At 62.3% G+C, this 226,806-nt stretch carries 199 protein-coding genes, 4 tRNA genes and 3 rRNA genes (2 of these 206 running past the window's edge); 108 read left to right on the forward strand and 98 right to left on the reverse strand.

Translation table 11 applies throughout. The annotated features are described in order from the left end of the window. From ACEOAC_RS04240 to ACEOAC_RS04250, 3 genes are all read right to left on the reverse strand, one after another. Positions 1-38, reverse strand: the 5' end (the start) of a protein-coding gene (locus ACEOAC_RS04240) for a feruloyl-CoA synthase (RefSeq protein ID WP_413444808.1). The gene continues 1,825 nt to the left of window position 1, outside the view; 38 of the gene's 1,863 nt are visible here — the first part of the coding sequence; its start codon is at positions 36-38; its stop codon lies off the left edge, out of view. A 110-nt stretch (positions 39-148) separates the two neighbouring features. Further along, positions 149-928 (reverse strand): crotonase/enoyl-CoA hydratase family protein, encoded by a 780-nt coding sequence (locus tag ACEOAC_RS04245; RefSeq protein WP_413444807.1) that lies wholly within the window; start codon positions 926-928, stop codon positions 149-151. A gap of 303 nt (positions 929-1,231) precedes the next feature. After that, positions 1,232-2,407, reverse strand: coding sequence for an ABC transporter substrate-binding protein (locus ACEOAC_RS04250; RefSeq protein ID WP_413444806.1), 1,176 nt, complete (start codon positions 2,405-2,407; stop codon positions 1,232-1,234). Positions 2,408-2,970: 563 nt separating this feature from the next. On the opposite strand from ACEOAC_RS04250, the gene ACEOAC_RS04255 reads away from it, so the two are divergent. After that, positions 2,971-4,083 carry a porin gene (locus ACEOAC_RS04255; RefSeq protein ID WP_077236000.1) on the forward strand — a complete coding sequence of 371 codons (1,113 nt, stop codon included), beginning with the start codon at positions 2,971-2,973 and terminating at the stop codon, positions 4,081-4,083. A 141-nt stretch (positions 4,084-4,224) separates the two neighbouring features. Here ACEOAC_RS04255 and ACEOAC_RS04260 read toward each other — a convergent pair whose 3' ends face one another. After that, the gene (locus tag ACEOAC_RS04260) at positions 4,225-5,163 is read right to left on the reverse strand and encodes an IclR family transcriptional regulator C-terminal domain-containing protein (RefSeq protein ID WP_413444805.1); all 939 of its coding nucleotides are present in this window, start codon (positions 5,161-5,163) and stop codon (positions 4,225-4,227) included. Positions 5,164-5,525: 362 nt separating this feature from the next. Here ACEOAC_RS04260 and ACEOAC_RS04265 point away from each other — a divergent pair, with 362 nt between their 5' ends. The 7 genes from ACEOAC_RS04265 (at position 5,526) to ACEOAC_RS04295 (ending at position 11,725) form a co-directional block, all read left to right on the forward strand. Continuing rightward, positions 5,526-6,200, forward strand: a complete 675-nt coding sequence (locus ACEOAC_RS04265) for a 3-oxoacid CoA-transferase subunit A (RefSeq protein WP_006461651.1) — start codon at positions 5,526-5,528, stop codon at positions 6,198-6,200. Next, a complete protein-coding gene (locus ACEOAC_RS04270) occupies positions 6,197-6,838 on the forward strand; it encodes a CoA transferase subunit B (protein ID WP_413444804.1) in 642 nt (213 codons plus the stop codon). The genes ACEOAC_RS04265 and ACEOAC_RS04270 overlap by 4 nt, the downstream gene beginning before the upstream one ends. Positions 6,839-6,876: 38 nt before the next feature. Continuing rightward, the gene (gene pcaF / locus ACEOAC_RS04275) at positions 6,877-8,079 is read left to right on the forward strand and encodes a 3-oxoadipyl-CoA thiolase (protein WP_413628704.1); all 1,203 of its coding nucleotides are present in this window, start codon (positions 6,877-6,879) and stop codon (positions 8,077-8,079) included. Positions 8,080-8,345: 266 nt separating this feature from the next. Beyond that, entirely contained in the window at positions 8,346-9,212 is an 867-nt protein-coding gene (locus tag ACEOAC_RS04280) for a branched-chain amino acid ABC transporter permease (RefSeq protein WP_077235997.1), read from the forward strand. Further along, positions 9,209-10,261 (forward strand): branched-chain amino acid ABC transporter permease, encoded by a 1,053-nt coding sequence (locus ACEOAC_RS04285; protein ID WP_241813520.1) that lies wholly within the window; start codon positions 9,209-9,211, stop codon positions 10,259-10,261. Before ACEOAC_RS04280 ends, ACEOAC_RS04285 begins: the two co-directional genes overlap by 4 nt. Then, positions 10,258-11,031, forward strand: a complete 774-nt coding sequence (locus ACEOAC_RS04290; protein WP_413444799.1) for an ABC transporter ATP-binding protein — start codon at positions 10,258-10,260, stop codon at positions 11,029-11,031. The genes ACEOAC_RS04285 and ACEOAC_RS04290 overlap by 4 nt, the downstream gene beginning before the upstream one ends. After that, entirely contained in the window at positions 11,024-11,725 is a 702-nt protein-coding gene (locus ACEOAC_RS04295) for an ABC transporter ATP-binding protein (RefSeq protein WP_180671184.1), read from the forward strand. Before ACEOAC_RS04290 ends, ACEOAC_RS04295 begins: the two co-directional genes overlap by 8 nt. A gap of 16 nt (positions 11,726-11,741) precedes the next feature. Here the strand turns inward: ACEOAC_RS04295 and ACEOAC_RS04300 are convergent, their stop codons facing one another. Beyond that, entirely contained in the window at positions 11,742-12,938 is a 1,197-nt protein-coding gene (locus ACEOAC_RS04300; protein ID WP_413444798.1) for an HD-GYP domain-containing protein, read from the reverse strand. 169 nt (positions 12,939-13,107) lie between these two features. Here ACEOAC_RS04300 and ACEOAC_RS04305 point away from each other — a divergent pair, with 169 nt between their 5' ends. Further along, the gene (locus ACEOAC_RS04305; RefSeq protein WP_039874051.1) at positions 13,108-14,013 is read left to right on the forward strand and encodes a LysR family transcriptional regulator; all 906 of its coding nucleotides are present in this window, start codon (positions 13,108-13,110) and stop codon (positions 14,011-14,013) included. A 15-nt stretch (positions 14,014-14,028) separates the two neighbouring features. Here the strand turns inward: ACEOAC_RS04305 and ACEOAC_RS04310 are convergent, their stop codons facing one another. Next, complete coding sequence (locus ACEOAC_RS04310) at positions 14,029-14,538, reverse strand: MarR family winged helix-turn-helix transcriptional regulator (protein ID WP_077235993.1); 510 nt, start codon at positions 14,536-14,538, stop codon at positions 14,029-14,031. A 283-nt stretch (positions 14,539-14,821) separates the two neighbouring features. On the opposite strand from ACEOAC_RS04310, the gene ACEOAC_RS04315 reads away from it, so the two are divergent. The 3 genes from ACEOAC_RS04315 to ACEOAC_RS04325 are packed head-to-tail and all read left to right on the forward strand — an operon-like array spanning position 14,822 to position 18,044. Then, the gene (locus ACEOAC_RS04315) at positions 14,822-15,871 is read left to right on the forward strand and encodes a Rieske 2Fe-2S domain-containing protein (RefSeq protein WP_413444797.1); all 1,050 of its coding nucleotides are present in this window, start codon (positions 14,822-14,824) and stop codon (positions 15,869-15,871) included. A 9-nt stretch (positions 15,872-15,880) separates the two neighbouring features. Further along, the gene (locus ACEOAC_RS04320) at positions 15,881-16,837 is read left to right on the forward strand and encodes a PDR/VanB family oxidoreductase (protein WP_413444796.1); all 957 of its coding nucleotides are present in this window, start codon (positions 15,881-15,883) and stop codon (positions 16,835-16,837) included. Between the two features lie 22 nt (positions 16,838-16,859). Next, positions 16,860-18,044: an ABC transporter substrate-binding protein gene (locus ACEOAC_RS04325; protein WP_413444795.1), complete on the forward strand. Its 1,185-nt coding sequence runs from the start codon at positions 16,860-16,862 to the stop codon at positions 18,042-18,044. Between the two features lie 797 nt (positions 18,045-18,841). On the opposite strand, the gene ACEOAC_RS04330 is transcribed toward ACEOAC_RS04325, so the two are convergent. The 4 genes from ACEOAC_RS04330 to pcaH form a co-directional block, all read right to left on the reverse strand. After that, positions 18,842-20,104 (reverse strand): alpha/beta fold hydrolase, encoded by a 1,263-nt coding sequence (locus ACEOAC_RS04330; RefSeq protein ID WP_413443516.1) that lies wholly within the window; start codon positions 20,102-20,104, stop codon positions 18,842-18,844. Positions 20,105-20,150: 46 nt separating this feature from the next. Then, on the reverse strand, positions 20,151-21,527 hold the full coding sequence (gene pcaB / locus ACEOAC_RS04335) for a 3-carboxy-cis,cis-muconate cycloisomerase (RefSeq protein WP_413443517.1): 1,377 nt from the start codon (positions 21,525-21,527) through the stop codon (positions 20,151-20,153). A 110-nt stretch (positions 21,528-21,637) separates the two neighbouring features. After that, a complete protein-coding gene (locus ACEOAC_RS04340; RefSeq protein WP_102663457.1) occupies positions 21,638-22,150 on the reverse strand; it encodes a protocatechuate 3,4-dioxygenase in 513 nt (170 codons plus the stop codon). Positions 22,151-22,174: 24 nt separating this feature from the next. Continuing rightward, positions 22,175-22,867: a protocatechuate 3,4-dioxygenase subunit beta gene (gene pcaH, locus ACEOAC_RS04345; protein ID WP_006461669.1), complete on the reverse strand. Its 693-nt coding sequence runs from the start codon at positions 22,865-22,867 to the stop codon at positions 22,175-22,177. Between the two features lie 249 nt (positions 22,868-23,116). Between pcaH and ACEOAC_RS04350 the strand changes: the two genes are divergently transcribed. Further along, positions 23,117-23,920: an IclR family transcriptional regulator C-terminal domain-containing protein gene (locus ACEOAC_RS04350; protein WP_413443518.1), complete on the forward strand. Its 804-nt coding sequence runs from the start codon at positions 23,117-23,119 to the stop codon at positions 23,918-23,920. Between the two features lie 27 nt (positions 23,921-23,947). On the opposite strand, the gene ACEOAC_RS04355 is transcribed toward ACEOAC_RS04350, so the two are convergent. Continuing rightward, on the reverse strand, positions 23,948-24,859 hold the full coding sequence (locus ACEOAC_RS04355) for a helix-turn-helix domain-containing protein (RefSeq protein ID WP_180671032.1): 912 nt from the start codon (positions 24,857-24,859) through the stop codon (positions 23,948-23,950). A gap of 157 nt (positions 24,860-25,016) precedes the next feature. On the opposite strand from ACEOAC_RS04355, the gene ACEOAC_RS04360 reads away from it, so the two are divergent. Continuing rightward, entirely contained in the window at positions 25,017-26,183 is a 1,167-nt protein-coding gene (locus ACEOAC_RS04360) for a 4-hydroxybenzoate 3-monooxygenase (RefSeq protein WP_413443519.1), read from the forward strand. Positions 26,184-26,232: 49 nt separating this feature from the next. Here the strand turns inward: ACEOAC_RS04360 and ACEOAC_RS04365 are convergent, their stop codons facing one another. Then, positions 26,233-26,556 carry a hypothetical protein gene (locus ACEOAC_RS04365; RefSeq protein ID WP_413443520.1) on the reverse strand — a complete coding sequence of 108 codons (324 nt, stop codon included), beginning with the start codon at positions 26,554-26,556 and terminating at the stop codon, positions 26,233-26,235. A 212-nt stretch (positions 26,557-26,768) separates the two neighbouring features. Here ACEOAC_RS04365 and ACEOAC_RS04370 point away from each other — a divergent pair, with 212 nt between their 5' ends. Beyond that, positions 26,769-27,335, forward strand: a complete 567-nt coding sequence (locus ACEOAC_RS04370) for a pyridoxamine 5'-phosphate oxidase family protein (RefSeq protein ID WP_413443521.1) — start codon at positions 26,769-26,771, stop codon at positions 27,333-27,335. 15 nt (positions 27,336-27,350) lie between these two features. Here the strand turns inward: ACEOAC_RS04370 and ACEOAC_RS04375 are convergent, their stop codons facing one another. Next, positions 27,351-28,280: a CPBP family intramembrane glutamic endopeptidase gene (locus ACEOAC_RS04375; protein WP_413628705.1), complete on the reverse strand. Its 930-nt coding sequence runs from the start codon at positions 28,278-28,280 to the stop codon at positions 27,351-27,353. Positions 28,281-28,441: 161 nt separating this feature from the next. Here ACEOAC_RS04375 and ACEOAC_RS04380 point away from each other — a divergent pair, with 161 nt between their 5' ends. Then, the gene (locus ACEOAC_RS04380; protein WP_413443523.1) at positions 28,442-29,308 is read left to right on the forward strand and encodes an AraC family transcriptional regulator; all 867 of its coding nucleotides are present in this window, start codon (positions 28,442-28,444) and stop codon (positions 29,306-29,308) included. A 67-nt stretch (positions 29,309-29,375) separates the two neighbouring features. On the opposite strand, the gene ACEOAC_RS04385 is transcribed toward ACEOAC_RS04380, so the two are convergent. After that, positions 29,376-29,807, reverse strand: coding sequence for a hypothetical protein (locus tag ACEOAC_RS04385; RefSeq protein WP_077235979.1), 432 nt, complete (start codon positions 29,805-29,807; stop codon positions 29,376-29,378). A 206-nt stretch (positions 29,808-30,013) separates the two neighbouring features. Between ACEOAC_RS04385 and ACEOAC_RS04390 the strand changes: the two genes are divergently transcribed. Further along, positions 30,014-30,538 (forward strand): response regulator, encoded by a 525-nt coding sequence (locus ACEOAC_RS04390; RefSeq protein ID WP_006461678.1) that lies wholly within the window; start codon positions 30,014-30,016, stop codon positions 30,536-30,538. A gap of 85 nt (positions 30,539-30,623) precedes the next feature. Here the strand turns inward: ACEOAC_RS04390 and ACEOAC_RS04395 are convergent, their stop codons facing one another. Then, positions 30,624-31,103 carry an Lrp/AsnC family transcriptional regulator gene (locus ACEOAC_RS04395; RefSeq protein WP_006461679.1) on the reverse strand — a complete coding sequence of 160 codons (480 nt, stop codon included), beginning with the start codon at positions 31,101-31,103 and terminating at the stop codon, positions 30,624-30,626. A 313-nt stretch (positions 31,104-31,416) separates the two neighbouring features. Here ACEOAC_RS04395 and mdeB point away from each other — a divergent pair, with 313 nt between their 5' ends. Together mdeB and ACEOAC_RS04405 are read left to right on the forward strand one after the other, a co-directional pair. Further along, positions 31,417-34,098, forward strand: coding sequence for an alpha-ketoglutarate dehydrogenase (gene mdeB, locus ACEOAC_RS04400; RefSeq protein ID WP_413443524.1), 2,682 nt, complete (start codon positions 31,417-31,419; stop codon positions 34,096-34,098). Between the two features lie 166 nt (positions 34,099-34,264). Next, entirely contained in the window at positions 34,265-35,023 is a 759-nt protein-coding gene (locus ACEOAC_RS04405) for an SDR family oxidoreductase (protein ID WP_077235977.1), read from the forward strand. A 78-nt stretch (positions 35,024-35,101) separates the two neighbouring features. On the opposite strand, the gene ACEOAC_RS04410 is transcribed toward ACEOAC_RS04405, so the two are convergent. The 9 genes from ACEOAC_RS04410 to ACEOAC_RS04450 all read right to left on the reverse strand — a co-directional run bounded on the left by ACEOAC_RS04410 (position 35,102) and on the right by ACEOAC_RS04450 (position 42,127). Next, complete coding sequence (locus tag ACEOAC_RS04410) at positions 35,102-35,704, reverse strand: UbiX family flavin prenyltransferase (RefSeq protein ID WP_006461682.1); 603 nt, start codon at positions 35,702-35,704, stop codon at positions 35,102-35,104. A gap of 35 nt (positions 35,705-35,739) precedes the next feature. Then, complete coding sequence (gene grxD / locus ACEOAC_RS04415; RefSeq protein ID WP_006461683.1) at positions 35,740-36,051, reverse strand: Grx4 family monothiol glutaredoxin; 312 nt, start codon at positions 36,049-36,051, stop codon at positions 35,740-35,742. Positions 36,052-36,424: 373 nt separating this feature from the next. Continuing rightward, positions 36,425-36,787: a ribosome hibernation-promoting factor, HPF/YfiA family gene (gene hpf / locus ACEOAC_RS04420; protein WP_077235974.1), complete on the reverse strand. Its 363-nt coding sequence runs from the start codon at positions 36,785-36,787 to the stop codon at positions 36,425-36,427. 158 nt (positions 36,788-36,945) lie between these two features. After that, positions 36,946-38,436 carry an RNA polymerase factor sigma-54 gene (locus tag ACEOAC_RS04425; RefSeq protein WP_006461685.1) on the reverse strand — a complete coding sequence of 497 codons (1,491 nt, stop codon included), beginning with the start codon at positions 38,434-38,436 and terminating at the stop codon, positions 36,946-36,948. A 67-nt stretch (positions 38,437-38,503) separates the two neighbouring features. After that, positions 38,504-39,244: an LPS export ABC transporter ATP-binding protein gene (gene lptB / locus ACEOAC_RS04430; protein ID WP_006461686.1), complete on the reverse strand. Its 741-nt coding sequence runs from the start codon at positions 39,242-39,244 to the stop codon at positions 38,504-38,506. A 2-nt stretch (positions 39,245-39,246) separates the two neighbouring features. Continuing rightward, on the reverse strand, positions 39,247-39,888 hold the full coding sequence (gene lptA / locus ACEOAC_RS04435) for a lipopolysaccharide transport periplasmic protein LptA (RefSeq protein ID WP_413628706.1): 642 nt from the start codon (positions 39,886-39,888) through the stop codon (positions 39,247-39,249). A 51-nt stretch (positions 39,889-39,939) separates the two neighbouring features. Beyond that, entirely contained in the window at positions 39,940-40,548 is a 609-nt protein-coding gene (gene lptC / locus ACEOAC_RS04440) for an LPS export ABC transporter periplasmic protein LptC (protein ID WP_006461688.1), read from the reverse strand. Then, complete coding sequence (locus tag ACEOAC_RS04445; protein ID WP_413443526.1) at positions 40,545-41,099, reverse strand: KdsC family phosphatase; 555 nt, start codon at positions 41,097-41,099, stop codon at positions 40,545-40,547. The genes lptC and ACEOAC_RS04445 overlap by 4 nt, the downstream gene beginning before the upstream one ends. Then, positions 41,099-42,127, reverse strand: coding sequence for a KpsF/GutQ family sugar-phosphate isomerase (locus ACEOAC_RS04450; protein WP_413443527.1), 1,029 nt, complete (start codon positions 42,125-42,127; stop codon positions 41,099-41,101). The genes ACEOAC_RS04445 and ACEOAC_RS04450 overlap by 1 nt, the downstream gene beginning before the upstream one ends. A 364-nt stretch (positions 42,128-42,491) precedes the next feature. On the opposite strand from ACEOAC_RS04450, the gene ACEOAC_RS04455 reads away from it, so the two are divergent. Both ACEOAC_RS04455 and ACEOAC_RS04460 read left to right on the forward strand, forming a co-directional pair. Next, positions 42,492-44,483 carry a cation:proton antiporter gene (locus tag ACEOAC_RS04455; protein ID WP_241813267.1) on the forward strand — a complete coding sequence of 664 codons (1,992 nt, stop codon included), beginning with the start codon at positions 42,492-42,494 and terminating at the stop codon, positions 44,481-44,483. 162 nt (positions 44,484-44,645) lie between these two features. Continuing rightward, positions 44,646-46,277 (forward strand): methyl-accepting chemotaxis protein, encoded by a 1,632-nt coding sequence (locus tag ACEOAC_RS04460; protein ID WP_413443528.1) that lies wholly within the window; start codon positions 44,646-44,648, stop codon positions 46,275-46,277. On the opposite strand, the gene ACEOAC_RS04465 is transcribed toward ACEOAC_RS04460, so the two are convergent. From ACEOAC_RS04465 to ACEOAC_RS04475, 3 genes are all read right to left on the reverse strand, one after another. Then, positions 46,205-46,972, reverse strand: coding sequence for a phytanoyl-CoA dioxygenase family protein (locus tag ACEOAC_RS04465; RefSeq protein ID WP_413443529.1), 768 nt, complete (start codon positions 46,970-46,972; stop codon positions 46,205-46,207). The two genes, ACEOAC_RS04460 and ACEOAC_RS04465, sit on opposite strands and share 73 nt — an antisense overlap. 167 nt (positions 46,973-47,139) lie before the next feature. Continuing rightward, positions 47,140-49,998 (reverse strand): excinuclease ABC subunit UvrA, encoded by a 2,859-nt coding sequence (gene uvrA, locus ACEOAC_RS04470; RefSeq protein WP_413443530.1) that lies wholly within the window; start codon positions 49,996-49,998, stop codon positions 47,140-47,142. 309 nt (positions 49,999-50,307) lie between these two features. Next, a complete protein-coding gene (locus ACEOAC_RS04475; RefSeq protein ID WP_413443531.1) occupies positions 50,308-51,993 on the reverse strand; it encodes an ArnT family glycosyltransferase in 1,686 nt (561 codons plus the stop codon). A gap of 67 nt (positions 51,994-52,060) precedes the next feature. Between ACEOAC_RS04475 and ACEOAC_RS04480 the strand changes: the two genes are divergently transcribed. From ACEOAC_RS04480 to ssb, 3 genes are all read left to right on the forward strand, one after another. Further along, entirely contained in the window at positions 52,061-52,276 is a 216-nt protein-coding gene (locus ACEOAC_RS04480; RefSeq protein ID WP_006461696.1) for a hypothetical protein, read from the forward strand. A gap of 356 nt (positions 52,277-52,632) precedes the next feature. Next, entirely contained in the window at positions 52,633-53,829 is a 1,197-nt protein-coding gene (locus ACEOAC_RS04485; protein ID WP_241813272.1) for an MFS transporter, read from the forward strand. 18 nt (positions 53,830-53,847) lie between these two features. Next, positions 53,848-54,384 (forward strand): single-stranded DNA-binding protein, encoded by a 537-nt coding sequence (ssb, locus tag ACEOAC_RS04490; protein WP_413628707.1) that lies wholly within the window; start codon positions 53,848-53,850, stop codon positions 54,382-54,384. Between the two features lie 621 nt (positions 54,385-55,005). Here the strand turns inward: ssb and ACEOAC_RS04495 are convergent. The 3 genes from ACEOAC_RS04495 to ACEOAC_RS04505 all read right to left on the reverse strand — a co-directional run bounded on the left by ACEOAC_RS04495 (position 55,006) and on the right by ACEOAC_RS04505 (position 58,099). Next, on the reverse strand, positions 55,006-56,157 hold the full coding sequence (locus ACEOAC_RS04495) for a branched-chain amino acid ABC transporter substrate-binding protein (protein WP_413444718.1): 1,152 nt from the start codon (positions 56,155-56,157) through the stop codon (positions 55,006-55,008). Positions 56,158-56,236: 79 nt separating this feature from the next. Beyond that, positions 56,237-57,325, reverse strand: coding sequence for an ATP-binding protein (locus ACEOAC_RS04500; protein ID WP_413444717.1), 1,089 nt, complete (start codon positions 57,323-57,325; stop codon positions 56,237-56,239). A gap of 18 nt (positions 57,326-57,343) precedes the next feature. Further along, a complete protein-coding gene (locus tag ACEOAC_RS04505; RefSeq protein WP_413444716.1) occupies positions 57,344-58,099 on the reverse strand; it encodes a response regulator in 756 nt (251 codons plus the stop codon). A gap of 167 nt (positions 58,100-58,266) precedes the next feature. On the opposite strand from ACEOAC_RS04505, the gene ACEOAC_RS04510 reads away from it, so the two are divergent. After that, a complete protein-coding gene (locus tag ACEOAC_RS04510; protein ID WP_413444715.1) occupies positions 58,267-61,368 on the forward strand; it encodes a multidrug efflux RND transporter permease subunit in 3,102 nt (1,033 codons plus the stop codon). Next, positions 61,365-61,637 (forward strand): hypothetical protein, encoded by a 273-nt coding sequence (locus ACEOAC_RS04515; protein WP_237022490.1) that lies wholly within the window; start codon positions 61,365-61,367, stop codon positions 61,635-61,637. The genes ACEOAC_RS04510 and ACEOAC_RS04515 overlap by 4 nt, the downstream gene beginning before the upstream one ends. Positions 61,638-61,903: 266 nt before the next feature. On the opposite strand, the gene imm45 is transcribed toward ACEOAC_RS04515, so the two are convergent. The 7 genes from imm45 to ACEOAC_RS04550 form a co-directional block, all read right to left on the reverse strand. After that, complete coding sequence (gene imm45 / locus ACEOAC_RS04520; protein ID WP_413444714.1) at positions 61,904-62,236, reverse strand: Imm45 family immunity protein; 333 nt, start codon at positions 62,234-62,236, stop codon at positions 61,904-61,906. A gap of 75 nt (positions 62,237-62,311) precedes the next feature. Continuing rightward, positions 62,312-63,445 carry a hypothetical protein gene (locus tag ACEOAC_RS04525; RefSeq protein WP_413444713.1) on the reverse strand — a complete coding sequence of 378 codons (1,134 nt, stop codon included), beginning with the start codon at positions 63,443-63,445 and terminating at the stop codon, positions 62,312-62,314. Between the two features lie 12 nt (positions 63,446-63,457). Continuing rightward, on the reverse strand, positions 63,458-64,564 hold the full coding sequence (locus tag ACEOAC_RS04530) for a ShlB/FhaC/HecB family hemolysin secretion/activation protein (RefSeq protein ID WP_413444712.1): 1,107 nt from the start codon (positions 64,562-64,564) through the stop codon (positions 63,458-63,460). A gap of 384 nt (positions 64,565-64,948) precedes the next feature. Next, positions 64,949-65,260: a hypothetical protein gene (locus ACEOAC_RS04535; protein ID WP_413444711.1), complete on the reverse strand. Its 312-nt coding sequence runs from the start codon at positions 65,258-65,260 to the stop codon at positions 64,949-64,951. Positions 65,261-65,494: 234 nt separating this feature from the next. After that, positions 65,495-65,571: transfer RNA gene (locus ACEOAC_RS04540), tRNA-Arg, on the reverse strand. Positions 65,572-65,641: 70 nt separating this feature from the next. Continuing rightward, positions 65,642-67,282: a glucan biosynthesis protein gene (locus tag ACEOAC_RS04545; RefSeq protein WP_413628708.1), complete on the reverse strand. Its 1,641-nt coding sequence runs from the start codon at positions 67,280-67,282 to the stop codon at positions 65,642-65,644. Between the two features lie 141 nt (positions 67,283-67,423). Beyond that, positions 67,424-68,491, reverse strand: coding sequence for a type II asparaginase (locus tag ACEOAC_RS04550; RefSeq protein ID WP_241813282.1), 1,068 nt, complete (start codon positions 68,489-68,491; stop codon positions 67,424-67,426). 586 nt (positions 68,492-69,077) lie between these two features. On the opposite strand from ACEOAC_RS04550, the gene ACEOAC_RS04555 reads away from it, so the two are divergent. After that, a complete protein-coding gene (locus ACEOAC_RS04555) occupies positions 69,078-70,580 on the forward strand; it encodes an AMP nucleosidase (RefSeq protein ID WP_077235958.1) in 1,503 nt (500 codons plus the stop codon). A 55-nt stretch (positions 70,581-70,635) separates the two neighbouring features. On the opposite strand, the gene ACEOAC_RS04560 is transcribed toward ACEOAC_RS04555, so the two are convergent. After that, on the reverse strand, positions 70,636-71,877 hold the full coding sequence (locus ACEOAC_RS04560; RefSeq protein ID WP_413628709.1) for a YbfB/YjiJ family MFS transporter: 1,242 nt from the start codon (positions 71,875-71,877) through the stop codon (positions 70,636-70,638). 131 nt (positions 71,878-72,008) lie between these two features. On the opposite strand from ACEOAC_RS04560, the gene ACEOAC_RS04565 reads away from it, so the two are divergent. Beyond that, positions 72,009-72,872, forward strand: a complete 864-nt coding sequence (locus ACEOAC_RS04565) for a LysR substrate-binding domain-containing protein (protein ID WP_413444040.1) — start codon at positions 72,009-72,011, stop codon at positions 72,870-72,872. 339 nt (positions 72,873-73,211) lie between these two features. Here the strand turns inward: ACEOAC_RS04565 and nhaR are convergent, their stop codons facing one another. Continuing rightward, positions 73,212-74,186 carry a transcriptional activator NhaR gene (gene nhaR, locus ACEOAC_RS04570; protein ID WP_413444041.1) on the reverse strand — a complete coding sequence of 325 codons (975 nt, stop codon included), beginning with the start codon at positions 74,184-74,186 and terminating at the stop codon, positions 73,212-73,214. 165 nt (positions 74,187-74,351) lie between these two features. Here nhaR and ACEOAC_RS04575 point away from each other — a divergent pair, with 165 nt between their 5' ends. The 6 genes from ACEOAC_RS04575 (at position 74,352) to ACEOAC_RS04600 (ending at position 85,022) form a co-directional block, all read left to right on the forward strand. Continuing rightward, a complete protein-coding gene (locus tag ACEOAC_RS04575; RefSeq protein WP_077235955.1) occupies positions 74,352-74,672 on the forward strand; it encodes a zf-TFIIB domain-containing protein in 321 nt (106 codons plus the stop codon). A 61-nt stretch (positions 74,673-74,733) separates the two neighbouring features. Continuing rightward, a complete protein-coding gene (locus tag ACEOAC_RS04580) occupies positions 74,734-75,705 on the forward strand; it encodes a TerC family protein (protein WP_039877220.1) in 972 nt (323 codons plus the stop codon). Positions 75,706-75,895: 190 nt separating this feature from the next. Next, positions 75,896-76,627 carry an REP-associated tyrosine transposase gene (locus ACEOAC_RS04585; RefSeq protein ID WP_413444042.1) on the forward strand — a complete coding sequence of 244 codons (732 nt, stop codon included), beginning with the start codon at positions 75,896-75,898 and terminating at the stop codon, positions 76,625-76,627. A 184-nt stretch (positions 76,628-76,811) separates the two neighbouring features. Then, entirely contained in the window at positions 76,812-81,488 is a 4,677-nt protein-coding gene (locus ACEOAC_RS04590; protein WP_241813286.1) for a glutamate synthase-related protein, read from the forward strand. Between the two features lie 108 nt (positions 81,489-81,596). Then, positions 81,597-83,060: a glutamate synthase subunit beta gene (locus ACEOAC_RS04595; protein WP_241813287.1), complete on the forward strand. Its 1,464-nt coding sequence runs from the start codon at positions 81,597-81,599 to the stop codon at positions 83,058-83,060. Positions 83,061-83,225: 165 nt separating this feature from the next. Then, positions 83,226-85,022: a M61 family metallopeptidase gene (locus ACEOAC_RS04600; RefSeq protein WP_413444043.1), complete on the forward strand. Its 1,797-nt coding sequence runs from the start codon at positions 83,226-83,228 to the stop codon at positions 85,020-85,022. 79 nt (positions 85,023-85,101) lie between these two features. Here the strand turns inward: ACEOAC_RS04600 and ACEOAC_RS04605 are convergent, their stop codons facing one another. From ACEOAC_RS04605 to ACEOAC_RS04630, 6 genes are all read right to left on the reverse strand, one after another. Next, the gene (locus tag ACEOAC_RS04605) at positions 85,102-85,710 is read right to left on the reverse strand and encodes a 50S ribosomal protein L25/general stress protein Ctc (protein ID WP_006465128.1); all 609 of its coding nucleotides are present in this window, start codon (positions 85,708-85,710) and stop codon (positions 85,102-85,104) included. A 137-nt stretch (positions 85,711-85,847) separates the two neighbouring features. After that, on the reverse strand, positions 85,848-86,798 hold the full coding sequence (locus ACEOAC_RS04610; protein ID WP_006465127.1) for a ribose-phosphate pyrophosphokinase: 951 nt from the start codon (positions 86,796-86,798) through the stop codon (positions 85,848-85,850). A 127-nt stretch (positions 86,799-86,925) separates the two neighbouring features. Next, positions 86,926-87,002: transfer RNA gene (locus tag ACEOAC_RS04615), tRNA-Gln, on the reverse strand. A gap of 70 nt (positions 87,003-87,072) precedes the next feature. Continuing rightward, a complete protein-coding gene (gene ispE, locus ACEOAC_RS04620) occupies positions 87,073-87,942 on the reverse strand; it encodes a 4-(cytidine 5'-diphospho)-2-C-methyl-D-erythritol kinase (RefSeq protein WP_077235946.1) in 870 nt (289 codons plus the stop codon). A gap of 55 nt (positions 87,943-87,997) precedes the next feature. Next, a complete protein-coding gene (gene lolB / locus ACEOAC_RS04625; RefSeq protein ID WP_413444044.1) occupies positions 87,998-88,630 on the reverse strand; it encodes a lipoprotein insertase outer membrane protein LolB in 633 nt (210 codons plus the stop codon). Further along, the gene (locus ACEOAC_RS04630) at positions 88,627-90,432 is read right to left on the reverse strand and encodes a tetratricopeptide repeat protein (protein ID WP_006465124.1); all 1,806 of its coding nucleotides are present in this window, start codon (positions 90,430-90,432) and stop codon (positions 88,627-88,629) included. The genes lolB and ACEOAC_RS04630 overlap by 4 nt, the downstream gene beginning before the upstream one ends. A gap of 187 nt (positions 90,433-90,619) precedes the next feature. On the opposite strand from ACEOAC_RS04630, the gene mutM reads away from it, so the two are divergent. After that, positions 90,620-91,441: a bifunctional DNA-formamidopyrimidine glycosylase/DNA-(apurinic or apyrimidinic site) lyase gene (gene mutM / locus ACEOAC_RS04635; protein ID WP_413444045.1), complete on the forward strand. Its 822-nt coding sequence runs from the start codon at positions 90,620-90,622 to the stop codon at positions 91,439-91,441. Then, the gene (gene mutY / locus ACEOAC_RS04640; protein WP_413628710.1) at positions 91,438-92,571 is read left to right on the forward strand and encodes an A/G-specific adenine glycosylase; all 1,134 of its coding nucleotides are present in this window, start codon (positions 91,438-91,440) and stop codon (positions 92,569-92,571) included. Before mutM ends, mutY begins: the two co-directional genes overlap by 4 nt. A 22-nt stretch (positions 92,572-92,593) precedes the next feature. Here the strand turns inward: mutY and rapZ are convergent, their stop codons facing one another. From rapZ to ilvA, 6 genes are all read right to left on the reverse strand, one after another. Further along, positions 92,594-93,457 carry an RNase adapter RapZ gene (rapZ, locus tag ACEOAC_RS04645; RefSeq protein ID WP_241813293.1) on the reverse strand — a complete coding sequence of 288 codons (864 nt, stop codon included), beginning with the start codon at positions 93,455-93,457 and terminating at the stop codon, positions 92,594-92,596. A 104-nt stretch (positions 93,458-93,561) separates the two neighbouring features. Next, positions 93,562-94,500: an HPr(Ser) kinase/phosphatase gene (gene hprK / locus ACEOAC_RS04650; protein WP_006465120.1), complete on the reverse strand. Its 939-nt coding sequence runs from the start codon at positions 94,498-94,500 to the stop codon at positions 93,562-93,564. A gap of 56 nt (positions 94,501-94,556) precedes the next feature. After that, positions 94,557-95,030, reverse strand: coding sequence for a PTS sugar transporter subunit IIA (locus ACEOAC_RS04655; protein ID WP_413444586.1), 474 nt, complete (start codon positions 95,028-95,030; stop codon positions 94,557-94,559). Between the two features lie 261 nt (positions 95,031-95,291). Further along, positions 95,292-95,918 carry a hypothetical protein gene (locus ACEOAC_RS04660; protein ID WP_241813294.1) on the reverse strand — a complete coding sequence of 209 codons (627 nt, stop codon included), beginning with the start codon at positions 95,916-95,918 and terminating at the stop codon, positions 95,292-95,294. A 314-nt stretch (positions 95,919-96,232) separates the two neighbouring features. Further along, positions 96,233-97,117, reverse strand: coding sequence for an NADPH-dependent 7-cyano-7-deazaguanine reductase QueF (gene queF / locus ACEOAC_RS04665; protein ID WP_413444584.1), 885 nt, complete (start codon positions 97,115-97,117; stop codon positions 96,233-96,235). Between the two features lie 86 nt (positions 97,118-97,203). Beyond that, a complete protein-coding gene (gene ilvA / locus ACEOAC_RS04670; protein WP_413628903.1) occupies positions 97,204-98,742 on the reverse strand; it encodes a threonine ammonia-lyase, biosynthetic in 1,539 nt (512 codons plus the stop codon). A gap of 353 nt (positions 98,743-99,095) precedes the next feature. Between ilvA and ACEOAC_RS04675 the strand changes: the two genes are divergently transcribed. Continuing rightward, entirely contained in the window at positions 99,096-99,587 is a 492-nt protein-coding gene (locus ACEOAC_RS04675) for a YqaA family protein (protein ID WP_006465114.1), read from the forward strand. 96 nt (positions 99,588-99,683) lie between these two features. On the opposite strand, the gene ACEOAC_RS04680 is transcribed toward ACEOAC_RS04675, so the two are convergent. Next, on the reverse strand, positions 99,684-99,830 hold the full coding sequence (locus tag ACEOAC_RS04680; RefSeq protein ID WP_166758461.1) for a hypothetical protein: 147 nt from the start codon (positions 99,828-99,830) through the stop codon (positions 99,684-99,686). Between the two features lie 334 nt (positions 99,831-100,164). Here ACEOAC_RS04680 and ACEOAC_RS04685 point away from each other — a divergent pair, with 334 nt between their 5' ends. From ACEOAC_RS04685 to ACEOAC_RS04720, 8 genes are all read left to right on the forward strand, one after another. Continuing rightward, the gene (locus ACEOAC_RS04685; RefSeq protein WP_413444583.1) at positions 100,165-104,166 is read left to right on the forward strand and encodes a DUF3683 domain-containing protein; all 4,002 of its coding nucleotides are present in this window, start codon (positions 100,165-100,167) and stop codon (positions 104,164-104,166) included. A 15-nt stretch (positions 104,167-104,181) separates the two neighbouring features. Continuing rightward, the gene (locus ACEOAC_RS04690) at positions 104,182-104,628 is read left to right on the forward strand and encodes an HIT family protein (protein ID WP_413628711.1); all 447 of its coding nucleotides are present in this window, start codon (positions 104,182-104,184) and stop codon (positions 104,626-104,628) included. A gap of 152 nt (positions 104,629-104,780) precedes the next feature. Then, on the forward strand, positions 104,781-105,203 hold the full coding sequence (locus ACEOAC_RS04695) for a gamma-butyrobetaine hydroxylase-like domain-containing protein (protein ID WP_006465111.1): 423 nt from the start codon (positions 104,781-104,783) through the stop codon (positions 105,201-105,203). Positions 105,204-105,287: 84 nt separating this feature from the next. After that, positions 105,288-106,022 (forward strand): bifunctional demethylmenaquinone methyltransferase/2-methoxy-6-polyprenyl-1,4-benzoquinol methylase UbiE, encoded by a 735-nt coding sequence (ubiE, locus tag ACEOAC_RS04700; protein ID WP_413444234.1) that lies wholly within the window; start codon positions 105,288-105,290, stop codon positions 106,020-106,022. Positions 106,023-106,165: 143 nt separating this feature from the next. After that, on the forward strand, positions 106,166-107,152 hold the full coding sequence (locus ACEOAC_RS04705) for a Tim44 domain-containing protein (protein ID WP_413444235.1): 987 nt from the start codon (positions 106,166-106,168) through the stop codon (positions 107,150-107,152). Positions 107,153-107,337: 185 nt separating this feature from the next. Continuing rightward, positions 107,338-107,946, forward strand: coding sequence for an SCP2 domain-containing protein (locus tag ACEOAC_RS04710; protein WP_413444236.1), 609 nt, complete (start codon positions 107,338-107,340; stop codon positions 107,944-107,946). Further along, complete coding sequence (gene ubiB, locus ACEOAC_RS04715) at positions 107,947-109,521, forward strand: ubiquinone biosynthesis regulatory protein kinase UbiB (RefSeq protein WP_413444237.1); 1,575 nt, start codon at positions 107,947-107,949, stop codon at positions 109,519-109,521. 54 nt (positions 109,522-109,575) lie between these two features. Continuing rightward, entirely contained in the window at positions 109,576-111,072 is a 1,497-nt protein-coding gene (locus ACEOAC_RS04720; protein ID WP_006465106.1) for an MFS transporter, read from the forward strand. A 9-nt stretch (positions 111,073-111,081) separates the two neighbouring features. Here the strand turns inward: ACEOAC_RS04720 and ACEOAC_RS04725 are convergent, their stop codons facing one another. Then, positions 111,082-112,008: a LysR family transcriptional regulator gene (locus tag ACEOAC_RS04725; protein ID WP_182992993.1), complete on the reverse strand. Its 927-nt coding sequence runs from the start codon at positions 112,006-112,008 to the stop codon at positions 111,082-111,084. A gap of 161 nt (positions 112,009-112,169) precedes the next feature. Between ACEOAC_RS04725 and ACEOAC_RS04730 the strand changes: the two genes are divergently transcribed. Then, positions 112,170-112,937, forward strand: a complete 768-nt coding sequence (locus tag ACEOAC_RS04730; protein WP_077235929.1) for a 3-oxoacyl-ACP reductase family protein — start codon at positions 112,170-112,172, stop codon at positions 112,935-112,937. Positions 112,938-113,018: 81 nt separating this feature from the next. Here the strand turns inward: ACEOAC_RS04730 and trpC are convergent, their stop codons facing one another. The 6 genes from trpC to rpe form a co-directional block, all read right to left on the reverse strand. Beyond that, a complete protein-coding gene (gene trpC / locus ACEOAC_RS04735) occupies positions 113,019-113,819 on the reverse strand; it encodes an indole-3-glycerol phosphate synthase TrpC (RefSeq protein WP_241813300.1) in 801 nt (266 codons plus the stop codon). A 16-nt stretch (positions 113,820-113,835) separates the two neighbouring features. After that, positions 113,836-114,873: an anthranilate phosphoribosyltransferase gene (trpD, locus tag ACEOAC_RS04740; RefSeq protein ID WP_413444238.1), complete on the reverse strand. Its 1,038-nt coding sequence runs from the start codon at positions 114,871-114,873 to the stop codon at positions 113,836-113,838. 38 nt (positions 114,874-114,911) lie between these two features. Next, complete coding sequence (locus tag ACEOAC_RS04745) at positions 114,912-115,487, reverse strand: aminodeoxychorismate/anthranilate synthase component II (RefSeq protein ID WP_077235926.1); 576 nt, start codon at positions 115,485-115,487, stop codon at positions 114,912-114,914. Beyond that, a complete protein-coding gene (gene trpE / locus ACEOAC_RS04750; protein WP_413444239.1) occupies positions 115,488-116,984 on the reverse strand; it encodes an anthranilate synthase component I in 1,497 nt (498 codons plus the stop codon). A gap of 344 nt (positions 116,985-117,328) precedes the next feature. Beyond that, a complete protein-coding gene (locus ACEOAC_RS04755; protein WP_413444240.1) occupies positions 117,329-118,009 on the reverse strand; it encodes a phosphoglycolate phosphatase in 681 nt (226 codons plus the stop codon). A gap of 69 nt (positions 118,010-118,078) precedes the next feature. Then, positions 118,079-118,744 carry a ribulose-phosphate 3-epimerase gene (gene rpe / locus ACEOAC_RS04760; RefSeq protein WP_006465098.1) on the reverse strand — a complete coding sequence of 222 codons (666 nt, stop codon included), beginning with the start codon at positions 118,742-118,744 and terminating at the stop codon, positions 118,079-118,081. Between the two features lie 210 nt (positions 118,745-118,954). On the opposite strand from rpe, the gene apaG reads away from it, so the two are divergent. Then, complete coding sequence (gene apaG, locus ACEOAC_RS04765) at positions 118,955-119,329, forward strand: Co2+/Mg2+ efflux protein ApaG (protein WP_413444241.1); 375 nt, start codon at positions 118,955-118,957, stop codon at positions 119,327-119,329. A 32-nt stretch (positions 119,330-119,361) separates the two neighbouring features. Here the strand turns inward: apaG and ACEOAC_RS04770 are convergent, their stop codons facing one another. Then, positions 119,362-119,526 (reverse strand): hypothetical protein, encoded by a 165-nt coding sequence (locus tag ACEOAC_RS04770; protein WP_166758470.1) that lies wholly within the window; start codon positions 119,524-119,526, stop codon positions 119,362-119,364. Here ACEOAC_RS04770 and ACEOAC_RS04775 point away from each other — a divergent pair. Beyond that, the gene (locus tag ACEOAC_RS04775; protein WP_413444242.1) at positions 119,525-120,775 is read left to right on the forward strand and encodes a murein transglycosylase A; all 1,251 of its coding nucleotides are present in this window, start codon (positions 119,525-119,527) and stop codon (positions 120,773-120,775) included. The two genes, ACEOAC_RS04770 and ACEOAC_RS04775, sit on opposite strands and share 2 nt — an antisense overlap. 74 nt (positions 120,776-120,849) lie before the next feature. On the opposite strand, the gene ACEOAC_RS04780 is transcribed toward ACEOAC_RS04775, so the two are convergent. Further along, positions 120,850-121,287, reverse strand: coding sequence for a universal stress protein (locus tag ACEOAC_RS04780; protein ID WP_006465094.1), 438 nt, complete (start codon positions 121,285-121,287; stop codon positions 120,850-120,852). A gap of 215 nt (positions 121,288-121,502) precedes the next feature. Between ACEOAC_RS04780 and ACEOAC_RS04785 the strand changes: the two genes are divergently transcribed. From ACEOAC_RS04785 to rrf, 6 genes are all read left to right on the forward strand, one after another. Continuing rightward, complete coding sequence (locus ACEOAC_RS04785; RefSeq protein WP_413444243.1) at positions 121,503-122,279, forward strand: enoyl-CoA hydratase; 777 nt, start codon at positions 121,503-121,505, stop codon at positions 122,277-122,279. 650 nt (positions 122,280-122,929) lie between these two features. Further along, a 16S ribosomal RNA gene (locus tag ACEOAC_RS04790) occupies positions 122,930-124,462 on the forward strand. A 119-nt stretch (positions 124,463-124,581) separates the two neighbouring features. Then, positions 124,582-124,658: transfer RNA gene (locus ACEOAC_RS04795), tRNA-Ile, on the forward strand. A gap of 7 nt (positions 124,659-124,665) precedes the next feature. Further along, positions 124,666-124,741 (forward strand) — tRNA-Ala (locus tag ACEOAC_RS04800). Positions 124,742-125,026: 285 nt separating this feature from the next. Continuing rightward, positions 125,027-127,898 (forward strand): 23S ribosomal RNA (locus tag ACEOAC_RS04805). A 137-nt stretch (positions 127,899-128,035) separates the two neighbouring features. After that, positions 128,036-128,148 (forward strand): 5S ribosomal RNA (rrf, locus tag ACEOAC_RS04810). Together the 16S, 23S and 5S rRNA genes with 2 tRNA genes alongside form the textbook arrangement of a ribosomal RNA operon. A 692-nt stretch (positions 128,149-128,840) precedes the next feature. Here rrf and ACEOAC_RS04815 read toward each other — a convergent pair. The 10 genes from ACEOAC_RS04815 to araD1 all read right to left on the reverse strand — a co-directional run bounded on the left by ACEOAC_RS04815 (position 128,841) and on the right by araD1 (position 138,651). After that, positions 128,841-129,395 (reverse strand): acyloxyacyl hydrolase, encoded by a 555-nt coding sequence (locus ACEOAC_RS04815; protein WP_413444828.1) that lies wholly within the window; start codon positions 129,393-129,395, stop codon positions 128,841-128,843. Between the two features lie 157 nt (positions 129,396-129,552). After that, positions 129,553-130,467: an SMP-30/gluconolactonase/LRE family protein gene (locus ACEOAC_RS04820; RefSeq protein ID WP_413444829.1), complete on the reverse strand. Its 915-nt coding sequence runs from the start codon at positions 130,465-130,467 to the stop codon at positions 129,553-129,555. 218 nt (positions 130,468-130,685) lie between these two features. Further along, positions 130,686-131,450 carry an SDR family oxidoreductase gene (locus ACEOAC_RS04825; RefSeq protein ID WP_006461932.1) on the reverse strand — a complete coding sequence of 255 codons (765 nt, stop codon included), beginning with the start codon at positions 131,448-131,450 and terminating at the stop codon, positions 130,686-130,688. 16 nt (positions 131,451-131,466) lie between these two features. Continuing rightward, positions 131,467-132,642 carry a fumarylacetoacetate hydrolase family protein gene (locus tag ACEOAC_RS04830; protein WP_413444830.1) on the reverse strand — a complete coding sequence of 392 codons (1,176 nt, stop codon included), beginning with the start codon at positions 132,640-132,642 and terminating at the stop codon, positions 131,467-131,469. 260 nt (positions 132,643-132,902) lie between these two features. Next, entirely contained in the window at positions 132,903-134,438 is a 1,536-nt protein-coding gene (locus ACEOAC_RS04835; protein WP_039874401.1) for a UxaA family hydrolase, read from the reverse strand. Positions 134,439-134,534: 96 nt separating this feature from the next. Next, a complete protein-coding gene (locus ACEOAC_RS04840; protein ID WP_006461935.1) occupies positions 134,535-135,341 on the reverse strand; it encodes a transporter substrate-binding domain-containing protein in 807 nt (268 codons plus the stop codon). A gap of 79 nt (positions 135,342-135,420) precedes the next feature. Continuing rightward, positions 135,421-136,155: an amino acid ABC transporter ATP-binding protein gene (locus ACEOAC_RS04845; RefSeq protein ID WP_006461936.1), complete on the reverse strand. Its 735-nt coding sequence runs from the start codon at positions 136,153-136,155 to the stop codon at positions 135,421-135,423. Then, complete coding sequence (locus tag ACEOAC_RS04850) at positions 136,139-136,789, reverse strand: amino acid ABC transporter permease (protein WP_006461937.1); 651 nt, start codon at positions 136,787-136,789, stop codon at positions 136,139-136,141. The genes ACEOAC_RS04845 and ACEOAC_RS04850 overlap by 17 nt, the downstream gene beginning before the upstream one ends. Positions 136,790-136,798: 9 nt before the next feature. Then, positions 136,799-137,482: an amino acid ABC transporter permease gene (locus ACEOAC_RS04855; RefSeq protein WP_006461938.1), complete on the reverse strand. Its 684-nt coding sequence runs from the start codon at positions 137,480-137,482 to the stop codon at positions 136,799-136,801. Between the two features lie 173 nt (positions 137,483-137,655). Beyond that, positions 137,656-138,651, reverse strand: coding sequence for an AraD1 family protein (araD1, locus tag ACEOAC_RS04860; protein ID WP_413628712.1), 996 nt, complete (start codon positions 138,649-138,651; stop codon positions 137,656-137,658). A 216-nt stretch (positions 138,652-138,867) separates the two neighbouring features. Here araD1 and ACEOAC_RS04865 point away from each other — a divergent pair, with 216 nt between their 5' ends. Further along, positions 138,868-139,842: a LysR family transcriptional regulator gene (locus tag ACEOAC_RS04865; protein WP_006461940.1), complete on the forward strand. Its 975-nt coding sequence runs from the start codon at positions 138,868-138,870 to the stop codon at positions 139,840-139,842. A gap of 256 nt (positions 139,843-140,098) precedes the next feature. Continuing rightward, positions 140,099-140,878 carry a DUF3047 domain-containing protein gene (locus ACEOAC_RS04870; RefSeq protein WP_413628904.1) on the forward strand — a complete coding sequence of 260 codons (780 nt, stop codon included), beginning with the start codon at positions 140,099-140,101 and terminating at the stop codon, positions 140,876-140,878. A 40-nt stretch (positions 140,879-140,918) separates the two neighbouring features. On the opposite strand, the gene ACEOAC_RS04875 is transcribed toward ACEOAC_RS04870, so the two are convergent. The 4 genes from ACEOAC_RS04875 to ACEOAC_RS04890 all read right to left on the reverse strand — a co-directional run bounded on the left by ACEOAC_RS04875 (position 140,919) and on the right by ACEOAC_RS04890 (position 143,981). Continuing rightward, the gene (locus ACEOAC_RS04875; RefSeq protein ID WP_006461942.1) at positions 140,919-141,638 is read right to left on the reverse strand and encodes a DUF4088 family protein; all 720 of its coding nucleotides are present in this window, start codon (positions 141,636-141,638) and stop codon (positions 140,919-140,921) included. Between the two features lie 160 nt (positions 141,639-141,798). Further along, entirely contained in the window at positions 141,799-142,335 is a 537-nt protein-coding gene (locus ACEOAC_RS04880) for a DUF695 domain-containing protein (RefSeq protein ID WP_413444977.1), read from the reverse strand. Then, on the reverse strand, positions 142,335-142,685 hold the full coding sequence (locus ACEOAC_RS04885; RefSeq protein WP_006461944.1) for a DUF1304 domain-containing protein: 351 nt from the start codon (positions 142,683-142,685) through the stop codon (positions 142,335-142,337). Before ACEOAC_RS04885 ends, ACEOAC_RS04880 begins: the two co-directional genes overlap by 1 nt. Positions 142,686-142,787: 102 nt before the next feature. Then, positions 142,788-143,981, reverse strand: coding sequence for a M20 aminoacylase family protein (locus ACEOAC_RS04890; protein ID WP_102662124.1), 1,194 nt, complete (start codon positions 143,979-143,981; stop codon positions 142,788-142,790). A 167-nt stretch (positions 143,982-144,148) separates the two neighbouring features. Here ACEOAC_RS04890 and ACEOAC_RS04895 point away from each other — a divergent pair, with 167 nt between their 5' ends. Next, the gene (locus tag ACEOAC_RS04895; RefSeq protein ID WP_413444976.1) at positions 144,149-144,781 is read left to right on the forward strand and encodes a LysE family translocator; all 633 of its coding nucleotides are present in this window, start codon (positions 144,149-144,151) and stop codon (positions 144,779-144,781) included. A 5-nt stretch (positions 144,782-144,786) separates the two neighbouring features. On the opposite strand, the gene ACEOAC_RS04900 is transcribed toward ACEOAC_RS04895, so the two are convergent. Beyond that, entirely contained in the window at positions 144,787-145,608 is an 822-nt protein-coding gene (locus tag ACEOAC_RS04900; RefSeq protein ID WP_413444975.1) for a helix-turn-helix domain-containing protein, read from the reverse strand. Positions 145,609-145,775: 167 nt separating this feature from the next. Here ACEOAC_RS04900 and ACEOAC_RS04905 point away from each other — a divergent pair, with 167 nt between their 5' ends. The 3 genes from ACEOAC_RS04905 to ACEOAC_RS04915 all read left to right on the forward strand — a co-directional run bounded on the left by ACEOAC_RS04905 (position 145,776) and on the right by ACEOAC_RS04915 (position 150,967). Then, entirely contained in the window at positions 145,776-147,878 is a 2,103-nt protein-coding gene (locus ACEOAC_RS04905) for a molybdopterin-dependent oxidoreductase (protein WP_413628713.1), read from the forward strand. An 11-nt stretch (positions 147,879-147,889) separates the two neighbouring features. Next, on the forward strand, positions 147,890-149,023 hold the full coding sequence (locus tag ACEOAC_RS04910) for an aminopeptidase (protein ID WP_241813590.1): 1,134 nt from the start codon (positions 147,890-147,892) through the stop codon (positions 149,021-149,023). A gap of 243 nt (positions 149,024-149,266) precedes the next feature. Continuing rightward, positions 149,267-150,967, forward strand: a complete 1,701-nt coding sequence (locus ACEOAC_RS04915; RefSeq protein WP_006461950.1) for a long-chain-fatty-acid--CoA ligase — start codon at positions 149,267-149,269, stop codon at positions 150,965-150,967. A gap of 80 nt (positions 150,968-151,047) precedes the next feature. Here ACEOAC_RS04915 and ACEOAC_RS04920 read toward each other — a convergent pair whose 3' ends face one another. Then, the gene (locus tag ACEOAC_RS04920) at positions 151,048-151,998 is read right to left on the reverse strand and encodes a 2-hydroxyacid dehydrogenase (protein ID WP_413443362.1); all 951 of its coding nucleotides are present in this window, start codon (positions 151,996-151,998) and stop codon (positions 151,048-151,050) included. Between the two features lie 96 nt (positions 151,999-152,094). Then, positions 152,095-152,529: an acyl-CoA thioesterase gene (locus ACEOAC_RS04925; protein WP_006461956.1), complete on the reverse strand. Its 435-nt coding sequence runs from the start codon at positions 152,527-152,529 to the stop codon at positions 152,095-152,097. Between the two features lie 191 nt (positions 152,530-152,720). Between ACEOAC_RS04925 and ACEOAC_RS04930 the strand changes: the two genes are divergently transcribed. From ACEOAC_RS04930 to coq7, 9 genes are all read left to right on the forward strand, one after another. After that, entirely contained in the window at positions 152,721-154,625 is a 1,905-nt protein-coding gene (locus ACEOAC_RS04930) for an ABCB family ABC transporter ATP-binding protein/permease (protein WP_241813588.1), read from the forward strand. A gap of 86 nt (positions 154,626-154,711) precedes the next feature. Then, positions 154,712-155,719, forward strand: a complete 1,008-nt coding sequence (locus tag ACEOAC_RS04935) for a LysR family transcriptional regulator (RefSeq protein WP_006461958.1) — start codon at positions 154,712-154,714, stop codon at positions 155,717-155,719. Between the two features lie 326 nt (positions 155,720-156,045). Next, complete coding sequence (locus tag ACEOAC_RS04940; RefSeq protein WP_006461959.1) at positions 156,046-157,338, forward strand: Glu/Leu/Phe/Val family dehydrogenase; 1,293 nt, start codon at positions 156,046-156,048, stop codon at positions 157,336-157,338. Between the two features lie 854 nt (positions 157,339-158,192). Further along, positions 158,193-159,140, forward strand: coding sequence for an amino acid ABC transporter substrate-binding protein (locus ACEOAC_RS04945; protein ID WP_039874310.1), 948 nt, complete (start codon positions 158,193-158,195; stop codon positions 159,138-159,140). A gap of 205 nt (positions 159,141-159,345) precedes the next feature. Continuing rightward, the gene (locus ACEOAC_RS04950; protein ID WP_006461961.1) at positions 159,346-160,095 is read left to right on the forward strand and encodes an amino acid ABC transporter permease; all 750 of its coding nucleotides are present in this window, start codon (positions 159,346-159,348) and stop codon (positions 160,093-160,095) included. Between the two features lie 3 nt (positions 160,096-160,098). After that, positions 160,099-160,794, forward strand: a complete 696-nt coding sequence (locus ACEOAC_RS04955) for an amino acid ABC transporter permease (protein WP_006461962.1) — start codon at positions 160,099-160,101, stop codon at positions 160,792-160,794. Positions 160,795-160,860: 66 nt separating this feature from the next. Beyond that, a complete protein-coding gene (locus tag ACEOAC_RS04960; RefSeq protein WP_006461963.1) occupies positions 160,861-161,589 on the forward strand; it encodes an amino acid ABC transporter ATP-binding protein in 729 nt (242 codons plus the stop codon). Positions 161,590-161,803: 214 nt separating this feature from the next. After that, positions 161,804-162,838 (forward strand): dihydroorotase, encoded by a 1,035-nt coding sequence (gene pyrC, locus ACEOAC_RS04965; protein ID WP_077234793.1) that lies wholly within the window; start codon positions 161,804-161,806, stop codon positions 162,836-162,838. A gap of 105 nt (positions 162,839-162,943) precedes the next feature. After that, on the forward strand, positions 162,944-163,570 hold the full coding sequence (coq7, locus tag ACEOAC_RS04970; protein WP_006461965.1) for a 2-polyprenyl-3-methyl-6-methoxy-1,4-benzoquinone monooxygenase: 627 nt from the start codon (positions 162,944-162,946) through the stop codon (positions 163,568-163,570). A 331-nt stretch (positions 163,571-163,901) separates the two neighbouring features. On the opposite strand, the gene ACEOAC_RS04975 is transcribed toward coq7, so the two are convergent. Further along, on the reverse strand, positions 163,902-164,360 hold the full coding sequence (locus tag ACEOAC_RS04975) for an OsmC family protein (protein ID WP_102662137.1): 459 nt from the start codon (positions 164,358-164,360) through the stop codon (positions 163,902-163,904). Positions 164,361-164,567: 207 nt separating this feature from the next. Beyond that, positions 164,568-164,993, reverse strand: coding sequence for a hypothetical protein (locus tag ACEOAC_RS04980; protein WP_413443363.1), 426 nt, complete (start codon positions 164,991-164,993; stop codon positions 164,568-164,570). Between ACEOAC_RS04980 and rplM the strand changes: the two genes are divergently transcribed. From rplM to erpA, 6 genes are all read left to right on the forward strand, one after another. After that, complete coding sequence (gene rplM, locus ACEOAC_RS04985) at positions 164,992-165,420, forward strand: 50S ribosomal protein L13 (protein ID WP_006461967.1); 429 nt, start codon at positions 164,992-164,994, stop codon at positions 165,418-165,420. The genes ACEOAC_RS04980 and rplM overlap by 2 nt on opposite strands. Before the next feature lie 9 nt (positions 165,421-165,429). Beyond that, positions 165,430-165,822, forward strand: coding sequence for a 30S ribosomal protein S9 (rpsI, locus tag ACEOAC_RS04990; RefSeq protein WP_006461968.1), 393 nt, complete (start codon positions 165,430-165,432; stop codon positions 165,820-165,822). A gap of 288 nt (positions 165,823-166,110) precedes the next feature. Continuing rightward, positions 166,111-167,148, forward strand: a complete 1,038-nt coding sequence (gene argC, locus ACEOAC_RS04995) for an N-acetyl-gamma-glutamyl-phosphate reductase (protein WP_006461969.1) — start codon at positions 166,111-166,113, stop codon at positions 167,146-167,148. A 23-nt stretch (positions 167,149-167,171) separates the two neighbouring features. Continuing rightward, positions 167,172-167,876 (forward strand): DUF6776 family protein, encoded by a 705-nt coding sequence (locus tag ACEOAC_RS05000; RefSeq protein WP_006461970.1) that lies wholly within the window; start codon positions 167,172-167,174, stop codon positions 167,874-167,876. A 9-nt stretch (positions 167,877-167,885) separates the two neighbouring features. Continuing rightward, positions 167,886-168,281, forward strand: a complete 396-nt coding sequence (locus tag ACEOAC_RS05005) for a bactofilin family protein (protein ID WP_006461971.1) — start codon at positions 167,886-167,888, stop codon at positions 168,279-168,281. A gap of 73 nt (positions 168,282-168,354) precedes the next feature. Then, positions 168,355-168,720: an iron-sulfur cluster insertion protein ErpA gene (erpA, locus tag ACEOAC_RS05010; RefSeq protein WP_006461972.1), complete on the forward strand. Its 366-nt coding sequence runs from the start codon at positions 168,355-168,357 to the stop codon at positions 168,718-168,720. 129 nt (positions 168,721-168,849) lie between these two features. Here the strand turns inward: erpA and hemL are convergent, their stop codons facing one another. Together hemL and thiD are read right to left on the reverse strand one after the other, a co-directional pair. Next, positions 168,850-170,133: a glutamate-1-semialdehyde 2,1-aminomutase gene (gene hemL / locus ACEOAC_RS05015; RefSeq protein WP_077234787.1), complete on the reverse strand. Its 1,284-nt coding sequence runs from the start codon at positions 170,131-170,133 to the stop codon at positions 168,850-168,852. 32 nt (positions 170,134-170,165) lie between these two features. After that, a complete protein-coding gene (gene thiD, locus ACEOAC_RS05020) occupies positions 170,166-171,005 on the reverse strand; it encodes a bifunctional hydroxymethylpyrimidine kinase/phosphomethylpyrimidine kinase (protein WP_413443364.1) in 840 nt (279 codons plus the stop codon). A 98-nt stretch (positions 171,006-171,103) separates the two neighbouring features. On the opposite strand from thiD, the gene ACEOAC_RS05025 reads away from it, so the two are divergent. The 6 genes from ACEOAC_RS05025 (at position 171,104) to ACEOAC_RS05050 (ending at position 178,900) form a co-directional block, all read left to right on the forward strand. Further along, entirely contained in the window at positions 171,104-171,256 is a 153-nt protein-coding gene (locus ACEOAC_RS05025) for a rubredoxin (RefSeq protein ID WP_006461975.1), read from the forward strand. A 443-nt stretch (positions 171,257-171,699) separates the two neighbouring features. Then, on the forward strand, positions 171,700-172,284 hold the full coding sequence (locus tag ACEOAC_RS05030; protein ID WP_413443365.1) for a chemotaxis protein CheW: 585 nt from the start codon (positions 171,700-171,702) through the stop codon (positions 172,282-172,284). Between the two features lie 96 nt (positions 172,285-172,380). Further along, on the forward strand, positions 172,381-174,585 hold the full coding sequence (locus tag ACEOAC_RS05035; protein WP_413443366.1) for a methyl-accepting chemotaxis protein: 2,205 nt from the start codon (positions 172,381-172,383) through the stop codon (positions 174,583-174,585). Positions 174,586-174,601: 16 nt separating this feature from the next. Continuing rightward, positions 174,602-176,848 carry a chemotaxis protein CheA gene (locus tag ACEOAC_RS05040; protein ID WP_413443367.1) on the forward strand — a complete coding sequence of 749 codons (2,247 nt, stop codon included), beginning with the start codon at positions 174,602-174,604 and terminating at the stop codon, positions 176,846-176,848. Beyond that, positions 176,811-177,683, forward strand: coding sequence for a ZIP family metal transporter (locus ACEOAC_RS05045; RefSeq protein ID WP_413443368.1), 873 nt, complete (start codon positions 176,811-176,813; stop codon positions 177,681-177,683). Before ACEOAC_RS05040 ends, ACEOAC_RS05045 begins: the two co-directional genes overlap by 38 nt. A 305-nt stretch (positions 177,684-177,988) precedes the next feature. Further along, positions 177,989-178,900 (forward strand): LysR family transcriptional regulator, encoded by a 912-nt coding sequence (locus tag ACEOAC_RS05050; RefSeq protein ID WP_006461980.1) that lies wholly within the window; start codon positions 177,989-177,991, stop codon positions 178,898-178,900. A gap of 62 nt (positions 178,901-178,962) precedes the next feature. Here ACEOAC_RS05050 and ACEOAC_RS05055 read toward each other — a convergent pair whose 3' ends face one another. The 3 genes from ACEOAC_RS05055 to ACEOAC_RS05065 all read right to left on the reverse strand — a co-directional run bounded on the left by ACEOAC_RS05055 (position 178,963) and on the right by ACEOAC_RS05065 (position 182,169). After that, complete coding sequence (locus tag ACEOAC_RS05055) at positions 178,963-179,820, reverse strand: sulfurtransferase (RefSeq protein WP_413443369.1); 858 nt, start codon at positions 179,818-179,820, stop codon at positions 178,963-178,965. 40 nt (positions 179,821-179,860) lie between these two features. Next, a complete protein-coding gene (locus ACEOAC_RS05060) occupies positions 179,861-180,778 on the reverse strand; it encodes a DMT family transporter (RefSeq protein ID WP_241813581.1) in 918 nt (305 codons plus the stop codon). A 269-nt stretch (positions 180,779-181,047) separates the two neighbouring features. Beyond that, positions 181,048-182,169: an aromatic ring-hydroxylating oxygenase subunit alpha gene (locus ACEOAC_RS05065; protein WP_039874324.1), complete on the reverse strand. Its 1,122-nt coding sequence runs from the start codon at positions 182,167-182,169 to the stop codon at positions 181,048-181,050. A 267-nt stretch (positions 182,170-182,436) separates the two neighbouring features. Here ACEOAC_RS05065 and ACEOAC_RS05070 point away from each other — a divergent pair, with 267 nt between their 5' ends. The 3 genes from ACEOAC_RS05070 to dxs all read left to right on the forward strand — a co-directional run bounded on the left by ACEOAC_RS05070 (position 182,437) and on the right by dxs (position 185,609). After that, a complete protein-coding gene (locus ACEOAC_RS05070) occupies positions 182,437-182,709 on the forward strand; it encodes an exodeoxyribonuclease VII small subunit (protein WP_077234781.1) in 273 nt (90 codons plus the stop codon). Continuing rightward, the gene (locus tag ACEOAC_RS05075) at positions 182,709-183,662 is read left to right on the forward strand and encodes a polyprenyl synthetase family protein (RefSeq protein ID WP_413443370.1); all 954 of its coding nucleotides are present in this window, start codon (positions 182,709-182,711) and stop codon (positions 183,660-183,662) included. The genes ACEOAC_RS05070 and ACEOAC_RS05075 overlap by 1 nt, the downstream gene beginning before the upstream one ends. Positions 183,663-183,743: 81 nt before the next feature. Beyond that, entirely contained in the window at positions 183,744-185,609 is a 1,866-nt protein-coding gene (gene dxs / locus ACEOAC_RS05080) for a 1-deoxy-D-xylulose-5-phosphate synthase (protein WP_413443371.1), read from the forward strand. A 92-nt stretch (positions 185,610-185,701) separates the two neighbouring features. On the opposite strand, the gene ACEOAC_RS05085 is transcribed toward dxs, so the two are convergent. Then, on the reverse strand, positions 185,702-186,256 hold the full coding sequence (locus ACEOAC_RS05085; RefSeq protein WP_077234778.1) for a cob(I)yrinic acid a,c-diamide adenosyltransferase: 555 nt from the start codon (positions 186,254-186,256) through the stop codon (positions 185,702-185,704). Positions 186,257-186,569: 313 nt separating this feature from the next. Here ACEOAC_RS05085 and ACEOAC_RS05090 point away from each other — a divergent pair, with 313 nt between their 5' ends. The 6 genes from ACEOAC_RS05090 to ACEOAC_RS05115 all read left to right on the forward strand — a co-directional run bounded on the left by ACEOAC_RS05090 (position 186,570) and on the right by ACEOAC_RS05115 (position 194,892). Continuing rightward, positions 186,570-187,985: an FAD-binding oxidoreductase gene (locus ACEOAC_RS05090; protein ID WP_413443372.1), complete on the forward strand. Its 1,416-nt coding sequence runs from the start codon at positions 186,570-186,572 to the stop codon at positions 187,983-187,985. Between the two features lie 270 nt (positions 187,986-188,255). After that, complete coding sequence (locus ACEOAC_RS05095; protein WP_006461989.1) at positions 188,256-189,146, forward strand: LysR substrate-binding domain-containing protein; 891 nt, start codon at positions 188,256-188,258, stop codon at positions 189,144-189,146. 243 nt (positions 189,147-189,389) lie between these two features. Next, a complete protein-coding gene (locus ACEOAC_RS05100) occupies positions 189,390-190,877 on the forward strand; it encodes an FAD-linked oxidase C-terminal domain-containing protein (RefSeq protein ID WP_241813576.1) in 1,488 nt (495 codons plus the stop codon). A 2-nt stretch (positions 190,878-190,879) separates the two neighbouring features. Then, the gene (gene glcE, locus ACEOAC_RS05105) at positions 190,880-191,959 is read left to right on the forward strand and encodes a glycolate oxidase subunit GlcE (protein WP_413628714.1); all 1,080 of its coding nucleotides are present in this window, start codon (positions 190,880-190,882) and stop codon (positions 191,957-191,959) included. A gap of 26 nt (positions 191,960-191,985) precedes the next feature. Next, on the forward strand, positions 191,986-193,230 hold the full coding sequence (gene glcF, locus ACEOAC_RS05110; RefSeq protein ID WP_241813574.1) for a glycolate oxidase subunit GlcF: 1,245 nt from the start codon (positions 191,986-191,988) through the stop codon (positions 193,228-193,230). A gap of 366 nt (positions 193,231-193,596) precedes the next feature. Continuing rightward, on the forward strand, positions 193,597-194,892 hold the full coding sequence (locus tag ACEOAC_RS05115; protein WP_006461993.1) for a dicarboxylate/amino acid:cation symporter: 1,296 nt from the start codon (positions 193,597-193,599) through the stop codon (positions 194,890-194,892). 61 nt (positions 194,893-194,953) lie between these two features. Here the strand turns inward: ACEOAC_RS05115 and ACEOAC_RS05120 are convergent, their stop codons facing one another. The 4 genes from ACEOAC_RS05120 to ACEOAC_RS05135 all read right to left on the reverse strand — a co-directional run bounded on the left by ACEOAC_RS05120 (position 194,954) and on the right by ACEOAC_RS05135 (position 198,904). Next, the gene (locus ACEOAC_RS05120) at positions 194,954-195,415 is read right to left on the reverse strand and encodes a PPC domain-containing DNA-binding protein (RefSeq protein WP_241813573.1); all 462 of its coding nucleotides are present in this window, start codon (positions 195,413-195,415) and stop codon (positions 194,954-194,956) included. A 2-nt stretch (positions 195,416-195,417) separates the two neighbouring features. Beyond that, positions 195,418-195,987: a PCC domain-containing protein gene (locus ACEOAC_RS05125; RefSeq protein WP_006461995.1), complete on the reverse strand. Its 570-nt coding sequence runs from the start codon at positions 195,985-195,987 to the stop codon at positions 195,418-195,420. After that, the gene (locus ACEOAC_RS05130; protein WP_256385229.1) at positions 195,984-197,600 is read right to left on the reverse strand and encodes an acyl-CoA synthetase; all 1,617 of its coding nucleotides are present in this window, start codon (positions 197,598-197,600) and stop codon (positions 195,984-195,986) included. The genes ACEOAC_RS05125 and ACEOAC_RS05130 overlap by 4 nt, the downstream gene beginning before the upstream one ends. 122 nt (positions 197,601-197,722) lie before the next feature. After that, a complete protein-coding gene (locus ACEOAC_RS05135; protein ID WP_077234772.1) occupies positions 197,723-198,904 on the reverse strand; it encodes an acetyl-CoA acetyltransferase in 1,182 nt (393 codons plus the stop codon). Positions 198,905-199,686: 782 nt separating this feature from the next. Between ACEOAC_RS05135 and ACEOAC_RS05140 the strand changes: the two genes are divergently transcribed. The 4 genes from ACEOAC_RS05140 (at position 199,687) to ACEOAC_RS05155 (ending at position 204,394) form a co-directional block, all read left to right on the forward strand. Then, a complete protein-coding gene (locus tag ACEOAC_RS05140; RefSeq protein ID WP_413444995.1) occupies positions 199,687-200,721 on the forward strand; it encodes a TRAP transporter substrate-binding protein in 1,035 nt (344 codons plus the stop codon). An 84-nt stretch (positions 200,722-200,805) separates the two neighbouring features. Next, positions 200,806-202,689: a TRAP transporter large permease subunit gene (locus ACEOAC_RS05145; protein ID WP_413628715.1), complete on the forward strand. Its 1,884-nt coding sequence runs from the start codon at positions 200,806-200,808 to the stop codon at positions 202,687-202,689. Positions 202,690-202,811: 122 nt separating this feature from the next. Further along, on the forward strand, positions 202,812-203,582 hold the full coding sequence (locus ACEOAC_RS05150) for an SDR family NAD(P)-dependent oxidoreductase (protein ID WP_006462000.1): 771 nt from the start codon (positions 202,812-202,814) through the stop codon (positions 203,580-203,582). An 11-nt stretch (positions 203,583-203,593) separates the two neighbouring features. Further along, positions 203,594-204,394: an SDR family NAD(P)-dependent oxidoreductase gene (locus ACEOAC_RS05155; protein WP_077234770.1), complete on the forward strand. Its 801-nt coding sequence runs from the start codon at positions 203,594-203,596 to the stop codon at positions 204,392-204,394. A 94-nt stretch (positions 204,395-204,488) separates the two neighbouring features. Here the strand turns inward: ACEOAC_RS05155 and ACEOAC_RS05160 are convergent, their stop codons facing one another. Continuing rightward, positions 204,489-205,391 (reverse strand): LysR family transcriptional regulator, encoded by a 903-nt coding sequence (locus ACEOAC_RS05160; RefSeq protein ID WP_413444997.1) that lies wholly within the window; start codon positions 205,389-205,391, stop codon positions 204,489-204,491. A 190-nt stretch (positions 205,392-205,581) separates the two neighbouring features. Between ACEOAC_RS05160 and ACEOAC_RS05165 the strand changes: the two genes are divergently transcribed. Both ACEOAC_RS05165 and ilvC read left to right on the forward strand, forming a co-directional pair. Further along, complete coding sequence (locus tag ACEOAC_RS05165) at positions 205,582-206,736, forward strand: sigma-54-dependent Fis family transcriptional regulator (RefSeq protein ID WP_413628716.1); 1,155 nt, start codon at positions 205,582-205,584, stop codon at positions 206,734-206,736. A gap of 70 nt (positions 206,737-206,806) precedes the next feature. Next, the gene (gene ilvC, locus ACEOAC_RS05170) at positions 206,807-207,823 is read left to right on the forward strand and encodes a ketol-acid reductoisomerase (RefSeq protein ID WP_413444953.1); all 1,017 of its coding nucleotides are present in this window, start codon (positions 206,807-206,809) and stop codon (positions 207,821-207,823) included. Positions 207,824-207,908: 85 nt separating this feature from the next. On the opposite strand, the gene ACEOAC_RS05175 is transcribed toward ilvC, so the two are convergent. Beyond that, positions 207,909-208,613, reverse strand: coding sequence for a hypothetical protein (locus ACEOAC_RS05175; protein ID WP_413444954.1), 705 nt, complete (start codon positions 208,611-208,613; stop codon positions 207,909-207,911). 417 nt (positions 208,614-209,030) lie between these two features. Between ACEOAC_RS05175 and ACEOAC_RS05180 the strand changes: the two genes are divergently transcribed. Both ACEOAC_RS05180 and ACEOAC_RS05185 read left to right on the forward strand, forming a co-directional pair. After that, on the forward strand, positions 209,031-211,316 hold the full coding sequence (locus ACEOAC_RS05180) for an EAL domain-containing protein (RefSeq protein ID WP_413444958.1): 2,286 nt from the start codon (positions 209,031-209,033) through the stop codon (positions 211,314-211,316). Next, on the forward strand, positions 211,313-212,233 hold the full coding sequence (locus ACEOAC_RS05185; RefSeq protein WP_241812236.1) for a phosphate/phosphite/phosphonate ABC transporter substrate-binding protein: 921 nt from the start codon (positions 211,313-211,315) through the stop codon (positions 212,231-212,233). Before ACEOAC_RS05180 ends, ACEOAC_RS05185 begins: the two co-directional genes overlap by 4 nt. 7 nt (positions 212,234-212,240) lie before the next feature. On the opposite strand, the gene ACEOAC_RS05190 is transcribed toward ACEOAC_RS05185, so the two are convergent. Together ACEOAC_RS05190 and ACEOAC_RS05195 are read right to left on the reverse strand one after the other, a co-directional pair. Then, positions 212,241-212,726 carry a glutathione peroxidase gene (locus ACEOAC_RS05190; protein ID WP_413444955.1) on the reverse strand — a complete coding sequence of 162 codons (486 nt, stop codon included), beginning with the start codon at positions 212,724-212,726 and terminating at the stop codon, positions 212,241-212,243. 72 nt (positions 212,727-212,798) lie between these two features. After that, complete coding sequence (locus ACEOAC_RS05195) at positions 212,799-213,821, reverse strand: type IV pilus twitching motility protein PilT (protein ID WP_413444956.1); 1,023 nt, start codon at positions 213,819-213,821, stop codon at positions 212,799-212,801. A gap of 73 nt (positions 213,822-213,894) precedes the next feature. Here ACEOAC_RS05195 and ACEOAC_RS05200 point away from each other — a divergent pair, with 73 nt between their 5' ends. From ACEOAC_RS05200 to ACEOAC_RS05215, 4 genes are all read left to right on the forward strand, one after another. Beyond that, the gene (locus ACEOAC_RS05200) at positions 213,895-214,596 is read left to right on the forward strand and encodes a YggS family pyridoxal phosphate-dependent enzyme (RefSeq protein WP_413628717.1); all 702 of its coding nucleotides are present in this window, start codon (positions 213,895-213,897) and stop codon (positions 214,594-214,596) included. Positions 214,597-214,669: 73 nt separating this feature from the next. Next, the gene (proC, locus tag ACEOAC_RS05205) at positions 214,670-215,482 is read left to right on the forward strand and encodes a pyrroline-5-carboxylate reductase (RefSeq protein WP_413445895.1); all 813 of its coding nucleotides are present in this window, start codon (positions 214,670-214,672) and stop codon (positions 215,480-215,482) included. Next, on the forward strand, positions 215,482-216,210 hold the full coding sequence (locus ACEOAC_RS05210) for a peptidoglycan DD-metalloendopeptidase family protein (protein ID WP_413628718.1): 729 nt from the start codon (positions 215,482-215,484) through the stop codon (positions 216,208-216,210). The genes proC and ACEOAC_RS05210 overlap by 1 nt, the downstream gene beginning before the upstream one ends. A gap of 53 nt (positions 216,211-216,263) precedes the next feature. Next, on the forward strand, positions 216,264-216,491 hold the full coding sequence (locus ACEOAC_RS05215) for a hypothetical protein (RefSeq protein WP_006462013.1): 228 nt from the start codon (positions 216,264-216,266) through the stop codon (positions 216,489-216,491). Between the two features lie 16 nt (positions 216,492-216,507). On the opposite strand, the gene ACEOAC_RS05220 is transcribed toward ACEOAC_RS05215, so the two are convergent. Further along, a complete protein-coding gene (locus ACEOAC_RS05220) occupies positions 216,508-217,167 on the reverse strand; it encodes a thiopurine S-methyltransferase (RefSeq protein WP_413444890.1) in 660 nt (219 codons plus the stop codon). A 37-nt stretch (positions 217,168-217,204) separates the two neighbouring features. Continuing rightward, complete coding sequence (ubiA, locus tag ACEOAC_RS05225; protein WP_413444889.1) at positions 217,205-218,059, reverse strand: 4-hydroxybenzoate octaprenyltransferase; 855 nt, start codon at positions 218,057-218,059, stop codon at positions 217,205-217,207. Between the two features lie 253 nt (positions 218,060-218,312). Here ubiA and ugpB point away from each other — a divergent pair, with 253 nt between their 5' ends. The 4 genes from ugpB (at position 218,313) to ACEOAC_RS05245 (ending at position 222,692) form a co-directional block, all read left to right on the forward strand. Next, a complete protein-coding gene (gene ugpB, locus ACEOAC_RS05230; RefSeq protein ID WP_006462020.1) occupies positions 218,313-219,626 on the forward strand; it encodes a sn-glycerol-3-phosphate ABC transporter substrate-binding protein UgpB in 1,314 nt (437 codons plus the stop codon). A 142-nt stretch (positions 219,627-219,768) separates the two neighbouring features. After that, on the forward strand, positions 219,769-220,653 hold the full coding sequence (ugpA, locus tag ACEOAC_RS05235; RefSeq protein ID WP_006462021.1) for a sn-glycerol-3-phosphate ABC transporter permease UgpA: 885 nt from the start codon (positions 219,769-219,771) through the stop codon (positions 220,651-220,653). A 52-nt stretch (positions 220,654-220,705) separates the two neighbouring features. Beyond that, positions 220,706-221,557 carry a sn-glycerol-3-phosphate ABC transporter permease UgpE gene (gene ugpE, locus ACEOAC_RS05240; protein ID WP_006462022.1) on the forward strand — a complete coding sequence of 284 codons (852 nt, stop codon included), beginning with the start codon at positions 220,706-220,708 and terminating at the stop codon, positions 221,555-221,557. A gap of 40 nt (positions 221,558-221,597) precedes the next feature. Then, positions 221,598-222,692 (forward strand): sn-glycerol-3-phosphate import ATP-binding protein UgpC, encoded by a 1,095-nt coding sequence (locus ACEOAC_RS05245; protein ID WP_413444888.1) that lies wholly within the window; start codon positions 221,598-221,600, stop codon positions 222,690-222,692. Between the two features lie 77 nt (positions 222,693-222,769). On the opposite strand, the gene ACEOAC_RS05250 is transcribed toward ACEOAC_RS05245, so the two are convergent. Further along, on the reverse strand, positions 222,770-223,717 hold the full coding sequence (locus tag ACEOAC_RS05250) for a LysR substrate-binding domain-containing protein (protein ID WP_413444887.1): 948 nt from the start codon (positions 223,715-223,717) through the stop codon (positions 222,770-222,772). 233 nt (positions 223,718-223,950) lie between these two features. Between ACEOAC_RS05250 and ppk2 the strand changes: the two genes are divergently transcribed. After that, positions 223,951-224,862, forward strand: coding sequence for a polyphosphate kinase 2 (ppk2, locus tag ACEOAC_RS05255; protein ID WP_006462027.1), 912 nt, complete (start codon positions 223,951-223,953; stop codon positions 224,860-224,862). A gap of 99 nt (positions 224,863-224,961) precedes the next feature. Here ppk2 and ACEOAC_RS05260 read toward each other — a convergent pair whose 3' ends face one another. Beyond that, positions 224,962-225,504, reverse strand: a complete 543-nt coding sequence (locus ACEOAC_RS05260; RefSeq protein ID WP_006462028.1) for a hypothetical protein — start codon at positions 225,502-225,504, stop codon at positions 224,962-224,964. Between the two features lie 316 nt (positions 225,505-225,820). On the opposite strand from ACEOAC_RS05260, the gene ACEOAC_RS05265 reads away from it, so the two are divergent. After that, positions 225,821-226,806 carry the 5' portion of a metallophosphoesterase gene (locus tag ACEOAC_RS05265; RefSeq protein ID WP_413445803.1) on the forward strand. The gene runs 178 nt beyond the window's last position, so 986 of the gene's 1,164 nt are visible here — the first part of the coding sequence; its start codon is at positions 225,821-225,823; the stop codon falls past the right edge of the window.

Here is a 226,806-nt window from a genome sequence, read left to right on the forward strand (position 1 = left end):
CCGAACCTGACGCTGCGATAGCGAGGTGGAGTGTTCATACATGTCTCTGTTGTCTGACTGCCCGATCGTGGTCGGGCAGTGGTGTTGTTATGTATTGCGCTGTATTACTGACTTTCTGGTCCTGCCCTGGCCCCTGCGCCGGACGTACTCAGCCCGGCCTGACCTTGTTCTGCTTGTGATCGAGGAAGGCTGCCAGCCGTCCCTTGGTATCGGGATCGCTGCCGGCCACCGCGGCCATCAGGGATTCGGTCATCAATCCATCCTGGATCGACTGATCGTGGATGCGCGGCAGCACATGCATGACGCCGTAGTTGGTCATCGGTGCGTTGCCGGCGATGCGTTCTGCCAACTCGCGCGCCTTGTCCAGTCCCGCACCAGCGGCCACGCTGTATTGCGAGATGCCGGCCTGGTGACCTTCTTCGGCGTTCAGCACCCGCCCGGTCAGCATCATGTCGGCCATGCGCGCCACGCCGATCAGGCGCGAGATGCGCACCGAACCGCCGCCGCCGACGAAGAGACCGCGTTGCCCTTCCGGCAGGCCATAAAAGGCGCTCGGCTCGGCCACCCGGATGTGGGCAGCCGCTGCCAGTTCCAGGCCGCCGCCGATGACTGCGCCGTGCAGCACGGCGATCACCGGTACCCGGCCGAAGCCGATCTGTTCGAAGGCGGCATGCCACATGCGCGAGTGGTGCATGGATTCGCTGGTGTCGCGTGCGCGCAGTTCGGACAGGTCCAGTCCGGCGCAGAAGTGCTCGCCCTTGCCATGGACGATGGCGACCTTCACGCCCGCCGGCAGGTTCTCGAAGCAATCGCGGATGGCGCGTACCAGTGGGTCGTTGAGGGCATTGCGTTTGGCGGCGCGGTTGAGTGCGATCTCGGCGACGGCGCCGTGAACTTGGATGTCGAGAAGGTCGCTGTGCTGGTTCATGCTGTCTCTGGTCATGCCCGTAGGTTTTTGAAATTAGTTATAAGTTATAACGTTTATTTAGTATAAGTAAGATGGGCGCAAAAGCAAGCGCCATCAGTGTGGCGTGTTGTGCGTTATTCGTAAAAGCGGGCGGTAGGCGAACATATTTTTGTACGTGTCACCGACACGTCGATGCTGCATTGCGCTGCCCAGGCCGGCTCTTTTTCCAGGCGTGCAGCGCCAGCCCGCATGCCATGCACACACCCAAAGAAAAAACGCCGGTGTGCAGTGCATCACCGGCGTTTCCCGTGGGCATGGCAAGGACTACTTGCCGGTGTCCTTCATGTTCTCGAACTTGTCGAACTCGACGTTGTAGGCTTCGTTACCGATCTTCTCCACCTTGCGCACATAGACCGTCTGCACGATGTCGCGGGTGGCCGGGTCGATGGCAATGGGTCCGCGCGGGCTCATGAACTTCATGGTCTTGAGGATGGCCATGGCCTTGTCGCCATCGATCTTGCCATTGAGTTTCTTGCTGACCTCGTAGATCGCATTCATGCCGTCATAGGCTGCCACGGCCATGAAGTTGGGACGTCCCGCGCCAGGATTGGCGGCGGCGAAGCTTTTCAGGAAAGCCTTGTTCTCCGGCGAATCATGGGCGGCCGAATAGTGGAAGGTGGTGATCACGCCCAGCGTGGCGTCGCCCATGGCGGGCATGACGTGATCGTCAGTCAGGTCACCGGTGGCAATCACCTTGATGCCAGCCTCGGCCAGGCCGCGCTCACGATACCCCTTCATGAACGCAATGCTCTGCTCACCGGCCGGCACGAAGATAAACACCGCCTCCGGCTTGGCATCCTTGATGCGCTGGATGTAGGGCGCGAACTCCGGATTGCGCAGTGGTACCCGGATCGATTCCAGCACCTGGCCACCGCCACCCAGCAGGTTGGTCTTGAAGGCGGTCTCGGCATCGATGCCCGGACCATAATCGGCCACCAGCGTGACTACCCGCTTGATGCCGTTCTTCAACGCCCAGGTCGCCATGGGGCCGGAGACCTGCGGCAGCGTCATCGAGAAGCGGGCGATGTAGTTGGACTTGGTGGTGATGACCGAGGTGGCGGCATTCATGATGATCATCGGTTTCTTGGCCTGCTCCGCAATCGGCGCCACGGCCAGCGCCTCCGGCGTGAGGCCGAAGCCGGCCAGGAAGTCCACCTTGTCGCGCACCACCAGCTCCTGCGCCAAGCGCTTGGCGATCTCCGGCGCCGGACCGGTGGTGTCCTTGATGATGATCTGCACCTTCTTGCCCGCGACCTGATCGCCATGCTGCGCCATCCACGCCTTGATGCCGCCCTCCATCTGCTTGCCGTAGTCGGCGAAGGGGCCGGAGAAGGCCGCGACCAGACCGACCTTGATGGTTTCCTCGGCCCCTGCGGACGCAACTGTCATGAGCTGGGAAGTCGCCAGCAGAGCCAGCAACGCGATTTTCTTGAACGTCATTTTTCAGTCTCCTTTGTGATTGTGGTGAGGGGCGATGGGCAGGCGGTTCTGGTGCCGTCGTGATTGTCTCATCGCCGGTCCGACTGTTGCACTCGGACGACGCATCGATTTCCCTTCCTCGGCTCGCCTTGTTGACAAAGCTTCGGTGCCGACAATAGTATCGCACCATCCGTTCGGTAAACAAACCGATGTGCGGTAACCGAACGGCTAATAAAAGTTATAAAAAATAAGCAACGAGACGAATCTTTCTGCGACGCCCGCCTGGTGGTGTCGACCAACTCGTATTTGGTGAGGCGACACAAATCGTGTCCGCCAGTAAATATGCCGATGGCCTGGACCATGGGGCAGGGGCCTTTTTACGCCCGCGCCTGGCCAGCTTGCCGTAGTGGCATCGAAGAATTCGCAAGAGCAACACCCGCAATATCGGCAACATCGGAGGGACTGACGGTATTGGAAGTGACCCGGCCCGGCGAGCGGCGAATCGTCGGAGGGCGTCTGGAGGACGACGCGCTCCGGCAGCAGACCGGCCAATCATCATTCATAGAAATCAGGAGGAGATGGCAATGACTAAGAAAATGACCTTGCGCGCAGTGGCCCTGGCCGCGGCAGCATGTGCTTGTGCAGGTACGGCCGGTTCGGCGCTGGCCCAGAGTTCGGTAACCATCTACGGTATCGTCGATACCGGCGTGGTCTACACCACCAATGCCAACGCCAATGGCAATTCGGTATTCAAGATGCCGTCGCTGACCGGCAGCTTCCCCTCACGCATCGGCTTCAAGGGAACGGAAGACCTCGGCGGCGGCCTGCAGGCGATGTTCGTGCTGGAAAGCGGCTTCGCGCCTGACACTGGTTCGATGGGGCAGGGCAACCGCATCTTCGGGCGCCAATCCTACGTTGGCCTGAAAGGCGACTGGGGTCAGATCATGCTGGGACGCCAGGTCAACATGACCTATCTGTCGCAGTTGAAGACCGACGTCATGGGACCCAACATCTTCGCCATCGGTAGCATCGATTCCTATCTCCCCAATGCCCGTAGCGACAACGCCATCGGCTACCTCGGCAACTTCAGCGGCTTCACCGTCGGCGCGACCTACAGCTTCGGTCGCGACACGTCGGCCACCGGCGGACCGGCAGCGACCAACTGCCCCGGTGAAGTGGCCGGCAACAGCAAGGCCTGCCGCCAGGTCACGGGTCTGCTGGGATATGACGGCAAGGGCTGGGGCGTGACCAGTTCCTACGACATCCTGTATGGCAATACCGGTGCCAGCGGCGGTCTCACCAGCAGCAGCAACAGCGATCAGCGCATCACGCTCAATGGCTACTTCATGATCGGTGACGTCAAGCTGGGTGGCGGTGTGGTGGATCGCCGCACCCGCGCGGCGGCCAACGTCAATACCGACTCCGATCTCTACTACCTGGGCGTGAGCTATCCGCTGTCCGTGGCCCTGGTGCTGGATGCACAGGTGTCGCGCCTGTCGGTGAAGAACAGCCCCAACGATGTCACCCTGTCGGTGGCACGTCTGACCTACAACCTGTCCAAGCGCACTGCGCTGTATACCTCGCTGGGTTATATCAAGAATGGCGGCACTGCAGCGGTGGCCATCGATGCGGGGGGCACCGTGGGGGCGGGCAAGAACCAGCTGGGGGTGATGTCGGGCATCCGTCACACCTTCTGAGTGAGGTCGCTGGAACGCTCTTGAGGAGGATGGCGCGCCCGCAGGCAGAGAGGGCGCGCCGACATCCGCGGCACGACAAAGACAGGGTCTGTTTTTGTCTTCGGTCCGGCTCCCCGCAAGAGGGGCCGGGCCGGTTTTTTTTCAGGGCAGCAGGACCGACAGTTCCTGCGCACCGCGCAGCAGCACCGGCAGGATCTCTTCTTCCATCTGCTGGCGCGATACACGTGCGGCCTGCGCGCCCACGTTCAGGGCCGCCAGCACGTTGCCGGAGGCACCACGCACGGGAACCGCAATGGAACGCAGACCCACTTCCAGCTCTTCATCGATGACCGCGTAACCGTTTTCGCGCACGCCGGCCAGGATGTCACGCAGGCGTTTTTGCGAGACCACCGTTTTCTCGGTGAGGGCGCGCAGCTTGACCTTGTCGAAATAGGCCTTCAACTGGTCGTCCGGCAGGTGCGCCAGCATGGCACGACCGAGCGAGGTGCAGTAGGCCGGCAGCCGGCTGCCGGTATTGAGTGCTACCGACATCACGCGCGAGGTGGCCGAGCGGGCCACGTAGAGCACTTCGTTGTCGTCCAGCACGGCCAGTGAGCAGGATTCGCCGAGGGTACGGCTGATGTTGTTCAGGTAGGGCTGTGCAGAAACGGTCAGCGGCGTGGAGGATAGATAGGAATAGCCCAGCGTCAATATCTTGGGGCGCAGCGAGAAATTGTTGACGTCCGAATCGGCATAGCCCAGTTGCTTCAAGGTGTGCAGGCAGCGTCGCACTGCCGCACGCGGGATACCGGTCTTCTGGCTGATCTGGGCGATGGTCAGGCTGCGGCGCGAATCGCTGAAGGCGCGGATCACCGCCAGGCCACGCGCCAGGGAGGTCATGAAGCTGGGGTCGGTGAGGGCGTCGATTTCCTCGGCGATGGTCAGCTCGCGTTCCGCCTCGGTCGCGGCAGTGGGGGCAACAGCGACTTCCTTGCTCTTGGCCCGACTGCTCCTGCCGGCCTTGGCATCGACGGTGGCAGCTGCTGTGGCGCTGCTTTTGGCAGCAGTCTTGCGGGTCTTGGCGGCGGGTGCGGTGGACATGGACTCGGATGGGCTCTCTGGGCGGATGGTTCAGGACGGCTCGGGTTTTGGATGGCGCCGATTGCGTCCGGATTTTAACGTTTTGTGCGGCAAGCGAACACATCCTGCCGGTTTTTCTTGACGGCCGTCAAGCCGGATCGCTAAACTCTTTTTGTGCGAAAATCAAACATTAGTTCGGTGATCGAACATTGAGTGCCGGGAAAAGTCAGTCTGAAGTCAGTCCGGCAGCAAGCCTCAAATGTCCGCAGACACCGACCGAGACGAGCCCGTGCAACACGCCCGCCCGGCTGCAACGTGGCAAACCAGATGGCGGGATATCCAGCAGGCGCAGCCCCAGGCGCCGCATCTAAAGTGAGAGCAACGTGATCAATAAAATTTCTGACTCCCTGGAGCAGGCGGTGGCCGACATCCATGATGGCGCCACCATCATGATCGGCGGCTTCGGCAATGCCGGCATGCCATCGGCCCTGATCGATGCGCTGATCGCCCAGGGCGCGCGCGACCTGACCATCGTCAACAACAATGCCGGCAACGGCGACACCGGCCTGGCGGCGCTGCTCAAGACCAAGCGGGTGAAGAAGATCATCTGTTCCTTCCCGCGCCAGACCGATTCCCATGTCTTCGATGCACTCTACCGTGCCGGCGAGATCGAACTGGAACTGACCCCACAAGGCAACCTGGCCGAGCGCATCCGCGCCGCCGGTGCCGGCATCGGCGGTTTCTTCAGCCCCACCGGCTACGGCACCATGCTGGCAGAAGGCAAGGAGACCCGCGAGATCAACGGCCGCCACTATGTGCTGGAGTCGCCGATCCACGCCGACTTCGCGCTCATCAAGGCGCTGCGTGGCGACCGCTGGGGCAACCTGGTGTATCGCAAGACCGCCCGCAACTTCGGTCCGATCATGGCCATGGCCGCCAAATGCACCATCGCCCAGGTCAGCGAGGTGGTAGAACTGGGTCAGCTTGATCCGGAAAACATCATCACCCCCGGCATCTTCGTGCAGCGGATCGTGCAAACCAAGGAGGCACAGCAATGAATCGCTTTACCCGTGAACAGATCGCCGCGCGCGTGGCCCAGGACATTCCCGAAGGCGCCTACGTGAACCTGGGTATCGGCCTGCCCACCAAGGTCGCCAACTACCTGCCGGCCGACAAGGAAATCTTCCTGCACAGCGAAAACGGCGTGCTCGGCATGGGCCCGGCCCCGGCGCCCGGCGAGGAAGACGAAGACCTCATCAATGCCGGCAAGCAGCCAGTGACGCTGTTGACCGGCGGTGCCTATTTCCACCATGCCGATTCGTTTGCCATGATGCGTGGCGGCCACCTCGACATCTGCGTGCTGGGCGCCTTCCAGGTGTCGGCCAAGGGTGACCTGGCCAACTGGCATACCGGCGCGCCGGACGCCATCCCTGCCGTGGGCGGAGCGATGGACCTGGCCATCGGCGCCAAGCAGGTGTTCGTGATGATGGATCACCAGACCAAGACCGGCGAAAGCAAGCTGGTCCAGGCCTGCACCTATCCGCTCACCGGCATCGGCTGCGTCAACCGCATCTACACCGACCTGGCCGTCATCGACGTCACCCCGCAGGGACTACAGGTGCGCGAGATCGTTGAGGGCCTGTCCTTCGAACAACTGCAGGAGCTGACCGGTGCGCCGTTGCGCCCGGCTGCCTGAGTCCGTTCGAATCAACCAATTATCGCTGCGAGGAATGCATGAAAGACGTATTTATCTGTGACGCCATCCGTACCCCCATCGGTCGCTACGGCGGCGCGCTCAAGGACGTGCGTGCCGACGATCTGGGCGCGGTACCGCTGCGCGCGCTGATGGAGCGCAATCCGCAGGTGGACTGGAGCGCGGTTGATGACGTCATCTTCGGCTGCGCCAACCAGGCCGGCGAAGACAACCGCAACGTTGCCCGCATGTCGCTGCTGCTGGCCGGTCTGCCGCAGGAAGTGCCGGGCAGCACCATCAACCGTCTGTGCGGTTCGGGCATGGACGCCCTGGGGACCGCCGCGCGCGCCATCAAGTCCGGCGAGACCGGGTTGATGATCGCCGGCGGGGTGGAGTCAATGACTCGCGCTCCCTTCGTGATGGGCAAGGCCGATAGCGCCTTCTCGCGCCAGGCCGCGATCCAGGACACCACCATCGGATGGCGCTTCGTCAATGCCTTGATGAAGCAGAAATATGGTGTGGATGCCATGCCCGAGACGGCCGAGAACGTCGCCGTCGACTACAAGATCAGCCGCGAGGACCAGGACCAGTTCGCCGTGCGCAGCCAGGCCAAGGCTGCCGCCGCGCAGGCCAATGGCAACCTGGCGCAGGAGATCGTACCGGTGGTGATCCCGCAGAAGAAGGGCGACCCCGTCACCGTCACGCAGGATGAGCATCCGCGTGCTACCAGCATGGAAGCGCTGGCCCGCCTGAAGGGCGTGGTCAAGCCCGATGGCACGGTTACCGCCGGCAATGCCTCGGGTGTCAACGATGGCGCCTGCGCCTTGCTGCTGGCCAGTGCCGAGGCGGCCGAGCAACACCGGCTCAAGCCACGCGCCCGCATCCTGGGCATGGCCACGGCCGGCGTCGCACCGCGCATCATGGGCATGGGCCCGGCCCCGGCCAGCAAGAAGCTGCTGGCGCAACTGGGCATGCGCATCGAGCAGATGGATGTGATCGAACTGAACGAAGCCTTTGCCTCGCAAGGCCTGGCCGTGCTGCGCGAACTGGGCGTGGCTGACGACGATGCGCGGGTCAACCCCAATGGCGGCGCGATTGCGCTGGGTCATCCGCTGGGCATGAGTGGCGCCCGCCTGGTGACCACCGCCCTCTACCAGCTGGAACGCACCGGTGGCCGTTACGCGCTATGCACCATGTGCATCGGCGTGGGGCAGGGCATCGCCATGGTGATCGAACGCGTGTGATGACAGCGGGATGGCGCGGCGATGCACCTGGCTGCACCATCCCCATCGCTCGATCAACCATGAAGATGGTTGATGTGATCCTGAAAATTGATCAGGCAGGCATAGAGGTAAAAGCAGCACAATAGAAAAAAGCACCATCCCATCACCAAGCGGCCACCAATACAGAGCCGCAGGCCAGAATAGGAGACACAACGCATCATGCATCGACACCATGATTGCGCGCCGCGTGCGGCCGCACCCACGCACCGTCATCGGGGAGCTGCGCCATGCTAGGCAACTTCCTCGGTGTGCTCTTCGACGGCATCGCCTACGGCAGCCTGCTATTCCTGATCAGCGTCGGCCTGTCGGTGACGATGGGCATGATGAACTTCATCAACCTGGCGCACGGCGCCTTTGCCATGCTGGGCGGCTACGTCTGCGTCAGCCTGCTCAATCGCATGGGTGTCCCCTTCCTCGCGACCCTGCCGCTGGCCTTCCTGGCGGCTGCCGTTGTCGGGCTGGTGCTGGAACGTTCCCTGTATCGCCGTCTCTACAAGGCCAGCCACCTGGATCAGGTGCTGTTCTCCATTGGCCTGACCTTCATGGCCGTGGCCGGCGCCACCTGGCAGTGGGGGCCGACCCAGCAACCGGTGGTGCTGCCGGACTGGTTGCGGGGCCAGGTCTCCCTGCTGGGACTGGATGTGGGCGCCTATCGCGTCTTCCTGATTGGCGTGGTGGTGATTGTCACGCTGGCCCTGGGCCTGCTGATCGAACGCACGCGCTTCGGCGCACAGATCCGGGCCTCGGTGGATAACCAGGTGGCCGCCGCCGGACTGGGCATCAACGTCAGCCGCGTGTTCAGCCTGACCTTCGCGCTTGGTTCTGGCCTGGCCGGTCTCGGCGGCGGTCTGGGCATCGACGTGCTGGGGCTGGACCCGACCTTCCCGGTCAAGTACATGGTCTATTTCCTGCTGGTGGTGGCCGTGGGTGGTGCCGGTACCATCAAAGGGCCGCTGCTGGCGGCCATCATCCTGGGCGTGTTCGACGTGGCCGGTAAATACTATGTGCCGGAGATCGGTGCCTTCGTCATCTATGGTCTGATGGTGGTGCTGCTGATCCTGTTCCCGGCCGGACTGATGCGGAGGCGCGGATGAGCATCGTGAATTCCGCCTCGACTTCTACCTCGACCACCTCCACCACCTCCGCCGTCAGTCCGGGAAAGCCGACCATGAAGCCTGCCCTGCACCTGCCCAATGACCGCTGGACGCCGCTGGAGATATTGTTCTGGCTCTTGCCGGTAGCCGCCTATTTCGTCTTCCCCGATTACCTGGTGCTGATCAGCCAGATCATGATCGTGGGCCTGTTCGCAATCTCGCTGGACCTGATCCTGGGCTATGCCGGCATCGTTTCGCTGGGTCATGCGGCCTTCTTCGGGCTGGGCGCCTACACGGCAGGTCTGCTGGCCGTGCATGGGTGGGGCGAACCGATCACCGGCCTGCTGTTGGCAGCAGTGGTGGCCGCCATCGCCGGCTTCCTGGTGAGCTTTCTGGTGGTGCGCGGGGCTGACCTGACTCGCCTGATGGTGACGTTGGGCATCGGCCTGATGCTGTTCGAAGCGGCCAACAAGGCGGCCTTCATCACTGGCGGTGTCGATGGGCTCTCGGGCATGGTGATGAGCAAGATCTTCGGTGTCTTCGAGTTCGACCTCAACGGGCGCGTGGCCTATGTGTACAGCTTCGCGGTGCTGCTGGTCCTGTTCGTGGTACTGCGGCGGCTGGTCAATTCACCGTTCGGTCTGGGGCTCAGAGGCATCCGCGAAGGTGGTCGCCGCATGCCTGCCATCGGTGCCGACGTCAGCCGCCGACTGGTCGTGATCTTCACCGTGGCCGCTGCGGTGGCCGGTGTGGCCGGTGCGCTGCTGGCGCAGACCACGCAGTTCGTGGGCCTGGACGTGCTGGGTTTTCCGCGCTCGGCCGAGTTGCTGATCATCCTGGTGCTGGGCGGTACCGGTCGCCTGTATGGCGGCCTGGTCGGTGCGCTGGTCTACATGCTGGCGCAGGATTATCTGTCCGGGCTCAATCCGGCCTACTGGCAATTCTGGATCGGCCTGCTGCTGATCGTGATCGTGCTGTTCGCCCGTGGGGGTTTGCTGGGAGGCCTGGCCGTGCTGCGTGACAAATTCTTCAAGGGAGGCCGTGCATGAGCCCGCATCCATCCATCGGTGACACCACGCTGCGCACTGAAGGCCTCACCAAGCGCTGGGGCAGTTTCGTTGCCAACAGCGATGTCTCGCTCAGTTTCGCTCCCGGGGCGCGCCATGCCCTGATCGGCCCCAACGGCGCCGGCAAGACCACTTTTATCAACCTTCTTACCGGCGGCTTTGCCCCCAGCAGCGGCAAGGTCTGGTTCGGCGGCGAAGACATCACGTCCCTGCCGCAGCATGAACGCGTCAAGCGCGGCATGACCCGCACCTTCCAGATCAATACCCTCTTCGCCGGCCTGACCGTGCTGGAGTCGGTGGTACTGGCGATCCAGGAACGGCGCGGCATGCAATACAAGTGGTATCAGACCGTGGCCAGCCAGACCGAGGTGGTGGAGGAAGCCATGTCCCTGCTGGCTTCGCTCAAGCTGGAACAGGACGCCAACACCCTGACCCGCAGTCTGGCCTACGGCAGGCAGCGGCTGGTCGAGATTGCGCTGGCCCTAGCCACCCGGCCCAAGGTATTGCTGCTCGATGAGCCGGCGGCAGGCATCCCCTCGGCCGAGAGTCGTGAACTCTTCGAAGTCATCGCGCAATTGCCGCGCGAGGTCACCATCGTCTTCATCGAGCATGACATGGGACTGGTGTTCCGCTTCGCCGAGCGCATCACCGTGCTGGTGGGCGGCAAGGTGCTGGTGGAGGGAACGCCGGCCGAGATCGCCGCCGACCAGCGGGTCAGGGAAGTCTATCTGGGGGAGGCCGAACATGCGTGAACTGCTGACGCTGGAGAAAGTGACCGCCGGGTATGGTGAATCCATCGTACTGGAAGACGTGTCCTTCGCGATGAACGAAGGCGAGAGCCTGGCCCTGCTGGGCCGCAACGGCGTGGGCAAGACCAGCCTGCTGATCACCCTGATGGGCTTGACCCGCATGCATGGCGGCAGCATCCGCTGGCGCGGTGGCGATATCGTGCGTGTACCCACGCACAAGCGCGCCCATGCGGGCCTGGGGTGGGTGCCGCAGGAACGTTTCATGTTCCCCTCGCTGTCGGTGGAAGAGCATCTCACCGTGGTCGAACGCGGCGGCCAGTGGGACCTGAAAAAGATCTACCAGATCTTCCCGCGCCTGCATGAACGCCGCAACAATATGGGCAACCAGCTCTCCGGTGGCGAGCAGCAGATGCTGGCCATCGCCCGTGCTCTCATGGTCAGCCCCAGCATCCTGTTGCTGGATGAACCGATGGAAGGCCTGGCCCCGATCATCGTGCAGGAACTGCTCAAGGTGATCCGTCGCCTGGTCAGCGAGGAGGGCATGTCGGTGATCGTGGTGGAGCAGCACGCCCGCATGGCGCTCTCGCTCACGCAGCGTGCCATCGTGCTGGATCGTGGGCGTATCGTGCATGCCTCCGACAGCCAGAGCCTGCTCGACGATGGCGAGAAACTGGACCGCCTGGTGGCAGTGGCCTGAACTGAGTCCCCGGATATCAGCTGGCAGGGTTCGCATCCTGGCCGCGTTGTACGATGCCATCCGTCCGTGGCCAGGCCATCAGGTCGAGCACGCCGTTGCTGCCGATGTCATGTTCGTCCCGGGTATGCAAGACCTGCACGACCGGGCGAGTCAGGTCGGCAGGGTTCTGGCGGATCACCCGCCCCGCCAGTCCCGACTCCAGTCGGACTAACGAGCCTACGGGATAGATGCCCAGGGTCTTGACGAAAGCCAGCAATAGGTGGCGATCGAAATGTCCTTCCCAGCTGGCCATCTGGTAGAGCGCATCGGCCGGGTCCCAACCCTGTTTGTAGGGACGCTCCGAGGTCAGCGCGTCATAGACGTCGCAGATCGCCGTCATCCGGGTGTACTGGGTGATTGCTTCGGCTGCCAGGGCATCGGGATAGCCGCGCCCGTCCAGCCTTTCATGGTGATGCAGGCAGACCTCGCAGGCATAGGCAGGCATGTCCGGGTTCTGGATCAGGTATTGGTACCCCAGTTCCGGATGCCGCTTGATCAGGGCGAATTCCTCGTCGCTGAGCCTGCCGGGCTTGTTGAGGATGTCGTCGTCGATGAAGGCCTTGCCCACATCATGCAGATAACCGCACAGTCCTGCCTCGCGACAGGCCGACTCGCTCAATCCCAGCGTCCTGCCCAGGGCCACCATCAGCGCGCATACCGCTACCGAGTGCAGGTAGGTATATTCGTCATTGAGCTTGAGGCGCAGTACGCTGAGCAAGCCGGTCGGATCGCGCAGCACCGAGCAGGCGATCTCTTCCACCAGGTCCACGCATTGCGGTAGTGCCACCACCCTGCCCATGCGGGCCGCGGTGAACATGCTGCGGGTGAGCTCCCGTGCATGTTCGCGCAGGGCGATGGCCTGTTCCTGGGCCGGGTCATCGGCCGTCCTGGCTACGATGGCCCCGACAGCAAGGGCGGCATCTTCATCAGTGTCGTCCCGGGTGTCCCCTGGCGGCACCGAGATTCGATCATCTTCGACCACCGCCGTCACATCCCGACCACGCGAAATATCGATCCAGCAATAGGCGATGCCGCTGGCGCGTGCCTGTTCCAGGTCGTTCTCGTGCTTGAGCAGGAAGCGGGTCTTCCAGAACGGATGATTGAGCCAGCCGGCGTCGAAGCCGCAAAAGTACATCCCGAGGACCAGCTCCGCGACATTGATCTTCTTGAGCATGTTGTGGACGGGGTATGTCCGTGCGGAAACTATCGTCGCGTAATCATACCGTTCTGACTTTATTTGAGAATCCGTTAATCACGAATAACGTTTATTCGACATTGGAATTGGTAACTATTTTCAGGCGCTGTATGTTCGGCATCTTTCATGTGGGAAATGGGAGGGGAGAATGGCCAATTTCGATCTGAATCTATTGCCGATCGCCTTGGCAATCTTCGAGGAGCGCAGTGTCAGCGCGGCTGCAAGGAAGCTCGACATGAGCCAGCCTGCGGTGAGCATGGCGCTCAACAAACTGCGCAGCGCACTGGGTGATCCGCTATTCGTGAAGACCGGGCGCGGCATGCAGCCGACACCGCGCGCCTGCACCCTGATCGACCCCACCCGCGAAATCCTGCAGCGGGTTCATGCCGAAGTGCTGGCCAGCGAACAATTCACGCCGGCCACGACCACCAAGCGCTTCGTGCTGGCGCTGTCGGATATCGGTGAGCTGATGTTGTTGCCGAGGTTGCTGCAGCGGGTTCGTGACGAGGCTCCGCATGCCTCCGTGGAGACGGTGACGATGTCGCCCGAGGCACTGGTCGTGGCGCTGGAAAGCGGTGAGGTGGACCTGGCCATCGGCTATTTCCCCGACTTGAAGAACCGTAACTTCTTCCAGCAACGGCTGTTCTCACATGATTTCGTCTGCCTGCTGCGCGCCGAACATCCGCTGCTGGCGCAGGAGATCAGTCTGGATCAGTTCCTTGCCATGGGGCATATCGTCATCAATGCCGAAGGCCGTGACGAACCCATGTGCGAGCGTTTCCTGCTACGTCGCAAGATCAGGCGTCGGGTAGTCCTGTCGACTTCCCATTTCATGTCTATCCCGCTGTTGATCGCCACCTCTGACCTGATCGCCACTGTCCCGCGTGCCTTCGGCGAGTTCGTGGCACGCTTTTCCAATATCCGGCTGGTGGAGCCCGGGTTTGAGATGCCATCCCTGGACCTCAAGCAGCACTGGCATCGCAAGTATCACAAGGATGGCGGCAATGCCTGGCTGCGTAGCCTGACGACGGCGCTGTTTCCGACGGGTATGTAGCAAGTGGGACCGGCCTCAGTCCTCATCGCAGCTTTCGTTGCGCAACCTGGCCAGCGGGGCGCGGCTATGCGGGTTGTTTTCGTGCACCAGCTTGTCCAGCAGCAGCATGAATTGCGCTTTTTCGGCGTCATCCAGCGGTGCCAGGATGCGCTTGCGCAGCCGCTGCAATCCGGGAATCAGTTCCTGCAGCAGGGCCTCGCCGGCCGGCGTGATGCGCAGGGCGCGCTGGCGGCGGTTGTGCGGAATCACTTCGCGCACCAGCAGACCTTTTTCTTCCAGCCGCGCACAAACGGTGGCACCGGTGGACGTGTCGATGGCCACCAGCCCGGACAGCGTCACCTGATCGATGCCGGGGTGGTTGGAGAGCATGCGCAGGATGGCGTATTGCACCGGCGTGACCACGCCGCCGGTCTCGTCATGGAAGATCGAGACCGAAATCTGCTGGGCGCGCCGCAACAGGTGACCGGGATGTTCGTACAGGTCGATCAGCTGGCTTTCTTGGTCGGGGTGCGGTGTGGTGGACATGGTGTGGTCAGTCGATGAGCCGTGGCTCGCAGTTCGGATCGGCAGGGCGACGAGGTGAGCGGCAGTGTAGGGCAGGCCCGCGCTTTCCCTCAATCAATTGATGCAACGCGCAACGAAAAAACTCCGCCAGTGAGTTTACTTGCGCAGCGGATTAGCGGATACTTTTCTCATACATTCAGTGTACTGAATATTAAAACAAAAAAGCAGGAGACCCAAGACTGATCATGGCGCCGGCCGTCCGTGCTGCGCGCCGATTGAGGAATTCACCCGAGAGGAGACTGTCATGTTCCCCAAGAATGCCTGGTACGTTGCCTGTACCCCCGACGAAATTGCCAGCAAGCCGCTGGGCCGCCAGATCTGCGGCGAGAAGATCGTGTTCTATCGTGGCGCCGAAGGCAAGGTCGCGGCGGTAGAGGATTTCTGCCCGCATCGTGGTGCGCCGCTGTCACTGGGTTTCGTGCGCGACGGCCAGCTGGTGTGTGGCTACCACGGACTGGAAATGGGATGCGACGGCAAGCCCGTCAGCATGCCTGGCCAGCGGGTGCGCGGCTTCCCGTGCATCCGCAGTTTTGCGGTGGTGGAGCGCTACGGTTTCATCTGGATCTGGCCGGGCGAGAAGGAGCTGGCCGATCCGGCCCTGATCCATCATCTCGAATGGGCGGACAACCCCGAGTGGGCGTATGGTGGCGGTCTCTATCACATCAACTGCGATTACCGGCTGATGATCGACAACCTGATGGATCTCACGCATGAGACCTATGTGCATGCCTCCAGCATCGGCCAGAAGGAAATCGACGAGGCCCCCGTGAACACCCGCGTCGAAGGTGAGCAGGTCATCACCAGTCGCTACATGGAAAACATCATGGCGCCGCCGTTCTGGCGCATGGCCTTGCGCGGCAATGGCCTGGCCGATGATGTCCCGGTGGATCGCTGGCAGGTCTGTCGCTTCACCCCACCCAGCCACGTCATGATCGAAGTCGGCGTGGCCCATGCCGGCCATGGCGGCTACGAGGCGCCCGCGCAGCACAAGGCATCCAGCATCGTGGTCGACTTCATCACGCCCGAGACCGAGACCTCGCACTGGTACTTCTGGGGCATGGCACGTCATTTCCGTCCCGAGGATCAGGAACTGACAGCCACCATTCGTGACGGCCAGGGCAAGATCTTCGGCGAGGACCGTGAAATGCTGGAACTGCAGCAGGCCAACCTGCTGAAGTATCCCGAGCGGCGCCTGCTGGCACTGAACATCGATGCCGGCGGCGTGCAGTCGCGCAAGATCCTCGACAAGTGGCTGGCCCGCGACGCCGAGGCCGGCAAGGCCGCAGCGGCATAAGGGGGCAGCATGACGACATTGCAAGTCAAGGTCGCCGCACGTCGCGAAGAGGCCGAGGGCATCATCGGCCTGGAGCTGGTGGCCGTCGATGGTGGGCCGTTGCCGGAGTTTGCAGCCGGGGCGCATATCGATGTGCATCTGCCGGGCGGCTTGCTGCGCCAGTATTCGCTGTGCAATGCGCCGCATGAACGGCAGCGCTACCAGATCGGCGTCCTGCGCGATCCGCAGTCGCGTGGCGGCTCGCTGGCCGTGCATGATGCGCTGAAGGTGGGCGACCTCATCACCATCAGCGCGCCGCGCAACCAGTTCGCATTGCAGCCGGCGCCGCACAGCCTGCTCCTGGCCGGCGGCATCGGAGTCACCCCCATCCTCTGCATGGCAGAGGCATTGGCCACCGCTGGGGCTTCGTTCGAGCTGCACTACTGTGCGCGCTCGCCAATGCGCCAGGCATTTCGCGAGCGCATTGCCGCTTCGACCTTCGCCGAACGTGTCGTGCATCACTACGACGATGGCGAGGCCGATCAGAAACTCGACCTCGACGCCTTGCTGTCCAGGACCGATCCCGCCACCCGTCTCTATGTCTGCGGCCCAACCGGCTTTATTGCACACGTGCTGGAGACGGCCCGCAGACGCGGCTGGCCGGAGTCGCAGCTGCACTTCGAGTATTTCGGCGCAGCACCGGCGCAGGCCGACGGCAACGCCGCCTTCGACGTGAAGCTGGCCAGCAGCGGTCAGGTCTATGCCATCCCTGCCGGGCGCACGGTGATCCAGGTGCTGTCCGAGCATGGCGTGGATGTGCCGGTGTCGTGTGAGCAGGGCATCTGTGGCACTTGCCTCACCCGCGTGCTGGAGGGTGAACCCGATCATCGCGATCAGTACCTGACCGATGAGGAGCGCGCCGCCAATGACCAGTTCACCCCTTGTTGTTCCCGCGCCAAGAGCGCATTGCTGGTGCTGGATCTTTGAATAACTAAAGAGAGGAGACACGATGAGCGAATTGATCGATGCAAGGCGCCGCCAATTGATGCTGGCCGGCGCAGCACTGACTGCGACGGGACTGCCCTTGCTGGCGCGTGCCGCCGACCCGGTTAAGGTCGGCCTGATCGTGCCGATGTCGGGGCCATTTGCCTCGACGGGGCGGCAGATTGAGGCGGCGGTGAAGCTGTACCAGCAGAAGAACGGCGACAGCGTGGCCGGGCGCAAGGTGGACATCCTGCTCAAGGATGATGGTGGTGTTTCACCCGACGTCACGAAGCGACTGGCGCAGGAGCTGGTGGCGCGTGACAAGGCACAAGTCCTGATGGGCTTCGGCCTGACGCCGCTGGCGCTGGCGGCAGCTCCCATCGCGACCCAGGCCAAGGTGCCGATGATCGTGACGGCAGCGGCTACCTCCATCATCGTGCAGCGTTCGCCCTATATCGTGCGTACCGGTTTCACGCTGGCGCAGGTGACGTCGCCACTGGCGTCATGGGCAGCGAAGAACGGGATCAAGAGCGTGGTGACCTTCGTGTCGGATTATGGGCCGGGGCTGGATGCGGAGAAGGTGTTCGTGAAGACCTTCGGCGAGGCAGGCGGCAAGGTGGTGGAGAGTGTGCGGGTGCCGTTGCGCAATCCTGACTATGCGCCCTTCCTGCAGCGGGTGAAGGATGCGCGGCCGGAGGCGTTGTTCGTCTTCGTGCCCTCGGGTGAGGGGGCGGCGGTGCTCAAGCAGTTCACCGAGCGTGGGCTGGGCGCGGCGGGGATACGGCTGATCTGTACCGGAGATGTGCTGGATGATGATCTGATGGCCGGGATTGGTGCGGCGGCCAAGGATGTGGTGAGCAGTCATCATTATTCGGCGGCGCATGCTTCTGCGGCCAATAAGGAGTATGTGGAGGGGATCGCGCAGGCCAATAAGGGGATGCGGGCCAACTTCCATTCTGTGGGGGCGTATGACGGTATGCATCTTCTGTATGAATCGCTGAAGAAGACGGGGGGGGATGCCGATGGTGAGAAGTTGCTGGCGGCGATGAAGGGGATGAGCTGGGAGAGTGTGCGGGGGCCGGTGAGCATTGATGCGGGGACGCGGGATATTGTGCAGACCGTGTATATGCGCAAGGCTGAGGCTAAGGGGAATGAGTTTTACAACGTTGAATTCGATAAGGTGGAGAAGGTGCGGGATCCTGGGGGTTGAGTGGTTTCGCAGCTTGGTCGTTGGGTTGTTGTGTAGTTGGGCTGGGGTAGTTTGCACGGAAGTTCTTCCTGCGCCCTGGCTTAATTTCTATCTTTCTCCGGGCGGAGGGGAGCGCCGGGGGCGGCCCGGCAGCCGCTCACTTTTCTTGCTTCGCCAAGAAAAGTAAGCAAAAGAAGGCGACCCCTGAGAGCCAGCCCTCCTGCGGAGGGTCCCCCCCCCCGCCGCGCAAAAAGTGGGAAAAATAGAGTCGCTTCGCTCCCACTATTTTTCTTGTCCACTTTTCGCTCCGCTGCGGTGGCTGGCTCTAAGGGGAATAGCCATACGGGCTCGCCTTCGGCCTCGCCATGGGCCGACTCGCCTTCGGCTTTGTCGGAGGGGGGCGATGTGATGTCGGTGAATCTGAAGTTGGAATGGCTGGTCCAAGGAGTTTGTTGGATCGAAGAGAGCCGAAGCGCCAGCGAGCCCTCCGCGAAGCCGAAGGCGAGCCAGATCGGCTGTCCGCTTCTGACCCGCCGCGTTGGCACCCACGAGAACGGATCAGGAAAATAGTGGGAGCGAAGCGATTCTATTTTTCCCGTTCTCGTGGGTGCCAACGTGGGGACCCTCCGAAGGAGGGCGGGGCAGTAGCGGTCGCCTTCTTTTGCTTACTTTTCTTGGCGAAGCAAGAAAAGTGAGCGGCTGCCGGGCCGCCCCCGGCGCTCCGTTCCGCCCGGAGAAAGATAGAAATTAAGCCAGGGCGCAGGAAGAACTTCCGTGCAGACTACCCCAGCCCAGCCCAGCCCAGCCCAGCAAAAAATTCACAGCCCTTCAATAAACCCGGCAACCAGCCCATCAAACACCACAGGCTGCTCCACCGCACTGATATGTGAAGCCCCGGCAATCACCTCCAGCCTGGCAGCAGCAATCGCATCCATCAGGACCTGTGCCATGGCCACCGGCGTCCCCTGATCCAGCTCCCCGGCAATCACCAGCGTAGGCACCTTGATGGCACCAAGCCGTGCAGTGGTATCCACCGTCCCGACCGCATGACAGCATCCGATATAGCCCACTGCATCGGTAGTGACCAGCCGATGACGATAGCGCGCCACCGTCGCCCCGTGCGCCGCCCGGAAGCCCTCATGGAAATAGCGCCCCATCACAGCATCGGCAATCGCCTCGATTCCGTCCGCACGCACGGTAGCAATACGCTGCTGCCAGGCCGCCTGTGCCGCCTCCGGGTAGGCCGAGGTGGTATTGGCCAGCACCAGCGCCCGCACCAGTCCGGGATGCCGCAACGCCAGCTCCTGCCCCACCATGCCACCCATGGAAAGACCCACCCATACCACCGGCCCGGTATCGAGCTCACGCAGCAGGCGCGCCGCATCGTCGGCCAGGTCGGCCATGCTGTAGAGGCCATCCAGTTTTTCCGAACTGCCATGCCCGCGATGGTCATAGGCAATCACGCGGCAATCCTCCGACAGCCTGTTGGCCAGCCCATCCCACATCATCAGGTCGGCACCCAGCGCATGTGATAGCACCACCGTATGGCGCGGAGCCTTGCCGTTACGGGGCTCGCGCAAGGTGTAATGCAGCGCCGGGGAAGAGGAGGTCCGACCTGCGCGGCCGATGCCGGGATGCACACTGTCCGCAGGCGCCTGCGGCGCAACCACATAGCCGATCTGCTCACCCACTTCACGCAGGATTTTCTGCGCGTGGGTGAAGGCGGTATTGCCCGCCGGGACGCCGGCATAGACTGCTGCCTGGATCATGACTTCCTTCATTTCGTCCGGCGTCAGACGAGTCGCAGGATCGGCGGTGAGGCCGGCACGGACGTGCAGTTCGAATTCTTCCCAGCGGCCCAGGGCGATGGTGATGGCCAGCACGATGATGCGGCGGGTCTTGTGGTCCAGACCGGGGCGGCCCCAGATTTCGTTCCAGGCGAAGCGGGTGATGAGATTCTGGAAGTCGGCATTGAAGTTGGTGGCGTTGGCCACCGACCGGTCCACCCACTGATCGCCCAGCACACTGCGGCGGTTGCGCATGCCGCGCTCGAAGTCATGGTCCAGCGGATCGTAGCTCATGGTGTTCTCTCTCTGTCTTGGTGTGTTCTTGTTGCGGACGCTGCACTCAGGCGGGTGGCTTGCCTTGTGCAGCCTGCATTCTTTCAAGCTGCTGCTCGGCCAGGCGGTGTGCCGGGCGGGTCGCGATGACGGGGTCGAACAGGGCGCGCAGATGCGCGCTGTCCAAACTCTTGTGCAGCGATTCGTCAGACTCCACCGCCGCGACCAGCAGGTCCACCAGCTGCCCGCCCTCGGCCACGGTCTTGCGCGTCAGTTGTTCCAGCAGGGCATGCGCACGCGGGCGGCCGATCACGGTGGCCAGCGCGATGGAGGCCGATTCGGCAAATACCAGTCCCTGCAGGGCATCGATGTTGCGCAGCATGCGCTCCTGGTCGATCTGCAGGCCGGCGAAGGCTTCATTGAGCGCACGCAGGGCGCCATGCACACCGAGGAACAGGGCCGGCCATTCGGCCAGTTCGGCTTGCCAGTTGCCCAGGCCGCGTTCGTGCTGCTGTCCCATGGCGGCCAGCAGTGCAGCGGCTTGCTGTGGGGCGCGGGCAGCGGCGGCCAGCGCGATCATGGACGAGACCGGGTTGCGCTTGTGCGGCATCGCCGAGGAACCGCCACGGCCGTTGCCGGAGGGTTCGGCCAGTTCGGCGATCTCGCCTTGCGCCATCAGCGACAGGTCGGTGGCGATCTTGCCCAGGCTGCCGGCCAGTACGGCCATCTCGGTACCCAGCCTGATCCATTGGTCGCGCTGGGTATGCCAGGCGGCTTCGGGCGTGGCCAGTTCCAGCGCCGCCGCCATGCGGGCGGCGACCGCCGGTCCTTTGTCACCCAGTACCGCAAGCGTGCCGACTGCACCGCCCAGTTGCAGTTGCAGGGCATGACTGGACAAGGTCTGCAACTGCGCCCGCGAGCGCTGTAGCGGCGCGGCCCAGCCGCACAACTTGAAGCCCAGGCTGGTGACCTGGGCCGGCTGCATCAGGGTGCGCGCCAGTACCGGTGTTTCCAGATGGCTGCGTGCCAGTTCCAGCAGTCGCTGCGTCAGGGTCGCCAGTTCGGCGTCGATCAGGTCGAGTGCGTTGCGCGTGACCAGCACCATGGCCGTGTCCAGTACATCCTGGCTGGTGCTGCCCCAGTGCACATGGGTCGCGGCTTCTTCGCTGTAGAGCGCAACCGTACGCTGCAATTCCTTGACCAGGGGGATGGCCAGTGCGCCGGCACGGCGGCCGGCCACGATCAGCGCCGGGATGTCGTACAGCGGCGCCCGGCAGACACTGGCGATGGCGCGGGCAGCGGTCTCGGGAATCACGCCTTCGGCGGCTTCGGCCTCGGCCAGCGCCTGTTCGAAGCGCAGCATGGCTTGCACCACGGCCTGGTCGTCGAAGACGGCGATCATCTCGGACGTGGTGAGGAAGCTGTCGAATATGGAAACGCTCATGAAATCTCCAGGTTGATCCGCCGCCATGGTGCCGTAACGCAAACGGGATCCGGCAGGCCTGAGCCTGCGGATCCCCTGTTGCTGGCGCCGTGGGTGGCGGTCAGTTCAGATCAGATGTAGTCGAAGAATACCGTCTCGTGCTCGCCCTGCATGTGGATATTCCACAGATAGCTGCCATCTGCCTGCTTGCGGGCGATGAGGGTGTCGCGGCGGTTCGGCGGTACCTGTTCCAGCAGTGCCGATTGTGCCAGGGCCGGGTCGTCTTCCAGGAACACCGCGCTGAACTGGTGTTTGACCAGGCCACGGGCGAACACGGTGACATAGGCCACCGGCTTGCCGGCGGCTGCCTGCGGTTGCGAGATGGAGAAGGCGAAGCCGCCGTCTTCGCCGCTCGGTACGCGACGATAGCCGGGGATGGCATGGGCGCTCTCGGCCGGGGCGCTGCCGGGCAGCCAGGCCTCGGCCCAGGCGTCGTTGATGGGCTGGCCGTCGCCGTCGAAGATGGCACCGCGAACCTTGATCTGCGCGGCGCTGCTGTCCACGCGGGCGGTCAGTTCCACGGCCCAGGCCCAGGCTTCGTGAGGGAAGGGGCCGATGGTTTGGGAGGTGGTGATATTGCTCATGTCTGCTCCTGCTCAGTCTGTGTGTCAGATACCCATGGGCGTGCCGTTGCGGCCGCGCAGGACGATGTCGAATTCGTAGCCGAGCATCTTGTCGTCCACCGTCTCTTCCAGCGAAAAGCGCGAGATCAGGCGCTGGCGGGCAGCCTTGTCAGGGATGCTCTGGAAGATCGGGTCATAGTCGAACAGCGGGTCATTGGGGAAGTACATCTGCGTGACCAGGCGCTGCGCATAGACGTTGCCGAACAGTGAGAAGTGGATGTGCGCCGGACGCCAGGCCTTGTGGTGGTTGCCCCAGGGATAGGGGCCGGGCTTGATGCTGACGAAGCGATAGCGACCGTCATCGTCGGTGAGCATCTTGCCAAAGCCGGTGAAATTGGGGTCCAGCGGCGCATCGTGCTGGTCCTTCTTGTGGAAGTAGCGGCCGGCGGCATTGCATTGCCAGACTTCCAGCAGGGAATTGCGTACCGGCTTGCCGTCTTCGTCCAGCACGCGGCCGGTGACGACGATCTTCTCGCCCAGAGGTTCGCCCTTGCCCTGCTTGGTCAGGTCCATATCGTGCGGCAGGATCAGCCTGGGCGAGGCAAACAGGTTGGTGCCGGTGGCGGTCTCGTCGCGCACGCGCAGGGGCGCCTGGGTGGGACCGCGCTTGGCGGTGGATTTGTAGGGGGGGTAGATCAGTTCCGGATAGACACCGGGTTCGATGGCATCGAATTGCATGAGGTCTCCTCAGGTCGTTAGGGGCGGCTGCGCCTGCACACATTGCCGTGCTAGCTGGAATGTGCGATTTGCGCGCCGTGCTTGGGCGTGGAGAGATAGTAGGCAAGCACCCGGACTGCCTCAAGGCCAACGCAGCGCAGCATATTCGCCATTCGCCCGCTTTGTGCGAGAATCGCACAAATGCCCGGTTTTTTGCAGCAAGCCTGCGGTGACCGGTATCAACTTGTCTTATCCACAGGGCGGGGACGCATGCAGCAAGAGCGAATCGACGAGGACATGGCCGAGGACGACGAGGCGGGGCCGCTGAAGCGCGACCTGGTGGCGGGCCTGGAAAAGGGCCTGCAGGTCATCGAAGCCTTCGACCAGGAGCGCTCGCGCCTGACCATCGCCGAGGTGGCGCATTTGACCGGACTGACCCGCGCCGCCGCCCGGCGGTATCTCATCACGCTGACCCATCTGGGTTACATGCGCCACGACAACAAGACCTTTTCGTTGACGCCGACGGTGCTGCGGCTGGGCCAGTCCTACCTGCACTCGGCACGCCTGCCGCGCATCGTGCAGCCCTTGCTGTACCGGCTGGCCTATTCGCTGGGCGAGGCGGCCTCGTGCGGGGTGCTGGACCACGATCAGCTGGTGTGCGTGGCGGCGGTGAGCGCGGGGCAACTGGTCTCGACCACCCTGCAGCCAGGCACGCGCGTACCGGCCTATTGCACCGCCAATGGCCGCATCCTGCTGGCCAATCTGCCTCAGGCGCAGCTCGATATCATCCTGTCCCGTGCCCAGCCGGAGGCCATTACCGTCAACACCATCACCGATCCCGAACGCCTGGCCCTGGAGATTGCGCGCGCCCGCGCCCAGGGTTATGCGCTGGTGGATCAGGAACTGGAACTGGGCCTGCGCACCATGGCCGTGCCGGTGCGCAACTTCCGCGGCGAGGTCGTGGCGGCCATGAACATCAGCGTGCATGCGGGGCGGATGAAGCTGGAGGACATGGTCGAACGCTGTCTGCCGGCCATGCTCAAGATACAGGTGGAACTGGGTGCACTGCTCTAGGGCCAGGACGGGGTCGGTACCGTCGGCTCATTCCTCCACATGCGTGCGCCGGTACTGCTTGGGCGTCACGCCCATGTGTCGTTTGAAGAGACGGCTGAAGTAGGCGGGGTCCTGGAAGCCCAGCTCATAGGCGATGGTCGCCACCCCGGATGGCACATAGGTTAGCTTGCGGCAGGCTTCCAGGATCAGCCGCTGCTGCGCCAGGTCGAAGGCCGAACGGCCCGCCAGTTTCAGGCACAGGCGGTTCAGGCGGCTGGGCGTGACGCGCAGCTTGTCGGCATACACCGCGACTTGCCATTGTTCCCGGAAATGTTGCTCCACCAGCGTGCGGAAGCGACTGAACAGTTCGAAATCCCCGCGTCCGCTGAGCTCGGCCGAGCGATGGTCAGCCTCCAGTCGCACCAGTAGCAACATCACGCTGCGTGCCAGCCATTCCAGCATCAATGCGTGCCCGGTGCGGGGCGCGGCTGATTCGGCGATCAGCAGGCGCAGCAGGGTTTCCATGCGGGCATGCAAGTCCGGAACCCGCCCCAGTTCGATGGCCATCGGTCGCAGGAACAGCGGAGAAAACAGCTCGCCATGGGCCTCGCCGCCACCGCCTGAAAACACGATGTGCGGGTCCACCGTCAGCACGAAACCTACCGCCTGTTCCGAAAAGTCAAAGCCATGCACCAGTGACGGATGGATGGTGATGACGACCGGGCCGTCATAGTCCCATACCTCGTCCTCCATCAGCGCGCTGACATGGCCGGACATTAAAAAAAGTACCTGAAAAAGTCCGGCATGTGTGTGCGGTGCAATATGCCAGTCATGGATGCGGCTGCGCGTCTCGATCAGTTCGATATGGACCGATTCGGCATCATCCGGCCGCACAGCCTCGCCGTACAAGGAAAACTGGGGGACCTCGCTGGTGCGGGGTTTGTTGCGTGCCAGGGGCATGGGGTCTCCGTCCGTCGCGCTTTGGGTAGGGTTTGTCGTTCTGTTCTGTAAAAATAGTACAAGTTTTTGCCGGGATCATCCATTTTTATATGGTCGCCTGGCGACTAAGATTCGCTCCATACCAGAACAAAAAACAACCTTCATTACGGAGACCCCCATGCGTACCCAAGTCGCCATCATCGGCGCCGGCCCGGCCGGTTTATTGTTATCCCATCTGTTGCATCTCAAAGGCATCGAATCGGTCGTGCTGGAAACCCGCAGCCGCGAAGAAATCGAGTCCACCATCCGCGCCGGCGTGCTGGAACAGGGCACCATGGACATCCTCACCGATACCGGCGTGGGGGAACGCATGAAGCGCGAAGGCGCCTTGCACCATGGCATCGAACTGGCCTTCGGCGGGCAGCGTCACCGGATCGACCTGACTGAGTTGACCGGCAAGGCCATTACCGTCTATGCCCAGCATGAAGTGATCAAGGACCTGGTGGCTGCGCGCCTGGCGGCACAGGGGCAACTGCTGTTCGAGGTCAGCGGTACCACGATCGAAGGTGTCGACACCGACAAGCCTCGCGTGCGCTTCATGCACGCGGGTGAACAGCATACGCTGGAGGCCGATTTCATTGCCGGCTGCGACGGCTTCCATGGCGTCTCCCGCCCGGCCATTCCGGACAGCAAGCGCCAGGACTATCAGCGGGTCTACCCCTTCGGCTGGTTCGGCGTGCTGGTGGAGGCGCCGCCGTCCTCGGACGAGCTGATCTATGCGCAGCATGAGCGCGGTTTCGTGCTGGTGAGCACGCGCTCGCCTACCGTGCAGCGGCTCTACTTCCAGTGCGACCCCAAGGACAGCGTGGACAACTGGAGCGATGACCGCATCTGGAACGAATTCCACTGCCGCCTGGAAAATGGCGACGGCTGGCGTCTGAAGGAGGGCAAGATCTTCCAGAAAGGCATCATCGGCATGCGCAGTTTCGTGTCCACGCCGATGCAGCACGGGCGCCTGTTCCTGGCCGGCGATGCGGCCCACATCGTGCCACCGACCGGGGCCAAGGGGTTGAACCTGGCAGTAGGGGACGTCAAGCGCCTGGCCGAGGGGATCGAGGATTTCTATCGCACATCCAGCGAGGAAGGCCTGGCTTCCTATACCGAACTGGCGCTCAAGCGCATCTGGCGCGCCGAGTACTTCTCATGGTGGATGACCAGCATGCTGCATACCTTCGAGGACGCCTCGCCCTTCCAGCGGCAGATACAGCGTGCCGAACTGGAGAACGTGGTCAATTCGCGGGCGCTGTCGACGGCGTTGGCGGAAAACTATGTCGGCGCCTTCTGAACCTGGGCAAGACTTCCATTGACGATGACGCCCGCGCAAGCGGGCGTTTTCATTGGTGCGGGTCGGGCGCTGGCAAGGTGCCGGTTCCGTCCTCGTCACCGCGCGCAAGCAAACGGCGATAGTGGCGTCGGGCAACGTAGACACAGGCGTGCCAATAGCACTGTGCACCGACAAGTGCTCCGGCGATGCTGCCGGGATAGCCCATGCCGATACTGCGTCCCAGCCCCGCCAGCAAGGCGCAGGCCAACAGGCCCAGCCAGGTCTGCCAGTGATGAAACAGACGCAGCGAGACGCCTCGCCAGCGCGCAAGGCGTTGCCGGCGGTCAAGGCAGGAAAGTTCGGGTATCTGTTTGAGCGACCAGTAGATTTTCATGCCAGGCTCCGTGTTTTCCCGCCGTGGCGCGGGGAGAGGGACGTGCTGCAATCTGGACTTCGATGGGGGACATGCTTGAGCATCCATGTTGGCACAGCGCTCTGACATTGCACTGACGCTGAACTGACATAACGATGTCGTTTTGCAGGCGGGTGATTTTCCAGCAGAGGCGAATCGAAGCAGCTCGTCGAACCAGGCTCTACAATGCCGCCATGAACTTGCCCGAACTCCATACCCATCTGTGGGATGCCCTGCGCCTCGGCGCCAGTCCCACCCGATCAGCTTTTACCATCTGGCAGCTTGCGACCCTGGGGCTGGACGGTGCGCCCCAATTGCGCTCCATCGTCTTGCGCGAGGCTGACGAGTCGACCGGCACGCTCGCCTTCCACACTGACCGGCGCTCTCCCAAGCTGGCCGACATCGATGCCGATGACCGGGTGGCCATGCTGTCGCTGGATTTGGATCGACATGTGCAACTGCGCCTGAACGGCAGGGCGCGCCCGGTGCAGGACGGTGCGCGTGTGCGACGCATGTGGGACGGGGCGCGGCCGCATACGCTGATCCTCTACCAGACGCCATATGCACCGGGGACGTTCATCGCCCAGCCGGAGGATGGCCATGTTCCGCCAGAGCCCGCGCACAGCGGCTTCGACAATTTCACCCTGGTCGAGGTGGTGCTGGATGCCATCGAATACCTCGACCTGACGCCGGATCAGCATTGCCGCGCCGTGTTCCGCCGCGACGACGGCGCGTGGCGCGGACAATGGATCGCGCCCTGAACGGGTGACGCCGTATCAGGCCAGCGCGGGATAGGTAAAGCCGAGGAAGTGCACGGCATTGAGCGCGAAGTGGACCGCGATGGCGGCTTCGATGCGACCACTGCGCTGGAAGACGATGGCATAGCCGAGACCGGCCACACTCGCCAGTGCGGCATAGACCATCCCTCCCCCCAGATGGGCCGCGCCGAACAGCACGGCCGACACCACGACGGCCAGCAATTGCCCGCCGCGCAGCGTGTGCAGCGCCAGTTGCAGGCGCTGCTGGATCAGCCCACGGAAGAAGGCTTCTTCCGCCACCACCGTCAACAACAGGTTGATGGCGAGGAAGGTGGCGGCAAAGGGCGGCCACTTGGCTTCGGGCCGCACCATGCCGAGCAGCCAGCCCGACAGCATGACCACTACGATGGTAAGCAGGCCCGGCAGCAGTGCGCGGCGCAGTGCGGCCTGCCATTGCTTGCATGCATGGCAACGCGGCGCCAGCAGCGCCAGCAGCAACAGCCCGGCAGCACCCTTGTCGAGATTCGCATACAGCATGAAGGGTAGCGCGTCCTGCGTGACGGCCTGGCGCGGCAGGACCAGCGGATTGAGAAAGCCCGGCCAGCGATGCATGGCCAATAGCAGGCTCAGCACGATGACCGGGATCAGCCACATGCCGGCCGGCCATGCGTGTTGTGCATGGCGTGCATGGGCGGCTCGCCACGCGCTCACGCCCAGCAGCAGCAAGCCGAGCACGCCGGTCACGGTGAGCTGGCCGTTGAGCAGGGCCGCGACCACGGCCAGCACCAGCAAGAGCAGCCAGGGCGGCAGCCGCATCGGGCCACGCAGGGGCAGCGCAGGAAGCCAGACGGTGCAGATGGCCAGCATCAGCAGCAGGGTGGCGGTGAGAGATGGTAGCGATGGCTGTGAGGGCAACGAAAGCAACGAAAGCAACGAGAAGGCGGACATTGGCGGCTACGACAGATGTCGGATTGATGGGAGCGGTGTTTTACCATGATGGGCGACCTTGAAGTGGCGCAGGCGCATCATTTCATGAAAACATTGCGCAATTTCGGTCAGGATTTCGCCTGCCGATTCTTGCACAGTACGTCCCGTGAACCGAGGACAAGATGAGTGACGCCCGCAGAAAATCCTATGTAGCCCGTTTCGAACGGGTACTTGACCATATCGAACGTCATCTCGACGATGCGCTTGATGTAGATTGCCTGGCCGGCGTCGCCCATTTTTCGCGGTTCCATTTCCAGCGGCAGTTTGCCGACTTCGTCGGTGTCGGGGTGGCTCGCTATATCCTGCTCATGCGTCTGAAACGGGCCAGCCTGCAACTGGCGTTCCGGCACGAGAGCAGGATCATCGAGATCGCCCTGCAGGCCGGTTTTGAAAATCCGGAATCCTTTACCCGCGCTTTCAGGAGCGCCTTCGGACAATCGCCTTCGCAGTTCCGGCGTGCGCCCGACTGGCCGGCCTGGAACGAGCGTTATGTGTTCCGTATCCCTGAAAGGAAAGTGGACGTGCAAGTCGATATCGTCATGGTAGAACCCGTTCGCATCGCCGTGCTGGAGCATCGCGGTCCGGTGCCCAATCTCAACGCCACGGTGGCGCGTTTCATCGAATGGCGCAAGTCATCAGGCCTGTCGCCAGTGGAGCGCTGCCGCACCTTTGGTCTGGCCTGGGACAATCCGGATACCACGCCGCCGGAGCAATTCCGTTTCGATATCTGCGGAGAAATCGAGAGCGCCCTGCCGGACAATCCGCAAGGCCTGGTGGAGAAGCTGATTCCGGGTGGGCGCTGCGCCCGGGTGCGGCATGCGGGCGCGCACGAACGCCTGGCCGAGAGCATCTATCCGCTCTATCGTCAGTGGCTGCCCGGCAGTGGGGAGGAATTGCGTGATTTCCCGCTGTACTTCCACTACCTCAATCTGCTGCCGGATACGCCGCCGGGCGAGCTGCTGACCGATATCTATCTGCCGCTGAAGTAGTGCTGGAGGAATGCTGAAGTAACGTTGACGTAACGTTGAATTAACGCTGAAGGAAGGGCAGGGAGCTTCACGCCACCAGGGCCTGCGAGAAATGCGCGACCTGGTGCGCCGGCACCAGCAGAGGGATGAAGGAGGCGTCGTTCATGGCCAGCCAATAGGGCAGGTGCGGGCTGGCATCGAACCCGTAGTTGCTGCCGTCGAGCTGCCAGAAGCGTGGCACTGCCAGCGGTGGGCGCACCGTATTCTTGAGCTGGTCCAGGCTGGCCAGGCGCTGTGCGCAGGGCCGGAAGCTGGACAGGGCAGCACGTTCCCCGCTGGCGGCGAAGCCGGCCGTGGCAAACCAATCCAGTACCTTGCACGGGCTGGCGTTGAGGCTGGCCCAGTCATGGGTGGCGCCGCCGCGCGCCGTGACGAGGCGGGCGCCGCCGCTGACGTACAACTCGACCATGCCTAGCAGGGCGGCGGGAACGGGGACACGGACTTTGGTAAAGGGCATCATGGACAGGGGCTTCCTTGGAGTGGAGGATCAACTGTTGCCAGTCTAGCCAGTCCATCGTGATTCGCCGATAGGGGAAATCCTGACAGCTTGCTGTCAGCTTCGGCCGGGACGTCAGGAATTTCCCGATGCCGGCGACGGCCGTGCTCCTGTACAACGGTAGCTGGCAGTCTGCCCTTGCTTCAGTTGTTTCACAGGATGTCCCAAGAATGAATTTCCCCAGTATCGTGATGATCGATCCCAGCCAGGAAGCCGTCGAGCTGGCCCGTTTCGCGCTGTGGCGCTCGGGTCTGCATTGCGCCTTCCGCAGTTGCCCCGATGCGGCCAGCGCCCGGCGTTGCCTGCTGCAGGGGCGGCGCAGCGGCGATGGCGTGGCGCCTTGTCTGATCCTGCTGGAGTCCGACATGGGCTGCTACGACGGTCTGGAGCTGCTGCGCGAGTTGCGCGCCAGCAAGCATCTGGCGCAGGCGCCGGTGGTGGTGTTTCCCTCGCGGGACATGGAGGGCGAGCAGGCGGCACTGGCGGCCGGTGCCAGTCAATACCAGCCCAAGCCGGTCGACGGCGAGCACTATGCGCGTTGCGTGGTGGAGATGGTGGAGCGCTGGTGCGATGCCCTGGCGGCGAGGGAACCGGTACCGGCCAAGGTGATGGCGTCGGTCCTGGGAGGTGCGGAGGCGCACCCGGCACGGCGGCGTGATGATCCGGCCAGACCGGAGGATGAGACCTCGCATTGAGTGCCGGCAGATCGCTGCTGACGCTGGAAAAAACGAAAGGGCCGGGCGGCCCTTTTTTCATTGCTGCGTCAGCCCCGCAGGCGGTTCAGCGGCGCGTCTTGATCTTGGGCGTGGGCAACGCCGTCTTGTACTTGATCTGCTTGAGGGCAAAGCTGGAACGGATATTCTTGATGCCGGGAATCTTGGTCAGGTGATCGACGATAAAATGTTCCAGCGTCAACAGGTCGGGCACCACGATGCGCAGCAGGTAATCCTCGTCGCCGGTCATCAGGTACACTTCCATGACCTCATCGAAGGCACTCACGGCCGTCTCGAACTGGGCCAGCGCTTCGGCGCCCTGGCGCTCCAGGATCACCTTGACGAAGACGTTGACCTTCAGGCCCAGCAGGTGCGGATCGGCCAGCGCCACGTAGCGCGAGATGATGCCTTCGGTTTCCAGCCGCTTCACACGGGCCAGGGTTGGCGATGGCGAGAGGTTGATACGGCTGGCGAGCTCCAGATTGCTGATCGAACTGTTCTCCTGAAGGATGTTCAGGATGCGCAAATCGGTGGTATCTAGTTCCATTATCGAAATTAAATTCTGTCGGTTTCAGTTTTGCAGCACTGGATGCTGAATATTGTACGGCAACTTCCTGTTTTAAGTGACTCATGCCGGGCCATCCGGCGTATCGTAGTCCGGTAGTTCATCTCGCAAGCTAGCCCTTACCACCAAGACAAGACCGAAAAGGCGTCGGGCGCGGGGAGACCGATGGCGCGGCCTGTGTTTTACCGGCTTTTCGTCTCTTTGCATAGCAGCGATTGCAGCGGCAGCAGGTTTTATGCCGACCCGCGCTGCGCCAGCCTCGGCGTGCGACCAGACAGGAGATCAGGAAGTGGACATGTCCCGCCCCAGTGACAGCGATATCGCCCGTGATATCGACCTCGATGCCCAGGAAACCCAGGAGTGGCTGCAGGCGCTGCAAAGCGTGCTGGCCGAGGCCGGACCGGAGCGTGCGCGCTTCCTGCTCTCGCGCCTGTCGGCGGCGGCCCAGCAGTGGGGCGTGAACTGGCGCGATGCGCGCAATACCCCTTACGTGAATACCATCCGCCCCGAGCAGGAGCCGCCTTTCCCCGGTGGTTCGGACGCCCAGGCCATCGAGGAACGCATCGCCAGCATCATGCGCTGGAATGCGCTGGCCATGGTGGTGCGCGCCAATCGTGCCTATGGCGAGCTGGGCGGGCATATTGCCAGCTTTGCCTCGGCGGCGGACCTGTTCGAGGTCGGCTTCAATCATTTCTTCCGTGCCCGCGATGACAAGTTCGCCGGTGACGTGGTCTATTTCCAGCCGCACTCGGCGCCCGGCATCTATGCCCGCGCTTTCCTGGAAGGCGCCTTGAGCGAAGAGGACCTGGCCTATTACCGCCGGGAGATCGAGGCCAAGCGCGTCGGACGCCAGGGATTGTCGTCCTACCCGCATCCCTGGCTGATGCCACAGTTCTGGCAATTCCCGACCGGCTCCATGGGCATCGGTCCCATCAATGCGATCTACCAGGCGCGCTTCCTGCGTTACATGGAACATCGCGGCCTGTTGCAGGATCAGGGCCGCAAGGTGTGGGGGGTGTTCGGCGATGGCGAGATGGACGAGCCCGAATCGCTGGCGGCGCTCTCGCTGGCCTCGCGCGAGAAGCTGGACAACCTGATCTTCGTGGTCAACTGCAACCTGCAGCGCCTGGATGGTCCGGTGCGCGGAAACGGTCACATCGTCGATGAGCTGGAGACCCTGTTTGCCGGTGCCGGCTGGAACGTCATCAAGCTGCTGTGGGGCTCGGACTGGGATGGCCTGTTCGCCCGCGACCGCGACGGTGAGTTGGTGGATGCCCTGAACCGCACGGTGGACGGTCAATTGCAGACCTTCGCCGCCAACGATGGCGCCTTCAATCGCCAGCATTTCTTCGGCCAGACACCGGGCACCCGCGCTATTGGGGCCACGCTCACCGATGAGGAGATCAACCGCCTGCGTCGGGGCGGGCACGACATGAAGAAGATCTTTTCGGCCTACCAGGCGGCGGCCCAGCATCGCGGCCAGCCGACGGTGATCCTGGCCCAGACCAAGAAGGGCTACGGCATGGGCGCGGCCGGTGAAGGCAAGATGACCACCCACCAGCAGAAGAAGCTGGATGAGGAAAGCCTGCTGCAATTCCGTGATCGCTTCAAGTTGCCGCTGTCGGATCAACAGTGCCGCGAACTGGCCTTCTACAAGCCCGAGCCCGACAGCGCCGAGATGAAGCACCTGCATGCCCGCCGCGCTGCGCTGGGCGGCTACCTGCCGCGCCGCGATGCCGGCCAGGCGCGCCGCGCGGTGCCGGCTCTGGAAGCGCACAGCAAGTTCGCGCTGGAAGCCGATGGCAAGGAAATGTCGTCCACCATGGCGCTGGTGCGTCAGCTCGGCAACCTGTTGAAGGACCCGGAGTTCGGTCGCTACGTGGTGCCCATCGTGGCCGACGAGGCGCGTACCTTCGGCATGGCCAACCTATTCCGCCAGGTCGGCATCTATTCCTCCCAGGGCCAGCTGTATGAGCCGGAGGACATCGGGTCCATCCTCTACTATCGCGAGGCCAAGGATGGCCAGATTCTGGAAGAGGGCATCACCGAAGCCGGCGCGATCTCTTCCTGGACGGCCGCCGCGACCGCCTACTCGGTGCATGGCACGCCGATGCTGCCGTTCTACATCTACTACTCGATGTTCGGTTTCCAGCGCATCGGCGACCTGATCTGGGCAGCGGCGGACCAGCGCGCACGTGGCTTCCTGATCGGCGCCACGTCGGGGCGCACCACCCTGGGCGGCGAGGGTTTGCAGCATCAGGATGGCAATAGCCTGGTGACGGCGGCTTCGATTCCCAACTGCGTTTCCTATGACCCGGCCTATGCCTACGAGCTGGCGGTGATCCTCGACGACGGCATGCGCCGCATGATGGAGCGCGGCGAGGACGTCTTTTACTACATCACCGTCACCAACGAGAACGAGGCCCAGCCCAGCCTGCCGCCGGGCGTGCAGGAAGGCATCCTGCGTGGCCTGTACTGCCTGGGTCGCAAGGCGAACGCGCAGGCGCGCCTGTTGGGTGCCGGCCCGATCCTGAAGGAAGCAGTGGCGGCCGCCGCGTTGCTGCAGCAGCACTGGCAGATCGAAGTCGAGGTATGGAGCGTGACCAGCTATACCGAACTGGCGCGTGATGGCGTGGCGGCGCAGCGCAGCCAGCGGCTGTCGGGCGCGCGCCCGCTGCCGTATGTGACGCAGCAACTGCAGGGCAGCGCTGCACCGGTCATCGCGGTGAGCGACTACATCCGTACCCTGCCGGAGAGTATCCGTGCCTTCGTGCCGGCGCAGTATGTGACCCTGGGAACGGATGGTTTTGGGCGCAGCGATACGCGGGTGAACCTGCGCGACTTCTTCGAGATCGATGCGCGCTGGATCGCCTATACGGCGTTGTGCGCGGTCTGGGGAGAGGATCGTGCGCGGCTGCAGGATGCTGCGCATACGCTGGGTATCGATACCGCCAAGCCGCTGTCGAGCACGGTCTGATGAGCAAGTGCCGGGACACATGAAAGGCAGGCCCAGGGATTGAAAATCCTTCATCTGGCCGCGTCTGGTGTTTGTTATAGTGGAAACCGCCCGTGCATCACGGGCGGTTTTTTTTATCCGCCGACGATGCAGGTTCCGTCCATAAGATCATTGAGGAGTCAACACGATGGCTGCACCCAAACGTATCGCGCTGGTGACCGGCGCAGGCTCCGGCATCGGCCGGCAGATTACCCTGGCGCTGCTGCGCGAAGGCTATGGCGTGGCCCTGGCCGGACGTCGCCAGGATGCGCTGGAAGAGACCGTCAAACTGGCTGGCGAACACGGTGCCAATGCGCTGGTGGTGGCAACCGATGTGACCGATCCGGCCTCGGTCAAGCAGCTGTTCGCACAGACCCGGCAACGCTTTGGCCGGCTCGACATGCTGTTCAACAATGCCGGCATCTTCGCACCGCCGGTATCGCTGGAGGAGTTGAGCGTGGAGCAGTGGAAGGCAGCGGTGGACATCAACCTGACCGGTGTTTTCCTGTGTACCCAGGAAGCCTTCCGCGTCATGAAGGAGCAATCCCCGCGTGGTGGCCGCATCATCAACAACGGCTCTATCTCGGCCCATGCGCCGCGTCCGTTCTCGGCCTCCTATACGGCCACCAAGCATGCCATCACGGGCCTGACCAAGGCCACTTCGCTGGATGGTCGCGCCTATGACATCGCCTGCGGCCAGATCGACATCGGCAATGCCTCCACCGACATGACCACGCTGATGAAGAAAGGCACCTTGCAGGCCGACGGCTCCACCAAGGTCGAACCGACCATGGACGCCGAGCACGTGGCCAAGGCCATCCTCTACATGGACAGCCTGCCGCTGGATGCCAATGTGCAGTTCATGACGGTGATGGCGACCAAGATGCCCTATATCGGGCGGGGTTGAGCGGTCAGCGCTTAAGAAAGAATGCGCCGTCGGGAAACCCGCGGCGCATTTTTTATTGACCGTTCTGCTGCCACTCGCTCAGTCTGCCTCGCCCTTCATACCCCGCCATTCAGGGGTGAGCTGCAGCGAAATCCCGAACATGTCCAGCACGCGCCCGAGGGTGTGATCGACCATTTCTTCCATCGAGGCTGGGCGCTGGTAGAAACCGGGCAGCGGCGGGAAGATCACGCCGCCCATCTCGGTCACGGCGGTCATGTTGCGCAGGTGGGCCAGGTTGAAGGGCGTTTCGCGCACCATCAGTACCAGGCGACGACGTTCTTTCAGGACCACGTCGGCAGCACGGGTGATGAGGTTGTCGGAGAGACCATGCGCCACGGCGGCCAGGGTTTTCATCGAACAGGGCGCCACCACCATGCCGGTGGAGGCGAAGGAGCCGCTGGCAATGCAGGCACCGACGTCGCGCACATGATGCACCACGTCGGCCAGGGCTTCGACGTCCTTGCGCCGCATGTCCAGTTCCTGGTGCAGATTGAGCACGCCGGCTTCGGAAATCATCAGATGGGTTTCCACCTGACCATGCTTGCGCAGGTGCTGCAGCAGGCGCACGCCATAGATCGCGCCGGTCGCACCGGTGATGGCGACGATCAGGCGCTGGCGTGGCGGACTGGAAGTGGAACTCACGAGAGAAACCGGAGCGGGGCAGCGATGCGCCGGGTTTAGCCCTTGATCAGGGTCTGCAGTTCGCCCGAGGCGTACATTTCGCTCATGATGTCCGAGCCGCCGACGAATTCACCCTTCACGTACAGCTGGGGAATGGTTGGCCAGTTCGAATATTCCTTGATGCCCTGACGCACATCGGCGCTTTCCAGCACATTGACGGTGACGATGTTCTCGGCGCCGCTGGCCTTGAGCAGCTGGATGGCCTTGCCGGAGAAGCCGCATTGCGGGAACTGGGCGGTTCCCTTCATGAACAGCACGACAGGGTTTTGGGTCACGGTTTCTTTGATCCAGGATTGGACGTCGCTCATGGCTATGCCTTTAAAAATGGGATTGCCGACATTATAGGGAAAAGCCGCCGCTCGCGTTGAAGTCGGCAGGGTTGCGGCGTGGTTGGGGTGTCGTCCGGCATTGCTTGGTGGAAATCATTTATACGATTTCCGCTTTGGACCTTGCCACCAAGATGAGGGCGGGAGGAGCCTCTTCAAGTCTCATTGCGAGCCGCTTCGGGAGAACAGCGGCGATGATGGACGCGGGATCACTGTTTGCCACAGGAAATGAAACCGGCCCCGGCGCCGCAAAATGAAAAAGGGCGCTTGCGCGCCCCTTCCTCATGAGATTCCCACCTTATGCGTCACGCTGTCGTTGCGCACCCGCCGGCAGGAATGGTCCTGGATCCTTGTCTTATGCCGCGCCAGCCACTGCATCAGCGGGGGTATCGTCGGGCAGACGCTTGGCCATGGAGTGATGCTCCTGCAAGCGGTCCTTGTGCTTGATGACCTGGCGGTCGAGCTTGTCGATCAGTGCATCAATCGCGGCATAGAGGTCGTGCGCAATGCTTTCCGCATGTAGATCCTTCCCCTTGATGTGGACGTTGATTTCCGCTTTTTGGCGCTTTTCCTTTTCTGTGAGTTTATCTACGCTCAGGATCACGCTGACGTCGATCACGTTGTCGAAATGGCGCTTGATACGGGCCAGCTTGCTTTGCACGTATTCCCGGATGGCGGGGGTCAGTTCGAGGTGGTGTCCACTGATGGTCAGATTCATACAAGACTCCTATCGTGAGGTCACTGGAGGTTCGTGCGATGCATCGTCTACAGCTGCTGTACCACGGGCACGGTCTTCGTGTCGGATGGCATGGGCACCAGGTAGGGATGCTTGCCTGAACACAGCAACGGTACTGCTACAGAAAAACTGAGGAAAGCTCAGAGGGACTTGCGGAGATTGACTGGCGGAATCTTCAACACTTCGCGGTATTTGGCGACTGTGCGTCGCGCGACCACCATGCCTTGTTCTGCCAGCATATCCGCAATCTTGCTATCGGATAATGGGGTCTGCGGGTTTTCGGCTCCTATCAACTGTTTGATCAGCGCCCGTATCGCGGTGGAGGAGGCTTCGCCTCCGGTTTCAGTCGCGACGTGGCTACCGAAGAAGTACTTCAACTCGAACATGCCGTGCGGCGTGAGCATGTATTTTTGAGTTGTCACGCGAGAGATTGTGCTCTCGTGTAGACCCAGTGTATCAGCAATTTCACGCAGCACAAGGGGCCGCATGGCCACTGCGCCATGTGAAAAGAAGTTTCTTTGACGTTCGACAATAGCCTGCGCGACTCGCAAAATTGTATCGAAACGTTGCCGCATGTTCTTGATGAGCCACTTAGCTTCCTGCAACTGCGACGACAGCGATCCTTCGCCCTTGGCCTGCTTGAGCGCACTCGCATACATTGCATTGACGCGCAGCTTGGGCATGACCTCATGGTTGAGCATGACCTGCCAGCCGTTCTTTGTCTGTTTGACAATCACGTCCGGCACCACGTAGTCCGAAGCATCGCGCGCGAATTCGGCACCCGGATGCGGACGGCACTGACGGATCACCGCCTGTGCTTCGCGCAGGTCCTCGTCATCGCAATCGAGAGCCTTCTTGATCTTGTTGAAGTCGCGCTGTGCGAACAGCGGCAGGTAATCCTCGACAATCCTCAAGGCCAGCTTGCGGGTGACGAAGGGCACCTTGGGCAGGCGGCGGATCTGCAGTGCCAGACATTCACCGGCACTGCGCGCACCCACCCCGGCCGGGTCCAGGCTCTGCAGCAGCTTCAGCGAGATCGACAGTTCTTCCAGGTCAACGCCCAGCTCTTCCGGCAGGCGCGCCAGGATGTCTTCCAGCGGTTCCTCCAGGTAACCGCTTTCGTCCAGCGCATCGGTGAGCAGTTCCAGCAGCGCACGGTCGCGGTGTGTGCGGGCGGTGACCCGTATCTGTTCCAGCAGGTGTTCGCGCAGGGTCAGCTCATGCGCTTCCAGTTGCGGGCGGGCATCGTCGTCGTCGGGCGATTTGCCACTGCGTGCCACGTCGTCGAAGCTCCAGTCGGATTCGCCACTGACACCGCTCTCGGGGCTGTTGTCCTGATAGTCGAAACTGGCTTCGCCATCAGTAGCGGAGGGCGCTGCTTCGTTGCCGCTGTCGCCAGCGGGCTCGGCCACTCCGGTGGAGGGCGCGGAAGAGACCGCGCCATCGGCCAACAGGCGCACCGAATTGTCGAGAGCGTCGTCCAGGCGTTCGAGCAGGGGATTGTCGGACAGGATCTGTTCCAGTTCCTGGTGCAGTTCCAGCGTCGACAGTTGCAACAGCCTGATCGACTGCTGCAGTTGCGGCGTCAATGCGAGGTGCTGCGAGGTACGTAACTGGAGCGACTGTTTCATCTGTCTTTCTGGGAGCGGCGTGGCCCGCTGGTTGCAATACCGTTGTGTGGCCGATGGACGGCGGGTGCTACATGCGGAAGTGTTCGCCCAGGTATACGCGGCGCACCGATTCGTTGGCGATGATCTCTTCCGGGTTACCGCTGGCCAGCACCGTGCCCTGGTTGATGATGTAGGCGCGGTCGCAGATACCCAGGGTTTCCCGCACGTTGTGGTCGGTGATGAGCACGCCGATGCCGCGTTCCTTGAGGAAGCGCACGATGCGCTGGATTTCGATCACGGCAATCGGGTCGATACCGGCAAACGGTTCGTCCAGCAGCACGAAGCGCGGATCGGTGGCCAGTGCGCGGGCGATTTCCACGCGGCGGCGTTCGCCACCGGAGAGCGACAGTGCCTGGCTCTCGCGCAGCTTTTCGATCTGCAGTTCATGCAGCAGGTTGTTCAGGCGGCCCTCGATTTCATCGCGCGAGAGCGGCTTGCCGTCTTCCTGACGCAGTTCCAGCACGGCGCGGATGTTGTCTTCCACCGTCAGCTTGCGGAACACCGAGGCTTCCTGCGGCAGGTAGGACAGCCCCAGCGTGGCGCGCTTGTGGATCGGCAGGCGCGAGATGGGCGAACCGTCCAGATCGATTTCGCCACCGTCCGAGGGGACCAGGCCGACGATCATGTAGAACGAGGTTGTCTTGCCGGCACCGTTGGGGCCAAGCAGGCCGACCACTTCGCCACTACGCACTTCCATGGAGACGTCACGCACCACCTGGCGCGCACCATAGCTTTTCTTCAGGCCGCGAACGACCAGTGAGCTTGCCATCGTTACTGGTCCTTTCCGTTCTGACGACGCTGGGCCGGTGCCAGCGTAGCGGGCTGGGCGGGCGTGGAAGGCTGGGCGGGCGTGGAAGGCTGGGCGGCATCCGCCGGCGGCGGGTTCTTGGGCTGGATCACGGCAGTGATGCGTCCTGCCCCCGGCTTGCTTTCGCCGCTGGCGGTGTTGTTGACGGAGTAGAACTCGGCGCGGCTGTCATAGGAGATGAATTCGCCATTGACTTCGTCAGTGATGCGGTTGCCATCCATGCGCTGAATGTGCGCCCGCTGGAACAACTTGGAGATTTCGGTCTGCTCGGAATACTCGATGCGTTCGGCCTGGCCCTCGATCCACAGGTTGGGGCCGCCATCGCGCTTCTGGCGGAAGTTCGCCAGTGCACCAGGAGCCGCGTACAACACCGCATTTTCATAGCCGTACTGGTCGGTCGTGAGCACCACGCGGCCTGCCTTGATGATCAGGGTGCCGCGGGTCATGACGACGTTGCCGGTGAAGGTCTTCACCTGGCGCACGTCGTCGTAGACCATCTGGTCCGCCTCGATGTTGGTGGGCTTGGTGGAGTCCGCCTTTTCGGCGTGGGCCACGCCGCACACGGCAGCCAGCATCAGCATCGGCAGTAAGAGTGAGCGTTTCATGGATTTCCTGTCTGGTCGGTTCTTGGCATTTTTATCGTGGAGACAACCGGGTTAGCGTTTCTTCGGCGTGGGCTCGTAATAACCGCGCACATTGCCGAACAACTGCACGACCTGGGTGGCGTTGTTGGCCAGCATGCCCACTCCATTCAATCTGGTGGTGCCCATCGTCATTGCAACCGGTTTGTCGGTCTTGACGATCTCGTCATCGGGTAGCAGCAGCAGGTATTCCGAGACCAGATGCATCGGCGCACGGCCGTTGGCGGCGCCACGGATGGCGTTGGCATTGCCATACATGTGGATCTGGGTCTGGTCGTCGGTCACGCGCGCCGTGTCGGAATACAGTTCCATCGGAGGCTTGTCCTTGTCCAGGCTGTGCACCACGGGCTTGGTAATTTCGAAGGAGTCGTCCAGCGGGAAGTGGACCATCTTGGTCCCGGAAACGTCATAGCGCGGAAGGCCCGTGGGACCGAGTTTCACGTAGCTGAAGTTTTCCAGGTAGTAATCGGGTTTGCCACGCGGGCGCTGCACTGCGTGCTGGTCGCTGGAGGCACGCAGGGCCTGCAGCACCCAGAAGCTGCCCAGGGCTGCGCCGATCAGGATCACCACGATCACTGCCAGCCGGATGCGCTCGGCGGCGCGTTCTCCGCTGCGCCCGCTCATGCCAGGTACGGCGCCAGCGCCGCCTCGTAGTTGCCCTGCGCGGCCAGGACCAGGTCGCAGATTTCGCGCACCGCGCCGTTGCCGCCAGTGGCCTGGGTTACGTAATCGCAGCGCGCCTTGACCTCGCGGTGACCGTTGGCCACGCACGCCTTGAAGGCGACGCGGGTCAGGACCGGCAGGTCGATGATGTCGTCGCCCAGGTAGCCACATGCGGCCGCCGTGAGCTGGGTGTGCTGCAGCAGTTGTTCGAAGGCCTGGCGTTTGTCGTGTACGCCCTGGAACACGTGGGCGATACCGAGGTCACGCGCGCGCCGCAGTACATAGGGCGACTGGCGTGCGGTAATGATGGCGGCGGCCGTGCCGAACTGTTGCATCATCTTGATGCCGTGGCCATCGAGGGCGTTGAAGCGCTTGAAGGCCTCACCCTCTTCGCCGTAGAACAGGCCGCCGTCGGTCAGGACGCCATCGACATCGAAGATCATCAGGCGAACGCCGGCGGCCTTGGCGAGGGCGTCCGGCGGCAGGGAGCTGGTGAAGGCGGACGCGGTCATCAGATTACCTTGGCGCGGGTCAGGTCATGGATGTGCAGCGCGCCCGTGAGCACGCCCTCGGCATCGGTGACCAGCAACTGGTTGATACGGAATTGTTCCATCAGCTGCACGGCGTCCACCGCCAGCCGATCCTGGTTGATGCTTTGCGGCTGGGCGTGCATCACTTCGGCGATGCTGAAGCTGGTGAAATCCTGGCCCCGCTCCAGCAGGCGGCGCAGGTCGCCGTCAGTGAATACGCCGATCGGCCGGAACTGCTCATCCACCACGGCCGTCATGGCCATGCCCTTGCGCGTGATTTCCATCAGCGCGGCCGACAGCGAGACATCCGGACGCACCGCCGGGATGGCCTCGCCACTGCGCATCACGTCACGCACGTGGGTCAGCAGGCGGCGGCCCAGCGCGCCACCGGGGTGGGAGCGCGCGAAATCTTCTTCGAGGAAGCCGCGGGCGTCCAGCAGCGACACCGCCAGCGCATCGCCCATGGCCAGCGTGGCCGTGGTGCTGGCGGTGGGCGCCAGGTTCAGGGTACAGGCTTCCGTGGCCACGCCGACGTTGAGGTGCACCGCCGCCATCCGGGCCAGGCTGGAATCGTCATTGCCGGTCATGGCGATGATCACAGCGCCCATGCGCTTGATGATGGGGACGATCGCCAGCAGCTCGGCGGTTTCGCCAGAGTTGGAAATGGCGATGAAGACGTCCTTGGGGGTCACCATGCCCAGGTCGCCATGGGAGGCTTCGGCCGGATGCATGAACAGCGAGGGGCTGCCGGTGGAAGCGAGCGTGGCGGCGATCTTGCGGCCGATGTGGCCTGATTTGCCAATGCCCGACACCACGGTACGGCCCTGGCATTGCAGCACGGCCTGCACGGCTTGTGCCAAGGGCTCGGCGCTATCGTCGCGCAGGCGGCTCTTCAGCGCCAGGATGGCATCGGCTTCGATCTGCAGGGTCTGGCGCGCCAGCTCGACGGCACGGCGGGCAGCCTCGGCGGAAAAAGATGCAGATGTGGTTTTGTCATCGGTTACACTCATAACCGAAGTATAAACGAATTAGCAAAGCAAAAAACTTGCCAGATGTAAGGGAATGCTGTTGAACTTGATATAAGGTGCAGGATTGCGACGCACCGCAACATGCTCGCCAGGGGGGAGTCTATGCCGCTTCCGGCAGCACTGCAGGAGGCGGGGCACAGAACACGGAACACGGAGCATGGGGCACGCCGGTATCAGGCCGGCATAAACCAGGGAGCCCGGCTCCGCCGACCGGGATGCACCGTTGCGGCCCGCCTTCGCTATCCGCCGCGGTGAGCTGCGGTGAACACTCTCCCGCGCTGCCTTGCTCTGGTGCGTTGTCAAATTGCTCATATTCACTGCATTGTCATAAGAAACCAAACAAGCCATGTTTTCCGGACTGGAACTGACACTCTTCCTTCTGGCTGCGGCGGTGCTGGGCGTGGTCGCCTTCCGCATGATGCAGTTGCCGCCCATGCTGGGCTATCTGGTGGTGGGCATCATCATCGGCCCGCACGGGCTGGCCTTCGCCGAAGACAATGAAACCACCCATGCCCTGGCCGAGTTCGGGGTGGTGTTCCTGATGTTTTCCATCGGCCTGGAGTTTTCCCTGGCCAAGCTGTCGGCCATGCGCCATATCGTCTTCGGGCTGGGCGTGGCGCAGGTGGCCACCACCATTGCTGCCACCATGGTGATGGCCTGGGGCTCGGCCATGGTGCTGCCGCAGTTCATCAACGTGAGCTGGCAGGCGGCCTTCGCGCTCGGCGGCGCCCTGACCATGTCATCCACCGCCATCGTCTCCAAGCTGCTCACCGAACGACTGGAACTGGAAACCGAGCATGGCCGCCGCATCATGGGCGTGCTGCTGTTCCAGGATCTGGCCCTGGTGCCGCTGTTGATCGTGGTGCCGGCGCTGGCCAACAATTCCGGCAACATCATGGTCACGCTGGGTTGGGCCGTGGGCAAGGCGATGGTGGTGCTGGCGCTGCTGCTGTTCTTCGGCAGCAAGCTCATGCGTGGCTGGTTCCGCATCGTGGTCAAGCGGCGCTCGCAGGAACTGTTCATGCTGAACCTGCTGCTGATCACCCTGGGCGCGGCCTGGATCACCGAAAAGGCCGGCTTGTCCCTGGCCCTGGGCGCCTTCATCGCCGGCATGCTCATTTCCGAGACCGAGTTCAAGCACCAGGTGGAAGAAGACATCAAGTCCTTCCGCGATGTCCTGCTGGGCCTGTTCTTCATCACCATCGGCATGCTGCTCAATGTGCGCACGGTGGTCGATCACTGGTTCCTGGTGCTGCTCCTTCTGACCGGGCCGGTGCTGCTCAAGTTTGCCCTCATTGCCGGGCTGGCGAGACTGTTCGGATCGTCCACCGGCGTGGCGCTGCGGGTCGGCCTGGGCCTGGCGCAGGCCGGGGAATTCGGCTTCGTGCTGCTGAGCCAGGCCGGCGGACTCAAGCTGGTCGATCCCTTGCTGATCCAGGTGATCCTGGCAGCGATGGTGCTGTCGATGCTGGCTACGCCTTTGATCCTGGCCAAGTCCGACGCCATCGTCATGCGATTCTCTGCCAACGAGTGGATGCTGCAATCCCTGGCCCTCACGCAACTGGCCACCCGCACCATGGGCGTGCAGAAGCACGTCATCATCGCCGGTTTCGGCCGCAGCGGTCAGAGCCTGGCGCGCCTGCTGGAAGAGGAGGGGATCGCCTACCACGCGTTGGAGATGGACCCGGAACTGGTGCAGGATGCCCGCAATGGGGGCGCCAATGTCTCCTACGGCGATGCCGCCCGGCGCGAAAGCCTGGTGGCCGCCGGCATCCACCGTGCCGCCGCCCTGGTGGTCACCTATGCCAGTACGCCCTCGGCGCTGAAGGTCTTGCATCACGCCGCCGAACTGGAGCCGGAGCTGCCCGTGATCGTGCGCAGCCATGACGACGCCGACCTCGAAAAACTGCTCGCCGCCGGGGCTACCGAGGTTGTGCCCGAAGCGCTGGAAGGCAGCCTGATGCTGGCCTCGCATGCGCTGGTGATGCTGGGTGTGCCATTGCGCCGGGTGGTGCACCGCGTGCAGGATGCGCGCGATGAGCGCTATGCCTCGCTGCGCGGCTATTTCCATGGCATGTCCGACGCCGAGGCCGATGGGGTGGGCATGAATGTACGCCTGCAGTCGGTCACCCTGATCGACGGCGCCAGTGCGGTCGGTCACACCCTCGCCGAGATCGACCTGCCCACGTATTGCGGCGCCGAGGTCGCCATGCTGCGCCGTGGCAAGCAGCGTCTCGATGCGCCTGATCAGCCGGTGCTCATGGCCGGTGACATCGTAGTCTTGCGCGGCAGTTCGGAGAGCATCCTGCGCGCCGAAAAACGCCTCCTCAGCAAATGAGGACCACCCCCGCACAATGAGGTCTTGTTCCCCTGGTACGGGAAATGCTAGTGTTGCCTGATGGTAGCGGCGCGGCTTATTCGCCTGCGTCGACCGTGTCAGGACAAGGGCTTCGCACAACGAGTCCCTTGTTGAAAAAACAATAGCAAGTCCGGGAGGAACATGTTCAGCACACTCACGATCAGGGCTCGCCTGATCTTCGTCATTGGTTTTCTGGCCCTGCTGCTGGTGGCATCGGGCGTTCTCGGTCTGGTCAGCCTGCGCTCGACCAATGCGCAGATGCGCTCGCTCTACGAGGACAGGCTGGTGGCGATGTCCCAGCTCGAACGCATGTCAGCAGCGCTGGATGCTGCGCGCAACGGCATTTCCACCTCGATCGTGGGCGACTCCGGCGATATCGACGCCAACATGGACAAGCTGGAAAAGGCCCTCAAGGCCAACGACGCCGTCGTCAAGCAGTATCAGGAAACCAAGCTGACCACCGAAGAAAAGGCGCTGCTGGACAAACTGCTGCCGCAACGCCAGAAATTCATCACCGATGGCATCAAGCCCGCGGTCGAGGCGCTGCACAATCGCGACTTCCAGGGCGCCATCGAAGTCTACGGTGGCCTCATGCTCAAGCTCTATGCCGATGTGCATGCCACCCTGGGGCAATTGATGGATCTGCAGCGCAATGTCGGCCGCGACCTGTATGAACAGGCGCAGCAGCGCTACCAGACCCTGCTCGTCGTGATGAGCGTGGCCATGGCCGCCGGCCTGGCAGTGGCGCTCCTGATGGGGGTGTTGCTGGTGAAAGCCATATCGGCACCGCTGCGACATGCCGTCGCGCTGGCGCAAGCCGTGGCCGCGGGTGATCTGACCCAGCGTATCGAGGTGCACAGCCAGGACGAGACCGGCCAGCTGATGCAGGCGCTCAAGCAGATGAACGACAACCTGCAGGGTATCGTCGGCCAGGTCCGCCTGAGTACCGATACCATCGCCACGGCTTCCAGCGAAATCGCTCATGGCAATCTGGATCTTTCCTCTCGTACAGAACAGCAGGCCGGTGCCTTGGAAGAGACCGCCTCGGCCATGGAAGAGCTGACCTCGACCGTGCGCACCAACGCGGACAATGCGCAGCAGGCGCGGCAACTGGCGCATTCGGCTTCCGAAGTGGCGGTACGAGGGGGCGAAGTGGTGCGTCAGGTGGTCGATACCATGAGTTCCATCAACCAGTCCTCCAGCAAGATCGTGGACATCATCAGCGTGATCGACGGCATCGCCTTCCAGACCAACATCCTGGCCTTGAATGCCGCAGTGGAAGCGGCCCGTGCCGGCGAGCAGGGACGCGGCTTCGCGGTCGTGGCGTCGGAAGTGCGTTCGCTGGCCCAGCGCTCGGCGGCGGCGGCCAAGGAAATCAAGGTGCTCATCGATGATTCTGTCACCCGGGTAGGCAGCGGCAGCACGCTGGTGGCCCAGGCCGGTGCCACCATCGACGAGGTCGTCAAGAGCGTGCAGCGCGTCAGCGAAGTGGTCAGCGAGATTAGTGCAGCCGGGCAGGAACAGAGCCAGGGCATCGAAGAAGTCAACCGCGCCATCACGCAGATGGATGAGACCACCCAGCAGAATGCCGCGCTGGTGGAGCAGGCCGCTGCGGCCGCTCAGGCCATGCAGGAGCAGGCGGCGCGCCTGTCGGAAGCGGTCAGCGTATTCCGTGTTGGCGGCAGCACCGTGCTGGCGGTTCAGCCGTCCAGCGTTACATCCTCGGAGGCCGCCGAGCGGGTGCCAGGCAGGGGTGGATTGCTCTTGCCGTGATAGGCGAACACGGCCGAACACTTGACCTGGTCGCTGTCGTTGCGGCCAGCCGCGTGGAACAGGCCGCTGTGGAACAGCACCACGTCGCCCGGCTCCAGTGACAGCGCAATGCCTTGCGCAAACAGCGCCTGGTTGGCCGGCACTTCCGGGCGCAGGAAATCCAGTTCATCCATCTGCTCGGCTTGCAGCGTCAACCTGTGCGAGCCGGGAATGAACTTGAGCGCGCCGTTTTCAGGCGTCTCAGCGCCCAGCGCCAGCCACACCGAAATCAGCTCGTTGCGCGGGAAGGACCAGTAGCGGATGTCGCGGTGCCAGCCGGTGGCGGTCCCGAAAGCCGGATGCTTGGTCATCACGCAGTTGTGATGGGCCAGGGTCAGGCAGACCGGTTCTTCGAACAGTTGATGCAGCATGGCCACCAGTTGCTTGTGCCCGGCCCATTCGCGGTAGACGGGGTCGCGCTGCCAGGCTGCGCGCAGGCGCCGCGCTGTGCGGCCACCTTCGGCGTCCAGCGAGGCCGGGGCGCCTTCATAACCGACCTCGGCTTCATATTCGAGCGGGGCGACCGCGCGTTGCAGGTGATCGCGGGTGACGGCGAGCATGCGCTCGCGCAGATCGGCAGGGACCATGCCCTTCAACAGCAGATAGCCTTGCTCGCGGAAAAAGGCGATCTGGGCGGGTGACAGCGGGTTCGACATGTGGGTCTTTCGGGGTTGCACGGCGGCATGCCTGCGGGAATGCCTGCCTTCATTGTGCGCCGGATGGCGGCCAAGAGCATGACTGTATGCCAAGGCCGGCGGCGCGCAAGATACAGATGCGACCAGATTCTGTATCGTTTGCGCGCGCGCAAGTCCGCACTTCTTTTTTACTTCGCTTTCTTCTTCAGCAAGGGTGCCAAGTACTTGCCGGTGACGCTGGCCGGGTTCTTCGCCACGTCCTCCGGCGTGCCGGCCGCGACGATCTTGCCGCCGCCCGCGCCCCCTTCGGGCCCCAGATCGATGATCCAGTCGGCAGTCTTGATGACGTCCAGGTTGTGCTCGATGATGGTCACCGTATTGCCCTGGTCGCGCAGGCGGTGGATCACCTTGAGCAGCAGGTCGATGTCATGGAAGTGCAGGCCGGTGGTCGGCTCATCCAGGATGTAGAGCGTGCGGCCGGTATCGCGCTTGGACAGTTCCAGCGACAGCTTCACGCGTTGCGCCTCGCCACCCGAGAGGGTGGTGGCGCTCTGGCCCAGCTTGATGTAGCCCAGGCCCACGTCCAGCAGCGTCTGCAGCTTGCGGGCGATCAGCGGTACCGGCTTGAAGAACTCATGGGCATCTTCCACCGTCATGTCGAGGATCTCGGTGATGTTCTTGCCCTTGTATTGCACTTCCAGTGTTTCGCGGTTGTAGCGCTTGCCATGGCAGACGTCGCAAGGCACGTACACGTCCGGCAGGAAGTGCATTTCCACCTTGATCACGCCATCGCCCTGGCACGCTTCGCAGCGCCCGCCCTTGACGTTGAAGGAGAAACGACCGGCACTGTAACCACGTTCCTTGGCCATCGGCACCGTGGCGAACAGGTCGCGGATCGGCGTGAACAGGCCCGTGTAGGTGGCCGGGTTGGAGCGTGGGGTACGGCCGATGGGAGCCTGGTCCACCGCGATCACCTTGTCGAAATGCTCCAGGCCGCCGATGGCTTCGTGCTCGGCCGGCTCGGTCTGCGAGCCATACAGGTGGCGCGCTGCCGACAGGTAGAGCGTGTCATTGACCAGGGTCGACTTGCCCGAACCGGAGACCCCGGTCACGCAGGTCAGCAGGCCCACCGGCAATTCCAGGTCGACGTTCTTGAGGTTGTTGCCGGAGGCGCCGGTGATGGTCAGCATGCGCGACTCGTCGCAGGGCGTGCGCTTCTTGGGGACCGAGATTTCCAGCGAGCCGTTGAGATACTTGGCGGTCAGCGACTTCTTGTTCTTCAGGATCTCCGGCAGCGAGCCATGGGCGATCACGTCACCGCCGTGCACGCCCGCGCCGATGCCCATGTCGACGATGTAGTCGGCGGTGCGGATGGCGTCTTCATCGTGCTCCACCACCAGCACGGTGTTGCCGATGTCGCGCAGGTGGCGCAGGGTATCGATGAGACGGTCGTTGTCGCGCTGGTGCAGGCCGATGGAGGGTTCGTCCAGTACATACATCACGCCGGTCAGGCCCGAGCCGATCTGCGAGGCCAGGCGAATGCGCTGGGCTTCGCCGCCGGAAAGCGTATCGGCGCTGCGCTCCAGGGACAGGTAGTCCAGCCCGACGTTGTTGAGGAAGGTCAGGCGCGAGACGATTTCCTTGATGATGCGGTCGGCGATTTCCTTCTTGGCGCCGGTCAGCTTCAGGGTCTCGAAGAAGGACAGGGTCTCGCGCAGGGGCGTAGCTGCCACCTCATAGATGGCGCGTTGCTGCTTGCCGCTGCCTACCTTCACGTAGCGTGCTTCCACCCGCAGGCGCGCGCCGTGGCAGGAAGGGCATTGCTTCTCGTTGATGAACTTGGCCAGCTCTTCCTTGACCGCCATCGAATCGGTCTCGCGGTAGCGGCGCTGCAGGTTGTTGACCACGCCTTCGAAGGTGTGCTCCTTGACCACGGTACGGCCGCGCTCGTTGACGTAGGCGAAGGGGATGGCCTGGCGGCCGGAACCGTACAGCACCACCTGCTGGGCCTTGTCGTCGAGCTGTTCAAAGGGAACGTCGAGGTCGAAGTCGTAGAAGGCCGCGATGCTGGTGAGCATCTGGAAATAGAACTGGTTGCGACGGTCCCAGCCCTTGATCGCGCCCGAAGCCAGCGACAGGTTGGGGAAGGCGACGATGCGCTTGGGATCGAAGAATTCGATGTGGCCCAGGCCATCGCATTCCGGGCAGGCCCCCATCGGGTTGTTGAAGGAGAACAGCCGCGGCTCCAGCTCCTGCAGCGAATAGCCGCAGATGGGGCAGGCGAACTTGTTGGAGTACAGGTGTTCCTTGCCGCCATCCATTTCGAGCGCGATGGCACGGCCATCGGCCAGGTGCAGCGCGGTTTCGAAGCTCTCGGCCAGGCGTTGCTTGATGTCGGGCTTGACCTTGACGCGGTCGATGACGACATCGATGGTGTGCTTCTCGGTCTTCTTCAACTTGGGCAGGTCATCGACCTCGTAGACCTTGGCCGTGCCGGTGCCGCTCTGGATGCGAAAGCGCACGAAGCCCTGGGCCTGCATCTCCTCGAACAGGTCGGCATGCTCGCCCTTGCGGTTGGCCACCACCGGCGCCATGATCATCAGCTTGGTATCTTCCGGCAGTGCCAGCACCGCATCGACCATCTGCGAGACCGATTGGGCCTCCAGCGGATGTTCGGGGTGATCGGGGCAGTAGGGCGTGCCGACGCGGGCGTACAGCAGGCGCAGGTAGTCGTGAATCTCGGTGACGGTGCCGACCGTGGAGCGCGGGTTGTGCGAAGTAGCCTTCTGCTCGATGGAGATCGCGGGAGACAGGCCCTCGATCATGTCCACGTCCGGCTTTTCCATCAGTTGCAGGAACTGGCGCGCATAGGCCGACAGGGACTCCACGTAGCGGCGCTGGCCCTCTGCATACAAGGTATCGAAGGCCAGCGAGGACTTGCCCGAACCGGACAGCCCGGTGATGACGATGAGCTTGTTGCGGGGGAGGTCTAGGTTGATATTCTTGAGGTTGTGCGTGCGCGCGCCGCGAATGCGAATTTCTTCCATGGATGCCTTCAGCTAGGGGTTTCCTGCCGCCGCGTGGAATGACGCCTTGCGCGGAGCAGCGGTGGGACAACATGTAACTATAACAGGACTGCGAACGGCCGGCAGGCAGGCCGGCGGCGCCAGATGACCCATGTGGGAACACATCCGGGAAATGAAAGCGCGGCAGTAGGAAAAGCGCCCCGGATGGAGCGCAAATGACGCAGGAAATCGTCAGCGCCGGCATTCTGCAGATGCGTCGGCCAGCAAAAAGCCGGCGCGTGGCCGGCTCGTATTCCCAGGGCGATGGACTCGCTGGACAGCGACCGATGTTTAACCGGCGCGCTGCCAGACCTTGAAGAGCTGTCCGTCATCGCCATCGCGGCGCCCTTCCCAGAACAGCGTCCAGTGACCTTTGGGACGGTGGGTGACACCAGGGGTTTGCTGGATCACCCAGCGGCATTCGGTCCTTCCGGTAGCGTCGATGGGCTGGTGCAGGACGCCCGTGTAGTAGTACAGCATCGGTGCTTCCGACTCGCCCAGGTTCTGGCTGGCCATGCAGTCGTCGGCATGCCAGGCGGGCGCGAGCCGGGTATTCAGGTCGGCGTAGACGAACTCATAACTTTTCCCGTAGTCGGCCCACGGCAGCAGCAGCGTGAAGGCCAGGCCCCACATCAGCGTGATGCCGCCAAACCAGGAAAACGCGCCACGCCATTGGCCGGCCAGCTGCAACAGACCCAGCGAGGCGATCCACAGGATGCTCATGGCGCCGGCCGCCAGCAAGGCCAGCGGCTGGATCGGAGTGACATATTCCAGCGGCAGCCACTTGCCCATGAAACCGATCCAGTGATGATGTTCGACCGGCAAGGTCGAGATGACATAGATGGCCCAGATGCCCACGGCCATCAGGCCGAAGGCCACACGCGCCAGCCAGTCCCAACCCAGATTGAATGCGTCCGGAAGACGCGGGATGGCGCGCGCGCCCAGCATCGCCAGCGGCAGCAGCACCGGCAGCAGATACAACTGGCGGGCCGTGGCCGAGCTTTGCAGCACGGCCAGGCTGATCGCAGCGAAGACCAGCGGCATGGCGACCCGTGAACTGCGGGCCTGGCGCCAGTCGCCGCTGGCCAGGCCCAGCAAGGCCAGTAGCGAGCCGGGCAGGGCGAAACCGGCCAGTGCCCGCAGGATCACGGTGTGATCATTGTCCGAGCCCAGTTTCTTCACCGAAAAGCCGAAGAAGCGGCCGACGTTGTTATCCCAGAACCATTCCATGAACAGTGGCACCGAGTGCTGCGCCAGCAGGGCCGGCCAGATCACGAAGAAAGGCAGTGACACCAGCACCGCCAGACCCACCATCTTCCAGTAAGTGCGGTGGCGGCACGACTGCACCAGCAAGCCCAGCACCAGTGCCGTGGCCGCGAAGGTCAGCGGTACGAACAGGCCCTTGCTCATCTCGGTGATTCCCACACCCAGGCCGAACCAGAACGCAGCGGTCCACGATGGCGTACGGCGTTCCTGGTTCAGGGCGATGGCCAGCAGGCCATAGGTAGCCATGGTGGTGCCGGTAACCAGCGCCACGTCAGTGAACATGTCATGGGCATGCTTGACCATGCCGGGGGAACCGGCGAACAGCGCCAGCGTCGCCAGTACCGGCAGGCTCATCAGGCTGCGCTGGTTCCACACCATCTGGGCGATGCGCGCCACGAAGACCAGCGTCACCAGGTTGTAGAGCACGCTGGCCAGGCGCGCACCCTCGTGGTACGGCAGCAGCGGATGCAGCAGCTTGGCCAGGAACACGGCCGTCCAGTAGTACAGCGGCGGCTTTTCCATGAACGGCCGGCCGGCATTGGTCGGCACCAGATACTCACCCGAAGTCAGCATGTGATGGATCATGCCGAAGGAATAGGTTTCGTCCTGCTTCCACGGCCCATGGCCGAAGATGCCCGGCAGCAGCCAGGCTGCGCCGGCCAGGACCAGCAGCAGCCAGGCCATGCGCGAGGACAGGGCGTGCTGACCCAAGACCGGTGCCGATGTCGTCGAAAGAGATGGCCCTGGCTTGCGTTCAGAGACCGAATCGAATAGGAACATGCTGAATACGGATGCGAGCCGCCTGCGCTGCCCGCGAAAAATTCAAAAACCGAAAACCTGGGAGCAGAGCGGCAACAAACGTGATCCTCGACGCGCCTTGGCGCAGTGCCTGGTGCTCTTCGCCATCCTCTGCATCGGGTTTTCTCCCCCCTTGATGCGTGCTTGCTTTATTTTTCTTGGCGAGGATTATTGCCTGGCGAAAATCTTCCGGTAATGGAAGTCGGCGGCTGTTATAGGACACTGCAGAAAAAATGAGCAAGTCGACATTTTGGCATAAGCATTGAACTAAATGACGTATTTGTCAGGAAAGGTGTGAAGATTTGCTACATTCCGTCGTTTGCTGACCGCGCATTGTTGGATTGATGCAGCACATGGACGCGCGCTAAACCCGTCGGATCGGTACAGAGCTCGTCAGGCGGGCTCCCGAGGCGCCGGACTATGCTGTTACCATACTGCCTTTGTCCTACAGCCCGGTTTCACGAAAGGCCGGGCAGCCGCCAACGCCAGCCCCTACACGTCACACGTATGTCCCACGACACAAGTTCATCCGCACAGCCTGAGAAAACCGGCATGTCGCGCGCCGAGGTGCGTGCCAGCGTTTCCCTGGCCTCGATCTTTTCCCTGCGCATGCTGGGCCTGTTCCTGGTGTTGCCGGTGTTTGCCGTGCACGCCCACAGCCTGCCCGGGGGCGACAGCGATACCCTGGTCGGCATCGCCCTGGGCATCTATGGACTGGCGCAGGCCTGTGGACAGATTCCCTACGGGATTGCCTCCGACCGCTATGGCCGCAAGCGCATCATCGTCATCGGCCTGTTGCTGTTTGCGCTGGGCTCCTTCGTGGCCGCCGGTGCCCAGAGCGTGATGTGGCTGCTGGTGGGACGAGCGCTGCAGGGTTCGGGCGCGATCTCTGCCGCCATCACCGCCTTCATCGCCGATTCCACCCGCGAGGAACATCGCACCAAGGCCATGGCCATGGTGGGTGCCTCCATCGGGGTAACCTTCGCGGTCTCGATGGTGGCCTCACCACTGCTCTACGAGTCGATTGGCATGGGTGGCATCTTCGGCCTGACCGGCGTGCTCTCCCTGTTGGCCATCGCGGTGGTGCTATGGGTGGTACCGGCGGCGCCGATGGTACAGGCCAGGCGGGTGTCGCTGGCCGAGGTACTGCGCCAGACCGAACTGCTGCGTCTGAACTGGGGCGTATTCACGCTGCACCTGACCCAGGTTGCCATGTTCCTGGTGGTGCCGGCAGCGCTCGTGCAATCGGCCGGCCTGCCACTGGGCGAACACTGGAAGATCTATCTGCCGGTGGTTCTGGCCTCCTTCGTGCTGATGCTGCCGCCGATCATCGTGGCCGAGAAGTACGGGTGCATGAAACCGGTCTTCGTCGGCGCCATCAGCCTGATGCTGCTGGTGCAGGTGGGCTTCTGGCTGGTGTTGTCCCAACCGCTGGGAAGTCTCTGGATGCTGGTGACCCTGCTGTTCCTGTTCTTCGTCGCCTTCAACATCCTGGAAGCCGCCCAGCCCTCGCTGGTGTCCCGTATTGCCCCGCCAGCGGCCAAGGGCGCGGCGCTGGGCGTCTACAACACCCTGCAGGCGCTGGGTTTGTCCTGCGGCGGCGCCCTGGGGGGCTGGCTTAAACAAAATGTGGGGAATTCCGCGGTGTTCCTCTTGTCTGCTGTGCTCACCCTGACCTGGCTTATAATCGCGGCTAACATGAAAAACCTGCCGCGCCGTTCAGCGCCGGCGGCGGGTGCAACAGCCTAAACGTATTCAGGAGAAACAATGGCATCGGTCAATAAAGTCATCATCGTCGGCAACCTGGGGCGCGACCCGGAAACACGCTACATGCCCAACGGCGAAGCCGTCACCAACATCGCCGTCGCCACGACCGAGAGCTGGAAGGACAAGAATTCCGGCGAAAAGAAGGAGCTCACCGAGTGGCACCGCATCACCTTCTATCGCAAGCTGGCTGAAATCGCCGGCCAGTACCTGAAGAAGGGCTCGCAGATCTACGTCGAAGGCCGCCTGCAGACGCGCAAGTGGCAGGACAAGGAAGGCGTGGAGCGCTACACCACGGAAATCATCGCCGATACCATGCAGATGCTGGGTGGCCGCCAGGGCGCGGGCGGTGGTGGTGTCATGGACGAAGGCGGCTACGGCGGCGGTGGTGGCGGTGCAGGCAGCTACGGCGGCGGCGCACCTCGCCAGAGCGCTGGCGGTAATGCGGGTGGTGGCGGTGGTAGCGGCGCCCCGCGCCAGCAGCCGGCCCAGCGCCCGGCGCCGAACTTCTCGGACATGGACGACGATATTCCCTTCTGATCTGTTTCCCGCAGGCTGCGAATGCGGCCTTGCTCTTCTGACGAACCCCTCGTCTGCCTACGCAGCGAGGGGTTTTTTCATGGGCCCAGATTTCAACTGAAACCTGGACGGGCAAGCCTGCAATGTGGCGGTAACCGGTAAACGCGATGATGACAACAAGCCGAAGCAAACGGCATCGGTCCCAACCCACCAGATCAAGGAGAACACCATGCTTATCGGACTCATCATCGCCTTCGCAGAAACCATGTCCCACATCTTCGGCGGCTGATTGGCTGTCACTACAAGGAGAACACCATGCTCGTCGGACTCATCGTCGTTTTCGCTGACACCATGTCCCGCCTCTTCGGCGGCTGATCGCCCACTACTACAAGGAGAACACCATGCTTATCGGACTCATCATCGCCTTCGCTGAAACCATGTCCCACATCTTCGGCGGCTGATCGCCCACTACTACAAGGAGAACACCATGCTCGTCGGACTCATCGTCGTCTTCGCTGACACCATGTCCCGCCTCTTCGGCGGCTGATCGCCCACCACTACAAGGAGAACACCATGCTCGTCGGACTGATCGTCGTCTTCACCGAAACCATGTCGCGCCTGCTGGGTGCGTGATGGCAGGCATCACACGCAAGGCTCGTGACGGCCGCTGCCAGCCGGGAAGAATTCCACCGGCTGCCAGCGGCCGTCATGCCGGAACAGGGTATAGCGCGGATTCGCCCTTGCTCCGTTTGGGGCAAAACTGATCGGTCCATGCAGTCCGGGATGACGCAACTGGTGTAACGCCACCGCGATCCTGCGGCCATCGCCGCTGCCGGTCTGCAGGATGGCCGCACCCAGTACGCTGGCTGCATCATAGGCATAGAAGGAGTAGGTGGTCGGCGCGGTATCGAATCTGCTGCGATAGGCTTGGGCGACCTTTTTCCATTGCGGACAATAGTCCCGTGCGATTTCGAATTCCAGCACATGCAGCCGTGGTTCGGGCTGCGATGCCAGCTCCAGGTTGCTGGCACCTCCCGTGAGCAGAATGCGTGCTTTTGATCCCGAACGGCGGGCCGCATCGATGAATGCGCGCGCCTGCGGGTACAGGGCCAGGAACACGATCACATCAGCGTCATGCTGCATCGCCGCCTGCATCGCCACATGGAAGTCGGTGGTCCGGCGCGCTACCTGGATGCGCCCCAGCGCGATGGCTGGCGCCGTTGCAGCCAAGCGTTCCATTACTGCATCGGCCAAGGCATTGCTGTAGGCTGAATCGTTCTGGATCACGAAGACCCGTTGCCCCGCCAGCGAGCGGCTGGCAACCTCGGCCAATGCGGAGGACAGTTCCCGCGTGCCACCGACCACCCGGAACGGCATGCGGTGGCCCATGCTGGTCCATTGGCTGCTGGTGGCGGTAAATCCGATCTGCGGAATGCCTGCGTTTTCGTAGATTGCGGCTGTGGCCAATGCCGCGTCGCTGCTCCACGGGCCGACGACGCCGGCCACGTTTTCCTTGATGTAATAACGGGCGATGTTGATGGCGAAATTTTCGTTGCCGTGGTCGTCCTGCGGCAGCAGTTGCAAGCGCAGTGGCGAGCGACGCCGTATGGCCATCGCATTGGCTTCGTCGATGGCCAGTTGCGCGCCCTGCAGGGCGCTCTGCGTAATCGGTTCGGAAAGGCGGCCGGTGAAGCCCAGCGTGATGGTCGTCAGGGTCTCCGACCACGCCGATGCCGCCAGCGAGCAAAGCAGCAAGCTGACGGCGAGTATCGACATCGAGTCCGGTCTGCGCATGGGGTCCCCCCGTGGTCCGCTGAATTTATTGTGAACTTCGCTTCATGCGTCCTGCTGGGGAAAATATACACATCAATGCTCAATGAGGCCAGCGGACTTCAAAGCAGGTGCCGCCCAGTGGCGAGGGCCGGCAGTCGGCGGTACCGTGATGCGCACTGGCAATAGCCCTGACCACTGCCAGCCCCAGGCCGCTGCCACGGTGCTGGGCGTCGTCGCTGCGCGGGCCACGCTGGAAGGCGTCGAAGATCATCGCCGCATCGGTAGCCGCCAGGCCCGGGCCGCAGTCCTCCACGCGCAGGCAATGTTGGTCCGCGCTGCTCGCGGTGCTGATGCGCAAGCGGCCGGGCGTGGCGTGCTGCAGGACATTCTCCAGCAACGCCAGCAGTGCCTGGCGGATGCGCACCGGATCGCAGACCGTGCGCTGCAGTGCGATTTCGAGCGTGACGGCGAATCCCTTGTCCTGTAGCGCCGATTCGCAGGCCGTCAGCACGGTGCCGATTTCCTGTTGCAGGTCTACCTGCTGCAGCTGTATGCGCAGGTGTCCACTTTCGGCCAGGCCGACGATGCGCAAGTCCTCGATCAACCGCGCCAGCCCCTCGACTTGCACCAGCAGGCTGGAAAAGAGCGCCGGTTCAGGCGGGAACACGCCATCGGAAAGACCCTGCAATCGACCGCGCAGGATGGTCACCGGCGTGCGCAGTTCGTGGGCGATCGCGGCGTTCCAGAAGATGCGTTCCTGCTGTACCCGCTCCAGCCGCTCGGCCATGGCGTTGAAGTCGCTGATCAGCTGCGAGGCTTCATCCAGCGGCTGTCGTTGCGCTCCCGCCCGGGCCGCCAGATCGCCCTGTGCCACGCGGCGCAGGCTGGTGGCCACTGAATTGAGCGGCGTCAGAATGCGGCGCGCCAGGCGCATGGCCACCCAGATCGCAATTCCCAGGCCCAGCAGCGTGGTACCGGCGATCCAGCCCCACTCGGCCGGCGAGGGCAACCAGCTGTCCGGCGCCGACAGGGCGCTGGGCAGGAAGATGAACATGGTCGAATAGAAGGCATACGAACCCAGCAAGACCATCAGCATGATGGTCAGTGCCAGGATCGCCACCGAACTGATGATCTGCCGTGCCAGGCCCTTGCCGCGCCATAGTGCCAGCAGGTCGACGCCGGGCTTCATGAGCGCGCCTCCACGGTATCAGCTACCTTGCTGGAAACGATAACCTACCCCGCGAATGCTGACCGGAATACCGGCGATGTCTAGGTCCTCCAGTTTCTTGCGCAGTTTGCTGACATGGCTGTCGACGGTGCGCTCCAGCGTATCGCCCTCCGGCAGGCAGGAGGCCAGCAGCTCGGCGCGACTGAATACACGCCGTGGCGAGCGCGCCAGTTGTGCCAGCAGCTTGAATTCGGTGAGCGTGAGCACCAGTGCATGCGAAGTACCGTCAATCTCGGCCACGGCCTCATGCTGCTCGAAGTCGATCACGAAGGGCGGGACCCGCAGGATGCGTCGGTCATCGCGCTCATCACGGGGCTGGCTGCGGCGCAGGACCGCCTCGACCCGGGCCACCACCTCGGCCGGATTGAAGGGTTTGACCACGTAGTCGTCTGCGCCGATGCGCAGGCCGGTGAGCTTGTCCACGTCCTGGTCCAGGGCGGTGAGCATGATGACCGGGGTCTGGTCACGCTGGCGAATCTGCGCCAGCACCTGCCAGCCATTGAGCTGCGGCATCTGGATGTCCAGCAGCACCAGATCCGGTTTGAGGGCGAGATGCAGTTCCAGCGCCCGTACGCCGTCGCTCGCATGCACGCTGCGCATGCCGCTGCGGGCCAGGTAGGCGGCCAGGATGTCAGCGATCTCGGGCGCATCCTCGGCGATCAGTACCAGCGCGCCGGTGGCCGGCGCCGCGGGCGCCAGGCCCGGTTCGCTCACGCTATGCGGTGCTGTCGGCATCTTTCCTTCTCCATCGAAACTCCATCGTTGTATCGCGTAATCCTCACGCTCATCGCCCAGACTCCGCCTTCGCTCGCGATTGTACTGTCGGCTGGCGTGGCACGGCAAAAATGCCGTTGTCGTTAAGCCTGCTGTCAGCTACCGAGCCAGACTGATGGAGTTCTTGCATGCCCCGCTTCTTTATCGACCGTCCCATCTTCGCCTGGGTGGTCGCCCTGTTCATCGTGCTGTTTGGCGTGATTGCCATGAGCCAATTGCCCATTGCGCGCTATCCCTCGGTGGCGCCGCCCACGGTCTCCATCAACGCCACCTATCCGGGAGCCACGCCTCAGACCATGAACGATGGCGTGATCAGCCTGATCGAACGCGAACTGTCGGGCATCAAGAACCTGCTCTACTTCGAGTCCTCCGCCGATACCTCGGGCAGCGCCCAGATCAGCGTTACCTTCAAGCTCGGTACCGATCCGGAACTGGCCCAGGTGGATGTGCAGAACAAGCTCAAGGCCATCGAAGCGCGGCTGCCGCAGACCGTGCGCCAGAATGGCGTGACGGTGGAGTCTGCGGCTTCGGGCTTCCTCCTGATGGTAAGCCTGACCTCGACCGATGGCCGCTACGACGAAGTCCGACTGAGCGACTATCTGGCACGCAATATCGTGGAGGAATTGCGCCGCGTGGAAGGCGTCGGACGTGTCCAGCTGTTCGGTGCCGAGCAGGCCATGCGCATCTGGATCGATCCCTTCAAGCTCAATGCCTTCGGCCTGACCGTTACCGACATCAGCACTGCAGTGAGCCAGCAGAATGCCCAGATCGCACCTGGTCGCCTGGGTGATTCGCCTGCCGTACCGGGCCAGCAGATCGCCGTGCCGCTCACTGTACAGGGGCAATTGCAGTCGCCGGCGCAGTTTGCCGCCATCGTGCTCAAGGCAAAGACCGATGGTTCGCGCGTGTTGCTGGGGGATGTGGCGCGGGTGGAACTGGGGGCGCAATCATACGCCTTCTCCAATCGCGAAGACGGCAAGCCTGCCGGCGTGGCGGCGGTGCAGCTCTCTCCAGGTGCCAATGCGGTGCGCACCGCGGCCGCCATCCAGGCACGCATGGAAGAACTGCGCCCCAGCCTGCCGGCAGGTATGGCGTTTTCGCTGCCCTATAACACCGCACCCTTCGTCAAGGTTTCCATCCAGAAGGTGGTGCAGACCCTGATCGAGGCCATGGTGCTGGTGTTCCTGGTGATGTACCTGTTCCTGCAGAACGTGCGCTATACCGTCATCCCCGCCATCGTCGCGCCCATTGCGCTGCTGGGTACGCTGGCGGTGATGCTGGTGGCCGGCTATTCGGTCAATGTGCTCACCATGTTCGGGATGGTGCTGGCCATCGGCATCATTGTCGATGACGCCATCGTGGTGGTGGAAAATGTGGAGCGCATCATGGCGCAGGAAGGTCTGGCGCCACGCGAGGCCACCATCAAGGCCATGGGCGAGATTACCGGGGCCATCGTCGGCATCACGCTGGTACTGACCGCAGTCTTCATTCCGATGGCGCTGGCAGGGGGCTCGGTGGGCGTGATCTATCGCCAGTTCGCGCTGGCCATGGCCGTGTCCATCCTGTTCTCGGCCTTGCTGGCGCTGAGCCTGACGCCTGCCTTGTGCGCCACCCTGCTCAAGCCGGTGGCACCGGGGCATCATGAAAAGCGCGGCTTCTTTGGGGCGTTCAACCGGGCCTTCCATCGTCTCACCGCACGCTATGAATCCGCATTGGCGCGCCTGATCGCACGAGGGCTGCGCATGATGCTGATGTACGTGGCGCTGTGCCTGCTGCTGGTGCTCGGTTTGCGGGCCTTGCCCTCGGCTTTCCTGCCAGAAGAGGATCAGGGTTACTTCATGACCTCCTTCCAGTTGCCGGCCGATGCCACCAGCGAGCGCACTGCCCGTGCCGTCGATCAGTTCGAGCGTTATCTGCAGACCCGCGAGGATATCGGCGCCAACCTTTCGGTACTGGGATTCGGATTTTCCGGCTCAGGCCCGAACGCGGCCATGGCCTTTACCGAACTCAAGGACTGGAAGCAACGCAAGGGTTCCACCGCTGCCGCCGAGGCCATCGCCGCCCAGGGCGCCATGGAACGCAGCGTCGATGGCATGGTGATGAGCCTGCTACCACCGGCCATCGAAGAGCTGGGGAACTCCTCCGGTTTCGCCATGCGTCTGCAGGATCGCGCCAATCAGGGTTATGCCGCCCTTAAGGCCGCCGAAGCGCAATTGCTGGCGCTGGCGGCCAGGAGCGACAAGCTGGCCGGCGTCTATTCAGACGGATTGCCGCCGGGAGCCAGCCTGCAGCTCGATATCGACCGTCACAAGGCGGCCGCATTCGGGGTTTCCTTCGCCAGCATCAGCGATACGCTGTCTGCGGCCATGGGTTCGTTCTATATCAATGACTTCCCCAATGCCGGCCGCATGCAACAGGTCATCCTGCAGGCCGAGGCTGGTGCGCGCATGCAGATCGAGGACGTGATGAAGCTGTACGTCCGCAACCAGAATGGCGGGATGCTGCCGTTGGGTGAAGTCGTGAAGGCATCCTGGCAAGAACAGCCGACGCAGCTACAGCGCTACCAGGGCTCCCCGGCAGTACGCATTGCCGGCAGCGCCGCAACTGGCGTGGCCAGTGGCGAGGCCATGGCCGAGATGGAGCGCCTGGCCCGGCAGCTCCCGCCAGGTTTCGCCGTGGCGTGGACTGGCCAATCCCTGCAGGAACGTCTGTCAGCGGCGCAGGCACCGATGCTGATGGCCTTGTCCATGCTGGTGGTGTTCCTGGTGCTGGCCGCACTGTACGAGAGCTGGCATGTTCCGTTGTCGGTCATGCTGGTGGTGCCGCTGGGTCTGATCGGTGCAGTGGCGGCGGTGATGTTGCGCGAGATGCCCAATGACGTCTTCTTCAAGGTGGGTCTGATCACCGTCATCGGCCTGTCTGCCAAGAATGCCATCCTCATCGTGGAGTTTGCGCGGCAGCTGCGGGCCGAGGGCGCCGGACTGGCGGAAGCCGCGATCCGGGCGGCCGTGCTGCGTTTGCGTCCCATCCTGATGACCTCGCTGGCCTTTGCGCTGGGTGTGGTACCGCTGATGCTGGCCTCAGGCGCCAGTGCGGAGACCCAACGCGCGATCGGCACCGGCGTATTCGGCGGCATGGTCACTGCCACGGTGCTGGCGGTGTTGTTCGTGCCGGTGTTCTTTGTGCTGTTGCTGGGGCGGAAGCAGGTGCGTCACCGCAAGGGGGCATGATGTGTCCACGCGCCGATCTACGTCTGTATGGCAGGCGTCTGCTCAATGACCGGGAGCAGATCCATCATGCGCAATATCGCGGATACGACATCCGCGTCATCGGCATCCAGGCGACACGTGGTTGGACCCTTGGCTTGCGCATCTTCCACCAGGGAAAGCGGCTGGTGCGCTATCGCCAGGACAGTCCGCTTTACCTCGACTTCGAACATGCCCGCATCGCTGGTCTGTTGCGTGCCTATGAAATCATCGAGCGCAGGCTGTCGGCCTGACCCGGCGCAGCCTATCGGCGCTGCATTAGCCTCCGCGGCGTACCCGCACAGTGGCGCCCATCGTGTAGATTGCTATCACCGGCTTGCCCATCCCGTTTTTCTCCACCGCACTAGCATCCTCTCAAGGATGCCGCGTGCTGCTCCCTCTAGCGGAACCGGGTACGGCAGAGAGAGGCGGCGAGACTCTACTGGGAGATCACGCCGACGATGATGCGCATGAGTTCCGGATAACGTAGGGGCCGATGAGCCACGCCCGGTGAGAACCGCTAGTGCAGATCGTCAGCGCTCAACCCTTCGGGCAATATCCAGGCACTGTCGGGACTCCATTCCGGCCACACCCAGCTTGCCCAGTTCTTGTAGATCAGGCCGGCAGTGATTGATCCGTTCATATTGAGGGCCCATTCAGGGAACCAGGTAAAACAGTTGTATCCGCCTTTCTTGCCGGTCAGTGTGATCATTCCTAATCGTGAATCACCTCTCGGAGAGTCGCATATGATCATCACGACTTCCTCTTCAAAAGGATGTGAGGCGGCGAATCTGATAAGAGATCCACGATAAAGCGAGAGGTACTTATAGTCAGAAAGTTTTTGCCAGTTCACTTAACTATCCCCCGGAGATGGAGTCATGTCGGTAAGACGCAAAAGGGATGGATGCTCTCATTGCGCGCATCAGCCTTATTTCAGATCATCTGCGCGTAAGCCTTCCTGCAATATCCATGCGCGGTCCGGACTCCATTCGCCTATCCATTGCTCCCAATTGTTGTAGAGCGTGCCAGCCGTGAGAGAACCGTCGGCGTTGGTCGCTTCCTCAGGCAAATTGAAAACACAATTGAATCCCGCCTTGTAACCGGTAATGGTGAACAGTCCCAATCTGGAATTACGGGCGGGCGAGTCACAAACCATCATCACGACCTGATCTTCGAAGGGATAGGATGCGTCAAACTTGATCAGGGCCCCCAAGGGGAGGCGCACTTCCTTGTGCTCGGAGAAGGGGAGCCAGCGCACACCTGTGGCTGGCGTCGAGGGGTTGGGGGAGGATGGCGATTTCTGCGTATCTCCATGAATTTTCCACGCCGGCATTTTTCCTTTGAAGAATCCCTCGAAGATCTGCCCCCAGCGTTTCCTGAATTCCTTCACAGGGTGTCCTTCCGAATGGCGCAGTTCACATTCTTCATAGGGGGAGACATGCGCATTCAGATAGGGTAATGCAGAACTGTAGATTCGAAAGACGGCCCAGGTTAGCTTGCGAGGATAGTCAGCCGATTGCCTGATCAGTCGGCCAAGCGCCCATTCCAGTTGCCAGTAGCCGTGCATGTCGATAACCCAATCGCGGTCGAGGACACCAATAAAAGATTCCTGCGCCCAGGTGTCGGATTGGCAAACATTCTGGTAAATGATTTCCTCCGCTCGCCGCAGCTCGCGACCCCAGTCAGGCCTTGGACCATCCTGGTCGAGGTTCATCTGCTCATCAGGAAAACTTCCTTTGAAGAAGCCCTCGAAAAGAGTTTCGACGCGCTCTACCAACTCACGGACCTGCTTGTCCTCAAGTTCCGCGATTTGATAGTTGTCGGAAGGATCGAGATGCGCACTCAACAAGTGCATCATGCGATCGAATATTTGATATACGGGCCAGCTTAGCTCCTTGGGGTAATCCGAGAACTCCGACATCAGGGAAATGATGGACTCTTCCAGTTTCCAGTAGGCCTGTATGTCGAGTTTTTGCTGATCACGCAATTGAGCAAGGAAGGATTGAGCACTCCATTGAGGGCAGTCGGGGAAGTTGGTGCGGATGATATCAATAGCTTTCATAGCATCTCCGACTCAGTCCAGCAGAGGATTGATTTCTTTGAACGCCCGCATATCTGCATGCCTTCCTTTGAAGAAGCCCTCAAAGACTGCCTCCATGCGCTGTCTTAATTGATGCACGACAGATCTGCTCACATCCTTGATCTCGTAATCATCGTCTGGATTGGTACCCGACAGTAGCCAGTAGCCCCACGGCAGACTGTAGTGGACGATGCGGTTGCGGCTGCCGCGTGGGCCGCGATCGCGGTCGCCCAGATCCTTGCCCTGGCTGAGATAGACAAGATCGGTCAGGCCCAGGGGATTATCCCAGCTCGCGCTCATGTTTCCTTGCAGTTTTCCAGTGCTGCGCTGGCCGCTGTCGTCCATGCTCAGTCCCATGCGGATAGGTCGGCGCGCGTCTAGCCTGACGGTGACGTCACTGGTACCAGGCGTTTGACCGGGTTCGATTTGAAGTTGTGGCGTAAAGCTGGGGAGGCGCTGAAGATTTTCCGAGGACTGCTCGATATCGCGCAGGTTGAGAATATCGCCTGGACTGGTGGCCCAGGCCAGGCGTGGTAGGGCTATTTCGTCGCTGGCCGGACGAATCTGCGCCACTCTTCCCTCAAGGATGTGCAGCCGCAAGACCCCGCCGCGCATATCCTGTTCTGGTGCGTAGGCCTGACTGGTGAGATAGCCCTGTTCAACCAATGCTTGTTGCAATCGCTGAATCAGCAGCGTGATTCCCTGTGCACCCAGGCATCGCCCGATGGGGGAGTCGTCGCTCTGCAGGCCCTCAAGCGCCCGATACAGCGACTGGCTCACCAGGTGGCCCTGGATATCGATTCTCTCGATCAAAGCGCAGTGTGGTTCGTCCGGGATACGTTGGTGAGGTGGCGTTCCCGCGTCGTCCCTGGCCGGGGACCAGGGGGTGGCCTCAAGCTCTTCCCTCAGTGCATGGCGTTGCGCATCCTGACGTCGCAGTTCAGGTGATGGGTCCGGCAACGCTGCTTGGGCGTAGCTCTCTGCGGATGCAAGGGATGCGGTCATCAGCAACAGCCTTGCCACCAGCGTTATGGCTCTGGTGCCGGCGGACTCGCCTGACTGCGCGCAAGCCAGATGATCTTCCGCAAAAGTGCGGTTCATCTTCGAGAGTAGCTTGCTGGCTTGCGTTGATCTACGGACAGTCATCGTCAGGATGGCGGGATTGCAATAAAGCGCGCCATCGTAGAGGACTGGTTTCTTTGGAGAAATTGCCCTTTAGATCAGATGAAAATTTCCGACATACCGTACGAGTGCAGTCTTGCTACCTCGCTGCTGAACAGGTGAACACACTTGTCTTCGTATTCAGGAGTGTTTGGGTGATTGGTGGTGTGGGATTGGTGGCCCTGCTTGTTGGCCATGCATGTGACAGCTGCGCTCTGCAGTTGACGCGTGCAAGAGGATGTGATGTCGGTCCGGCGGTTGCCGCCCATCTGGGGCGGCCATTTGACGCACAGGCGCGATCGAGGGGGGGCGCCGCAGGCGAAGTCACGCGCCGACGGGCGGAGCGAAATCCCCATCCTTGCGTGGCGGCTGCCCCAGCGGCTGAACCGATGTGGTGCTGACAGGCGTGGGCGCATGCTGTTGCGTGCCATCTGCCACCATGCTGCTTTCTTGTGCGACTGGTTGCATGTCCTGCTCACCCATGATGCTGGGCATGCCGGATTCGGTCTCGCTTTTTCCTTCGGCCTCGGCCATCCGGCGTCGGTTGATTTCGTCGAACTGGCGCTTTACCGGCTTGGCGCAGGCCAGCATGGCCAGCGAACCTGCAGCGAGCATGAACAGGGAAGTCTTTTTCACGGCGGCTCCTCCAGAGAATGAACGGAGCCTTGATTATCTCCAGCCGGCTGGGCCGCGCATGTCGGACGATGGCGCAAACGCTCGTCGGTGAGCGGGAGAGATTGTGGCTGAGCTGGGACCGGTTGCAGCAGGTTGCAGCAGCGAGGTGCTGCCCGGGAAGGATCAACAAAAAGAGAAACAATAAAAAAAACAAAAAAGGGCCCATCTTGCGATGGACCCTTTTTTTACTACATATGGTGCGGCTGGCAGGAATCGAACCCACGACCCCTTGGTTCGTAGCCAAGTACTCTATCCAGCTGAGCTACAGCCGCGAAAGAGCGAGATTATAAGGAGCTTTTCTGAAAAGTACAAATCTTTTTTCGAGGAAAGGAAAAAACTGTCTCAATACACTTCCCTGGAGGTGAAGGGATGGTACTGGAACAGCCAGGTCTCGCTGAGTGCCTGTCCGTCGTGTCGCAGGAATAGACGCAGTTCGACCGGTTCCTCGCCCGCTGCCGTCAGGTCGAACTGGGCGCGCCAGTGGCCGGCTACGTCGTTGGGCAGGGCCTCGGTGTAGACATAGGAAATACTGCCTCTGGAGGCGGTGATGACGGCTTCCGGTTTCACGCCGAAGGGCAGGCCTTCCAGCGGCTTGCCCTTGAACTCGACCATGAACTTGCGGACCTGCGCCGGGCGTGCCTGGCCGGGCTGGCCGCCGCGTCCCAGGCGCGTCGCCACGCAGCGCGCCAGCGCCGTCGGGAAGGGCTCGTCCTGCTGCCAGTGGAGGCGGTAACGCAGCCGATAGCTGGCACCGGCCCGCGCAGGAGTTTTCGGCACCCACATCGCGACGATGTTGTCGTGGATTTCGTCATCGGTGCGCAGTTCGATCAGCTGTACCTCGCCCTGGCCCCAGTCCCCTTGCGGTTCCACCCACAGGCTGGGGCGGCGCTCGTAATGCACGCCGTCCAGGTAATGGTCGACATTGCGGTCGCGCTGCAACAGACCGAAGCCGCGCAACTGCTGGTCGGCGAAGGCCGAGGCGGTGGTGCGGGGCGGATTGTTCAGGGGCCGCCAGAGGTGTTCGCCGGCGCCGGTCCAGATCGCCAGGCCGTCCGAGTCATGCACCTCAGGTCGCCAGTCCACGCCGCTACCCTTCACGGTTTCGGAGAACCAGTACATCGAGGTCAGCGGTGCCAGGCCCAGGCGCGCGACGTCGCGGCGCAGGAACAGCGCCTTGTCCACCTCCATGGTTACGCCGGCACCGCGCTGCAGAGTGAAGCGATAGGCGCCGGTGATGCTGGGGCCATCCAGCAGGGCATAGACCACGACGGTATCGCTGCCCGGTACAGGTGGCTCGAAGAAGAATTGCGTGAAGTCGGGGAATTCCTCGGGGCGGTCGGCTTGTGCGACATCGATGGCAATGCCGCGTGCCGACAGGCCATATTGATAGAGGTCACCGATGGCGCGGAAGTAGGAGGCGCCGAGGAAGGCCACCCAGTCATTCTTGCGCCAGTCCTTGGCCTGCTGGTCGGCCAGGCGACTTTCCTGGAAGCGGAAGCCGGCAAAGCCGCTGCCGGCCGGGAGGCGGTGGGCCGGGCTGTCGGCAGGCATGTCGAAGTAATCGTCGCGATACAGCAGTTCGCGGGCACGGGTGGGAGTGGGAGTGGAGCCTGGGGCGGGTGCATTACCCGGGCCATCCAGCACGAACATGCGCACCGGGACGCGGAAGAACTTGCCGAGATGGAAGAAGGTCAGCGGGAACGGGCCAGGACCGTCGGCGAAGACGGCGTAATCGGACTTGAAATGGATCTTGCCGTGGGCTTCGTAGTCGATCTGGTCCAGCACCGCGGCGGGCACCGCCGGCGGCGCCTGGTAGGGCGTCCTGGCCATGTCGCGGGCGCGGGCGATGAGCTGGTCGAAGCTGAAGGCCTGGGCCGGGCCCATCTTCATGGACTGCGCGGCCAGCGCCTGTGGTGGCAGGCCCAGGGCGGCCAGCGCGGCGGCTGCGCCGGAGGCGGTAAGGAAATGTCGGCGGCTGGGCATGGGCGGTTCTCCGATCTCTTTGGAAACTCTACAGAGTCTTGCCTGACGAGCTTGGTTCCGGCCAAGAAAAAGCCCGCTGCGCACAGGGCGGGCAGCGGGCGGATAGTGCAGTAATGCGTAAGACTGACGCCGCAGGCCGGATCAGTATTCCCAGAACATCTTCTGGATTTCCTTGCTGTCGGTGGTCTTGGTCAAGGCCAGCATCAGCAGGATGCGCGCCTTCTGCGGGTTCAGGGTGTCGGAGACGACGAAGTCCAGCTTGTCGTCGTCGGCTTCGCCATTGCGCGCCACGATGCCCTGGCCGACGCGGCTGGAACGCACGATGACCACGCCCTTCTTGCGTGCTTCGCTCAGGGACGGCAGCACGGTGTTGTTCAGGCTGCCATCGCCGACGCCGGCGTGGATGATGCCTTGTGCACCTGCAGCGACGAAGGCGTTGAGCGCGATCGGGTTCATGTTGGCGTAGCCATAGACGATGTCCACTTGCGGCAGCTTGTCCAGGTTCATGATGTCGAACGGAGTGTCGACCGTGTTCTTGCGGGTGGACTGGCGGTAGAAGTAGGGCTTGCTACCCTGGATGTAACCCAGGAAGCCCAGTTCCGGCGTCTTGAAGGTGTCCATCGTGGAAGTGTTGGTCTTGGTGACTTCGCGACCGGCGTTGATCTGGTCGTTCAGGGTCACCAGCACGCCCTTGCCAACGGCTTCCTTGGAACCGGCCAGCAGCACGGCGTTGTACAGGTTGATCGGACCATCGGCGCTGATGGCGGTGGACGGACGCATGGCGCCCACGATCACCACCGGCTTCTTGCTTTTGACCACCAGGTCGAGGAAGTAGGCAGTTTCTTCGATGGTGTCGGTGCCGTGGGTGATCACGATACCGTCCACGTCGCTCTGTGCCAGCAGGGTATTGACGCGCTTGGCCAGCTTGAGCCAGGCGTCGTTGTTCATGTTCTCGCTGGCGATCTGCATGACCTGCTCGCCGCGCACGTTGGCGACCTTCTTGAGTTCAGGGACAGCGGCGATGAGCGCATCCACGCCGACCTTGGCGGCGGTGTAGCCAACCGTGGTGGTGCTGGTGGCGCCGGTGCCGGCGATGGTGCCGCCGGTGGCCAGGATGACCACGTTGGGCAGGGTTTGGGCCTGTGCAGCGGCGGCTGCGGCCAGGCAGAGCAGGACCAGCATCTGCTGGAAGAATTTTCTGATGAGCATGTGTACCTCGGTAGCTGTGGTTGTACGGATTTCTCTGAGCGGATTTTTGTTAGTTTTATTGGCTTGCTTCACCGGGAAGGACACAGGCTGGCTGCGTATTGTCATCACGGCAAAAGCGCCGACACGATAGCACCGGCTCGCGTGACGATCAAAGGATTTTTTACGCGGTGAGAAAGCCGCATCGCAAAAGGCTTTGTGAGGGGATGAAATGCAAGTTTCGTGCAAAATGGCTGCTTTGAACGTTGTCAGGCGGGCGGAATGACTCGCAACTGACAGCGCGCTGACGGATCGATGTAGACACGTGCCGCAGGTCTGCGACAAAGGGCGAGGGATAACCGGGGAAAATAAGTAAACCGCAGCGAAGAGCTTGGAAGATATCACCGAATGCGCAGGTCGGAAAGGCGGACAAGCCGGCCGTTGTGCCGCCTCATCGCAGCCTGCTGCGTGCTGCATGAAACGCGCCGCTCTCAGGTAAGATGGTGCTGCGCACAAGTTGTTTCGATGAATGACCGGCCAGACCGGCCGCGCCGCTCCAGCGCAGTTCGACCCCACACCGGCGCGGCGCGCGGCAATGATGGAGAACACGATGTTTGCCACAGAAAAATTCACCAATCCCGAAGCCGCCTATGCACGCGTGCTGGAAATCTATGAGCACAACACCGCCATCCTGCGCGATGCCTTCCGCCAGTTCTCCAGCGGGCAGGGCATGTCGCAGCGGGTGCGCGCCTGCTATCCCTTCGTGCGCATCACCACCGAAAAATCCACCCATACCGATACCCGCCAGTCCTTCGGCTTCGTGGCCGGCCCTGGCTGTTACGAGACCACGCTGACGCGACCGCAGTTGTTCCACCAGTACCTGCTGGCGCAGTTCAAGCTGGTGCTGCAGAACCATGAGGTGCCACTGGAAATCGGTGTGAGCGACATGCCCATTCCGGTACATTTCGCCTTCCCCGAGGGCATACACGTCGAGGGCAGTCTCGACCCTGAGCACCTGCGTACCTTGCCCGACTACTTCGATCTGCCGGACCTGGCGACCATGGACGATCGCATCGCCAACGGTAGCTACGAGGTGGACAACGGCGCCTGGCGCGAGGGTGTGCATCCGCTGGCCTTGTTCACCGGGCCGCGCATCGACTATTCACTGCATCGCCTGCGCCATTACACGGCGACCTCGCCGGACCAGTTCCAGCGCTATGTGCTGTTCACCAACTATGCCTTCTACGTCGATGAGTTCGTGCGCCTCGGACGGCGCCTGATGGAGCCGACCGACGATCCGGAGGAACTGGCCTATCGGCGTCAGTACACCGCTTTCGTGGAGCCCGGCAATGTCACCACTTGGAGCGCCAATCAGGAAGGCCTGGAGACGCGGGCCGCTTCCGGCGTGGCACCGGCACGCCAGCCGCAGATGCCGGCCTATCACCTGCAGCGGGCCGATGGCAGTGGTATCACGCTGGTCAACATCGGTGTCGGTCCTTCCAATGCCAAGACGGTCACCGACCACGTGGCGGTGCTGCGTCCGCATGGCTGGCTGATGCTGGGACATTGCGCCGGGCTGTCGGCGTCGCAGCGGATGGGGGATTATGTGCTGGCGCACGCCTATGTACGCGATGACCACGTGCTCGATGACGACCTGCCGCTGTGGGTGCCGATTCCGGCGCTGGCCGAAGTGCAACTGGCGCTGCAGGATGCGGTGGCCAGCATCACCCGGCTGGAAGGTTATGAATTGAAGCGCATCATGCGCACCGGTACCGTGGCCTCGGTCGATGACCGCAACTGGGAGTTGCGTGACCACCGCATGCCGCTGCTGCGTTTTTCGCAGAGTCGCGCCATTGCGCTGGACATGGAAAGCGCCACTGTCGCGGCCAACGGCTTCCGCTTCCGGGTTCCTTATGGCACCTTGCTATGCGTGTCGGACAAGCCGCTGCACGGCGAGATCAAGCTGCCCGGCATGGCCAATACCTTCTACGAGCAGCGCGTGGCACAGCACTTGCAGATCGGTATCCGTGCGCTGGAGCTGTTGCGCAACAATGGTATCGAACAGGTCCACAGCCGCAAGTTACGCAGCTTTGCGGAACCGGCGTTCCGCTGATCGGCAATGCAGCAGGAATGCGCCCGCGACAGTGGATGTCGCGGGCGTTTTTCATTCAGGCGGTCTGGCGTGGCAACGGATGGCTGCGCGTCAGGCGGTAATACAGCCCGGCACCGATCAGCAAGGTGGCCGCCGCCACGCACAGCGAAGGCGTGAAGGACCCGCTGCCGTGCACCAGCGCGGTGGCCAGCGGCGGTCCGGCAATCTGGCCGATGCCGTAGGCGGCCGTCATCAGGGCCATCAGGCTGCTGGCCTGTTCCTTGCGCAGGCGGCGCGCCTCGCGCATGCCGAACAGGGTGATGGCGGTGAAGGGCAGGCCCAGCAACAGGCAGCTCAGCGCGAAACCCAGTGCATTGGGGAAGATGATCGACAGTAACACCCCGGCCGCCTGCATCAGGTAGGCGCCGGTCAGCAGCAGGCGCTGATCGCCCTGTACCGACAAGCGGGTGGCGCTGAAGGCGCCCAGCGCGACCGACAGGCCGAAGATGGGCCAGAAGTAGTCCGGCCAGGCCGAGCCCGGCAGCGCCTGGCGTGCGATCACGGGCAGGAAGGTGGCGGTGATGATGTAGCCGAAGCCGGCGATACCATAGGCGATCACCTGCACCAGCACTTCGCGTTTCTGCTGGGTGCTCTCGACGGCCTTGGATGCCTCGCCATGGAGCGGGTCGCTGTGCACGCTCAGGCCGCGCCCGGCATCGAAGCTGAAGGATTTCCAGACGACTGCCGTCAGGGCCAGTGCTATGACGCCAAAGGCGATCCAGCCGCCCGCGGCCAGCCAGCCGGCCGCGATCATGGGGCCGGAAAGTAGCCCGGTGATGGCGATCCCCAGGCCGGGGCCGCAGAAAATGACCCCGCCCAGTTCCGGCCGGCCCAGTTGTGTCAGCTGCTGCAGGCACCAGCCGGCGGTATAGACGAATACGTAGGCGCTGGCCACGCCGGAGAGAAAGCGCATCCACAACCAGGCCCAGTCCTGATGCAGCACGCCCATGCCCAGGGTGAGCAGGATGGTCACCACCAGCCCGCCGCGCAGCATTGCCACGCCGCGTTTGCTGCGATGGAAGGCGCACAGCATGGCGCCAGCGAAATAACCCAGGTAGTTGGCCGTGGCCAGCCAGCCGCCCATCTGCAGTGACAGGCTGCCCTCGTGCAGCATCATCGGTAGCAGCGGCGTGAAGGCGAAGCGACCGATCCCCATCGCCACCGACAGCGCCACCATGCCCGACAGGCAGACCTTCCATGCCATGCCGTGGCGGGATGGGGTGGCGAGGGGGCGGGCGGAGGGAGGGATGGCGGTCATGGCGGCGATCGATGGATGGGGGAGTGTCAGGGACAGGTGTCTATGCTATCGTTTTCCGGTCATTCGAAAAAATGAATAATTAGAATGACTTCATCTTTTTTCGAGAACACAGGAAAAGGCAAGAGAACCGCATGGAACTGGCTGAACTGGAGATTTTCCGCACCGTGGTGGCCGAGGGCGGCGTGACCCGGGCGGCCGAGCGCCTGAACCGGGTGCAGTCGAATGTGACTACGCGCATCAAGCAACTGGAGGAGTCCATGGGCGTGCCGCTGTTCGTCCGCGACCGCCGGCGCCTGGTCCTGACCGCGGCTGGCGAGGCGCTGCTGGATTACGCCGAGCGCATCCTCGATCTGGTGCAGGAGGCTCGCCACGCTGTCGCTCCGCAGAGCCCGCGCGGTCGGCTGCGCATCGGGTCGATGGAAAGCACTGCTGCCAGCCGGTTGCCGACGCCCCTGGCCGAATTCCACCAACGCTGGCCGGAAGTGCGTCTGGAGCTCTCCACCGCGCCCACTGACGTACTGGTGGCCCAGGTCCGCGCCTGCAAGCTTGATGCTGCACTGGTGGCCGGTCATCTGGATGATCCGGCCTTCGATGCCACGCCGTTGTTCAAGGAAGAACTCATGCTGGTGACACCGCGCAGCCATCGCCGCGTGCGTTCACCGGAGGATGTCACGCTGGACACGCTGATTGTCTTCGAGCAAGGCTGCGCCTATCGCCGCCACGCGCAGACCTGGTTTGCCACCCATGGTCGCGGTGGTGCGCCGGTGCGTACGCTGGAGCTGGCGTCCTATCACGCCATCCTGGCATGCGTGGCGGCCGGGGCCGGCGTGGCGGTGGTGCCGCGCTCGGTGATCGCAATGCAGATGGAGCCCCATGGGTTCGCCACCCACTCGCTCGGCCGCGATGGTCGTGTCACCACTTATCTGATCAGTAGACGGGATCGCTACTCCGCCTCCTTCCTGGCGCTGCGTTCTTTACTTATGGCGAGTGTTTGATATATTTGATCATATGGATTGATGCAAATATGTACTGCCGTGCAGCATATAAAGAGGGTGTAACCATTTGTAAAAACCGCTGCGACGGCACATTGATTTCCCTATATTGAAGTTCCCCCTCCATTCTCCCCCCCGAGAATGGGATTTACCCCACGGCTCGCAAGGGACGTGGGGTTTTTCTTTTGTCCCTCCGGTTTTTCTGACGTGGCGAGACCGTGACAATCAGCCTTGTACCAAAGTGATGGGCGGTTTGTGTAAGGCCTGTGATGTTTGGTGAGTGCATATGCTCACCGTTGCCGATTTCTTCGTGGTGTTTCTTGTCTGCTTGACTATCCAGGTTCAGCTCCGGCGCCCACCGGCGACGGTTGCGGCTTTGCGTCGTGCAGGTGGCTCTTCGGACGTGCTGCCCGCGCTGCCGACCAGCAGGTTGCCGCGTGCGGCCGACTGGATGGCCAGCACCGCAGGATGCGTCAGTCTGCGCTCCACCGAGATGGCATAGAACTGTTCGCGGATGGCATCGGTCCTGCCGATTTCCACCAGTCCGTACTGCTTGCGGATCTGCGCGGCGATGGCGGACGGTGCGGCAAAGATGCCGGCGCCGGCGTCGCCGAAGGCCAGCAGCAGCGCACCGTCGTCGAATTCGCCGCTGATCTGCGGGCGGATCTTTTCCTTTTCGAACCAGCGCAGCAGGCGCGGCCTGACGGCGGCGTCCTCGCCGGGCATCAGGAAGGGCGCACCATCGAAACTGCGCGGGAAATCCTTGCGATAGCGCCGGGCCAGCTCGGGCGTGGCGAAGAAGCTGGTGTCGCACTCTCCCAGCAGGTGGTGGTAGCCGCGCACGTCCACATTGGGCGGCATGGGGCTGTCGGCAATGATGATGTCCAGCTTGTGGATGGCGAGGTCAGCCAGGAGCACGTCGAGCTTGCCTTCGCGGCAGATGATGCGGATCGGGTCCGGCATGGCCAGTGCGCTTTCCAGCAGCAGGTAGGCAATCGCCTTGGGCACCGCGTCGGCCACCCCGACGCGTAACTGCAGGGCGCGTCCGCCAGGGCGCAGGCGCAGCGCTTCTTCCAGTTCTTCGCCCAGGCTGAAGATGCGTTCGGCATAATCGAACACCATGCGCCCCTCATCGTTGAGCTCCAGCCGCCGGCCCACCCGCTTGAAGAGCTTGTAGCCCAGGCTTTCCTCGAACAGGCTGATCTGGCCGCTGATGGTCTGCGCCGTCAGGTGCAGCCGTTCGCCTGCGCGTGCCACGCCACCGCTCTTGGCGACCGTCCAGAAGTAGTGCAGATGCTTGTAGTTCAGGCTGGCCATGTGGAACTCCCGCTTTCAATACTTCGGTTTTTCCGATGGATTATCTCAGAATATTCGAATTTTCATTCATCAGGCTTTGGCCTAAAGTAGCGCCTTGTCCGGTGTGAACATGAGTTATCAACATGTCTGCCGCAGTTGCCATCACTGACATCAAGGAGAAGCCTGATGAAATGTCCCGTCTGTACATCTCACAACCTGCTGATCTCGGAGCGCCAGGGCATCGAGATCGATTACTGCCCACAATGCCGCGGTGTATGGCTTGATCGCGGCGAGCTGGACAAACTGATCGAGCGCTCTGCAGCCAGCCAGATGACGGCGGCAGCACCGGTGCCGCAGCAAGTACGCGTGCCGATGCCACAGCAGCCGCAGCCGCCGGGCTACGACCCGCGCTTCGGCCATGGCACTCGCCATGACCACGGCAGCTACGGTCATGATCACAAGCGCAGGAAAAAAGGCTTCCTCGGCGAGATCTTCGATTTCGACTGAGTCCGGCCACCCATCACGCATCAATGCAGTCAGAAAATAGAAAAGAAGAGAGAGGTCTATCGTGAACGGCGTAGAGAGTTTCGCAAGCTTGCCCATGTGGGGCGGTTTCATCGTATTCGTGCTGGGCATGCTGGCGCTGGACATGTTCGCCCTCGGCGGCCGCCATGCCCACCGCGTCACTCCCAAGGAGGCACTGGGCTGGTCGCTGGGCTGGGTGTCGCTGGCCTTCCTGTTCGCCGGCCTGATGTGGTGGTACCTGGATGCCAACGTCGGCCGTGAATTTGCCAACCAGAAGGGGGCCGAGTTCCTCTCCGGCTACCTGATCGAGAAGGCGCTGTCGGTCGACAACATCTTCGTGTTCCTGATGATCTTCAGCTACTTCGCCGTGCCGCCCGAGATGCAGCGCCGCGTGCTGCTGTACGGCGTGGTGGGTGCCATCGTCATGCGTGCCGTGATGATCCTGCTGGGTGCCTGGATGATCGCGCAGTTCAGCTGGATCCTGTACGTCTTCGGTGCCTTCCTGGTCTTCACCGGCGTGAAGATGCTGATCTTCGCCGACAAGGAAGCCGACCTGGGCGATAACCCGCTGCTGCGCTGGTTGCGTGGTCATATGAAGATCAGCAACGACTACGACGGTGAAAAGTTCACCACCCGCATCAATGGCGTGCGTTATTTCACCCCGCTGATGCTGGTCCTGCTGCTGATCGAAATTTCCGACGTGATCTTCGCGGTGGACAGCATCCCGGCCATCTTCGCCATTACCAAGGATCCGTTCATCGTCTTCACGTCGAACATGTTCGCCATCATGGGTTTGCGGGCGCTGTACTTCCTGCTGGCGGATTCGGCAGAGCGCTTCCACCTGCTCAAGTACGGCCTGGCCCTGGTGCTCCTGTTCGTGGGCGGCAAGATGTTGCTGGCCTACTGGTTCCACGTGCCGGTGCTGGTGTCGCTGTCCATCGTGGGCGCCATCCTGCTGATTTCCATCATCGCCAGCCTGGTGATGACCAGGGGTAAGGAAAAGAGCGCCAGCTAACGGCACTTGCAGACAGATCAACGTGGGGCTTGACCGGCTGGAGCAATCTGGCCGGTTTTTTTATGCTCGTCACCGTTCGAGATGATTCCGGATTTTTGCAATTCGGTCATGCCGATTCGGCAACGTGCTTTTATTGGGGACGGAGTGCATTAGAATAGCGCCTCCTCCCTACCGGTTTGCAGCGTTCGCCATGGCCCGCCTTCCCCGTCTCGTCGTTCCCAACCAGCCTCATCACATTATCCAGCGCGGTCATGACGGTCTGGTCATCTTCCGCGATGCCGACGATCACCAGGCTTTCCTGGGCTGGCTCAAGGATGCTGCGCGGCAATTCAAGGTGGCGGTACATGCCTACGTGCTCATGCCGGACCACCTGCACCTGCTGGCCACGCCTGCCGATGACCAGGGCCTGGCACGGATGATGCAGTGGATAGGGCGCCACTATGTTCCCTATTTCAACCAGAAGCACGGGCGCAGTGGCACCCTGTGGCAGGGGCGTTATCGTGCCACCGTCATCGACGCCGAGCTCTACCTGCTCGCCGTCTGCCGTTACATCGAGCTCAACCCCGTGCGCAATGGCCTGGTGGCCAGCCCCGGGGAGTACCCGTGGTCCAGCTACATGCATCACATCGGCGCCAAGCAGGATGGCCTGATCACCGACCATCCTCAATATTGGTCGATTGGCAACACTCCTTTCGATCGTGAGATCGCCTATCGACAGCTCACCGAAGATGGGCTGGCGCGAGCCGAAGTGGAGCGCATCACCGATGCCACGCTCAAGGGTTGGGCGCTGGGCTCGGAAGATTTCAAGCAGGGCCTGGAGCGCCAGACCCATCGACGCGTCAGTCCAGCCAAGCGTGGCCGGCCTGCCAACGTGCGGGTGGTCATCGACGACGAAGACGCGGCGGCAGCCCAGGATGCGTAGTCATTAAAAATTCTCTTTTCTGATCAACGACTTGCACTCGTTCGCGATAACTCTGTCCCTAATTAAAAAATCATGAAATTTCTAGGGATTAAAATTGCACTCCGACCCTAATTATTTTTATTGAACTATTGGGTGCAGTGCACTATTCTTCAAATCCTTACTGTCAATGTGGTGGAGTTCCGTTATGCACGCGCAAGGCCTTTACGACCCAGCAAATGAACATGACGCCTGTGGCGTCGGTTTCATCGCCCATATCAAGGGCAAGAAATCCCATTCCATCGTTGACCAGGGTTTGCTCATTCTGAAGAACCTGGATCACCGGGGTGCGGTCGGTGCCGACCCGCTCATGGGCGATGGTGCCGGTATCCTGATCCAGATTCCCGACCAGTACTACCGCGAAGAGATGGCCAAGCAGGGCGTGGACCTGCCGCCGCCCGGCGAATACGGCGTGGGCATGGTGTTCCTGCCCAAGGAAAACGCCTCCCGCATCGCCTGTGAACAGGAAATCGAACGCGCCGTGCTGGCCGAAGGCCAGATCGTGCTGGGCTGGCGCGATGTGCCGGTGGACCGCGACATGCCGATGTCCCCGACCGTGCGCGAAAAAGAGCCGGTGATCCGCCAGATCTTCATCGGCCGTGGCCCCGACGTGATGGTGACCGACGCGCTGGAACGCAAGCTCTACGTGATCCGCAAGTCTTCCGGTCACGCCATCCAGGCGCTGAACCTGCTGCACGGCAAGGAATTCTTCGTGCCCTCGATGTCGGCCCGTACCGTGGTCTACAAGGGCTTGCTGCTGGCCGACCAGGTCGGCGTGTACTACAAGGACCTGCAGGACGAGCGCTGCGTCTCGGCCCTGGCCCTGGTGCACCAGCGCTTCTCCACCAACACCTTCCCGGAATGGCCGCTGGCCCACCCGTACCGCCTGATCGCCCACAACGGTGAAATCAACACCGTCAAGGGCAACTTCAACTGGATGCGCGCCCGCGAAGGCGTGATGCAGTCGGCCGTACTGGGTTCGGACCTGAAGAAGCTGTTCCCGCTGATCTATGAAGGCCAGTCCGACACCGCCAGCTTCGATAACGCGCTGGAACTGCTGGTCATGGCCGGCTATCCGCTGCCGCAGGCGATGATGATGATGGTGCCCGAAGCCTGGGAAAACCACACCTCGATGGACGACAATCGTCGCGCCTTCTACGAATACCACGCCGCCATGATGGAGCCGTGGGACGGCCCGGCCGCGCTGGCCTTCACCGATGGTCGCCATATCGGCGGTACGCTCGACCGTAACGGCCTGCGTCCGGCACGCTACATCGTCACCGATGACGACCTGGTGGTGATGGCGTCCGAATCCGGCGTGCTGCCCATTCCCGAATCCAAGATCATCCAGAAGTGGCGCCTGCAACCGGGCAAGATGTTCCTGATCGACCTGGACGCCGGCCGCATCATCGACGACAAGGAACTGAAGGATACCTACGCCAACGCCAAGCCCTACAAGCAGTGGATCAACTCGGTGCGCGTGAAGCTGGACGAACTGAAGGAAGAGGCACGCCAGCCGTCGTCGTCCCTGAAGCTGCTGGACCTGCAGCAGGTCTTCGGCTACACCCAGGAAGACATCAAGTTCCTGATGGCCCCCATGGCCACGGGCGGTGAGGAAGCCATCGGTTCCATGGGCAATGACTCGCCGCTGGCCGTCATGTCCAACAAGAACAAGACGCTCTACAACTACTTCCGCCAGCTGTTCGCCCAGGTGACCAACCCGCCGATCGACCCGATCCGCGAAGCGCTGGTCATGTCGCTGGTGTCCTTCATCGGCCCCAAGCCCAACCTGCTGGACACCAACAACATCAACCCGCCGATGCGCCTGGAAGTGTCGCAACCGGTGCTGGACTATGACGACATCGCCAAGCTGCGCAACATCAGCGCCCACAGCGGCGGCAAGTTCAAGTCCTATGAACTGAACATCTGCTACCCCGTCGCCTGGGGCAAGGAAGGCATCGAAGCCCGCCTGGCCTCGCTGTGCGCCAAGGCCGTGGATGCGGTCAAGTCGGGCCACAACATCCTGATCATCTCGGACCGCAAGGTCGATGCCGACCAGCTGCCCATCCCGGCACTGCTGGCTACTTCGGCCATCCACCAGCACCTGGTCAGCAAGGGCCTGCGCACCTCCACCGGCCTGGTGGTGGAAACCGGCTCGGCCCGCGAAACGCACCACTTCGCCCTGCTGGCAGGTTATGGCGCCGAAGCCATCCACCCCTACCTGGCCATGGACACCCTGTCCGACATGGCCAAGGGCCTGTCGGGCGACCTGTCGCCGGAAAAGGCCATCTACAACTTCCAGAAGGCAGTCGGCAAGGGCTTGCTGAAGGTCATGTCCAAGATGGGCATTTCGACCTACATGTCCTACTGCGGCGCGCAGATCTTCGAAGCCATCGGCCTGTCCAAGGCGCTGGTGGACAAGTACTTCAAGGGCACCGCCTCCAACGTCGAAGGTATCGGCGTGTTCGAAGTGGCCGAAGAGGCACTGCGCCTGCACACCGCCGCCTTCAGCAGCGACCCGGTGCTGGCCAACGCCCTGGACGCCGGTGGCGAATACGCCTTCCGCATCCGCGGCGAAGAGCACATGTGGACCCCGGACGCGATCGCCAAGCTGCAGCACTCGACCCGTTCGAACAGCTACAACACCTACAAGGAATACGCCCAGATCATCAACGACCAGTCCAAGCGCCACATGACGCTGCGTGGCCTGTTCGAGTTCAAGATCGATCCGTCGCGCGCCATCTCCATCGATGAAGTGGAACCGGCCAAGGAAATCGTCAAGCGCTTCGCCACCGGCGCCATGTCGCTGGGCTCGATCTCGACCGAAGCCCACGCCACCCTGGCCATCGCCATGAACCGCATCGGCGGCAAGTCCAACACCGGTGAAGGTGGTGAAGACGTCAACCGTTACCGCAACGAGTTGAAGGGCATCCCCATCAAGCAGGGCGCCACCCTGGCCTCGGAAATCGGTCGCGAACACATCGAAGTCGATATCCCGCTGCAGGAAGGCGATTCGCTGCGCTCGCGCATCAAGCAGGTGGCGTCGGGCCGTTTCGGCGTCTCCGCCGAATACCTGATCTCCGCCGACCAGATCCAGATCAAGATGGCGCAGGGTGCCAAGCCGGGTGAAGGCGGTCAGCTGCCGGGCCACAAGGTCTCCGAATACATCGCCAAGCTGCGCGTGTCGGTGCCGGGCGTGGGCCTGATCTCTCCGCCGCCGCACCACGACATCTACTCCATCGAAGATCTGGCACAGCTGATCCACGACCTGAAGAACGTCAATCCGCGTGCTTCGATCTCGGTCAAGCTGGTCTCCGAAGTGGGCGTGGGTACCGTGGCTGCCGGCGTGGCCAAGGCCAAGTCGGACCACGTGGTCATCGCTGGCCATGATGGCGGCACCGGCGCTTCGCCGCTGTCCTCGATCAAGCATGCAGGTTCGCCGTGGGAACTGGGCCTGGCCGAAACCCAACAGACCCTGGTCCTGAACGGCCTGCGCAACCGCATCCGCGTGCAGGCCGACGGCCAGATGAAGACCGGTCGCGACGTCGTCATCGGCGCCATGCTGGGCGCGGACGAATTCGGTTTCGCCACCGCACCGCTGGTGGTCGAAGGCTGCATCATGATGCGCAAGTGCCACCTGAACACCTGCCCGGTGGGCGTGGCCACGCAAGATCCGGTGCTGCGCGCCAAGTTCTCCGGCAAGCCGGAACACGTGGTCAACTTCTTCTTCTTCATCGCCGAAGAAGCGCGCCAGATCATGGCCCAGCTGGGTATCCGCAAGTTCGACGAGCTGATCGGCCGCGCCGACCTGCTGGACCGTTCCAAGGCCATCGCCCACTGGAAGGCCAAGGGTCTGGACTTCAGCCGCATCTTCCATCAGCCGGAATCGAAGCTGCCGGTGTATCACACCGACTTCCAGGATCACGGCCTGGACAAGGCACTGGACCACAAGCTGATCGCGCAAGCCAAGATCGCGCTGGAAAAGGGCGAGAAGGTTTCCTTCATCTCCCCGATCAAGAACCTGAACCGTACCGTCGGTGCCATGCTCTCGGGTGAAGTCGCCAAGCGTTACGGCGACGAAGGCCTGCCGGATGACACCATCCACATCCAGCTGCAAGGTACCGCAGGCCAGTCGGCGGGCGCCTTCCTGGCCAAGGGCGTGACCCTGGACCTGGTCGGCGAAGGCAACGACTACGTCGGCAAGGGCCTCTCGGGTGGCCGCATCATCGTGCGTCCCAACACCGAGTTCCGTGGCCGCGCCGTGGACAACATGATCTCCGGTAACACCGTACTGTACGGCGCCATCAACGGCGAAGCCTTCATCAACGGCGTGGCTGGCGAACGCTTCGCAGTCCGTAACTCGGGCGCCACCGCCGTAGTGGAAGGCACCGGCGACCATGGTTGCGAATACATGACCGGCGGCACCGTCGTGGTGCTGGGCAATACCGGCCGCAACTTCGCAGCCGGCATGTCGGGCGGCATCGCCTACGTGTATGACCCGGAAGGTGATTTCGCCGGCAAGTGCAACACCGCCATGGTCAGCCTGGAAAAGGTCCTGTCGGACACCGAACAGGAACAGACCGTCAACCGCGACATCTGGCACAGCCTGCTGCGCGGTGGCGATCGCCAGACCGACGAAGCCATCCTGCGCGGCTTGATTGAGCGTCACTTCAAGTACACCGGCAGCACGCGTGCGCGCTACCTGCTGGATAACTGGGCGGCATCGCGTGCCAAGTTCGTCAAGGTATTCCCGACGGAGTACAAGCGTGCGCTGGCCGAGCTGGCCGCCGCTGCCCAATCGAAGAAAGAGAAGGTCGCTGCCTGATCGTCATCAACCAGCGTAACTTTCGAGTCAATCAAGCACGCCGGCGGGCGTGGCGCCAGAAATGAAGAGCGCCGCCCGCCGCATCCTTAGCGAGAATGTGAGAGGAAAATGGGAAAAGCAACCGGTTTCATGGAATACCAGCGCCTGAAAGAGGCCAGCGAAGCGCCAGCAGCGCGCACCAAGCACTACAAGGAATTCGTCCTGCACCTGAGCGACGCCGACGCCAAGATCCAGGGCGCGCGTTGCATGGACTGCGGCATCCCCTTCTGCAATAACGGCTGCCCGGTCAACAACATCATTCCCGACTGGAATGACCTGGTCTATCGCGGCAACTACAAGGAAGCCCTGGACACCCTGCACCAGACCAACAACTTCCCCGAGTTCACCGGCCGCATCTGCCCGGCACCCTGCGAAGCCGCCTGCACCCTGGGCATCAACAATGACGCCGTGGGCATCAAGTCGATCGAGCACTTCATCATCGACAAGGGCTGGGAAAACGGCTGGGTGGTGCCGCAACCGGCTGCCGTCAAGACCGGCAAGAAGGTCGCCGTGGTCGGTTCCGGTCCTGCCGGCCTGGCCGCTGCCCAGCAACTGGCCCGCGCCGGTCACGACGTGACCGTGTTCGAGAAGAGTGATCGCGTGGGCGGCCTGCTGCGTTACGGCATCCCCGACTTCAAGATGGAAAAGTCGCACATCGACCTGCGCGTGGAACAGATGAAGGCCGAAGGCGTGACCTTCCGTACCAGCGTCTTCGTGGGCAAGGATTTCCCCGAGACCGTCAACAACTGGTCCAAGGAAACCGTCTCCCCCGACGAGCTGAAGAAAGAATTCGACGCCGTCATCATCGCCGGTGGCGCCGAGGCTCCGCGTGATCTGCCGGTGCCCGGTCGTGAGCTCAAGGGCGTGCATTTCGCCATGGACTTCCTGCCGCTGCAGAACAAGGTCAACGCCGGCGACAAGCTGAAGAACCAGATCATGGCCACCGGCAAGAACGTGGTCGTCATCGGCGGTGGTGACACCGGCTCCGACTGCGTGGGTACCTCCAACCGTCATGGCGCTGCTGCCGTGACCCAGTTCGAACTGATGCCGCAACCGCCGGAATCCGAAAACAAGCCGCTGGTCTGGCCCTATTGGCCAATCAAGCTGCGCACCTCATCCTCGCACGAAGAAGGTTGCGAGCGCGATTTCGCGGTCACCACCAAGCGTCTGGAAGGCAAGGGCGGCAAGGTCGAGAAGCTCATCGCCGCGCGCGTCGAGTTCAAGGACGGCAAGATGGTCGAAGTCCCCGATTCGGAATTCGAGATCAAGGCCGACCTGGTGCTGCTGGCCATGGGCTTCGTCTCGCCGGTGGCGCAGGTGCTGGATGCCTTCGGCGTGGACAAGGATGCCCGCGGCAACGCCAAGGCCACCACCGATGGCGAAGGCTGCTACAAGACCTCGGTGGACAAGGTCTTTGCCGCAGGCGACATGCGTCGTGGCCAGTCGCTGGTGGTGTGGGCGATCCGCGAAGGTCGCCAATGCGCACGCGCAGTGGACGAGTTCCTGATGGGCAGCTCGCTGCTGCCGCGTTGATCCCGCATGACGGACTGCATCAAACGATTTATATGATTTAAATAGTTTTAACGGTTAGCTTCATTTGACCCTGGACCCGGGCCGACGCAAGTCGGTCCGGTTTTTTTATTTTTGCCGCGTGTAAAATGGGCCATCGCCGCCCGCCGGCATCATCTCCACACTGCAATGGCCACCCCGATCCGCTACAGCATCACTTCCCTCAATCCCGCCTCCCATGTCTATGAGGTCAGCGTCACAGTCGATTCGCCAGCGCCGGAGGGCCAGGTGTTTTCGCTACCGGCCTGGATTCCGGGCAGCTACATGATCCGCGAGTTCGGCAAGAACATCGTGACCTTGCGCGGTGAGTCAGCCGGTCGCAAGGTGCAGGTCAGAAAGCTCGACAAGCACACCTGGCAAGCCGCTCCCTGCAAGGGCGCGCTCACCCTGCATTACCAGGTCTATGCCTGGGACCTGTCGGTGCGCACCGCGCACCTGGACGAGACCCATGGCTTCTTCAATGGCACCAGCGTATTCCTGGCCGCGCATGGTTTCGAGCAGGCTCAGCAGGTGGTGGAGATCCGCCGTCCCGAGGGCGACCAGTTCAAGCGCTGGCGCGTCGCCACGGCCATGGCTGAACTCAAGGCCAAGCGCTATGGCTTCGGCACCTATGTGGCGCAGAACTACGATGAGCTGATTGATCATCCGGTGGAAATCGGCGATTTCACCCTGGCCAGCTTCCAGGCGTATGGCGTGCCGCATGACGTGGTCATTACCGGCCGCGTGCCCAATCTCGACATGGCGCGCCTGTGCGACGACCTCAAGAAGATCTGTGAAGCCCAGATCGCCTTCTTCGAGCCACGTACCAAGCGCGCGCCCATGGACCGCTATGTCTTCATGACGCTGGCCGTCGGCGATGGCTACGGCGGCCTGGAGCATCGTGCTTCCACCGCCCTGATCTGCTCGCGCGCCGACCTCCCGGTCAAGGGCAAGCCGGAGCAGACCGATGGCTACCGTACCTACCTGGGCCTGTGCAGCCACGAATATTTCCATACCTGGAACGTCAAGCGCATCAAGCCAGCCGTATTCGCCCCCTACGACCTGCGCCAGGAGAACTACACCTCGCTGCTATGGCTGTTCGAGGGCTTCACCAGCTATTACGACGACCTGTTCCTGGTGCGTACCGGCGTCATCGATACCGACAACTATCTGAAGCTGATCGGCAAGACCATCACCGGCGTGCTGCGCGGCAGCGGTCGCAAGAAGCAGAGCGTGGCCGAATCCAGCTTCGATGCCTGGGTCAAGTATTACCGTCAGGACGAAAACGCCAGCAATGCCATCGTCAGCTATTACACCAAGGGTTCGCTGGTAGCCATGGGACTGGACCTGACGATCCGCCAGCAAACCGGCGGCCGCCGTTCGCTGGACGATGTCATGCGCGGGCTGTGGACCGGTTTTGGCCGCGACTTCTACCAGGGCAAGCCGCGGGGCGTGCCGGAAGAGGGCATCCTGGAGCTGATGGAGCAATTCGCCGGCGCCGACCTCAAGCGCTTCCACGACCGCTACATCCGCGGTACCGAGGACGTGCCGCTGGAAGCGTTGCTGCCGGCCTTCGGACTGGCCTATGAGGCAGCGTTGCCGGCGGACGCCAAGCCCTGGCTGGGCGCGCGCATCACCAAGGAAGGCAGCGACGCCAAGCTGGCAGCACTGTACGAAGGCGGCCCTGCGATGCAGGCGGGCCTGTCGGCCGGAGACAAGCTGGTGGCCATCGATGGCTTGCGTGTGCCTGCATCCGGTCCCGATGGCTTGCTGGCGCGTTACCGACTCAACGATACGGTGCGTGTGCATGCCTTCCGTCGTGATGAACTGATGGAATTCAACGTCAAGCTCAAGGCGGATACGGCGCCGCAGGTGAGCCTGAAGGCCTTGCCCAAGCCGGTGGCGACGGTGCGCCAGCGCGAGGCCTGGCTAAAGATAAAAGCCTGACCGTCTGTTGCGCTGTAGACGAAAAAAAACCCGCCGAATCAGATTCGGCGGGTTTTTTCTTGCAGCGGAAGAAAGCGGATTACTTGGCTTCTTCGGCGCCGCCAGCAGCAGCTTCACCTTCAGCGGCAACTTGACCGGCCGGCACGGTGGCGGTGGCGATGGTCAGGTTTTCCTGGGTGACGGCGGTCACGCCGTTGGGCAGCTTCAGGTCAGCCAGGTGGATCGATTGGCCGACGTCCAGCTTGGACAGGTCGACTTCGATGAACTCAGGCAGGTTCTTCGGCAGGCAGGTCACGTCCAGTTCAGCAGCCACGTGGCTGATGATGCCGGCGTGCAGCTTGACGGCCGGCGACACTTCAGCGTTCACGAAGTGCAGGGGCACCTTGGTGTGCAGCTTCTGGGAAGCGTCCACGCGCTGGAAGTCAACGTGCAGGACCAGTTGCTTGAAAGCGTGGACTTGGAAGTCACGCAGCAGCACTTGTTCGACCTTGCCGTCGATTTCCAGGTCCAGGATGGACGAGTGGAAGGTTTCCTTCTTCAGGGCGTGGTACAGGGCGTTGTGGTCAACGGCGATGTTCAGCGGGGCAGCGGTGCCACCGTAGACGATACCCGGGGTTTGACCCGCGCGACGCAGGCGGCGGCTCGCTCCGGTGCCCTGTTCATTACGCGGAAAGGCGATCACTTTCATGTTGAAGCTCCAATGTTGGCAGGGCTCGTCGTTGAATCATTCAATCGACGGTTGCCCCGCAAGTTAAATATTCCCCGCGACCAGGGAATATGAAAAAACCTCGCCACGGAAAACCGCGGCGAGGCGAATGCAAAATCTTATTCAGCGAACAGCGACATCACCGAGTCACCCTTGGTGATGCGCTTGAAGGTCTCGGCCAGCAGGTCGGCACAGGTCAGTTGGCGTACCTTGGCGCAGCCACGTGCAGCCGGCGACAGCGGGATGGTGTCGGTCACCACCAGTTCGTCCAGGGGCGAATTGGCGATGCGGTCGATGGCCGGACCCGACAGCACCGGGTGGGTACAGTAGGCCACGACCTTCTTGGCGCCACGTTCCTTCAGCACCTCGGCAGCCTTGGTCAGGGTGCCGGCGGTGTCCACCATGTCATCCATGATGACGCAGTTGCGGCCTTCGACTTCACCGATGATGTTCATCACTTCGGAGACGTTGGCCTTGGGACGACGCTTGTCGATGATGGCCAGGTCGCAGTTCAGGCGCTTGGCCAGCGCGCGGGCGCGCACCACGCCGCCGACGTCGGGCGAGACCACCAGCAGGTCGTCGTAGTTCTTGTTGACCAGGTCGCCCAGCAGGATGGGCGAGGCGTAGATGTTGTCCACCGGGATGTCGAAGAAGCCCTGGATCTGGTCTGCATGCAGATCCATGATCAGGACGCGCTCGACGCCGGCTTCCTGCAGCATGTTGGCCACGACCTTGGCCGAGATGGCCACCCGTGCCGAACGCGGACGGCGATCCTGGCGGGCATAACCGAAGTAGGGGATGGCGGCAGTGATGCGACCGGCCGAAGCGCGCTTCAGAGCGTCGACCATGATCATGATTTCCATCAGGTTGTCATTGGTCGGTGCGCAGGTGGACTGCAGCACGAAGACGTCCTTGCCGCGAACGTTTTCATTGATCTCGACCATGACTTCGCCGTCGGAGAACTTGGAAACATTGGCCTTGCCCAGCGGGATACCGAGTTTCTCAGCGACGCCGCGCGCCAGTTCGGGGTTGGCGTTGCCCGTAAAAACCATCAGGTTCTCAAGTGCCATGTGGGTATCCCTGAATGCAATCGTTAAAAAGTCGAAAAGCCGACAATGCTTGACTTGATCGGTCTCACATTGACGGCTTATTTTTCTGACTGGACCCGGGCCTGTACTGCGGCCTGTCCGAATTAAATGGCAGGGGAACAAGGATTCGAACCTTGGAATGCCGGAATCAAAATCCGGTGCCTTAACCAGCTTGGCGATTCCCCTACGCAACTTGCTGCTCGCCGTGTCGCGCGCTCTATGCCAGGCGCTGCGCTCACGTCAAACCAATTCTTCTTTACGACTGCACTAAATGGGCGAGAGGATGTTCCTGCATCGCTTTGGCTTTCCAGCCGATCCAGCGCGAAGGCAATTGCTTGAGCACTTCGTCTGCCTGATGTTCGTGTTCGAATGCACAAAACACACAGGCGCCAGATCCGGTCATTCTTGCGCTCCCGAACCTGCTCAGCCATTCGACTGCCGCCGCAACTTCGGGGAAATGCGCAGTTGCCACCATTTCCAGATCGTTCTTCCCGAAGCTGGAAGCGATTTGTTTCGTCGCATCAGGAAAGTCCGTTATTCTGACGGGTTCGGTATCCCTTGTCAACAACTTTGAAGAAAATATTAAAGAGGTTGGAACAGATACGCCTGGTTCGATGACCACGAACCAGCAATCCGCGGTGCGCAGTGCCGCCAGCTCTTCACCCACGCCTTCTGCGAATGCATTGCGGCCAAACAGGAAGAAGGGAACGTCGGCGCCCAGTTTCAGGCCCATCTCCATCAGAGAGGCGCGATTGTAGCCGCAATTCCACAGGTGATTCAAGACCATCAGCGTGGTCGCCGCGTCGGATGAACCACCGCCCACGCCACCTCCCATCGGCAGGATCTTGTGCACGGTGATGTCGGCGCCCAGGTGGGGCTTGCCGCTGGCCTCGCGCAGCAGGTGCGCCGCGCGGATCACCAGATCGGACTCGGCCGGCACGCCCGCCACCTCATTGGTCCTGACGATGCGGCCGTCGTCGCGCAGGGCGAAGTCCAGCGTATCGCACCGGTCGATCAACTGGAAGGCCGATTGCAGCAGGTGATAGCCATCCGGACGGCGGCCGGTCACGTGCAGGAACAGATTGAGCTTGGCCGGTGCCGGGCAGGCGGTGAGCGTGGTGGTCATGCGTGTTGCGTGGTCGGGTGAGTGCAAGTGAAGACGGGTGGTCTCAGGGCAGCGTTCAGGGCTTTTTCCAGCCATCGATGGCGATGCGGATGGCGACCTTGCCGGCCTGGGCGGTGCTGCGGGTCATGTCGATGCGCTTGGGGCGGGCCTGGCCGCTGGCGGCATCGGTCTCCCAGTTGGCGTAGGTGATGCGCCACCCATCGCGCGTGTCGAAGCTGGCTGCTTCCGTGCCGGCGCGGGCGGTGAAGGGCTTGCCGCTGGCGTCGATGCCGCTGCCTTGCAGCCACTGGCGCATGCCCGACACCGGCAGCGGCCATCCCAGCGATTGCGCGGCCAGTTCATCCACATCGGGCGCCACCTGCGGCGCGCGCCCGGATTGCACCAGGGTGGCGATGCCGGGCTTGACGTTGATGGTGGCGACCGTCTGGCCCAGGGGCGAGAACATGTCCAGGTTCAGTTCCTGCGGGGTCTGCTTCCAGAAGAAGCTGCCGTGCAGAGACTGCGGGCGTTGGTCCTGCTCGTACTGGACCGAGATGCGGCCATCGATCTCGATGCTGGACTGGTAGGCCGGCGCGCTGGCGTTGGGCGCCACGCTGTCCTGCAGTACCGTGGCACAGCCGGCCAGCAGGATGGCAAGACAGAAAGGCGCCGCCTTCAGGAAGCCATGATAGGAACGCAAGCGACTCATAACTTCACATTGAGCCGCGCCAGCGTGCTTTTCAGGACTTCATTGTTGGGTTCCTTCAGCGCAGCCTCGCGCCATACCTTGCGCGCCTCATCCTGCTTGCCGTTGGTCCAGAGCACTTCGCCCAGGTGGACACCGATCTCGACATCCGGACGCAGTCCATAGGCGCGACGCATCTGGGTTTCGGCTTGTTCTGCGCGACCCATGCGGAACAGCACCCAACCCAGGCTGTCGGCGATGAAGGCATCTTCCGGGGCCAGGTCGGCGGCTTTCTGGATCAGTTCCAGCGCTTCCGGCAGACGTACATTGCGATCGGCCAGCGAATAGCCCAGCGCGTTGTAGGCATGCTGGTTGCCGGGGGCCAGTTGCATCACGCGACGCAGGGACTTTTCCATCTCGTCGTACTTGCCCAGCTTTTCCAGGACCATGGAATAGTCGTAGAGCAGATCGGTATTGTTGGGGAAGCGTTCCAGGCCGCCCTTGAGCACGTCGGCGGCTTCCTGGTTGCGGTTGGCGTCGCGCAGCAGGCTCGATTCGGCCAGCAGCAGTTGCAGTTGCTCACCATCATTGGCCGATTCGGACTGCGCCTGTTCCAGCGCCTTGCGGGCACCTTCGATGTCGGCCTTGCGTGCCAGCAGCTGGGCGCGGCGGACCTGGATGTTGACGTAGCCTTCGCTACCCGGTTCAGCCTGGTCGAGATAGCGCAGCGCCGAATCCAGATCGCGCCGTTCCTCGGCGATGCGCGAGAGCAGCAGGAGCGCCTGGCTGGGGTCGCGATCATCTTCAGGCTGGGCCGAGAGCACCTGCAGGTAGCGCTGCAGATAGTATTCGGCGTCCTTCAACTGGTCGGTCTGGGCCGACAGCACGCCCAGCGCGAAGAGGGTGGTGGCGTCTTCGCCGTCTTCCTTCAACAGCGTCTCGAACTGGCTGCGGGCCTGCTTGTAATCCTTCTGTTCCACCAGGCTGCGGGCGTAGGCCACGCGCACTTCGCGCGCATCGGGATACTTGCGCAGGAAGTCGGTCACCAGCTTGGTGGCGTCCTTGTTGTCGGAGGCCACCTGGGCGGCGGTCAGCACGGCCAGTTCGGAGTCCGGCTTGATCTTCAGGGCCGCGCGCGCCTCGCGCTGGGCCTGGGCGCCGTCGCCGATGCTGAAGGCGCCCTGGGCCAGGGCCAGGTGGGTTTCCATCAGGTCGCCATAGGGCTTGGTGATGTTCTGCAGGATGGTGAAGCTGGCCTGCTTGTCCTTGGCCCGCGAGAGCAGGCGCTGGATCTGCAGGATCATCGGGCCACGCGCCTGGGGCGCGGCATCGGCCAGGCGCTGGGTCAGCAGCGGTTCGATTTCATCGACGCTGTCCGAGAGCATGATCAGGCCCAGGTAGTTCTGCAGGGCTTCATCGGAGTGCGGTGCCAGTTCGGTCCACAGGCGCACCGCCACCAGTGCTTCGCCCGCCTGGCGCGCCGCTACCGCCATCTCGGCAGCACGCTTGGCCAGGCGCGGGTCGCGTGTCTGCTGCGCGGCCGCCAGCATGGTCACGTAGGCCGACTGCCATTGACCACGCTGGAAGGCGATCTCGGCTGTCAGCACTTTGTAAAGGATGTCCTCGCTCAGCTCCAGCGCAGGCAGGGTGTCTTCCTGCGGCTGGACCTTGGCCTTGGGGGCTTTCTTGCGATTGGCGGCCGACTTGGCCGACGCGCTCTTCTGGTCCTGGGCCGCCTGGGCATCCGCCTTGTCGCCGGGCTGTTGCAGGCTTGCGCAGGCAGTCAGCAGCAGGGAACTGGTGAGGAGAGCGATGGTTTTTTTCAAGATTTCATCCTGACGATTCGGAGAGTTTCGATTTTACGCGCAACAAACGTGGCTTTGCTGACAGCGCAGTGTAATCCATCTTTGACAAGCTTCCCTGCGCAGGTTGCACCTGCGGCTTCAGGTCTTGTTTTCGGCATCTGCATTATCATATGCAGCTTCACGCCCGTCCTCCCTTATCCGCCAGCCGATGCCAGAATTACCAGAAGTCGAAGTCACCCGTCGCGGGGTCGCGCCCTATCTCGAAGGCCAGACCGTCAGCGGCGTCGTCCTGCGTCACACCGGCCTGCGCTGGCCGTTCCCGACGGGCTTGCAGGGCCTGCTGGCGGGGCAGGTGATCCGGCGTACCGGACGTCGCGGCAAATACCTGCTGATCCATTTCGACCATGGCACCCTGATCGTGCACCTGGGCATGTCCGGTCACCTGCGCATCCTGCCGCCGGGCATCGCGCCGCAAAAGCATGATCATTTCGATCTGGAAGTGGGCGGCCAGGTCATGCGCATGACCGATCCGCGCCGCTTCGGCGCGATTCTCTGGCATGACATCGCCGATGGCGCCGTCGAGGAACACCTGCTGCTGCGCAGCCTGGGGCTGGAGCCGCTGGAAGACAAGTTCAGCGCCCGCGAGCTGTTCAAGCAGACCCGTGGCCGCAGCGCGCCGATCAAGCAGGTATTGCTGGCCGGCGACATCGTGGTGGGGGTGGGCAATATCTACGCGTCCGAGAGCCTGTTCAAGGCACGCATCAATCCCAGGACGCCGGCCTACAAGATCAGCCTGGCGCGCTACGAGCGCCTGGCCGAGGCCATCCGTGAAACGCTGGCCGCGGCCATCGAGCAGGGCGGCAGCACGCTGCGCGACTTCATTGCCGTCAATGGCCAGTCGGGTTATTTCCAGCAGAGTTACTTCGTCTATAACCGCACCGGCGAGGCCTGCCGCATCTGCGCCACGCCGATCCGCCAGATCAAGCAGGGGCAGCGTTCCACTTTTTATTGCGTGAGTTGCCAGAAATGAAGGGTATTGTCGAATCACGGGGCAAGGCTGCTGCCGGTGAGGTGTCGGAATATGAAGATCCCTCCTTCTCGGCTCAGGTGATCGCGTGGCAGAAACAGCACGGTCGCCACAAGTTGCCCTGGCAGAATACCCGCGACGCCTATCGCGTCTGGCTCTCGGAAATCATGCTGCAGCAGACCCAGGTGGCGGCCGTGATCCCGTATTACCAGCGCTTCCTGGAGCGCTGCCCGGATGTCTTCTCGCTGGCCGCAGCTCCGTCGGAGGATGTGATGGCGCTCTGGAGCGGGCTGGGCTACTACACCCGTGCGCGCAACCTGCACAAGTGTGCGCAGCGCGTGGTGGCCGAATACGGAGGGCGTTTTCCGGAGGATCCCGAACTGCTGGCCGACCTGCCCGGCATCGGCCGTTCCACGGCGGCGGCGATTGCGGCCTTTTCCTATGGCCGCCGCGCCGCCATCCTGGATGGCAACGTCAAGCGCGTCTTTGCGCGGGTGTTCGGGGTCGATGGCTATCCGGGCGCCAAGCCGGTCGAAGACAAGCTCTGGTTGCGTGCCGTGGCGCTCCTGCCGCAACAGGATATCGAATCCTATACCCAGGGCCTGATGGACCTCGGCGCCACCCTGTGCGTGCGCGGCAAGCCCGCCTGCGAGCGCTGCCCGCTGGCCGGGCGCTGCGTGGCCCTGGCCCAGGACCGGGTGGCGGAACTGCCGGTGAGCAAGCCCAGGAAGGCGGTCCCGGAAAAGGAAACCGTGATGCTGGTCATCACCCACGGTGAGGATGTCCTGCTGGAACAGCGGCCCGACAGCGGCATCTGGGGCGGCCTGCTGTCGCTGCCGGAGATCGGCGTGGCCGATGCGGCGCGCTTCGATACCGCCGTGCGCACCCTGGTGGCGCCCTACGGCGAGCTGGAAGGCTGCCGCAAGCTGCAGCCGTTCTCGCATGTCTTTACCCACTTCAAGCTGCACGTGGCACCCTTCCAGGTGGCGCTGAGCAGTCGCAGCCAGGCCATCGCCGAGCGCGGACTGGTCTGGTATCCCGCCCACAGGCTGGCCGATGCGCCGTTGCCGGCGCCGGTCAAGAAGCTGTTGCTGGGCGTGCTGTGGACGCGGGACCTGCTCTCGGTGGTGTAGCCGGCGGCGCCGGCCCGGGCGATCAGTTCAACTGGCGGTGCCGGCTCACCACCTGCTCGGTGGCGCGGAAGTGGCTGGCCAGCAATTCGACCAGATAGACCGAGCGGTGCTGACCGCCGGTGCAGCCGATGGCCACGGTGAGGTAGCTGCGGTTGTCATCCTTGAAGGCCGGCAGCCATTTCTCCACGAAGCCACGGATGTCGTTGAACATGTCGGCCACCTCGGGATAGGCCGTCAGGAATTCGATGACCGGTGCATCGCGTCCGGTCAGTGGACGCAATTCGGCATCGTAGTGGGGATTGGGCAGCATGCGCACGTCGAACACCAGATCGGCGTCCAGCGGCAGGCCGTGCTTGAAGCCGAAGGACTCGATCTGCAGCGTCAGCGGCGAGCGTTCCAGGTCCACCAGTTCCTTGATCCAGCGACGCAGCTTGTTGGAGCTCAGCTGCGAGGTATCCATGACCAGGCCGATGTCCTGCATGTCGCCCAGCATTTCCTTTTCCAGCGCAATGCATTCGGTGAGCGTGAGGCGGTCGGCCGGATTGCGGCCGGGCAGCAGCCGGTGCGACAGCGGATGGCTGCGGCGGGTTTCGGAGAAGCGGGTGATGAGCGTATCGTCAGAGGCGGTCAGGAAGAAGACCTTGACGTCATGTCCCTCGGCGCGCAGGGTCTCGATGTCGGTGCGCAGGGTGGCCAGGGAATCGGCGCTGCGCGCATCGGTAGCCACGGCCAGCATGCTGGCGCCTTCCTTGATGCGGGTTTGCACCAGGTCGCACAGCAACGAGGGTGGAAGATTGTCGACGCAGAAATAGCCGGCGTCTTCCAGCACATGGAGTGCCACCGATTTGCCGGAGCCGGAGATGCCGGTGATCAGAACGATTCTCATGGCGGCAATCATAACGCATGGGGCGTCGATTCGTGGGAGGGGATGGCCTTTCCCGAACGGCGGGAAAGGCTTGCTGGCGGGCTGGTGCGTCGCTGTTCCGCTGCCTATTCGCCGTTCATTGCCCGTCGCTGGCGTTCGATGAATTCCTTGAGGGTATCGATGCCGCGCAACTGCAGGATGGTATTGCGCACGGCGGCTTCCAGCAGCACCGCGATGTTGCGGCCGGCCGCCACGGGAATGACCACCTTGCGGATCGGCAGGCCCAGCACTTCTTCATACTGCGCATCCAGCGGCAGGCGTTCGTAGTTTTCTTCCAGCGTGCTGCGGCGGACCAGGTGCACGATGAGCTTCAGGCGCATCTTGCGGCGTACCGCGGTCTCACCGAAGATCGCCTTGATGTCCAGCAGCCCCAGTCCGCGTACTTCGAGCAGGTTCTGCAGCAGCGGCGGGCAGCGTCCTTCGATCATGTTGGGCGCGATGCGGGCAAACTCCACGGCATCGTCGGCCACCAGGCCATGGCTGCGCGAAATCAGTTCCAGCCCCAGCTCGCTCTTGCCCAGGCCGGATTCGCCGGTGATCAGCACACCCACGCCCAGCACGTCCATGAATACGCCGTGCATGGTGATCTGCTGCGCCAGTTTCTTGGACAGGTACACCCGCAGGTAGTCGATCACCTGCGCCGCCGGCAGCGGGGTGGAGAACAACGGGATATTCTTTTCGTCGCATACCGCCAGCAGATCGGGCGGCGTCGAGAGACCCTGCGCGATGATGAAAGCCGGCGGTTCGCCGGCCACCAGCTCGGCGGTCTGGTAGGCGCGCGAGGTGTTGGAGAGGCGATTGTAGTATTCGATTTCCTGGTGGCCGAAGACCTGCAGGCGGCCCGGGTGGATCAGGTTCAGGTGGCCCACCTGGTCGGAGGCCGAAACGGCGTCGCCGGAAATGAGGCGTTCGCCGCCGGGGAAGCCGGCAAACCAGCCCAATTGCAGGGATTCACGGTTTTCTTCGTAAAGTTGCTGTATCGACAACGCGGAATAAGTGGGCATGTAGATCCGGTCTGGTCTGCTGGCGGGTGGGCGGCGAGCGGGAGCGGCCGGGCTGATCAGCCGGCCTTCTCCATCGAGGTCTGCCAGGTCACGATGCGTGCATGCACTACGGCAGGGTCGGCTTCGATGGCGAGCTCGTTGCGGAACGCGTCGTCGGAAAACATCTCGGCGATTTCCGAGAGGATTTCCAGGTGCTGTTGCGTCACGTTGTCAGGAATGAGCAGGAAGATCAGCAGCTTGACCGGCTGGCCGTCGGGCGATTCGAAGGGGATCGGTGCAGCCAGCCGCATGAACAGCGCCAGCGGCGCCTTCAGGCCCTTGATACGCCCGTGCGGCACGGCCACGCCGTGACCCAGTCCGGTGGAACCGAGACGCTCACGGGCAAACAGGTTTTCGGAAACGGTGGAGCGGGCGATGCCGCTGTTGTTTTCGAAAGTCAGGCCGGCTTGTTCGAAGGCTCTTTTTTTGCTGGAGACTTCCAGATCCAGAACCACATTTTCTGGAGACAGGATTTTTGCGAGATTAGTCATGACGCTCAAGGAATTGCCACGGGCTGAAGCTTTGAGCAGGATTATAGGCCTCTTTGGACCCGGAGGAACGCTTTGAAAGCGCCGAACAGCAGGTGATTTCGGGCGGATAGAGCAGATTTGCCCCAAGGTACGACTTTTGTAGAGATAGGTGGAAATATTTTTGCCGACCCCAGCGCCGATGAGGGTTGGTGATTTATCCATCACCGCCCCGCTCATCGGTCATCGCATCACCGGCAATGACATCTCGAATGACAAATCGAATTACATCTCGATACGGCCGAAGATCAGCAGCACGTCGCCGTTGTTCTTGTTGGAGGACAGGCGTGGCACGTAGGCAAACATGATCTTGCCCTTCTGGGTGCCGATGGAGGCCAGCGGTAACGGTACCGGGAAGGGAACGCTGTGGAAGTAATCCTGCCGGCTCATGAGCATGGCGGTGCCGCCCAGGCCCACTTCCAGGCCGGTCTTGGCAATCGGAAACACCCATTCATAGGCATACCCCGCCATGTATTGCGGATGGCGGTGCGAGTCCTTGATCACGAATCCATACAGGGACTCATCATTGCCGCTTTCGTTGCGCAGGGTCTTGCCGTAGCCCAGGCCCCAGGCGTGTTCATTGAGCTCATCCAGCTTCTGCGGGGTATAGGTGCTGCGGCCGTGGTGGGCCACGCCGGACAGGTAGATGGCGCTGTCGCCCTGATCCCAGATGTGGGCGGCGTGGTCCTTGGTCTGTTGCCACAGGCTGTACTGGTTGTCTTCGGCGTGGGCCGCCGGCACCAGCGCGAGGGTGGCAGCCGCGACAAACGCGGCGCGACACAGGGTGCGACGGGCAGGGGCAGCGCGAAGTTCAGAAGCGGTCGCAGGCCGCAGTGGGGTGGTGGTTGTCATCGTTATTGTGGACGTAAAGCAGAAGTCCCATGACTCCGGGGCGCGGAGCTGGAACGTGGTAGCACGGGGTTGAAGAAAGATCGGGTGTGCGAAGGCGCTGCCTGATTGGCAAGCTCATGCACATAAGAGTGGACAGACATGAAGGAAAAAATATCCCTTCATCTGCATTGTTGTAAAACGGAAAATGTTACCAAACCTTGGTTACGCCGCCTGTCCCTCAAAGGAGGCAAGTGCCTGCGTGGCAAGATCCGGTAACAATTTACTGACGTTGTTTTTACAACTGGTACCCGATGGGCGGGTCCAGTAGCGCCGCCTTATTGACGGGCGTTACGCAATTGCGAGGGCGGTTTGGCGCTGGAGAAGTTGCTGCGCCAGGGATTGATGTCCAGGCCGCCGCGCCGCGTGTAGCGTGCATAGACGGCCAGCTTCTGCGGTTTGCAGTAGCGCAGGATGTCGCTGAAGATGCGTTCCACGCATTGCTCGTGGAATTCGTTGTGTTCGCGGAATCCGATGATGTATTTCAGCAGCCGTTCCTGGTCGATCGGCGCGCCCACATAGTGGATCTGCACGCTGCCCCAGTCCGGCTGGCTGGTCACCGGGCAATTGGACTTGAGCAGGTGCGACACCAGGGTTTCCTCGACCAGGGCTTCCTCGTGGTTGGCGCGCAGTTGGCTGCCGTCGGGATGGGCGCCGCCGCTGGCGGGTTCGATTTCCACATCCAGGCGATCCAGCGACAAGCCGGCCAGTTCGCCGAACTGCAACTGGCCGAACTGCGACGATTCGGTCAGCATCACCTGCACCCCCGCGCCCGCGGCAGCAGAGAGGTCGGTGCGCAGTTTTTCCACCAGTTGGTCGGCACTTTTCAGGCGCTCGTGGTTGAACGAATTCAGGTACAGCTTGAAGGACTTCGATTCGATGATGTTGGGCGAATCGGCCGGCACCATGAAGGTGGCGATGGCGATCTGCGGCTTGCCGCGCAGGTTCAGCCAGGAGATTTCATAGGCGGTCCAGATATCGACGCCGAAGAAGGGCAGGGTGCCGCTGATCTGCAATTCGGCGCGCTTGGGTGCGCGCGGGATGGGGAACAGCAGGGTCGGATCGTAATGGGTGGGATATTCCGAGCTCTTGCCCAGGGGCGAGCTTTCCGGCGAATGGCCGGTGGTGGCGACGGTCGAGGCGGGCGGGGTGGTGTGGTTCATGGTGAGGCTCCTGCGATGCCAGCCTGGGCTGGCGATGACGTTCGGTATTGCCGTGGCCGCGCCCGGGTGGGGCGCGGCCAGCGGTGCTAGCCGAGGAACAGCTTGTACAGCGGGTTCCTGGTTTCGTCCCAGTGACGATAGCCCAGTTGCGCCAGGAAGGCGCGGAACTCCTTCATCTCCTTCTTGGGTACCTGCAAGCCGATCAGGATGCGGCCGACATCGCCACCCTGGTTGCGGTAGTGGAACAGGCTGATGTTCCAGCCCGGGTTCATGCTGGAGAGGAATTTCATCAGCGCGCCCGGGCGCTCCGGGAATTCGAAGCGATACAGCAATTCATCGCTGGCAAGTTCACTTTTGCCGCCCACCAGGTGACGGATGTGGACCTTGGCCAGTTCATCGTGGGTCAGGTCCAGCACGCCGAAGCCGGCCTTCTCGAAGTTGCGGGCGATCTTGCCGGCCTCGTCGGCGGCCGAGACCTGGATGCCGACGAAGACGTGCGCCGCCTTGTCATCGCTGATGCGGTAGTTGAACTCGGTCACGTTGCGCGGGCCGACAGTCTCGCAAAAGCGGCGGAAGCTGCCGCGCTCTTCCGGGATGGTGACGGCAAAGACGGCTTCGCGGGCCTCGCCGGCATCGGCCATCTCGGCCACGAAGCGCAGGCGGTCGAAGTTCATGTTGGCGCCGCAGGCGATGGTGATGAGCGACTCGCCCTTGATCGGCTTCTTGCTGGCACGCGCGCGCTCCACGTAGGCCTTGGCGCCGGCCACGGCCAGTGCACCGGCCGGCTCCACGATGCTGCGCGTGTCCTGGAAGATGTCCTTGATGGCGGTACAGACGGCATCGGTATCGACGATGATGATCTCGTCCACCAGTTCCTTGGCGATGCGGAAGGTTTCTTCACCGACCAGCTTGACGGCCGTACCGTCCGAGAACAGGCCCACGTCCGGCAGGGCCACGCGGCGACCGGCCTTGAGGCTGCGGGCCATGGCGTCGGAGTCGGTGGTCTGTACGCCGATGATCTTGATGTCCGGGCGCACTGCCTTGACGTAGGAGGCCACACCGGCGATCAGCCCGCCACCGCCGATGGCCACAAAGATGGCGTGGATCGGGTCCGGGTGCTGGCGCAGGATTTCCATGCCCACCGTCCCCTGGCCGGCGATCACATACGGATCGTCGAAGGGATGCACGAAGGTCAGCTTCTGCTTCTTTTCCAGCGTCAGCGCGTGTTCATAGGCGTCCGTGAAGGAGTCGCCGAAGAGCACCACTTCGCCGCCCCGCGCCTTGACGGCGTCGATCTTGACCTGCGGGGTGGTGGTGGGCATCACGATCACGGCGCGGAAGCCCAGGCGGGCGGCCGACAGCGCCACGCCCTGGGCGTGGTTGCCGGCGGAGGCGCAGATGACGCCGCGCTTGAGTTGCGCCGGCGTCAGGTGGGCCATCTTGTTGTAGGCGCCGCGCAGCTTGAAGCTGAACACGCTCTGCATGTCTTCGCGCTTGAAGTAAATTCGATTATCAATCCTTTGCGACAGCGTGTTCGCCAGTTCCAGCGGGGTTTCTTGGGCGACGTCATAGACGCGGGCAGTCAGGATTTTTTTCAGATAATCGTTACTCATGTCGGTCTTCAGTGAAGTGAGGTCAGGCGAGCAGCAGCGGGTTCAGGCGCGGTCATATCGCAATCAGGCAAAGGGAAAAAGCGGCTCGGTAAGCCGGTCGGGATTCCTCTTGGGCGCGGAGAGCGGTAGCCGCTCCGGTCCAGGGGAACTGGACATTATAAAGGAGCCCACCGGCGCAGGGCAGGGCACTGGCAAGCCGGGGGACAAGTTCCGGATGGGGGTGAATCTTTCTTCAGTTCTTGAATTCAGCCCCGATGGCACCAGCTAGAATGCACGCTGCGCCATTCGACCGGGCTTGATGGATGGCAAGTTTCGCAACATATTCCCCCTGGCCGCGGCCAGCCTTCAATCTACCCTCCGCCTGCATGATCGAATCCGCCGTCCTCTGGCTGCTCAATATCCTCGCTATCCCCACGGTCGGCCTGACGTCGGTCTTCCTGATCAGCTTCATCTCCGCCACGCTGCTGCCGCTGGGCTCGGAACCGGCGGTGTTCGCCGTCATCAAGGCCAGTCCGGAGATGTTCTGGCCGGTGATCCTGGTGGCCACGCTGGGCAATACCCTGGGCGGCATCGTCGACTACTGGATGGGCTATGGCGCCAAGCAGGCCTTCGCCAAGGAGCGTTCCTCGCGCTGGTTCCACTGGCTGGAGAGGTTTGGCGCCAAGACCATGCTGCTGGCCTGGCTGCCCGGCATCGGCGACCCCATCTGTACCCTGGCCGGCTGGCTGCGCCTGCCGTTCTGGCCCTCGGTGGTGTACATGGCCATCGGCAAGTTCATCCGCTATGTACTGATGACCTGGCTGCTGTTGAATGTGCCGGACGGCTTCTGGCACAAGCTGGGGAGCTGGCTGGCGTGATCCGGGCCCTGGGTCGATAGGTCAGCGGTAGTGCAAATGGAAACGGCACCCGAAGGTGCCGTCTGGCTGGCCGGAGCAAGCGCTCACGCGGTCAACTCAGGCGCTCAAGGCAGGCAGCAGGCCTTCCACCACCCGAATGGCCAGGAAGGTGGCTGTCACGCCCAGTACCGCCAGGTGGCGTGTCTTGAGCTTCAGGTAAAGGCCGGTGTCACTGAAGGTTGTCGCGGTGTTCATTGTGTTCATGATCGCTTCCTCACGCCTTGCATTGGGCATAGTCGGCCAGGGTAATGGCCAGGTTTTCCAGGAATTCCGTCATCAGTGCTTGCAACATGGGAGCCGCCTCTCTGGTATTGGTTCAGGAATGTTCACCTGAGGTCTGAATGAAGTATAGATTTATTCAATTGATTTACTGAAATTGATTGTATTTATAAATTCAATTGAGCCTGGCTATTGCTTTTCCTCCGCCAGGCGCCCCTGCAAACGTCGTCCGGTCGCTCCCCAAAACCGGCCCATCCCGTCGCGAGTTTTGCCAATAGGCTAAAATGCTCCTCCGGCAGCAGATTGACCTCATACATAGATGAACGCCCCCGCACAGATCCAGGCCTTGCTTACAGACGCGCCGCACGGCGCCACGCCTCCGCGCTTGCGCGAAATCCCCTACAACTACACCTCCTTCTCAGATCGCGAGATCGTGATCCGGTTGTTGGGCGAAGCGTCCTGGTCCTTGCTGGACGAGCTGCGCGGCAAGCGCCAGACCGGTCGCTCGGCGCGCATGCTGTATGAAGTCCTGGGCGATATCTGGGTGGTCCGCCGCAATCCCTACCTGCAGGACGACCTGCTGGACAATCCCAAGCGCCGCGCCGCGCTGATCGAGGCGCTCAACCATCGCCTGAACGAAGTGGACAAGCGCCGCCTGGCCACCGATCTGGCCGAAGCCGGCGACGCCGAAGCCCAGCGCCGCAGCGCCAGCGTGGAAGCCCTGCTGAAGGCGGCCAAGAAGGCCATCGCCGACTTTGCCGAGGAATTCCGCCAGACCTATGATTTGCGCAAGCGCGCCAACAAGGTACTGGGTCGTTATACGGCCAAGGACAACATCAAGTTCGACGGTCTCTCGCGCGTCTCCCACGTCACCGACGCCACCGACTGGCGCGTCGAGTACCCCTTCGTGGTGCTGACCCCGGACACCGAAGACGAAATGGCCGGCCTGGTCAAGGCCTGTATCGAACTGGGCCTGACCATCATCCCGCGTGGCGGCGGCACCGGCTATACCGGCGGCGCCATTCCGCTGACGCCGCTGTCGGCCGTCATCAATACCGAAAAGCTGGAACAGCTGGGCGCGGTCGAGATGGAAATCCTGCCCGGCCTGGACAAGCCCTACGCCACCATCTACTCGGGTGCCGGCGTGGTCACCAAGCGCGTCTCGGATGCGGCTGAAAAGGCCGGTTTCGTCTTCGCGGTGGACCCGACCTCGGCTGAAGCTTCCTGCATCGGCGGCAATGTCGCCATGAATGCCGGCGGCAAGAAGGCAGTGCTGTGGGGTACCGCACTGGACAACCTGGCCAGCTGGCGCATGGTCGATCCGCAAGGGGACTGGCTGGAAGTGACCCGCCTGGACCACAACCTGGGCAAGATCCACGACGTCGAAGTGGCGCGCTTCAAGCTGGAATGGTCGCACCCCGGCGAAAAGGGCCAGAAGACCGAAGTCTTCAAGACCGAGATCCTGGAAATCTCCGGCAAGAAATTCCGCAAGGAAGGCCTGGGCAAGGACGTCACCGACAAGTTCCTCTCGGGCCTGCCCGGCGTGCAGAAGGAAGGTTGCGACGGCCTGATCACCTCGGCCCGCTGGATCCTGCACAAGATGCCCAAGCAGACCCGCACGGTCTGCCTGGAGTTCTTCGGCCAGGCGCGCGATGCGATTCCCTCGATCGTCGAGATCAAGGATTACCTCGACGCCGAGACCAGGAAGGGCGGCGCCATCCTGGCCGGCCTGGAACACCTGGACGAGCGCTACCTGCGCGCGGTGGGCTATGCCACCAAGTCCAAGCGCGGCGTGCTGCCCAAGATGGTACTGATCGGCGACATCGTCGGTGACGACGAAAACGCCGTGGCCGCAGCGGCTTCGGAAGTGATCCGCATGGCCAACAACCGCGTGGGTGAGGGCTTTGTCGCCGTCAGCCCGGAAGCGCGCAAGAAATTCTGGCTGGACCGTTCGCGCACCGCCGCCATCGCCAAGCACACCAACGCCTTCAAGATCAACGAAGACGTGGTGATCCCGCTGAACCGCATGGGCGAATACACCGACGGCATCGAGCGCATCAACATCGAACTGTCGATCAAGAACAAGCTGCAACTGCTGGCCGAACTGGACAGCTTCTTCGTCAAGGGCAACCTGCCGCTGGGCAAGAGCGATGACGCCGAGGGTGATGACATCCCCGCCGCCGAAATGCTGGAAGACCGGGTCCACCAGGCTGAAACCCTGCTGGAGCAGACCCACGCACGCTGGTCCTATCTGCTGGCCAACCTGGACAAGCCGCTGACCGAGGCCAAGGCCGAACTGGCCGCACTGGGCCTGGAGAAGATGCTGCCGGTCTTTGAGCAACGCCTGCTCGACCAGCCCGGAGCCGCCGTCTTCCACGTCGTGCAGGACCGCACCGTGCGCATCTCCTGGAAGCAGGAAGTGCGCGCGCAGCTGCGCCAGATCTTCTCGGGTGCAGCCTTCAAGCTGATCCTGGAAGAATGCCAGGCCATCCACAAGCGCGTGCTGCGTGGCCGGGTCTTCGTGGCGCTGCACATGCACGCGGGCGATGGCAACGTGCACACCAACATCCCGGTCAATTCCGACCACTACGAAATGCTGCAGGATGCCCACGTCGCCGTGGCCCGCATCATGAAGCTGGCGCGTTCGCTGGATGGCGTCATCTCGGGTGAGCACGGCATCGGCATCACCAAGCTGGAATTCCTGACCGAGGACGAGATCGGCGAATTCCGCGACTACAAGAAGCGCGTGGACCCGGAAGGTCGCTTCAACAAGGGCAAGCTGCTGGACCTGCCCGGCATGGAAGCCGACCTGCGCAATGCCTATACGCCGTCCTTCGGCCTGATGGGGCATGAATCGCTGATCATGCAGCAGAGCGATATCGGCGCCATTGCCAGCAGCGTCAAGGACTGCCTGCGCTGTGGCAAGTGCAAGCCGGTCTGCTCGACCCACGTACCGCGTGCCAACCTGCTGTACTCGCCGCGCAACAAGATCCTGGCGACCTCGCTGCTGGTGGAAGCCTTCCTCTATGAAGAGCAGACCCGTCGCGGTGTCTCCATCAAGCATTGGGAAGAGTTCGAGGACGTGGCCGACCACTGCACGGTCTGCCACAAGTGCGTCACGCCTTGCCCGGTCGATATCGACTTCGGCGATGTCTCGATGAACATGCGCAACCTGCTGCGCAAGATGGGCAAGAAGTCCTTCAATGCCGGCACCAATGCGGCCATGTTCTTCCTGAACGCCACCGACCCGGCCACCATCAACGCCACCCGCAAGGTGATGACGCAGTGGGGCTTCAAGGCGCAGCGCCTGGGCAATGACCTGTTGAAGAAGCTGGCCAAGAAGCAGACCCAGAAACCTGCAGCCACGGTCGGCAAGGCGCCGATCAAGGAGCAGGTGATCCACTTCATCAACAAGAAGATGCCGGGCAACCTGCCCAAGAAGACCGCGCGTGCCTTGCTGGATATCGAGGACGACAAGATCGTCCCCATCATCCGCAATCCCAAGACCACCACGGCCGATACCGAGGCGGTGTTCTACTTCCCCGGCTGCGGCTCGGAGCGCCTGTTCTCGCAGGTCGGCCTGGCCACTCAGGCGATGCTGTGGAACGTGGGCGTGCAGACGGTGCTGCCGCCGGGTTACCTGTGCTGCGGTTACCCGCAACGCGGCACCGGCGACTTCGCCAAGGGCGAGAAGATCATCACCGACAACCGCGTGCTGTTCCATCGCATGGCCAATACGCTGAACTACCTCGACATCAAGACCGTCGTGGTCTCCTGCGGTACCTGCTACGACCAGTTGCAGGGCTATGAATTCGAGAAGATATTCCCCGGTTGCCGCATCATCGACATCCACGAATACCTGCTGGAAAAGGGCGTCAAGCTGGAAGGCGTGACCGGTACCCGCTACATGTACCACGATCCCTGCCACACCCCGATGAAGCTGCAGGACCCGCTGAAGACGGTCAACTCGCTTATCACCACGGTGGATGCGCAGAAGATCGAGAAGAACGACCGCTGCTGCGGCGAGTCGGGTACCTTCGGCGTGTCGCGTCCGGATGTCTCGACCCAGGTCCGCTTCCGCAAGGAAGAGGAAATGAAGAAGGGCAGCGACAAGGTGCGCGCCGACGGTTTCACCGGCGACGTCAAGATCCTGACCTCCTGCCCGTCCTGCTTCCAGGGCCTGTCGCGCTACAACGAGGATGCCGGCACCACTGCCGACTACATCGTGGTCGAGATGGCGCGTCACCTGCTGGGCGAGAACTGGATGCCCGAATACGTCGAGCGCGCCAACAATGGCGGCATCGAACGCATCCTGGTGTAAGCACGGGAGCCCATGATGAGCCAGACCCCTGCATGCGAACTGTGCGCCGGTGACGGCGGCGAAGTGCTGTGGCGCCATCCGGAGTTCCGGGTGGTGCTGGTCGATGAGCCGAATTACCCCGGCTTTTGCCGCGTGATCTGCAACACCCACGTCAAGGAAATGACCGACCTGGCACCGGCCCAGCGCACGCGCATGGCCAACGCCGTCTGGGCGGTGGAAGCGGCGCAGCGCGAAGTCATGCAACCCGAGAAGGTCAACCTGGCCACGCTGGGCAACATGACCCCGCACGTGCACTGGCATGTGATCCCGCGCTTCCTCGATGATCGTCATTTCCCCAGTCCGGTATGGGCCGAGCCACGCCGGCCGGCCGATGCCGCCAGCCTCGCCGCGCGTCGCGCCTTGCTGCCGCAACTGCGCGAAGCCGTGCGCCGGCAGCTGGATGCGGCGGGTTTGACGGCCTGATTGCGCTGGCCTTGTCGCACCGGGCGTGATCCATCGCGTCCGGGTGCGGCCGATGTCACCGATGTCGCGGATGGGGGATGCTGCAAGCTTGCCAGCGTCATTTCTCCTCTCACCGATTTCACACATTTCACACATTTCACAAGGGATAGCCCATGAGCGCCCAGACTTCTCCGGTTCCGGTGTCCTTCAAGGTACGCAAGCTCTCGCGCGTGGTGGAGGTCGAGTTCGATGATGGCGTGATGTTTTCGCTGCCCTTCGAGCTCATGCGCGTGTATTCCCCCTCGGCCGAAGTACGCGGCCATGGTCCCGGCCAGGAAGTGCTGCAGACCGGCAAGCGCGAGGTCGAGATCAACGGCATCGAACCGGTCGGCAACTACGGGGTCAAACCGCTGTTCTCGGACGGCCATGCCAGCGGTATCTTCACCTGGGACTATCTCTACCAGCTCGGCCGTGACCAGTCCGCGATGTGGGAAACCTATCTGCAGAAACTGGAAGCGGCGGGCTTCACCCGCGAGAGCGGGCGCGACCATCAGGCCGAGGCTGCAGGTGGTCACGGCTGCGGCCACTCGCACTGAACACTGCAAGGCCATGCTGATCGAGGGCAAACCGCAGCGTGGCCGGTCTCTTATAATGTCGTCTTCAACGTTACAGGCCTAGCCATGACCAACACCACCCATTTCGGTTACGAAACCGTCAAAGAAGAAGAGAAGGTCCGCAAGGTCGCGGAAGTGTTCCACTCCGTCGCCGCCAAGTACGACGTGATGAACGACTTCATGTCGGCTGGCCTGCATCGCATCTGGAAAGCTTTCACCATCGCCCAGGCGGGTATTCGCCCCGGCTTCAAGGTACTTGATATTGCCGGTGGCACCGGTGACCTGTCCAAGGCCTTCGCCAGGCAGGCCGGTCCCAGCGGCGAAGTCTGGCTGACCGACATCAACGAATCCATGCTGCGCGTGGGCCGCGACCGCCTGCTCGACAAGGGCATCGTCACCCCCACCATGCTGTGCGACGCCGAGAAGCTGCCCTTCCCGGACAACTATTTCGACCGCGTCTCGGTGGCCTTCGGCCTGCGCAACATGACCCACAAGGATGCCGCCCTGGCCGAGATGCGCCGTGTGCTGAAACCCGGTGGCAAGCTGCTGGTGCTGGAATTCTCCAAGGTCTGGGAGCCGCTGAAGAAGCCCTACGACGTGTACTCCTTCTCGGTCCTGCCGTGGCTGGGCAAGAAGGTCGCCAACGACGCCGACAGCTATCGCTACCTGGCCGAATCGATCCGCATGCATCCCGACCAGGAAACCCTGAAGCAGATGATGGAACAGGTCGGTCTGGAGCGCGTGCAGTATTTCAACCTGACCGCCGGCGTGGCCGCGCTGCATACCGGCATCAAGATGTAAGCCAGGCGGGCAGCGGCTGACCTGGCGTGGCCCGGCATTAAGGCTGGCTTAATTTTGCCGGGTGACAATGGCCCTGTCGGATCGCCAATCTGCTTTGCGCTCCGGCATCCCGCACTGACGGCAACGTCCACAAGAGGTAAGCCATGAAAAAATTCCTGCTCGCACTGCTGCTGGCGATGACTTCGCTAGCCCTGCTCACGTCACCGGCCGAGGCCAAGCGCCTGGGCGGCGGTGGTTCCTTCGGCAAGCAATCGTCCAATTATTCGCGCCAGGCGGCACCGTCTTCGCCGTCCTACAGTCAGCCTGCCGCCACCCCTTATCGGCCCGCGACGCCAGCTGCTACGCCGCAAAGCGCCCCCCTGCCCAAGCCTGCCAGCCCCTGGCGCAACGTGCTGGGCGGCGCCTTGCTGGGCTTCGGCCTTGGCGCGCTGATGTCGCACTTCGGCATCGGCGGTGCGCTGGGTGGCATGCTGGGTTCTCTGTTGACCATCGCCTTGCTGTGCGCGGCGGTGATCTTCCTGATCCGCATGTTTGCCCGTGGTCGCGAGGCGCAGAACAGCAATCCGGCCTATGCCACGCCGATGCCGGGCGTGAGCCCCATCGGCAGCGCCGCCGGTGCGACACCAGAAATCGGCTCCGGCCTGCGTGACATCAACCCGCCGCCAGCTTTCCCAGGCAGTTCCCCGGCTGCGCTGCAAGGCAGCGGCCATGGTGGCTACGGTGGCACTGGTCAACCCGCGCAGATCCAGCACTGGGGCATCCCTGCGGGCTTCGACACTGCCGGTTTCGTACGCAATGCCAAGACCTACTTCATCCGCTTGCAAGCCGCCTGGGATCGCGCCGATGCCAATGACATCCGTGAATTCACCACGCCCGAAATGTTCGCCGAACTGCGCATGCAGCTCACCGAACGCGGTGCCGCGCCCAATGCCACCGATGTCGTGCAGCTGGATGCAGAACTGCTGGGCATCGAGACCATGGCCTTCGATTACCTCGCCACCGTGCGCTTCCAGGGGCTGATCAAGGAAGCTCCGGACGCCTCGGCCGAGCCCTTCGCCGAGATCTGGAACCTGTCCAAGCCGCTCAACGGCAGCGGCGGCTGGGTGCTGGCCGGTATCCAGCAGGTGTAGCCGGGCCGGGCGGCGCTGGATCAAGGAACACGCGGCGCGTGAGCCTTGCCGGCGCGCCAAGCTGTTACACTTGAGACCGCCCGCTTGATCGGGCGGTTTTGTTTTTGCGGAGCTGAATATTGGTGAATTCTTCGCCGCTTCCGCGTTCTTATTGCTGTCCCCGGCTCAACCCGTCTCTGGAACCCATGTCCGTGCTGCCCGACCCGTCCACCCTGGCCCTCGACCCGATGAAACCCGCTGCGGCGGTGATCAACCATCTGCTGGCGCAGGAGCCGTGGGCGCGCAATACCCTCATCACCCATGCCGGCAAGGTCGCCTGCATCGATACCGGCGTCATGCAGTTGCGCCTGAAGGTGGCCGGTGACGGCTACCTGCAGGATGTCTCCGCCGACGCGCCGGCCAATGTCACCATCCGCCTGAAACTGTCGGACCTGCCGCTGATCGCCGCCAACCGCGAACGCGCCGTGTCCTACGTCAAGCTGGAGGGCGATGCCGATTTTGCCAATGCCATTTCGCAACTGAGCCAGAAGTTGCGCTGGGATGCCGAGGATGACCTGTCACGCGTGGTGGGCGATGTCGCCGCCACCCGCATCGTCTCCGGCGCGCGCGGCCTGTTCGAGGCTGCCCGCACCACCCAGCGCAAGCTGACCGAAAACCTGGCCGAGTATTTCCTGGAAGAACAACCGATGCTGATCCGCCCCCGCCAGCTGCAGGATTTTTCTGCCGACGTCGTGCGCCTGCGCGATGACCTGGAACGTCTGTCCAAGCGCATCGAGAAACTGGAGCGTCGCTAAATGCTGCTGCGTTCCATGCGTCTGCTCAAGATCATCCGCGTCGCCATCCTCTATGGCCTGGATGAAATCATCGCCTCCGAATTCGCCCCGCCGCGCTTCGCCCGCATCGTCAACCGCATCTTCTTCTGGCGCAACCTGTCCGCGCCACGCGGCGAGCGCTTGCGTCGCGCGCTGGAAGACCTGGGTCCCATCTTCATCAAGTTCGGCCAGGTGCTGTCCACCCGGCGCGACCTGATGCCGCCCGACATCGCCAACGAGCTCACGCTGCTGCAGGACCGCGTGCCGCCGTTCGAATCCGAACTTGCCGTCAGGCAGATCGAGAAATCGCTGGGCGCCCATCCCGACCAACTCTTCGCCAGCTTCGAACGCACCCCGGTGGCTTCGGCCTCGATTGCCCAGGTCCACTTTGCCACCCTGAAGGATGGCAAGGAAGTCGCGGTCAAGGTGCTGCGCCCCGGCATGCGCGACATCATCGACCACGACATCGGCCTCATGCACGTGGCCGCCGACTGGCTGGAGCGTCTGTGGGCGGATGGCCGCCGCCTCAAGGCCAAGGAAGTCGTGGGCGAGTTCGACAAGTACCTGCACGACGAACTGGACCTGATGCGCGAAGCCGCCAACGCCAGCCAGCTGCGCCGCAACTTCGCCGAATCCACGCTGCTGATGGTGCCGGAGATGTACTGGGATTACTGCTCGCCCTCGGTGATCGTGATGGAGCGCATGCATGGCATCCCCATCTCGCAGACCGAGCGCCTGCGTGCGGAAGGGGTGGACCTGTCCAAGCTGTCGCGGGACGGCGTGGAGATCTTCTTCACCCAGGTGTTCCGCGATGGCTTCTTCCATGCCGACATGCACCCCGGCAATATCCTGGTCTCGGTGGCGCCGGAGACCTTCGGTCGCTACATCGCACTGGACTTCGGCATCGTCGGCACGCTCAACGATTTCGACAAGGATTACCTGTCGCAGAATTTCCTGGCCTTCTTCCGTCGCGACTACAAGCGCGTGGCCGAGGCCCACATCGAATCCGGCTGGGCGCCCAAGGATACCCGCGTCGATGAACTGGAAGCGGCCGTGCGCGCCTGCTGCGAGCCCATCTTCGATCGTCCGCTGAAGGACATTTCCTTCGGCCAGGTGCTGCTGCGCCTGTTCCAGACCTCGCGCCGTTTCAATGTCGAGGTGCAGCCGCAACTGGTGCTGCTGCAGAAGACCCTGCTCAACGTCGAAGGCCTGGGCCGCCAGCTCGATCCCGACCTGGACTTGTGGAAGACTGCCAAGCCTTATCTGGAACGCTGGATGAGCGAGCAGATCGGCTGGCGTGGTTTCGTCGAGCAATTGAAGGTCGAGGTGCCGCGCTACAGCCGTCTGCTGCCCGAGCTGCCGCGTCTGGCACATCAGGCGTTGACCCGCTACACCAACGGCGAAGGCCAGCCGCAGAATACCGAACTGATGCGCAAGCTCCTGGCCGAGCAGCGTCGCACCAACATGTTGCTCGGGGTGATCGTCTATTTTGGCGGCGGGCTGATCGGCGGCATCATCGTGATCCAGGTACTGATGCATGTGCTGAGGTTCTATTGATGCAGGGCCGGTTTTGTAAATGATATAAATAATTTCGAAAAGAAGCGCCGGCACATGCCGGCGTTTCGCATGTCGGACCAGCAGACAGGGATAGAGGACGTGGGAACCAACGACAACAGCTTGCCGGACGCGCGCGTGCGCATGTTGCCCTACATCGTGGCGGCGACCTTCTTCATGGAGTACCTGGACACCACCATCATCGCCACGGCCTTGCCGCAGATGGCTCAGTCCTTCGGTGTCGGTCCCAACGAACTGAGCCTGGGCATGACCGCCTATATGCTCACGCTGGCGGTGTTCATTCCCATCAGTGGATGGGTGGCGGACCGCTTCGGGTCGCGTACCGTGTTCGGCATGGCCATCGTCATCTTCACCCTGGCGTCCATCCTGTGCGGGTATTCGGAGAATGTCTGGCAATTCACGGCGGCGCGGGTCTTGCAGGGATTGGGCGGGGCCATGATGGTGCCGGTCGGACGCATGATCGTGGTACGCAGCACCGGCAAGGAGCGGTTGATGAAGGCCATCGCCACCATCACCTGGCCGGCCATCGTGGCGCCGGTGGTGGGGCCATCCATCGGTGGCTTTATCACCACCTATGCCTCGTGGCACTGGATCTTCCTGATGAATGTGCCGTTCGGTATCGCCGCTTTCATCGCGGTGATGACGGTGGTGCGCAACGAGCATGGCCACAGCCGGCGGCCGCTGGACCTGATTGGCTTCCTGCTCTCGGGCGCGGCGCTGACCTCGCTGCTGTATGGCACCGAGATCGCCAGCCACATGGAATCCAACATCAAGGTGGCGCTGGGCTTCGTGGCCCTGGGGGTGGTGCTGGGCGGGTGCGCCTGGTGGCATATGCAGCGCATCGAACATCCGCTGCTGGACTTTTCCAATCTGCGCATTCCGACCTATTCGGTGACCGTGCTGACCGGTTCGCTCACGCGCATCGGTGTGGATGCGGTGCCTTACCTGATGCCCCTGATGTTCCAGATCGGTTTCGGCCTCACGGCGTTCCAGTCGGGGCTGTTGCTGCTGGCGACCGCCTTGGGCAACCTGGGCATGAAGGCATTCACCACGCGCATCCTGCAGCGTTTTGGTTTCCGCAGCGTGGCGCTGAACAATGCGGCCATCGCCGGTTGTCTCATCATTGCCTGCGGCCTGCTCACGCCGGGCACGCCCTTGCCGGTGATCCTGGGGGTGATCTTCTGTTACGGCCTGTCGCGCTCGATGCAGTTTTCCACGCTCGCCACGCTGGCCTATGCCGACATCAGCGATGCCCGCAAATCCTCCGCCAGCACGCTCTGGAGCGTGGCGCAGCAGATGACCATCGGCATGGGCATCGCCTTTGGCGCGCTGGCCTTGCGCGTGGCGGCCTATCTGCGCGGGGAAGAGGTGGACGCCAGCGGCGCCCACTTTACGCTGGGCGACTTCCAGTGGGCCTTCGCAATGGCCGGCCTGGTGACGCTGGTCTCGGTGATCGGCTACCGTGGTCTGTCGCACGATGCCGGCAGCAATATTGGCGGCGGCATGCGCGCCACCCGGCAGGGCAAGGCGTGAGGGCGATCTTCAGCCCAGTGCGTTGAAGCGCTGCGCCAGCCGCTGCTGGCGGAAATGTTCCACCACGAAATCGACGAAGACCCGGGTCTTGGCCGGCAACAGCCGTGCCGCCGTGAAATACAGCGACAGCATGCCGGTATCGACGTACCAGTCCGGCAATACCCGCACCAGGGTGCCGCGATCCAGGTAGATCAGGGCATGCGGCATCGAGACCAGGGTGATGCCCAGTCCGGCCTCGGCCACCTCGCAGGCGGCGTTGGCGTCGCTCATGGTCATCCGTTGTTGCAAGGTCACCGGCGCCTGTTGGCCATGGCGGTCGCGCAGCGAGAACGGGCGGATGCGCCCGGTCTGCGGCGAGCGGATCAGCACGCCGGCATGGTCGGCCAGATCGGCCGGCGAGCGTAGTGCCGGGTGCGCCTCCAGATAGGCCGGTGAGGCCAGCAATACCCGATGCGCCGGCGCCAGTTCACGCGCCACCACCCCGGGGGAGAGTTCGGTACCGCCGGCAATGGCGGCATCGAATCCTTCCGTGATCAGATCCACCGGGCGATTCTCGAAATGCCAGTCCGGCTGGATGCCCGGATAGCGGCCCAGGAATTCCCCCAGCAAGGGCAGGATGTACTGGCGCCCGAACCCCGTTCCCATGCTGACCTTGAGCGTGCCCGCCGGCTGCCCGCCGGCGCTGGCCAGGTTGGCCACGGCGCTGCGGATGGCCTGCAGGCCGCCGGCCACCTCCTGCAGGAAGCGTTCGCCCGCCTCGGTCAGCGACAGCTTGCGGGTGCTGCGGTGGAACAGGCGCACCCCCAATGAAGATTCCAGCCTGGCCACGTTCTTGCCGACCGCGGCCGAGGTCAGGCCTAGCTGGCGCGCCGCCGCCGAAAAGCTGCCGGCATTGGCCGCAGCGACGAAGCATTCGATGCTGGTCATGGTTTCCATGGGCTGATTCTAAACCATTGGTTTAAAAAGAAGATAGTGATTGCCGGCTAGTCGCAACATAATCAAACGCCGATACTTGCTTCAACCCAGACGCAAACAGAAACGCGCCAACGGGTTCAACCCTACGCAATCACTTACGCATCTATCCAAGGAGCAAGATCATGACCAAGCAAATCACCACCACTTCCCACAACACCCTGGTGTCCAAGGTTGCCTTCGTCCAGGGCGGTTCGCGCGGCATCGGCGCAGCCATCGTGCAGCGTCTGGCCGCCGAAGGCGCTACCGTGGCCTTCACCTACGTCAGCTCGCCGGACAAGGCGCAAGCCCTGGTCAGCAGCGTGGAAGCCGCCGGTGGCCGTGCCCTGGCCATCCAGGCCGACAGCTCGGACGCGACCGCCCTGCAGCAAGCCATTCGCCTGGCTGCAGAAACCTTCGGTCGTCTCGATATCCTGGTGAACAATGCCGGTGTGCTGGCTATGGGCCCGATCGATGAATTCAAGCTGGAAGATCTGGACCGCACCCTCGCCGTGAACGTGCGCAGCGTCTTCGTCGCCACCCAGGAAGCCGCCCGCTACATGGGCGACGGCGGTCGCGTCATCAGCATCGGCAGCACCAACGCCGAACGCATCCCCTTCGCCGGCGGCGCCGTGTATGCGATGAGCAAGTCGGCCCTGGTGGGATTGACCAAGGGCCTGGCACGCGACCTGGGTCCGCGTGGCATCACCGTCAACAACGTGCAGCCAGGTCCGGTCGATACCGACATGAACCCGGCCAGCGGTGACTTCGCTGCCGCTCTGACCGGCCTGATGGCCCTGCCGCGCTACGGCAAGGCCGAGGAAATCGCCAGCTTCGTGGCCTATCTCGCCGGTCCGGAATCGGGTTACATCACCGGTGCGAACCTGACCATCGACGGCGGTTTCGCAGCCTGATCCGGCTCTCGCTCGGGAGCAAAAAAAAACCTCGCACCGGTTTGCACCGGGCGAGGTTTTTTGCTGCACGCGAAGATCAGTTCAGGCGAACAGTCGTGCCAGCTCGACGCCCGGTTCCGGCGCCCGCATGAAGGCTTCGCCGACCAGGAAGGCGTGGACGTCGGCGTCGCGCATGCGCTTGACGTCGTCCGGGGTCGCGATGGCCGACTCGGTGACTACCAGTTTCTCCGGCGGGATGCGCGGCAGCAGGCCCAGCGTAGTGTCCAGCGTGGTCTCGAAGGTACGCAGGTTGCGGTTGTTGATGCCCAGCAGGCGGGTCTTGAGCTTGAGTGCCGCATCCAGTTCGGCGCGGTCGTGCACTTCCACCAGCACGCTCATGCCCAGTTCGTGGGCGCAGGCTTCCATGTCGGCCATCAGGCCGTGGTCCAGGGCGGCCACGATCAGCAGGATGGCATCGGCGCCCCAGGAGCGGGCCTGGTAGATCTGATAGTGATCGACCATGAAATCCTTGCGCAGGACCGGCAGCGCACAGGCTGCGCGGGCCTGCTTGAGATAGTCGGGTGAACCCTGGAAGAACTGCTCGTCGGTCAAGACCGACAGGCAGGCCGCACCGTGGGTGGCGTAGCTGACGGCGATCTCGGCAGGCTTGAAGTCGGGGCGGATCACGCCCTTGGAGGGAGAGGCCTTCTTGACCTCGGCAATCACGCCGGCCTGGCCGTTGGCGATCTTGTCGCGCAGGCTGGCTTCGAAGTTGCGCAGTTCGGAGCGCAGTTCGCTGTCGGTTTCGACGTCGCGGCGCAGGCTGGCCAGGTCGCGCTGCTTTTGCGCGATGCGGATTTCCTCGGCCTTGACGTCGAGGATCTTGTTGAGGATGTCGGACATGGGCTTCCTTGTCGGATTAGTGTTTGCCGCCAAGCTGGCGCGTGACTTGCACGAACTGGTCCAGCTTGGCGCGGGCGGCGCCGGAGGCGATGGTGGCGCGCGCGGTGGCCAGGCCATCGGCAATCGAGGGGGCCACGCCGGCTGCATACAGGGCGGTGGCGGCATTGATCAATACGATGTCGTGCACCGGACCGGGTTCCCCGCGCAGGGCTTCGAAGATCTTCTCCTTGGACTCGTTCGAGTTTGCCACCTGCAGGTTGCGGCTGGCGAACATGGACAGACCGTAGTCTTCCGGGTGGATTTCATATTCGCGGATCTCGCCATTGACCAGCTCGCCCACCATGGTCGCGCCGCCCAGGGTGACTTCGTCCAGGTTGTCGCGACCCCAGACCACGATGGCGTGTTGCGCGCCCAGGCGTTGCAGTACGCGTACCTGGATGCCGACCAGGTCGGCATGGAACACGCCCATCAGGATATTTGGAGCGCCGGCCGGATTGGTCAGCGGGCCGAGGATATTGAAGATGGTGCGCACGCCCAGCTCCTTGCGCACCGGGGCGGCGTGCTTCATGGCGGCGTGGTGGTTGGGGGCGAACATGAAGCCGATGCCGCTCTGGGCGATCGATTGCGCCACCTGTTCCGGTTGCAGGTTGATGTCCGCGCCCAGGGCTTCGAGCACGTCGGCGCTGCCCGAGGAGGAGGACACGCTACGCCCGCCGTGCTTGGCCACGCGTGCACCGGCGGCCGCCGCCACGAACATGGAGGCCGTGGAGATGTTGAAGGTATGTGCGCCGTCGCCACCGGTGCCGACGATGTCCAGCAGGCCGGTGGTGTCGGCCATCGGCACCTTGGTGGCGAATTCGCGCATGACCTGCGCGGCGGCGGCGATCTCGCCGATGCTTTCCTTCTTTACGCGCAGGCCCATGGTGAGTGCGGCGATCATGACCGGCGACATCTCGCCGCCCATGATCTGGCGGAACAGGGTCAGCATTTCGTCGTGGAAGATTTCGCGGTGTTCGATACAGCGCAACAGCGCTTCTTGCGGGGTGATAGGCATGTCTGGTCTCTTTTTGGTGTCGTGGTCCCGGCGCGGCCTCAGCCGTGGGCGCTGCCGGTCAGGAAGTTCTTGAGCAGGGCGTGGCCGTGCTCGGAAAGGATGGACTCGGGGTGGAATTGCACGCCTTGCAGTTCGAACTGCTTGTGGCGCACGCCCATGATCTCGCCGTCATCGGTCCAGGCGGTCACTTCCAGGCAGTCCGGCAGCGTGGCGCGTTCGATGGCCAGCGAGTGGTAGCGGATCACGGTGTAGGGCGAGGGCAGGTCCTTGAAGACGCCCACGCCGGTATGGGCGATTTTCGATGTCTTGCCATGCATGACCTGCTTGGCGCGCACGATGTTGCCGCCGAAGGCTTCGCCGATGGCCTGGTGGCCGAGGCAGACACCCAGGATGGGCAGCTTGCCCGAGAACTCCTTCAACAGGTCTACGCAGATACCGGCTTCCTTGGGGCTGCAGGGGCCGGGGGAGAGGCAGATGCGCTCGGGATTGAGCTTCTTGATGTCATCGAGCGTGATCTCGTCATTGCGGATGGTCAGCACCTCCTCGCCGAGTTCGCCGAAGTATTGCACCAGGTTGTAGGTGAAGGAGTCGTAGTTGTCGATCATCAGCAGCATTTAGATTTCTCCGTCCAGGCCGTCTTGCACTTGTTCAGCGGCGCGCAGTACGGCGCGCGCCTTGTTTTCGGTTTCTTCCCATTCCATTTCCGGCACCGAGTCGGCCACGATGCCGGCGGCGGCTTGCACGTACAGCGTGCCATCCTTGATGACGCCGGTGCGAATCGCAATGGCCACGTCCATCTCGCCACCGAAGGAGAGATAGCCGCAGGCGCCGCCGTAGATGCCGCGCTTGCTGGGTTCGAGCTCGTCGATGATTTCCATGGCCCGTACCTTGGGGGCGCCCGACAGGGTGCCGGCGGGGAAGGTGGCCTTGAGCACATCCAGGTTGGACATGCCGGGCTTGAGGATGCCTTCGACGTTGGAGACGATGTGCTGTACGTGGGAGTATTTCTCGATGACCATCTGGTCGGTGACCCTGACGCTGCCAGTGGTGGCGATGCGGCCGATGTCGTTGCGGGCCAGGTCGATCAGCATGACGTGCTCGGCGATTTCCTTGGGGTCGGCCAGCAGTTCGCGGGCTAGCTGTTCATCGCGCTCGATGGTGGAGCCGCGCGGTCGGGTGCCAGCCAGGGGGCGGATGGTGATCTTCTTCTGGCCTTCGCCGATGGATTCGTTGCGCACCAGGATTTCCGGCGATGCGCCGACGATCTGCATGTCGCCGAAGTTGTAGAAGTACATGTAGGGCGAGGGGTTCAGCGACCGCAGGGCCCGGTACAGCATCAGCGGCGAATCGACATAGGATTTCTTCAGGCGCTGGCCGATCTGCACCTGCATCAGGTCGCCGGCCATCACGTATTCCTTGGCGCGGGCCACAGCCTTGAGATATTCATCCTTGGGGAATTCGCGGATGGTCTCGGTGCGCACCGAGCCGGTGGTGACCGGCGCATCGGCAGGACGGCGCAGCATGGCGCGCAGGTCCCGCAGGCGTTGGCGGCCGCGGGAGAAGGCTTCCGGTTGGGTAGGGTCGGCGTAGACGATCAGGTAGAGCTTGCCGGAGAGATTGTCGATGACGGCCAGTTCTTCGGTCAGCAGCAGCTGGATGTCGGGCAGGCCCAGGGTGTCGGGCGGGGCGCTGTCTTCCAGGCGCTTTTCGATGTAGCGCACGGCGTCGTAGCCGAAGTAGCCGGCCAGGCCGCCGCAGAAGCGCGGCATGCCGGGGCGGATGGCGACCTTGAAGCGGGACTGGTATTCGGCAATGAACTCCAGCGCATTGCCTTCGGCGGTCTCGATGACGACGTCATTCTTCCGGACCTCGATCTGCTTGCCGCTGCAGCGGATCTTGGTGGAGGCGGGCAGGCCGATGAAGGAGTAGCGGCCGAAGCGCTCGCCACCGACCACCGACTCCAGCAGGAAGGTGTTCTTGCCGGTGTTGTGGCTCTGGGCCAGCTTGAGATAGAGCGTCAGCGGGGTTTCCAGGTCGGCGAAGGCTTCGGCGATCAGGGGGATGCGGTTGTAGCCTTCGGTGGCCAGCGATTTGAATTCGAGTTCGGTCATGTTTCACTCCAGACCGCCATTGTAGGGTACGCGGCGCTGGCCACCGGGCGGCGCGCAGGCGCAATGAGCGCGATGCACACGAAGCACGTGGACAGGTGCGGACTCTCGTCAGCGGTGTCGTTGTTTGAATTGCGGGAAATGCAGGGGATGCGGTACTACAACAAACGACCCGGCGCGCAGGTGCGGCCAGGTCCAGGCGTCAATCACTGAGCCTGGAATTGCCAGCGTCGCCACAGCCAGGCCTCAGGGGCGGCTGTAGTTTGTGCGGTACGTTTGTTGTTGCGAAACATTGATGTGGGGTCGCGGTTCGATCTTTGGTCTATCGACCGGTGGCTGACAGGGTGTCAATCCACCGAGATTTGCTGCGCTGCTTCTACAAGCGTCGAAACTATACCATCCGAATCGACGTCGTGTATAGATTCACCGTGGTTGTATCCATACGGAACATTCAGGACACGGCACCCCGCTGCACGGGCGGCCTGGGCGTCATTGCTGGAGTCGCCGATGGCGACCACCTGGGCCGGGGCCAGGCCGAAATCCTCGCACACCTGCAACAGCGGCATGGGGTCGGGCTTCTTGCGGGGGAAGGAGTCGCCGCCATAGACGATCTCGAAGAAGCCGGAGAGGCCCTTCTTTTCCAGCAGCGGCGCGGCGAATGCCAGCGGCTTGTTGGTCACACAGGCCAGGCGCAGGCCTTTCCCGCGCATGGCCTGCAGGCCTTCGAGCACGCCCGGGTAGAGCGAGGAGTAGTCACCGTTGATGGCCAGGTAGTGCTCGCTATAGGCATCCAGTGCCTGCTGGAAGTATTGCGCTGCCTCGTCTTCGGCATAATCCACGGCCAGTACCCGGCGGATCAGGTTTTCCGTTCCCTTGCCGACGAAGTTGACGATGGTTTCCTGCGACAGGGGCGTCAGGCCCAACTCCGCACGCATGCGGTTGACTGCGACATGGAAGTCGGCTGCGGTGTCCAGCATGGTGCCGTCGAGGTCGATGATGGCGGCTTTGATGTTGGTCAGCTTGCTCATGTGCGCGGGAAACCTCGTGGTCGGTTCGTCAATGGATGGCGGGTTGGGACAAAGGCAGAAGGGGTGGGCTCAGACCTGCGCCAGTTCGGCGCGCATGGCGTCGATCACGGCCTTGTAGTCGGGCTTGCCGAAGATGGCGGAGCCGGCCACGAAAGTGTCGGCGCCGGCACGGGCGGCGGCGGCGATGTTCTCGACCTTGATGCCGCCATCGACTTCCAGGAGGATGTCGCGGCCGGATTCATCGATGCGGCGGCGCACTTCGGCAATCTTCTTCAGCGCTTCGGGAATGAAGGACTGGCCGCCGAAACCGGGGTTCACCGACATGATCAGGACCATGTCCAGCTTGTCCATGACGTGATCCAGATAGTGCAACGGCGTGCCGGGGTTGAACACCAGGCCGGCCTTGCAGCCGTTGTCGCGGATCAGTTGCAGCGAGCGGTCGATGTGTTCGGAGGCTTCCGGGTGGAAGGTGATCAGGTTGGCGCCGGCCTTGGCGAAGTCGGGGATGATGCGGTCCACCGGCTTGACCATCAGGTGCACGTCGATGGGGACCTGTACATGCGGGCGGATCGCTTCGCACACCAGCGGGCCGATGGTCAGGTTGGGCACGTAATGGTTGTCCATCACGTCGAAGTGGATGAAATCGGCGCCGGCGGCGACGACATTGCGCACTTCTTCACCCAGACGGGCGAAATCGGCGGACAGGATGCTGGGGGCGATACGATAGGTCGGCATGGCTGTAAAGAAAGGATGGCTGAATCGACGGCGGCCCCGGCGCTCGGCACGGAGGCGGCAAAGCTGCTATTTTACCCTGTCGCCGGGCGCTGACGCGCTGACGGAACGTTGCGGCTTGCGCTGCGTGACGAATTCGTGTGCAATCGGGGATGGTCGCTGCGAGTTTTCTTCATGCGCGGCCCGACATAACGACAACACAGGAAAAATCCCATGGCAGCGTACGAGTTCACGGTGACGGTCAAGACCCAGTACCTGGAGGAACAATCCGATCCATCGCGTTCGCACTACGTGTTCGCCTATGCGATCACCATCGCCAACGCCGGCACCGTGCCGGCCCAGCTGATCTCGCGCCACTGGGTGATCACCGATGCCAACAACCACGTCGAGGAAGTGCGCGGGCTGGGTGTGGTAGGCCATCAGCCCTTCCTGCAACCGGGCGAACAGTTCGAATACACCAGCGGTACCTCGCTCAAGACGCCGCAGGGCAGCATGCACGGCGAATACTTCTGCGTGGCCGAGGATGGCGAACAGTTCGACGCCCGGATTCCCGAGTTCGTCCTTTCCCTTCCGCGCACGCTGCATTGAAATGAAGGTTTTGGAGCTGGCCAGCGGATTTTTCAGCGCTGGTCGCTGTCTGTCTGCTCTCGTGCCTGCTGCTGCGCCTGCTGTTGCCGGGTGACTGGCCTGCCGTTCTTTTCCTTGCGGCCCGAGAACATGGTCCACCAGACGATGAAGACCAGCAGAAAGAAGGCGGCGCAGGCCTCCAGGATCAACCACAACATGAATTTGTCTCCGATGTCATTGAATCGTTTGAATCGCTTGAATCGTTCCTTCAGCCTGGCCTCGCTCAGGCGCCTCAGTGTACCCGCATTGGCAGTCTCGGTCGCCGTCCTGCTGGCGGCCTGCCAGACCACGCCGCTGACCACGCCGCCGGTGAGCCAGCCGCCGGCCAAGCCGACCGTCCAGCCGGGGCCGGCCATGCGCGCCACCACTTTCTCGCAGCTGCCGGGATGGGGTAATGATGACCTGCGCGAGGCCTGGCCGGCCTTGCAGTCTTCCTGCTCGGTGCTGATCCGCAAGTCGGAGTGGCGCGCCGCCTGTGGTGCAGCCCAACAGGTCAATGCCGGCGACCTGGGCTTCCTGCGCCAGTATTTCGAGACCTATTTCACGCCTTACCAGCTGTTCAACCCCGACGGTACCGATACCGGTCTGGTCACTGGCTATTACGAGCCGCTGCTGCGCGGTTCGCGCCGTCGTGCCGGGCCTTACCAGACGCCGCTGTACCAGGCGCCGGACGACCTGCTGACCATCGACATGGCCAGCGTCTATCCGGAATTGAAGAACCTGCGCCTGCGCGGCAAGGTGGTGGGGCGCAAGGTAGTGCCCTATCCCACCCGCGCCGAGCTGATGCAGGGCAATAATCTGGCTGGGAAGGAGATCGTATGGGTGGATGATCCGGTGGAGGCCTTCTTCCTGCAGGTACAAGGTTCCGGACGGGTCTATCTGCCGGAGTCACGCGAGACCATTCGCCTGGCCTATGCTGACCAGAATGGCCGCCCTTATAAATCCATAGGTCGCTATCTGGTGGACAAGGGAGAGATGGAGCTGTCCCAGGCGTCGGCCCAGAACATCAAGGCCTGGGTCCAGGCAAATCCGGCGCGCAAGGAAGAGTTGCTCAACGCCAATCCCAGCTATGTCTTCTTCAAGGAGGAAAAGCTGCCCGATCCGTCCAAGGGGCCGAAGGGCGCCCAGGGTATCCCGCTGACGCCGCAGCGCTCGATCGCCATCGATCCGCAGCATGTCCCGCTGGGTGCGCCGGTCTTCCTGGCGACCACCCTTCCCAATAGCGATAGGCCGCTGCAGCGCCTGGTGGTGGCACAGGATACCGGCGGTGCCATTCGCGGCGTGGTACGGGCGGACTACTTCTGGGGCTTCGGCGACGAAGCCGAGGACCGCGCGGGCTCGATGAAGCAGCGCGGGATGATGTGGGTGCTGCTGCCTAAGGGGATGAATCCGCCTGGTGGTAATTAAACCTTAGATTTCCTCGCGGCAATAAAAAAGCCTGGTCCGGAGATGGACCAGGCTTTTTCCGTTGAAGGGGCCAGTCAGCGTAGTACCAGCACCGGAATGGTGGAGTGGGCCAGCACCTTCTGGGTCTTGCTGCCGAGGAACATGCGCGAGAGCCCGCTGCGACCGTGCGATGCCATGAAGATGGCGTCGCAGCCATGAAGCTGGGCCGCCTTGATGATTTCCTCATCCGGGTTGAAGGACATCACGATCTCGGTCTGGCATGGCACGCCGGCTGCTGCAGCGGCATCCGAGATTTTCTTGATGTGCTGGTTGGCCAGGGTCTTGACGTTTTCTTCATAGAGGGCGGGATCGATCGCCATCGAGCTCTCGGCCAGTGGAGAGAACGGATACGGTTCTGCGACCGAGATGCCGATGAGACGGGCGCCGCAATGCCTGGCGTAATCCACTGCGGTGGCGATGGCCTTGTCCGAACGTTCGGAGCCGTCGGTGGGCACGAGTATGGTCTTGAACATGGAGGCCTCCTTGTCGATGAAGTTGGGTTCACGCGTGACGTTGGTTAGATGACTCCAATATAGTCTGGTGCCGCCTTGCTCGCATGAAATTATCGGCAGTCATTGCGCCAGGTCGGACTTCCTCATTATTTTTGGCTTATTCTTGCACATCGCCGTACCGGGCTTGTGCCACGTCCGGGCGGTTCCCCCGATTCATCCATAAGAAGGAGACCTACATGAGCTACGAAAACATCCTGGTCGAGACTCACGGCCAGGTTGGCCTGATCCGCCTGAACCGCCCCAAGGCGCTCAACGCACTGAGCGATGCGCTGATGATCGAATTGGGCGAGGCCCTGCTGGCATTCGATGCCCAGGATGAGATCGGATGCGTCGTCGTCACCGGCAGCGAAAAGGCGTTTGCCGCCGGCGCAGATATCAGCGTGATGGCGGGCTATGACTATATGGACGTCTTCAACGGGGAATTCATTACCCGTAACTGGGAAACCGTGCGTCGCATCCGCAAGCCGGTCATTGCAGCGGTGGCCGGCTACGCGCTCGGTGGCGGCTGTGAGCTGGCGATGATGTGCGATTTCATCATCGCCGCCGACAACGCCAAGTTCGGTCAGCCGGAAATCAAGCTGGGCATCATTCCCGGTGCCGGCGGCACGCAGCGTCTGCCACGTGCCGTTTCCAAGGCCAAGGCCATGGACATGGCGCTGACGGCGCGCATGATGGATGCGCAGGAAGCCGAGCGCGCCGGATTGGTGTCGCGCATTGTTCCCGCAGACAAGCTGATGGAGGAGGCGATGGCGGCGGCAGTGGCCATTACCGAAATGCCGCGTCAGGTAGCGATGATGGTGAAGGATTCCGTCAACCGGGCCTTTGAGAGCAGCCTGGCCGACGGCATCCGGTATGAACGCGCACTCTTCTATAGTTGCTTTGCGACGGAAGACCAGAAGGAGGGCATGAAAGCCTTCCTGGAAAAGCGGCCGGCAGTCTTCAAGAATGCCTGAATAGATAAGATGAAAAATGGCCGCCCGCCAGGGCGGCCATTCTTGTTTGTAGGGTTTCTGTTTTCAGATTTTGAGCTCAAAGCTATGCCGGGCAAGGGTTTGCGTGGCATCGACCATTCCGGCTTCCCGGCTTGGCTAAATTATTTTCGAATATTTTTCAAAAAGTGCTTGCGTGGTGTGGGGGGCGTTGCTATAGTTCGCCCCCTGCTGACGCGACACACGAAGCGAAGTTGAAAAACAGAGCGACGAAGGTGGGCGAAGCAGGTGAGTAGTGAAGCAGTTTGAAGGGCGTTTTAAATGGGAGTAGTCGAGCGGTAGTAAAAGCGAAGACGAAAAAATTTAAAACGAATCGCAAAAAAGTAGTTGACGCGATGAACTAACTGCTAGATAATCTCATTTCTCTGCTGCTGACGAACAAAACGATTCGCAGCGATGCAAGCAGCGCAAGGCGCATTTGATGCAGATGATCTTTAAAAATTAACAGCCGATAAGCGTGGGCGTTTAATGAAGTGCGACAGAACTTCGGTTCTGGAAACTTTAAATATTAAATGCTCACAAAAAATATAGGTAAGATCGCAAGAAATTACCTGTCAGTATTTTGAGAGAGCGATGCCCTTCGGGGTAGCCAGAAATGGCACAAAACAGAGATTAAACTAAAGAGTTTGATCCTGGCTCAGATTGAACGCTGGCGGCATGCCTTACACATGCAAGTCGAACGGCAGCATAGGAGCTTGCTCCTGATGGCGAGTGGCGAACGGGTGAGTAATATATCGGAACGTGCCCTAGAGTGGGGGATAACTAGTCGAAAGACTAGCTAATACCGCATACGATCTACGGATGAAAGTGGGGGATCGCAAGACCTCATGCTCCTGGAGCGGCCGATATCTGATTAGCTAGTTGGTGGGGTAAAAGCTCACCAAGGCGACGATCAGTAGCTGGTCTGAGAGGACGACCAGCCACACTGGGACTGAGACACGGCCCAGACTCCTACGGGAGGCAGCAGTGGGGAATTTTGGACAATGGGGGCAACCCTGATCCAGCAATGCCGCGTGAGTGAAGAAGGCCTTCGGGTTGTAAAGCTCTTTTGTCAGGGAAGAAACGGTTCTGGATAATACCTGGGACTAATGACGGTACCTGAAGAATAAGCACCGGCTAACTACGTGCCAGCAGCCGCGGTAATACGTAGGGTGCAAGCGTTAATCGGAATTACTGGGCGTAAAGCGTGCGCAGGCGGTTGTGTAAGTCAGATGTGAAATCCCCGGGCTCAACCTGGGAATTGCATTTGAGACTGCACGGCTAGAGTGTGTCAGAGGGGGGTAGAATTCCACGTGTAGCAGTGAAATGCGTAGATATGTGGAGGAATACCGATGGCGAAGGCAGCCCCCTGGGATAACACTGACGCTCATGCACGAAAGCGTGGGGAGCAAACAGGATTAGATACCCTGGTAGTCCACGCCCTAAACGATGTCTACTAGTTGTCGGGTCTTAATTGACTTGGTAACGCAGCTAACGCGTGAAGTAGACCGCCTGGGGAGTACGGTCGCAAGATTAAAACTCAAAGGAATTGACGGGGACCCGCACAAGCGGTGGATGATGTGGATTAATTCGATGCAACGCGAAAAACCTTACCTACCCTTGACATGGATGGAATCCCGAAGAGATTTGGGAGTGCTCGAAAGAGAACCATCACACAGGTGCTGCATGGCTGTCGTCAGCTCGTGTCGTGAGATGTTGGGTTAAGTCCCGCAACGAGCGCAACCCTTGTCATTAGTTGCTACGAAAGGGCACTCTAATGAGACTGCCGGTGACAAACCGGAGGAAGGTGGGGATGACGTCAAGTCCTCATGGCCCTTATGGGTAGGGCTTCACACGTCATACAATGGTACATACAGAGGGCCGCCAACCCGCGAGGGGGAGCTAATCCCAGAAAGTGTATCGTAGTCCGGATTGGAGTCTGCAACTCGACTCCATGAAGTTGGAATCGCTAGTAATCGCGGATCAGCATGTCGCGGTGAATACGTTCCCGGGTCTTGTACACACCGCCCGTCACACCATGGGAGCGGGTTTTACCAGAAGTGGGTAGCCTAACCGCAAGGAGGGCGCTCACCACGGTAGGATTCGTGACTGGGGTGAAGTCGTAACAAGGTAGCCGTATCGGAAGGTGCGGCTGGATCACCTCCTTTCTAGAGTGCGCACGAAGTTAAGCGTCCACACTTATCGGCTGTAATTCAAAGAACAGTTATTTGGTGAAGCGCGGTCTGTGACACAAGGTCATCGACTGGCTACTGATACTGATCCAAGCGGGTCTGTAGCTCAGCTGGTTAGAGCACCGTGTTGATAACGCGGGGGTCGTTGGTTCGAGCCCAACCAGACCCACCAAGGTTTCGGGGGTTTAGCTCAGCTGGGAGAGCACCTGCTTTGCAAGCAGGGGGTCGTCGGTTCGATCCCGTCAACCTCCACCAAGAAATGTCAAACCTAAGTCAGCGTTGAGCGTATGGCGTAGTGATTTAGGTTTGATCTTTTACGATCAATGGCTGTTTTTGTTCTTTAACAATCTGGAAGAAGTAAAGATTCATTTAAACGATCGCCAGGACTTCGGTTCTTGCGAAAGTAAAAATGGGTGTGATTGTATCAATCAAAGTATTACGAAGTGATCTTAGCAATTAGAAGACTTACTTTGGAATACGGCAAACGCTAAAACTCAACGCTTCTTTATAACGCTCTTGCAAAAGAGGCTAACGTTATAGGAACAAGCGAATAAGTGCACATGGTGGATGCCTTGGCGATTACAGGCGATGAAGGACGTAGTAGCTTGCGATAAGCTGCGGGGAGCTGGCAAACAAGCTTTGATCCGCAGATTTCCGAATGGGGAAACCCGGCCGTAAGGTCATCGTTATCTGAATACATAGGGTAACGAAGCGAACGTGGCGAACTGAAACATCTAAGTAGCTACAGGAAAAGAAATCAACCGAGATTCCCAAAGTAGTGGCGAGCGAAATGGGATCAGCCTGCAAGATTTAGCATCAACGATAGCAAAACGGAATGGAAAGTCCGGCCATAGTGGGTGATAGCCCCGTATGCGAAATCGATGGTGTGGAACTAGGCTTGCGACAAGTAGGGCGGGACACGTGAAATCCTGTCTGAACATGGGGGGACCATCCTCCAAGGCTAAATACTCGTAATCGACCGATAGTGAACCAGTACCGTGAGGGAAAGGCGAAAAGAACCCCGGAAGGGGAGTGAAATAGATCCTGAAACCGTGTGCATACAAACAGTAGGAGCCTCGAAAGGGGTGACTGCGTACCTTTTGTATAATGGGTCAGCGACTTACATTCAGTGGCAAGCTTAACCGAATAGGGAAGGCGTAGAGAAATCGAGTCCGAATAGGGCGTTCAGTCGCTGGGTGTAGACCCGAAACCAAGTGATCTATCCATGGCCAGGTTGAAGGTGCGGTAACACGCACTGGAGGACCGAACCCACTAATGTTGAAAAATTAGGGGATGAGCTGTGGATAGGGGTGAAAGGCTAAACAAACTTGGAAATAGCTGGTTCTCTCCGAAAACTATTTAGGTAGTGCCTCAAGTATCACCATCGGGGGTAGAGCACTGTTATGGCTAGGGGGTCATCGCGACTTACCAAACCATTGCAAACTCCGAATACCGATGAGTGCGAGCTTGGGAGACAGACGCCGGGTGCTAACGTCCGACGTCAAGAGGGAAACAACCCAGACCGCCAGCTAAGGTCCCAAAGATTGGCTAAGTGGAAAACGAAGTGGGAAGGCTAAAACAGTCAGGAGGTTGGCTTAGAAGCAGCCATCCTTTAAAGAAAGCGTAATAGCTCACTGATCGAGTCGTCCTGCGCGGAAGATGTAACGGGGCTAAGCCAGTCACCGAAGCTGCGGATATCCGTAAGGATATGGTAGGAGAGCGTTCTGTAAGCCTGTGAAGGTGTCTTGTAAAGGATGCTGGAGGTATCAGAAGTGCGAATGCTGACATGAGTAGCGATAATGCGGGTGAAAAGCCCGCACGCCGTAAGCCCAAGGTTTCCTGTTCAACGTTCATCGGAGCAGGGTGAGTCGGCCCCTAAGGCGAGGCAGAGATGCGTAGCTGATGGGAAGCAGGTTAATATTCCTGCACCGTCGTTAGATGCGATGGGGGGACGGATCGCGGAAGGTTGTCCGGGTGTTGGAAGTCCCGGTTCTTGTATCGAAGAAGGCTGTTAGGCAAATCCGGCAGCGTAATTCAAGGGTATGAGACGAGCGAACTTGTTCGCGAAGCAATCGGAAGTGGTTCCAAGAAAAGCCTCTAAGCTTCAGTCTAACGAGACCGTACCGCAAACCGACACAGGTGGGCGAGATGAGTATTCTAAGGCGCTTGAGAGAACTCGGGAGAAGGAACTCGGCAAATTGGTACCGTAACTTCGGGATAAGGTACGCCCAAGTAGTTTGACTGGCCTGCGCCAGAAGGACAAAAGGGTTGCAATAAAATGGTGGCTGCGACTGTTTAATAAAAACACAGCACTCTGCAAACACGAAAGTGGACGTATAGGGTGTGACGCCTGCCCGGTGCTGGAAGATTAAATGATGGGGTGCAAGCTCTTGATTGAAGTCCCAGTAAACGGCGGCCGTAACTATAACGGTCCTAAGGTAGCGAAATTCCTTGTCGGGTAAGTTCCGACCTGCACGAATGGCGTAACGATGGCCACACTGTCTCCTCCCGAGACTCAGCGAAGTTGAAATGTTTGTGATGATGCAATCTACCCGCGGCTAGACGGAAAGACCCCATGAACCTTTACTGTAGCTTTGCATTGGACTTTGAACCAATCTGTGTAGGATAGGTGGGAGGCTTTGAAGCAGGAACGCTAGTTTCTGTGGAGCCAACCTTGAAATACCACCCTGGTTTGTTTGAGGTTCTAACCTTGGTCCGTTATCCGGATCGGGGACAGTGCATGGTAGGCAGTTTGACTGGGGCGGTCTCCTCCCAAAGTGTAACGGAGGAGTTCGAAGGTACGCTAGGTACGGTCGGACATCGTGCTAATAGTGCAATGGCATAAGCGTGCTTAACTGCGAGACTGACAAGTCGAGCAGGTACGAAAGTAGGACATAGTGATCCGGTGGTTCTGTATGGAAGGGCCATCGCTCAACGGATAAAAGGTACTCTGGGGATAACAGGCTGATTCCTCCCAAGAGTTCATATCGACGGGGGAGTTTGGCACCTCGATGTCGGCTCATCACATCCTGGGGCTGTAGCCGGTCCCAAGGGTATGGCTGTTCGCCATTTAAAGTGGTACGTGAGCTGGGTTTAAAACGTCGTGAGACAGTTTGGTCCCTATCTGCCGTGGGCGTTGGAAGTTTGAAGGGGGCTGCTCCTAGTACGAGAGGACCGGAGTGGACGAACCTCTGGTGTATCGGTTGTCACGCCAGTGGCATTGCCGAGTAGCTAAGTTCGGAAGAGATAACCGCTGAAAGCATCTAAGCGGGAAACTCGCCTTGAGATGAGACTTCCCGGGAACTAGATTCCCCTAAAGGGTCGTTCGAGACCAGGACGTTGATAGGTCAGGTGTGGAAGCGCAGTAATGCGTTAAGCTAACTGATACTAATTGCCCGTGCGGCTTGTTCCTATAACATTAGCTCTGTTATAGACGAGTTGAGCATATATTGTGTTTGCCCTAGTGCATCACACCCCAGAATCTAATTACTTCTTCCAGTTTGAGTTGCTTGCTGCTCCCTTCGAGAGCAAGGAACTATACAAGTTATGCCTGATGACTATAGCAAGTTGGTACCACCCCTTCCCATCCCGAACAGGACCGTGAAACGACTTCGCGCCGATGATAGTGCTGCAACCAGTGTGAAAGTAGGTCATCGTCAGGCTTGTTACTCCCAAGAACCCTCGTTACGAAAGTAGCGAGGGTTTTTGCTTTTGGGCGGCAAAAACATGCACCCATCCCACCCGGCGGCATACAACTCAACAGGTCCGCGTTGATTAGCATCGCGCTCCTGCTCTCATTAGGCTGACCTCGACTTGGGGGGGCAGTGACGCGGATAGCAGAGCTGGTAAGGCGCTCACTCCGCCGCTCCCTCCTGAACAGCGAGAGCCGTTCCTACGGGCTGCACGTCATCACTTCTGATGAGCATGAATTGCAGCTGAAATATCGCCCATTGAACCGGCCGGACGAAAGCGCCCAGGTGATACACAACCCCTTGATTGGATATCTTGTCCACCGCCCATCGCGTTGAAAGTCCGACGCATCGATGGCACGACATCAACTTGAAAACTTAGTATTCGGGGAACAAACAAGGCGCAAAGTAGCGTCCAGTGTGGCCTCAATAATTAGACAACTTAGTTTATGCACAGAGTGGCCTTCGAGTTTGCGCAGGACTTATCTTATCCACAGCCCCGAGACACTCCCTAGACACCCATCACTGATGACTTGATCAAGCAACATCCGAACGAGCACTAACGAGCACTGAGTGACCTCACCCAGGCACCCAACCCTCGAAACCACTAGACAATAAAAAAGCCGGCAATGCCGGCTTTTTAATGAAGCAGTGCTGATGCAGTATCAGAACTTGTAAGCGACACGTGCCACAGCGAAGTTCACGCCGCCGTTGGGCTGCTTGATGCCACCGTTGGAGAAGTGCTGCAGGCGGATGCCCAGGTCCAGGCCATTGCTGAACACATAGCCGGCACCGATGTGGTCGCCGAACTGGAAAGCGGTGGACAGCACCTTGTCGTTATTGCGATACAGCTTGGAGAACAGGTGCACGCCGATACCTGCTTCGCCGTAGAAACCCTTGCCATCATCACGCTGGAAGCGCAGCACCGGGGTCAGGCCCAGGTCGACCAGATTGCCGCTGTCGTTGGTGTTGTTGTAGTGGTTCATGCGCCAGTTGGCCAGCGACAGATCCCAGTAGCCACCGATGTGGGTGCCGTTCGATTGCCAGAAATTCCAGTTCGGGCCCCAGTTGAACTGCGCGCCCAGGCGCACCAGCTGCGTGCTATTGCCGGTACCGTATTCAACCGACACGCCGTCGATGGCGTAGCTCGGGGACTGGATGGCGAAAGCGGCGACGCCGGCAAATGCGATCTTGGCAACCAGGCTCTTCAATTTAGTCATGGATATTCTTTCAGCGCGTAAATAGTTTTGAAGGATCTTTGCGAGGATTCAGCGCAGACCGTGCAGTCCGCGATAACGCGCTATTCTCTCATAATCATCACAAAAGCATACTCGTGTGTCTGTTTTTGGCGCCTCTACGCCACATCCGCGCGCGGCCTCAGGGGCGATAGCTGTATTCCAGCCGTCCCGGCACGGCAACCCGGATCGCCAGCACGTGGCCGGAGAACGGGTACTGCGCCAGCTCTGCCTCGCTACGCCCATTGCGCCCGGTGGTAATGAACAGCGTGCGCAGATCAGGGCCGCCCAGGGCCACCATGGTCGGGCAACGTGCGGGCAGGCGAATTTCCTGCAATATCTCGCCCTGCGGCGACAGCCTCAACACCCGTCCGCCTTCGAACATCGCGCACCAGTACGCTCCTTCGCTATCCACCGCAGCGCCATCCGGACGGCCGCCGTAATCGGGCGCAGTCTTGTCGCTGTCGAACTGGCGAAGCAGGCGGCAGTTGCTGGTTTGCCCGGTGGCCAGGTCGTAGTCGTAGACATTGATCCGATGCGCCGGCGTGTTGGAGTGATACATCAGGCGCTGGTCCGGACTGAAGGCCACGCCATTGGACGTCGTCACGGCATGATGCGCATCGCGCAGGGCGTTGCGTTCGAAACAGTAGAGCGTGCCGGCCTCCCGATCGCGGGGCTCGTAAATGGTGCCGCACCAGAAACGACCGGCGGCATCGCAGCGGCCGTCGTTGAAGCGAATCCGACCGGTGTCATACGGAGCAGCCAGCATGGCCGACAAGGCGCCATTGCCGGTATTGAGATGAAACATGCCAGTACGCAGAGCCACCACCAGGCCGCCCTGGGCGTGTTTGACTATGCTCCCGGGTTCTTCCGGCATGTCCCAGCGCTGGTGTTGCTGGGTATCGAGCACCAGTCGGTGAACCGACTTGCCAGGGATATCGATCCAGTACAGCGCACCTTCCTCCGCATGCCATAAGGGCGATTCTCCCAGCAACATGGGCTCGGGTGAAATCGCGGTAATGCTGTCGGCAGAGAAATTGAAGGGCACTGGAGGCATGGGCGTACTAGTTCACAGGAATAAGGGAGGCCTCATTATGCCCCTGTGCTGCAGTTTGATAAACCTGATCAGCAAACCTCCTCTGTCACTCGCCCTGGAAAGCAGAACGGCATGCTTTACGCATGCCGCTATCCATTCGCCGTCCGTTGCCCGCCAATGGCGCCGGGGGTCTGAAGAAAAAGTACTTCAGGCCCCCGGCCTCATTTATCGCGAGTGAATCAGTTGGACCAGCCACCATCTATCATGTGGATCGAGCCGGTCGTGAAATTGGACTCATCCGAGGCCAGATACAAGGCCAGCGCCGCCACTTCTTCCGCCTTGCCGATACGTCCCATGGGCTGACGTGCCACGAAGGCTGCGCGTACCTCGTCCTCGCTCTTGCCGGTCTCCTTGGCCTGCGTGCTGATACGCTGGTTCAGGGAGGGTGATTCGATGGTGCCTGGGCAGATCGCGTTGCAGCGCACGCCCTGTGCGACGAAGTCCGCCGCGACCGACTTCGTCAGACCGACGACCGCTGCCTTGGATGCGCCATAGGCGAAGCGGTTGGCAACACCCTTCACGCTCGACGCCGCCGAGGCGATGTTGACGATCGAGCCTGCCTTCTTGGCCAGCATTCCCGGCAGCACCGCACGGATGGTGTGGAACATGGCCTTGGCATTGAGGTTGAAGGAAAAATCCCAGGCCTTGTCGTCGCATTCCAGGATATTGCCCGCCGCCACATAGCCGGCGCAGTTGAACAGTACGTCGATGGTGCCGACTTCGGCCACCAGTGCCTTGATGGCGGCATCATCGGTCACGTCCAGAATACGCGTCTCCACGCCGGCGATACCGTTGAGTGCATCGAGGTGCTGCTTGCTGATGTCGGTGGCGATCACGCGTGCACCCTCGCGGGCAAACAGCTCGGTGGAAGCGCGGCCGATGCCTTGCGCAGCGGCGGTGATGAGGACGGTCTTGCCGGCGAGGCGGCCAGTGGATGCGGACATGCTTGTTCCTTTGCGTTTAAATGAGTTTGCGATTGGCCAGGTTCTTGAACAGCGCCGTCAGGCCGAAGGTCCACGGTGCGGTCTGGTCGCTGAAGTTGATCGTGTTCACCAGCGCGCCCAACGTGGGGGTCGAGATCGTCACGATGTCGGCGACCTGGTGGGTAAAGCCCTGACCGGGACCGAAGCGATCCTGGGTCGGCGCGAACATGGTCCCCAGGAACAGCACCAGGCCATCCGGATACTGGTGATTGGGGCCGATCGCATGTTCCACCAGCTGCAGCGGATCACGGCTGATCATGGACATCGAACTGCTGCCCTTGAGCGTAAAGCCTTCGGTACCATCGACACGCATTGTAAGTTCGGCGCGACGCACATCGTCAATTGAAAAGTTTGCGTCGAACAGACGAATGAAAGGCCCCACCGCGCAGGACGCATTGTTGTCCTTGGCCTTGCCCAGAAGCAGGGCGCTGCGGCCTTCGAAATCGCGCAGGTTGACGTCGTTGCCCAGGGTCGCACCGACCACCTTGCCACGGCTGTTGATGGCCAGCACGATTTCCGGTTCCGGATTGTTCCAGGCCGATTTCGGGTGGATACCGACCTCGTCGCCCAGCCCCACCGACGACATCGGCTGGGCCTTGGTGAAGATCTCCGCATCCGGGCCGATGCCCACTTCCAGGTATTGCGACCACACGCCTTGCTCCAGCAGCACTTCCTTCAGGCGTGCCGCTTCGGGCGAGCCCGGCACGACGCTGGAGAGGTTGTCGCCAATCACCGCCGTGATGGCCTTGCGCACCGACTCTGCCTTGCCGGCGTCGCCGCGTGCCTGTTCCTCGATCACGCGCTCCAGCATGCTGGCCACGAAGGTCACGCCGCTGGCCTTGACGGCCTGCAGATCGATGGGTGCCAGCAACCACGGGCGCGAGGTATCGCGACGACCTGCATCGGCATTGTCCAGCAGTTCCTGCAAGCTGGCGATGCGGGTCATGTTGCTGGCGGCGCGTACGGCCGCAGCAGGATCGTCCAGCTCCAGCAGTTCGCTGGAGGTGGCCGCAATCAGGGTCAGGTCATAGGCGCCTTCGGCGTCGATCTTCACCAGCACCGGGCCGACGCCCGGTTGCCAGACACGGCCGATCAGCGTGGCCTGGGCGTGGTCTTCAGGCAGGTGTGCCTGGAGCGAAAAGGTATGTGCCATGTTCTTGTTTCCTTATGTTGGAGGCTGGCCCGGACTACACGGGAAGCGGGTCTGCCTGGATGTCATGTACTGCAAGGGGGAGTAGACCAACCGCGCTCACTGCACTCACTGCGCTCATTGCGTTCACCGCGGGCGAAGCATCCTCGCCATGAATTTCCCCGGGGGTAAAGGATGCTTGGCCTGCAGTCCGCCTCACCCTGTCCTGCTCGGGTGAGGCGGATAAGCTTAGTCCGGCCGGGGCCGGGCCAGGATGATCTGCATCAGGTATAGACGCCGATGTGCCAGGGCACGAACTCGTCCTGACCATAGCCATGCAGCTCGCTCTTGGTCTTCTTGCCGGACGCGGTATCGAGGATCATCTGGAAGAAGCGTTCCCCGATCTCCTGTGGCGTCACGTTGCCGTCGGCGATCTCGCCGCAGTTGATGTCCATGTCTTCTTCCTGGCGTTGCCACAGCGCCGTGTTGGTCGCCAGCTTCAGCGACGGCGAGGGTGCGCAGCCATAGGCCGAACCACGGCCGGTAGTGAAGCAGATCATGTTGGCGCCGCCGGCGACCTGGCCGGTGGCCGAGATCGGGTCGTAGCCCGGGGTATCCATGAAGACGAAGCCTTTGGCAGTCACGGTCTCGGCGTACTTGTAGACATCCACCAGATTGGTGGTGCCACCCTTGGCCACCGCGCCCAGCGACTTTTCCAGAATGGTGGTCAAGCCGCCCGCCTTGTTGCCGGCCGAGGGATTATTGTTCATCTCGGCATCGTTCTTGGCGCAATATTCTTCCCACCAGGCGATGCGCGCCAGCAGCTTCTCGCCGACCTCGGAAGACACCGCGCGACGCGTGAGCAGGTGTTCGGCGCCATAGATTTCAGGTGTTTCGGACAGAATCGCCGTACCGCCGTGTTTCACCAGCAGGTCAACCGCCGCGCCCAGCGCCGGATTGGCGGTGATGCCCGAGTAGCCATCCGAACCACCGCACTGCAGGCCCAGTGTCAGGTGCTTGGCCGGCACCGGCTCGCGCTTGATGTCATTGGCCTTGGGCAGCATCTTCTTGATCTTCTCGATCCCCAGCGCCACCGTCTTGGCGGTGCCGCCAGTGCTCTGGATGGTGAAGGTATGGAAGTATTCCCCTTCCTTCAGGTTGTGGCTGTCCATCAGGCCGGAAATCTGGTTGGTCTCGCACCCCAGCCCGACCACCAGCACGGCGGCGAAGTTGGGATGGGTGGCGTAGCCCGCCAGGGTACGGCGCAGGATCTGCAACGGTTCGCCTTGCGAATCCACCGCGCAGCCCAGACCGTGTGTCAGGGCGACCACGCCGTCGATATTGGGATAGTCGGCCAGCACTTCAGGATGAATGTCACGGCGGAAGTAGTCGGCAATGGCACGCGCGGCCGTGGCCGAGCAGTTCACCGAGGTCAGCACGCCGATGTAGTTGCGCGTGGCCACACGGCCGTCCGGGCGCACGATGCCCATGAAGGTGGCCGGCTGCGCCACGAAATCGACCGGCTTCACGTCCGCGCCGAAATGGTGTTCACGCGAAAACTCGGCCATGGCCAGGTTATGCGTATGCACGTGCTGACCCGGCGCGATGGCCTGGCTGGCCGTGCCAATGATCTGACCGTAGCGCTTGACCGGCTCGCCCACGGCAATGGCGCGGGTGGCCATCTTGTGACCGGCGGGAATCAGACCTTGGACCTTGAGGCCGCCTTCTTCCTGCAACACAGTGCCGGAGATGAGCTGCTGGCGGGCAATGACGACATCATCGACAGGATTGAGTCGGATGACGGGAGAGGTAGCTTTCATGTTGATCTCGGTGAGAACGTGGATGCTGCGGGCTGGCCGCGGAAGCGGCGGGCGCATGCCCTGCTCCTGGGAGCAGGGCATGCCGGAAATGCGGACTTACTTGGGCGCGAACTGTGCCAGGTCAGGCATGGGGCTGCCGACCCATTGCTGATAGATGGCGGGCAGCTTGCCATTCTTCAGATTGGCGGTGATCCATTCGTTGAGCCACTTTTCCAGTGCCGGTTCACCCTTGCGCAGGCCGATGGCATAGGGGATGTCCTTGATGGCGAACTTGGTTTCCAGGTTCTTGGACGGGTTCTGCTTGGCGATGGCCGAGGCCAGCGAGTTCGGCGTGCACAGGGCATCGACCTGACCGGAGATGATGGCCGCGGTCACGGTGGCATCGTCGTCAAAGCGCACGATGTTGGTTCCCTTGGGGGCGAGCGGGGTCAGCAGCGAATCCTGCATGTTGCCGCGGACCACGGCCACGCGCTTGCCGACCAGGTCGTTGAGGCTCTTGATGTTCTCACCCTTGGGCGCGGCCACCACGAACTGCGAGGCGCCATACGGCTGGGTGAAGGCCACCACCTTCTGGCGTTCCGGTGTGATCGAGAAGGACGAGATCACCATGTCGGCCTTGCCGGTCATCAGGAAGGGGATGCGGTTGGGGCCGGTGACCTGCACGATCTCCAGCTCCACGCCCATGTCCTTGGCCAGCAGGCGCGCGGTTTCCACGTCCGAGCCCTGCGGCTCCAGCTTGGCATTGGTCATCCCGAACGGCGGCGCACCCAGGTCGATCGCGATCAGCACCTTCTTGCGTGCCTTGATATCGGCCAGCGCGTCGGCGTGGGCGGCCTGCGCGAAGCAAGCCAGGCCCAGCACGACGGCGGCAGCCTTCTTGGTGAAATTGAGCAGATTCTTCATTGCGGTCTCCTGAGTGGTTTATTTGATACTGCCTGAGAAAAACAAATTCTGTGCGACAAAGTCTGTGCGCTCCGAAAACTCAGAGATCGCTGGACACGAACTTCTGCAACTCGGCCGTCTTCGGATTGCTGAACAGCTCATCCGGCGGGCCGACCTCCCACACCTGGCCCTGGTGCATGAAGACCAGCACGTCGGCCAGCTTGCGGGCAAAGGCCATCTCGTGCGTGACCAACACCATGGTCATGCCGCCACGGGCCAGGTCTTCCATCACCTTCAGCACTTCGGCCGTCAGTTCCGGGTCCAGCGCCGAGGTCACTTCATCGAAGAGCATCAGTTCCGGCGCCATCGCCAGCGAGCGTGCGATGGCCACGCGCTGCGCCTGGCCGCCGGAGAGCTGTTCGGGATAGGCTTCCTTCTTGTTTTCCAGTCCCACCAGCTGCAGCACCTTGTGGGCGATCTTCCTGGCTTCCTCGGTCGACATCTTCTTGATGGTGGTCAGCGCCAGCGTGATGTTGCGCTCCACCGTCAGATGCGGGAACAGGTTGTAGCTCTGGAAGACGATACCGACCTGCTTGCGCAGTTCGCGCAGGTTGAGGCGGTCGGGATGATGGATGTCATGGCCACAGACATTGATGTCGCCGGCATCCACCTTTTCCAGTCCGTTCAGGCAGCGCAGCAGGGTACTCTTGCCCGATCCGCTCTTGCCGATGATGGCCACCATCTGTCCCTTTTGCACATCCAGCGAAACGCCGTTCAACACCTTGTTGGTACCGAAGCTCTTGTGCAGATCCTTGATCTTAACGATTGCTGACATTCAATTTCCTTTCAAAGTGCTTGGACAGCGCCGACAGCGGGAAGCACAGGCAAAAATAGATGAGCGCGACGCAGCCGAAGACGGTGAACGGCTGGAAGGTCGAGTTGTTGATGATCTGGCCGGCACGGGACAGATCGACGAAGCCGATCACCGAGGCCAGCGAGGTGTTCTTCACGATCTGCACCATGAATCCCACCGTGGGCGGCGTGGCGATCTTGATGGCCTGCGGCAGGATCACCTTGGTCAATTGCTCGTAGCGGTTGAAGCCCAGGCATTCCGAGGCCTCCCATTGGGTCTTGGGCACCGCCTGGATGCAGCCGCGCCAGATTTCGCCCAGGAAGGCCGCGCAGTAGATCGCAAAAGAGATGCCGGCTGCTACCAACGGCGTCAGCTTGAAGCCGGCTATGGCCAGACCGAAATAGGCCACGAACAGGATCACCAGCAGTGGAATGCCTTGCACCACCTGGATATAGCCGCTGGCGATGTTGCGTAGCAGGCGGTTGGGCGAGACCCGCCACAGCGCGATCACGAACCCGGCCACACCGCCGAAGGCAAACGCCACCAACGACAGCACCACGGTCCAGACGGCCGCCTGCAGCAAGTATTCGACGTGCAGGAAACTAAAGGAATTCATCGCCGCTCCTCACAGGTTGGTGCCAAGCTTGCGCTTGCGCACGAAGGCCAGCTGGCTGATCAGCCAGAACGCGCCACGGAACAGGAAGGACAGCGCCAGGTAGGCCACCGCGATGACCGCATAGACCTCGAAGCTGCGGAAGGTCTCCGACTGCACCAGGTTGGCGGTCGCCGTCAGCTCTTCCGCCGAAATCTGCGAGGTGATGCTGGAGGCCAGCATCAGCAGGATGAACTGGCTGGTCAGCGAAGGATAGACGCGCTCCACCGCCGGCAGCAATACCACATGCCAGTACACATGCAGACGCGACATGCCCAGGCATTCGGCCGCCTCGATCTGGCCGGGATGGATGGAGTTGATGCCGGCGCGCATGATCTCGGTGGTGTAGGCCCCGACGTTGACGGTGAGGGCGATCACGGCGGCGGTCTCGGCCGAGAGCTTCCAGCCGATGCTGGCCAGACCGAAGAACACCAGGAACACCTGCACCAGCAGCGGGGTGTTGCGGATGATCTCGACATAGGCACGGATCAGGCCGCGCACCAGCGCCAGACGGCTCTTGCCAGCGATCGCGCACAGCGTGCCGACCACAAATCCCAGCGCGATGGACAGCGCCGAGAGCTGTATCGTCAACCAGGCGCCCATGAGCAGGCGGTCCCAGTTGGCGAAGACGCTCATGAAATCGAAGGTGTAGTTCATTGACGCTCCGATGTTCCTGGGCGGGGGATGGACATGGGCATGAGGGTGGTCTCCTTTGCAGTTTTCCTGGGGGCGGCCTCTTGTTGTGCGACTGTTGCCGGGGGCCTTGGCATGATTGCCGGGGTTGTCTGCGCCTTGCGGCGCGCCTGGGTAACGCGATCTGGACATGGCCGCTAGAGCGGCTTGACGCCTCCCGCGCTAAATACGGATGTCACGTGTGCTATACCGTTGACCAGCGGTGCGCCGAAGTCGGGAATGCTGATCTCGATACTGTCGCCATCTTCGGTGCGCAGGCTGTAGGCGAAGGACAGGTTGGCCGCGCCCATGAAGTGCACGTGCACGTCACCCGCGTGCAGCAGGTGCGAATACTTGAAGTAGTGGTATTCCAGGTTCTCGATGCTGTGGCACATGTTGTCCTGGCCGGTCAGGAATTCCTGTTCCCAGATCACGCGGCCCTTGCGACGGATTCGGGTCATCCCCACCAGATGGGCCGGCGGCAGCCCCACCAGCAGCTCCGGTCCGAAGCTGCAGTGACGCAGCTTGGAATGCCCCTGGTAAAGGTAATTGCGACGCTCCATGACGTGGTCCGAAAACTCGTTGCCGATGGCGAAGCCCAGCCGGCGCGGGCAGCCCTCGTCATCGATCAGGTACAGGCCGACAATCTCCGGTTCCTCGCCGCCGTCGAGCGCGAAGTCCGGGCGCGGCAGCGGCTGACCGGGGGCGACGACGCTGCTGCCGTCGCCCTTGTAGAACCACTCCGGCTGCACGCCCACTTGGCCCGGCGCAGGGCGGCCACCGGCGATGCCCCATTCGATCATCAGCTGGGTATCGGTCTTGTCGAGTTCATCACCTTCCAGGCGGCGATGCATCTTGTCGCGGGTGGTGGCGCTGCCCAGATGGGTGGTGCCGGAGCCGGACACGCGGCAATGCGCCGGATCGGGATGGTCCAGCGGTGCCAGGATGCGGGCTTCGGCCAGGATGGCGGCGTAGTCTTCGGACTGGTCGGTGTTGAGCAACTGGGCCTGACGCTCCAGCCCGGTGCTGCGCTGCAGCGCCAGCAGGGCCAGTTCGCGCATGGTCGCCACCTGGTCCAGCGCCTGGATGTGGCTGCCGTTGACGATGCCTACACGGCGCTCGCCCTTGCGGTCGCGGTATTGAATCAGCCTCACCGGGTCTCCTTGTCTGTCCGCAATGTCGGTTCTGGTCAGCCAGGCGACGAAACGGCGAGGACGATCAGGCATTCGCAGGCGGCAGGAATGTCGCGCCTACGATGGATCGGTCCTGCCAACGTCTCCTGAGCTTTTTTCACGCATCGCCTTGGCAGGCCGATAGATGCGCTAGCATTGTGGTTTTTTCCGGACCGACTATAAGAGGCGAGTACAACGATGTCCAATGAGCTTAATTCATCGGGTGATAACCAACTCGGAGATGGCGCCGGCGCGCTGCCTTCGGTGGGGTCCATCGTCAGCCGCCTGCGCTTTCGCCAGGTCGCGCTGCTGACGGCACTCGACGAGCAGGGCTCGCTGCACAAGGCGGCCGAGGTGATGCACATGACCCAGCCGGCGGCCACCAAGGCCCTGCATGAAATGGAGGATGCCCTGGGCGTAACCCTGTTCGACCGCTCGCCACGCGGCATCGAGGCCACTGAGCTGGGCCGTTGCGTGATCCGCTATGCGCGCCTGATCCAGAGCGACGTAGCCAATCTGCGCGAGGAATTGCAGAACATGATCAGCGGTCGCGGAGGCCGCCTGTCCATCGGCACCATCATGGGGGCCGCACCCTTCGTCACGCGTGCGCTCTCGCGCCTGCGCGAAATCCAGCCGGAAGTCTCCATCGAGATCAGCGAAGACACCAGCGCGCGCCAGTTGCTGCTGCTGGACCAGGGGCGCATTGATCTGATGATCGGCCGCTCCTCGGTCAGTTCGCAACCCAATCTGTACAACTATGAAATGCTGCGCGGCGAGCCCATGTGCATCGTCTGCGGTATCGACCATCCCCTGGCCACCGCCCAGAAGGTGCGCCTGCAGGAGCTGGCCGGGGCCTCCTGGATCCTGTATTCCAGCAACATGCCCATGCGCATCTGGATCGAGCACGAGTTCAAGCTGGAGGGGCTGAAGGTGCCGGGCAACGTGATCGAGACCGCCTCGCCCTTCGTGACCATCACGCTGCTGGCGCAATCGAACATGGTGGCAGTGATGCCATTGGATATCGCCCACTTCTTCGCGGCGCGGCAGATGCTGGGCATCCTGCCCGTGAACCTGAAGACGCGCATCGAGCACTACGGCATCGTCACCCGCAAGAACACCACCCTGTCGTCGCTGGCCAAGATGTTCATCCAGATCCTGCGCCAGCAAAACTGAGTGATAGATGATAGATGGCCAACCCAGCTGGCAGGACGGATGGGATGCTCGGCCACTCGCCATTGAGGTTTTTTTACGCGCTAGGGTTTTTCCGGATGTCGTGCGGCCGCGTTTTCCTGTTAGCCTTCGTCTGCGGTCGGGGTGACCGCATTCCCTTCTTCTCCGGTCGGCCTTCATGAATTTGCGTCTCACGCGTGCGCGCACGCGACTTGCTGCACAGCTTCCCGTTTCCTTCCAGGCTACTGCCGCGCGCAGCGTGCTGGCATCGCTCTGCCTTGGCGCCGCCTGGCTGCTGGCCGGATGTGCCGGCCAGCAGCCAGCCGCCCCTGATGCCGCCGCCAAGCAGGCCAAGCAGGCCAGGCTGGACCAGGCACTGGCGCTGTTTTCCGCCAATCCGCCCAAGGGCCTTCCTGCTGGCTGGGAACCGCTGGTCTTCACCCGCAAGAAGATTCCTACCGAATACCGTCTGGTCGATGACAATGGGCGCAGCGTGCTGCATGCCTTTGCCGACCGCGCCTCCTCCGGCCTGCGTCATCCGGTCGATATCGACGTCAGCAAGAAGCCTTGGCTGTCCTGGAGCTGGAAGGCCAGTGGCCTGATCCCGACGGCCGATCTCACTCACCGCGAGACCGATGATTCGCCGGTGCGCATCGTGCTGGCCTTCGATGGTGACCATGACAAGCTTTCGCTGATGGACACCATCCTCTTCGATACCGCCAAATTGCTGACCGGGCATGAGCTGCCTTATGCCACGCTGATGTATGTCTGGGATAGCAAGGCGCAGGTGGGGCAGGTGATCGCCAATGGTCGTACCGGCCGCATCCAGATGCTGGTTGCCGAGAGCGGCCCGGAGCACGTGGGCCAGTGGCGCAAGTACCAACGCAATGTCGCCGAAGACTATGAGCGCATCTTCGGTGAAAAGCCGGGACGCCTGATCGGCGTGGGGGTGTTGACCGATACCGACAATACCGGCCAGAAGATGGAAGCGTGGTACGGCGATATCCGCCTCATGCGCGAGCCGGAAGCCGCCTCCTGATCCAGCGTTCTGAAGAGGGGCCGTAGCCCGGCAGGCCGGCCTAGACGCCGCGCCACCAGGCCGCGACGTGTCCCCAGAATCCCTTGGGGCCGTCTTCGAAGAGCCAGGGCTTCTCGCGTTTCAATTTGTCCATCATGTCCTGCTCGGCCTTTTCGGAGACATTGCCGAAGGCCCGTCCCAGCTTCAGCAGAGTGCGCATGGCCCCCAGCTTTTCGCGCGCCACCATGCCGGAGGCGTGTTCGATGGCGATGTGGGTCTCGCGCAATTCCTGCACCATGGCCGCCGCCAGCAGTGCGGCCGGGGTGCGCAGGCGCTCCTGCACCACCGAGATGCTGGTGGCCGAGGCCTTGATCTGCGCGGCCAGCACATCGATCTGGGTTTCATCGCCCTTGGCCTGCTTGATGATGGCACTGGCCCAGGCGCGCGAGGCATTGACCAGGTCATCGGTGGTCCAGTCGTGGCGCACCGCGATCCAGAAGCCGTAATTCGCAGCCTGCTCGATCAGGATCTGCACCACGTCCGGAAATTCCTTGTCCATCGCCCGTCTTGCCCAGGCGTACTGGCCCGACAGCATCAGGTGCTGTACCGCTTCTTCGGTGAGGAAATTGGTGTTCTCCGAAACCTTGGCCAACAGATAACTATCGAAGGACGGCTTGACGAAGCCCGAATCGATCTTGGTCGAGAGCCGCACGAAGTTGTGATAATCCCGCTCCAGCGAGTCGTAGATCTCGTCCTTGAGGATGAGTTTGATCTGTTTCATGCTGCTTCCCCTCGGACCGGGTCCGATGTTGTTATTCCGGCAAAATGAACGCGATCGCTGCCGGAGTGAGAGTGATGGCGAGTGCCAGCAATGATGCTGCCAGGAAAACTGTTATCGGCTCATCCACGCCGAAACTTTACCGTGCCTGCTTTAGGGCAGTTTAGTAACTGCGCAGGCCGTAGCGCTGCCGGGTCTCCGCATCCGGCAGCAATTGCTCGCGATAGAGCGACCACGCCGGGTCTGCCTGGATCGCCGCGCTGCTTCTGCAAGCCTGGCATAGCCGGGCCTGCAGGCTGGTGGCAATGCTCTCCAGTCCGTTCGGATCGATCACATAGAAATACGATTGCTGCTGGCCCTGGCTGAACGTGGTGCCGGCGTAGAGGCTGCGGGTTTTCCTGGCGATGGCAGCGGCGATGTCATCCGACAGAGATTCCAGCCGGTCCTGGTCGGCCATGGCCGGCAGGCCGTCGCCCGTGGCCGGGGCATAGTTCACGCGGGTCACCAGCACATAGGGAAAACCGGAGAGCGGAAACGCCCGGCGCAGGCCCATGTCCAGCTTGACCGTGTAGGCCAGCCCGGCGCGCTGGGTCTGGTAGGTCCACCATTCGGCGTCCTGCTCCTGCGCCGTGGCTTGCCCCGCAAGCAGCGCGAGCAGACCCGGGACCAGCAAGGCGAAGACGCGTCGCAGCGGCAACATCAGCTCGCCAGCAGGGCCAGCAGCGCCAGCAAGGCGGGCAGGCCCTGGATATAGAGGATAGAGCGCTTGGCGGTCAGGCCGCCGTAGATGCCGGCCACCAGCACGCAGATCACGAAGAAGAACTGCACTGGCCGCTCGCCGGTCGCCAGGCTCCAGAACAGCCCGGCCGCGAGGAAGCCGTTATACAAGCCCTGGTTGGCCGCCAGCACGCGGGTCGCCTCGGCGGCCTGCTTCGATTGGCGGAAGGTCTTCAGTCCCAGCGGCTTGGTCCACAGGAACATCTCCAGGATCAGGATCCAGACATGCTCGATGGCGACCAGCAGCAGGAGGGCAGTGGCGAGGGTGTGCAAGGTTTCTCCCTTGTTATCGTTATCACAAATCAGGATTCAGGATGCGTGCCGAGGATCATGCCTCAAACCGTGCCGCCCGCCAATGCCGTCCGGCCTGCCGGCTTACTTCGCCTGCAGGAATTTCTCGGCCAGCCTCACCCAGTAGGTGGCGCCGATGGGCAGCAGGTCATCGTTGAAGTCATAGCTGGGGTTGTGCAGGTTGCACGGGCCCAGGCCATGACCATGATCGCGGTGACCGCCGTCGCCATTGCCCAGAAACACATAGCAGCCCGGCTTGTGCTGCAGCATGAAGGCGAAATCCTCGGCCCCCATGGTGGGTTCGGTATGGGCATCGACATGGTCGGCGCCGAACTGTTCGGTCAGCACCTCGACGGCGAATGCGGTCTCGGCGGCGTGGTTGATCAGCGGCGGATAGTTGCGGTTGAAGCGGAAATCGACGGTGGCATCGAAGGCCGCGGCGGTGTGCTCGGCGATCTCCTGCATGCGGCGTTCGATCAGGTCCAGCACGGGCAGGCTGAAGGTGCGCACGGTGCCGACCATCATCGCCTCGTCGGGGATGACGTTGGTGGCGCTGCCGGTGTGGATCTGGGTGATGGAGACCACTGCCGGATCATTGGGGTTGATGTTGCGCGCCACGATGGTCTGCCAGGCCTGGGCGATCTGCACCGCCGTCATCACCGGATCGACCGCCTTGTGCGGTTGCGCCGCATGCGAGCCCTTGCCCTTGACGGTGACGTGGAACTCGTTGCTGGAGGCCATCTGTGCACCCGGCGTCACACCGAAATGACCGGCCGGGATGCCCGGCCAGTTGTGCATGCCGAAGACGGCGTCCATCGGGTATTTCTCGAACAGGCCATCCTGGATCATGCGCTCGGCGCCGCGTCCGCCTTCTTCGGCGGGCTGGAAGATGACATACACCGTGCCATCGAAATTGCGATGTTGCGAGAGGTAGTAGGCCGCGCCCAGCAGCATGGCGGTATGGCCGTCGTGGCCGCAGGCGTGCATCTTGCCCTCGTGGCGGGAGGCGTGGGCGAAGGTATTGATCTCGGGCATGGGCAGGGCGTCCATGTCGGCGCGCAAACCGATGGCGCGCGGGCTGTCGCCGTTCTTGATGATGCCGACCACGCCGGTCACGCCCAGGCCTCGTACTACCGGGATGCCCCATTCGGTGAGCTTCTGCGCGACCACATCGGCGGTGCGGACCTCTTCATAGGCGAGTTCGGGGTGGGCGTGGATGTCGCGGCGGATCTTCTGCAGTTCGGCCTGGAACTGGACGATGGGGTCGATGAGTTTCATGGTCTGGCTTGGTCTGGGACAGTGTGTGGAGGTGGTACTGAAGCCGCCTATCTTACCGTGCCTTGCGCCGGGCCACCGTTCGCGCAATTTTGTTCAATACAGGGATCGTCGTCCTGCCTAGCATGCGCCTCTTTCGATATAGCCCGACGAGGCGAGGAGGCATGCTCATGTTCTGGTCTGAATTCCTGTTGCTGGCCGGCGCACATCTGCTGGCGCTGGCCAGTCCCGGTCCGGATTTCCTGTTGCTGGCGCGTAGCAGTCTGCGTCACGGTCGGACGTATGGGTTGGCCGTGAGCCTGGGCATCGCGCTGGCCAATGGGCTCTATATCGCGCTGGCCATCGGCGGCTGGAGCGTGCTGCAGGACAGTCCGGCGCTGCTGGTCGCCTTGCAGTGGCTGGCCAGCGGCTACCTGGCCTGGCTGGGATGGATGTTCATACGCGCCAGCCGGGCGCCCGCCGACTGGCCGGACATGGTGGCGATTGCGCATGCGCAGCGCGTATCACCCCTGCTCGGCATGAGCGCGGGCTTCCTGTCGGCACTATTGAATCCCAAGAATGGCCTGTTCTACTTCGGCCTCTTCACCGTGATCGTGGAGGCGCACACCGGGCTGGGCCGCAAGCTGTTCTATGGGGTGTGGCTGGCGTGTGCGGTGCTGGCCTGGGATGCTGCGCTGGTCTGCCTGATCGCGCGGGAAAAGGTAGTGGTCGCGCTGGGCCGGGCGATGCCGTTGATCGAGCGCTGCGCCGGCCTGCTGTTGCTGGTGGCCGCCGTGGCCCTGGCGGCTGGGCGCCTGCGCTGATTTCCTCAGGGCCTTGCGTATTGCAGGGGCGTGACGGCCACACGGGATTTGAAGACGCGATGGAAATGGCTCTGGTCGGCAAAGCCGGTGTCGTAGGCGGCATCGGCCGCACTCGCCCCCTGACGCAGCAGCACGCGTGCCTGGCGGATCTTCATGTCCAGTTGCAGTGCATGGGGCGTCATGCCGAAGCGGCGGTTGAACTGGCGGATCAACTGGTACCGGCTGGTGCCGGCGATGGCGGCCAGGGTGTCGAGCGTGATGCGTTCACGGCAATGTGCCTGCAGGAAATCATGCGCGGCCTGCAGGCCGTCGCTGCCTTGCGTGGCCATCGTGAGGGGGCTGGCGCAGGTTTCTGCGCATAGCTGCATGAGTTCGTGCAGGCAAGTGATGATGTCGGCCTGCAGGTCGGCGTGCAGGTCGACCTGGTGGGCGTCCAGGGCCGCTGTCATGCGGTTGAGCAATTGGACCGCCGAGGCAGAGCGCAGCACCTGAGAATCCATCCTCTGGAGCAGCCCGCGGGTGCTCGGGGTTTCGTCGAGCAGCCTGGCCAGCCAGTGCACATCGAGGTGGAACATGCGATAGCTCCAGCGCTGCAGTTCGGCCGGATTGCAGCTATGCACATCACCGGCTCTGACCAGTACGACATCACCGGGGACGATGGCCATGCTCCGGCCCGCCACGGAAAAGACGCTCTGGCCGCCATCGACGATGCCGATGGAAAAGCTGTCATGCGTATGCGGGGCATAGCAGGACAGGCTACCGGTGGCGCGCCGGCCTTCGAGGAAGGGCAGTTCGGGCGTGTGCCAGAAGTGTTGAAGAGGCGTCATGACAGGGTTGGCGAGAGTCGCGGTGGGCCATTTTAAGATAAAGTATCCGCTTCGCCGTCCTGCCCGTTTTCCCGCGCCTTTGCTGCTGTCCTGCCGGTGTGCGGCGCATGGTACGTCTTCCATCCCGTTTTTCCGGTTTTCATCCCTGTTTCCTTGCTCCGCTTGCCATGACCACCTCGATCGTCCGCGCCGCCTGTCCTCATGATTGCCCCGATACCTGTGCCTTGCTGGTGACCGTCAAGGACGGCGTCGCCACCGAGGTGCGTGGCGACCCGGATCACCCGCCCACCTCCGGCGTGCTCTGCACCAAGGTTTCACGCTATACCGAGCGCACCTATCACCCTGACCGCCTGCTTTATCCCATGCGCCGGGTGGGCAAGAAGGGCGAGGGCCGGTTCGAGCGCATCAGCTGGGACGAGGCGATTGCGACCATCGCCCAACGCCTGGGGCAGATTGCCTTGCGCGATCCCCAGGCCATCCTGCCCTACAGCTATGCCGGCACCATGGGGCAGGTGCAGGGCGAATCGATGGCCGGGCGTTTCTTCAATCGCCTGGGGGCGTCGCAACTGGAGCGCACCATTTGCGCCTCGGCCGGCGGCGCCGGTTATCGCTACACCATCGGAGCGCGCATCGGTACCGATCTGGAGCAGGTCGGCAATGCCAGGCTGATCCTGATCTGGGGTGGCAACCCGATCGCCTCCAACCTGCACTTCTGGACCCGGGTGCAGGCCGCCAAGCGGAATGGTGCACGCCTGATCGCCATCGATCCTTATCGCTCGCTCACAGCCGAAAAGTGCCACCAGCATATTGCCCTGTTGCCGGGTACTGATGCGGCCCTGGCGCTGGGCATGATGCATGTGCTGATTGCCGAGGACCTGCTCGACCACGACTATATCGCCCGTCACACGCTGGGCTTCGATCAGTTGAAAGAGCGCGTGGCGGAATGGACGCCGGCCCGTACCGCCGAGGTCTGCGGCATCAAGGCCGAAGAAGTGCTGGCGCTGGGGCGTGAGTACGGCCGCGTGGCGCTGGCCGGCGAAGGCGTTTTCATCCGCGCCAACTACGGCTTGCAGCGCGTGCGCGGCGGCGGCATGGCGGCGCGCAACGTGGCCTGCCTGCCAGCCCTCGTGGGGGCCTGGCGTCACGCCGCCGGCGGCATCCAGCTGTCGGTGTCGGACAGCTTCCCCAAGGATGCGGCGGCGCTGAGTCGGCCCGACCTGGCCGCGCGTCATGGCGCCCCGGCCCGCGTCATCAACATGAGTACCATCGGCGACGATCTCCTGAAGCCGGCGTCGCCCGAGTTCGGGCCCCAGGTGGAGGCGGTGATCGTCTACAACTCCAACCCGGTGGCGGTGGCCCCGGAGTCGGCCAAGGTAGCGCAGGGATTCGCCCGCGAGGGCCTGTTCACCGTGGTGCTGGAGCACTTCCAGACCGATACCGCCGACTACGCCGATATCCTCTTGCCGGCCACCACCCAGCTAGAACACATCGACGTCCATGCCTCCTACGGTCACGTCTACATGCTGGCCAACAATGCGGCCATTGCGCCCATGGGCGAGGCCAAGCCCAATACCGAGATCTTCCGCCTGCTCGCTGCGGCCATGGGGTTCACCGAGGACTGCTTCCGTGACAGCGATGACCAGTTGGCGGCGGTGGCCTTCCGGCGAGATGACCCGCGCAGTGGCGGCTACGACTGGCAGGTGCTCAAGGAAAAGGGCTGGCAGCGTCTGGACATGCCGGTCGCGCCGTTTGCCGAAGGCGGGTTTGCCACGCCCTCGGGCAAGTGCGAATTCTATTCGGCGCAGATGAAGGCGGCCGGTCTCGATCCGTTGCCGGCCTATATCGCGCCCTACGAGTCGGTGGCCAGCAACCCGGAACTGGCTGCCCGCTATCCGCTGGCGATGATTTCCCCGCCGGCGCGCAATTTCCTCAACTCGTCCTTCGTCAACGTGCAGAGCCTGCGCGATACCGAGGGCGAGCCGCATCTGGACATGCACCCGCAGGACGCGGCTGCCCGTGGCATCACGCAAGGCGATACGGTGCGCGTGTTCAATGATCGCGGCAGCATGCAGGCGCGCGTGCGTGTGACGGAAAAGGCACGCCCGGGTCTGGTGGTGGGGCTGTCGATCTGGTGGAAGAAGTTTGCCGCCGATGGCAAGAACGCCAACGAGGTGACCAGCCAGCGCTTGACCGACATGGGTAACGCGCCCACCTTCTACGACGTGCTGGTGCAGGTGGAAAAACTGCAGCAGCCGGTTGTGGCGCACTGAGTCCCTGCATCATGCTGCGCAGGGGCATGCTGGTGCTGGCGCTGGGCGGATTGCTGGGTTTGGGCGCGTGTTCATCGGTGTCCTATTACGCCCAGGCCGCGCATGGCCAGTTCTCCCTGCTGGCGCAGGCCCGGCCGCTGGATGACTGGCTCGCCGATCCCGCCACCCAGCCGGCGCTCAAGACCAAGCTGCAGACGGTGCAAGAGATTCGCCGCTTTGCGGTGGTCGAACTGGGCTTGCCCGATAACGGCAGTTACCGCACCTATGCCCAGCTGGACCGGCCTTTCGTGTTGTGGAACGTGGTGGCCGCACCGGAACTCTCGCTCAAGGCCAGGCAGTGGTGTTTTCCCATTGCCGGTTGCGTGGACTATCGCGGCTATTACAGCCAGCAAGCGGCCCAGGACTACGCCGCCGCGCTGCAGCGGGAAGGCTATGACGTCCAGGTGGCGGGGGTGCCGGCCTATTCCACGCTGGGCTGGTTCGATGATCCGGTCATCTCCACCTTCATCCAGTATCCCGACGGTGAACTGGCGCGCCTGATCTTCCATGAACTGGCGCACCAGACTGTCTACGCCCGCGACGATACGCCCTTCAATGAAGGTTTCGCGGTAGCGGTCGAGGAACTGGGGCTGGAGCGCTGGCTGGCGGCGCGCCACGATTCTGCTATGACCGAGGCGTATCAGCGCTATGCGCAGCGCAAGCGGGAATTCCTGGCGCTGCTGGACAAGTACCGCGCCCAGCTAAAGGACAACTACGACAGCGATGCCAGCGACGCCGTGAAGCGCGAGCGCAAGGCCGCCATCTTCGCCGCCCTGCGTGCTGAATACGCGACGATCAAGAGCACACGCTGGAACGGCTATGCCGGCTACGACCGCTGGTTTGCCATGCCGTTGTCGAACGCGCATCTGGCCCTGGTCGGTGCTTATCACGACATGGTGCCGGCTTTTCGGCGGCTGTTCGAAAACAGTCGAGGTTTTCCTGATTTCTATGACAAGGTCCGGCGACTGGCGCGCATGGACAAGCCCGCCCGGCACGCCGCGCTGGGCGAAGCGCCCTTGACCACGGGCAAGGCGGCGCCAGAAACATTTCCCACCGACACCATTGGGCAGCCCAAACGGGATGCAGGCGGGTATCATCCCGGGTGATTTGGCCGGTCTGTCCAGGCGCGGCCTTCATCATTACCCGGCGCGAAGTACCCCCGAACGGAGGGCATTTCACAAAAATTCACTTAATTCGGGCGCAAAGTGCTTGCCCCGCGGTCGAATGCTGGATAGCATCTGCGTTAAATAAAAAAACACTCGTGCTTTTTTTGCTGTGCGCGCCAAGCGGTCGCAACATGACACCGCCCAGCCCCAGCGCACGTTATGACCGGAGACAGAGGACACACTATGGAAAGATTCTGGCTTGCATCCTATCCTGCAGGCGTTCCCGCGGACATCGACCCCGGCCGTTACGGCTCGTTGGTACAGATGATCGATGAAGCCTTCACCAGGCACGCCGACCGCAATGCCTACGTCTGCATGGGCAAGTACCTGCGTTACAGCGAACTGGATACCATGTCGCGGGCGCTGGGCGGCTGGCTGCAGGGACTGGGGCTGCAGAAGGGCGCCCGGGTGGCGATCATGATGCCCAATGTGCTGCAGTATCCGATCGCCATCGCGGCGATCCTGCGGGCCGGTTATACCGTGGTCAATGTCAATCCGCTCTATACCGCGCGCGAGCTGGAACATCAGTTGAAGGATTCGGGCGCCGAAGCCATCTTCGTGCTGGAAAACTTTGCCTGCACGCTGCAGAAGGTGGTCGCCAATACCAGCATCAAGCATATCGTGGTGGCCAGCATGGGCGAGCTGCTGGGCACGCTCAAGGGTGCCATCGTCAACCTGGTGGTGCGCCACGTGAAGAAGCTGGTGCCGGCCTGGTCGCTGCCCAACGCCATCAGCTTCAGCCGTGCCTTGTCGCAAGCGCAGGGCAAGCAGTTGCGGCCGGTCAGCCTGACGCCTGACGACGTCGCCTTCCTGCAATACACCGGTGGCACCACCGGCGTGGCCAAGGGCGCCGTACTGACCCACCGCAATCTGGTGGCCAATGTGCTGCAGGCCGAGGAATGGCTGACCCCGGCGCTCAAGGCCGGCAAGCCCATCGACCAGCTGGTGTTCGTCTGTGCCTTGCCGCTGTATCACATCTTTGCGCTGACTGTCTGCAACATGCTTGGCACACGCGAAGGCGCGCTCAACCTGCTGATTCCCAACCCGCGTGATATCCCCGGCTTCGTCAAGGAGCTGGCCAAGTACAAGGTCAATACCTTCCCGGCCGTCAATACGCTCTACAACGCACTGCTCAACAATGCCGATTTCGCCAAGCTGGACTTTTCCGGTTACCGCTGCTGCGTGGGTGGTGGCATGGCCGTGCAGCAAAGCGTGGCCGACAAGTGGAAGAAGCTGACCGGCTGCCCCATCATCGAAGGCTATGGCCTGTCGGAGACCTCGCCGATCGCCAGCGCCAACCCCTGCACCATCGAAGAATACACCGGCACCATCGGTCTGCCGTTGCCTTCGACCGAGATCGCCATCCTCGACGACGATGGGAATCCGGTGCCGCTCGGCCAGCCGGGCGAGATCGCCATCCGCGGTCCGCAGGTGATGCCGGGTTACTGGCAGCGCCCCGACGAGACGGCCAAGGTCATGACGCCGGACGGTTTCTTCAAGACCGGCGATATCGGCATCATGGATGCCCTGGGCTACACCCGTATCGTCGACCGCAAGAAGGACATGATTCTGGTCTCCGGCTTCAACGTTTATCCCAACGAGATCGAAGGGGTGGTGGCGCAGCATCCGGGCGTGCTGGAATGCGCCTGCGTGGGCGTGCCGGACGAACATACCGGCGAGGCGGTCAAACTCTTCGTGGTGCGCAAGGACAAGTCGCTCACCAGCGAGCAATTGATGGCCTACTGCAAGGAGCAGTTCACCGGCTACAAGAAGCCCAAGTACATCGAGTTCCGTGATGAGCTGCCCAAGACCAACGTCGGCAAGATCCTGCGTCGCGAGTTGCGCGACGAGCCGGCCAAGGCCCAGCAGAAACGGGCTGCCTGACCGGATATACATCGTAGCGCTCCAATGAAAAATCGCTGCCGGATCACTCCGGCAGCGATTTTTTTTCGGGGCGGGAAAGATCAGTCCGGCACGGGCGTGATCACCGGCTTGCCACTGAAATGCGCCTGCAGGTTGTTGAAGGCCAGATCGGCCATGGCGGTGCGTGTGACCAGTGTGCCGCTGGCCATGTGCGGTGTCAGCACCACGTTCTCCTGGGCAGCCAGTTCGGCGGGGATATTGGGCTCGTTCTCGAACACATCCAGACCAGCGCCGGCGATGGTGCCGGCCTTGAGCGCGGCGATCAGAGCGGTTTCATCCACCACCGAGCCGCGTGCCACGTTGATCAGGAAACCCTTGGGACCGAGCGCTTCCAGCACGTCGGCATTGACCAGTGCACGGGTACCGGCGCCGCCGGGGGTGATCATCACCAGGAAATCGACCGCCGCCGCCAGCGACTTGATGTCGCCGAAGTAGGTGTAGGGGACGTCCTTGCGCGAGCGATTGTGATACGCGATCTCCATGTCGAAGCCGGCGGCGCGGCGGGCGATGGCTTCGCCGATGCGACCCAGTCCGACGATGCCCAGCCGGGCGCCGCTGACCTTGGTGGTGAAGGGGAAGGGGCCGTTCTTCCACTCGCCACTGCGGGCGAAACGGTCGGCGCGCACCACGTTGCGTGCCACGGCCAGCATCAGTGCGATGGCCATGTCGGCCACGTCATCGGTCAGCACGTCGGGGGTGTGGGTGACATGGATACCGCGCTCGCGGGCGGCCGGCACATCCACGCCGTCGTAGCCGACGCCGAACACCGAGACGATTTCCAGCGCCGGAAAGCGCGCCATGAATTCCCGCCCGACCTTCGCCTCGCCATTGGCGGCGATGCCACGCACCTGCGGGGCGATGGCGGCGAGCTGGTCGTCGCTGAGCTGGTCCAGCACGAGGTTGTGGCAAGTGAAATTCTGTTGCAGCAGATCCAGCAGATGCTGTGGCAGGCGGGCGACGATCAGGATGGTAGGGCGTTCGTTGGAAGTCATGGTCACTGGGGAGGAAGCGGTGATGGAGTCGTTACGATACGGACTATTGATACGCCACGGGCTGAAATCTTTTCAAGCCCGCAGCGGAATCTGTGGCTACAGCGCCGGGCTGAGGCTGCCCTGGCCGGCCGGGTCCAGCGGCGGCAAGGGACGTGGCTTGCGGCTTTCGTCGGTGGCCACATAGGTCAGCGTGGCCTCAGTGACCTTGACGATCTCGGTCTGCAGCCGGTTGCGTTCGGCATAGACTTCGACATTGACCGTGATGGAGGTATTGCCGACCTTGACGATGTCGGCATAGAAGGACAGCAGGTCGCCCACGAAGACCGGATTCTTGAACAGGAAGGAATTGACCGCGATGGTCGCCACCCGGCCATTGGCACGGCGCGTAGCCGGCAGCGATCCGGCGATGTCCACCTGGGCCATGATCCAGCCACCGAAGACGTCGCCATAGACGTTGGCGTCGGACGGCATGGGCATGACCCGCAGTTGCGGCGCCTTGCCGGGCGGGAGTTGGGGGACGGTATGGGACATGCATGACTCCTTGGAGAGGGGAAGCCCCGGCGCGCTCGCGGGATGGCTCTTATAATCGGGGTTTGCGGTGTTGCGGGTTTGTATCGAAACCGACAGGCCCTAGTGTATCGGATGTCGGTCTTTTGTTGCGCCGCCTCCGAAGTCGGCTCTGCGCCGTCTGCCGCCGCCTCCCTATTTCCAGGTCCGTCCCCATGCGTCGTTATCCCAATTCCTCTGCCTCACCTCAAGCACCGATCAAGCGCCAGCGTGGCGACTGGGATGTGGTCAAGACCCTGTTGCCCTACCTGTGGACCTACAAGTGGCGGGTGATGCTGGCGCTGGCCTTCCTGGTCGGCGCCAAGCTGGCCAACGTCGGCGTGCCGCTGGTGCTCAAGAAGCTGGTCGATGCCATGACCATCACCGCCTCCCATCCGCAGGCGCTGCTGGTGTTGCCGCTGGGCCTGTTGGTGGCCTATGGCGCGCTGCGACTGGCGACGGCGCTCTTTACCGAACTGCGGGAGCTGATGTTCGCCCGCGTCACCCAAAGGGCGGTGCGCACCATTGCATTGCAGGTCTTCCGTCACCTGCATGCACTGTCGCTGCGCTTCCACCTCAATCGCCAGACTGGCGGCATGACGCGTGACATCGAGCGCGGTACCCGTGGCGTCTCCACGCTGGTGTCGTACACGCTCTTTTCCATCCTGCCCACCATCATCGAGATCGTGCTGGTGCTGGCCTACCTGGTTACCCATTACGACATCTGGTTCTCGCTCATCACGGCCGGTGCGCTGGTGCTCTACATCCTGTTCACCATCACCGTGACCGAGTGGCGCACGCACTTCCGCCGTACCATGAACGAACTCGATTCGAACGCCAATACGCGTGCCATCGATTCGCTGCTCAATTACGAGACGGTCAAGTATTTCGGCAACGAGGAATTCGAGGCGCGCCGCTACGATGAAGGCCTGCAGCGCTACGAGCGGGCCGCCGTGAAATCGCAGAGTTCTCTTTCGCTGCTCAATACCGGACAGTCGGCCATCATCGCCATCGCGGTCACGCTGATCCTGTGGCGCGCCACCGCCGGTGTGATCGATGGCAGCATGACCCTGGGCGACATGGTGCTGGTCAATGCCTTCATGATCCAGCTCTACATCCCGCTGAACTTCCTGGGTGTGCTCTATCGCGAGATCAAGCAGAGCATGGCCGACATGGAGCGCCTGTTCTCGCTGCTGGAAGAAAACCGCGAAGTGGCTGACCGCCCCGGTGCACAGCCCCTGCGTACGCAGGGCGCGGAGCTGCATTTCGAACACGTCGATTTCAGCTACGAGCGCAATCGCCAGATTCTTTTTGATGTCGATTTCAAGGTCCAGGCCGGCACCACCACCGCCGTGGTCGGCCACAGCGGTTCGGGCAAGTCGACCTTGTCGCGGCTGCTGTATCGCTTCTATGACGTCGACCATGGTGCCATCCGCATCGATGGGCAAGACCTGCGCAATGTCACGCAAGCCTCGCTGCGCCAGGCCATCGGCATCGTGCCGCAGGATACGGTGCTGTTCAACGACACCATCGAATACAACATCGCCTACGGCAAGCCCGGCGCCACGCGCGAGCAGATCGTGGCGGCGGCCAAGGCGGCCTATATCCATGACTTCATCGAGTCGCTGCCCGACGGTTATGCCAGCATGGTGGGCGAGCGTGGCCTGAAGCTGTCCGGCGGTGAGAAGCAGCGCGTGGCCATCGCCCGCACCCTTCTGAAAGATCCGGCCATCCTGATCTTCGATGAAGCGACGTCGGCCCTGGATTCGCGTGCCGAACAGGCCATCCAGCAACAGCTCGAAGAGATCGCGCGCGAACGCACGACGCTGGTCATCGCACACCGGCTTTCCACCATCGTCAATGCGCAGCAGATCCTGGTGATGGACCATGGCCGCATCGTCGAGCGCGGTACCCATGCGGGCTTGCTGATGGCCGATGGTCTGTACGCGCAGATGTGGCTGCGCCAGCAGGCGGGAGGTGACGAGGACAGTGCCTCCGCCGCACCGCTCAAGGAAGGCGAAGCGGTGCTGCTCGCGCCCGATGCCGAACCCAGTGTATTGAGGCCGGCCGAACAGCGCTAGCAGGGCCACGTGCCGACGCTGCTTGCGCCGGCACGGGCGCAGCGGCACAATTCGCCATTCGACCTAGAACGGGAAGTGGGCGGGCAATGGAAAGCAAATGGCTTGAGGATTTCGTCTCCCTGGCGGAAACGCGCAGTTTCAGTCGCTCGGCCGAGTTGCGGCATGTGACGCAACCGGCTTTTTCGCGACGTATCCAGTCGCTGGAGGCCTGGCTGGGTACCGACCTGATCGACCGTACTTCCTATCCCACCCGCCTCACGCCGGCCGGTGAAGTGTTCTACGAGCAGGCCGTGGCCATGCTGGGCCAGATCAACAATACCCGGGCGCTGCTGCACGGCAAGCGACCTACCGCCCAGACCACCATCGACTTCGCAGTCCCGCATACGCTCTCGCTGACCTACATGCCGAAGTGGCTCAGCTCGCTGGAGTCCGGCTTCGGCTCCATCAATACCCGCCTGATCGCCCTGAATGTGCACGATGCCGTGATGACCATCGTCGAAGGCGGCTGCGACCTGCTGTTGTGCTATCACCATCCACGCCAGCCGGTGCAACTCGATGCCAGCCGCTACGACATGCTGACCATGGGAACCGAGACGATGCGTCCCTACTCGCGTTGTGACCGGCAGGGCCGGCCCGACTACCTCTTCCCCGGCAGCGCCAAGGCGCCGCTGCCGTTTCTTTCCTACACCAGCAATGCCTATCTGGGGCGCATGGTGGAATTGATGATGGCCGATACCAAGCGGCCGCTGCACCTGGCCAAGCACTACGAGACCGACATGTCGGAAAGCCTGAAGATGATGGCGCTGGAGGGCCATGGGGTGGCCTTCCTGCCGGAGTCCTCGGTGGTCCGGGAAGTGCGAAATCGGCAGCTGGCACGCACGGATGGCCCGACCGGCGAGTGGGAGGTGGAGATGGAGATCCGCCTCTACCGCGAACGTCCCACCCCGCAACGCACCGGCAAGGCATTGGTGGCGCGCCTGTGGGAGTACCTGGTCGACCTGGATACGCAGCGGCAGGGAAAGCTGGAGCGTGATGAGCGCCAGAAGGTGGCGGCAGGCAAATCCGCCCGTGCGGCGGAAAAACGCGAATCCTGAGCCGGAAAAGGGTGGGGTGATCGCCGCAATCGCCCTTTCATCAAGGGTTACAGAAGGTTATGCATGGATTGCATAATTGCATGCTCACAAAGCATTAGCCTTGTTTTGGCCGGCTGGCTACGATGGCGGCGCTGAATCGGACCGGCACGAATTTCCAGTAGACGCAGGAGGCGTCGTGCTGGCAGGACGTGCTCCGTCCCGGCCCGTGCAGACGCCTGTGGCGCTGCTTGCAGGCTGGCGCCGACGGAGTAACATGCCCTGGCGAACTTCGGAATTCGGAAGCCTTTTGTCCTGACCTGCACGGAACTCAAAGGAGCGATTGCATCATGTCGAACGTACCTAATCACGAAGTGCCTTCCTATCTCGTCCCGCACGGCATCGGTCCGTGGGGCGTCTACCTCGAGCAGATCGATCGTGTCACGCCCTACCTGGGTTCGCTGGCGCGCTGGGTAGAAACCCTGAAGCGCCCCAAGCGCATCCTGGTGGTGGACGTACCCATCGAGCGTGACGACGGCACCATCGCTCACTTCGAAGGTTATCGCGTGCAGCACAACACCTCGCGCGGCCCCGGCAAGGGCGGCGTGCGTTTCCACCAGGACGTGACGCTCTCCGAAGTGATGGCGCTGTCGGCCTGGATGACGGTCAAGAATGCCGCCGTGAACGTGCCTTATGGTGGTGCCAAGGGCGGTATCCGCGTCGACCCCAAGACCCTTTCCCGTGGTGAACTGCAGCGCGTCACGCGTCGCTACACCAGCGAGATCGGCATCATCATCGGCCCCAACAAGGACATCCCGGCACCCGACGTCAACACCGATTCGCAGATCATGGCCTGGATGATGGATACCTATTCCATGAACCAGGGCAGCACCTCCTCGGGTGTGGTCACCGGCAAGCCGATCTCGCTGGGCGGCAGCCTGGGTCGCCATGAAGCGACCGGTCGCGGTGTGTTCGTGGTGGGTTGCGAAGCGGCTGCCAAGCGCGGCATGGACATCAAGGATGCCAAGGTCGCGGTGCAAGGTTTCGGTAACGTCGGCGGCATCGCTGCACGTCTGTTTGCCGAGGCTGGATCCAAGGTGGTGGCAGTGCAGGATCACGTGACCACGGTGTTCAATGCCGGTGGCCTGGACGTGCCGGCGCTGCAGGCGTATGTCGCCAAGAACGGCAGCGTGAAGGGCTTCGAAGGTGCAGACGAGATTGCCGATCGCGCCCAATTCTGGTCGGTCGACTGCGACATTCTGGTGCCTGCTGCACTGGAACAGCAAATCACCGAGGCCAATGCCAATCACATCAAGGCCAAGATCATCCTGGAAGGCGCCAATGGCCCGACTACCCCGGCCGCCGATGACATCCTGCGCGACAAGGGTGTGCTGATCGTGCCGGACGTGATTGCCAACGCCGGTGGTGTGACAGTGAGTTACTTCGAGTGGGTGCAGGACTTCTCCAGCTTCTTCTGGACCGAAGACGAGATCAACCTGCGCTTGACCCGCATCATGCGCGAAGCCTTTGCCGCGGTCTGGCAACTGGCCGAAGAAAAGAACGTGTCGCTGCGTACCGCGGCCTTCATCGTGGCATGTACTCGCGTTCTGCAGGCCCGTGAAATGCGTGGTCTGTACCCGTAATGCGATAAAAGAACAGTCCGGGCAACCGGACCTGGGCGGCCCAAGACGACGCATGAGAGATCGTCGGCCGCATGAGCTCAGCTCTAGGAGGAGACGTGGTGGCTGTGCGTACACGCACCGCAGGCCAGCCAGCCTTGCGGCGCAGGATCATCATTGACCAACCCGGCATTTCCATGCCGGGCGCTGCCGCATGTGCGCTCCCGGTTTGCGCCTGCGATGCCAACCTGATTGCGGTTGCGTCGCATCGTTCGCATTGCTCTCCCGCCTCTGCCTTCCTCCCGCTTTTCCCCTCTCTCCCCGAACTACTTCATCGCCCTGCAAGGCGCTCCCGTACTGGTGTTGCGCCGGTCATGGGCAAACCGCGCCTGCGTGCTTCAGGTCTCCATGGCTGCGTCCCCGCGCACCGTGCAGAGGCATTCACGGATCTTATTTCTGGCATGGATATTGCTGACAGGAACACTGTCGCTGCCGTGACGCCACGCGCGCCACATCGCAGTTTCCGGCCTGCTCCAGTGGGTGCCAGTGCGGCTGCTGGCCGAGAACTGCATCATCAGGGAAGTTGCGTATTGCCTGACCCGGTGGCATATGTCGTACAATGCGCCCGCCGCCTGTTGCGCATGGGTAATTTGTCTGCAGCGGGTCCACCGTGGGGGTGGTCTTCGAAAGAAGGCGCCAGGTGTGGATCAAACAATGCTGGCAAAGATCCTTGTTAGCACACAGAATAGGCAGCACGGCAGAGAACAATAACAGGCTCGTCAATACGGCCGGCCAGCCCGGTTCCGGGCGCCGCGCAAGCGGTTTCGGAATGGGGCTTTTGATACACTACGTAAAAAATTTTTCCAGGAGGTCACACAATGAAGTTATTGAAGCTAGCAGGGGTTTTGGTTGGGGCAAGCGTGCTGATGAGCTCGGTGCATGCCGAGGAATTCACTGGCCGTCTGAAGAAGATCAAGGACTCCGGCACTCTGACGCTGGGCGTGCGCGATTCGTCGATTCCTTTCTCGTATCTGGATGACAAGCAGTCCTATCAAGGCTACTCGATCGACCTGTGCCTGAAGGCAGCAACTGCGATCCAGAAGAAGCTGGGTCTGACTTCGCTGAACATCAAGATGGTTCCGGTGACTTCGGCCACCCGTATCCCCCTGATTGCCAACGGCACCACCGACATCTCCTGCGACTCCGCGACCAACAACCAGGAACGCTGGAACCAGGTGGCCTTCTCGATGACCGAGTTCGTGACTGCCAACAAGTTCCTGTCCAAGAAGTCGGCCAATCTGAAGACTCTGGATGACCTGAAGGGCAAGACCGTGGTCTCGACCTCCGGCACCTCCAACCTGAAGCAGATCACCGCGCTGAACGCCGAACGCAACCTGGGCATGAACATCCTGGCTGCCAAGGACCACGCTGAAGCCTTCCTGATGGTGGAAACCGGCCGTGCCGCCGCCTTCGTGATGGATGACATCCTGCTGTCCTCGCTGGCTGCCAACTCCAAGGCACCTGCCGACTACCAGGTCTCTTCGGAAGCCCTGTCGGTCGAGCCGTACGGCCTGATCCTGCCGAAGGGTGACAACGACTTCAAGAAGGTCGTCGACGACGCCCTGACCGTGGTCTACAAGGGTGACGACATCAAGAAGATCTACGCGAAGTGGTTCCAGTCGCCGATCCCGCCCAAGGGTGTCAACCTGAACGTGCCGATGAGCCCGCAACTGCAGGCAGTGATGGCCAAGCCGACCGATTCCTACGATCCGGCCGCCTACGCTGTGGTGCCGGAAGCCCAGAAGAACATGGGCAAGAAGAAGTAATCGGCGCATTTCCTGGTGCAATCTGACGAAACGGGGGCCTGTCCCCCGTTTTGTTTAGCCGGTGTCAAAGCGTTTGCCATGGGGCAAGGCGTTTTTCCACGTCACCGGACCTGACCCTACAAGAAGCGGCGCGGCATTTGCCTGGTGACCGCGCCCGACAGATAAAACGACTCGACACAGACTCGAACCACAGACGAGGCCATTTATGCACTACAACTGGAACTGGGGAATCTTCTGGGAGATGTCTCCCGATGGCATCCCCTATATCGATACGCTGCTGGCAGGCCTGAAATGGACACTGGCCACCGCCGCATGCGCCTGGATCATGGCACTGATCCTGGGCACCATCTTCGGTACCTTGCGTACCACCACCAAACCATGGGTCGTGCGCATCGCCAACGGCTATGTGGAACTGTTCCGCAACATTCCGCTGCTGGTACAGATGTTCCTGTGGTACTTCGTGATGCCGGAACTGCTGCCCGGCGCCCTCGGCGACTGGATCAAGAGCCTGCCGGACGCGTCCTTCGTGACCGCGACCCTGGCCCTGGGCTTCTTCACTTCCTCACGTGTGGCCGTGCAGGTCACTACCGGTATCCAGGCATTGCCGCGCGGCCAGCGCATGGCAGGTGCGGCACTGGGCCTGACCCCGGTGCAGACCTATCGCTACGTGCTGCTGCCGATGGCCTTCCGCATCATCATCCCGGCGCTGACCAACGAGTTTGCCGCGATCATCAAGAACAGCTCGGTGGCGCTGACCATCGGCCTGGTCGAACTGACTGCCGCGACCTACTCGATGCGTGAGTTCACCTTCCAGACCTTCGAGGCCCTGACCGGTGCCACCATCATCTACCTGATCATTTCCGTCATCGCCCTGTTCATGGCGCGCCTGCTGGAAAAGGTCACCGCCGTCCCGGGTTACATCACCGGCGGCAGCACCAGCGCAGGAGGGCATTGATCCATGTTCAGCAATTTCGATTTCGACGTCATCCAGCGCTCCTGGGTCTATCTCTTTACGACCGGCCTGAAGTTCACCCTGATCCTGACCTTCTCGGCCATGCTGGGCGGCATCATCCTGGGTACGCTGCTGGCGATGATGCGTCTGTCGTCCAACAAGCCGCTGTCGTTCATCGCGACCACCTACGTCAACCTGATCCGCTCCATTCCGCTGGTGCTGGTGATCTTCTGGTTCTACTTCCTGGTGCCCTTCATCGGTGCCTGGATCATTGGTGCTTCCGAGCCTATCCAGGTCGGTGCGTTCCAGTCGGCCCTGATCACCTTCATCCTGTTTGAAGCGGCCTACTACTGCGAGATCATGCGTTCGGGCATCCAGTCCATTCCGCGTGGCCAGGTGTTCGCCGGTTACGCCATCGGCATGAACTACTGGCAGATGATGGGCAACGTGGTGCTGCCGCAGGCCTTCCGCAACATGACGCCGATCCTCCTGACCCAGACCATCGTGCTGTTCCAGGACGTGTCGCTGGTGTACGTGCTGGGTTCGGTGCCGGACTTCGTCACCAGCGCTTCCAAGATCGCCCAGCGTGACGGTCGTCTGGTGGAAATGTACCTGTTCGTGGCCGTGGTCTACTTCGTGCTCAGCTTCGGTCTGTCGACCCTGGTCAAGCGCTTCCAGAAGAAGATCGCCATCATCCGCTAAAGCCTATGACGGCCGCCGCCCAGGGAGGCTGGCGGCCCAGTGAATTCAGAAATCCAGGAGAATCAAATGATCGAACTCAACAATGTCAGCAAGTGGTACGGCAGCTTCCAGGTCCTGACCGACTGCTCGACCTCCGTCAAGAAGGGCGACGTGGTGGTGGTGTGCGGCCCGTCCGGTTCCGGCAAGTCCACGCTGATCAAGACCGTCAACGGCCTGGAGCCGTTCCAGAAAGGCACCATCACCGTCGATGGCGTTTCGGTGGGTGACCCCAAGACCAACCTGTCCAAGCTGCGTGCGCGCATCGGCATGGTGTTCCAGAACTTCGAACTGTTCCCGCATCTCTCGATCCGTGAGAACCTGACCATCGGCCAGATCAAGGTGCTGGGTCGTTCCAAGGAAGAGGCGACCGAGAAGGGCCTGAAGTACCTGGACCGCGTGGGCCTGCTGGCGCACAAGGACAAGTTCCCCGGCCAGCTTTCCGGTGGCCAGCAGCAGCGTGTGGCGATTGCCCGCGCCCTGTCGATGGATCCGATCGCCATGCTGTTCGACGAACCGACCTCGGCGCTGGACCCGGAAATGATCAATGAAGTGCTGGACGTCATGGTCGGCCTGGCCCAGGAAGGCATGACCATGATGGTCGTGACCCACGAAATGGGCTTCGCCCGCAAGGTCGCGAACCGCGTGGTCTTCATGGACAAGGGCCTGGTCGTGGAAGATTGCGCCAAGGACGAGTTCTTCGCGCAGCCGCGTTCCGAGCGCGCGCGTGACTTCCTGGCCAAGATCATTACGCACTGATCTTCAGCCCCTCAGCATCAGGTCAAGGGCCGCTCCGGCAACGGGGCGGCCCTTGACGTTTGGGCTACATCAAGAGCGGGTGGCGGCAGGGCGCCCGGAGCGCTTGACGGCTACGGTAGAATGTCGCCCTTGAAGACATCGCGGCTGGCTCTCCACAGCCCGCATGGCCGGGATGCCTCGCCTTACTCCCACTCCAGACCGAAAGATCATTGCAATGAGCAACGTACTGACCATCACCCGCCCGGACGACTGGCACTTGCACCTGCGCGACGGCGCCACCATGCGCGACGTGCTGCCGCACACCGCGCGCCAGTTCGCGCGCGCCATCGTCATGCCCAACCTGAAGCCGCCGGTGACCACCACCGCCCAGGCTGGCGCCTATCGCGACCGTATCCTGGCGGCGCTGCCGCAAGGCATGGCCTTCGAGCCCTTGATGGTCCTGTACCTGACCGACAATACCCCGCCGGAGGAAATCCGCCGCGCCAAGGAGAGTGGTTTCGTCAAGGCCGTCAAGCTCTATCCGGCCGGTGCCACCACCAATTCGGATGCCGGCGTGACCGATCTTTCCAAGTGCTACAAGACCCTGGAAGTGCTGCAGGAAGTGGGCATGCCCTTCCTGGTCCACGGTGAGGTGACCAATCCCGAGATCGACCTGTTCGACCGCGAAGCAGTGTTCATCGACCGCATCATGAAGCCGCTGCGCCAGGCCATGCCGGAGCTGAAGGTGGTCTTCGAGCACATCACCACCAAGGACGCGGCGGACTACGTACTGGCCGGCGAAGGCCCGACCGCCGCCACCATCACTGCGCACCACCTGCTGTTCAACCGCAACGAGATGTTCAAGGGCGGCATTCGTCCGCATTACTACTGCCTGCCGGTGCTGAAGCGCGAGACCCATCGCCAGGCCCTGGTGGCCGCCGCCACCTCCGGCAATGACAAGTTCTTCCTCGGTACCGACTCGGCCCCGCATGCCAAGGGCGCCAAGGAACATGCCTGCGGCTGTGCCGGTTGCTACACCGCGCTGCATGCGCTGGAACTCTATGCGCAAGCCTTCGACGCCGCCGGCGCACTGGACAAGTTCGAGGCCTTCGCCAGCTTCAACGGCCCGGACTTCTACAATCTGCCGCGCAATACCGGCACCGTCACGCTCAAGCGCGAAAGCTGGTCCATCCCGGCCGAGCTGCCGATGGGCGATGCCACGGTAGTACCGCTGTCGGCCGGCGAACAGATCAACTGGAAGATGGTCTGACCCCCACAGGGAGGCAGCCCTGTTCCTTCGTCCCCGGCCATGGTCGCGTCAGATGATGGAGGCCATCGCCGGAATGTCCTCAACAACGAGAGAAAGGCGAGCTGTATGCAATTCGTCGATGAACTGATTACCGATTTCGACAAGGCGCTGCGCGTGATCAATGGCGTGGTGTTCGAGAGCCGTCCCAACCCGGGGCGCGGCCTGCCGGACGGGGTCATGAACGAGGCCGAGAAGCGTCACGCGGCCGGCCTGATGCGGGTCAACAATGTGGGTGAGGTGTGCGCCCAGGCGCTGTACGACGCCCAGGGCCGCTTTGCGCAGACGCCAGAGATCAAGAATGCCTTCGTCCGTGCAGGCATCGAGGAAGAGGATCACCTGGCCTGGACCGCCGAGCGTCTGCGCGAACTGGGTTCGCACACCAGCCTGCTCAATCCCTTGTGGTACGGCGGCGCCTATGTGCTGGGCAGCATCGCCGCCCGGCTGGGGGATGCCCGCAACCTGGGCTTCGTTTCCGAGACCGAGCGCCAGGTGGAGCACCACCTGATGGGCCACCTGGAAAAACTGCCGGTGCAGGACAACCGTTCCCGCGCCATCGTCGACCAGATGCGCATCGATGAGATCGAACACGGTCAGGCGGCGCGCGACCTGGGGGCGGCCGAAATGCCGGCGCCGGTCAGGGGCTTGATGAAGGCCATGGCCAAGGTGATGACCACGGTGGCCTACCGGATCTGATCGTTACCGAATGAGCAGGAAAGAAAAAAGCGGCCTTGGCCGTAATACCGTTCAGTTAAGAAAAAATCGCCGCGCCAGATGACTTTGGCGCGGCGATTTTGCTTGGTTCTCTTCAAGCCATTTGAAACCGTTCGGACTGAGTAGGCCCTTTAGGGCCGTATCGAAGGCGCTGCTCAGCTTGTGGCGGGCCTTCGATACGCGGCTACGCCGCTACTCAGGACGAACGGTCAGCGGTGGCGCAAGCAAAGTCTGAGCAGGTTTTCGGGCTGGTAACAAGCTTAACTGAACGGCATTACGGCCTTGGCCGCTTTTTTCGTTGGTGCTGCCCGTGTTACTGCTGCTGGGCAGCCGCCGAGGAGATATCGGTCAGGTCGTCGATGATCTCGAAGGAGTGCGTCATCTCTGCGGTCTTCTCCAGCATGATCGAGGCGGAGCAATATTTGTCGTGGGATAGCTTGATGGCTCGTTCGACAACATTTGTCTTCAGATTGCGGCCACGCACGGTGAAGTGGAAGTGGATCTTGGTGAAGACCTTGGGATCGCTGTCGGCGCGCTCGGACTTCAAGGTCACGTCGCAGCCGCGCACATCCTGGCCGCTCTTGCGCAGGATCACCACCACATCGTAGGCGGTGCAGCCACCGGTGCCGGCCAGCACCACTTCCATCGGACGCGGTGCCAGGTTGCGGCCGCCGCCGTCGGGTGCGCCGTCCATCGTCAACAGGTGGCCCGAGCCCGTCTCGGCCGTAAAGGTCATGCCGGACAAGCCGGTCCAGCGCACTGTGCATTCCATCTGTATCGTCCAAATCGGTTGTGTGAGGCTGGCTATTGTAGCTTTTGCTGGCCCCGGCCGCAGCCAGGGCGGGTGGAGTAGAGCTTGCTGCGGTGAAGGTTTGTGATTATTGCGACGCAGAAAAATTGTTGAAATATTATTCAGTTACCGTCCGGCGGGTGGTTGTAGATGATCCTTGGAGTCAGCAGTGATGCCGCTTTCAGACGGTTACAAATAAATTTTGCGGTCGTTATTGCAATGCACAAACCGCTTTGCTATATTGAATTCAACGGAAGTTTTGCAGCACGTAACGATGTCTCCTCCACCCTCCTCATTGGTGTGGATTAAACCCGGAACCACAGTGTCCGGGTTTTTTTTGTCCTTTTTTCCTGCGGGTTGCGGCCGAAGTTGTCTGGTGAGCAATGAAATCCTGCCGGATCGCGCCGCTGCCTGATCTTCGCGCCACAAATCCCCGAAACCTTTTGACGCTAAGTCCTTGAAAAGGCTATACTTGCCGGCTTTCCCATGCGCTCGGGAAGATAAAAGGATGAGTCCGCGAAGCGAAACACCAAGGACAGCCGGCAACATTGGCTGACCCGCATGACCGGAACCGCCACTTTGAGCGTTTATACATTGATAGAGAAAGTCAAACATGAAGACCTTTTCCGCTAAAGCCCATGAGGTTCAGCGCGAGTGGTTCGTGATTGACGCGACGGACTTGGTCCTCGGACGTGTTGCCAGCGAAGTGGCACTCCGACTGCGCGGCAAGCACAAACCCGAATTCACTCCGCACGTCGATACCGGTGACTTCATCGTCGTCGTCAACGCAGGCAAGCTGCGCGTGACCGGCACCAAGGCCACTGAAAAGACCTATTTCCGCCACAGCGGTTATCCGGGCGGCATCTACGAAACCAACTTCCTGAAGATGCAACAGCGTTTCCCCGGCCGTGCGCTGGAGAAGGCCGTCAAGGGCATGCTGCCCAAGGGTCCGCTGGGCTACGCCATGATCAAGAAGCTGAAGGTTTATGCAGATGGCAACCATCCGCACTCCGCGCAGCAACCGAAACCCCTCGCCCTCTAAGGAACAGACATGATCGGTAACTACAATTACGGAACCGGCCGTCGCAAGAGTGCAGTGGCGCGTGTTTTCATCAAGGCAGGTTCGGGCAACATCATCGTCAACGGCAAGCCCGCCGCCGAGTACTTCTCCCGTGAAACCGGCCTGATGGTGATCCGTCAGCCGCTGGAACTGACCGGCAACGTCGAACGTTTCGACATCAAGGTGAACGTCCACGGTGGCGGCGAATCCGGCCAGGCCGGCGCTGTGCGCCACGGCATCACCCGCGCCCTGATCGACTACGACGCCGGCCTGAAGTCGGCTCTGTCGAACGCAGGCTTCGTCACCCGTGACGCGCGTGAAGTCGAACGTAAGAAGGTTGGTCTGCGCAAGGCACGTCGCGCAAAGCAATTCTCGAAGCGTTAATCGTTTCTCGCATCACAGAAAGCCGTCGGCATGCGTGCCGACGGCTTTTTGCTTTTTGTTCGCCGGCCATTGCAGAGCTTTTGAGTGAAAGTGGGAAGCCTATCGTTGGTGATTCGACGAGCCTGGCCGACAGGAAAAGTCCTTGTTTCACGAAATAACTTCCTGACGGGAAATCAGCGGGAAATATTCTCCTGATAAAATGAAAAGCTTTCCAGCGCGTGTTGCACGCGCGTCCGGCGCTCGCTCGCCACGGCGATGTTTCTTCGCCTTTTTTCGCAAGGACCAGACATGATCAAGGTAGGTATCGTTGGCGGAACCGGTTATACCGGCGTCGAATTGCTGCGTATTTTCGCCACTCACCCGCAGGCAAAGGTGCAGGCAGTGACGTCGCGCAAGGAAGACGGGATGCCCGTGGCCGAGATGTATCCGTCCCTGCGCGGCCGTGTGGATGTGGCGTTTTCTTCACCTGACAAGGCCAAGCTGACCGACTGCGACGTCGTCTTCTTCGCCACCCCGCACGGCGTGGCCATGGCCCAGGCGCCTGAACTGGTGGCTGCTGGTGTCAAGGTGATCGACTTGGCCGCTGACTTCCGTATGCAGGACGTGGCTGCCTTCGAGAAATGGTACAAGCTGCCGCACAGCTGCACCGACCTGCTGAAGGAAGCCGCCTACGGCCTGCCTGAACTGAACCGCGAAGCCATCCGCAAGGCTCGCGTGGTGGGCAATCCGGGCTGCTATCCGACCACCATGCAACTGGGCTTCGCGCCGTTGTTGAAGGCGGGTGTGATCGATGCCTCGCACCTGATCGCCGACTGCAAGTCCGGTGTCTCCGGCGCCGGTCGCAAGGCCGAGCTGAGCCTGCTGTTCTCGGAAGCCTCCGACAACTTCAAGGCCTACGGCGTGTCCGGTCATCGTCACTCCCCGGAAACCATCGAGCGCCTGTCGCACCTGACCAGCGACAAGGTCGGCCTGCTGTTCACGCCGCATCTGGTACCGATGATCCGCGGCATGCATTCCACCCTGTATGCGCGGCTGACCAAGGAAATCGACAACGCCGCCCTGCAGGCGCTGTTCGAGGCTGCCTACAAGGATGAGCCTTTCGTCGACGTGCTGCCCTTCGGTTCGCATCCCGAAACCCGCACCACGCGCGCTTCCAACATGCTGCGCCTGGCCGTGCACCGTCCGGACGGTGGTGACACCGTGGTGGTGCTGGTGGTCCAGGACAACCTGGTCAAGGGCGCGTCGGGCCAGGCAGTCCAGTGCATGAACCTGATGTTCGGTCTGGACGAAGCCACTGGCCTGCAGCAGGTCCCGGTCCTGCCGTGAAGTACCGCCTATGGCGTCAGCGCATGACGATTTCTGCGCCGAAGATGACCATCAAGCGGCACCTGCCATGGCCCCTGATGGTCCTGCTGTGGGCAGCGGTGCTGGCCGTGGGTTCGTTGGCGGCGGTCTGGACCTACCAGCTCGGCCGTAACAACCTGCCAGGCTTGCATGGTGATGCCGGTGAGCAGATCGAGCAGCTCAGCGAGCAGGTCAGGAAACTGACTGCGGAGAACGAGCGCTTGCAATCTGCCTCCAATGCGTCGCAGAATGAACTGAAGATTGCGCAGACCGCGCAGGCCACGCTGGCGACCCAGGTGAAGAACCTGGAAGCGGAAAACAACCGCCAGAAGGAAGACCTGGCCTTCTTCGACAGTCTGTTGCCGACCAATCTGGGCGCACCTGGCATCACGATCCAGCGCTTCAAGGCCGAGCAGGCGGCGCCGACCCAGCTGCGCTACCGCGTACTGGTGATGCAAGGTGGTGGGGGAACGCAACAGTTTGCAGGAAACCTACAGCTTAGTGTCAATATTGTGCAGGGCGGCAAAAATGCTACACTCAATTTTCCTGAAGGCAATGCCGCCGACCAGGCGCGCTACCGACTCGCATTCAAGTATTACCAGCGGGTCGAAGGCTTGCTGACTATCCCCGAGGGGGCCACCGTCAAATCGGTTGCCGTTCGTGTTCTCGACCGCGGCCAGGTTCGTGCCCAGCAGTCGGTAGATCTGTGAGGTGATTCCATGTTTACACGCAAAACCAAAAGCACGATCGACAGCCTGATCGGCATGTCCACCACCATCAAGGGCGATGTGGGTTTCAGGGGCGGCCTGCGCATCGATGGCAATATCAACGGCAACATCAATGCCGAGAGCGGCGAGCCCAGCGTGCTGGTGATCTCCGAGCATGCCAAGGTGGTCGGCGAGGTACGCGCGGCGCATCTGATCGTCAATGGCGAGATCGTGGGCGACGTGCATTCCTCCGAACTGCTGGAGCTGCAACCCAAGGCTCGCATTACCGGCAATGTCTTCTACAAGGCGCTGGAGATGCACGGCGGCGCGCTGGTTTCCGGCAAGCTCAGCCATGACCAGGCCGTGGATACCCCGGTGCTCAAGCTGGCTGCATCGTCGGAAGCATGAAAATCCGCAAGCGCTTATAATGGCTTTATCGATCTAGTGTATTGATCCGCCTCAAGCCCAGCAGGAGCCCGAAATGAATGCCGTAGCCGAACTGCAACACACCGATATCCCCGCCCCGATCAACTTCAGCGACAGCGCCGCCGCCAAGGTGGCCCAGCTGATCGAAGAAGAAGGCAACCCCGACCTGAAGCTGCGCGTTTTCGTGCAGGGTGGCGGTTGCTCGGGTTTCCAGTACGGTTTCACCTTCGATGAAATCGTCAACGAAGACGACACCACGATGAGCAAGAACGGCGTCCAGCTGTTGATCGATTCGATGAGCTACCAGTATCTGGTCGGCGCTGAGATCGACTACAAGGACGACCTGGAAGGCGCGCAATTTGTCATCAAGAACCCGAATGCCACGACCACGTGCGGTTGCGGCTCGTCGTTCTCGGTCTAAGCGCCGCAAGTTCCCCCGACCTCAGGTCGAGGGGCTCAAAAAAAGGACGCCGCGGCGTCCTTTTTTTCATTGCCTCTTTCGCCAATCGCGCGACGGGCTATCCGTCTGTCATTGCTCCAGCATCCCGGCTCAACCCAACTCTGCAAAGGCCTTGGCGGCCGCAGCGATGGTTTCCTCGATGATGGCATCGCTGTGTTGTGCCGAGACGAAGCCGGCTTCGAATGCCGAGGGCGCGAAGTAGATGCCGGCGTCCAGCATCTTGTGGAAGAAGCGGTTGAAGCGCTCCTTGTCACCCTGCATCACCTCGGCATAGCTGGCCGGCACCTTCGCATCGAAGTACAGGCCAAACATGCCGCCCACAGCGTCCGCCGAGAACGTCACCCCGGCCGCGCCGGCCGCTGCCACCAGGCCGTCAGCGAGCTTGCGGGTCTGGATGGTCAGGTGCTTGTAGAAGTCCGGCTGCTGGATGATCTTCAGCGTCGCCATCCCTGCAGCCACCGTCACCGGATTGCCTGACAATGTGCCGGCCTGGTAGACGCCGCCCAGCGGCGCCAGGTGTTTCATCACCTCAGCGCGACCGCCGAAGGCCGCAACCGGCAGACCACCGCCAATGACCTTGCCCAGTGCGGTCAGGTCGGGAACGATACCGTTCAACTCCTGGGCGCCACCGCGTGCCACGCGGAAGCCCGACATCACCTCGTCGAAGATCAGGATGGCACCATATTGCGTGCACAGGCGGCGCATGGTCTGGAGGAATTCATCGCTGGCACGCACCAGATTCATGTTGCCGGCCACCGGCTCCACGATCACGCAGGCGATGTCGTTGCCGGACGCCTTGAAGGCCTCTTCCAACTGGGCCGCGTTGTTGTAGTCCAGCACCAGCGTGTGCTTGGCGAAATCTTCCGGCACCCCGGCCGAGGTCGGATTGCCGAAGGTCAGCAGGCCGCTGCCTGCCTTTACCAGCAGCGAATCGGCATGCCCGTGGTAGCAGCCTTCGAACTTGATGATCTTGTCGCGCCCGGTCGCACCGCGGGCCAGGCGCAGCGCACTCATGGTCGCCTCGGTGCCGGAGGACACCAGGCGGATCTGTTCGATGGATGGGACCAGCTTGATGATTTCCTCGGCCATCTCGATTTCGGCCTCGGTGGGTGCACCGAAGGACAGTCCGCGCGCGGCCGCCTGCTGTACTGCCTTGACCACTTCCGGATGGGCGTGGCCGACGATGGCAGGTCCCCAGGAGCCGATGTAGTCGATGTAGCGCTTGCCTTCGGCGTCCCAGAACCACGGCCCCTCGGCCCGTTCGATGAAGCGCGGGGTGCCGCCTACCGAGCGGAAGGCGCGTACCGGGGAATTGACGCCGCCCGGCGTGCTTTGTTGGGCGCGGGCGAAGAGCGAGGCATTGGTCTTGGTCATGAGCGTGCGAAGGATGAAATCCAGGGATCAGTTCAGTTGATGGAGGGAGGCGCGTCCGGATCTTCAGATTCGCGCGCCCAGAAATAACGGTCCGGCATCAGTTTGCCCATGCCGATGCGCTGGGCATTGGCCAGTGCGGCCAGTGTGAATTCCTGCGCCTCGGAGGCTGCCAATGGCACCTCCAGGCCATTGGCCAGCATCGCCGTCAGTGCTGCCGACAGGGTTGTGCCGGCGCCGACGAACGAGCCCGGCAGGCGCGGCCAGACGTCCTGGCGCACCAGACCGGATTCATCGAAGAGGGAGTTGGCCACCTCCTGCAGATCGGTCTGGGTATTGGTCACCAGCAGGTACTCGCAACCCATCTCAATGATGCGCATGGCGTCCAGCATCAGTGCATCGCCGGTCACCGGCTCGCGCCAGGTCTCGGCCAGCCGGGTCAGCTCGCCGGCCGATGCGACCATCACGGTAGCTTGCGGGATCAGCAGTTCGCGGATGGCAATGAGGCGGTCGTCCTCGTCTTCCTGGTTGGCCAGGGCGCTGATGAACGGGTCCAGGATCAGCGGCACGTCGGGATAATCGGAGACGATTTCGGCGATCACCGAGATATTCTCGATGCTGCCCAGCGCACCGACCTTGAAGGCCGCTACGGCCATGTCTTCCAGGATCACGCGAGCCTGGTCGGCGACCCAGTCGACATCGACCACCTGCACGTCTTCGACACGGGCGGTGTCGCCGATCAGCAAGGCCGTCACGACGGACAAACCGTGGCAACCCATGGCGGCGTAGGTGGCGAGATCCGCCTGGACGCCAGTGGCGCCGACCGGATCGGCAGCGCCGAAGCTCAGGATGAGGGGGGGAGTTTGGTTTTGCACGTCGAGTAGATTAAGATAGCTGACTTAGCATTTTACTTGATTGATTTTAGGGATAGTCAGCCGTGACGAATAGCAGCCAAACCGAATTCAAAACCTGGATGTGCCTGATCTGTGGTTGGATCTACGACGAAGAAGCAGGCCTGCCGGAAGAAGGCATCGCCCCCGGCACCCGCTGGGACGATGTGCCCATCAACTGGACCTGCCCGGAATGTGGCGCCCGCAAGGAAGATTTCGAGATGGTCGCAATCTGATTGCAGCACCTGGCCGCACCCCGCGGCGCCGAGCTGCACCCATCCGCCTTTGATGCCCCAGATAGCCGGATAGTATGTCCTCCAGAGCGTCCCCGCCTATCGCAGGGACGCCTCCTCCCCACTTTTTCTTGCCATGCGGGATTTGATATAGGTCAAATTCCCTATCCGTGGCTTTTTTCCATCACTTTGTTGTGCTGTCTGGTCGAATAAGTTTGCTGCATGGAAATTCTTCGGGATTTTCTAGGTAAAATCGAGCCCTGTACCAGCACTGCCCCGCTTACCGGATGATGGGCGCCCAGACGCCCGCGCCGTTTGCACCAGGCACTCCCCAAAAAGGCTTGCACCTTGGGCCAGCCGCCAACGGCGGTCGGCTCAGGCCATCCGGTGGCATCGGCACGCATCCGATGCACGGTGCATTTCTCCTATCGCTCCGAGAGGCTGGTATGCCACACACCAAGGATTTCGTCATCGACGCACAACACGCGTGTCCGCCGCAGGATCGGTGGGGTCGCGAGGGACTGGAGCAGTTCCAGGCCTCGCTGCTCTCTCGCATGGCTGCCTCCAACCACGAAAGTCTGCATACGCGGCGACTGGCGGTGGCCATGGAGGGCCACCGCTGCCTGGTGCCGCTGACCCAGGCCGGTGAAATCGTCCCCTTGGTCGGGCATGCCATCACCCCGGTGCCGGCCACACGGCCCTGGTTTCGCGGTCTGCTCAACATTCGCGGCAACCTGATCGGTCTGGCCGACCTGATGGGGTTGGCAGGAGCGCCGTTACAGCGGGTCGGCACAGCCAGTCATGCCTTGTTACTGGCTCCGGGGGTGGCGCCACAGTGCGGCTTGCTGGTATCGGCCGTCCTGGGGCTGAGAGACATATCAGAAATGGTGAGAATCTCGAAAAATGACGATGAAGGAATTCGTATTCTTGGTGCAAACCAACGTTATAAAGACAGCAGCGGCCAACAATGGGACGAGCTGGACCTGGTGCAAATGAGTCAGGACAGCAGTTTCCTGGAGGTAGGGCGGTAGACCGCCCTCCCGAGAAGACCGTGGGCCGGCCACGCCGGCCTTCAATTACCACCGCATCATCACAAGACCCACACAATAGGGGTAGGAACACCGGTCATGGAACCGACCTTGCCGTATCTGTCGAATAAAGCCGCGCCGGTTGCGATCGCGTCCGAAACTGCAAGTCGGGCCGATCCGGGCATCGCCGTCGGCACAGCAGCTGTCGGCCTTCGCCTGCCTTATCTGCACCGCTATACCTTGCGCACGCAGACGCGCATGTTGCTGGGCGTGCTGGCCTTGTCGCTGACAGCCTTATTTCTGTTCATGTGGCTGGGCGCGCGACTGTACGTGCTGGCTACCCTGCAGACCAACCTCGCATCCGACCTGGTGATGCATTCCCAGCGCATCGGCAAAGCCGTACCCAATGCCATCCAGGGTAATCCGCAGGCCTTCATCCAGTTGGCGCAGAGTCGCACCGAGTTCAATCGTGATCTGCTGCTGCTGAGCAGCGGCGGCAGCTTCCAGGGCCAGACCATCGGCCTGCCCGAGGCCCGCATGAAGCCTGCACTGGAAAACGTGGCGCGCATGTGGCGACGTACTGATCAGGCCGCCGATACCATCCTGGGCATGGAAAAGGAGCTCACCGGATTCGGTACCACTCTCAAGCACCTCAACCAGCTGCTTCCGGTGATGCTGGACCTGAGCGAGCAGATCGCCATGCTGCAATCGGAAGGACGGCCTACCACCCGCGAGATGAACGCCGCCAGCCAGCTGGTCATGCTGACGCTGCGCCTGGGTCGCAGTTCCAATGAATTTCTCACCTCCGACGGCGTCAATCCTGAAACCGCCTTCATGCTGGGCAAGGACATCACGGCCTTTGGCGATCTGTTGAAGAGTCTGCTGGAAGGCAGTGAAATGCTGCGCCTGCGGCCGGCCACCGACCCCGACCTGCGCGAGAAGCTGCAGGAACTGGCCAGGGTATTTGCCGACTACCAGCCGGAGATCGCCGGCATCCTCGGCAACCTGCAGAATTTCATCGCTGCCAAGCGTTCCGAGCAACTGGTCTTCGTCGAGAACGAGACCCTCAAGCGCCACCTCACCGAGCTGCAGGATGCCTACCGCAACGCCTTGAAGGCGAGGTCCTGGACCTTCTGGGCGATCCTGGCGGCGATGATCGCTGCCTTGCTCAGCGCCGTGGGCATCGCCCTGGTACAGCTGCAGAGCAGCCGCAACAATGCCGCCGCCGCCGAGGCCCGGCGCCAGGAAGCCGAGTTGCAGCGCCAGCTGGCCCAGCAGGAGGAAGAAAAGGCCATGCGCGCCAACCACCTGACCCAGGCCGCCATCCTGCGACTGATGACCGAACTGCAAAAGGTCGCCGACGGCGATCTGACGGTACACACCACCGTCTCCGACGACGTCACCGGAGCCATCGCCGACTCCGTCAACTACACCGTGGAAGCCCTGCGTGGCCTGGTGGAACAGGTCACCCAGATGGCCGCCAAGGTGGCGCTCAGTTCCGAGCAGGTGCGTGGCACCACGACCGAACTGGGCGAGGCCGCCCGCGCCCAGGCGCGTCGTATCCAGCGCATTGCCCATGCCATGCTGGAGATGTCCAGGCAGATCGCCGGCATCTCGCTGTCGGCCGATGAATCGGCCGATGTGGCCCGGCATGCGGTGGTGGTGGCCGAGCGCGGTGCGCGCGCGGTGGAAGACGCGGTCAAGGCCATGGATGGCATCCGCGAGCAGATCAGCGAGACCTCCGACCGCATCGCCCGCCTGGGTGCCTCTTCCCAGATGATCGGTGAAATCACCGATTTGATTTCCGACATCACCGAGCGCACCAATGTGTTGGCGCTGAATGCTGCCATCCAGGCGGCTTCGGCCGGCGAAGCCGGGCGCGGCTTCTCTGTGGTCGCCGAAGAGGTGCAACATCTGGCTGAACGTTCCAGTGCCGCCACGCGCGAGATCGGCTCGCTGGTGCGCATGATCCAGGCCGATACCCGCGACGTGGTGGTGGCCATGGAAAAATCCACCACCGGCGTCACCGAAGGTGCGGTGCTGTCCGACGCTGCCGGTAGCGCCCTGGCCGACATCCGCAGCGTTTCCAAGAAGCTGGCGGACCTGATCCAGGGCATGGCCGCGGCCACCCGGGAGCAGGCGGTCTCGGCCAATGGCGTGGCCCAGCAGATCCAGGGCATCCTGACCGAGAACGATGTCATCGAACAAAGCCGCGAACAGGTTTCCACCCTGTACGAAGAATTGTGGGACGCCGCCCGCAAGCTGGAAAACTCGGTCTCGCGCTTCCGCGTGACTGTCTCCTGAGCGGGGCACGGTCCTCATGCAACTCGATTCCGCATCCGCCGCCGCGCTCTCTGCGGGCGAAGATTCCCTGGGTCCGGCATCCGGACGCATCAACGCCTCGCTGCGCCAGACCCTGCTGCCGCTGCTGACGATCGTCCGACAGCAGGATGGCGTCTGGCGCAGTTGTCTCGGCAAAGGGCATGCCGGTGCCGTGCCGCCCTTGTATCGCCGGACCCTGCTGACCTTGCGCGACTGTGCACGCAGCGTCGGCGCTGTGCATCTGGCCGATATCGCCAGTCAGCTCATCATGCTGCTGGAACAGCACACACCCGATTCGCCATTGAGCCCGCCCAGATTGCTTCAGATCGAACAAGGTCTGGACCAGCTGGCGCGCCTGCTGGAAAGCCCAGGTTCGCCAGCAGTGCTTACTCTTCCGGGCAGCGAAGCGCCCCGACCGATCATGGGCAACGTCATGACGCCGCACGACGTGATCGATCCCGGTCTGCTGCCCGTCTTTCTGGAGGAGGCGCAGGAACTCATGGCCAGCATCGGTGAGACCATGCTGGCGCTACCCCCTGGCTACAGGCATACCCCTGCCGACACGGACCTGCTGGCCGAACTGGCGCGTCCGCTGCATACCCTTAAAGGCAGCGCCCGCATGGTCGGCGCGATGCGGTTGAGCCAGTGCGTGCACGAGATGGAGAGCGCGCTGCAGCGCCTGCAGACCGGCGAGGTAGCCCAGAATGCCGACGTATTGACCGCGCTGCTGGCGCTCTACGACCAGACCATGGAGCACTTCAGCACCCTGGAGCAGGCTGCCGCATCGGTCCCGGCCGCAAGCCGATCTGGCGGCCTGCAGTCCCTCCTGCCGCCTCATTTCCGGGCGGCGCCCCTGCTGCGCATCCGTACCACTGTGCTGGACCGCTTGCTCAATCAGGTTGGCGAAGTCTCGATCATGCGCGCCCGGCTGGACAATGAAGTGGCGGCCCTGCAGGACGATGTGCGCATACTGGGCGATCAATTGCGCACCCTGGCCGATCAGGTCAGGCAATTGCAGCGGCACACTGGCGCCGGTCCGGTCGTAGCGCACGAGCTGCAGGCTGCGACCCATGCCATGGATGCCGTGCTGGCGCAGGCATGGCGGCAGCAAAAGCATCTGCACGATGGCGTCGGCCGCGCCTGCGAAGGTCTGCGCCAGCAGGGACGCTATGCCCGCGAACTGCAGCAGGACCTGATGCACGCGCGCATGATCAAATTCAACAGCATGGAGTCCCGTCTGCAGCATCTGGCACGCCAGCTGGCCGCCGAGACCGGCAAGCCGCTGGTGCTGGACCTGTCCGACTGCCGGTTGCAGATCGACCGCGCCATCCTGGAGCGCCTGATGGGCCCGCTGGAGCACCTGCTGCGCAATTGCGCCGTCCACGGCATCGAGGACACCACTGCCCGCCGCGCGGCCGGCAAGCCGCCTTCCGGTCAACTGCGCGTGCAGGCCGGTCATGAAGGCAACGAAGCCGTCATCCGCGTGAGCGACGACGGGCGTGGCCTGGACCTGGTCGCCATTCGTGGCAAGGCCCGCCAGCGTGGCCTACAGGCTGCCCAGGACGCTAGCGAAGCCGGGCTGGCCGAGCTGATCTTCGAGCCTGGTTTCACCACCTCGACGCAGGTGTCGGCGCTGGCCGGGCGTGGCATCGGCATGGATGTGGCGCGGGCTGAAGTAGCGGCCCTGGGCGGACGCATGACCGTGCATTCGCGACCCGGGCAGGGCGTGCTGTTTACCCTCTATCTGCCGCTGTCGCTGGCGGTGCAGCAGGTCTGCCTGCTGCAGCAGGGCCGGCAGCAGTACGCCATTCCCTCCACCCTGATCGACAGCGTATTGCAACTGCGCAGCGAACAGGCGCGCCAGGCCCTGGAGCAGCGTGTGCTGGAGGTCAATGGACGGCGCCTGGCCTTGTATCCGCTGCATCACCTGCTGCGGGAACAACTGGAGCCGGAGCAAGATGCCGACCTTGAAGGCGAGGCCGAGGCCGCCGATCAGGCCGATACCGAATCCGCCTTTGCGCTACTGATCAAGAGCGGCGACGAACTGATGGTGATCATGGCCGATCACGTCAACGGCAATCGTGAGGTGGTCGTCAAACCAGTCGGCCCGCAACTGGCGACCCTGGCCGGCCTGGTGGGCGCCACCGTGCTGGGGGATGGGCAGATCGTCCTGATCCTCAACCCGTTGCTGCTGGCCGGCTCGCGCCATGCCGATAGCAGCGTGGTCACGCCGGGCGTACAATAACGGGCTTTGGGCGGCCTGCCGGCGCGCCCTTGCACTTCGCCCGAGGCCCGTCATCGACTCCACACTCGTTTCCATTCTCCTGGCCACCACCCTGGCCGGCGTGGTCAGCATCACCGCTGCCGCGGTGTTCTCGTTTGCCTTGCTGTCGAAGATGGTGGAGCGTCTGGTCAGCCTGTCGGTGGGCATCATGCTCTCGACCTCGCTGTTGCACGCACTGCCCGAAGCCTTTGAATCCCGGGCCGAACCGCATACCCTCTTCGCGGTGCTGCTGGGTGGCCTGCTGGCCTTCTTCCTGCTGGAAAAGACCGCCATCCTGCGCCACTCGCACCATCACGAGGATGACGGACACGGTCACCACCACGGCCATGACAAGAAGGAAGCCGGCAAGGCCGGCTGGATGATCCTGGTGGGCGACGGCCTGCACAATTTCACCGACGGCATCCTCATTGCCGCCGCTTTCCTGGCCGATCCGCACCTGGGCCTGGTGACCGGGCTGGCCATCATCGCTCATGAGATTCCGCAAGAGATCGGCGACTTCATCGTGCTGCTCAATGCCGGTTTCTCGCGTACCCGCGCCTATGTGTACAACCTCATCTGCAGCCTCATGGCAGTGGCCGGTGGCACGCTGGGCTATTTCATGCTGGAGCGGGGGATGGAGTGGATTCCCTTCGTGCTGGTGTTCGCTTCGTCGGGCTTCATCTACATCGCCGTTTCCGACCTGATGCCGCAGATGCAGCGCCGCGCCACGTTGCGCGAGACCATTCCGCAGGTGATCCTGATTGCCGCCGGGGTACTGATCGTGCTGGCACTGACGCGCCACGCGCACGGTCACTGAGCACATCCGGTGCCTGGCCGTGGTGGAGATGATCCTCGCCATGATCGCCCCGGCTGCGTAGCACCCAGCGCAGGCCGATGCTGCAGACCAGTCCCAGCAGGCCGACGAACAACAGCAGGTCTTCGAGCATGATCCATCCTTTCATGGCAGTGGTGCGCCCGGCTGGCGGCACCTGACTGGGGACGCCTTGCCGGAAACAGAGGATGGCTTCAATGTAGGTGGATGACGCGCACAGCGCCAATATCAAATCAGCCGGCGTGCCATCTCAATTTGATATGGCCGACCGTAGAGGGAGGAGAGGGCAGATGATTTCCATCCGGCAGTTGCGCTACTTCGTCGAGATCGTCGAGGCGCGAGGCTATACCCGGGCTTCCGAGCGCCTGTTCATCGCGCAATCGGCCCTGAGCCGGCAGATCAAGGAACTGGAAGCCGACCTCGACGTGGTCCTGCTCAAGCGCGATGCCAAGGCCTTCGAACTGACCCAGGCCGGCCAGGACTTCTATGCACGTAGTCGCAGGATACTGCTCGATCTGGATCGCGCCGTGGCCCAGGCCCGCACCATCGGCAAGGGCGAGCATGGCGCACTGCGCCTGCTGCATTCCAGTTCGGTACCCTTGACCGCGCCCCTGGGGCCCACGCTCAATGATGTGCTGAAGGATTTCCCCGGGATTTCGCTGGAAATTTCCCAGACCCCGTCCGAATACCAGGCCCGCGAGATCGTCGAAGGCAGTGCCGATATCGGACTGGCACGGTTGCCCATCTTGCGCGCCAATCCCGATCTGGAGAGTACCGTGCTGTACCGCGAGCGCCTGGTGGCAGCGGTGCCGGCCGGACATCGGCTGGCGCAGCGCGCCGAAGTAGAGATTGCAGAATTGCGGGATGAATTCTTCGTCACCGTCCCGCATCGGGACCGTGGGGGACTGAGCTACCTGGTGGCTGAGCGCTGCATCGCGCATGGCTTCTATCCCCGCGTGGCACGGGCAACCTCGCGCAAGAATTCCCTGCTCAGTCTGGTCAATGCCGGCTTCGGCATCGCTGTGGTACCACAGAGTATGGCCAGCATTTCCTTGTCGGCCGGGGTCAGTTTCCCGGCCCTCAAGGATGCCGATTTTCACTCGGAAGTCGCCTTGCTGCGCCGACGCGATGCGCCGGTGATGGTGCAGCAATTCGTGGAGACCTTCATGTCCCGTCTGCAGCAGACGGGACTGGGGGGATAGTGGGCCTGGCCGGACAGGCCGGACTGGCAGCCCCGGACCCGGCCTGAGCGGCCGGGTGGGAATCAGTTGCCGGTCGCGACCGGTCGCTGAGGATCGGAGCTCCATTCGCTCCACGAGCCGGGATAGAGGCTCGCTCCCGAAAGGCCAGCTACCTCCAGCGCCAGCAGGTTGTGGCAGGCGGTGACGCCCGAGCCGCACTGCATGACCGCGGCCTGCGGATCGCCGATCACCGCCAGCCACTCTTCGCGCAATTGCGTCGCGCTCTTGAAGTGGCCATCGGCTTGCAGGTTGTCCTTGAAGAAGCGGTTCTTCGCGCCCGGGATGTGTCCGCCGACGGCGTCCAGCGTTTCGTTCTCGCCACGGAAGCGGTCCGGCGCGCGCGCGTCCACCACCTGCAATGACGGTTTGCGCAGGTTCTCCAGCAGCGCCTGGGCATCCACCGTCGGCACCAGCGACGACAGGTCCTGAATATTGCCCGCCGCAGCCGGCGGCGGCACTTCGGTGCTGAGGTTCTCACCCAGCGCCTGCCACGCGGCCATGCCGCCATCGAGTACCGCTACGTCGCCGTGACCGATCCAGCGCAGCAGCCACCAGAGGCGTGCGGCGAACATGCCGCCGTGTGCGTCATAGGCCACCACTTGCGTATCGTTGTTGATGCCCAGATCACGCATGGCCTGCACGAACTGCTGGCGATCCGGCAGCGGATGGCGACCATGGAAGCGGCCTGTCGCATCGGTCTTGGGACCGGACAGCAGCTCATCCAGATGCGCGAAGCGGGCCTCCGGGAGGTGACCGGCGGCGTAGGCCTGGCGGCCGAAATCCGGATTGGCGAGGTCATGGCGGCAATCGACGAGCACCAGGTTCAGGTATTGCGCACGCGCCTTCAGGTCGCTGGCGCTGATGAGGGTTTGGTAGGTCATGGCTTTCTCCTTTAATCGTAGGCGGTGGATGTGGCGATGCTTACACCTCGGTCGCGATCGGGTCCACCTTGGGCACGTTCTTGGCGGCGGTCTGGTTCTTGCGCTGGTTGCGATAGGTCGCCAGCATGCCGCTGGCCAGAATGATGACCATGCCGACCCAGCCCATCCAGCCCGGCGAATCGTTCCAGATCAGTACGCCGAACAGGCTGGAAAACACGATGCCCGTGTACTGCAGGTTGGCGGTCACCAGCGTATTGCCGAGGCGGTAGGCACGTGTCATGGCGATCTGCGCCAGCGTGGCCGTCAAGCCTATCATGACCACCAGCAGTACGCCGGTACCGGAATGGCTGTGCCATAGCGGCACACGACCGGTGACCACGCTGCCGACCAGTCCCGCCAGCACGCCCGTGGCAGAGAAGTAGAACACCACGCGGTACTCCGGTTCCCCCAGCAGCCCAAGCTTGCGTACCTGCAGATAGACCAGCGCCGAGAGCACCCCCGAGGCCAGCGAAATGGCGCCGCCCAGCAACTGGTCGGCATTCAGGGAAGGGCGCATCAGCAGCGCCACACCGACGAAGCTCAGCGCGACCGTGCCGGCCAGACCCCATTCGAACTTCTTGTTGCCCTGCCACCAGCCGGCCACGAACAGCATCACCGCGATCCAGATGGAGGACATGTAGTTCAGCGTGGTAGCTGTCGCAATCGGTAACAGGCTGAAGGAATAGAACCACATCCACAGCGAGATCACGCCGATGCCGCCACGGATCAGGTGGTCGCGCGGGAAGGGCGTGCGCAGGGTGCCGCCGCGCAGGCGGATCAGGCCGAAGATGAAGATCACCCCGATCAGTCCGCGACAGAGCACGATCTCGGAGGTCGAGTAGTAGTTGCTGGCGAGCTTGACGCACACGCCCATGATGGCAAAGAGGAATGAAGCGACGAGCATCCAGAGCGATTGCATGACGGTGACGGATCAGTAGGAGAAGTGGAGGGGAGTGACTGAAACAGGAACAGGCGCACAACGACGGCCAGCAACAAAAACGGCAGCCCCGGAATGAACCGGGGCTGCCGTTGTGCTGGTGCCGATGACCGTCGTCATGCGGGAGAGGGGGATACTGCTGCAGATGCTGGTGCCTGAGAGCTGGCGACAATGACGGCGCAGACTGCGTCCATCGTGTGCTTGCCGCTTCGCTTGCATCTGCTTTCCCCCTGCGCGGCCTGTGGCCGATGTTATGGTGTGCTGGTACCTTGCGGGACGTCCAGTTGCTGGCGATACCACTCATGGAAGTGCTGCATGCCATCCTCCATGGGCGACTGGTACGGACCGACTTCGCTGGTGCCGCGATCCATGAGTATACGACGACCGGCGTCCATGCGCTGGGCGATCTCGTCATCCTCCACGCAGGTCTCCATGTAGGCGGCCCGTTCGGCTTCCACCAGCTCGCGCTCGAACAGCGCGATTTCTTCCGGATAGTAGAACTCCACCACATTGGTGGTCTTCTGCGGGCCGGTCGGCCAGAGCGTGGACACCACCAGCACGTGCGGATACCACTCCACCATGATGTTGGGGTAGAGCGTGAGCCAGATAGCGCCGAACTTGGGCGGCTTGCCGTTGGAGAATTGCAGCAGCTTTTCCTGCCACTTGGCGTAGGTCGGCGAGCCGGACTTGATCAGGCCGTGGTTCACACCCACGGTCTGGACGCTGTAGTCACGGCCGAATTCCCACTTCAGGTCCGAGCAGCTCACGAAGTTGCCCAGGCCCGGATGGAAGGGCTCGACGTGGTAATCCTCCAGATAGACCTCGATGAAGGTCTTCCAGTTGTAGTCGCACTCGTGGACTTCGGTGTGGTCGTACAGGTAACCGGAGAAATCGAGGTCGCGGGTCACGCCCAGGTTTTTCAGCTTGTCGGCGATATCGACGCCGTTGGCCTCGAACAGCAGGCCATTCCAGCTCTGCAGCGGCGTCTTGGACAGGTTCATGCAAGGCGTCTCGCCAAAATGCGGCGCGCCGATCAGTTCACCCTTCAGGTCATAGGTCCAGCGATGCAGGGGGCAGACGATGTTGTTGGCATGGCCACGGCCATCAAGCATCTTGGCCTGGCGATGGCGGCAGACATTGGATACCAGTTCGATGCCTTGCGCATTGCGCACCAGCATGCGGCCTTCGTTTTCCCAGGGCAGCGTGGAGTAGTCACCGGCATTGGGCACCATCAGCTCGTGGCCGACGTAACGGGGTCCCTGCTGGAAGAGTTGTTTCAGTTCCCGCTGATAGAGCGGTTCGTCGAAGTAGACGTGGACTGGAAGTTGCGCGTTTGAACGCGCCAATTTGGCAAAAGTAGCAAGATCGGACATTTCCGCCCCCAAATTAATTTGCACCAACCTAAGGAAGAAAATCCGCAAAAACCTATGTTCAAATAATATGAAGAGGAAATTTTGGACAGAACCGAGGATTATGCCACAAAACCCCCATAAGGGGCCGGGTTTTGTGTCCAAAATGCCAGTATTTTGAACGAACTTACGCGACGGCCTCCAAAACCTTCGACAAATCCACGCCCTTGATTGACTTGGTCAACGCCGGTTTGTTCTAAAATACCGGGTTAGTTTTCTGAATGGGTCGATATGCCTAGAACCTCTGCCGCCTCCGGCGCTGCCGCGACCGCCGCCTTGCCGGCCTCCTTCGAACAAGCCATGGAAGAGCTGGAGCAGCTGGTGGCGCGGATGGAAGCTGGCGAACTGCCGCTGGAAGCCTCGGTGGCCGCCTACAAGCGTGGCTCGGAACTGGTCAAGTTCTGCGCGGCCCAACTGGAGAAGGTGGACAGCCAGGTCAAGCTGCTCGAAGGCGACATGCTCAAGCCCTTCCAGGCGACCGACGCGGGCAACGAGGACGATTGATGAATGCACCTATCACCGCCGCTGGCGCGCAGATGTCGCTGGCCTCGATGGCATTCGCGAACTGGATGAACCAGGTCCAGGTCGGCATGGAACACGTGCTGGACCGTTTCCTGGCGCCGACCACGGTGGTGCCGGCGCGCCTGCACGAGGCCATGCGCTACACCGCCATGGATGGCGGCAAGCGCGTGCGGCCACTGCTGGTCTATGCCGCCGGTGATGTGTTCGATACGCCGCCAGCCCTGCTGGACCGGGCTGCGGCAGCAGTAGAGATGATTCACGTCTATTCGCTGGTGCATGACGACATGCCCTGCATGGATGACGACGCGCTGCGCCGTGGCAAGCCTACCGTGCATGTGAAATACGACGAAGCCACCGCGCTGCTGGTCGGCGACGCGTTGCAGGCGCAGGCCTTCGAAACCTTGTCGGCACCGCTGGAAGCTGAGTTGAAGACCGACGCCGACCTGCCGGCACGCCAGTTGCGCATGCTCAACCTGCTGGCCCAGGCTTCGGGCTCGGTAGGCATGTGCGGCGGCCAGGCCATCGACCTGGCCAGCGTGGGCATGACCCTGTCGCTGGCCGAGCTGGAACAGATGCACCGCCTCAAGACCGGTGCCCTCTTGCGTGCGGCGGTGATGCTGGGTGCGCTGGGTGGCAAGGCGCTGACCCGGGACGAAAGCGCGGCGCTGGATGACTATGCGCGCGCCATCGGCCTGGCCTTTCAGGTGGTGGACGACATCCTCGACGCCACCGCCGATTCGGCCACGCTGGGCAAGACCGCGGGCAAGGACGCTGCCGACAACAAGCCGACCTATGTGTCCATCCTGGGCCTGGCCGAGTCGCAGGCGCTGGCCGAAAGACTGCGCGGCGATGCCCACCAGGCGCTCGCCCCGTTCGGCGACAAGGCACGGCGCCTGCGCGAGCTGGCGGACCTGATCGTACACAGAAAGACCTGAGAGACGTAATCCAAGGCATGAAGACGGACCACGCGGCAACCTGCCAGGCGTGGCCTTCAGACCCCAACACGGTAACAACAGATGCTCCTGAACACCATTAACGACCCGGCTGACCTGCGCCGCCTGTCCCGTCACCAATTGAAGCCGCTGGCTGAAGAGTTGCGCGGCTTCCTGCTGGATTCGGTGTCCAAGACCGGCGGCCACCTGTCGTCCAACCTGGGTACGGTCGAGCTGACCATCGCGCTGCATTACGTCTTCAACACCCCGCAAGACCGCATCGTCTGGGACGTCGGCCACCAGACCTATCCGCACAAGATCCTCACCGGTCGTCGCGAACGCATGGGCAGCTTGCGCCAGCAGGAAGGTATTTCCGGCTTCCCGCGCCGCATCGAGAGCGAATACGACACCTTCGGCACCGCGCACTCCTCGACCTCCATTTCGGCCGCACTGGGCATGGCCCTGGCGGCCAAGACCCAGGGCTCGGACCGGCACGCCATTGCCGTCATCGGCGACGGCGCCATGACTGCCGGCATGGCCTTCGAAGCGCTCAACAATGCTGGCGTGCATGAAGACATCAACCTGCTGGTGATCCTCAACGACAACGACATGTCGATCTCGCCCCCGGTGGGCGCGCTGAACCGCTACCTGGCGCGCCTGATGTCCGGCAAGTTCTACGCCAAGGCCCGCGACGTGGGCAAGTCGGTGCTGCCCGGCCCGGTGCTGGAACTGGCCAAGCGCCTGGAAGAGCATGCCAAGGGCATGGTGGTGCCGGCGACCATGTTCGAGGAATTCGGCTTCAACTACATTGGCCCCATCGATGGTCACGACCTCGATTCGCTGGTCCCCACCCTGCAGAACCTGAAGCACCTCAAGGGGCCCCAGTTCCTGCACGTGGTCACCAGGAAGGGTCAGGGCTACAAGCTGGCCGAGGCCGACCCGGTGCTCTACCACGGCCCCGGCAAGTTCAACCCCAGCGAAGGCATCAAGCCCAGCGCCGGCGGCAAGTTGACCTATACCCAGGTGTTCGGCGAATGGCTGTGCGACATGGGCGCAGCCGACGACAAGCTGGTCGGCATCACCCCGGCTATGCGTGAAGGCTCGGGCATGGTCGCTTTCGAAAAGAAATTCCCGGAACGCTACTACGACGTCGGCATCGCCGAGCAGCACGCCGTCACCTTCGCCGCTGGCATGGCTTGCGAGGGGATGAAGCCGGTGGTGGCGATCTACTCGACCTTCCTGCAGCGTGCCTACGACCAGTTGATCCACGACGTCGCGCTGCAGAACCTGGACGTCACCTTCGCCCTGGACCGTGCCGGCCTGGTCGGTGCCGACGGCGCCACGCATGCAGGCAACTACGACCTGGCCTTCCTGCGCTGTATTCCGAACATGGTGGTCATGGCCGCGGCAGACGAAGACGAATGCCGCAAGATGCTCTCCACCGCCTACCAGTACCCTGGCCCGGCCGCGGTGCGTTACCCGCGTGGTGCCGGCGTCGGCGCCAGCGTACAGAAGACACTGGACACCCTGCCGCTGGGCAAGGGCGAAATCCGCCGCCACGGCAAGGACATCGCCATCCTCGCCTTCGGCAGCCTGCTGGCCCCGGCCCTCGGTGCCGGCGACAAGCTCAATGCCACGGTCGCCAACATGCGCTTCATCAAGCCGCTGGACGTGGAACTGGTCCGGCAACTGGCCGAGAGCCATGACGCCCTGGTCACGGTGGAAGAGGGCTGCATCATGGGTGGCGCTGGTGCCGCCGTCTCGGAAGCGTTGGCCGCAGCCGGCATCAGCAAGCCCATCCTGCACCTGGGCCTGCCGGACCGCTTCATCGACCACGGCGATGCGGGCCAATTGCTGGCGCAATGCGGGCTGGATGCGGACGGCGTCGCCCAGTCCATCGTGCAACGTTTCGGCAAGGACCAGCCTAAGCTGGTAGTCAACAACGGCTGATTTCACCTTCCCGAAACCGGGGGGCAGATAAAACGCCTCGCTGAAATTCTCCAGCGAGGCGTTTCGTTTCCTGCTTCTGTTAGTGGGGCAAACTAACGCTCCCGCCCCTTCTGCCACAACACATCCTGGCCGCCGGCCTCGCGGTTGAGCACCCGGGCCAGCACGAAACACAGGTCGGACAGCCGGTTCAGATATTGCCGGGCCGGCGCATTCACGCCCGACTCGGCCTTCTCCAGCAAGACCACGCTGCGCTCGGCGCGCCGGCATACCGTGCGGCAGACATGCGCCAGCGCGGCGGTACGCGAGCCACCCGGCAGGATGAATTCCTTCAGCGGCGGCAGTGTGGCGTTGTATTTCTCCAGCAGGGCGTCCAGCCGCGCCAGGTGGGCCTCGGCCAGCACCGTGTAACCGGGGATGCAGAGTTCGCCGCCCAGGTCGAACAGGTCGTGCTGTATCGAGACCAGTTCCTCCCGCAAGGCGTCCGGCAGGGTCTCGCACAACAGCAGGCCCAGCTGCGAATTGAGTTCATCCACATCGCCCAGCGCCTGGATGCGCAGGCTGTCCTTGCCCACGCGGCTGCCATCGCCCAGGCCGGTGCTGCCGTCATCTCCGGTGCGGGTGGCGATCTTGCTAAGTCGGTTGCCCATCGTTGCTCCTTGATAATGCGCGCCAGCTTAAGCGCAAGCCCGATGCAAGGCAAGCGTCCCGCCGGATGCGAGAGGACGCGCCAGCGAAGCAAGAATCACGTAAATAATTCACTTGATTTGCCCGACTTGCCGCGACGGCATGGGAGATTTGCCCGATCTCCCGCCCGCAAGAGAGTAAAATTCATCGATTGGATCAGTGGTCAGTCCACTGCAGCGGCCGGGGTGGCTACTGCAACGGCCCTGCATCCTCCCCCCAACAAGACCTAGAACAACGACCGAGACACAAGACTCCAGAGAGAAACCGAGAAATCGCATGAACCATCTAGTTGACGCCCGCAAACTGAAACGCCCCGTGCCGCAGGCCTTGCTCGACGAGCTCAAGACCCTCTTCGGTGAGCGTTGCTCCACCACCCTGGCCATGCGCGAGCACCACGGCCGTGACGAATCCTCCTACGATCCCATGCTGCCCGACGCTGTCGTGTTCGCCCACAGCACCGAGGAAGTCGCCGCCTTCGTGAAGCTCTGCAGCCAGTACGACACCCCCATCATCCCCTACGGCGCCGGCACCTCGCTGGAAGGCCACGTACTGGCCCTGCAGGGCGGTGTGACGGTGGACCTGTCGCAGATGAACCGGGTGCTGGCCGTCAATGGCGAAGACCTGACCGCCACCGTCCAGGCCGGCGTCACCCGCAAGCAACTGAACCTGGAGATCAAGGACACGGGCCTGTTCTTCCCCATCGACCCGGGCGCCGACGCCTCGCTGGGCGGGATGGCCTCGACCCGTGCCTCCGGCACCAATGCCGTGCGCTACGGCACCATGAAGGAAAACACCCTGACCCTGACCGTGGTCACGGCCCAGGGCGAGATCATCAAGACCGGCACCCGTGCCAAGAAATCCTCGGCCGGCTACGACCTGACCCGCGTCTATGTCGGCAGCGAAGGCACGCTGGGCATCATCACCGAAGTCACCGTGCGCCTCTATCCGCAGCCCGAGGCCATTTCTGCCGCCATCTGCTCCTTCCCCAGCGTGGCCGATGCGGTCAATACGGTGATCCAGACCATCCAGATGGGCGTGCCGCTGGCGCGCGTGGAGTTGCTCGATGAAAACGGCGTGCGCGCCATCAATGCCCACGACAAGCTGACCCTGCCGGTCAATCCGCTGCTGCTGTTCGAATTCCACGGCAGCGAAAATGGCGTCAAGGAACAGGCCGAGCTGGTGCAGGACATCGCCAACGACAACCATGCACTCGGCTTCGAATGGGCCACCCGCCCGGAAGATCGCACCCGCCTGTGGACCGCCCGTCACAACGCCTATTTCGCGCTGCTGCAACTGCGCCCGGGTGCGCGCGCCATCTCCACCGACTGCTGCGTGCCGATCTCGCGCCTGGCCGAATGCGTGCTGGCCACCAAGGCCGACTGCGAAGAGCAGGGGCTGATCCACGCCATCATCGGTCACGTCGGCGATGGCAATTTCCACGTGCAGATGATGGTGGACCCCAATGACCCGGCCGACATCGCCCGCGCCGAAGGCGTCAATGAACGCATGGTCGCGCGCGCCCTGTCCATGGACGGCACCTGCACCGGCGAGCATGGGGTGGGCCTGCACAAGATGGACTTCCTGATCCAGGAGCACGGCGACGGCGCCATCGCCGTCATGCGCGCCATCAAGCACGCGCTGGACCCGAAGAACATCATGAACCCGGGCAAGATCCTGCGCTGGGAACAGTAAACCTTGGATCAAGTATCTTGCTTGCCGTTGACTTCATCGGCCGGCCGTTCGGACTGAGTAGCGGCATTGCCGCATATCGAAGGGGCGCCGTCAGTACGTCTTCGATACGGCCCAGAGGGCCTACTCAGTGCGAACGGTAGTTTTTTGATGTTGACGACAGTAGCGCAGTTTTGTCAGCGCTGATTTGTTGGTTTTCAGCAGTTTGTTAGTTGAACAAAGAGCAGGGCGTTTTTGCATGCCCTTCGCTAAAGCAGCAGGAATCCATCACCCATGGCCACCCGCCTACCGCCCGTCCATGCCTTGTCCGCCTTCGAAGCGGCAGCCCGTCACAACTCCTTCGCCATCGCGGCCGAGGAGCTTTGCATCACGCCATCGGCACTGTCGCACCGCATCCGCCTGCTGGAAGAATTCGTCGGCGAGCGCCTGTTCTATCGCGATGGCCGCTCCATCGGGCTCTCCGAATTCGGTCGCCGCTATCTCGACGTGGTGCGCTCGGCACTGCGCACGCTGACCGATTTCCCCATGCCGCATCGCAATGCCGCCGTGCAACCCAAGATCAAGGTGATGCTGCCGCCGACCTTCGCGCGCCACCTGCTCATGCCGCGCATCGCCGACTTCACCCAGCGCCATCCCGAGATCGTGGTGGAGCTGTATCTCTCGGTGCCGCTGTACGACCTGTCGCTGTCGGAAAGCGATGTCGAGATCCGCTTCGGTGCCGGCAACTACCCCAACATCATCACCGAGAAGCTGTTCGAGGAACCGGCCTTCGCCGTCGCCAGCCCCGGCTACCTGAAGACCCTGCCGCCGATGAAGTCGCCGGCCGACCTGCAGCATGCGACCCTGCTGCGCTCGGCGCTGGAGCCCTGGCAGCCTTGGTTCGAGGCCGCCGGTCTCAAGGACTGGGTGGAACCTTCCGCCGGCCTGCGCGTGGACGACCTCGGCCTGCTGCTCGAAGCGGTGCGCCATGGCTATGGCGTCGGCCTGACCCGCCAGCATTTCGCCGAAGAACTGCTGGCGCGGGGCGAGATCGTCGAATTGTTCGACGTACGCCTGCGCACCCCGCCCCATGCCTACTACGTGGTCTACGAGCGCGCCGTGCGCGAACGGCCCGAAGTCGATACCTTCATCAGCTGGATGCAAAACGCCTTCCGCAATATCTGAGCCCACGCCAGCACTGTCACGCTGGCCGCCCTGAAAATAATTCACGGCGGCCGGAAATTCTTTTCAGTGGCCCAACGGGCAACATCGCCCCGTGCGGCGCGGCAAAATTCGTTACACTTGTCGGACTGAAAAAGCCCGCCCCATGCGGGCTGACAACAAACGAGACAGCGTGCGCCGTGCCGCCGGACGCAAAGAGGGACGTCCACACCCACACGCCTGCCTAGCCCAACGCCGAGGTCCAGCATGAATGCTCCCGTCCAACCGTCCTTCGCGCCGGCGCGCCAGCGCGAAGTCGTCGATGCCCTGCGCCGGGTCCTGCCCACCCATTGCGTGCTGTTCGACGAGGAAGACACCCGCCCCTACGAATGCGACGGCCTGGCCGCTTACCGCCAGCTGCCGATGGTAGTGGTATTGCCCGAGACCGAGGCCCAGGTGGTAGCCATCATGCAGACCTGCCACGCGCTGCAGGTGCAGATCGTCCCGCGTGGCGCCGGCACCGGCCTGTCGGGCGGGGCCATGCCGATTGCCGACGGGGTCGTGGTCTCCACCGCCAAGTTCAACAAGATCATCAAGCTGGACAAGTATTCGCGCACCGCCGTGGTCCAACCGGGCGTGCGCAACCTGGCCATCTCGGAAGCGGCCGCGCCGCATGGTCTCTATTACGCGCCGGACCCGTCCTCGCAGATCGCCTGCACCATCGGCGGCAATGTGGCCGAGAATTCCGGCGGCGTGCACTGCCTCAAATATGGCCTCACGGTACACAACGTCCTGCGCGTGCGCATGGTCACCATCGAGGGCGACGTCGTGGAACTGGGCAGTGGCGCGCTGGACGCCCCGGGCCTTGACCTGCTGGCGGTGTTCATCGGTTCCGAAGGCATGCTGGGCGTGGTCACGGAGGTGACCGTCAAGCTCGTGCCCAAGCCGCAGGCCGCGCGGGTGATCATGGCGTCCTTCGATGACGTGGTGAAGGGCGGCAATGCAGTCGCCAACGTGATCGCCGCCGGCATCATCCCGGCCGGCCTGGAGATGATGGACAAGACCAGCTCGCGCATGGTGGAGCCCTTCGTCAAGGCCGGTTACGACATCGACGCCGAAGCCATCCTCCTGTGCGAGTCCGATGGCACCGTGGAAGAGGTGGAAGAAGAGATCGGCCGCATGACCGCCGTGCTCAATGCCAGCGGTGCTACCGCCATCGCCTGCTCGGCCTCGGAAGCGGAACGCCTGCGCTTCTGGTCCGGTCGCAAGAACGCTTTCCCGGCCGCCGGCCGCATCTCGCCCGACTACTACTGCATGGATGGCACCATCCCGCGCAAGAAACTGGCGCAGGTGCTGCTGGGCATCGCCGAGATGGAAAAGAAGTACGGTCTGCGTTGTGCCAACGTGTTCCACGCGGGCGACGGCAACCTGCATCCGCTGATCCTGTTCGATGCCAACCTGGCCGATGAATTCGACCGCGCCGAACTGTTCGGTGCCGAGATCCTGGAGCTGTGCGTGGAAGTCGGTGGCACCATCACCGGCGAACACGGCGTGGGCATCGAGAAGATCAACTCCATGTGCGTGCAGTTCTCGCCCGCCGAGCGCGAGGCCTTCTTCAAGTTGAAGCGCGCCTTCGACACCGCCTTCCTGCTCAATCCGGACAAGGCCATTCCCACCCTGCATCGCTGTGCCGAGTACGGCAAGATGCACGTGCAGCGCGGCCAGCTGCGCTTCCCCGACCTGCCGAGATTCTGATCATGCAAGAGCACGCCCAACCCGACTTCGATGCCGTGCTGGCATCCTTCCGTGAACGCATCCTCTCCGGCCGCGCCTTGCAGATTCGCGGCGGCGGCACCAAGGACTGGTACGGGCAGGTGCCCAGTGGCGACCTGCTCGATACCCGTCCCTACAGCGGCATCATCGATTACGAACCGACCGAACTGGTCATCACCGCACGCTGCGGCACGCCGCTCTCCGAGATCGACGCCGCCCTGGCCGAGCACAACCAGATGCTGGCCTGGGAGCCACCGCGATTCGGCGGCGTGGCGACCGTCGGCGGCATGGTGGCCGCCGGACTTTCCGGTCCCTCGCGCGCGGCCGCCGGCGCCGTGCGCGATTTCATGCTGGGTGCGGTATTGATGGACGCCCAGGGTGAGCAACTGCATTTCGGTGGCCAGGTCATGAAGAACGTCGCCGGCTATGACATCTCGCGCCTGCTGGCGGGCTCGCTGGGCACGCTGGGCCTGATCCTGCAGGTCTCGCTGAAGGTCTTGCCGCGCCCCTTCGCCAGTAGCACGCGGGTGTTCGAGATCAACCAGGAAGGCGCGCTGCGCCTGTTGAACCAGAGTGCTGGCCAGCCGCTGCCGCTGGTGGCCAGCGCCTGGGTCGGCAATGTGCTGACCCTGCGTCTGGCGGGTGCGCAGGCTGCGGTGGATTCAGCGATCAAGAAGCTGGGTGGCACCGAATTGAGCAATCCGGACGATTACTGGACCGACCTGCGCGAGCAGACCCATCCCTTCTTCGCCCAGCCCGAAGCACCGCTGTGGCGCCTGTCGGTGCCGTCGGTGGCACCACCGATTGACCTGCCGGGTAACCAGCTGATCGAGTGGGGCGGGGCGCAGCGCTGGTTGCGCCCGCAGGGCAATGTGGATGCGGTCGCCATTCGCGCCGCCGCCCTGGCGGTGGGCGGGCATGCCAGCCTGCATCGCGGGGGCGACAAGGCCATCGGTGTATTCCATCCGCTGCAACCGGCGGTGGAAAAGATCCATCGCAAGCTCAAGCAGCAATTCGACCCACGCGGCATCTTCAATCCCGGCCGCCTGTACGCCAGCCTGTAAGCGAACTACTTAGCCAGCGACCCTCCATGCAGACCAACTTAGCCGATTTCATCCGCAACACCCAGGCCGGCGAGGAAGCCGACAGCATCCTGCGTTCCTGCGTGCATTGCGGTTTCTGTACCGCCACCTGTCCCACCTACCAATTGCTGGGCGATGAACTGGACGGCCCGCGTGGTCGCATCTATCTCATCAAGCAGGTGCTGGAAGGCAAGCCCGCCACTGCCGCCACGCAGTCGCACCTGGACCGCTGCCTGACCTGCCGCAACTGCGAATCCACCTGTCCGTCCGGCGTGCAGTATGGTCGCCTGGTCGATATCGGTCGCAAGGTGGTGGAGCAGCAGGTGCCACGCCCCCTGTCACAGCGCGTGATGCGCACCGCCTTGAAGGAGCTGGTGCCGCGCAAGTGGATTTTCCGTCCCGCCATGAAAGCAGGCCAGCTGGTGCGCCCGCTGTTGCCCAAGCTGCTGCAGAACAAGGTGCCGCTGCCGCAGGATGCCGGCATCTGGCCCACGCGCACCCATGCGCGCCAGATGCTCTACCTGGAAGGCTGCGTGCAGCCCTCGATGTCGCCCAACATCAACAGCGCCACCGCCCGCGTGCTCGATGCCCTCGGCGTGCAGTTGTTCGCGCCCCCCAAGGCCGGCTGCTGCGGCGCCATCCGCTATCACATGAATGACCAGGACGGCGGCCTGGACGACATGCGTCGCAACATCGACGCCTGGTGGCCCTACATCGAAGGCCGGGATGGCATCCGGGCCGATACCATCGTCATGAATGCCTCCGGTTGCGGCGTCACCGTCAAGGAATACGGCCATCTGCTGCAGCACGATCCGGTCTATGCCGAAAAGGCGCGCCGCATCTCGCACATGACCCGCGACATCAGCGAAATCCTGCCCGAATTCGAAGACCAGTTGACGCATCGGCTCAAGGACTTCAACGGCAAGCGCGTGGCCTACCACCCGCCCTGCACCCTGCAGCATGGCCAGAAGATACGCGGCAAGGTCGAGGCCATCCTGCGCGCGGCCGGGGTGGATGTGCAGTTGTGCGCCGACAGCCATCTCTGCTGCGGGTCGGCCGGCACCTATTCGATCCTGCAACCGGAGCTCTCCTACCGCCTGCGCGATGACAAGATCGGCAAGCTCCAGGCCACCGATCCCGACATGATCGTCACTGGCAATATCGGCTGCGTCACCCATCTGCAATCCGGCACCGAGACTCCTGTACGGCACTGGATCGAATTGCTGGACGCCGCGCTGGTGGCGGTTTCCTGACGATTTGCTGACGGCTTGCTGAGGCATCGCCGGGCGCGCCCGGATGCCCTTCGAGTTGCTTTGAAAACAACCCAAGCCCCGCTCTGCGGGGCTTTTTTGTGGCCATTTTGATCATGACCCGGGCAATTTGACCCCATTTATCCAAACCGGCTTGACGGCAGGGGGCATAAGTCAATAAGCTTCGTCCTTTTTTCCGCACAGCGGGAAAAAACCGGTCCCCGTTTCTCATCGGAAACAGGTGATTTCCGACAATCCCGACGATCGGCGCAGCGTCCCGCCACGGCCCCGCGCCCAGACAATCAGCCCCCACCATCATCGTCCTCGCACCGGCGCCATGCCACTTGCGATCGAGGGGCAGGAGAACCCATGAAAAAACGCATTCCGCCGGCCATCTTCATCTTCATTGCGATGCTGCTGGGCATCCTGGTCGGCTACCTGATCTTCAGTCATCTGGACAAGGCCCAGGCCAAAGAGCTGGCCGGCTACATCTCGATTGCTTCCGACCTGTTCCTGCGCCTGATCAAGATGGTCATCGCGCCCCTGGTGTTTTCCACCCTGGTGGTGGGCATCGCCCATATGGGTGACGCCAAGTCGGTCGGCCGCATCTTCGGCAAGTCGCTGGCCTGGTTCTTCATCGCCTCGCTGGTCTCGCTGGCACTGGGCATGATCATGGCCAACCTGCTGCAACCGGGCGCGGGCGTGGCGCTGCCACCGCCTGACGCGGCGGGCGCCGGCCTGGCCACGGGCAAGTTCACGGTCAAGGAATTCTTCAACCACCTGGTCCCCAAGTCCATCGTCGAGGCCATGGCCCAGAACGAAGTGCTGCAGGTGGTGGTGTTCTCGATGTTCTTCGGTATCGCCCTGGCGTCCCTGGGCGAGCGTGGCAAGCACCTGCTGGCGGTGATCGACGATCTGTCGCACACCATGCTCAAGATCACCGTCTATGTCATGAAGTTTGCCCCGGTGGCGGTGTTTGCGGCGATGGCGGCGACTGTGGCGGTCAATGGCCTGGAGATCCTGGTCAGCTTCGCGGTCTTCATGCGTGACTTCTATTTCTCGCTGGTACTGTTGTGGGCCATCCTGATCGCGGTGGGCTTCGTGTTCCTGAAGAAGCGCATCTTCCGCCTGCTGGCGCTGATCAAGGAAGCCTTCCTGCTGGCTTTCGCCACGGCCAGCTCGGAAGCTGCCTATCCCAAGCTGCTCGATGCGCTGGACCGCTTCGGCGTCAAGCGCAAGATCTCCAGCTTCGTCATGCCGATGGGGTATTCCTTCAACCTCGATGGCTCGATGATCTACTGCACCTTCGCCACGCTCTTCATCGCGCAGGCCTACGGCATCCACCTGCCGATCTCGACCCAGATCACCATGATGCTGGTGCTGATGCTGACCTCCAAGGGCATCGCCGGCGTGCCGCGTGCCTCGCTGGTGGTGATCGCCGCGACCCTGCACCAGTTCAACATCCCCGAAGCGGGCCTGCTGGTGATCCTGGGTATCGATACCTTCCTCGATATGGGGCGCTCGGCCACCAACGCCGTGGGCAACTCGATTGCCTCGGCCGTGGTCGCCAAGTGGGAAGGTGGTCTGTTGAGCGAAGAAGAAGCGGCGCGTGCCGAAGCCGAGATCGAACAGGAAGCCGAAGCCACGCTGCACAACGAAGCCTGAACAGGCCCTAGTGATGTGAATGCAATGCCGTCCAGTCTGTCGCTGGACGGCATTGTTCGTTTCAGGCCGGCATGGCTTCCTGCTGCTTGACCGCGACCCACTCCTGCAGGGTGATCTCGATGGTGATGAAGGACAGGTTGGCGCCGCGCACGAAGCGGCCGGCGAAGATCTTGCCGTCAGTGTCGGCCACCACGCCCTGTAGGGGATGGGGATTGCCCTGGCCATCGGAAAAGCCGATCTCGCCGAAGACATTGAGGATTTCCACGCCCGGTCCGTTGATCTCCATCTCGCGTGGGCCGTTCGGGGTGGCGTATTGCAGGTGGGCATCGATCAGGCTGCCGATGGCGCCGCGCACGATGGCTGTCTTCATGCCGTGCTGGCGGCACAGCGCTTCCACGCTTTCAGTCAGGTCCTGGTTGGGTTTGAGGCGGGCCATCACGAGCTTGCCGAGGCGGCCTTCTTCTACGTGGATAGGGGGGGTATGGTCGTCGCGTGTCGTAGTGTCGTTGGCGTGGAGAGTCATCATCATTCCATGGGTGTCGGATGCAATAGACTGAAGTGCGTCTCTTCATCGCTGTTGACGACGAAGGCGCCCCGGGAGAACAAGCAAAGGCGGATGATGAGCGGATCGTCGCCCACTTCCACCGTATCGAGCAGGAGATGGCCGCCGTGGAGGGCGCCGTCACCGTCGATGAATCCTGAATGGCAATGCAGTAAAACCTTTCCGTCCTGGTTCTGGCCCACCGTGATGGCGCCGGTGATGAAGGTGATCACCCCTTCGAGCACATGCGGCGGGCCGTAGTCATAGGGACGGCTGGCGTCCCCGGTATGTTCGATGCGGTGATAGTGCAGCCGCCGTGCCGTGCCACCGCACATGCGGCCCACGCCGCCGCGCTGGCCATAGCGCGCCAGCACGCTTCGCAGCGACTCGCCCACGGAGCTGCCCGGTTGCAGCGTGATGCGCAGTTCCTCGGCCGGGTCGGCCTCCAGGTCCAGCGTGCGCGGGTAGCTTTGCTGGCCTGCGTGCAGGAACTTGCGTACCTCGACGAAACCGGTGCCGGCCGCGGCCTGGGCGGTCTTGTTCGTCAGCTTCATAGGCGGTATTCCCCCTGTTCTTCCAGCAGTGCCTTGATCTGTTTCTTGACGATCTTGCCGTAGCCGGACTTGGGCATGTTGTCCCAGTAGACGAAGCGGCGCGGCCACTTGTACTTGCCGATGCGCTCTTCCAGGTGCGCCAGCAAGGCGGCGCTATCGACCTGCTGGCCGGCCTTGCAGACGATCACCGCCAGCCCGCTCTCGCCCCACTTGGGGTCGGGCACGCCCAGCACGGCTACCTCCGACACGGCTGCGTGCGTGAGCAGGGCTTCCTCGATCTCGCGTGGATAGACATTGGAACCGCCCGAGATGTACATGTCCGAAGAACGGCCGGTGATGTAGAGGAAACCATCCTTGTCCACATGACCGAGGTCGCCGGTATGGAACCAGTCATGCTTGAAGGCCTTGGCATTGGCGTCCGGATTGTTGTGGTATCCCATGAAGACGGCCGGTCCGCGCACGCAGATTTCACCGGTCTCGAAGGGCGCCAGTTCCTGGCCGTCGTCGTTGAGGATGGCGATCTGCATGCCGGTACGCGGCATGCCGCAGGTGCCGACCCGCGCCTGCGGATGGGCGTCGTCGTCGAAGTGCAGGTAGGGCGGCAGGAAGGTGATGTTGCCGGTGACTTCGCCCAGGCCGTAATACTGCACCAGCACCTTGCCCAGTTTTTTCAGCGCATACACCTGGTCGGCGCGGTACATGGGTGCGCCGGCGTAGATGACGTGCTTCAAGGACGAGTGGTCGTAGCGATCCACCGATTCATCCTCGACCAGGATCTTGACGATGGTGGGGACCGTGAAGAGATTGTCCACCTTGTATTTTTCCACCAGCTGCCAGGCTTCCTCGACCACCAGCCGTTCGGACGACAGCAGGATGCTGGCCGCGCCACGTGCGGTGTTGATCACGGCGTGGATACCGGCACCGTGCGACAGCGGTGCCACCACCAGCGAACGCGATTGATGGTTCAGGCCCGGCATCAGGTCGGCCAGGTGGTTGGTCACGACGAAGGCCATCTGGCCGTGCGAGAGCACGCCTGCCTTGGGATGACCGGTGGTGCCGGAGGTATAGAAGAACCACATCGGGTCTTCGTAATCGACTTCCACTTCGCGGAAGCTCTCCTGGCCACCCTCGGCCACCAGTGCCTCGAAATCCAGCTCGCCGGGGCGCGCATCGGCCAGGGCGATGACATGCTCCAGCGCCGGCGAGGCCGCCTTGACGGCATCCACGTAATTGGCGAAGCCACGGTCGTAGAGCATCACGCAAGCGCCGCTGGACTGGCCCAGGTAGGCCGCTTCAGGCGGTGTGATGCGGAAGTTGGTCGGTACCCAGACCATGCCCATCTTGAAGGCGGCCCAAGCGCTCTCGAAAATCTGCTGGTTGTTGCGCGAATGGACCAGCATCTTGTCGCCCTTCTTCACACCCCGGCGGGTGAGGGCGTGGGCCAGCGCATCGACGCGGTCGTTGATCTGCTTCCAGGAGATGAGCCTGTCGCTGCCATCGGCATTGCCCTGCGACAGTATCAGACCCGGCTCATCCGGAAAACGGCGCGCCACGTCCGACAGCAGGCGGCCCAGGTTCATCACTTTCGTTAACATCGTCTCACTCGTCCCGATTCGTTCTAATGGAAATTGGCGTGGCGCTTCGTTCTTGTTTTTGTTGATACTTCGTGTTCCTGCGCGTCGTTCGCTGGTGCAGCGAACGACGCGCTGTTACAAGCTGCAATTTGCAACTGCAATCAGTTCACGCGCTCCAGGATGCTCACATAGTTGGCCACCGCTGCGCCGCCCATGTTGAACACGCCCGCATAGCGCGCATTGGCGATCTGCATGTCGCCAGCATCATGGGCCGCCTGCATGGCCGCCATCACGTGCATCGAGACACCGGTGGCGCCCACCGGATGGCCCTTGGACTTCAGGCCGCCGGACGGATTGACCGGCAGCTTGCCGTCCTTGGCGGTGATGCCCTCGGCAATCACGCGCGCGCCCTGGCCGTGCGGGGCCAGGCCCATGGCTTCGTATTCCAGCAGCTCGGCCACGGTGAAGCAGTCATGGGTTTCCACCAGGGACAGATCATTGAGCGACAGTCGGGCCTGACCCAGCGCATTCTTCCAGGCCAGTTCGGCGGCTTCGAAGCGGGTCGGGTCGCGGCGCGACAGCGGCAGGTAGTCGTTCACATGCACCGCTGCGCGGAACTGCACGGCACGCGGCATGGACTTGGCCACGTCGGCGGCACTGATCACCAGGGCGGCGGCACCGTCCGAGATCAGCGAGCAGTCGGTACGCTTGAGCGGGCCGGCCACGAACGGGTTCTTCTCGGAAACGGTACGGCAGAAATCGAAGCCGAAGTCCTTGCGCATATGGGCATAGGGATTGGACAGGCCGTTCTTGTGGTTCTTGGCGGCGATCATGGCCAGTGCATCGGACTGGTCGCCAAAGCGGTCGAAGTAACTCTGCGCGATCTTGCCGAACACGCCTGCGAAACCACCGGGGATGCCCGCTTCTTCCTTGGCGTAGCAGGCCTTGAGCAAGACCTCGCCCACCTGTGGGGTCGCCAGTTCGGTCATCTTCTCGAAGCCGATCACCAGCACGTGTTTCGATTCACCCGCCTTGATCGATTGCAGGCCCGAGTGGATTGCCGCCGAGCCGGTGGCGCAGGCATTCTCCAGGCGCGTGGCCGGCTTGAAGCGCAACTGCGGCAATGCATTCATGACCAGCGACGAAGGGAAGTCCTGGTACAGGAAGCCGGCATTGAAGGTGCCGACGTGGATGGAATCGATATCTTCCGGTTGCAGACCGGCATGTTCGATGGCGGCCTTGGCGACCTGGCCGATCAACACTTCCGGATCGATGCCGTCGAGCTTGCCGAATTGGGAATGGTGCCAGCCGGTGATGCAGGGTGAGGATGCAGAAGCAGTCATGGTGTGTCCTTGTAAGACTTGGTCGGTGGAGCCTGGTCGCTCCGGTTCACACGGGGGCAATATGCAAATTCGGTGCCAATGTCTTCCACTGCAGTGCCAATGCGATTGCCACGTGCAGCAAGCTCGTCGCCATCGCCATGCGATTGCCACAAGAGTGAGGCGCCACTGGTCGCCGACGGTCGCAGGCGGGGTGTGCCCCTGCCCGGGCCGGCATCTTGCCCGTCTCCTGAAAGCTCGACGCAAAGGCGCGCCGGCTCTCGCTTTGTTGTTGATTCTGATGCGGTGTTGCGTCGTCAATAAGATCGACCATGGGGCGGTGCTGAATCCTGCAGGGCAGGAAACCGCTACGCCAGCGGCCGACCGGATGAAGATAGCACGGACTTTACGTTAACGTAAATCATTGCGCTGCAACACAAAACAATTGCCCGGCAGCAGCGCCTCAGGTGTCGACACGTGCGACATCCCTGCGACAGGTTGGCGACAGTGCATGCGACAGGTGTCGCAGCAGGGCGGCATCAAATAAATTGCAGGCGGTGCCGCCCCTGCCCTTGTCCTGCGCAGCCTTTATCGCAGAGAATACAGGCGCAATGCAGATGACCATGAGGGACATCGCCATCGCGTCGGCCCGCTCCGACGGCTTGGCATCCTAATTGCTCTATCGATGCATGGGCAGTGTTGACAACCCGGATACAGGGGGCTGCACGCCAGGATTTCGCGGCAGCTGAATGGCACCGGAATCAGCAGATTCATAAATACAAACAGACAAACAGGAGACAAGACAGATGGATCAATCCACTGGTAAATTCACGCGCCGTCATTTTCTGAAGACCGCCTCGGTGGCCTCGGCTGCTGCCGCCACCGGCATGGTGAGCACCTCCGCCCATGCGGCCGAGTTCACCTTCAAGTATGCCAACAACCTGCCCGTGACCCACCCGATGAATGCGCGCGCCAAGGAAATGGCCGCTGCCATCGCCGAGCAGTCCAAGGGCCGCATCGAGCTGCAGCTCTACCCCAACAACCAGCTGGGTACCGATACCGACATGCTCTCGCAGGTGCGTGCCGGCGCCATCGATTTCTTCACCCTCTCGCCGCTGATCCTGGGTACCCTGGTGCCGGCCGCGCAGATTTCCGGCATCGGCTTCGCCTTCAAGGATTACAGCCAGGTCTGGCCGGCCATGGACGGTGAACTCGGCGCCCATGTGCGCAAGCAGATCGAAGCCAAGTCCACCCTGTTCGCCTTCGAGAAGATCTGGGACAACGGCTATCGCCAGATCACCAACAGCACCCGTCCCATCAAGGTCGCCGACGACCTCAAGGGCATGAAGCTGCGCGTGCCGCCGAGCCCGCTGTGGACCTCGATGTTCAAGGCCTTCGATGCGGCACCGACCTCGATCAACTTCGCCGAAGTGTATTCGGCCCTGCAGACCAAGATCGTCGAAGGCCAGGAAAACCCCATGGCCATCATCTCTACGGCCAAGCTGTACGAAGTGCAGAAGTACTGCTCCATCACCAACCACATGTGGGACGGTTTCTGGTTCCTGGGCAACAAGAAGTCCTTCGAACGCCTGCCCAAGGACCTGCAGGACATCGTCACCCGCGCCATCAACGAAGCCGGCGTGAACCAGCGCGCCGACGTGCGCAAGCTCAACGACTCGCTGGTCGAGGAAATGAAGGGCAAGGGCCTGGCCTTCAACAATGCCGACGCCGACTCCTTCCGCGCCAAGCTGCGCAGCGCCGGCTTCTACGCCGAATGGAAGAAGAAGTTCGGTGACGAGCCCTGGGCGCTGCTGGAGAAGTACACCGGCAAGCTGGCCTGACGCACCGTCCGGCCTGAATGGACGACGCCACCGCCCATCCCGGGCCGTGGCGTCGTCCGCCCCGACTTTTTTCGCTGGAGCTTGATGATGGAAGCTGCAATGACTTACCGCGCCCCGGTCAACATGAATCCGTTTGCGCGCGCACTGGTGGGCTTGAATCGCATGGTCATGCATGTGGTGGGCGCGCTGGCCGCCTGCCTGGTACTGGCCGAGACGATCGTGCTGCTGACCGGCGTGATCTACCGTTACGCACTGCATGACCCCCTGGTCTGGTCCGATGAACTGGCCTCGATCCTCTTCATCTGGCTGTCCATGCTGGGTGCCGTGCTGGCCCTGGACCGCGGCGAGCACATGCGGCTCACCGCCATCATCAACAAGTGTTCCGAGAAAGGCCGCATCTGGCTGGAAACGGTGGCGGCGCTGGTGGTCTGCATCTTCGTATTGATGGTGATCCACCCGGCACTGGACCATGCGGTCGAGCAGATGCCCATCACCACCCCGGCCCTGGAAATTCCCGACGGCCTGCGCGCTGCCGCCTTGCCGGTGGGCGCCATCCTGATGCTGCTGGCGGCCGTCTCGCGCATGGCCGCCCTGACCACCATGCGCCTGCTGCTTTCGGCGCTGGCGGTGGTGGCCGTGATTGCGGGTGCGCTGTGGCTGGCGCAGCCGGTCCTGATGGCCATGGGCAACTACAACCTGATCGTGTTCTTCGTGCTGCTGATTGGCGTGTGCGTGGCTGGTGGCATCCCCATCGCCTTCGCCTTCGGTACCGCCACCATGGCCTATCTCGCCCTGGCGACCAATGCGCCGCTGATGATCGTGGTCAGCCGCATGGACGAAGGCATGTCCAGCCTGATCCTGCTGTCGGTACCGCTGTTCGTGCTGCTGGGCTCGCTGCTGGAAATGTCGGGCCTGGCCAAGACTCTGATCGATTTCATGGCGGCCCTGCTGGGCCATGTGCGCGGCGGCCTGCAATACGTGCTGCTGGGCGCGATGTTCCTGGTCTCCGGCATCTCCGGTTCCAAGGCAGCCGACATGGCGGCCATCGCGCCGGCGCTGTTCCCCGAAATGAAGAAACGCGGCTCCAAACCGGAAGAACTGGTGGCCCTGCTGTCGTCCTCCGGCGCCATGACCGAGACCATCCCGCCCAGCCTGGTGTTGATCACCATCGGCGCGGTCTGCAGCGTCTCGATCACGGCGCTGTTCATCGGTGGCCTGATGCCGGCGGCCATCGCCACCATCGCCATCGCCGTGGTGTGCTGGATGCGCGCCCGCCGCGAGCCGATGCCGGACGTGCCGCGCGCACCCATGTCGCTGATCATGAAGACCCTGATCGCCGCCATTCCCGCCCTGGCGCTGCCCATGCTGATCCGCGTGGCCGTCATCGAGGGCGTGGCCACGGCCACCGAGGTCGCCACCATCGGCGTGGCTTATACGGTCGTGGTCGGCCTGATCATGCACCTGTTCATGAAGCACCTGAACTTCAAGCGCCTCTATCCGATGCTGATCGAAGCCGCTGCACTCTCCGGCGCCATCCTGCTGATCATCGGCATGGCCACCGCGATGGCATGGGCGCTGACGCAGTCGGGCTTCTCCTCCAAGCTGGTGGCGTTGATGCAGGGTGTGCCGGGTGGCGGCGCCGGTTTCCTGCTCATCACCATCGTCATCTTCATCGTGCTGGGCAGCCTGCTGGAAGGCATCCCCGCCATCGTGCTGTTCGGACCGCTGCTGTTCCCGGTGGCGCGTTCACTGGGCGTGCATGACGTGCACTATGCGATGGTGGTGATCCTGGCCATGGGCATCGGCCTGTTCGCACCGCCCTTCGGCGTCGGCTTCTATGCCGCCTGCGCCATCGGCAAGGTCTCGCCCGACGGTGTCTTCAACCGGGTCTGGGGCTATCTGGCCGCGCTGGTTGTGGCGCTGCTGGTGGTGGCCTTCGTGCCCTGGATTTCCATCGGCTTCCTCTGATCCACTCACCGGTCATGCGAGCGATCAGGAAACTTCCATGATTGATTTGCCAACGACGACTTAGAACACGGCGGCCCCTTATCCCATCCCTTCCCGGGGCCGCCAACATCCACGGAGACAATATGAATCGCAATGATAGCGGCGCCCGCGTGGCGCTCGTGACGGGCGGAGCCATGGGCATCGGCGCCAGCATCTGCCAGCAACTGGCGGCCAAGGGCCACACCGTGCTGGTGGCTGACATCAACCTGCAGGCAGCCCAGCAGACTGCCGACGCGCTGGTAGCCGCCGGTCACCGCGCAGCCGCGCTGCAGATGGACCTCGGCAATCCGGAGTCCATCGCGGCCGCCTTCGCCCACATCGAGAAGGACTATGGTCGCTGCGACGTGCTGGTCAACAATGCCGGCGTGGCACGTACCTATTCCTTCCTCGATTACCCGCTCGACAACTGGCTGCAGACCATGAACGTCAATGTCACCGGCGTGTTGCTGGCAGGTCAGCATGCGGCGCGTCTGATGGTCAGGAAGCAGTGGGGCCGCATCGTCAATATCTCGTCCATCTCGGGCATCCGCGCCGGGGCCGGCCGCACTGCCTACGGTACCTCCAAGGCCGCGGTCATCGGCCTGACGCGCCAGATGGCGATCGAACTGGCGCAATACGGCATCACCGTCAACAGCGTCGCTCCCGGCCCGGTCGATACCCCCATGACCCAGGCCATGCATTCCGAGCAGACCCGCGAGAGCTACTACCGCCTGGTGCCCATGCGGCGCTACGGCACCACCGACGAAATCGCCTCGGCCGTGAGTTATCTGGCCTCCGAGGAGTCGTCCTACATCACCGGCCACGTGGTACCGGTGGATGGCGGCTTCGTCGCTGGTGGCGTGCTTGAGATCTGAGGAGCGCCACCATGAACAAGCTGATGGAAGGCAAGGTCATCATCGTGACCGGCGCCGGTTCGGTGGGCGAAGGCTGGGGCAACGGCAAGGCCGCTGCCGCGCTGTATGCCCGTGAAGGCGGGCGGGTGCTGGCGGTGGATCGCAGCATCGAAGCCGCGTTGCAGACTCGCGAAATCATCCGCAGCGAGGGCGGGGTCTGTGAAGTGCTGGCGGCCGATGTCTCAAAAAGCGCCGACGTGAAGGCCATCGCCGATGCCGCGATGGATCACTTCGGCCGGGTGGATGTGCTTCACAACAATGTCGGCATCGCCGAAACCGGCGGACCGGTGGAGACCAGCGAAGAGAGCTGGAACCGGCTGGTAGCGGTCAACCAGACCAGCCTGTTCCTGACCCACAAGCATGTGCTGCCCATCATGGAAAAGCAGAAGAAGGGTGCCATCGTCAACATTTCCTCGCTGGCGGCACTGCGCTGGATCGGCTTTCCCTACCTCGGCTATACCGCAACCAAGGCCGCCATCCTGGCATTTACCAAGAACGTGGCAATGCAGTACGCGCCCATGGGCATCCGTGCCAACTGCGTGCTGCCGGGCATGATGGATACGCCCATGATCCGCGAGCCGCTCAAGGCCGCCTATGGAGGCGATATCGAAGAGATGCGCGCCAAGCGCAATGCGCAATGCCCGATGGGCTTCATGGGCGACGCCTGGGACGTGGCGCATGCCTCGCTGTTCCTGGCGTCTGATAACGCGCGCTACATCACGGGACTGGACCTGATCGTGGATGGAGGGCTGTCGCTGCGTTGCGCCGGATGAGTTGAGCAGGTTTGTTTGTTGGCCGCAGGCGGGCGGGCGTGGAAGCCGACCTGCCGCGGTTTGAACCCGGGCGTCCAAGAGCGTCCGGGTTTTTTTATGGCGCCGTTGGCTGCATCTTCCGCCACACCTCCACCGCCGTATCGGCAAAGGTACGAATACAGGGATTGGTATTCTCCTTGTTCCAGATCACGGCGACTTCGACCAGTGGCGCGTCGATCAGGGGTTTGAAGACGGTGGTGTCCAGGTGCATGGCCTGCATCGACGTCGGTACCAGGGCTACACCCAGGCCTTCGCCGACCAGGTTGACGATGGTCTGCTGCAGATTGGCTTCCAGCACGATGCGCGGACGGAAACCTCGCGACTGGCAGTGGTTGATGATGAGGTCGAATACCACCGGCGCGATCGTACGGGGGATGCTGACGAAAGGGTCCTCCGCCAGTTCTGCGGCGGAGATGGCCTCCTTGCCGGCCAGGCGATGCTCGCGTGGTAGCACCGCCAGCAGGGGTTCGGCATAGATGGTGTGGCTGTCCAGGCGGCTACAGTCCTCCGGGCGGTACATGATGCCCACATCCACCTTCTCATCCTCGATGTCGGCGGCCAGCAGGTTGGGGACGTATTCGGTCAGGCGCATGTCCACCTCGGGATAGGCGGCGGAATAGTGGCGCGTCACCGACGGCAGGATGTTGTAGGCCGAGGACATCATGAATCCCACCTTCAACGCACCGCTCTTGCCGGTGCTCGATGACGAGACATTACGTTTCGCCCGTTCCAGTGCCTTGAAAATTTCTGTAGTGTCGCGATAAAAATATTTGCCGGCCGAGGTCAGCTGGATGGCTCGTTTGCTGCGGTCGAACAATTGCGCGCCCAGCTCCCTTTCAAGGGCCGCAATCTGCCGTGTGAGCGGCGGTTGCGAGATATGCAGCAGCTCCGCCGCGCGTCCGAAATGCAGGGTTTCTGCTACGGTGCGGAAATAGGTGAGGTGTCTCAACTCGATCATTTGATACCTTCAAGGTATTGATTCTGTCTGTACATTGTATTGGAAGTCATGGGATTGTCTGGCTATTCTTTGCCGCAGACGTGCCATTGCGACACTTCTCCGGGCCGGCCACAAGCCAGACCCCGCGCATAAAGAGCCGCTCCGAGGGAAGACGGTTCGACAAAAAAGCAGTTCAAGACAGGAGACCATCATGCCGACACCCCCGGTAGAACAGCCCGTGGCTGAGAGTGACGTCCAGACCGCCGATACTGCCCATACTGCCCGCAGCCACCACTGCGCAGCTTCCCGCACCGCGCCGCGCTACCGTGACATCGACCAGTTGGCCGCGGGTGACGAGCTCATGCGCGATCTGGTGGAGCGCGGCAAGCGCCTGATTGATCGCGGCATTCCGGTGTTGATCCTGGGCGAGACCGGTACCGGCAAGGAATACCTGTCGCGCGCGCTGCATGACTACAGCGCGCGTCGCCAGGCGGCGTGGGTGGCGGTCAATTGCGCCTCCATCCCGGAAAGCCTGGCCGAGAGTGAACTGTTCGGTTATTGCAAGGGGGCCTTCTCGGGCGCACTGCCAGGCGGCATGAAGGGCAAGGTGCAGCAGGCCGATGGCGGCACGTTGTTCCTTGATGAAATCGGCGACATGCCCTTCGCCCTGCAAACGCGGCTGCTGCGGGTGCTGTCCGAGCGCGAGGTGATCCCGCTCGGTGCAATGCGACCGGTATCGGTCGATGTGCAACTGATCTGCGCGACCCACCAGGATTTGAAGACGCTGATCGGCGAGGGACGCTTCCGCGAAGACCTTTATTACCGTGTCGCGGGTGGCGTGCTGCGACTGCCAGCCCTGCGCGAACGTGCCGACCGTCGCCGGCTGGTGATGCAGATGATTGCCGACGAGCTGGGGGAGGCTGCCGACGAGAACGTCATCGCCCCGGCGGCCCTGCAGCGACTACTGGCCTATCCATGGCCGGGCAACCTGCGTCAGATGCATGCGGTGATCCGCTACAGCTGCGCGGTGATGAATGGCGGTCGCATCGAGTTGTGCGACCTGCCCGAAGAATTGATGCAATTCCAGGCGGTGCCGCTGGCCCAGGTCCATTCCATCGGCCGCACCGCCCAGATCCGCCCCTTCGCGTCACGAGCCGAAGGGGACGCCACGTCCGTAGTGCTTACCGGCGATCCGTACCGGGACGAGCGCACGCGCGTTATCGCTGCCTTGAATGGCAGTCGCTGGAACATCTCCGCCGCTTCGCGGCAACTGGGAATGTGCCGTGCTTCGCTCTACCGCAAGCTGAGGCAACTGGACATCCCGCACGTACGTGACCAGGCCATGCCGGCTTATGCCGTTGCCTGAAACGATATAAATCATATAAACGATATGTGGGCCGCGAGTGCGGTCCCTGCCCAACTTCTTTAGGAAATTCATGAAAGTCTTCTACGACAAAGACGCAGACCTGTCCCTGATCAAGAGCAAGAACGTGACCATCATCGGTTACGGTTCGCAAGGTCACGCCCACGCGCTGAACCTGAAGGATTCGGGCGTGAAGGTCACCGTTGGCCTGCGTAAGGGCGGCGCTTCCTGGTCCAAGGCCGAAAAGGCCGGCCTGAAGGTCGCTGAAGTGAACGACGCCGTCAAGGACGCCGACGTCATCATGATCCTGCTGCCCGACGAAAACATCGGCCAGGTCTACGCCGAAAACGTCGCACCGTTCGCCAAGCAAGGCGCCACCGTCGCCTTCGCCCACGGCTTCAACATCCACTACGGCCAAGTCGTGCCGCGCGCTGACCTGGACATCATCATGATCGCCCCCAAGGCCCCCGGCCACACCGTGCGTTCGACCTACAGCCAGGGTGGCGGCGTGCCGCACCTGATCGCCGTGCACCAGGACAAGTCCGGCAGCGCCCGTGACCTGGCCCTGTCGTACGCCACCGCCAACGGCGGCGGCCGTGCCGGCATCATCGAAACCAACTTCCGCGAAGAAACCGAAACCGACCTGTTCGGCGAACAGGCCGTGCTGTGCGGCGGTACCGTGGAACTGATCAAGGCCGGTTTCGAAACCCTGGTGGAAGCCGGCTACGCTCCGGAAATGGCCTACTTCGAGTGCCTGCACGAACTGAAGCTGATCGTCGACCTGATCTATGAAGGCGGCATCGCCAACATGAACTACTCGATCTCCAACAACGCCGAATACGGCGAGTACGTGACCGGCCCGCGCGTGATCAACGCCGAGAGCAAGGCTGCGATGAAGAAGGTGCTGGAAGACATCCAGACCGGCGAATACGCCAAGAGCTTCATCCTGGAAAACAAGGCCGGTGCACCGACCCTGATGTCACGTCGTCGCATCAACGCCGAACACCAGATCGAAATCGTGGGCGAGAAGCTGCGCGCCATGATGCCCTGGATCAAGGCCAACAAGCTGGTCGATCAAAGCAAGAACTGATCTGCCGTTTGCGCCAGTAACGCCACGGTTTGCCGTGGCGTTTTTCTTTCGGGCAGGAGGAAGCTCTTGTTCACTACTCTCCATCTCATTTTTTCTCTTCCACGGACAATTCGGTCCTGACACCTTCTATCCGCTTCTTGATCGCTTCCGCATCCTCGGTCCTGCCGGCGGCGACGGTGGCATCTCGTTCGGCCACCAAGCCTTGCAGGGTCTGCTTGAGTCGCATGATGCGTTGTGCGGATGTCCCCTGTGTGCCTTCTTCCAGTGCCTTCTGCAATCCGTCCACGAAGGAGCAGGTGTTGTGGAGATCGATGACATCCCCGAATGCCCGATAGATGGGATAGACGTTCACATCACCCTGCATGGAGCCATAGATCGCCAGCATTTTAGTATCGCGCATCTCGACGATCTTCTTATCAACCGCGGTCACGAGCATCTGCTTGTAGACCGTCTCGCTGATCAATGAGCGTTCGGAATTGCTGAACAGCGCCAGCGCGCCGAGGATGGACTTGCCCTGTGCACTGCCGGCGACTGCGGCTGCACCGGAAAACAGGCTGGTGGTAGTTCCCAGCGCAATATTCCACGATGCTTCCGTACCGTATAGTCCACGTCGGTAGCGCAGGCATTCCTCGGCGGAAGTCATCACCAGTGCCGAGACGGCTAGATTACGCTGCTGCGTGCACAGGCTACCTAGAGTGGCTTGATCGGCTGCACTCAGAGGGGCATAACATTTTTGCTCGGTAATCAACGTACCGGTCTTGCTCTTGAGGTTTTCGTAGGTCTTGGACAAATCCAGCGAACTCAGCGAGTGGACCGAATATGGTTGATAGACATGCGTGCAGGCACTCAGGAAAGGCAAGCAGAGCAGGAGCCCAAGGCCCCGATATGGCGACAGTGTGCGCATTGTTCCCCCATGGTTTTTGTTCGTGTTTTATCCCCAAGGACAGCTTAGTCAGGTTAAGCAGAAATGCAATGTCTATTTGAATTTTGGTTTCAATACGCCGTCCGGGCGGCGGTCAAGGTGGAAATGATGCTTGTCATCAACTTGACATAAATCCCCATTACCCTCACCCAGTCAAAAAGGGTTTAGCCAAGCGCCGCCGGGTCGGTGTCATGTTCAAGTGGGTGGGGATTGCGTAAGCCGTTATCGTTCGAGCCGAAAGGGATGCTGACCAGACTGCTCGCGGGCAGGGGAGTGTCGGCGGGCATGGTGCTGCTTGCCGCCGGCGTGCTGTCGCTGGTGTGGTACTTCACCATCATCCGTATCGAGAACGAAAAACAGCTCGCCATCGCCGGCTCCATCGCAGACAGCCGCAACGTTGCCGCCATTGTCTCGGCCAACCTGGATGAGGTGCTGGGCAAGACCCTGCTGTACTCGCGCATCGGCCAATCGATGCTCAATGGCGAGCAATCATCGTCGGCCTATTTCAATCCACTGTTCAACGGCGATTCAGCCTACCTGCGCGTGGCCATGTTCGATGCGCGTGGTCGGCTGGTCTATTCGTCGTCGCGCCAGAAGAGCGAGCCGGAGCTGAGCCGGCTCATCAACGCCGGCTACATGAGTTCGCTCACGGCGACGTCCGAGCAGAGCACCATGATCATCAAGCCCCCCATGGACCGCGAGGGCTACAGTTGGCGCGTGCCGCTATTGATTCCCTTGCAGGATGGCAAGGGCGCGCTGCAAGGCTTCTTCGCGGCCATCCTCGATCTGGGCTATTTCCTGAAGACCTACCAGGAAGTGAGTGTGGACGGCGCCAGCCGCATCGAGATCATCAACGCGGCTGGCCTGCAACTTGCGGAATTGTCCGGTGGCATCCTCTCCGGTGGATCCAATTATGCCGGCCAGGACTACGCCACCTTTCTGCTCACCGGCAAGGGGGATGGCCTGATCCACGCCTTGCGCCCGGGTGACCAGGTGCAGCATGTGGGCGTGCAGCGGCGCCTGGCCCACTATCCGCTGGCCGTGGTGGTGAGCCGCGATCCGCAGGTATTGCTGGGCAAGCTGTGGCCGGCGCATCGCCAGTATTACCTGCAGGCGATCCTGATTTCGCTGCTGGTGGTGGCCTTGTCGGGGGGCTTGATCAGCATGGCGCACCGGCGCCGCTATCTCTATGACAAGCTGCTCTACTCGGAGCGGGAGAAGAGCGGGCTGATCCATCAGCTGGAACAGGAAAAGAGCCGCGCCTACCAGCTTGCCTCGCACGATTACCTGACCGGCATTCCCAATCGTATGCTGTTCTATGAACTGGCAGCGACCGAATTGTCGCGGGCCCGGCGCAGTCGCAATCTGTATGCGCTGTTCTTCCTCGATCTCGACAAGTTCAAGCTGATCAACGATACCCTGGGCCACGCCGTGGGCGACGCGTTGCTCCAGGAGGTGGCGCGGCGGCTGCGTGCAGCCGTGCGCGAATACGATCTGGTGGCGCGCCTGGGGGGAGATGAATTCGTGGTGCTGGTCTCGGAAATCCGCAATGAGGAAATCGTGGCCGAGATCGCCGACAAGCTGGTCGACACCCTGCGTACACCCTACCTCGACCTGCTGGGCTGCGATGTCGAGACGGCACCCAGCATCGGCATCGCGCTCTATCCGCGCGATGGGCAGAGTATCGAGGCGCTGATGACCAACGCCGACTCGGCCATGTACACCGCCAAGAGCGCCGGTAGCGGGCTGTATCGTTTCTACGATGCCTCGCTCAATGCCATCGCCGTGCGCGGGCTGGAACTGCTGGGACGCTTCCGCCAGGCGCTTCGGGATAACGAGTTTTGCCTGCACTACCAGCCCAAGGTGGCGCTGCAGGATTATCGGGTGGTCGGCATGGAAGCCCTGATCCGCTGGCAACATCCGGAGCATGGCCTGATCTATCCTGGCGAATTCATCGGCCTGGCCGAGACCCACGATCTGGTGCAGCCGCTGGGCCACTGGATCATCGAGGCAGTGTGCCGGCAACTGGCGCAATGGCGCGCCGATGGTCTGCCGTTGATGCCGGTGGCGATCAATGTCTCGGCCAAGCAGTTGAATGACGAGCGCCTGATCGAGACCTTCCGCGACGCCTTGCGCCGCCACGGCCTGAGTGCCGAACTGCTGGAGATCGAGGTGACCGAGAGCTGCTTCATCACCGACCTGGAGCAGGCGCGCCAGACCCTGGAAAAGTTGCGCGACGAGGGCTTGAAGATCTACCTGGACGACTATGGCACCGGTTACTCCAGCCTCAGCCACATCAAGGCGCTGCCGGTGTATGCGCTGAAGATCGACCGCTCCTTCGTGCGCGACATTCGCAATGACAACAGCGACGGCATGATCGTAGCCTCCACCGTGACGCTGGCGCGTAACCTGGGGCTGAAGGTGGTAGCCGAAGGCGTGGAAACCAAGGAGCAGCTGATGCACCTGAAACTGATGGGTTGCGATGAGGTGCAGGGCTTCTACCTGCAACGTCCGGTGTCGGCGGCGCAACTGGTGCCGCTCTTGCAGAAAGGCAGGTTCGAGGTCACATGAAGACGCTCTTCTCCGGTCTGCCGACAGCGCGGGCGACGCGCATGTTGGGCGCCACACTGGCACTATTGTCCACGCTCGCTGCGACGCCTGCGCTGGTCGTGGCCAAGGGCGCCTGCGAGCGGCCCCAGCGCTTGCGTTTTTCCTTCGTGCCGCAGGGGCGGGACAGCGAGCAGCAGACTGCGCTCAATCCCCTGATCGATGAATTGCGGGAGCGGTTGAAGATGCCGGTCGATGTGGTGATCCCGACTTCCTACGGTGGCGTGATCGAAGGCCTGATCGCAGGCGCGGTCGATGTGGCGCGGCTGGGGCCGGCCTCGTACGTGACCGCCCACAAGGGGGACCCGCAGATTACGCCATTCGCGTCGATGGAACAGGTGGAACCCAATTTCGCCGTGCAGCGCGGCGTGTCGTCGGTATATTACTCGTTGCTGGTGACGCGCGCGCAGGGGCCGTATGACAGCGTGGCCTCGTTGGCCGGGAAGGTGCTGGCGCTGGCCGATCCCGACAGTACCTCGGGTGCGCTGATTCCGCGTCACCTTTTTGCGCGTCAGTACCAGCTGCAGCTGGACAGGTATTTTTCCCGCGTCGGTTATGCGGGAAACCACGAGCAATCGGTGATGGCGGTACTGAACCACCATGCCGATGCGGCTTTCGTGGCCAGCACCAATCTTTCGCGGATGATCAGCGACGGCAAGCTCAGGAAGAGTGACCTGCGCGTATTATGGCGCTCGGCACCGATTCCCTTCGACCCATTCGTCTATCGCGGGCAGCTGTGCGCCGATATCCGCAGCAAGATTCGCGCGGTATTCCTGGACAAGAACTCGCTACGGGTCAAGCTCACGCTGGACAGCTTGCGGGCTACCCACTTCGTGCCCGTGCACGACGCTGACTACCGCATCATCCGCGAACTGCCGTGAGGACGACTCACTCGGCCAGCAGCGTTTCGATATCGGAGACGATTTCCTCCGGACGCGTCTGCGGTGCATAGCGCTTGAAGACGCTGCCGTCGCGGCGCACCAGGAACTTGGTGAAATTCCACTTGATGGCCTTGCTCCCCAGGAGACCGGGTGCTTCCTTCTTGAGATACCGGAACAGCGGATCGGCCTGCTCGCCATTGACATCGATCTTGGCGAACAACGGGAAGCTGACGCCGTAGTTCTTTTCGCAGAAGGCGCCGATTTCATCGGCATTGCCTGGCTCCTGGGCGCCGAACTGGTTGCAGGGGAAGGCCATCACTTCCAGACCACGCGCATGGAACTGGCGGTGGATCGCTTCCAGACCGTTGTATTGCGGTGTGAAACCGCATTTGCTGGCGGTATTGACGATGAGCAGCACCTTGCCGCGCAGTTGCTCCAGCGGGAAGGTGGTCTGGTCTGCCAGCCGGGGCTGGAAATCGTAGAGAGTGGTCATGTGCTGGTCCTTTGGATTTCCCGTGATTTTGTCGCCGCCATTCTAAACCGCCGGGTCGCTGGCTGCATGGGCCTATGGCATATGCTCCCGTGCCGTGCGCTCGCTGATACGGCCCTGCTGGAGCAGCTGGGCCAGGCTGGCCTGCAGCGTCTGCATCCCGTGCGCCGCGCCGGACTGCATTGCCGAGAGCAGTTGCGCGCTGCGCCCCTCGCGGATCAGGTTGCGCACGGCCGGGGTCGCCACCAGCAGTTCGTGGGCCGCTACCCGGCCATTGCCGTCGGTGGTGGGGAGCAGGGTCTGCGCGATCACGCCCTGTAGCGATTCGGCCAGCATGCCGCGGACCGCTTCCTGTTCGACGGCGGGGAAGGCATCGATCATGCGATCCATGGTCCGCGCCGCTGAGGCGGTGTGCAGTGTCCCCAGCACCAGATGGCCGGTCTCGGCGGCGCACAGGGCCAGGCGGATGGTATCGGCATCACGCAGTTCGCCAACCAGCAGCACGTCCGGGTCTTCGCGCAGGGCGGCACGCAGTGCCTGCGCGACATCGGCGGTATGGGTGCCGATTTCGCGCTGGCTGATCAGTGCGCGGCGTGGTTCATGCACGAACTCGATGGGGTCTTCGATGGTCAGGATGTGCACCGCGCGCTCTTCGTTGATGTGACGGAGCATGGCGGCCAGCGTCGTGCTCTTGCCGGCCCCGGTGGCACCCGTGACCAGCACCAGGCCATGTGGACGCAGCGCCAGTTCGGCGCACAGCGGCGGCGCGGCCAGGGAAGCCAGGACAGGGGGCTCGCGCCCGAGATGGCGGATGGCAGCGGCCGGGCCGCGTTGCTGGTGGAAGGCGTGGACGCGGAAACGTCCCAATGTCGGCAGATCGAGGGCAAAGTCACATTCGCTGCCTTCGGCATAGCGCTGCTGGCAGGGCGGCGGCATCCACTCCAGCAGCAACTGCCGCAGCCGGGCAGTATCGATGGGCTGGAGGTTGATGCGACGGATGGCGCCATGGACCCGCAGCGCTGGGGGCAGGCCTGCGCAAAGATGCAGGTCAGAGGCCTGATTTCTGACGGCAAATGCCAGTAGGGTGGCAATGTCCATTTATAATCCCGGCAAGGATCACACTATCAATCTGTTTATTTCCCCGCAGGCTCGCCCCTTCCGGCCCCGGATTATGTCGTCAATCGCTCAACACTTGCAACAGGTGCAACAACAGATCGCCCGCGCCGTCGAAAAAGCGGGACGTGACCCGGCATCGGTACGATTGCTGGCCGTCTCCAAGACCTTCGGCCCTGAGGCCGTGCTGGAAGCGGTGCAGGCCGGGCAACGGGCCTTCGGCGAAAACTATTTGCAGGAAGCGCTGGACAAGATGGCCGCCATGCCGGCCCTGGCGCCCGGTGTGATGCTGGAGTGGCACTTCATCGGCCCCATCCAGAGCAACAAGACGCGGCCCATCGCCGAGCACTTCGACTGGGTGCATTCGGTGGACCGCCTGAAGATCGCCCAGCGCCTGTCCGAACAGCGGCCTGCGGAACTGCCGCCGCTGGACATCTGTCTGCAGGTCAATATCAGCGGTGAAGAAAGCAAGAGTGGCCTGACGCCGCAGGAGCTGCCCGCAGTCGCGGTGGAGGTGGCGCGCCTGCCCCGATTGCGCCTGCGCGGCCTGATGGCGATCCCGGCACCCAGCGAAGAACAGGCCGCGCAGCGAGCCGCCTTCGCCGCCGTGCGCCGGCTGTTCGAGCAGTTGCGCGCCGACGGTCTGGCGCTGGACACGCTGTCCATGGGCATGTCGGCCGATCTCGACGCTGCCGTGGCCGAAGGGGCCAGCATCGTGCGCATCGGCAGCGCCATTTTCGGGGCCCGGCATTACGCATGAGCGGGCCGGACCAGCACAATATCCATTCCGGCGATACACCGGATACACCATCTACGAGACACAAGGAGCGGAAGTGAAGATAGCGTTTATCGGCGGCGGCAATATGGCATCGGCCTTGATCGGCGGACTGGTCGGCAAGGTCGCGGCGGCAGAAGACATCCACGTGGTCGACCTCAATGCCGATGCGCTCAAGTCGCTGGCGGACAAGTTCGGCGTCTCCACCGCACAGGCCATCGATGGCGCCATCACCGGCGTGGACGTGGTGGTGCTGGCAGTCAAGCCGCAGCAGATGCGTGAGGTGGTCGCCACACTCAAGCCCTTCATCGGTGCGCAACTGATTGTCTCGATTGCCGCCGGCATCCGCATTGTCGACATGGAGCGCTGGCTGGATGGTCATCAGGCCATCGTGCGCGCCATGCCCAATACCCCGGCGCTGATCGGCCAGGGCATCTCCGGCGTGGTGCCGCATGCGCAGGTTTCCACGCTGCAGCGCGCACAGGCCGATTCCATCCTCAAGGCGGTGGGAGAGACCTTGTGGCTGGGCAGTGAAGAGCAGCTCGATGCCGTCACCGCCGTGTCGGGCAGCGGCCCCGCCTATGTGTTCTACTTCCTTGAAGCAATGGAGCAGGCCGCAGCCCAATTGGGCCTGTCGCGCGAAGATGGTCTGCAACTGGCCAAGGCGACTTTTGCCGGCGCCACCGAACTGGCGCGTCGTTCCGATGAATCGGTGGCGACCCTGCGCGAGCGCGTCACCTCCAAGGGGGGAACCACCTATGCGGCGCTGACCAGCCTGGAGCAATCCGGCGTGAAGGGCGCCATCGTCCAGGCCCTGCAGGCAGCGGCCACGCGCAGCAAGGAGCTGGGCGACGAATTCGGAAAGGCCTGATGAGACGGGCGGTTTCTTCTGGAGCCCTGCTGGCGGGAGTCTTGCTGCTGGGCGGTTGCGCATCCACGGCCGACAGCGATGGCTATTACACCGTCAAGCGCGGCGATACCCTCTACAGCATCGGCCGCGACTTCGACCAGAACCCGGGCAACCTGCGCGCCTGGAACAAGTTGCGTAATCCGGATGACCTCGAGGTCGGGCAGCGCATCCTGGTGCGCCCACCGGCCGGCGTGGTGGCGCGCACCGGCGCCGGTCAGAGCAGCCGTCCTGCGGCGTCCTCAAGCCCGACCCGCAAGCCGGCGGCCCGACCGGCCACCAAGCCCGCGACCAAGGACGACGACGATGCCCCGGCCCCGGCCGACGCCAAGCTGGACTGGATGTGGCCCACCCAGGGAAAATCCGCCCCCAGCGCGGACAGCTACAAAAAGGGCATCGATATCGCCGGCAGCGACGGCCAATCAGTGGTGGCTGCGGCCGCAGGCAAGGTCACCTATGCCGGTCACGGCATCCGTGGCTACGGCAACATGGTGATCATCAAGCACACGCCGCAACTGCTGTCGGTGTATGCCCACAACAAGAGCATCACGGTCAAGGAAGGCCAGATGGTCACGCGCGGCCAGCAGATCGCGACCATGGGCAACAGCGACACCAACAAGGTGAAGCTGTATTTTGAAATCCGCCGCAACGGCAAGCCGGTCAACGTGATGGCCTTGCTGCCGGCACGCTGACCGGCGCGCTGCACCTCACTAAAGATCAGATTCAGGAAAAATCAGGAACCCCCATGGCCAAGCTCGAAGACATCGTCAGAAAACAGAAGACCGGTGCAACCTTCGTCATCAGCGCCCAGATGCTGCACATGAGTCCAAGCGAGTTCGATGCCATCGCCCAGGCCTGGGACGATGACGGTGGCCCCGGCTTCAACGTGACCGGCGTGCCGTTCCGTGTGGTGGTGGATGGCGAATTCCTCATCAGCCGGGTGACGGTGGTGCGAACCACTGCTGAGGTGTAGACAGGTCCGCGCGGCGTCAGCCCTCACGCTGCAAGCGATAGACCACCGTATCCAGCGCCGTCAATCCGCGCTCCAGGAACTTCGGTTCCTTCTCCAGGATATCCCGGCGGTCGATTGCCACGGCTTCGCTGTGCGGCGCGTAGAGCCGTTGTACTTCTTCTTCCGCCACCGAGAAGGGCGGGCCATCCATCTTCGGCTGGTCGTATTCCAGCGTGATCAACAGGCTGCGGGCCTGGGCCGGCAGGCGGCCATAGATCTCGGCGACATAACGCGCCCGCATCTCCGGCGGCAGGGCGATCAGGGCGGCACGGTCGTAGGCGCCGGCACAGGCCGCCAGGGTGGCGTCTTCCAGCAGGAAGATATCGCCACACACCAGCTCGATGTTGCCGGCCACGTAGTGCCGGCCCTGGGCGCTTTCATGGATCGCCGGTGTCAGCTGGTTCTCGCTGAAGAACTGGGTGATGGCCAGTTCCGACAGTTCCACGCCCAGCACCCGGTGCCCCTGCTGGGCCAGCCACAGCATGTCCAGTGACTTGCCGCACAGTGGCACCAACACCGTACTCCCGTCTGGCAAGGCCAGTTGCGGCCAGTATTTTTGCAGCAGGGGCGTCACGCGCTCCTGATGAAAATGCGTGCGGCCTTCGCGCCAGCGTTCCAGCCAGAATTGCGCTTCCATGTCGTCTCCTGTTCCCGTATCGGCGCCCGATGCCGCTTCAGCGCATCAGGTAATCCAGCGCGACGCCGGCGAAGATCGCCGCGCCCAGCCAGTTGTTGTTGTTGAAGGCCGCGAAGCAGCGCATGCGGTCACGTTCGCGGATCAGGGTGTAGTGATACAGCGCGAAGCCGCAGGCCACCAGCATGCCGGCCGAGAACCACAGGCCCAATCCGTATTGCAGGCCGACCACCCACACCAGCGCCAGCGCCACGGCGTAGCACAGCATCACGGCCAGCACATCGTGGCGGCCGAAGGTGATGGCGGAGGTCTTGATGCCGATCTTCAGGTCGTCGTCGCGGTCCACCATCGCATATTCGGTGTCATAGGCCACGGCCCAGAAGATGTTGGCCACCAGCAGCACCCAGGCTGCCAGCGACACCGTGCCGGTGACCGTGGCGAACCCCATCGGGATGCCGAAGCCGAAGGCAATGCCCAGGTAGGCCTGGGGAATGGCGAAGAAACGCTTGAAGTAGGGATAGGTGGCCGCAATGATCACCGCCGCCACCGACAGTTGCAGGGTCAGTGTGTTGAGCGGCAGGATCAGCAGGAAGGACAGCAGCGCCAGCACACCTGCCACCATCAGGGCTTCCCAGGACTTGATCTTGCCGGACGTCAACGGCCGCTGCTCGGTGCGCTTGACGTGGCGGTCGAAGTCGCGGTCGGCGTAGTCATTGATGGCGCAGCCGGCCGAACGCATCAGCGCGGTGCCCAGTACGTAGATCAGCAGGATGCGCCAGTCCGGCGGGCCGCCTGCCGCCAGCCACAGGGCGATCAGCGTGGGCCACAGCAAGAGCAGGATGCCGATGGGTTTGTGGGCGCGTACCAGCAGCGCGTATAGCCTTAACCTGTCCATTCGATGTCCGCAAAAACGAAAGTCCGCATTATAATTCGCCTCGCTGTTTGCGCACTGTCGTGCTTTTTTGGTGGTGAGCTGCATCAAACATAAATTTTATAAAAACAGCCTATCCGTTTTGAGACATTTCCAGGTTTTGTGCTGCATAGCCGCAGATTTTTCCTTTGCAGTGGCCGGCAAGGGCCGCTAATGTAACGCCGCTGTCATGGAGCGTTGTTAGCATCAAAACCCCTTTTTTGAGAGGTCCCCTCTGATGAACATGATGAAAACACTGATCGCGACCGGTGTCCTGGCGACGATCACTTCCTCCGCCTTCGCTGCCACCGAGATCAGCTGGTGGCATTCCATGACCGGCGCCCTGGGCGAGCGTGTCAATGCCCTGGCCGACGACTTCAACAAGAGCCAGAGCGACTACAAGGTCGTGCCCGTCTACAAGGGGACCTACGACGAATCGATGTCGGCTGCGATCGCCGCCTACCGTGCCGGCAATGCACCGGACATCCTGCAGGTGTTCGAAGTGGGCACCGCCACCATGATCTACGCCAAGGGTGCGGTCAAGCCGGTGTACGAGGTGATGCACCAGGCCGGCGAGAAGTTCGACCAGAACGACTACGTGCCGGCCGTGGCGGGTTACTACTCGACCCCCAAGGGCATGATGTCCTTCCCCTTCAACAGCTCCACCACCATCATGTTCTACAACAAGGACATGTTCGCCAAGGCTGGCCTGGATCCCGAAAAGCCGCCCGTGACCTGGCAGGAATTCGTTGGCATGGCCGCCAAGATCAAGGCCAGCGGCGCCTCCTGTGCCTACACCACGACCTGGCAATCCTGGGTGCATTTGGAATCGTTTTCAACCTGGCATAACGTCGAGCTGGCGTCCAAGAACAACGGCTTCGGCGGCCTGGATGCACGCCTGAAGATGAATAGCCCGCTGCACGTGCGCCATATCGAGAACCTGTCGAACTGGGCCAAGCAGGGCTACTTCACCTACGCCGGCCGCAAGGACGAGGCCAATGCCAAGTTCAACGCCGGCGAATGCGCCATCATCACCGGTTCCTCCTCGGCCTACGCCGATATCCGCAAGAACGCCAAGTTCAAGTTCGGCGTGGCCACCCTGCCGTACTACAACGATGTGCAGGGCGCACCCCAGAACACCGTCATCGGTGGTGCTTCGCTGTGGGTGATGAACGGCAAGAAGGGCGACGAGTACAAGGGCGTGGCCAAGTTCTTCAGCTACCTCTCCAAGCCGGAAGTGGCCGCCAAGTGGCACCAGGATACCGGCTACCTGCCGGTAACCAAGGCCGCCTACGAGCTGACCAAGAAGTCCGGCTTCTATGAGCGCAATCCGGGTACCGACGTGGCCGTCAAGCAGATGATCGTCAAGACCACCGACAAGTCGCGCGGTCTGCGCCTGGGCAACTACGCCCAGGTCCGTACCGTGTTCGATGAGGAACTGGAAAACGTCTGGACCGGCAAGAAGAGCCCCAAGGAAGCCCTGGATTCGGCCGTCAAGCGTGGTGACGAACTGTTGGTCCGCTTCGAAAAGGCCAACAAGGGTAACCAGTAATTCCGTCAGTCCCGCCCCTGCATGCCTACCGGCATGAAGGGGCCGGAAGCGGCGATGGCGCTCCGGCAACGGGGCCCATCGCCGGTTTCCATTTCCAGTCATTCAAACTTCTTTGACGCCGGGGAACCCGGCAGGAACGATCGTGGAAAAACGCGCGCGATTCACCTCTAAGTGGTTGCCCTATCTGCTGGTGGCGCCGCAGATCGTGATCACCTTGCTGTTCTTTTTCTGGCCCGCCGCGCAGGCGCTGTACCAGTCCATGCTGTTGCAGGATGCCTTCGGCGGCTATTCCGAGTTCGTCTGGCTCGACAACTTCAAGACCCTCTTCGGCGATCCGACCTACCTCGAATCGTTCCGGACCACGGCGGTCTTCTCGGCGCTGGTGGCTTTCTTCGGCCTGGCGGTGTCGCTGCTGCTGGCAGTCTTCGCCGACCGTGTGCGGCGCGGCGCCTCGATCTACAAGACCTTCCTGATCTGGCCCTATGCGGTCTCACCGGTGGTGGTGGGCGTGCTGTGGATGTTCCTGCTCAGTCCCTCGCTGGGCATCCTCTCGCACGTACTGAGCTGGCTGGGCCTGCCCTGGGACTACATGATCAACGGCACGCACGCGATGATCCTGATCGTGATCGCCGCCATCTGGAAGCAGATCAGCTACAACTTCCTGTTCTTCCTGGCTGGCCTGCAGTCGATTCCGAAGTCGCTCATCGAAGCGGCCGCCATCGATGGCGCCGGTCCGGTCAAGCGCTTCTTCACCATCGTCTTCCCGCTGATCTCGCCGACCACCTTCTTCCTGTTCGTGGTCAATGTGGTCTATGCCTTCTTCGATACCTTCGTCATCGTCGATGCCACCACCCACGGCGGCCCCGGCAAGGACACCGAGATCCTGGTCTACAAGGTGTTTTCCGATGGCTTCAAGGGCGGCGACCTGGGCAGTTCTGCAGCACAGTCGGTTGTGCTGATGGCGCTGGTGATCCTGCTGACGGTGGTGCAGTTCAAGTACGTCGAGAAGAAGGTCCAATACGCATGAACACCGTCACCACCATGAATACCATGAAGATTGTCCGCCAGGAGGTGGCAGCATGATCGAACGTCGCCCCATCCTCGATTTCCTCAGCCATGTGGTACTGGTGCTGGGGGTGCTGATCGTGTTCTTTCCGCTCTACGTGGCCTTCGTGGCCAGTACCCAGACCGCCGAGCAATCGGCCCTGTCGCCACTGTCGCTGGTGCCGGGCGGGGAGCTGGTCAACAACTACAGCGCCGTGCTGTTCAAGGGCGCGTCCGGGCAGGTCACGGCGCCGCCGGTCCTGCACATGCTGTGGGTGAGCCTGGCCACTGCGCTCATCATCGCCATCGGCAAGATTTCCATTTCCATGCTGTCGGCCTTTGCCATCGTGTACTTCCGCTTCCCCGGTCGAGGCCTGTTCTTCTGGATGATCTTCGTCACCCTGATGTTGCCGGTAGAGGTGCGCATCACGCCGACCTACCAGGTGGTATCCGATCTGGGCATGCTCAACAGCTATGCCGGCCTGAGCGTACCGCTCATTGCGTCGGCCACGGCGACCTTCCTGTTCCGCCAGTTCTTCCTGACGGTGCCGGACGAACTGGCCGAGGCGGCGCGCATCGATGGCGCCGGCCCCTTGCGTTTCCTCAAGGACGTGCTGTGGCCCTTGTCGCGCACCAACGTGATCGCGCTATTCGTGATCATGTTCATCTATGGCTGGAACCAGTACCTGTGGCCGTTGATCATCGCCACCGACCCCGGCATGTATCCGATCGGCATCGGCATCAAGACCCTGATTTCCGGCGGCGATTCGGCCGTGGAATGGAACCTCGTGATGGCCACCATGATCCTGGCCATGCTGCCGCCCGGCCTGGTGGTGGTCGTGATGCAGAAATGGTTCGTCAAGGGCCTGGTTGATTCCGAGAAATAATTCATATCATTTACGACGCCCATTGACGGCGCTTACCATCATGGCAGCAATCCACCTCAAGCAAGTCCGCAAGACCTACGGCAATGGCCCCAAGGCGGTCGACGTGATCCATGGCATCGATGCCGAGATCGCCGACGGCGAATTCATCGTCATGGTCGGCCCGTCCGGCTGCGGCAAGTCGACGCTGCTGCGCATGGTCGCGGGCCTGGAAGACATCAGCAGCGGCCAGATCGTCATCGGCGAGCGCGTGGTCAATGACCTGGAACCCAAGGAGCGCGACATCGCCATGGTGTTCCAGAACTATGCGCTCTATCCGCACATGACGGTGTACCAGAACATGGCCTACGGCCTGAAGATCCAGGGCCTGTCCAAGAGCGAGATCGAGGAGCGCGTGCAGCGTGCTGCCGCCATCCTGGAACTGGGCGCGTTGCTGGAGCGCACGCCGCGCCAGCTCTCCGGCGGCCAGCGCCAGCGCGTGGCCATGGGCCGCGCCATCGTGAGGAAACCTGCAGTGTTCCTCTTCGACGAGCCGCTCTCCAACCTGGATGCCAAGCTGCGCGTGCAGATGCGCCTGGAAATCCAGAAGCTGCACGCCAGCCTGCGCACCACTAGCCTCTATGTCACCCACGACCAGGTCGAGGCGATGACCCTGGGCCAGCGCATGATCGTCATGAACCGTGGCGTGGCCGAGCAGATCGGCACGCCGGCCGAGGTGTATGCGCGCCCGGCCACCACTTTCGTGGCCAGCTTCATCGGTTCGCCGCCGATGAACCTGCTGCAGGGCAAGGTCAGTACGGATGGCACCGGCTTCGAGGTCAGCAAGGGTGATGAGACCGATACCATCCGCCTGCCGCAGCCGGCAAGCGCTGCCGCGGGCCAGGAACGCATCCTCGGTGTACGTCCGGAGCACCTGCTGCCCATCCTCGACGGCTCGGCCGCACAGCTTTCGCTGGAAGTGGAACTGGTGGAAGCGCTGGGTGCCGAGCTGCTGGTGCATGCGCGCTGCGGCGGCCAGGCACTGGTGCTGCGCTGTCCTGCCAATGTGCCGGTCAGTACCGGTCAGCATATCGGTGCGTCTTTCGGCGCGACGGACGTGCATTGGTTTGATGTGCAGAGTACGCGTCGCATCGATTGAACGACACTGCAGTTGTGATGCTGAAAATGAAAACGGGCCGCGAGGCCCGTTTTTCTTTGCGTTGCGCGATATCAGCATTACGCCGTAATGGCCGTCTCATCGGTCAGCATCTGCACCCCATTGAGATTGCACGCCAGCACCGCCTGATGCACGGCATCAATGGCGGCCTGCCGGGTGAAACTCTTGCGCCAGGCGATCACCACGCGGCGCGAGGGAGCCGGCGCCACGAAGGGGACGTAGCGCACCATGCCGTCGCGGGTGTTGGCATCGGGGATGGAGGCGCGCGGCAATACGGTCACGCCGATGCCGGACGACACCATGTGGCGGATCGTCTCCAGCGACGAGCCCTCGAAGGTGCGGGCGATGCCGTCGCCATTGGTGGAGAAGCGCGACATCTCGGGACAGACTTCCAGCACCTGGTCGCGGAAGCAGTGGCCATTACCCAGCAGCAGCATGGTTTCTGTCTTGAGTTCGCGGGCGTCGATTTCCTTGCGTTCGGCCCACTTGTGCTGACGCGGCAGGGCGACCATGAATTCCTCGTCGTACAGCGGCAGCACGTTCAGACCGTGCTCCGGGAAGGGCAGGGCCATGATGGCCGCATCGAGTTCGCCCTGGCGCAGCAGTTCGATCAGGCGGGTGGTGAAATTCTCCTGCAGGATCAGCGGCATCTGCGGCACGCGCTCGATCATGGTCTTGACCAGCGAGGGCAGCAGGTAGGGGCCGATGGTATAGATGATGCCCAGGCGCAGCGGGCCCGATAGCGGGTCCTTGTTCTGGTTGGCGATCTCCTTGATGGCCGCCGTCTGCTCCAGTACGCGTTCGGCCTGCGCCACGATCTGCGCTCCCAGCGGCGTGACCGAGACCTCGGTCCCGCCGCGCTCGAAGATCACGACCCCAAGTTCGTCTTCCAGCTTCTTGATGGCCACCGACAGCGTGGGCTGGGCGACGAAACAAGCTTCTGCTGCATGGCCGAAATGCTTTTCGCGCGCGACGGCCACGATGTATTTGAGTTCTGTAAGTGTCATGCTGTTATGCCGAATCGTTTTGGGGACTATAGCGTATTTTCGCATGGGCCACCTGCGCCGGCGCAAGGCGGGCCGTCCTCCCCTGGGGCAGGATGGAAGCGGCATTGGCGAGGCTGGGTGCCGGTGTTATCGTCCTGTCACGGCTTGGTCACAATGGACAGGTATGTTGTCACGCACTTTTCCGGCGAAGGGGAGTGCCGCGTTCGCCGCTTTATCTTGCACACGAGGAAACAATGGATAAGGAAGAACTGGTCAAGCGCGTCCACCGCGAACTGGCCGACAGCTACGACGAAGAAATGGAACTGGAACTGGAAGACCGTACCGTGGACCCGGTCACCGGTGAGTTCTCCAGCGCCCATGGCGAAGAGGAAAAGGAATACCGCCGCCTGTATTTCCGCGAACTGTTCCGCCTGCAGGGCGAGCTGGTCAAGCTGCAGGACTGGGTGGTGCAGACCGGCCACAAGGTGGTGATCGTATTCGAAGGCCGTGACGCGGCCGGCAAGGGTGGCGTGATCAAGCGCATCACCCAGCGCCTGAACCCCCGCGTGGCACGCGTGGCCGCGCTGCCGGCTCCCAACGACCGCGAACGCACGCAGTGGTATTTCCAGCGCTATGTCTCGCACCTGCCGGCCGCTGGCGAGATCGTGCTCTTCGACCGCAGCTGGTACAACCGCGCCGGCGTGGAACGGGTGATGGGCTTCTGTACCGACGAGCAGTACGAGGAATTCTTCCGCTCGGTGCCTGAGTTCGAACGCATGCTCACCCGTGCCGGCATCCAGGTCATCAAGTACTGGTTCTCCATCACCGATGAAGAGCAGCACCTGCGCTTCCTCTCGCGCATCCATGATCCGCTCAAGCAGTGGAAGCTCAGCCCCATGGACCTGGAATCGCGCCGCCGCTGGGAGGAATACACCAAGGCCAAGGAAGTGATGCTGGAGCGTACCCACATTCCGGAAGCACCGTGGTGGGTGGTGCAGGCGGTGGACAAGAAGAAGGCACGCCTGAACTGCATCCAGCACCTGCTGCAGCAGATGCCCTATGCCGAAGTGCCGCATGCGCCGATCCAGCTGCCCGAGCGCGAGCGCCACGAGGACTACGAGCGCCACCCGGTGCCGGATTCGATGATCGTGCCGGAATACTATTGATCCCTGCCCGGGACCCCGCATGAAAAATGGCCGGAGACGATGTCTCCGGCCATTGTCATTGGTGCTGCCGGCGCGTGGCCAGAGCGGGGCTTGCCCGGTTTAGTCGAAGTACTTGGAAATGACTTCGCCAAACGCCTGTTCAGCCGACATGCCGTTAAGCATCAGCTTGCTGATCTCATCGGAATGCTGGTTGATTTCGTCGGGCAGCATGTGGCGGTTGGCCTTGAAGTAGGCGTACTTTTCGCCATCCACCGCTTCCCGGGCGCGGGCCGCGGCGGTGGTCGGACGAGCACTGCCGGCCGCACTGCGGGCCGACGCCGCACGGGCTGCGCGCGGAGTGCTGCGGGTACCGCTGCCGCCGGTGGCGACGATGCGCTTGATCTGGTCCAGCGTGAAGATGGGAGTGACGTTGCCGGGACCGAATTCGGTTTCCTCGGCGCGGTGCAGGTGATGATTGCCATCGAAGGCCATCTTCTTGTCGAAGCTGTTGATCACTTCGTAGTGGGGCTTTTGCACCGAACCGAACATGCTGAAATGGACACGGTCGCCGTAGGAGGTCATCTGGGTGATCACGCCGTTGAGGAATTCGGCCTTGATCGCCTCGACGTTGCCATGCCAGCGTTTGGTTTTGCTTGAACTCAAAATAACTCTTCCAATGATGCAGGCGCGGCCTCCGGTCGATGTCGTGTGTCTGGCATCGATGTGGCCGAAGCCACCAAGGTCGCGCGAATTAAAAACGGGGGGATGAAAGCAATATTATCCTCCTCCACACGTCTTCTTGCATGACCGAAGCTGACTTTTTCTTCAGTCGAATGCCAGATCAACTGGATTTTGGGTAGTTTTCCAAAGAATTTATGCAGCTTTTCGCAGAAATTGCTTGAAAAGCATGTCTCCCACCGCCATCTATTTTCTTTCTGGCAAGAAATTCCGCCCCTGCTTTCTCTCCCAAAGGCCCCTCATGCGCCGTAGCATCAGCTCCGTCTTCATCATCCTCGGCCTGCTGGCCGCCCTGCATGCCTGGATAGGCTGGCAATTGCTGCCCGCCCTGAGCATCCACCCCGGCTGGATAGCGCTGGGCACGGCGGTGCTGACACTGTCCTTCCTGCTCATGCCCGTGGCCCTGGCGGCGCCCTACCTGAAGCGGCGCGGGCTTTCCGAAGCCTGGTCCGACCGTCTGGCCTGGGCCGGGATGCTGGCCATGGGGGCGTTTTCCTCGGCCCTGCTGCTGACCTTGCTGCGCGCCATCGCGCTGGCGCTGCTGCCCTGGCTGGCGGCCTCGCTGTCTCCCATCCAGCGGCAGGAGATGGTGGAACTGACCGCCTGGCTGGTGCTGGCCCTTACCGCCGCGGCCACGGTCATCGGCTATCTCAATGCACGCCGCACCGCTGCCGTGGTCGAGGTCGATGTGCCCATCGCCAACCTGCCGCCCGCGTTGGAGGGCTTCACCATCGTCCAGATCAGCGACATCCATGTCGGCCCCACCATCAAGGCGCCTTACCTGCAGGCCATCGTGGACAAGGTCAACGCCTTGCAGCCGGACGTGGTGGCCATCACCGGTGATCTGGTCGATGGCAGCGTGCGCCAGCTGGCACCGCACACCGCGCCGCTGGCGCAATTGCGTGCCCGTCACGGCGCCTACTTCGTCACCGGCAATCACGAGTACTACTCCAATGCCCATGAATGGATAGACGAGGTGCGTCGCCTGGGCGTGACCGTGCTGATGAACGAACACGTGGTACTGCGCCACGAGGATGCCGGGCTGGTCCTGGCCGGGGTCACCGACTACACCGCCCATCACTTCAATCCGGCTCACCGCAGCGATCCGCAGGCGGCCATCGCCGATGCGCCCGCCCATCATCCACGCATCCTGCTGGCGCACCAGCCGCGCAGCGCCACGGCGGCCGCAGCAGCAGGCTACGACCTGCAGTTGTCGGGTCATACCCA

The sequence above is a fragment of the Herbaspirillum frisingense genome (genome assembly GCF_047325095.1).
Taxonomy (GTDB): domain Bacteria; phylum Pseudomonadota; class Gammaproteobacteria; order Burkholderiales; family Burkholderiaceae_D; genus Herbaspirillum; species Herbaspirillum frisingense.

What these genes read in the sequence shown, in the direction of transcription:
- ACEOAC_RS04245 (WP_413444807.1), bottom strand. Translation starts at nt 928, where the DNA reads ATGAACCAGCACAGCGACCTTCTCGACATCCAAGTTCACGGCGCCGTC.
- ACEOAC_RS04250 (WP_413444806.1), bottom strand. Translation starts at nt 2,407, where the DNA reads ATGACGTTCAAGAAAATCGCGTTGCTGGCTCTGCTGGCGACTTCCCAG.
- ACEOAC_RS04255 (WP_077236000.1), top strand. Translation starts at nt 2,971, where the DNA reads ATGACTAAGAAAATGACCTTGCGCGCAGTGGCCCTGGCCGCGGCAGCA.
- ACEOAC_RS04260 (WP_413444805.1), bottom strand. Translation starts at nt 5,163, where the DNA reads ATGTCCACCGCACCCGCCGCCAAGACCCGCAAGACTGCTGCCAAAAGC.
- ACEOAC_RS04270 (WP_413444804.1), top strand. Translation starts at nt 6,197, where the DNA reads ATGAATCGCTTTACCCGTGAACAGATCGCCGCGCGCGTGGCCCAGGAC.
- pcaF (WP_413628704.1), top strand. Translation starts at nt 6,877, where the DNA reads ATGAAAGACGTATTTATCTGTGACGCCATCCGTACCCCCATCGGTCGC.
- ACEOAC_RS04280 (WP_077235997.1), top strand. Translation starts at nt 8,346, where the DNA reads ATGCTAGGCAACTTCCTCGGTGTGCTCTTCGACGGCATCGCCTACGGC.
- ACEOAC_RS04285 (WP_241813520.1), top strand. Translation starts at nt 9,209, where the DNA reads ATGAGCATCGTGAATTCCGCCTCGACTTCTACCTCGACCACCTCCACC.
- ACEOAC_RS04290 (WP_413444799.1), top strand. Translation starts at nt 10,258, where the DNA reads ATGAGCCCGCATCCATCCATCGGTGACACCACGCTGCGCACTGAAGGC.
- ACEOAC_RS04295 (WP_180671184.1), top strand. Translation starts at nt 11,024, where the DNA reads ATGCGTGAACTGCTGACGCTGGAGAAAGTGACCGCCGGGTATGGTGAA.
- ACEOAC_RS04300 (WP_413444798.1), bottom strand. Translation starts at nt 12,938, where the DNA reads ATGCTCAAGAAGATCAATGTCGCGGAGCTGGTCCTCGGGATGTACTTT.
- ACEOAC_RS04305 (WP_039874051.1), top strand. Translation starts at nt 13,108, where the DNA reads ATGGCCAATTTCGATCTGAATCTATTGCCGATCGCCTTGGCAATCTTC.
- ACEOAC_RS04310 (WP_077235993.1), bottom strand. Translation starts at nt 14,538, where the DNA reads ATGTCCACCACACCGCACCCCGACCAAGAAAGCCAGCTGATCGACCTG.
- ACEOAC_RS04315 (WP_413444797.1), top strand. Translation starts at nt 14,822, where the DNA reads ATGTTCCCCAAGAATGCCTGGTACGTTGCCTGTACCCCCGACGAAATT.
- ACEOAC_RS04320 (WP_413444796.1), top strand. Translation starts at nt 15,881, where the DNA reads ATGACGACATTGCAAGTCAAGGTCGCCGCACGTCGCGAAGAGGCCGAG.
- ACEOAC_RS04325 (WP_413444795.1), top strand. Translation starts at nt 16,860, where the DNA reads ATGAGCGAATTGATCGATGCAAGGCGCCGCCAATTGATGCTGGCCGGC.
- ACEOAC_RS04330 (WP_413443516.1), bottom strand. Translation starts at nt 20,104, where the DNA reads ATGAGCTACGATCCGCTGGACCATGACTTCGAGCGCGGCATGCGCAAC.
- pcaB (WP_413443517.1), bottom strand. Translation starts at nt 21,527, where the DNA reads ATGAGCGTTTCCATATTCGACAGCTTCCTCACCACGTCCGAGATGATC.
- ACEOAC_RS04340 (WP_102663457.1), bottom strand. Translation starts at nt 22,150, where the DNA reads ATGAGCAATATCACCACCTCCCAAACCATCGGCCCCTTCCCTCACGAA.
- pcaH (WP_006461669.1), bottom strand. Translation starts at nt 22,867, where the DNA reads ATGCAATTCGATGCCATCGAACCCGGTGTCTATCCGGAACTGATCTAC.
- ACEOAC_RS04350 (WP_413443518.1), top strand. Translation starts at nt 23,117, where the DNA reads ATGCAGCAAGAGCGAATCGACGAGGACATGGCCGAGGACGACGAGGCG.
- ACEOAC_RS04355 (WP_180671032.1), bottom strand. Translation starts at nt 24,859, where the DNA reads ATGCCCCTGGCACGCAACAAACCCCGCACCAGCGAGGTCCCCCAGTTT.
- ACEOAC_RS04360 (WP_413443519.1), top strand. Translation starts at nt 25,017, where the DNA reads ATGCGTACCCAAGTCGCCATCATCGGCGCCGGCCCGGCCGGTTTATTG.
- ACEOAC_RS04365 (WP_413443520.1), bottom strand. Translation starts at nt 26,556, where the DNA reads ATGAAAATCTACTGGTCGCTCAAACAGATACCCGAACTTTCCTGCCTT.
- ACEOAC_RS04370 (WP_413443521.1), top strand. Translation starts at nt 26,769, where the DNA reads ATGAACTTGCCCGAACTCCATACCCATCTGTGGGATGCCCTGCGCCTC.
- ACEOAC_RS04375 (WP_413628705.1), bottom strand. Translation starts at nt 28,280, where the DNA reads ATGTCCGCCTTCTCGTTGCTTTCGTTGCTTTCGTTGCCCTCACAGCCA.
- ACEOAC_RS04380 (WP_413443523.1), top strand. Translation starts at nt 28,442, where the DNA reads ATGAGTGACGCCCGCAGAAAATCCTATGTAGCCCGTTTCGAACGGGTA.
- ACEOAC_RS04385 (WP_077235979.1), bottom strand. Translation starts at nt 29,807, where the DNA reads ATGATGCCCTTTACCAAAGTCCGTGTCCCCGTTCCCGCCGCCCTGCTA.
- ACEOAC_RS04390 (WP_006461678.1), top strand. Translation starts at nt 30,014, where the DNA reads ATGAATTTCCCCAGTATCGTGATGATCGATCCCAGCCAGGAAGCCGTC.
- ACEOAC_RS04395 (WP_006461679.1), bottom strand. Translation starts at nt 31,103, where the DNA reads ATGGAACTAGATACCACCGATTTGCGCATCCTGAACATCCTTCAGGAG.
- mdeB (WP_413443524.1), top strand. Translation starts at nt 31,417, where the DNA reads ATGTCCCGCCCCAGTGACAGCGATATCGCCCGTGATATCGACCTCGAT.
- ACEOAC_RS04405 (WP_077235977.1), top strand. Translation starts at nt 34,265, where the DNA reads ATGGCTGCACCCAAACGTATCGCGCTGGTGACCGGCGCAGGCTCCGGC.
- grxD (WP_006461683.1), bottom strand. Translation starts at nt 36,051, where the DNA reads ATGAGCGACGTCCAATCCTGGATCAAAGAAACCGTGACCCAAAACCCT.
- hpf (WP_077235974.1), bottom strand. Translation starts at nt 36,787, where the DNA reads ATGAATCTGACCATCAGTGGACACCACCTCGAACTGACCCCCGCCATC.
- ACEOAC_RS04425 (WP_006461685.1), bottom strand. Translation starts at nt 38,436, where the DNA reads ATGAAACAGTCGCTCCAGTTACGTACCTCGCAGCACCTCGCATTGACG.
- lptB (WP_006461686.1), bottom strand. Translation starts at nt 39,244, where the DNA reads ATGGCAAGCTCACTGGTCGTTCGCGGCCTGAAGAAAAGCTATGGTGCG.
- lptA (WP_413628706.1), bottom strand. Translation starts at nt 39,888, where the DNA reads ATGAAACGCTCACTCTTACTGCCGATGCTGATGCTGGCTGCCGTGTGC.
- lptC (WP_006461688.1), bottom strand. Translation starts at nt 40,548, where the DNA reads ATGAGCGGGCGCAGCGGAGAACGCGCCGCCGAGCGCATCCGGCTGGCA.
- ACEOAC_RS04445 (WP_413443526.1), bottom strand. Translation starts at nt 41,099, where the DNA reads ATGACCGCGTCCGCCTTCACCAGCTCCCTGCCGCCGGACGCCCTCGCC.
- ACEOAC_RS04450 (WP_413443527.1), bottom strand. Translation starts at nt 42,127, where the DNA reads ATGAGTGTAACCGATGACAAAACCACATCTGCATCTTTTTCCGCCGAG.
- ACEOAC_RS04455 (WP_241813267.1), top strand. Translation starts at nt 42,492, where the DNA reads ATGTTTTCCGGACTGGAACTGACACTCTTCCTTCTGGCTGCGGCGGTG.
- ACEOAC_RS04460 (WP_413443528.1), top strand. Translation starts at nt 44,646, where the DNA reads ATGTTCAGCACACTCACGATCAGGGCTCGCCTGATCTTCGTCATTGGT.
- ACEOAC_RS04465 (WP_413443529.1), bottom strand. Translation starts at nt 46,972, where the DNA reads ATGTCGAACCCGCTGTCACCCGCCCAGATCGCCTTTTTCCGCGAGCAA.
- uvrA (WP_413443530.1), bottom strand. Translation starts at nt 49,998, where the DNA reads ATGGAAGAAATTCGCATTCGCGGCGCGCGCACGCACAACCTCAAGAAT.
- ACEOAC_RS04480 (WP_006461696.1), top strand. Translation starts at nt 52,061, where the DNA reads ATGCTGAATACGGATGCGAGCCGCCTGCGCTGCCCGCGAAAAATTCAA.
- ACEOAC_RS04485 (WP_241813272.1), top strand. Translation starts at nt 52,633, where the DNA reads ATGTCGCGCGCCGAGGTGCGTGCCAGCGTTTCCCTGGCCTCGATCTTT.
- ssb (WP_413628707.1), top strand. Translation starts at nt 53,848, where the DNA reads ATGGCATCGGTCAATAAAGTCATCATCGTCGGCAACCTGGGGCGCGAC.
- ACEOAC_RS04495 (WP_413444718.1), bottom strand. Translation starts at nt 56,157, where the DNA reads ATGCGCAGACCGGACTCGATGTCGATACTCGCCGTCAGCTTGCTGCTT.
- ACEOAC_RS04500 (WP_413444717.1), bottom strand. Translation starts at nt 57,325, where the DNA reads ATGAAGCCCGGCGTCGACCTGCTGGCACTATGGCGCGGCAAGGGCCTG.
- ACEOAC_RS04505 (WP_413444716.1), bottom strand. Translation starts at nt 58,099, where the DNA reads ATGCCGACAGCACCGCATAGCGTGAGCGAACCGGGCCTGGCGCCCGCG.
- ACEOAC_RS04510 (WP_413444715.1), top strand. Translation starts at nt 58,267, where the DNA reads ATGCCCCGCTTCTTTATCGACCGTCCCATCTTCGCCTGGGTGGTCGCC.
- ACEOAC_RS04515 (WP_237022490.1), top strand. Translation starts at nt 61,365, where the DNA reads ATGATGTGTCCACGCGCCGATCTACGTCTGTATGGCAGGCGTCTGCTC.
- ACEOAC_RS04525 (WP_413444713.1), bottom strand. Translation starts at nt 63,445, where the DNA reads ATGAAAGCTATTGATATCATCCGCACCAACTTCCCCGACTGCCCTCAA.
- ACEOAC_RS04530 (WP_413444712.1), bottom strand. Translation starts at nt 64,564, where the DNA reads ATGAACCGCACTTTTGCGGAAGATCATCTGGCTTGCGCGCAGTCAGGC.
- ACEOAC_RS04545 (WP_413628708.1), bottom strand. Translation starts at nt 67,282, where the DNA reads ATGCCCAGCCGCCGACATTTCCTTACCGCCTCCGGCGCAGCCGCCGCG.
- ACEOAC_RS04550 (WP_241813282.1), bottom strand. Translation starts at nt 68,491, where the DNA reads ATGCTCATCAGAAAATTCTTCCAGCAGATGCTGGTCCTGCTCTGCCTG.
- ACEOAC_RS04555 (WP_077235958.1), top strand. Translation starts at nt 69,078, where the DNA reads ATGTTTGCCACAGAAAAATTCACCAATCCCGAAGCCGCCTATGCACGC.
- ACEOAC_RS04560 (WP_413628709.1), bottom strand. Translation starts at nt 71,877, where the DNA reads ATGACCGCCATCCCTCCCTCCGCCCGCCCCCTCGCCACCCCATCCCGC.
- ACEOAC_RS04565 (WP_413444040.1), top strand. Translation starts at nt 72,009, where the DNA reads ATGGAACTGGCTGAACTGGAGATTTTCCGCACCGTGGTGGCCGAGGGC.
- nhaR (WP_413444041.1), bottom strand. Translation starts at nt 74,186, where the DNA reads ATGGCCAGCCTGAACTACAAGCATCTGCACTACTTCTGGACGGTCGCC.
- ACEOAC_RS04575 (WP_077235955.1), top strand. Translation starts at nt 74,352, where the DNA reads ATGAAATGTCCCGTCTGTACATCTCACAACCTGCTGATCTCGGAGCGC.
- ACEOAC_RS04585 (WP_413444042.1), top strand. Translation starts at nt 75,896, where the DNA reads ATGGCCCGCCTTCCCCGTCTCGTCGTTCCCAACCAGCCTCATCACATT.
- ACEOAC_RS04590 (WP_241813286.1), top strand. Translation starts at nt 76,812, where the DNA reads ATGCACGCGCAAGGCCTTTACGACCCAGCAAATGAACATGACGCCTGT.
- ACEOAC_RS04595 (WP_241813287.1), top strand. Translation starts at nt 81,597, where the DNA reads ATGGGAAAAGCAACCGGTTTCATGGAATACCAGCGCCTGAAAGAGGCC.
- ACEOAC_RS04600 (WP_413444043.1), top strand. Translation starts at nt 83,226, where the DNA reads ATGGCCACCCCGATCCGCTACAGCATCACTTCCCTCAATCCCGCCTCC.
- ACEOAC_RS04605 (WP_006465128.1), bottom strand. Translation starts at nt 85,710, where the DNA reads ATGAAAGTGATCGCCTTTCCGCGTAATGAACAGGGCACCGGAGCGAGC.
- ACEOAC_RS04610 (WP_006465127.1), bottom strand. Translation starts at nt 86,798, where the DNA reads ATGGCACTTGAGAACCTGATGGTTTTTACGGGCAACGCCAACCCCGAA.
- ispE (WP_077235946.1), bottom strand. Translation starts at nt 87,942, where the DNA reads ATGACCACCACGCTCACCGCCTGCCCGGCACCGGCCAAGCTCAATCTG.
- lolB (WP_413444044.1), bottom strand. Translation starts at nt 88,630, where the DNA reads ATGAGTCGCTTGCGTTCCTATCATGGCTTCCTGAAGGCGGCGCCTTTC.
- mutM (WP_413444045.1), top strand. Translation starts at nt 90,620, where the DNA reads ATGCCAGAATTACCAGAAGTCGAAGTCACCCGTCGCGGGGTCGCGCCC.
- mutY (WP_413628710.1), top strand. Translation starts at nt 91,438, where the DNA reads ATGAAGGGTATTGTCGAATCACGGGGCAAGGCTGCTGCCGGTGAGGTG.
- rapZ (WP_241813293.1), bottom strand. Translation starts at nt 93,457, where the DNA reads ATGAGAATCGTTCTGATCACCGGCATCTCCGGCTCCGGCAAATCGGTG.
- hprK (WP_006465120.1), bottom strand. Translation starts at nt 94,500, where the DNA reads ATGCCCACTTATTCCGCGTTGTCGATACAGCAACTTTACGAAGAAAAC.
- ACEOAC_RS04655 (WP_413444586.1), bottom strand. Translation starts at nt 95,030, where the DNA reads ATGACTAATCTCGCAAAAATCCTGTCTCCAGAAAATGTGGTTCTGGAT.
- ACEOAC_RS04660 (WP_241813294.1), bottom strand. Translation starts at nt 95,918, where the DNA reads ATGACAACCACCACCCCACTGCGGCCTGCGACCGCTTCTGAACTTCGC.
- queF (WP_413444584.1), bottom strand. Translation starts at nt 97,117, where the DNA reads ATGAACCACACCACCCCGCCCGCCTCGACCGTCGCCACCACCGGCCAT.
- ACEOAC_RS04675 (WP_006465114.1), top strand. Translation starts at nt 99,096, where the DNA reads ATGATCGAATCCGCCGTCCTCTGGCTGCTCAATATCCTCGCTATCCCC.
- ACEOAC_RS04680 (WP_166758461.1), bottom strand. Translation starts at nt 99,830, where the DNA reads ATGAACACAATGAACACCGCGACAACCTTCAGTGACACCGGCCTTTAC.
- ACEOAC_RS04685 (WP_413444583.1), top strand. Translation starts at nt 100,165, where the DNA reads ATGAACGCCCCCGCACAGATCCAGGCCTTGCTTACAGACGCGCCGCAC.
- ACEOAC_RS04690 (WP_413628711.1), top strand. Translation starts at nt 104,182, where the DNA reads ATGAGCCAGACCCCTGCATGCGAACTGTGCGCCGGTGACGGCGGCGAA.
- ACEOAC_RS04695 (WP_006465111.1), top strand. Translation starts at nt 104,781, where the DNA reads ATGAGCGCCCAGACTTCTCCGGTTCCGGTGTCCTTCAAGGTACGCAAG.
- ubiE (WP_413444234.1), top strand. Translation starts at nt 105,288, where the DNA reads ATGACCAACACCACCCATTTCGGTTACGAAACCGTCAAAGAAGAAGAG.
- ACEOAC_RS04705 (WP_413444235.1), top strand. Translation starts at nt 106,166, where the DNA reads ATGAAAAAATTCCTGCTCGCACTGCTGCTGGCGATGACTTCGCTAGCC.
- ACEOAC_RS04710 (WP_413444236.1), top strand. Translation starts at nt 107,338, where the DNA reads ATGTCCGTGCTGCCCGACCCGTCCACCCTGGCCCTCGACCCGATGAAA.
- ubiB (WP_413444237.1), top strand. Translation starts at nt 107,947, where the DNA reads ATGCTGCTGCGTTCCATGCGTCTGCTCAAGATCATCCGCGTCGCCATC.
- ACEOAC_RS04720 (WP_006465106.1), top strand. Translation starts at nt 109,576, where the DNA reads ATGCCGGCGTTTCGCATGTCGGACCAGCAGACAGGGATAGAGGACGTG.
- ACEOAC_RS04725 (WP_182992993.1), bottom strand. Translation starts at nt 112,008, where the DNA reads ATGGAAACCATGACCAGCATCGAATGCTTCGTCGCTGCGGCCAATGCC.
- ACEOAC_RS04730 (WP_077235929.1), top strand. Translation starts at nt 112,170, where the DNA reads ATGACCAAGCAAATCACCACCACTTCCCACAACACCCTGGTGTCCAAG.
- trpC (WP_241813300.1), bottom strand. Translation starts at nt 113,819, where the DNA reads ATGTCCGACATCCTCAACAAGATCCTCGACGTCAAGGCCGAGGAAATC.
- trpD (WP_413444238.1), bottom strand. Translation starts at nt 114,873, where the DNA reads ATGCCTATCACCCCGCAAGAAGCGCTGTTGCGCTGTATCGAACACCGC.
- ACEOAC_RS04745 (WP_077235926.1), bottom strand. Translation starts at nt 115,487, where the DNA reads ATGCTGCTGATGATCGACAACTACGACTCCTTCACCTACAACCTGGTG.
- trpE (WP_413444239.1), bottom strand. Translation starts at nt 116,984, where the DNA reads ATGACCGAACTCGAATTCAAATCGCTGGCCACCGAAGGCTACAACCGC.
- ACEOAC_RS04755 (WP_413444240.1), bottom strand. Translation starts at nt 118,009, where the DNA reads ATGAGCAAGCTGACCAACATCAAAGCCGCCATCATCGACCTCGACGGC.
- rpe (WP_006465098.1), bottom strand. Translation starts at nt 118,744, where the DNA reads ATGCCGACCTATCGTATCGCCCCCAGCATCCTGTCCGCCGATTTCGCC.
- apaG (WP_413444241.1), top strand. Translation starts at nt 118,955, where the DNA reads ATGGCAGCGTACGAGTTCACGGTGACGGTCAAGACCCAGTACCTGGAG.
- ACEOAC_RS04775 (WP_413444242.1), top strand. Translation starts at nt 119,525, where the DNA reads ATGAATTTGTCTCCGATGTCATTGAATCGTTTGAATCGCTTGAATCGT.
- ACEOAC_RS04770 (WP_166758470.1), bottom strand. Translation starts at nt 119,526, where the DNA reads ATGTTGTGGTTGATCCTGGAGGCCTGCGCCGCCTTCTTTCTGCTGGTC.
- ACEOAC_RS04780 (WP_006465094.1), bottom strand. Translation starts at nt 121,287, where the DNA reads ATGTTCAAGACCATACTCGTGCCCACCGACGGCTCCGAACGTTCGGAC.
- ACEOAC_RS04785 (WP_413444243.1), top strand. Translation starts at nt 121,503, where the DNA reads ATGAGCTACGAAAACATCCTGGTCGAGACTCACGGCCAGGTTGGCCTG.
- ACEOAC_RS04815 (WP_413444828.1), bottom strand. Translation starts at nt 129,395, where the DNA reads ATGACTAAATTGAAGAGCCTGGTTGCCAAGATCGCATTTGCCGGCGTC.
- ACEOAC_RS04820 (WP_413444829.1), bottom strand. Translation starts at nt 130,467, where the DNA reads ATGCCTCCAGTGCCCTTCAATTTCTCTGCCGACAGCATTACCGCGATT.
- ACEOAC_RS04825 (WP_006461932.1), bottom strand. Translation starts at nt 131,450, where the DNA reads ATGTCCGCATCCACTGGCCGCCTCGCCGGCAAGACCGTCCTCATCACC.
- ACEOAC_RS04830 (WP_413444830.1), bottom strand. Translation starts at nt 132,642, where the DNA reads ATGGCACATACCTTTTCGCTCCAGGCACACCTGCCTGAAGACCACGCC.
- ACEOAC_RS04835 (WP_039874401.1), bottom strand. Translation starts at nt 134,438, where the DNA reads ATGAAAGCTACCTCTCCCGTCATCCGACTCAATCCTGTCGATGATGTC.
- ACEOAC_RS04840 (WP_006461935.1), bottom strand. Translation starts at nt 135,341, where the DNA reads ATGAAGAATCTGCTCAATTTCACCAAGAAGGCTGCCGCCGTCGTGCTG.
- ACEOAC_RS04845 (WP_006461936.1), bottom strand. Translation starts at nt 136,155, where the DNA reads ATGTCAGCAATCGTTAAGATCAAGGATCTGCACAAGAGCTTCGGTACC.
- ACEOAC_RS04850 (WP_006461937.1), bottom strand. Translation starts at nt 136,789, where the DNA reads ATGAATTCCTTTAGTTTCCTGCACGTCGAATACTTGCTGCAGGCGGCC.
- ACEOAC_RS04855 (WP_006461938.1), bottom strand. Translation starts at nt 137,482, where the DNA reads ATGAACTACACCTTCGATTTCATGAGCGTCTTCGCCAACTGGGACCGC.
- ACEOAC_RS04865 (WP_006461940.1), top strand. Translation starts at nt 138,868, where the DNA reads ATGTCCAATGAGCTTAATTCATCGGGTGATAACCAACTCGGAGATGGC.
- ACEOAC_RS04875 (WP_006461942.1), bottom strand. Translation starts at nt 141,638, where the DNA reads ATGAAACAGATCAAACTCATCCTCAAGGACGAGATCTACGACTCGCTG.
- ACEOAC_RS04880 (WP_413444977.1), bottom strand. Translation starts at nt 142,335, where the DNA reads ATGTTGCCGCTGCGACGCGTCTTCGCCTTGCTGGTCCCGGGTCTGCTC.
- ACEOAC_RS04890 (WP_102662124.1), bottom strand. Translation starts at nt 143,981, where the DNA reads ATGAAACTCATCGACCCCATCGTCCAGTTCCAGGCCGAACTGCAGAAG.
- ACEOAC_RS04895 (WP_413444976.1), top strand. Translation starts at nt 144,149, where the DNA reads ATGTTCTGGTCTGAATTCCTGTTGCTGGCCGGCGCACATCTGCTGGCG.
- ACEOAC_RS04900 (WP_413444975.1), bottom strand. Translation starts at nt 145,608, where the DNA reads ATGACGCCTCTTCAACACTTCTGGCACACGCCCGAACTGCCCTTCCTC.
- ACEOAC_RS04905 (WP_413628713.1), top strand. Translation starts at nt 145,776, where the DNA reads ATGACCACCTCGATCGTCCGCGCCGCCTGTCCTCATGATTGCCCCGAT.
- ACEOAC_RS04910 (WP_241813590.1), top strand. Translation starts at nt 147,890, where the DNA reads ATGCTGCGCAGGGGCATGCTGGTGCTGGCGCTGGGCGGATTGCTGGGT.
- ACEOAC_RS04915 (WP_006461950.1), top strand. Translation starts at nt 149,267, where the DNA reads ATGGAAAGATTCTGGCTTGCATCCTATCCTGCAGGCGTTCCCGCGGAC.
- ACEOAC_RS04920 (WP_413443362.1), bottom strand. Translation starts at nt 151,998, where the DNA reads ATGACTTCCAACGAACGCCCTACCATCCTGATCGTCGCCCGCCTGCCA.
- ACEOAC_RS04925 (WP_006461956.1), bottom strand. Translation starts at nt 152,529, where the DNA reads ATGTCCCATACCGTCCCCCAACTCCCGCCCGGCAAGGCGCCGCAACTG.
- ACEOAC_RS04930 (WP_241813588.1), top strand. Translation starts at nt 152,721, where the DNA reads ATGCGTCGTTATCCCAATTCCTCTGCCTCACCTCAAGCACCGATCAAG.
- ACEOAC_RS04935 (WP_006461958.1), top strand. Translation starts at nt 154,712, where the DNA reads ATGGAAAGCAAATGGCTTGAGGATTTCGTCTCCCTGGCGGAAACGCGC.
- ACEOAC_RS04940 (WP_006461959.1), top strand. Translation starts at nt 156,046, where the DNA reads ATGTCGAACGTACCTAATCACGAAGTGCCTTCCTATCTCGTCCCGCAC.
- ACEOAC_RS04945 (WP_039874310.1), top strand. Translation starts at nt 158,193, where the DNA reads ATGAAGTTATTGAAGCTAGCAGGGGTTTTGGTTGGGGCAAGCGTGCTG.
- ACEOAC_RS04950 (WP_006461961.1), top strand. Translation starts at nt 159,346, where the DNA reads ATGCACTACAACTGGAACTGGGGAATCTTCTGGGAGATGTCTCCCGAT.
- ACEOAC_RS04955 (WP_006461962.1), top strand. Translation starts at nt 160,099, where the DNA reads ATGTTCAGCAATTTCGATTTCGACGTCATCCAGCGCTCCTGGGTCTAT.
- ACEOAC_RS04960 (WP_006461963.1), top strand. Translation starts at nt 160,861, where the DNA reads ATGATCGAACTCAACAATGTCAGCAAGTGGTACGGCAGCTTCCAGGTC.
- pyrC (WP_077234793.1), top strand. Translation starts at nt 161,804, where the DNA reads ATGAGCAACGTACTGACCATCACCCGCCCGGACGACTGGCACTTGCAC.
- coq7 (WP_006461965.1), top strand. Translation starts at nt 162,944, where the DNA reads ATGCAATTCGTCGATGAACTGATTACCGATTTCGACAAGGCGCTGCGC.
- ACEOAC_RS04975 (WP_102662137.1), bottom strand. Translation starts at nt 164,360, where the DNA reads ATGGAATGCACAGTGCGCTGGACCGGCTTGTCCGGCATGACCTTTACG.
- rplM (WP_006461967.1), top strand. Translation starts at nt 164,992, where the DNA reads ATGAAGACCTTTTCCGCTAAAGCCCATGAGGTTCAGCGCGAGTGGTTC.
- ACEOAC_RS04980 (WP_413443363.1), bottom strand. Translation starts at nt 164,993, where the DNA reads ATGTTTGACTTTCTCTATCAATGTATAAACGCTCAAAGTGGCGGTTCC.
- rpsI (WP_006461968.1), top strand. Translation starts at nt 165,430, where the DNA reads ATGATCGGTAACTACAATTACGGAACCGGCCGTCGCAAGAGTGCAGTG.
- argC (WP_006461969.1), top strand. Translation starts at nt 166,111, where the DNA reads ATGATCAAGGTAGGTATCGTTGGCGGAACCGGTTATACCGGCGTCGAA.
- ACEOAC_RS05000 (WP_006461970.1), top strand. Translation starts at nt 167,172, where the DNA reads ATGACGATTTCTGCGCCGAAGATGACCATCAAGCGGCACCTGCCATGG.
- ACEOAC_RS05005 (WP_006461971.1), top strand. Translation starts at nt 167,886, where the DNA reads ATGTTTACACGCAAAACCAAAAGCACGATCGACAGCCTGATCGGCATG.
- erpA (WP_006461972.1), top strand. Translation starts at nt 168,355, where the DNA reads ATGAATGCCGTAGCCGAACTGCAACACACCGATATCCCCGCCCCGATC.
- hemL (WP_077234787.1), bottom strand. Translation starts at nt 170,133, where the DNA reads ATGACCAAGACCAATGCCTCGCTCTTCGCCCGCGCCCAACAAAGCACG.
- ACEOAC_RS05025 (WP_006461975.1), top strand. Translation starts at nt 171,104, where the DNA reads ATGTGCCTGATCTGTGGTTGGATCTACGACGAAGAAGCAGGCCTGCCG.
- ACEOAC_RS05030 (WP_413443365.1), top strand. Translation starts at nt 171,700, where the DNA reads ATGCCACACACCAAGGATTTCGTCATCGACGCACAACACGCGTGTCCG.
- ACEOAC_RS05035 (WP_413443366.1), top strand. Translation starts at nt 172,381, where the DNA reads ATGGAACCGACCTTGCCGTATCTGTCGAATAAAGCCGCGCCGGTTGCG.
- ACEOAC_RS05040 (WP_413443367.1), top strand. Translation starts at nt 174,602, where the DNA reads ATGCAACTCGATTCCGCATCCGCCGCCGCGCTCTCTGCGGGCGAAGAT.
- ACEOAC_RS05045 (WP_413443368.1), top strand. Translation starts at nt 176,811, where the DNA reads ATGCCGATAGCAGCGTGGTCACGCCGGGCGTACAATAACGGGCTTTGG.
- ACEOAC_RS05050 (WP_006461980.1), top strand. Translation starts at nt 177,989, where the DNA reads ATGATTTCCATCCGGCAGTTGCGCTACTTCGTCGAGATCGTCGAGGCG.
- ACEOAC_RS05055 (WP_413443369.1), bottom strand. Translation starts at nt 179,820, where the DNA reads ATGACCTACCAAACCCTCATCAGCGCCAGCGACCTGAAGGCGCGTGCG.
- ACEOAC_RS05060 (WP_241813581.1), bottom strand. Translation starts at nt 180,778, where the DNA reads ATGCAATCGCTCTGGATGCTCGTCGCTTCATTCCTCTTTGCCATCATG.
- ACEOAC_RS05065 (WP_039874324.1), bottom strand. Translation starts at nt 182,169, where the DNA reads ATGTCCGATCTTGCTACTTTTGCCAAATTGGCGCGTTCAAACGCGCAA.
- ACEOAC_RS05070 (WP_077234781.1), top strand. Translation starts at nt 182,437, where the DNA reads ATGCCTAGAACCTCTGCCGCCTCCGGCGCTGCCGCGACCGCCGCCTTG.
- ACEOAC_RS05075 (WP_413443370.1), top strand. Translation starts at nt 182,709, where the DNA reads ATGAATGCACCTATCACCGCCGCTGGCGCGCAGATGTCGCTGGCCTCG.
- dxs (WP_413443371.1), top strand. Translation starts at nt 183,744, where the DNA reads ATGCTCCTGAACACCATTAACGACCCGGCTGACCTGCGCCGCCTGTCC.
- ACEOAC_RS05085 (WP_077234778.1), bottom strand. Translation starts at nt 186,256, where the DNA reads ATGGGCAACCGACTTAGCAAGATCGCCACCCGCACCGGAGATGACGGC.
- ACEOAC_RS05090 (WP_413443372.1), top strand. Translation starts at nt 186,570, where the DNA reads ATGAACCATCTAGTTGACGCCCGCAAACTGAAACGCCCCGTGCCGCAG.
- ACEOAC_RS05095 (WP_006461989.1), top strand. Translation starts at nt 188,256, where the DNA reads ATGGCCACCCGCCTACCGCCCGTCCATGCCTTGTCCGCCTTCGAAGCG.
- ACEOAC_RS05100 (WP_241813576.1), top strand. Translation starts at nt 189,390, where the DNA reads ATGAATGCTCCCGTCCAACCGTCCTTCGCGCCGGCGCGCCAGCGCGAA.
- glcE (WP_413628714.1), top strand. Translation starts at nt 190,880, where the DNA reads ATGCAAGAGCACGCCCAACCCGACTTCGATGCCGTGCTGGCATCCTTC.
- glcF (WP_241813574.1), top strand. Translation starts at nt 191,986, where the DNA reads ATGCAGACCAACTTAGCCGATTTCATCCGCAACACCCAGGCCGGCGAG.
- ACEOAC_RS05115 (WP_006461993.1), top strand. Translation starts at nt 193,597, where the DNA reads ATGAAAAAACGCATTCCGCCGGCCATCTTCATCTTCATTGCGATGCTG.
- ACEOAC_RS05120 (WP_241813573.1), bottom strand. Translation starts at nt 195,415, where the DNA reads ATGACTCTCCACGCCAACGACACTACGACACGCGACGACCATACCCCC.
- ACEOAC_RS05125 (WP_006461995.1), bottom strand. Translation starts at nt 195,987, where the DNA reads ATGAAGCTGACGAACAAGACCGCCCAGGCCGCGGCCGGCACCGGTTTC.
- ACEOAC_RS05135 (WP_077234772.1), bottom strand. Translation starts at nt 198,904, where the DNA reads ATGACTGCTTCTGCATCCTCACCCTGCATCACCGGCTGGCACCATTCC.
- ACEOAC_RS05140 (WP_413444995.1), top strand. Translation starts at nt 199,687, where the DNA reads ATGGATCAATCCACTGGTAAATTCACGCGCCGTCATTTTCTGAAGACC.
- ACEOAC_RS05145 (WP_413628715.1), top strand. Translation starts at nt 200,806, where the DNA reads ATGATGGAAGCTGCAATGACTTACCGCGCCCCGGTCAACATGAATCCG.
- ACEOAC_RS05150 (WP_006462000.1), top strand. Translation starts at nt 202,812, where the DNA reads ATGAATCGCAATGATAGCGGCGCCCGCGTGGCGCTCGTGACGGGCGGA.
- ACEOAC_RS05155 (WP_077234770.1), top strand. Translation starts at nt 203,594, where the DNA reads ATGAACAAGCTGATGGAAGGCAAGGTCATCATCGTGACCGGCGCCGGT.
- ACEOAC_RS05160 (WP_413444997.1), bottom strand. Translation starts at nt 205,391, where the DNA reads ATGATCGAGTTGAGACACCTCACCTATTTCCGCACCGTAGCAGAAACC.
- ACEOAC_RS05165 (WP_413628716.1), top strand. Translation starts at nt 205,582, where the DNA reads ATGCCGACACCCCCGGTAGAACAGCCCGTGGCTGAGAGTGACGTCCAG.
- ilvC (WP_413444953.1), top strand. Translation starts at nt 206,807, where the DNA reads ATGAAAGTCTTCTACGACAAAGACGCAGACCTGTCCCTGATCAAGAGC.
- ACEOAC_RS05180 (WP_413444958.1), top strand. Translation starts at nt 209,031, where the DNA reads ATGGTGCTGCTTGCCGCCGGCGTGCTGTCGCTGGTGTGGTACTTCACC.
- ACEOAC_RS05185 (WP_241812236.1), top strand. Translation starts at nt 211,313, where the DNA reads ATGAAGACGCTCTTCTCCGGTCTGCCGACAGCGCGGGCGACGCGCATG.
- ACEOAC_RS05190 (WP_413444955.1), bottom strand. Translation starts at nt 212,726, where the DNA reads ATGACCACTCTCTACGATTTCCAGCCCCGGCTGGCAGACCAGACCACC.
- ACEOAC_RS05195 (WP_413444956.1), bottom strand. Translation starts at nt 213,821, where the DNA reads ATGGACATTGCCACCCTACTGGCATTTGCCGTCAGAAATCAGGCCTCT.
- ACEOAC_RS05200 (WP_413628717.1), top strand. Translation starts at nt 213,895, where the DNA reads ATGTCGTCAATCGCTCAACACTTGCAACAGGTGCAACAACAGATCGCC.
- ACEOAC_RS05210 (WP_413628718.1), top strand. Translation starts at nt 215,482, where the DNA reads ATGAGACGGGCGGTTTCTTCTGGAGCCCTGCTGGCGGGAGTCTTGCTG.
- ACEOAC_RS05215 (WP_006462013.1), top strand. Translation starts at nt 216,264, where the DNA reads ATGGCCAAGCTCGAAGACATCGTCAGAAAACAGAAGACCGGTGCAACC.
- ACEOAC_RS05220 (WP_413444890.1), bottom strand. Translation starts at nt 217,167, where the DNA reads ATGGAAGCGCAATTCTGGCTGGAACGCTGGCGCGAAGGCCGCACGCAT.
- ubiA (WP_413444889.1), bottom strand. Translation starts at nt 218,059, where the DNA reads ATGGACAGGTTAAGGCTATACGCGCTGCTGGTACGCGCCCACAAACCC.
- ugpB (WP_006462020.1), top strand. Translation starts at nt 218,313, where the DNA reads ATGAACATGATGAAAACACTGATCGCGACCGGTGTCCTGGCGACGATC.
- ugpE (WP_006462022.1), top strand. Translation starts at nt 220,706, where the DNA reads ATGATCGAACGTCGCCCCATCCTCGATTTCCTCAGCCATGTGGTACTG.
- ACEOAC_RS05245 (WP_413444888.1), top strand. Translation starts at nt 221,598, where the DNA reads ATGGCAGCAATCCACCTCAAGCAAGTCCGCAAGACCTACGGCAATGGC.
- ACEOAC_RS05250 (WP_413444887.1), bottom strand. Translation starts at nt 223,717, where the DNA reads ATGACACTTACAGAACTCAAATACATCGTGGCCGTCGCGCGCGAAAAG.
- ppk2 (WP_006462027.1), top strand. Translation starts at nt 223,951, where the DNA reads ATGGATAAGGAAGAACTGGTCAAGCGCGTCCACCGCGAACTGGCCGAC.